The sequence below is a fragment of the Breoghania corrubedonensis genome, from assembly GCF_003053845.1.
Taxonomy (GTDB): Bacteria; Pseudomonadota; Alphaproteobacteria; order Rhizobiales; family Stappiaceae; genus Breoghania; species Breoghania corrubedonensis.
On record NZ_QAYG01000009.1, the window covers coordinates 57672 to 221880 of the forward strand.

Consider the following 164209-nt stretch of genomic DNA (forward strand, 5'->3'; position numbering starts at 1 on the left):
AAGCGGTTGGGCTCCTCGAAGCCGAAGAACTGCGCCGCCCACATCTGGTGCTGGCCGACTTCGGTGGTGATGTAGGTGTCGTGCCCCTTTGTCGCCTCGTAGAGCCGCTGGATCGCGTATTGCGGCATGATGACGTCGCTGTTGGGCTTGTAGGCGAGCGAGTCGCGCGCGCGCCATGCATCGATCTGCTTCCACCAGGCCTTCATCGATTTCTCGTCCACCTTCAGCGCGGACGAGCGCCAGATCCGCACCAGATCTTCCAGCACATGGCCGACATCGCCGATGATCGGCAGATCCACCTGCACGTTCTTGTTGATGGACGAAGGATCGATGTCGATGTGAATCTTGGTCGAATTGGGCGAAAAGGCATCGAGCCGCCCGGTGATGCGGTCGTCGAAGCGCACGCCGATGGCGACCATGACGTCGCAATCGTGCATCGCCATGTTGGCTTCATAGGTGCCGTGCATGCCCAGCATGCCGAGCCAGGCATCGCCGGAGGCCGGATAGGCGCCGAGCCCCATCAGCGTCGAGGTGATGGGAACGCCGGAGAGCTTCACCAGTTCGCGCAGCAACTGGCAGGCTTCGGGCCCGGAATTGATGACGCCGCCGCCGGTGAACAGGATCGGCCGGCGCGCGGACGCCAGCAGCTCCGCCGCATGGCGGATCGATGCCATGTCGCCCTTGATCTGCGGACGATAGGTCTTGTGCTCGACGCGGCTCGGCCCGTGATATTCGCCGGTGGCGAACTGCACGTCCTTGGGAATGTCGACGACGACGGGACCGGGACGTCCGGTGGTCGCGACCTGGAAGGCCTCGTGCAGGATCCGAGGCAGGTCCTCGATGCGACGGACGAGCCAGTTGTGCTTGGTGCAGGGCCGGGTGATGCCGACGGTATCGCATTCCTGGAAGGCATCGGAGCCGATCAGCGCCACGGGAACCTGACCGGTAATGCAGACGAGCGGAATGGAATCCATCATCGCGTCGGTGAGTGCGGTGACCATGTTGGTCGCCCCCGGCCCCGACGTGACCAGCACCACGCCCGGCTTGCCGGTGGAGCGCGCATAGCCTTCCGCGGCGTGTCCGGCGCCCTGTTCGTGGCGCACGAGGACGTGCTTGACCGCGTCCTGCTGGAAGATCTCGTCGTAGATGGGGAGGATCGCTCCGCCGGGATATCCGAACAGATATTCGACGCCGTGGTCCTTCAGCGCCTGCAGAACCATACCGGCGCCTGTCATCTCCCGTGTCATCGTCTCGTCCTCGTCCTTACCGCCGGTTTCGCCCGGCTCACCGGCCCGCGAGAAGGGCCTCGTTGTTCCGTCAAGCTCCGCCCGTTCCGCAACAGCCGATCGGGTAATAAAAAAGGGCCCCGAGGGCCCCTGTTGCGCACGACACCGTTCCGGATGACCTCAGGCCATCCCGGCAGCGTGCGCGTTCCTTACAAGAATGATCGTCGTCATGCGTGTTCCCCTCCGCGATCGGGAGAACCCCCGTTCACGTTGCGCCAGACCCTAAGCGCGCAGACAGGGCCGGTCAAGCGTAAAAGCGCGAATATTTCGTCGCAGCCTCGTCCGCTTGACGAAAATTTCGCGGCATGTGGCGACTGAGGTGAGCCTGAGCCGCCTTCATGCGAATTTTTCGCAGGCTGTGGCCGTTCTCAGACCATCGGCACGTCGATGGTGCAGCACATGCCGTTGGGTGTGAATGTGCGCTCCACTTCACCTTCGACCTGCATTGGCGTCACCTCTTCGATGATGCGGGATCCAAAGCCGATATTGTCGGGTGCCTTCACCCCCTCCAGGCCGCTTTCATTCCACTCGATCCGGAGTTTTCCCGCCTCCAGCACCCAGCGAACATCAAGGCGACCATTGGGATCGGAGAACGCGCCGTACTTGGCCGCGTTGGTCGACAGTTCATGGAAGGCCATGCCCAGCGCCTGGGCCTGAATGCTGGTGAGCATCACCCGCGGTCCGCGCAGCGTGATGGCGCTACGGCCCTCATTGCGGAACGGGGTGAGTTCTCCCTCCAGCAGGTCCGACAGCAACATGCCGTCCCAGCCGCCATTGACCAGCAGCTGGTGGGTGCGGGCCATGGCGTCGATTCGCTGACCGAAGACCGTGGTGAAGTCGTCCATCGTTTGCGCATGGGCGGCGGTGCGCCGCGCGATGACAGTAATCGTCGCCAGCAGGTTCTTGATGCGATGTGCGAATTCGTGAGAAACGGCATCGCGCATCTGCTCGGCGGCAACGTCCTGCGTCACATCCACCGCGTGCTGCACGACCCCGCAGACACGGCCCACCTCGTCGTGGACGGGAACGTGCCGGCAGGTCCACACCACATCGCGCCGGCTTCCGCCGTCAGTCTCGGGAATGGGAAACCTCTGACGCTCCAGCGTCGACGGGCGCCCGTCGAGCGCTTCACGCAAGGCCGTCTCGAAGGGCGCGATTTCTTCCGCGTTGCCGGGAAAGGCATCGAAGACATACGCGCCCAGCAGTTCTGCCCGGGTGCGCTGTGTCGCTTCCAGATAGTGATCGTTCACATCCAGAAAACGCAGATCGGTGTCGAGCACCATGTAAGGTGTCGGCAGGTCCTTGAAGAGCCGCCGATAGTCGATCTCGGTCATCGCCGTACTGGTACCTTCCCCACCCAGCGACATGGGTGGACTACGCTCCGGAACAAATCTCCCGCGAGAAATCAGCGCATAGCGGAAAATCCAGACGTCCCGGAAAGCCCAAATGCGCGCAGCAAACCCCGCAAGCGACTCGCTGCATTACTGCCGCGCTCTCGCAAAACAGGTATCGGATACGACGAGTGATGGGAAGCGGTACTCGCCGACCGTACGAATTCGTACAATGGTCGGCGAGTTAGGCGGGTCTGAGGCAACCCCGGAGGCCGCCTCGCGGGAGGGCCGCGCTCCGAAGAAGCGCGTCAGCCGACCCGATCGATCCACGCCGCGAAGCTGTCGACGAAGCCCTGCAGGAAGGCGGCCGTCTGTTCGTTGACAACATGCCCCTCATCATCGAAGAGCTCGTCCTTATAGGCAAAGTAAACCTCGGGCTGCCCCATAAGGGCCATACCGACAACGACGAGAACCTGCTTGAGCTGCGACTGGCCCACGGCGGCACCGATGGCGCCGGGTGACGTACCGGCGATCGCGGCGGGTTTGCCGGCCCAGGAATTCTTGCCCCAGGGGCGCGTGCCCCAGTGGATGGCGTTGTCGATCGCCGGCGCATAGGTGCGGTTGTATTCCGGCGTGACGAACAGCACGCCGTCGGCGGTCTCGATATCGTTCTTCAGCCGCAACACGGAAGTCGGCGGGTTCTCCCACAGATCCTCGTTGTAGAGCGGAAGATCGCCGATCTCGACGAACTTGAAGGCGAGCTTGCCTTCCGCCAGCTTGGCGAGGCTTTCTGCGAACTTGCGGTTGAGGGAGCCGGCTCTGAGCGAGCCGACGAGCACTGCGACGGTTTTCATTGTGAATTGCCCCGTATACGATGGTAACCGGCTCTACATGAGGAACTGGCCGCTGCGCCGCAAGATGGCACTTTCACCTCCCCTAGTTACCTCGACGAAACCCAAGGGCCTCCCGTTTTCCGGAGATGGATGAATGAGTTACGCAACGGATTTGACGGAAACCAGCGCTTCGCGCGCCGCATCGACCGACACGGCTCCTTCGCAAGTGCACAAGCCGGGCCAATGCACCCGTGCCAACGAGGTGATCTCGCTGGTAGGCGACAAGTGGAGCGTTCAGATCGTCATGTTGCTGGGGACCGGGCGGCACCGGTTCATGGAGATCAAGCGGGCAATCGAGGGCATTTCGCAGAAGATGCTCACCGTGACGCTGCGCGGTCTGGAGCGAGACGGATACGTGACCCGGACCGTCTACCCGACCATTCCGCCGAAGGTGGAATACGAGTTGACCGATCTTGGCCTCGACCTGCTTGAGCCTCTTCGAGCACTTGGCTCCTGGGCACTCGCGAACCACGACCGCGTCGTTGCCGCACGCACAGCTTATGATGCGCGCGCCAAGGCGAAATAGCACACAACGGCGCGATGGCGCGGGTGAGCTATTCCGCCTGCACCCGAGGGGCGGCAGGCGGGCGTTCGCAGGCGCCCTCGTTGGAAAGGCCCGCCAACAACACCCGCCCGATTTCCCCTCAGACCCGCTCGATCTTGCTGGCGGCCTCGTCGATCAATGCGACCGCGGCACGCACCTTTTCCTCGTCGAGCCCTTCGCGGAGACGGTTCTGAAGCACGGCGCGGAGATTTTGCATCGCCCGGCGTACCGGAACGACATCGGTTCGCTCCTGTTCCTGCGACAGCTCATCGAGCCGCTTGAAGAGCATGTCGACCGCTTCGCCCTGCTCTTCCATATGGGCCAGCCCCTGCGGGGTCGCCGCGAAGAGCTTGCGCGCGCCTTCGCTTTCCGTTTCCGCGATGAGGTCCATCTCCGTGAGCAGCGTCAGGGTCGGGTAGATAACGCCGGGGCTCGGCGCATAGCCACCGCCTGTGCGTTCCTCGATCGCGCGGATGAGGTCGTAGCCGTGACGCGGCGTCTCAGCGATAAGCTTGAGCAGAACGAGCCGCAACTCACCGCCGTCGAACATGCGCCTGCGTCCGCGCCCGCCGTGCCGGCGTCCGCCGCCACGCGGGCCCCCTTCGCCCTCAAAGTCGCCAAAACCGCCGCGCATGCCGCGATGCGGCCCTTCATGGCAGCATTCGCCGCCCTCATGATGGCCTTTTCCCGCGCCGCCATGTGCGTGATGACCACCACAGCAACCACCTTCACGGTGGCCGTGCATATGTCCTTGTCCATTCATTAGAAAACTCTCTTTCATTCTTTTCGATAGTTCCAAGATATATCTTAAGCTGCGCGAGTCAAGATATATCTTGGAACTATCTGGGTGGACATTACCGTCGTCCGCGCGTTTCGGACTGGGGTCACGACCGCACGACGCAGGTCCTGTGCGGCGCCCTCTGCGGATGCCCTTACGGAAGGAGCGAGAACGTTCCGATCACCTCGGACGCAGCCATGGGAGCGCATTTTTCGCTTGACCGAACGGGACTGTCGGCCCTACATAACGAACCGTACGGTACGGTTCGCCCGCTTGAAACTGGCGAGCCCCCAAAAGACCTGCCTGCTGCCCGCGAACGGCAGGCAGGCGAGAGACCGACAGGAAACAGCATGCCCCGCGCCGCCGACACGGCCGCACAAGACAGCGATTTCACGCCGCGCCAGGCGGCTGTGCTGACATGCGCCCTGTCGCTGCTGGTGGAAGGCGGGGAAAAGGGGCTGACGACGGCGGGGCTTGCGCGCGCCGCCAATTGCTCCAAGGAATCCCTCTACAAGTGGTTCGGCGACCGCGATGGCCTGCTTGAGGCCGTGGTCACCTTTCAGGCCTCCAAGGTGCGCCCGCTCGGCGCCAGCGAAAGCGCGCTCGATGCGGCCGGCTACCGCCGCCGGCTTGTCACCTTCGCCCACGAACTCCTTTCCGTGCTCGCCGGCGACGTTTCGCTGGCGCTGAACCGGCTCGCCATCGGCCAGGCCTCGCGGCCCGAGTCGCCGCTCGGTCGGCTTCTGGTTGAGCGCGGCAAGCATTCGGTGACGGCGCGCGGCCGGGCCCTGCTTTCCGCCGGCCGCCGCCAGCGCCACCTCGAATTCGACGATGCGACAGCCGCCTACTCCACCTTTTACGGGCTGGTGGTGCGCGACGTTCATCTGCGCCTGCTGCTGGGCGATGCGCTGGAGCCCGGTGAGGATGATTTCGCCGCCCAGGCGGAAGCGGCCGTAAGCCAGTTCTGCCGCCTCTACGGATCGCAACGATCGGTGGAGACGCTTTCGACGTCTTGAGACTACCGCACGCGGCGAGGATGCGCCCTGCCCGCGGCGGCGTGAATAACTGAATAAAACCAACGTTTGGAAGGAGAAGCTATGCGCGTCTATTATGATCAGGATGCCGATCTGGGTCTCATCAAGGACAAGAAGGTCGTCGTCATCGGCTACGGTTCGCAGGGTCGCGCGCACGCGCTCAACCTGAAGGATTCCGGCGTCAAGGACGTCGCCATCGCGCTGCGCGAAGGCTCTTCGTCGGCCAAGAAGGCAGAGGCCGACGGCTTCGTGGTCAAGAGCGTGGCCGACGCCGCCGCCTGGGCCGACCTGATGATGATGGCCACGCCGGACGAGCTTCAGGCCGACATCTACAAGGACCACATCGCCCCCAACATCCGTGACGGCGCCGTCCTCGCCTTCGCCCACGGTCTGAACGTGCATTTCGGCCTGATCGAGCCGAAGTCCACCGTCGACGTGATCATGATCGCGCCGAAGGGCCCGGGTCACACCGTGCGCTCCGAATATGTGCGCGGCGGCGGCGTGCCGAACCTGGTGGCGGTCGCGCAGGATGCGTCGGGTAACGCCCTCGACATCGCGCTTGCCTACGCGGCGGGCCTCGGCGGCGGCCGCGCCGGCATCATCGAGACCACCTTCAAGGAAGAGTGCGAGACCGATCTCTTCGGCGAGCAGGCGGTCCTGTGCGGTGGCCTCGTGGAGCTGATCCGCGCCGGCTTCGAGACGCTGGTGGAAGCCGGTTACGCGCCGGAAATGGCCTATTTCGAATGCCAGCACGAGATGAAGCTGATCGTCGACCTGATCTACGAAGGCGGCATCGCCAACATGAACTACTCCATCTCCAACACGGCGGAGTGGGGCGAGTACAAGTCCGGCCCGCGCGTCGTCGGCTCCGAATCCAAGGCCGCGATGAAGGAGATCCTCAAGGAGATCCAGTCCGGCCAGTTCACCTCGGAGTGGATGCAGGAATGCAAGGCCGGCCAGGCCCGCTTCAAGGCCACCCGCCGCAACAACGACGGCCACCAGATCGAGGAAGTCGGCGAGAAGCTGCGCGGCATGATGCCCTGGATCAAGAAGGGCGCGCTCGTCGACAAGTCCAAGAACTGATCCGGGCTACCGGCTCGCTGCGATCCAGGGTCTTTTCCTCTGCGCCGGCCTTGAAGGCCGGTCGCGGGGGATCAAGAAGGGCGCGCTCGTCGACAAGTCCAAGAACTGATCCGGGCTACCGGCTCGCTGCGATCCAGGGTCTTTTCCTCTGCGCCGGCCTTGAAGGCCGGTCGCGGGGGATCAAGAAGGGCACGCTGGTCGACAAATCCAAGAACTGATCCGGGCTACCGATCCAGTAAATGAGGGCTTGCCGCTCCCCCTCGGGGCACGCAAGGCCATCAAACGAGACGGCCCGCCAGAAACTCTCCGGCGGGCCGTTTTACAACCGAGCACAGGTCACGGGATTTACCGCCTTATTTCGCGGCGGCATCGACTTCCAATAACCCCAGCCGTTTGAGCGCGGCGATTGCTTCCACGCTGTCCAGCCCCGCCGCCTTGCGGTAGTTCGCGACCGCTGCGGCCATATCTTTCGGCAGGACATCTCCCGCCTCCTGGAGCGCGCCGAGATAGTAGAGCCCGTCCGCGTCGTTCTTCTCTGCCGCCTGCCGGATCATGGCCAGTCCGGCCGGGACATTGACGTCAATGCCCATGCCCCCGACCATCATCCAGCCGAGATTGGCTTTGCCGCCGACAAAATTCTGCGCCACGGCCCGCCTGAAGAGACTGACTGCCATTGCATGGTCCTGCGATACGCCGCGCCCGTCGCGATAGAGCTTGCCAAGCGCCACCAGCGCGTAACGGTCCGATTGCTCGATCGCCTTGCGATACCATTTGACCGCGGCTTCAAGGTCCTGCTCGACGCCGAGCCCGATCTCATAGTACCAGCCGACATTGTTCTGCGCCGTCGAATTGCCGGCCTCGGCCGCCTTGAGATAGTGCCGGAAGGCTCCCGCACGATCGGGCTCACCAATCTTTCCAAGGTACAATAAATCGCCGATGAGAAATTCGGCCTTGCCGGGAAGTTCGTAGGCTGCGCGCTGGAACAGCCCCAGCGCCTTGCCGGGATCGGCCTCGACCATATAGCCGTCGCGATAGATCCGCCCCAGTTCGATCTGGGCCCATGCGTCACCCTGCCCGGCGGCTCTTGCGATAAGTGTCAGCCCTTCGCGCTTTTCCTCGTCGCTGCTTCCCTGATAGAGCTTGCGCCGCCCCAGTTCGTGCAAGGTTGCCGGATCGTCGGCTGCCGCACCGCGAACGAGCCATGACATTGCCGCCTCCCTGTCGACGGCGGTCCCGATGCCCTTGGAATAGCAACGAACGACGTCGTAGTAGCCCGTCGTGAGCCCGCCCTCCGCCGCTCGCAGATACAGGGAAAAGGCTTTTTCGGGATCCTTCTCGACGAAGGTCCCTTTCTCGTAAACGACCCCGAGTGCATTGAGCGCAAGCACGTTGCCCCGCCGCACCGCCCGCTCGTACCAGTCGAGCGCCTTGACGCCGTCCGGCGGATCGCGCTCGGCCCAATAGCGCCCGAAGATCTGTTGAGCCCCGTTGTCGCCGCTCTCAGCAGCCTCCTCCATCAGCGCGATACCATCTTCGCCGGCTTCAGGCGCAACCAGCCCCTTCGCCAGAAGTGTTCCGAGATGGGCCCGCGCGGACGCCCGCTCGCGCCCGGCACGCCTCAGCCATTGCGCAGCGGCCGCATAGTCGCGCTCGACGGAATTGCCCTCATAGAACATGAGCCCCAGCGTCTCCTGCGCCGAGATATAGCCGCCCTCCGCCGCCAGTTTCGCCTGCTCGATCGCTTCCGCGACTGCTTTCTCTCGCTCGCCGAAAGCCGTCCGCAACAACATGGACAGGGCGAAATGCGCTTGCGCAGGCGCATCAGGAGCGGTTGCGGCCTGTCGCAGAAACGCCTCCGCGACCACGCGATCATGCGGCACCACGAAGCCATAGGCATAACCGAGGCCTGCGAGCAATTTCCTGCGCGTTTTCCCCCCTTCGGACACCCCCGCCTTTCCGGTCTGTGCCCCGATCGCGATCATCGCACTCATCGAGTCCATCGAAAGCGCACGCCGTATCCCCTGCAGCCCGGCCCAGAAATTGTCTGGCACCCCCCGCCCCTCGATCTGCATGATCGAGAGGTCGACAAGCGCACCGACATCGCCAGCGTCCGAGGCGATACGCCTGAGCGCTGCCAACGTCTTCAGCTCCTCCTGCGAAGGGTCGTCTTCAAGCGCGGCGATGGCGATACGCAGGGACGCCTCGTCGCCCCCCTTGGCGGCGGCCAGGCGCCATTTTCTCGCAAGGTCCGCATCCGCGGGCAGGCCGTTGCCTGTCTCGTAGATCTCCGCAAGCCGGGCTTTCGCATAGTCGTTCCCCGCCTCCGCGGCCCGGGAATACCATCGGGCCGCTTCCTCCGGGTCTTTCGGCCCGTAAAGGCCTGTCGAAGCGTAAAGCCCCAGCCGCGCCATTGCTTCATTGCCACCGCTTTCCGCGGACTTGCGCAGCCAGCGGAAACCTTCCTCCGGATCCGCCTTCACTCCGATGCCATCGAAATAAGCCTGCGCCAGCCGAACCGTCGCATAGGAGTTTTCAGCGTCGACATCGACCGCCTTGCGGAAAGAGGAAAAGGCAGCCTGCGGATCGCGCGCGTCGCCCCCGGCCTCGGCATATACCTCGCCCAGAAGGGCGGCGGCGAAAGAATAGGTATCGGCGGCGTCCGTCAGATAGATGCGTGCCTTGTCGAAGTCCTGCTCGGTGCCCTCACCGATCCTGTAGGAGAACCCCAGATAGAGCGCCGCCTCGGTCATTCCCTGCTCTTCGGCCAGAGAGAACCATCGCACCGCCTCGGCCTTGTCCACACCAACGCCGCGACCTTTCCAGTAGAGCTTGCCCAGGCCCACCTGACAGTCGCCATCGCCCAACTCGGCACCGCGACGGAAATAGGATCGGGCGAGAGCGTAATCACGATCAGGCGCCTCGCTATCCGAATAATGCAGGCCCAATCGATAGAGCGCGAATGTGGAGCCCTTGTCGATTGCCGTTCGGTAGAGTTCCAGTGCCTTTGCGGCATCCTGGGGTTGCCCCAGTCCGCTCTCGATCAGATAGCCAAGGTAGGCGTCGGCATCGCCTTTGGTTTCAAGCTCCTGGGCGCCGCGATAGATTTCAGCCGCGCGCGCGTAGTCTTGCGCAACACCGCTGCCATTCTCGTAGGCCTCGCCCAGGAGCAGCATCGCCTTGCCGTCGCCCTGATCCGCAGCCATGCGATAGTAGTCGGCAGCCTTTGCGGCATCTTTGTCGACACCTTTTCCAGCGTTGTACATCTGACCGAGAAAACGCTGCGCCGTCGCATCCCCGGCGTCGGCGCCCTTTCGGTAATACTCGACTGCCTTGACGGGATCGGCGTCTCCCAGCCACCCCTGTTCGTAGAGAACGCCGAGCATCGCCATTGCTCTGTCGTTCCCGTCTTTGGCCGCTCGTTCGAACCGGGTTCGGGCCTCCTGGTAGTCGATCGCGACTCCCTCGCCACGGGCATACATCAGGCCAAGCGAGTAGCTGGCATAAGCGACCCCGTTGCGCGCCGCCGACTTCATCCAGAACAGAGCCTGATCATCGTCCTGCGGCACGCCTCTGCCATTCAGATACATCAAGGCCAGCCGCATCGCCGCCCAGTCGTTGCCAAGCTCGGCAGCACGCCAGTAGAGCCGCGACGCCTGCTTCTCGTCGACAGCGACCGGCCCGCCCACGTCGTAGTACCAGGCAAGGGAGGCAGCCGCTTCAGGCAGCCCTTGCGCCGCCGCCTTCGCGAACCAATCGACCGCCATTGTCAGGTTCGTGTACCCGGCCGTTTCACTTTCGTAGAGAAGGGCGAGCCTGTATTGCGCGCTCGCATCGCCAAGTTCGGCCGCCGCTTCGAGCATGTCGAAATCGATACCTTCGACGGGAAGGCGCATCTTGCCAAACAGCTCATGATCAAGCGCATTGGGCCGATCAAACTGAAAATTTGCCACCCCGCGCCCGCCGCGATTGACGCGGCTCTCGATGGTCACCGCTTGTACAGAGCCGGAAATCAGCAGAAGGAAGACGACTATAACGACACGCGCGTTCACGGCATCTCCTCAATACGGAGGAAAGACAATTCAAATGAATACTATAGGAACCTAAGCCACACTCGATGACACACGCAAGCTTCCGTGAGCCCCAGGCAAAAGCCCGGCCGGGCTTACCGGCTAGGCAGATCCAAAGACACTCCAACATTGCGATATCACGCGGCCGCGACGTCCTTCAGGAAGCGCGCGATTTCTTCCTGGAAGGATCTTCCTTTCGACGTCGCGTCAGTGCTTGCGGCGAGCATCGACGCCGCGGACTGATTGGTTTGCCCGACCGCCTCGTCCAGCGAACCGATGCTCTTGACTACCGTCTGTGTCTGCGCCGCCGCATTCTGGATGTTTCGGCTGATTTCGACCGTCGCGGCGCCCTGCTGCTCGACCGCGGCCGCGATGGCTGCCGTGTAGCCGTTCACCTCGTCCATCGTGCCGGTGATACCGCCAATTGCCCCCACGGCCTCCTCCGTCGCGATCTGGATTGACGAAATCTGAGAGGCGATCTCCTCCGTCGCCTTCGACGTCTGTGTCGCCAGTTCCTTCACTTCCGCAGCGACAACCGCGAAACCGCGCCCGGCCTCTCCGGCGCGAGCGGCCTCGATCGTCGCGTTCAGCGCCAGCAGGTTGGTCTGCTCGGCGATATCGCGGATGAGGGACACCACGTCGCCGATCCGTTGCGCCGATCGCGCGAGCCCGGCCACCTTTTCGTTGGTGGACTGGGCCGCACCGTTCGCCTGACCGACGATATCGGTCGTGCGGACCACCTGATGCGAGATTTCCGAAATCGACGACGACAGCTCTTCTGCCGCCGATGCCACCGTCTGCACGTTGCCAGCCGCTTCACTGGATGCAGCGGCCGCGCCACGCGCCTGTTCCGCGCTCGCCGCCGCGACCTGCTCAAGTCCCCTGGCCGTCGACTGGAGATCTGCGTTGGTTTCCTCTACGGAGGACAACAACCCTTGCGTTGTGGCGCGGAAGGTTTCGATCAGCTGTTCCACACGCTGCTGCCGTGTTTCGCGCGCCCTCTGATTGCGCCTGTGCTCATCCTCCAGGCGTTCCCGCTCGATGGCATCGACACGGAAGATATCGACCGCACGGGCCATGTCACCAATCTCGTCCGCGCGTTCCGTCCCCGTCACGGCTATGTCGCGGGCGCCGCCCGCAAGAGCCACAATCTCGCCGGCGACGCACTTGAGCGGGCGCAGAACCGTGCGATTGGAGAAATAGAGGATCCCACCGGCGATCGCGAGAAGCAGCACGGAAAGGGCAATGCCGGTGAGCTGGGCCGTGAGCGCGATCGCCTGATAGGCGGAGCGGTCCACGGCGAGAAGCGCGACCGCGATCGGCTGACCGGAGTAGTCGGTCACCGAAACGCGGGTGATGCGATAGTCACCGCTTTCGATACTGCTTCCCTCGCCCGCCAGTTCCCTCATCAGTGCCTGTGGCGCAAAGCCGTCCGGCAGGGTATTGCCGATAATGTCGTAGCCCGCATCGGACGGCCGCAGCACCGCCAGCGGATACCCTGTCTGTGAGGTGAAGGTGGAGACGAAATTCTCATGAAAGCCGAGGCCGAACTCCACCGAGCCAATGTGCTTTCCATCGCTGAAAACCGGTACGACGCCTCGATTTCCGATCCCGGCAACGCCCTTTTCAAGACCCCAGACCGGTTTCAGTGTTTCGTTGGTCTGAACCACGGTCTTTCTGAAGCCCGCGAGATCGTCGCCGAATTTCGCCACCTTGTGAACGCGCAGGAACGAGATCGCCGGCGGAAGGTGGAACTGGAACTGGCGAACGCCGAAGTTCTTCTTGAGGTCCGCGAAGGAGGCTTCGAATTCGCTGGCGAGAGCGTCGCGGTCGCCGGCTGCGAATGTCTCCCGCACCCCTGCGTCACCGGCGACAAGGCTCGCCAGCATCAAGGCCTGCCGGCTTTCCGCTTCGATCGACGCCTTCAGCTGCTGCTGCGCGCCGTTGACCTCCCGGGTAAGAGCCGTCTCGGCCATGTGACTGGAGACCCACTGGGATACACCAAAAATCGCAGCTGACGCAAAGATGGCCAACCCTACAATCACCAGGCACAATTTGGCTCTAATCGTTTTCATGGACGTTTCCTCGCCAGCAGACCGGGCATTCGCCGTATTGATGCTTGTTTCAAGAGCAATTTTGACATGAACTCATGTAATTTCACTTAAGCATCAGCCGCCCCTCGCCACGTGTTGAGACGATCTCGCGACAGACTCCGGCCGACGCGAAGCGCCGCATCGCGTTTGGATCGGATTTACGAAAAATTAAGCATAAGTGGCGGAACAGCCGCGCCCCGGAGGTGGATGCGAAAAGACCGGCCTTGCGGCGTTTTTCGGCGAAAACCGAACCCTGTTGCCTGCGGCTTTGGTGACACACAGAGGAAATGCGACCGGTCTGCGACGAATTCCGGCGGCGCAAGAGTATATTTTGTTGGCCGCGCCGCCCCCCTTTCAGGTATTGGAGAACGCTGAGGGAGTATCTCCCGCGCCGCCGTCCGAACGCCAACCTGAAGCCGGGAACAAGCTTGATGTCGCGACCCTATGCCATCCTCGACGTGTTCACCAATCAGGCGCTTGCGGGCAACCCGCTTGCGGTCGTGCTGAATGCGGACGGCCTTGAAGACGCGGCGATGCAGAAAATCGCGGCGGAGTTCAATCTGTCGGAAACGGTCTTCATCCTCTCTCCCGACAACCCCGCCCATTCCGCGAGGGTGCGCATCTTCACCCCCGCACGCGAGCTTCCCTTTGCCGGCCATCCCACCATCGGAACCGCCATCCTGCTCGCCACTGACCGCTTCGGCGAAATCGATCAGGCGCAGGACGCCATGGTCGTGCTGGAGGAGACGGTCGGCTCCGTACGCTGTGGTGTGAAGTTGCAGCCCAAAGCCGCGGGCTTTGCCGAATTCGACGCACCGCGCATCGCCAAACCCCATGGCATCAGTCTCGGTGACAAGGCAGAAGTCGCGGCGGCCCTCGATCTCACGACCTCCGACATCGGCTTCGAAAATCACCGCCCCTCGGCCTTCGAGGCGGGCGTCCCCTTTGCCTTCGTGCCGGTGGGCGGGCTGGATGCGCTGGGGCGCGCCAGGCCCAACCTGGCCGCCTGGGTGGATGCCTTCGGTGATGGCGACCATAACTCGGCCTTCATCTATTGCCGTGACACCCGCAACCACCGAACCACGTTCCGCGCTCGCATGTTCGCTCCCGACATGGGCATTGTCGAAGATCCGGCCACGGGCTCGGCGGCGGCGGCGTTCGCCGGTGTGGTCCTCTCTTTCGACAAGCCCACCGACGGCACGCATTTCATCCGCCTGGAGCAGGGCTTCGAGATGGGACGCCCCTCGCTGATCGATCTTGAGATCGATATCGAGGCTCACGCGCTGAGCGCTGTGCGCATTGGCGGTCAAGCCGTCATCGTGGCGCGCGGCGAGTTGTTTATCTGAGGCCCTGGATACATTTCGCGGCACTCGCATCGTTGCGGCCCGGCCTTCCATCGCACAAAGTCGCTTGCGCCGGCGCGCCCGATCACCTAAACACCTTCTTAATATTCAGGTGAGCGGCTTAATCTTTCGATAACCCGCTGCGGACACACTGCTTCGCACACGACCTTCGCGACAGCGGATACCTTGATGACAGTGGCTTCGGCGAACCACGCCGAAGCAACGAAACGGCAAAGCGGAGACTGACGGGACCCATGATCGCCCGCCGCAACATTTCGGCACTTGCGATCGACGCGCGACTGCGCGGCGCCCCCTCCCTTATTGCCCTTCTTTCCCTTTCGCTTCTCGGCGCACTCCTCCTTATCTGCCCCTGAGCGTCGACTGCCCCTTATTTGAAGGGCGGGCACTCAGGGGAGTTTCAGATACCGAGCGACAAGCCCGAATGAACGTTGATGCCCCAACGGCCGCAAATTCGCAAAACAGCAGGCCCCGGGCAAGGAAACCGAAGGACGACCCCCGCAATGACCGCAGGAACCCCCGCTGCCACCAGTGCAGGCAATGACGCCGCCAACACCAATTCCTCCGTCTCTTCCGAAGCCGAGCACGTACGGATCTTCGACACCACCCTGCGCGACGGCGAGCAGTCGCCCGGCGCCTCGATGACGTTTGAGGAGAAGTTGCAAGTCGCCGAACTGCTCGACGAAATGGGCGTCGACATCATCGAGGCCGGTTTCCCGATCGCCTCCAACGGCGACTTCGAAAGCGTGCAGGAGATCGCACGGCGCTCGAAGAACTCCGTCATCGCCGGTCTGTCGCGCGCGGCCTTCAAGGACATCGACCGCTGCGGCGAGGCGGTGAAGCCGGCAGGCCAGCCGCGCATTCACACCTTCATCTCCACCTCGCCCATCCACATGAAATTCAAGCTGCAGTTGGAGCCGGACGAGGTCCTGCAGCATGTCTCCGAAAGCGTGGCGCGCGCCCGCAACTGGGTGGACGATGTGGAATGGAGCGCGGAGGACGGCACCCGCACCGAGTTCGAGTTCCTGTGCCGGTGCGTGGAGGCCGCCATCAAGGCCGGCGCCACGACGATCAACATTCCCGATACGGTCGGCTACACCACGCCGCTGGAATATCGCGAGCTGTTCATCAAGGTGCGCGAGACGGTGCCGAACGCCGACAAGGCGGTGTTTTCCGTCCACTGCCACAACGATCTGGGCCTCGCGGTCGCCAACTCGCTGGCCGGTGTCGCCGGCGGCGCGCGGCAGATCGAATGCACCATCAATGGGCTGGGCGAGCGCGCCGGCAATGCGGCACTGGAAGAGATCGTCATGGCGATCCGCACCCGCCACGACGTGCTGCCCTACACCACATCGATCAAGCCGCAGTTCCTGATGCGGGCCTCCAAGCTGGTTGGCGCGGTCACCAACTTCCCCGTGCAGTACAACAAGGCGATCGTTGGCAAGAACGCCTTCGCGCATGAGAGCGGCATCCACCAGGACGGCATGCTGAAGAACGCCGAGACCTACGAGATCATGAAGCCCGAGGATGTCGGGGTGAAGGCGACCTCGCTGGTCATGGGCAAGCATTCCGGCCGCCACGCCTTCCGCGAGAAGCTGTCCGATCTGGGCTTCGAGCTGGGCGACAACGCCTTCGCCGACGCCTTCCGCCGCTTCAAGGATCTGGCCGATCGCAAGAAGAACGTCTACGACGAGGACATCGAGGCGCTGGTGGAGGACGAGATCTCCACGCGTGGCGACGAGATGGCCAAGGTCATCGCGCTGACGGTCATCGCCGGCACCGGCGGACCGCAGAAGGCGATCATCACCATGGAAGTCGACGGCCAGCACATCACCAAGGAAGCCAACGGCGACGGCCCGGTGGACGCGACCTTCAAGGCGATCCGCGCTGTGATGCCGCACGAGGGACATCTGGCGCTCTACCAGGTGAACGCTGTCACCGAAGGCACCGATGCGCAGGCCGAGGTTTCCGTCCGTCTGGAGGCCGGCGGGCGGATCGCCACCGGCAAGGGCGCGGACACCGATACGCTGGTCGCCTCCGCACGCGCCTATGTCTCGGCGATGAACCGTCTGGCGCTGCGCATGAAGTCCTCCAACCCGGCCGGCGGCGCCCTCAAGGCGAGTTGAGCGGGAGCGGACTATGAGCAGGAAGGGGCCGGCCATTGCGCCGGCCCTGTTTTTGTTGGCATTCGCGCGCGGACAAAGGAAAGCGAAAAGGAGCGGCTTTGCCGCGCATGTTGCGCTGGATTCCGGGTCTGGCCATGCAGCTTCGCTGCAGACCGCCCGGAATGAGGAACAAGTGGCGGGCTTGAAGCCAGACCCAACTTCCCTCATTCCGGACAAGCGAGGCGAAGCCGCGCGCTGATCCGGAATCCAGCGTGGGCAAGCGCGGCGCAGCCGCTCCGAATTCTTCTCCCCGTCACCAACCGCTCTTCCCCCTCCCCCCGGCCCCTGCTATTCCCACGCCAGCAAACGATCCACGGACATCCCATGACCACTGGCCTTTACGGCGCACCCTCGCGCGAGCTTGTCGATATCCCGGCGGACGCCCTCCAGCTCTCGCCGCTCGTGCCGGGCGCGCGCGTCGCAGAGACGCTGAACGATACCTCGCTCGACGCGTTGATCATGCTCGCGCCTCCGGGCACGGACGAGCGCGCCTTCGCCATGGCGCATGGCTTGCGCGCACTGAAGCCCGGCGCGCCCTTCACCATCCTCGCGCCGAAGGACAAGGGCGGCAGCCGGCTCGCCAAGGAACTGGCCGCCTTCGGCCTCGATGCCGAACAGACATCAAAGCATCATCACCGCATCTGCACCGGCGAGCGACCGGCCGAACTTCACAACCTCGATGAGGCCATCGCCCGCGGCGCCCCGCGCCTCGACGAGGCCCTGGGCCTGTGGACCCAGCCCGGCATCTTCTCGTGGAACCGGCTCGATCCGGGCAGCGCGGCGCTTGTCGACGTGCTGCCGCAGCTTTCCGGCAAGGGCGCGGATTTCGGGGCCGGACTCGGCATCCTGTCGGCCCGCGTGCTGACCTCGCCATCCGTCACCAGCCTCGATCTCTACGATCTCGACCACCGCGCCGTAGAAGCCGCGCGCCGCAACATCGCCGATCCGCGCGCCCACTTTCACTGGGCAGACGTGCGCACGGCACCGATTGCCGGCGATCTCGATTTCGTGGTGATGAACCCGCCCTTCCACGAGGCGGGATCCGAGAACCGCGCGCTCGGCCAGACCTTCATCCGCCGAGCCGCCGGTGCGCTTCGAAAGGGCGGCGTGCTGTGGCTCACCGCCAACCGCCACCTGCCCTACGAGGCTCCGTTGCGCGAAGTCTTCGCCCGCGTGGAGCCGCGCGGCGAGGTGGCCGGCTTCAAGCTCTTCGAGGCCCGCAAATGACCAAGGCCATCCGGCTCGACAAGCTTCTCGCCAACATGGGCTACGGCTCGCGCCGCGAGATCCAGATCCTCGCGCGCTCCGGCCGCATCGTCTTCGACGGGTCGGAACTGCGCAAGGCGGACGATCGCATCGCGCTCGATGCGGACCTGCCCGAGCGCATGGAGATCGACGGCGAGCCACTCGATCCCTTGCCCGGCCTCTGCCTGATGCTGAACAAGCCCGAGGGCGTGACCTGTTCGCACAAGGAGGCGGGGCCGCTGGTCTATTCGCTGCTGCCCGAACGCTGGCGGCGGCGCGATCCGGCGCTCTCCACCGTCGGCCGCCTCGACAAGGAGACCTCCGGTCTGCTGCTCCTGACCGACGACGGCACGCTGCTGCACCGCATCATCTCGCCGAAGAACCATGTGGCCAAGCGCTACGTGGCGACGCTCGCCCGTCCGTTGCGCGGCGACGAGGCGGATGCGTTCGCCGCCGGCACATTGATGCTGGAAGGCGAGGACAAGCCGCTGGCGCCCGCGGCGCTGGAGGTCGTGTCGGAAACGGAAGCCCGCCTCACCATCACCGAAGGGCGGTACCATCAGGTCCGCCGCATGTTCGCAGCGCTCGGCAACCACGTGGAGACCCTCCACCGCGACCGCATCGGCGGGCTGGACGTGCCGGAGCATCTTGGCCCCGGAGAATGGCGAGTGATGGGAGAGGCCGACATCGACAGGATCTTCGACGCCAAAGCGCAAGCGCCGGGTGACGAGGCCTGAGCGTGTCTCGTCCGGCAGGAACGCGATTGTCTCGCCATGCAGCGTAACCGTTACCATCATCTTGGCTGGCATCACGGCATCGAGGTCTTCGAGGCCTCTTTCAGCACCCAGACCTTCAACCGGCACAGCCACGAGGGCTTCGCCATCGGCGCCATCGCCGACGGGGCCGGCGGCTATGATTGTCGCGGCGAAAGCGTCATCCTGCCGGCCGGCTCGTTATCGCTTCTCAATCCCGAGGAACCCCATACGGGCAGGGCCGTGGCCGACCGCGTGCGCTACAACATGGTCTATGCCACGGAGGACGCCGTGCGCGCCTCGCTCGGCCTGCGCCGGCTCACCGGCTTTCGCGAGGTCGCGCCGCGCGATCGCGACCTGCGGGTGACATACTACCTGCAACTCCTGGCCGACCGGCTGAACGCGGCGCAAGGACCGGGCTGGAGGCTCGCGGTCGAGGAGGCCGTGCACGAGGTACTCGCGCGCACATTCGCCTGCTATGCGGGGGTCCCGTTGCGCCGGCCCGGACACGAGCCCGGCATGATCCGCGCCTTGCGCGAGAGGATCGCGTCCGGCGTGACGGCGGGTGAGAGGCTGAGCCTGCGGGATCTGGCGGCCGAACGCGGGTTCTCGCCCTCCTACCTGATCCGCAGCTTCGCCCGCGCCACCGGCATGACGCCGCACGGCTATGTCGTGCAATGCCGCATCCAGCTTGCCCGCGACCTGATGCTGGACAACGTTCCGGCCGCGGAAGCCGCACTCGCCGCCGGCTTCTGCGACCAGGCCCACATGATCCGGCAGTTCCGGCGCCACTACGGCGTTTCGCCGGGCGTTCTGATCCGGCACTGACAGGTCAATTTCGTCCAATCCCGCCAGCACGCGCTGTGGCATGAGCCCCCTTCCGTCACGAAGGAAGCCAACATGCCGATCAAACCCGTCATCATCCTCTCGCAAGAACTGCCGAAAGGACTGCAGGCCAATTTCGCCGCCGTTCTGGCGATGAGCCTCGGAAAGCTTCAGCCGGACCTCGTGGGCGCCGCGACGCCAACCGCCGACGGGATCACGCTGGAAGGGATAACCACCGTCGCCCTGCCGATCCTCGCCGCACCGGCCGAGGATCTGCCGCAGCTTTTCGAGGATGGAGCCGACCTGCCGCTGCGCCTCGCCTACATGCGCTCCGCCTTCGAGGCCCGCAACTACGACGACTACACGATGCGCATCGCCGAAAAGCCGCTGGCCGATCACGTGCCGCAGGCGCTGCTGTTCGCCGGACCGCGCAAGGCGGTGGACCGCCGCTTTGGACGCCTGCCGCTTCTCAGGTGACAGCACTGCCGACGACCGTCGCCCCCTGCCCCGGCCACCGCAACAGATGCGCCGGGCACACGCGGCAATCGGTGCTGCCGAAGCCGGACACGGGGACCGTGAAACCTGCTTGCATGAGCGTGGCGACAAGATCGCATTCGCCGCGATCCGCAAACGCCGCGGCCCGCACTTCGCCGGCCGCGATCGTCAGCCGGTCGACATGCCAGCGCAGCGTCTTCTCGCGTCGCATGTGGCGCGACACCCGGGCGCGGATGCCGCCCGGCCCATGCGCACTGCCGCAATAGGCATACCAGCCACGGCTGAGCACCGGGTTGCCGAGCCGTGGCATGTCGAGGGGGAGCCGTCGCGGCAGGCGAATCAGCAGGACATAGGAACCCGGTCCGTCCGGCAGGTGCGCGACCGTCCGCTCCGACACCCACCGCGCCCCGCAAATGCAGTCGCGAAGCCCGACCGGAAGGCTCATCCCTCCATCGCCTCCAACTCGCGCACCACCCGCGCGGCAGTCGCATCGATCTCGTCCGGCGAGATCCGGGGCCAGTCGCCCATCTGGTTGCGGAACCACGTTTCCTGCCGCTTGGCGTAGCGGCGGGTGTCCGTCTTGCACCGTTCGATCGCCTCACCAAGATCACGCGTCCCGCACGCGGCTTCGGCGAGCGGACGCACGCCGATCGCCTTCAGCGCCGGCATGGCCGGATCGATATTGCGCGCCACAAGCGCGCGCGCCTCCTCCAGCCCACCCTGTGCGACCATATCCTCGAAACGTTCGTTGATGCGCGCATGCAGCCAGGCGCGGTCGGGCGCGATGACGAGACGGATGGCATCCTGTCCGACAAGCGGCTCGCCCGCCCCGCCCTGCCAAAGGCTCAGCGAGCGCCCCGTCGTTTCGATGACCTCGAGCGCCCGCAGGATTCGTTGCGTGTCGCTCGGCCTGAGCGCCTGCGCCATGACGGGATCGCGCCGTGCGAGTGCCGCATGGATCTCTTGCGCCGGCATACGCTCCGCCGCCGCGCGCCAGTGCGCGCGAATCTCTTCATCGACCAATGGCACCGGCGACAGCCCCTCCGTCAGTGCCTTGAAATAGAGCCCCGTGCCACCCGCCACGACCGCTGGAACGTTACGGCCCGCGAGTTCCGCCAGAACAGCGGCCACCTCGTCGCTCCAACGGCCGACCGAATAGGGCTCGCAAGCATCGACATGGCCATAAAGACGATGTTCGGCTTGCGCTTCCTCCTCCACGCCCGGACGGGCGGAGAGCACGCGCAGATCGCGGTAGATCTGCATGCTGTCGGCATTGACGATGGCCGCGCCGGCCGCCTTCGCGACCTTCAGCGCCAGAGCCGACTTGCCGCTCGCCGTCGGTCCCGCTATCAGGACGACACGCCCGAAGGTCTCATGTTTAACCGGATCATTCATGTCACACGTCGCAACGCTCATTTCCAATCCTGCGGAACCGGCCATCGATGACGCGCTGATGGCACGCCTGTCGCGCCTCATGCCCGGCGTCGGCGAAACGCAGGTGCTGAAGCCCGGCGTCGCGGCGGATCTCCCCTTCGAGGCCGGCTCCATCACCGACCACGGCGGCTTCATCGCCACATTACGTGATGCGTTGGCGAGCCTGCCGGTCGATGTCTTTGTGCAGAAGGCCGAAGGCAGGCGCAAGCGGCTGCTGCTGGCGGACATGGATTCCACCATGATCGGCCAGGAATGCATCGACGAACTGGCGGCCGAAGTGGGTCTCAAGGATCGCATCGCCGCCATCACCGAACGTGCGATGCGCGGAGAGATCGCCTTCGAGCCGGCGTTGCGCGAACGGGTCTCTGCCCTCAAGGGCCTGCCGGTCGCCGCCATCCGGCGCGTTATCGACGAACGCATCACGCTGACGCCCGGCGGCCGAGCGCTCGTGCAGACCATGAAGGCGAACGGCGCGCTCTGCGCGCTGGTCTCCGGCGGCTTCACCCATTTCACCAGAGCCATTGCCGCGATGATCGGCTTCGACGAGAACCACGCCAACACGCTGGAGGCCGCCGGCGACACGCTGACGGGCACCGTGCGCGAGCCGATTCTCGGCAAAGATGCCAAGCTCGCGCACCTCAAGCGCCTGACGGGGAAACTGGGGCTGGATCCTTCGCAGACGATGGCGGTGGGCGACGGCGCCAACGATCTCGCCATGATCAAGGAAGCCGGCGTCGGCGTCGCCTACCACGCCAAGCCGGCGGTGGCTGCGGAGGCCGCGGCCCGCATCGACCACGGCGACCTGACGGCCCTGCTTTATCTCCAAGGATACCGGGAAGAGGATTTCGCGAAGTAGGAACGGGGCCACAAATCGGCAGTTGTTCGAGAATTCGCCCCTTGTTCCCCTCTCCCCCCTTGCGGGGGAGATGTCGGCCCTTGCCGACAGAGGGGGGTTAGAGCGGCAGGTTCAGAGCAAGCGGCGCCCCCCTCTGTCACGCATGCGCGTGACATCTCCCCCACAAGGGGGGAGAGGGGAACAAGCGGAAAACGCACGGACCGAGATCGCCCCCTAACAACGAAAAAGCCCGCGGAACCAACAGTCCCACGGGCCAATCATCGGTTGCAGCGTATCCGTCCTACTTCGAGATCGCGGAAACGATCGCGTCGGTGTTGTACTGCATCAGCTTGAGATAGGTCGGCACCGGACCGTCGGCGGCCGACAGTGATTCCGGATAGAGCTCACCGCCCGGCTCCGCGCCCGTGGCGGCCGCGACCTGTTTCACGAGACGCGAGTCGTTGGAGTTCTCCAGGAAGTAGACCCTGATGCCCTCCGCCTTGATCTGATCGATCAGTTCGGCGAGCTCTGCTGCGGAGGCTTCCGTTTCGGTCGAGATGCCAAGCGGCGAAAGGAACGTCACGCCATAGGCCTCGCCGTAGTAGCCGAACGCATCATGGCTGGTCAGCACCTTGCGCTTGTCCTGCGGGACGGCCGCGACTTTCTTTCGGATCTCGGCGTCCAGCTTCTTCAACTCGGCGCTGTATTTCGCGGCGTTGGCCTTGAAGGCGGCTGCATCTTCCGGGTCGGCCGTGGCAAGCGCCTTTTCGATGTTGCCGACCCAGATCAGTACGTTCGGGATCGAATTCCACACGTGCGGATCGGGAACCGTCTCGCCGTCCTCGTCCATCGAGTGCGTCTTGATGCCCTCGGAGACGACGACCGGAGCCTTTTCCGCGCCCGAGGCCTTGGCAAGACGTTCGAACCATGTCTCAAGGCCCTCGCCGCTGACGAAGGTCACCGCGGCCGCCTTCACCGCCTTGGCATCCTCGGGCGAGGGCTCGAACTCGTGCGGATCTCCTTCCGCCGGCACGAGGCTCGTCACCTCAACGTGGTCGCCGCCGACATTCTTCACCACATCGGCGAGCACGGAAAAGCTCGCCACGACCTTGACGGTTTCGGCCGAGGCCGCACCCATCGAGCCGACGCTCAGCGCCAGCGAACCGGCCAGCGCGAACAGCAGGTTTCTCGTCTTCAAGGATAGTCTCCTTCAGGTTCAGCCCGCCAGATGCGGGCGTTTGATGAGGCGCCGCAGTGCCCCGGACGGACCGGCAAGCAACGAGACGCAATAGATCAGGCTGGCGGTCAGGATGATCGTCGGCCCCGAGGCAAAGCGCAGGTGATAGGAGGCGATCAGCCCGATGAAGCCGGAGAACGCGGCGGTCACGGCCGCCACGACGACCATTCCCGGCAGAGTGCGCGCCCAGAGCTGCGAAACGGCGGCGGGAAGCATCATCATGCCGACAGCCATCAGCGTGCCGAGAGTCTGAAACCCGGCGACCAGATTGATCACGACGAGGAACAGGAACACGAGGTGGTAGAGCGGCCCCCGTCCGCCCACGGCCCTGAGAAAGCCGGGATCGAAGCACTCCGCCACCAGCGGCCGGTAGACGAGCGCCAGCGTGATCAGGGTTACCGACGTGATGATGCCGACCAGCGTCAGGGCTTCGGGATCAATGGCAAGGATCGTGCCGAAAAGCACATGCAGGAGGTCGATGTTCGAGCCGCGCAGCGAGACGATCAGCACACCAAGCGCCAGCGACGTCAGGTAGAACGAGGCAAAGCTGGCGTCTTCCTTGAGGTTGGTGGTGCGGCTGACGAGCCCGGAAAGCAGCGCGACACTCAGACCCGCAATGAGCCCGCCGAGCCCCATGGCGGGAAGCGACAGGCCGCCGGCGATCAGAAACCCGATCGCCGCGCCCGGCAGCACCGCGTGGCTCAGCGCATCGCCGGCAAGGCTCATGCGCCGCAGCATCAGCAGAACACCGACAGGCCCCGCCCCCAGTCCGAGCGCGAGAGAGGCGACCAGCGCGCGGCGCATGAAGCCGTAATTGACGAAAGGCTCCACGAGCCAGACATAGAGGCTCATGCCGCCGCCTCCCTGGCGACGACGCAAGGCGCGGCGTCATCATCCCATTTTTCCGCCATGGCACGCGCACGCAGCAGGTTTTCCGGCGAAAGCGCGGTTTCGGTGTCGCCCCAGGCGATCGCCTCGCGCGCCAGCAGCAGCGCCGAGGGGAAATGGGCCCGCACCTGATCGAAATCGTGCAGGACGGCGATCACGGTTCGCCCCTCGCCATGCCAGCGCCGGATCAGCCGCAGGAGATCGCCGGTGGTGCGTTCGTCGATCGCGGTGAATGGCTCGTCCAGAACGATCACGCGGGCATCCTGCAGCAACAGCCGCGCGAAAAGCACGCGCTGGAACTGCCCGGCGGACAGCGCGCCGATATGCCGGTGCTCGAAGCCTTCAAGGCCGACCGCGGAGAGTGCGCGGCGCGCGGTCCCGGCCAGATCGCGCCCCACGCCGCCGAAAGCACCGGTGCGGTGCCAGCCGCCCAGCAACACCGTGTCGGCAACCGTCAGCGGGAAATGCCGGTCGATATCGGCCGCCTGCGGCAGATACCCGAAGTCGCGACCGCGAAGACCTCCACGGTCGACATGACCTTCGGCTTGCGAAAGCTCGCCCATCAGCGTCTTCAGCAAGGTCGACTTGCCCGCGCCGTTCGGGCCGGCGACAGCCGTCAGGCTGCCGGGCGCGAAGGCGCCGGATACGTGGTGGATCGCCGGGTGCCGGTTATAGGCAACCGTCACGTCGTCAAAGCGGATTGCAGGAAGGCTCATGGCAAGGCCACAGCCCAGGCGACCGCCAGCCATAGGGCGGCGAGAACGGCGAAAACGCCCAAACACCGGCGCCAGGCCGGCTGCGCGATCAAGGACGCACGGAAGGGATCACGATTGGTCACGGGGAAATCCATCTATTTGCCCCGTCGTTGTATATGTAATGTTATAACATTACAACTCTCGTCGACATACGCTTCCGCCCCTGTGGACAGCCACTGCAGCAGCGAGGGACTCCAAACCGGGTTAGACCTGCCCCACGATGCCCGAAATCCCTCCGCCATCGCCGGCGCGCGCAAACGAAAAGAGCCGGACCCGGTTTCCCGGATCCAGCCCTGTCCTATTGCCGTATCGAACGGTCGGCGGCGAAAAGTGCCGCCGAAACGCCCTTTGCCTATTCGGCCTCTGTACGCACCGCGACGAAGCGCAGCTCGCCGTTGGGGTTGGAAAGCAGCAGCAGCGCGGTGCGGCGGCCTTCCTTCTTGAGGTTGGCGATCTGCTTGGCGACGTCTTCGGGCTTTTCAACCGGCTCCTGCGCCACCTCCACGATGACGTCACCGGCGACCACGCGCTTTTCTTCCGCCGCGCTACCGCTCTCCACGCCGTCGACCAGCACGCCCTTCACGTCCTCGCCGATCTTGTATTTCTCGCGGCCCGCGTCATCGAGCGCGGAAAGCTGCATGCCGAGCACGCTCGTCACCGCAGGCTGAACCTCGCCCTTGTCGGTACCGTCATCAGCCGCCGAGGCGTCTTCTTCGCTCTCCTTGAGCAGACCGACCGTCACCTTGAGGTCCTTCTCCTTGCCCTTGCGCAGCAGGACGACGTCGACCTCCTTGCCGATCTGCGTATCGGCGACGATGCGCGGCAGTTCGCGCATTTCCGGCACGTCCTTGCCGTCAAACGACACGATGACGTCGCCGGGCTCGATCCCGGCGACACCTGCGGGCCCCGCATCGTCCACACCGGCCACCAGCGCGCCGCGTGCCCGGTCCATGCCGAGGCTCTCGGCGATTTCGTCAGTCACCTGCTGGATGCGAACGCCGAGCCAGCCCCGCCGCGTCTCGCCGAACTGCTGGAGCTGCGCGATGACGTGCTGGGCGGTATCGGAAGGAATCGCGAAGCCGATGCCGATCGAGCCGCCGGACGGCGAGATGATCGCGGTGTTGATGCCGATCACGTTGCCATGCATGTCGAACAGCGGGCCGCCGGAGTTGCCCCGGTTGATCGCCGCATCCGTCTGGATGAAGTTGTCATAGGGGCCGGAATTGATGTCGCGGTTGCGCGCCGACACGATGCCGACGGTCACCGTGCCGCCAAGGCCGAACGGATTGCCGATGGCCATCACCCAGTCGCCCACGCGCGACTTGTCGGAATCGCCGAAGGAAACCGCCTTCAGCTCCTTTTCCGGCTCCACCTTCAGAACGGCGAGATCGGTTTTCTTGTCGCTGCCGATCAGCTTCGCGGTGAGCTTGGTGCCGTCATTGAAGTTGGCGGTGATCTCGTCGGCACCCTCGATCACATGGTTGTTCGTGATGATGATGCCCTTCTTGCCGTCGATCACGAAGCCGGAGCCCAGCGACTGCACGCGGCGGGGCTGATCCTGATCCTTGTTCTGACGGTTGAAGAACTCGTCGAAGAACTCCTGGAAGGGCGAGCCTTCGGGAAGCTGCGGCATCGGCACCGAGCGTCGGGCCGCCACCGTCTGCGTAGTGGAGATATTGACCACCGCATCGAGCAGATTTTCAGCCAGATCTGCGACGGAGGCCGGCCCGTAGGTGGGCACGCTCGCAGGCGTCTTCGTGGCGTCCTGCGCACAAGCACCGGCTGCCAGGCTCGCCCCCATGGCAAGCGCCATCAGCGCGGCGAGCGAATTGCGGGGCATGAATCCGGTGCGGACGTTCAAGGCCATAGGCCGGTCTCCTATCCACTGGGGTGTTGTGCCGGTGAAGGCATCTGTTTTCGTGGCCGAAGCGGCGTCTCCGGCACCGGCCGCCGGGCAGGCAATCGGGCCAACGGGCCGACCGGTAGCCGACGACAGTATGAAAGTGTGTAACGCAATGAAACCCGAATTGAGGCCGAAAATCGACCTTGGCGAACTTGCCAATCCAACCCCGGGCCACAAACGCCGTCGCCCGGCCCCGCGCCCGGCCTTTCAGCCGCGTACGAGCCAGACGATGAAGACGCCAATGGCCAGCGCGGCAAGGCCGGCAAGCCGCAGGATCTGCTCAGGCGCGCTCTGCGCCTGAGCCATCATTCGCTTCAAGGCACCGGGCAGGAGCGCATAGAGGGTGCCCTCTATGGCGAGCACCAGCCCGATCGCCGTTATGAAGTCGTGCATCCGCCGCCGATCACTGCGTGCCGGCGGGGGACGAAGGTACGGACGGCGCGCGCTTGGAAGCCCCCACGCCGGACGCAACCCCGCCAGGACCCTGCGGGCCGAGGAAGTAGCGGAAGAAGTCCGAGTCCGGTGAGATCACCATCCGCGTGTCCTTCGAGCTCATGCCCGTCAGATAGGCCTGCATGGAACGGTAGAACGCGAAGAACTCTGGATCCTTGGAATAAGCCTCGGCGAAGATACGGTTACGTTCCGCATCGCCGTCACCCCGGATCTTTTCCGCATCACGCCTGGCCTCGGCCACGATAACCGTGGCATCGCGGTCAGCGCGCGACTTGATGCGGCGAGACTGTTCCTCACCCTGGGCGCGGATCTCGGTCGCCTCACGTTGACGTTCGGTCTGCATGCGGCGGAAGACCGCCTGGCTGTTGGCGTCCGGCAGATCGGCGCGCCGGATCTTCACGTCCACCACGGTCACGCCGATCTCGGCCGAGCGGCGGTCGATATCCTTGCGGATCGCCTCCATCAGCTGAGCACGACGGTCACGCACCACATCGGTGAAGGAAGAGCGGCCCAGTTCCGAACGCAACGACGCGTCGAGGAACGTGGAGAGGCGCAGATCCGCCTCGCGCACATTGTTCACCGTCTGGAAGAACAGCACCGGGTTCTCGATCCGGTAGCGCGCGAAGGCATCGACGACGAGACGCTTCTTGTCCGCCGCGATCACTTCCTTGGGCTCCATGTTCAGATCGAGAACACGCTTGTCGAGAAACACCACGTTCTGGATGAACGGGATCTTCACATAAAGGCCGGGGTCCTTGGCCGTGCGACGGATTTCACCGAACTGCAGGACCAGTGCCTGTTGCGTCGGGTTCACCACGAAGAACGACATGTAGGCGAGGACCGCCAGCACCACCAGGACGATGGCGACGAAGCCGAAAAGACCGTTTTTCATCAGTTGCCTCCCGCACCAGAGGCGCTTCCGGTGGTACTGCGGCCCGTCTGCCCCAGCTTGTCAAGCGGCAGATAGGGCACGACGCCGTTGCCGTTCTTGTCGTCGACGATGATCTTGTCGGTATCGCGGAACACCTTCTCGATCGTCTCCAGATAGATGCGTTCGCGCGTCACGTCCGGCGCCTTTTCGTACTGCTCGTACACCTTGAGGAAGCGGTTGGCCTGACCTTCCGCCTCCGCGATCGTCTGATCGCGATAGCCGTTGGCCTTTTCCAGCACCTGCGCCGCCTCGCCTCGCGCCTCGGGCACGATCTTGTTGGCGTAGGCCTGCGCCTCGTTCTGGATGCGCTCCTGGTCTGCGCGCGCGGCCTGAACGTCGCGGAACGCGTCGATCACCTGGGTCGGCGGATCGACCTTCTGCATCTGCACGTTGGTGACGTCGATGCCGGCCTTGTAGCTGTCCAGCGTCGTCTGCATCAGCTTCAGCACCGCCTGCTGGATCGGTGCGCGGTTCTCAGTCAGGATATCGTCGATCTTGCCCGCACCGACGGCCTCGCGCATGGCGCTTTCCGCCACCGCCTTCACCGTGCCTTCCGGATCCTCGATATTGAAGAGATAGGCGACCGCATCCTTGATGCGCCACTGCACCTTGTAGTTCACGTCGACGATGTTCTCGTCGCCCGTGAGCATCATGCTTTCCTGCGGCACGTCGTTGGAGGACACGCCGCGCGAGGTGACGTAGTCCTGCGTCCCCACGTTGGTTTCGCGCAGACGCGTCACCGCGGGCGTGTAGACCGTTCCGATCGGATAGGGCCAATTGTAGTTCAGGCCCGGCTGCGTGCGCGCGGCGACCTGGCCGAAAACGAGTTCCACGCCCAGTTCGTCCTGCTCGACACGATAGAAACCGGTGAGAAGCCACACCGCCACCGCGATGATCACCGCCAGAAGGATGCCCTTGGCGCCGAGATTGCCGCCACCGCCGGGGAGAACCGTGCGCAGGCGATCCTGGCTGCGCTTGAGGAGTTCCTCAAGATCGGGCGGATTTCCGCCGCCACCACCGCCGCCGCGCTGCGGACCGCCGCCCCAAGGGCCACCCTGGTTTCCGCCGCCGCCGTTCCCCCAGGGCCCGCCGCTGCCGCCTTTCCAGCCGCCGCCCCCGCTCTGGTTACTCCAAGGCATCAAGACATCCTTTGTCGCCGGTCCTCACCGCTCCTCACGATGAACGCCGCAAGTGGCCGGAACCGTGGTCCATAGTGTCAAAAACTCCGTTGCGGCGGTTATAGGCGAGATAGCCGCACCTTTCAACGAACGCACGCTTGGAGTTCCCCGCAACCTTTGGCCACAGAATCCTGAGGCCAAAGGCTCCCGTGCAAGTGGGGTCTTGCAGCACGAATTCAACTACCGAAAAACAAGGAAACGCGAAGGTCGCACCCTCGCACGACACCTCGCCCCTTTGCTCGCCGGCAAAGGTCCCGTCACCCGCCCCTGTGATACGTCACGAAGCTGGTCTCGGCGCTGTCACCCTCTGCACGGACGCAAGCCTCCCGCGAGACTTCCCGCCAGCTTGCCGGATCGATTTCGGGAAAGCGCGTATCGCCGGGCGGGCGTGCATGAACCTGTGTGATGTAAAGCCGGTCCGCCGTCGCAATCGCTTCCGCGTAAAGCGCCCCGCCCCCGATCACCATCACCTCCCCCACCCCAAGCTCGGCGGCAAGCTCACGCGCCAGCTCGAGCCCGGCCTCCAGCGACGAAACGACCCGGATGCCCTGCGCGGCGAAGTCCGGGTTGCGCGTGACGACGATGTTCGGCCTGCCGGGCAGCGGCCGGCCGATCGATTCGAAGGTCTTGCGCCCCATCACGATGGGCTTGCCGAGTGTCAGCGCCTTGAACCGCTTGAGGTCCGAGGTGAGCTTCCACGGCATGTCGTTGTCGCGGCCGATGACGCCATTTTCCGCGACGGCCGCGATAAGGGAGATATGAACGCTCATTGCGCCTTTCCGTATCCAAGCAGGTGCGCGACGTGATCGGCGATCGCGAGCGAAGACGTCAGTCCCGGCGATTCGATGCCGAAAAGGCTGACAAGGCCCGCCACGCCATGCGTCTCGGGGCCATGAATGACAAAGTCTCGGGCGGGCTCGCCACGCGTCGTGAGCTTCGGGCGGATGCCCGCATAGTCCGGCGCAAGCGCCCCGTCGGGAAGCCCCGGCCAGTAGCTGCGCACGGCATCGTAAAAGGTCTCGGCGCGCGCCGGATCCACATCCAGAGTTGCGGGTGCGTCCCAGTCCACGTCGGGCCCGAACTTGATCCGGCCGGAAAGATCGAGCGTGGCATGCGTGCCCAGCCCGCCATGCACCGGAACCGGATAGATCAGATGCTCGAACGGCGACTTGCCGCTCAGCGCGAAATAATTGCCCTTGATGCGGTGGATCGGCGGGATCTCATCGGCCGGGTAGCCGTCAAGCCGCGCGGCGGCGTCCTGCGCACCAAGCCCCGCCGCGATCACCACCTCTTCGGCCAGGAGGCTCATCGGCGCATCGCCGCCGACTTCCAACGCGATGCCGTCTTCGCCGACCCGCCCCTCCTGAAGCGGCGCATTGAACGCGACCATCGCGCCGGCTTCCTCCGCATCCCCCTGCAACGCCAGCATCAGTCCGTGCGCATCGACGATACCGGTGGAGGGCGACAGGATCGCCCCGGTGCAGGCCAGATGCGGCTCCATCTCGCACGCCTCTTCGGCCGAAAGAAGCCGCAGATCGTCGACGCCGTTGATCCGCGCACGTTCCATGATGCCCGAAAGCCGCGAGAGCTGCTCCGCATCGCTTGCGACGATCAGCTTGCCGGTCTTCTTGTGGGCGACGCTGTGTCTTTCCAGATAGGGATAGAGCTTCTTGCGGCCGGCGACGCAGAGCCGCGTCTTCAGCCAGTCCGTGTCATAATAGATCCCGGCATGGATCACTTCCGAATTGCGCGAAGAGATCTCCGACCCGATCAGCCCGTGCCGTTCCAGAACGATGACCTCGCGCCCGGCCTGTGCCAGCGCGCGGGCAACCGCCAGCCCGACGACGCCCGCGCCGACGATGACGGTTTGCACACATTCCCCCATGGCAAGCCCCCTCCCTGCTTTTTGAATGTCGCCTAAATCGCGACCGGTGCCTTGATGTGCGGATGCGGATCGTAGCCTTCCAGCTGGAAATCCTCGAAGGAAAAGCCGAACAGATCGCTCACCTGCGGGTTCAGCACCATCTGCGGCAACGGCCGCGGATCGCGCGAAAGCTGAAGTCGGGCCTGCTCCAGATGGTTGGAGTAGAGATGCGCATCGCCGAGCGTGTGGATGAAATCGCCAGGCTCAAGCCCGGTGGCGCGTGCCATAATCAGCGTCAGCAGCGCATAGGAGGCGATGTTGAACGGCACGCCGAGGAAGACGTCGGCGGAGCGCTGGTAGAGCTGGCAGGAAAGCTTGCCGTCGGCGACATAGAACTGGAAGAGGCAGTGGCACGGCGCCAGCGCCATCTTCGGCAGATCGACCGGGTTCCAGGCGGAAACGACAAGCCGCCGGCTGTCCGGGTTGCGGCGGATTTCGGCGAGCACATCGCCGATCTGGTCGACGGCACCACCGTCGGGCGCGGGCCAGGATCGCCACTGCCGGCCATAGACCGGGCCCAGATCGCCGTTCTCGTCCGCCCATTCGTCCCAGATGGAGACGCCGTTTTCCTTCAGATAGGCGATGTTGGTGTCGCCCTTGAGGAACCACAGGAGCTCGTGGATGATCGAGCGCAGATGCAGCTTCTTGGTGGTGACCAGCGGAAACCCGTCCGCCAGGTCGAAACGCATCTGATGCCCGAAGACGGACCGCGTGCCGGTGCCCGTCCGGTCGGTCTTGACGGATCCGTCCTCGAGGATCCGCCGCATCAGGTCCAGATATTGCCGCATGGAGACTGCTTTCCGATTCGTTGGAGGCAAAGAGTCGGAGCCAGCGCGCGCCAAGGCAAGGGAAACCGGAAATCGTCCGCGCTTTCCCCAGATACGGTGACAACCGCACCGCGCAGGTGCGGCTCGTTCGCGCTGCGCGGTGCAAGGTCTCATGCTTCGAGACGGCGCAACGCCATGCGGGAAACGACAACCATCCCCAGTTACGTAAATTCCGTGACCGTCACACTCTTTTCATTCCGCTCGCCCCTCCCTATATTCGGTTTGCCGGGGCAACCCGGCTATGGCGATAAACGGTCAGTGCAATAAGCCTTTCGGACCCGGGGGCGGTACCCGGCGCCTCCACCCGAGCCCATCGACGCAGCAAGGCGATATCGGTGGGTTCCGGCGGGGGCGAAATAGGATCGACGAGGGTGTAAAGACTGCGCTTTCGCTCGGCATGGTTCCGCCGTTATCGGGCCTTATCAATAGTTGCAAACGACAACTATGCTATGGACAACGCTGTCGCCGCGTAATGCGGTGCCGGTAGTCCTTTAAAGCCCTCCCGGGTAGCACCAGGAGGCGGGGTTCGGAGGCACCTGGCAACAGAAGCCTCCACTTCTTTCATGAGGAGGGGGCTTTTTTCGCACGAGAGAACGCTTCGGCCGGCGGCAGAGCCGGAGCGACCGGCGGTCATGCGTGGTGCGGACCGCTTTCCTTTTGCTGCGTGACGGTCCATGTTCGCGCGAGCCATGTTCGCGCGAGTCGGAACGTCTGAATCGAAACGGCATCCCTTTCGGATGCGCCTCCATTGAAACGGTTCGCAGGCCAGCCCTGCGTCCCACTGAATGTCGAACAGCTCATGCCCGAAGACCTGATCCGCTACGACATCATCATCCAGGACGCCCTGCGCGGCGCGGTGAAGAAGATCCTGACCGAGGTGGGCCGCACCGGCCTTCCCGGTGAGCATCACTTCTATATCGCCTTCGACACGACCGCGCCCGGCGTGCGCATTTCCCAGCGCCTCAGAGAGCGTTATCCGCAAGAGATGACGGTCGTGCTGCAACACCAGTTCTGGGATCTCACGATCACCGACCACACTTTCGAGGTGGGCCTGTCCTTCGGCGGTGTGCCGGAGCGGTTGCTGGTGCCGTTTGCGGCAATCAAGGGCTTCTTCGATCCCTCCGTTCAATTCGCACTGGAATTCGATCCCGGCAAGACGGCGGAAGAACTGCCGGCCGAGGTGATCGCTGCCGGTGATGCAGCCCGGACGCTGCGCGATATCGACCAGATGACCGGTGCCGCGACGATCGAGACCTTGCAGACGAACGAGAGTTCGCCCGTCAACCAGGACGAAGCCGCCGCGCGCGAAAGCGAAGCCGGCGAGGACGAAGCCGAGGAAAAACCCGCGGCCGGTGCCGATGTCGTTTCGCTCGACGCGTTTCGCAAGAAGAACTGACGACACAAAGGGCCGCGGCGCGCACTGCGCGCCCGCCTTCTCCGCATGCCGGAGAGGCCTGAAGGCTTGACGTCGAAGAACGGGGCGCCAAATCTCCGGCACCCTCCTTCGATTTCATTTTCCATTCCGGAGCCTTCCCGTGGCCACACGCATCGAAACCGACACATTCGGCGAAATCCCCGTCCCCGCAGATCATTACTGGGGCGCGCAGACGCAGCGCTCCATCCAGAACTTTCCCATTGGCGACGAGCGCATGCCCGAGCCGCTCGTGCGGGCGCTCGGCATCGTCAAGATGGCCGCCGCGAAGGTGAACGCGGATATGGGCTTCCTTGATGCCAGCCTCGCCGATGCCATCATCAAGGCGGCAGACGAGGTTGCCGAGGGCAAGCTCACCGGCGATTTTCCGCTCGTCATCTGGCAGACAGGCTCCGGCACCCAGTCCAACATGAACGCCAACGAGGTCATCTCCAACCGGGCGATCGAGATGCTGGGCGGCGAGATGGGCTCCAAGAGCCCCGTTCATCCCAACGATCACGTCAACAAGGGCCAGTCCTCCAACGACACGTTCCCGACCGCCATGCACATCGCGGCCGCGCGCGAGATCGCCGACAGGCTGGTGCCCGCGCTCGTCCGCCTGCACAGCGCGCTCGACACCAAGGCCGACGCCTTCAAGGACATCATCAAGATCGGCCGCACCCACACCCAGGACGCGACGCCGCTGACCCTGGGCCAGGAATTCTCCGGCTATGCCGCCCAGGTCGCTTCCGCCATCTCGCGCGTCGAGCAATCGGCCGACGGCCTGCTCGATCTCGCCCAGGGCGGCACGGCGGTCGGCACGGGTCTCAATACGGCGAAAGGTTTTGCGGAGGCCTTCGCGGCGGAGGTCGCGCGGCTCACCGGCCTGCCCTTCCGCACCGCGCCCAACAAGTTCGAGGCGCTCGCCGCCCATGACGCGATGGTCTGGGCCCACGGCGCGATCGAAACGGCGGCGGTGGCGCTCTTCAAGATCGCAAACGACATCCGGTTCTTGGGCTCCGGTCCGCGCTCCGGTCTCGGCGAACTGATCCTGCCCGAGAACGAACCCGGTTCGTCGATCATGCCGGGCAAGGTCAACCCGACGCAAGCCGAGGCGCTGACGATGGTGTGCACACGCGTCGTCGGCAATCAGGCGACGATGGCCTTTGCCGGCTCGCAGGGTCATTTCGAACTCAACGTCTACAAGCCCGTCATGGCCGCAACGCTGCTGCAGTCCGTGCGCCTGCTCGCCGATGCGGCGGTGTCGTTTGCGGAGCGCTGCGTCGACGGTATCGAGGCGAACGAGGCCCGCATCACCGAACAGATGGAGCGTTCGCTGATGCTGGTGACCGCGCTGGCACCGACGATCGGTTACGACAAGGCCGCCAAGGTCGCCAAGACGGCGCACGCCAACGGCACGACGCTGCGCGAGGAAGCGCTGCGGCTTGGGCTTGTGACGGCGCAGGAATTCGACGCGATCGTGCGGCCGGAGAACATGCTCGGGCCCGAATAACCGCGTCGCCACATAAAAAGTGCAATTGGCAACGCAACTTTGTCGGCTCACCCGCGTTGCGGTAGTGGGCTGCATCTGGGAAGGACCGCGAGGCACCCTGGTTGCTTGAAAGCGTTGGGGCGGGGGCTTCGCGTCGGAGACAGTCATGACAGCCGACATCATCAATTTGCGGCAGGCGCGCAAGGCCCGGCGTCGTGCCGACAAGGAAACCACGGCGGCCGAGAATCGGATTCGCTTCGGCAAGACCCGGTCCGAGAAGGACAAGGCGAAAGCCGAGACCGAAAAGGCCACCCGTTCGCTTGAGGGACACCGGCTGGAGACCCCCAGCCGCGATGACGACGGCGCATGAGATTGCACAAACGTTCACTCACCCTTCATGGTCACCGCACGAGCCTGGCGCTGGAGCCGGAGTTCTGGGACGCGCTGGAGGAGATCGCCCGCGACCGCGCGCTCTCGCTTGCGGCAACGATCGCCCAGATCGACGACAACCGGGCATCGGATGCGGCGCTCGCCTCCGCTGTCCGCCTGGCGGTGCTCGCCCACTATCGCGGCACCCGCCACTGAACGGTGGTCGTCGCGATCGTGCTCACCAACGAAAAGGGCGGCCCCGCAAGGTGCCGCCCTTTCTCTGTCACGATGTCTGGCAGATCACCAGTTGCAGGTATCCGTCCGCGCCGGGTCCTTCGTCAGGCCGGTCTTCGTGAACCATTCCTTGGTGAAATCGTCGGCCGGCAGCAGTTTATGACCGTCACCGGCAACGATGAAGGTGAATTTGCCGTTGGAAGAGAGCACGACAAACGTCTTTCCGTCCCTCTCTTCGAGCGTATAGGTCCTGTGCCCCATGCCCGCATAGGCCTTGCCGCCATCGCAGAAGATAGCCTCATCCATGAGACTGTCCTTGTCACCGTTGACATAGGTCCCCTGGAGCCAGTCGGCTGCGGACGCCGTACCGGCGGCGAGAAGCGATGCCGCCGCGAACGCGACGTACCCGATATTCCTGAACATATATTCCTCGTGTAAACAGAAGGCACCTCCTGAGCGCCCATGTATATGGAAGAATAAGGATATTCGGTCGCGGTGGAGCGAGGCTGGATACCTTTGCACACTTTTTCTCGCCCGCCACGCGCCAACGCGACGCAAAGGGATGAAGGCGCGCCTGGGGTGCGGCCCCCGGAGTTCCAATCGGATCGGAAAAAGCTCTAGTTGCCCGGATAGTCGGGATTGGGAACCACGCGACTCCCGGTTCCCGGAAGCGTGATGAAACGCGGAACCTTGGGTCTGGCCCGTTCGCGCGTCGGCGGGCTTGTGCGCTGCGGCGCTGGGCTGTTGCCGATCGATCCGGTGTTCTCGTCTGATGGCCCGGAAGCTGTCTCGTCCGCCTGTGCCACCGGATGGGGATCGATCACGATCGGCGCCCCGAGGCCGCCATTCAGCTTCATCGGATCCCCTGTGGAAGGAACCGGGTCAACACTGCTCCTGTCATCACCGGGCGAGGCCGCCTTGTCGCCACCATCGATTGCCGGCCGGATCCGCTTGATGAATTCCTCCATCGTCAACGGCGCGCGGGGCTCTTTGGGCGTCGAGGCGCTCGATCCGGCATCCGTTCCCGGCTCCGGCGCCGGAACGGGCACTGCCTGTTTTGCCCCCTCTTGCGCCTTCTCGCGCGCCGCCTTATCCGCAGCTGCCTTTTCCCGGGCAGCCTTCTCCTGCGCTGCCCTCTCCCGGACAGCTTTCTGCTTCGCCGCCGCAGCCGCTTCCGCCGCCTTGCGCGCGTCCTCGGCCGCAGCCTCGGACTGTTGCTCCTGCACGCGCTGGCGCTTTTCCTCGTTGCGGCGAAGCTGGCGCATCTCGCGCATCAGCCGGTCGCGCTCGTTGATATCGGCCTGAAGATCCTCCACCCGCCGCACCTCCTTCTCGAAAGCGCGAAGCGTCAGGAAGGCGGTGAACGGCTGGATATCGATCTCGCGACGGGGCGCATCCAGCGCCCCCCGGAAGAGCACGCCGACCTGGGCTTCCGCCCCCGTCACCGCGTTCTCGCCCGGATCGACCTTCAGCGACCAGTCGCTCTCAAGCTGCCAGCGATCCAGGTCGATCTGCGCGGACCCAAAGGCCGTGGCGCTCGGACTGTCGACCGTCACGTTGCGCGCCCTGGCCGTTCCCGCCGCGATCACCAGCGTGCCGTCGATGCGCTTGAAGGGCAGCGCCCCCGCATCGAGATGACTTTCGAAGACGCTGGCGATCTTTTCCGGTTTCAGGTCGAGCCCGGCATCGGCCGCATGAATGACCGAGGCGAAGGCCGCCGGGTTGATGGACCGGATCTCGCCATCGCGGATGGTGAAGCTTCCGCCCCCGGCCAGTCCCGCCACAAGCCCGGCAATCGAACGCCCGGTGCCTTCGAAATCGACCTTGGCATCGAGCAGACCGTCAGCCACCGGCCGATCGTTGCGCCGCCAGACCAGATCCTCCAGCGCGGTCCCGCTAAGGCTGAGATTTCCGGAAACGGCCGCCTGCGCTCCGGAGCGCTTGACCAGCAGCGATCCCACGAGCTTGCCGCCGTTGAACGAACCGGAAAGGTCATCGATCGCCAGTTCGTCGCGTCTGAGTTGCAATGCGAACTTCGCCCGCTCCATCGGACGCTCCAGGCCGATATCGACGGCCGCGCTCGTCACGTTGAGCGAAATCGTGCCATCTCCCATCAGCGGCGCCCCGAAGGGCGCGCCCGGCCAATGGGATGCCTTGCCCGCATCCGCCGCGCCGCCGACCGAACTCCACGCATCCGCGCCCAGCAGCAGTTCCGAAAGCCGCGCCAGCGCCACCTGCGAGACACGCACATCGCCGGATATCCTGCGCGCCGGCTCGCCAAGAACGGCATCGAGCTTGCCCGCGAGCGTGACATCGCCCAGCCGCGCGGTGACATCGCCAAGCGACGCCGAGCCCCCCACGCCGGTGACCTTCGCCTTGGCATCGACGGGAATCTCGCCGTCCAGCATCGGCAAGAGCCGCCCGGCCAGCATGCCGATCGGCGCGACATCCTCGCTCTTGAAGGCCAGCGTGCCCTCATAGACCGGCCCGTCCGCCCCTTCCGCGCCCGCTGGCCAGGAAAGCGAACCGTCGAAGGACGCGGACGCGCCAAGGCCGTCGCCGATCAGTGTCACGGCAAGCCCATCCGCCGCGCGGCCCTCGGCCCGTAACGTCAGTGACCCCCGCCCCATGCCGGGAAGCGGCACCACGTCGAGCCCGAGCTGACCGAGCAACTGAACGCCTTCCCCGGCCTTCAGCGATATGTTCGCGCTCACCTGTGCCTGACGCCAGCGATCGACGCTGCCCGTGGCATCCACGGCCGCGTCGAGCTTGCTTGCCCCCACATCGCCGGCAAGCGCCATGCGCACCTTCGAACTGTCGTCACCCTCCGCCCGCGCTGTTATCGAGGCGGCGATATCGAGCGGGGCCAACGCCTCACCGCCGGCCTGAAGCCGGTCGACAAGCGGATTTTGCGGAAAGAGCCCCTTCAGCATGGTCACGAGCCCTTCAACCCGGCTCGCCTTCACGCTCGTTTCGAAGCTGCCGTCGGGCGCACTCGTCAGTTTGGCGATCCGGCCACGCGCGGAAATCTCCGCCCCCGCCAGATCCGCGGCCGAGAACTGTTCAACCTCAAGATCGTCGCCTGCAAGGCTCGCACGAACCTTCACGCCGTTCGCCGCAACGCCAGAATAGACGAGCGTTCCCGCGTCGAGCCGCACGGAGACGTCCGTGTCCAGTCCGCGCCCCGCCTTGCCCGCCCCGGAAGCCTTGTTCCCGCGCAGCACGCCGGCCAGCGCGGAAAGCTGGTCGAGATCGAGCCGGTCCGCTTCCAGATTGGCGGCGACACGGGCTCTGCCCTGGGCGGTTGGCGCGCGCCACGTCACGTCGCCGCGGATACCGGCCTCGCCAAGCTTTCCCTCCAGCCCGTTCAAGGCAACGCCATCGGCGGCGGCTTCGACGTGAGCTGAAACCGAGAACGGCTCGAGCGCGAGCGGTGCGCCGCCCTGCCCGCGCCGCCACCAGGCGGCGAAAGCGGAGGGCTGCGAACAACTGAGGTGAAGGCTGCCGGAAAAGGCCGGTTCATCACTGACCCTCAGCTCGCCTTTGCCCGACACAATGGTCTGACCGGGAAGCCGCGCCTCAAGCGCGGTGACATTCCAGCCGCGCGGCAGGGTTTCGGCTTCCAGATGAATATCCTGCGCAAGACCGCCCGCGGCCACCAGCGCCGGCAGATCGAGCCGGAACGAGCCGGGAATTGGCGGTAACGGCAGGCTCTTGATGCCGGCCATAACGGCACCGGCCCCGTTCTCGATGGAAACGGGGTCCTGTGGCCCGGCGCCGAATAACCGGTCGAGATCGATCTGCTTGGCCGCTAGGCGCGCCGTGAAGCGGGGACGGGCACCGAATGCGACACGCCCCTCCCCCTCGATACGCACCGCGCGATCCTCCGGGCCGTAGCGGAAAGATCCCTTGTCCACTTCAAGCGAGCCGGGATCGAGCGAGAACGTTCCCTCACTGCGCCACAGCTTCGCCTGCGGCTCCAGCGTATCCTGAGCCCCTGCCCCGGCATCGACCTGCACCACGCTCTCCACCGCATAGGAGCCCGCATAGACCGGCTTGCCGGTCTTCTGGGAGAGAACGCCGTCGGTCTGCAACGTGGCCATGATGTCGGTGGGCTGGATGTCGGCCTTGATGCGGATACCGTCCACCCCCTGCCTGCCGGTGGCGATGCGCACCGACTGGCGCAGCCCGGCGATTGTGGCGCTGCCATCGGCCTTGAACGGGCCTTCCAGCGAACGTGCCGATACCTGAAGATTGATGTCGTCGGCGCGGTAGGTCCTGCCCGTGCGCGCATCGACGACGCGCACCGACCCGTCCGTGACCTGGACATCCTCAAGCTGCACGTCGTCGGGATCAAGGGACGAACCGGAGGCCGGCACATGGGCGGTCAACCAGTCAATACGGCCGGATTCGTCGAGCGACACGTTGAGCTGCGGCTTGTCGAGCTCCATGTCGACGACCTGGATCTTGCCGGTCAGAAGCGGCGGCAGCTCCACCCGCACCTTGAAGCGCGAGACGACCATCAGCGGGTCTTCCGCCTCGCCCACCCGAACGTCGGAAAAGATGAGCGTCGGCGTCGGCAGCAGCCGCGCGTCAGCCGAGCCCAGAACCGTTACCCGGTGGCCGAGCGCCTTGCCCGCATACTCCTCAAATGTGGTGCGGTAGGCGCTCCAGTCGATGAACACGGGCGCCACCAGCGCCGCGACCAGCGCCAGGATGAGCGTAATGCCGACGGTGATGTAGATCGAATTCAGCGTTCGTCTCCGTGGCGGTGCTGGTCCGGGCGCGCTTCATCCGGCGGGCCCGGCCGAAGCGCTTCCCGTTCAAGGGACGATCCCGCCCCGCCTGCCCAGGCAAGACGGAGCGAGCGAATCGCGTCCTCTCACATGGGTATGATCTTCCCCGGATTCATGATGTTCAACGGATCGATCGCCCGCTTGATCGCCCGCATCACATCGAGCGCATCACCATGTTCGCGCTGCAGGTACTTCATCTTGCCCTGCCCCACACCGTGCTCGCCCGTGCATGTGCCTTCCATCTCGATCGCACGCCAGTTTAACCGTTCGATGAACGCATGCGCAGCGGCAATTTCGCGCTCGTCGTTCGGATCAACCAGAATGGAGCAATGGAAGTTGCCGTCCCCGACATGGCCGACCAGCGGCGCGACGAGCCCGGTTTCGGCGATATCCGCACGCGTCGCCTCAACGCATTCCGCCAACCGCGAGATCGGCACGCAGACATCCGTCGTCACCGACTTGGCGCCGGGTCGCAGTCCCAGACAGGCCCAATAGGCGTCGTGGCGCGCCTGCCACAGCCGGGAGCGATCCTCCGCCTTGTCGGTCCACTCGAACGGTCCGCCGCCGAAATCCCTGGCGATCTCGCCGAACATGTCCGCCTGCTCGCCAACGCCGGCCTTCGTGCCGTGGAATTCGAGGAAAAGCGTCGGCTTTTCCTCCAGATCGAGCTTGGAATAGGCGTTGCACGCCTTCACCTGCAACGTATCGAGCAACTCGATGCGCGCGACGGGAATGCCCGACTGGATCGTCACGATCACCGCGTTGCAGGCGCTCTCCACGTCCGGGAACGGACAGACGCCGCCGGAGATCGCCTCGGGAATGCCCTGCAGGCGCAGCGTGATCTCGGTGATGATGGCGAGCGTTCCTTCCGAGCCGACGAGAAGCCGCGTGAGATCGTAGCCCGCCGAAGATTTCTTGGCGCGGCTTCCGGTATGGACGATGGAGCCGTCGGGCATCACCGCGGTGAGTGCCAGGACGTTGTCCTTCATCGTGCCATAGCGCACGGCATTCGTGCCCGATGCCCGGGTCGCGGTCATTCCGCCGAGGCTTGCGTCCGCGCCCGGATCGATCGGGAAGAAAAGGCCGGTGTCGCGCAGATATTCGTTGAGCTTCGTGCGCGTGATACCGGGCTGCACGACGCAGTTCAGATCCTCGGGAAAGACGTGGACCACGTCATCCATTTGGCTGAGATCGATGCACACCCCACCTGCCGGCGCATTGACGTGGCCTTCGAGCGAGGTGCCTGTGCCAAAGGGAATGATCGGCGTGCGGTTGGCGGCGCAGATCTTGACGATCTCAGACACTTCTTGCGTTGAATGCGCAAAGACCACCGCATCGGGCAACTGGTTGCCGAGCAGCGTCGTCGTGTGCCCGTGGTGTTCGCGCACCGAACGGGAAATCGAGCAACGCTCGGCGAAACGCGCGCTCAATTGCGCCACGGCGGCCTCGATCCCCCCGGCGTCCCGCATGCCCTCCTGTTCCGCCGTCGCCAGCGCCATATTGCGTCTCCTATCCATTCGAGGGACCAGTTCCATCGTCGGTCCCATTGTTTTTCATGACAAGGTTGCGTTTGATGCCTCAGGCGGCAGATGCCGCCATCTTGACCGTTCGACCGCGCCGGGTGCGGTTCGCGAATGGGCAGGGCCTCCGATGTTCGGCCCCACTGTTAACTGTCGCGCGCCGCTGCGCAAATCTTTTCGCGGCGGGCGCCCTCACATGCACCGTCAAGCCAGGGAGCTTTTCATGCCCAATGCCGATGTCCCCTTCCGCTCGAGCACCATGCGGGTGGAGGAAGACTGGATCGATTACAACGGCCATCTCAACATGGCCTACTACAATGTCCTGTTCGATCGGGCCATCGACGAAGCGTTCATCAATATCGGGCTCGGCCCGGACTACGTGAAGAAGGAGAACGCCTCCTATTTCACCGCCGAAACCCACCTTTGCTACATCCGCGAATTGTCCCCGGGCGACGAGGTCTCGGTGACGACCCAGATCGTCGGCTTCGACGCCAAGCGGATCCACGCGTTTCAGGAACTTCACCACGCGGACGGCTGGCTTTCGGCAACTTCGGAACAGATGTCGCTGCATGTGGACATGAAGGCGCGCAAGGTCGCGCCGTTCCCACCCGCCATCGCGGACAGACTTGCTCATTTCGCAAAACTTCACGAAGCGCTGGGCCGGCCGGAACGAGCCGGCCGGAGTATCGGATTGCCCGCGAAAAGGTAGGGCCTGCCCCCGGCTCAGGCGTAGTGGTTCGCAACCACTGCGCTGGCGATCTCGGACGTGTCGATGACACCGACCACGTCGTCGGGTCGCGGCACGCCCGGGTCGCCTTCGATGATGATCGCGTAGGAGCGATCGCGCTGGTTCATCCGAGCGATGACCGAGTTGAGGATATTGGTCTGCGGCGCGATCACGTAGTCGGTCGACATGATATCGCGCAGCGTCTGCCCGCAGTCGCGATCGGGCGCGTAGGGGATGGTGCCGAAGCGCGCGAAACCGGCGATCCGCGTACCGTCGCTGGCGATGACGTGCCGCGCTCCGCATGCGGAGAGTTTCGCCACCACCTCGGTGAGCGGCGTCTCCACCGGCAGAATCATGAAGTTCTTCGCCATCAGCTCTTTCGCCTGGCGCACCAGATACATGTTGGTGTGGCGCATGGAGGGGATCGGCTTGCCGCGATTGCGCAGCTTGATCGTGTAGATGTTGGCCGAGATCAGCGAACGCCGGACACCGACCGCGATCGCGACCGCCAGCACCAGCGGCACGATCACGTTGTAGTCCCGCGTCATCTCGAAGATCATGACGATGGCCGTCATCGAGGCGCCGGTGGCGCCGCCCACCAGGGCGCCCATGCCGACAAGCGCGAATTCGGCCGGCGAGAAGCCGTGCTCGGGGAAAAGCAACGCGCCGACAACGCCGATCGCACCGCCAAGCGTCGCGCCGATGAACAGCGAGGGCGAGAAGACCCCGCCCGAGGCACCCGATCCCAGACTGATGGACGTCGCCGCGATCTTCGCCAGCAGCAGCACCGCCAGCAGGATGAAGGTGTAGGGGGTGCCGTTCAGAATATCCTGGATCGTGGCATAGCCCACGCCGGCGGTGTGGTAGTGGCCGGTGGTGACGAAGAAGGCGTAGCTCAGGCAGCCGATCATCAGCATGCCGACGACGTTCTGCGTGTATTCGTTGCCCGGCAGCATGGGGAATATATCCTCGCACCAGGCAAGGAACTTCACGAAGGCCCAGGACGCGACGCCGGCACAGCCGCCAAGCACCGCATAGGCGAGAAGTTGCACCGTATCCACCGCCTGATGCGGCTGCAGCGCGGCGATCGGCACGATGAAGGCGGGGTCGAGCCCGAGCGCGATACGCGCGACATAGGTCGCGGTCGCGGTCGCCACGACGACCGGCAGGAAGGTGCGCGAGCTCACTTCCGGCAGCAGCATCTCCACCGCGAAAAGCACGCCGCCCAGCGGCGTGTTGAAGGTCGCCGCGATCCCCGCGCCCGCGCCCGCCGAAAGAAGCGTGATCTTCTGCCAGCGCACCATGTGCAGCGTGCGGGCGAGCGTTGAACCGAAGGACGCGCCGATCTGGATGATCGGCCCCTCGCGCCCCACCGAAGCGCCGGACCCGATGGAAATGGCCGATGCCAGCGACTTGACGATCGCCACGACGCCGCGCACGTTCCCCTTGTTGTGGTAGATCGCGAACATCACTTCCGGCACGCCATGTCCCTTGGCTTCGGGAGCGAAGGTCTTGACCAGGAAGACGACGATCAGCCCGCCGATGACAGGCGCCAGTATGATCAACGCTCCGAACGAACTCGGCGCCTCGAACTGGTTGGCGTCGTAATAGAGCGAGAACGTGCCGTAGTAGAAGATGTTGTGGACGATCGAGATCAGGTAGCGAAAGATCACCGCGCCCGTGGCGGCTACCAGGCCGATCAGAAAGGCGAAAACGCAAAGCGAGGGGATCGAATAGAGACGGGCCTCGGGGGACGCGAGGGGATCGGTCTCGGCAGCTGGTGTACTGGCTATTTCAGAAGCGGACATGACGGCGCAATTTCCATGAACTGGACAACTCTGAATCGGCCGGGAAAAGGTCGATGCGGGGGGTCCGGCCAATGATGGCGCCGTTCAGGAAGCCGGTGTTCCGGAGAAAGACGACGCGTAAGCGGGCGTGGACGGGCCAGTCCTGAACCTAGACGCGCAGAAAATCAAGGGTTGCACGCGGTTTTTCCTGAAACACGTCCGGTTTCGCTCGCCTCCGTATCCAACACCGCTTATGCTTGCATTTCAAATCCTTGAATCGTAACCACCAAAAATAACAAGAACTTTCCCGTCCAACGATGACAGACAAGTCTCCACTGGCGAGAATACTGACACCGCTGAGAAGCGGTTTTACTTTCGTGGCGACCGACATAAGGGTCAACGCACTGGCGTTTACCGCCAGGCGGCAACCGCTTGTCTGGCTGCTTGCGCTCGTGGTCGGAAGTGTGGTGGCCCTGGCGGCGATCCTGTTCCGCGTCGGCATCGGCCTGATACAACTTCCCTGGCTCGGCACCGCATCGGAAAACGTCGTCACGGCGAGCCGGGACATCCCCTTTTACGTGATCCTCGCGGCGCCGGTCGCCGGGGGCCTGATTGTCGGCCTTCTGCTGCGCACCATCCCCAAGCGGCGGACGTTTTCGGTCGCCGATGTGATGGAGGCGCGGGCGCGCGGCGGACATGGCCTTCCTTTCTGGCCGGGGATTTCCTCAGCGCTGCTGACCATGCTTTCGCTTGGTTCGGGCGCAAGCGCGGGACGCGAAGGACCGGTCGTCCATCTGGGCGCGACGCTCGCCACCGCGCTCGGCAACCTGTTCTCGCTCACCGTCACCGCGCGCAGGGTGATACTCGCCTGTGGCGTGGCATCCGCCGTCTCCGCCTCGTTCAACGCTCCGATCGCCGGCGTCCTCTTCGCCCATGAGGTGGTGCTCGGTCACTATGCGCTCTCTGCCATCGTGCCCATCGCGATCTCCTCGGTCGCCGGGACGCTGATCGCACGGCTCTGGTTCGGCGATGTCGCGGCCTTCGTCATCCCCGCGCACCAGATCACCTCCTACTGGGAATTTCCCGCCTTCGCGCTGCTGGGCGTCACCTGCGCCGCTGTCGCCGTCATCTTCCAGTTCGCGCTGACCGGGTCGGAATGGGTCGCGCGCCACATCTCCATGCCGCTCTGGCTGCGCCCGGTGGTTGGAGGAGCCGCCGTCGGCACCATCGCGCTTGCCTGGCCGGAGGTGCTGGGCGTCGGTTACGAGACGACGGATGCGGCGCTGAGGAACAATCTGCCGCTCGTCACCATGCTGGTGCTGCTCATCGCCAAGACCGCCGCCACCTCGATCACGCTGGCCTCGCGCTTTGGCGGCGGCATCTTCTCGCCCTCGCTCTATCTGGGCGCGATGGCGGGCGGCGCCTTCGGACTGGTCGCCGCCCGGGTATTTCCCGACCTTGCCTCCTCCGAGGGGCTCTATTCCATCCTCGGCATGGGCGCTGTGGCCGCCGCCATGCTGGGCGCGCCGTTTTCCACCACCGTCATCGTCTTCGAGCTGACCGGTGGCTACACGCTGTCGATCGCGCTGCTGATCACCGTATGCATCTCCACCGGCCTGACGCTCGCCGTCCATGGCCGCTCGTATTTCCACTGGCAGCTGGAAATGCGCGGGCTGGAACTGCAATCCGGCGCCCACGGCTGGCTCGTGCGTTCCGTCCATGTCCGCGATTTCATGGAGCCGCGCGGCGAAGACGATCCGAGGGAACTCGACGCGGACGGCGATCCGCCATCCCTCGTGCCGGGCGATTCCATGGAAACCGCGCTTCGGCTCTTCGATGCCTCCGGCATGGCCCGCATTCCCGTTGTCGATATACGCGGATCGCGGGAGATCGTCGGCTTTGCCCGACACATCGCGGCCCTCGACAGCTTCAACAAGGCGCTGATCGAAGCGAGCCGCGAAGAGCACCAGTAACCGCACGATTGCGCCAACGACGCGCGGCGCACAGAGCAATTGCATCCAAGACACCGGCAGGCGCAGCCGCTAAAGTCGGCCAATGACGACGATGAACCAACCCGAGGCCTTCGATCTGACGGTGCTGAACGCGGGTGAGCGCGCCCGCTTCTGGCGCGAGCCGCGCCACGACGCGCTCGAGTGCCTGTCGGCGACCTTCCGGACCCACGTCTATACCCCGCATACGCACGAAACCTATGTGGTGGGTGTCATCGTCGCCGGCTGCGAGGGCGTCAACATCGCGGGCTACCGGGGGGCCGCGCGGCCGGGAGACGTCTGCTTCGTCAATCCCGGCACCTTGCACGACGGATGCCCCGTCGACGGCGGCTACGCCTATCGCACCGCCTATCCGGAAACCGACTTCATCGCCGGGATCGCGGAAGACTTGCTGGGCCGCAGGCCGCGCTCACTGCCGCATTTCCGCACGCCCATCATTCGCGATCCGGCACTTGCCGCCACGTTTGCCGAGGCCCACCGCCGTCTCGAGACCGGTCACGGCAGCCTGGAGAGCGACGAACTCTTCCATCGCTTCTTCGCAATGTCGCTCGTTCGCCACGCCGATCTGGAGCCCGCGGCCCATGCGCTCGACCATCATCCCGGACTGGCGAGGGTACGCGACTATATCGACGCGCATCTTGGCGAGAACATCGACCTCACGACGCTCGCCCACATCGCGGGCCTGAGCCGGCATCATCTCCTGCGCGCTTTCCGCAAGACCTATGGGCTGACGCCCCACGCCTTCCTGCTCGACCGGCGGATCCACACGGCCCGGCGCCTGCTGCTCAAAGGGTTTGCACCGTCGGATGTAGCCGCGGCCTGCGGGTTCTGCGACCAGAGCCACCTGAACCGGGTCTTCAAGGGCCGGATGGGAATTACACCAGGCGTCTTCGCCGCCGCCGCCTGAATAGTCACTCCCACTGAAAACCACCATGCAGAAACACATCAATGGCCCCGACGAGCCCCGGGTCGAATTCACTGCCGGCATCATCAAGGCCTTGCCCATCATTCTGGCGACGGCGCCCTTCGGCCTGCTTCTTGGCGCCATTGCGGCGCAAAAGGGCCTGTCGCTGCTGGAAATCGGGTTGATGAGCACGCTGGTTTTCGCCGGCAGCGCGCAATTCGTCGCCATCGACGTGTGGAGCGCGCCCGCCCCGTGGCTGGCGCTCGGCTTTTCCGCGCTGCTGATCAACCTGCGGCACGTGCTGATGGGCGCCTCGATCGCGCCGAAGCTGGGGCTTTTCCCGCGCGCGCTGAAGCCCTTCGCGATGTATTTCCTGGTCGACGAATTGTGGGCGCTGGCCGAGGCGCGCGCGGCACGCGCGCCCCTCACCCCCGCCTTCTATTTCGGCATGGGGCTCGTCTTCATCGTCGGCTGGAACACGTGGTCGCTGCTGGGCGGCGTCATCGGCCCCGTGCTCGGCGATCCCGCCGCCATCGGCTTCGATTTCGCCTTCACCGCCCTCTTCATCGTGCTGATCGTGAGCTTCTGGAAAGGACCGCAGACGGGTGTGGTGCTGATCGCCAGCGCCGGCACGGCCGCCCTCGTCCACGCCCACGTGGAGGGAGCCTGGTACATTCTGGCCGGAGCCTTCGCCGGCATGATCGCAGCCGCGATCACCTGGCGTGCGGATGACGGCGAGGCCACGAACGCCGAACAGCCGGATTGGAGCGCGGACACGCCCGGCCCGCGCCTGGAGGTGGCTCCCGAACACGCCACAGAGCGCCGCTCATGAGCGCCTTCGATCTCGATCCCGCCACCCTTGCAGCCTTCGTGGCGATGGGCGTTGCCACCTACGCCACCCGTCTTGCCGGTCTCCTGCTGGTCCGCCACATCCCGACCACCGGCCGCTTCAAGGCAGCGCTCGAAGCCGTGCCGCCGGCCGTCCTGATGGCCGTCATCGCCCCCATGGCGATCGCCACCGGCTGGGCGGAAACCATCGCCGCCGCCATCACGGCAATCGCGGCGACGAAATTGCCGCTGTTCGTGGTGGTGGTGATTGGTGTCGTCTCGGTGGTGGCGTTGAGGATGGTGCTGGGGTAGGCCTGCTAGTTAGAAGTTTCTGCTGAGATATTCTTTATTACCGTCAACAAGATACACGAAAATCGGATCCAGATCTTATTATCCAGGATCTTATCAAAGGGGATATTCGGCCACCTGTTTTCGGAATCATTTTCTATTTCCACGTCTGGAGACAGCTCGGATTTCAAGAGATTTAGCAATTCAAGCCGTTTTATATCCGAACTATATGCTTTAGTGCGCCCTAAATTCCCAACGGGAAATTCAAATGAAAGATGATCATTTCTGATAAAACCGATATTTATTGGTTCGCCGTCTGGTGTATTAAAAGGAACTTTAAGAGATGACGGATTTTCAATAGCCTTAACCGCCAAGCCTGAAACAAGGAGGAACTCGGCGATCCGCTCTGCCGCCCGCCGCGCGTCTTTCCCGGCCGTCTTTTCCAGGTCCTCCATCCATTTTTCTTCAGGTTCTTGCAAATGCGAGTACATAAACCACTCTCTCCCAAACTAATGATACTGGCGATGTTCTAGAACTCCACCTCCAGCTCGATGATCTCGTCCGGCTCCTCCATGGCGCCTTCGGTCCATTCCTTCATCAAGGGCCAGTCGAGGATCGTGCGGCAATAGGCTGCTAGTTCCGGTTCCAGCTCCACCGCATAGGTGACGAACCGCGTGCAGACCGGGGCATACATGGCGTCGGCGATGGTCGGCATCTTGCCGAAAAGGTATGGTCCGCCATAGGCCTCCAGGCACTCCGCCCAGATCGCCTTGATCCGCTCCACATCGGGCCGCGCGCCGGAAAAGATCTTGAAGCTCTTGTGTTTCGCCTTGAGGTTCATCGGCAAAGCCGAGCGCAGGTTGTAGAAGCCCGAGTGCATTTCCCCCGAAACCGCACGGCAATGGGCGCGCGCGACCTTGTCTGCGGGAAGCAGCCCCGCCTTTGGAAAGGTCTCCACCAGATATTGCCCGATCGCCAGCGTGTCCCACACCGTGACATCTTCATGCACCAGGCGCGGCACCAGCACCGATGGCGACAGCAACAGCAGTTCCTGGCGTGCCTCGTCGTCAAGATCGACAGGCACCTCTTCGAAATCAAGACCGGCCATCCGGCACAGCAGCCACCCGCGCAGCGACCAGGAAGAATAATTTTTCGAGGAAATCGTCAACGTCGCCATGGAACCAAACCTCCCACATCCGCATTTTGCACCGCGCAATATCTTCTCGCATTGCACAATAAAATGCATTAGCGCATTTTGTGCATATGATCGAGGGGCGGGGCAAACAGGACGGATCCATGATGTATCAGGCTTACCAGCTTCAGGATGACCTGATCGAACCGATGCGCTTTTTCGCGAAACAGTTTCGCAATTCAGCCGATACGCTGCTTTGGAGCTGGAGTGACCCGGCCCGCCGCAGGCTGACGGCCGGGCTGGAAATGCTCGAGCGTTTCGAGATCACACACACGAGCCCGGAATTCGGCATCACCGAGGTGATGAGCGGCAACCGCGTCGTGCCGGTGACGACGCAAGTCGCGCTCGACCTCCCCTTCGCAAAGCTTCTTCACTTCACCAAGAACGTCGATACGCCACAGCCGCGCGTTCTTGTCGTCGCCCCGCTTTCCGGCCACTTCGCCACGCTGCTGCGCGGCACGGTGCAGACGCTGCTGCGCGACCACGACGTCTACATCACCGACTGGACCAACGCCCGCGACGTGCCGGTTTCCGCCGGCCGCTTCGGCGTGGAGGACTACATCTCCTACCTCATCCGCTTCCTGGAGGAGATCGGCCCCGGCGCTCATGTGCTGGCCGTCTGCCAGCCCTGCGTGCAGACGCTGGCCGCCGTCGCCGTCATGTCGCAAGGGCACCACCCCGATACCCCGCTCTCCATGACGCTGATGGCCGGCCCGATCGATCCGCGCGAAAGCCCGACGGAAGTGAACGAGTTCGCGGTCGCCAAGTCGCTCGGCTGGTTCAAGCGCTCGGTCATCTCCACGGTGCCCTCGCGCTATCCCGGCGGCGGGCGGCGCGTCTATCCCGGCTTCCTCCAGCTCACCGCCTTCATGGCGATGAACATGGACCGCCACCGCAAGGCGCACGAGAACCTGTACCAGCACCTTGCTCACGGCCGCGCTGAAGAAGCCAAGAAGATCAAGGACTTCTACGACGAGTATTTCGCCGTCCTCGACATGACGGAGGAATTCTACATCGAGACGATCGACCGTGTGTTCCACAAGGCGGAGCTTGCCAAGGGCGAGTTCACCTACGAGGGCCGACTGGTCGATCCGGGTGCGATCACCCGCACCGCGCTGCTTACCGTTGAAGGCGGACGCGACGACATCTGCGCCATCGGCCAGACGTCTGCCGCGCACGAGCTGTGCAAATCGCTGCGCCCCCACCTCAAACGCCACCACCTGCAGGCCAATGTCGGCCACTACGGCGTCTTCAACGGCAAGCGCTGGGAACGCGAGATCTACCCGGTCGTCAGGAACATGATCCTGTCGATGGAGTAGGTTTCGGCGTTGGAGCCAGCCACGCTGGCGTATTGGGCCAATCGGAATAGATTTCGGAATCGGCGTAAAAGCCTTCGAAATACTCTTCCGGTTGAGCCATCCTCCACGCGCGGTCCGTCATCGCGATCTTGATGTCACAGCTGTCGAACTCCCATGTCATGAGCACCCCGGGGTCCGGCAGATGGATGGCATAGGGACGAGTCCCGGTAATCGCTTCCGGCAAATAATATGGCGGCGCGGCCGGAGCGAAGACAGACAGCGGCTCGTTGAAGACGTTATGCCGAAACTCGTCATATATTTCGATTTCAGGTTTCTCGAGCTGCGACAAGAACTTGAATATGACAGGCTCCAGAACGGGTGACATGTTATCGTCCGTCGGGAAATAGAGATCTTTCAATTCGCAGTAATCTGAGATCTTGACTTGCAGTCCACGAACGATCTCGGAACGTTCCGTCGGGCGAACCATCCCGAGGGCCGCGAGTAGCCAGCCCGCCATATAGAACGAATGCATGCAGCATTCCGGCGCTATCGCAACGCGCATGTCTTCCCACGAAATCGGCACTCCGCGCGCCTTCGCCTTTTCTGCATCGTAACCGGTCCGGTCGATCTGCTCCGTTTCCTCATCAAACCTTCGGCTGACCCGGGACCCATCTGTCTCGGATGCGAGCCAGTAGAACGGCTGAAACGCTACAAAGACATGGTCGTAGATACCATCCCACCATTCCAGCAAAGGAATATCGAGGCCGGGATATATGATCTCGCGCGGAATTTTGCCGGCAGACCCCGATTCCGGGTAAAATCCTGTTTTCATGCCTGCTTCTCCCCCCACCTCACCGGCGGATCGAGCGGCTTCACCGCGCCGACCGGCGGCTGGCCGGTCTTGCCCTTCTTCGCCTTCCAGGTGTTGATCATGTCGTGGATCTCCGCCTGCCGCCCCTTGAGCCCCGGCAGCGAGAACGGATCGAGCCCGGTGAACGGGCGGAACGGATTGCGCCTCAGCGAGCCGTAGATGCCGAGCCGCACCGTCGCCCGGCTGCTCACGCCGCGTGCGTGAAACCCGTGCGTATCGGCCACCACCAGCGTGTTTGCCGGCACCGCCACGCGCACAGGCTCGCCATAGCCCAGATCGCGCAATTCCTCATCCGTGACCCGGAATGACCCCAGCGCATGATGCCGGTTCGTGTCCGCGCGCGCGGTGAGCGACTTCTCGTATTCGAAACGCAGCCGCTCGGGCGTCATCCGGTGCGAGCCCGGCACATAGGTGAAGGGGCCGCCGTCCTCCGTCACATCCTCCAGAAACAGCCAGGCCTTGGCGGTTGCGTGAAAGGTGTCGGAATGAAAAATCGTCTGGGGATCGCGGGGGCCCCGGTCGGGCTCGGCAAAGACCGTGTGCAGGAACACGATCGGATCGGCATCGACCGAAGCCACATAGCGCAGCAGCCCCTGAAACAGCGGGCCGTTGACGAAGGCTCCGATTTCGACGTGCTCGGCGCACATGGCGCGCGTCACCGGCGCAAAACGGGTGACCGCGTTGCCCTGCCACATCTCCTGCGCAGGGAATGCGTTGTCCTCCACCGCGCGCCGCAATGCCCGAAAGTCCGCCTCCGGCAAGGCGTTGCGGCGGATGACGAAACCATCGCGCTCATAGGCTTCGACATCGCTCGGCTCGACCAGATGCGTCAGCCGCCGCCGACGCCAGTCGGCCATGCGTTCGGCGAGCTTCACGCGCTGCAGATGGAGCCCGCGCCGGTTGAGCGCGGGCGAACCGATGATCGGGTTGTGACGAAACGACTTCGCGCCGCTCGCCAGTTCAAGCGCCCACAGCGGCGCCCGCAGCACGTCGAGAGCCTTCATCTCTCCTCCCCTGCGTATGGCCTGTCGCGGGCCGGTGGTGCGCGTGGCCCATCCTTCAGCACCGGGAGAGAACGCCCCGCGCCCTCTCCCGAAAGTGCGCGCCTAGAGCATATCCCGATCAGATTGAACCAATCTGATCGATAAGGATATGCTCAAGGTATTGAATCTGGAGCGATTTCTTGTCGTTCAGACGATTCCGTCTGAACGGAAAGCGCTCTAGTCTTCCAGCGGCGCCGTCGCCTTTTCAAGCCAGTCGCGCGTCCCGGCATCGACCAGCGGCCCGATCCCGGCCAGAACCCGGGCGTGATAGGCATCGACCCAGGCGCGTTCCGCCGCGCTCAGCATGGCGGTCACGATCAGCCGGCGATCGATCGGCACTAGCGTCAGCGTCTCGAAGCCCAGCATCGGCCGGTCGCCGCCTTCGATCCTCTCCGCCGGCGTCACCAGCTCCAGGTTCTCGATGCGGATGCCCCACTTGCCGGCATTGTAGACGCCCGGTTCGTTGGAAACGATCATGCCAGGCTGGAACGGCGTCGTGCCGGTCTTGGCAATGCGCTGCGGCCCTTCGTGAACGCTGAGATAGGAGCCGACGCCATGGCCCGTGCCGTGGTCGAAGTCGAGCCCGGCCTTCCACAGCGGAATGCGCGCCAGCGCGTCCAGCTGCGCACCCGACGTACCCACAGGAAAGCGCGCGGTCGAAATACCGATATGCCCCTGAAGCACCAGCGTGAACTGGCGCCGCATCTCCTCGTCGGGCGTTCCCACCACCATGGTGCGGGTGATGTCTGTGGTGCCGTCCTCGTACTGCGCGCCGGAATCGCACAGATAGATGCTGTTCATCTCGATCGGCAGGCTTGTGGCCGTCGTCACCCGATAGTGGCAGATGGCGGCATTCGGCCCGGCACCGGAGATCGTGTCGAAGGAGATGTCCTTCAGCTTGCCGGTGTCGGCCCGGAAGCCCTCCAGCGCCTTTGCGACAGAAACCTCGTCGAGCCCGCCCTTCGGCGCGTTTTCCTCAAACCACACCAGGAAGCGCGCGAAGGCGGCGCCGTCGCGCCGGTGCGCGGCGCGCGCGCCCTCGATCTCCGCATCGTTCTTGATCGCCTTGGGCAACAGCACCGGATCGGTCCCGAAGCTCACCGTGGCGCCGGCGGCCTCAAGACGCCGCGTGATCGCCTCCGCCGACATGTCGGGATCGACCAGCACCGTGCGGCCCGAAAGCCCGTCCAGCGCCGGCAGGAAGCCATCCGGCTCGCCGACTTCGGCCAACTGGCCGAGCGCATCGGCAACCGTGTTGGAGAGCTTGCGGCGGTCGATGAAGAGCTGGGGGGCCGCATCCGCGCGCAGGATCGTGAAGGCGAGCGCCACCGGCAGATGTGGCAGGTCGTGTCCGCGAATGTTGAAGGTCCAGGCGATGGAATCGGGCTGCGCGATCACGGCCGCATCGAGGCCGGCCTCGCGCAGTTCGACCTTCAGCCGCTCGATCTTGTCCGCCGCCGATACGCCCGCGCTGGAAAGCGGATGCAGCACCACCGCCTCAAGCGGCGGCTCCGGCCGGTCAGTCCAGACCGTATCGATCGGGTTGCCTTCGACGGGAACAAGCTCGGCACCGGCCTTTTCGCAGGCGTCCTTCAGGCGCCTGGCACCGTTCACCGTGTGCAGCATCGCATCGTAGCCGATGCGCATGCCCTTCTTCGCGACAAGCCGGATCCAGGTTGCCGGCGGCGTCTCGATCAGGTGCAGCGGCTCAAACAGCGCCGCATCCACCTGGGCGCGCACCTGCAAGGTATAGCGGCCGTCCACGAAGATCGCCGCCTTGTCCATGAAGACCACGGCCGCGCCGGCGGAACCGGTGAAGCCGGTCAGCCACGCGAGGCGCTCTTCGCTGGGCGCGACGTATTCGTTCTGATGGGTATCGGTCCGCGGGACGATGAGGCCATCGAGACCGCGCCGGGTGAGTTCGGCCCGCAGGGCGACCAGCCGGTCGCCGCGCGCACCTGATTCCGAGGGAGGATCATATGTCTGAAACATGCTTCCAAATTAGCGCGTTCGGCACACGGGGCGATACAGAATTCGCAATTTCAAGCACCGCTCAATGACCCGCCGCTGCGTCATCCCCCACCTCCGAAACAAGGCCGCATGAGTTTCGCACCGCGAGACCTGCGACCAACGGGCGCGTGCCCTCAGGTCGGAGCCCGATTCCGGCCAGACATGGTTAACGGATGATGAAGATCTCTGGCTATCGAACACCGGAAAAGAGCAGAAACCCGCCAATTGATGCCCAAGGCCAAGGCAGTTCGCTCAAGAATTATGCTGCACTGCAAACGTACAATTGCGTACATGTCGAAATGTGAGAGCAGCTATGCAGTGGCCGCGCTTACTGAGGGGTATCGTTGTCCATACCTTGCAATCAGTGAGCGGCGGGCAGGACGGTCCCGACCGCAAGTGACGCAAGGAGATTTCATCATGGCGACTGCCACTGTCACCTCGACCGGACTTCACGGCGGCGCCCGCCACGGCCTGTTCCGCCGCGCTCTCGACCGCATGGTCAGCGCCCGCGAACGCCAGGCACGCCGCTATGTCAACGGATACCTGCTGTCGCTCGACGACGCCACGCTCAACGCTTACGGCTACGACCGTAGCGAGCTGGAGCATGAAGGCTCGATGACGTTTCCCTACTGACTTAATGTCTCCCAACTGAGCCCCTCTCGGGTGGGAAGCCAGGTCAGGCAGGTCAGGACACTTCAGGTACGTGAAGCACGGGGCGCAGCCGCAAGGTGCGCCCCGCTTTCTTTTCAGTAAAGATCCGGGCGCAGCCGCAAGGTGCGCCCCGCTTTCTTTTCAGTAAAGATCCGGGCGCAGCCGCAAGGCGCGCCCCGCTTTCTTTTCAGTAGAGATCCGGGCGCAGCCGCAAGGCGCGCCCCGCTTTCGTATGCGGGGCATGTTCTTTTTCGCACGAAGCGGATTTTCGTGCCAGGAGATCGATCTCTCCTGCGTCATCCCGGACGAGATGCGGCGCGGAGTGCCGCTTCGCAGATCCGGGACCTTCTCGGTGCATGCGGCACGCGTTCCCGGGTCTGCGCAGCAACGTTGCACGTTGCAGCGCGCCCGGGATGACGCTGGCGAGATCGATCAAGACGAGAGGGAGCATCAGGACGTCCCGAATAGCCCTTAAAGCTCGACCCGCGTGTTGGCGAAGGTGAGCGTCAGCCAGTCGTCGTGTTCGATACGGTGGGTGAGACGGAAGCGCTGGTCGCGGTAGGCAGCGATCACGCGCGGCCCGTCGGCAACGCGCAAACCCGACAGCACCAGCGTACCGGGCTTCGCCATCAGCTGCGCGATCGGATGGGCAAGCGCCATCAGCGGACGGGCGAGAATGTTCGCGACGACGAGGTCGAACGGTGCACGCGCGCGAATGCGCGGATGATGAACGCCCGCCGCCGTCACGCATTCCACCAGCCCCCGCACCTCGTTGTGCCGCGCGTTCTCCGTAGCCGCCTTGGTCGCGACCGGATCGATGTCGGTGGCCAGAACAGGCAAATGCGCCAGCTTCGCCATGGCGATGGCGAGAACGCCGGAGCCGGTTCCCAGATCGAGGATAGAGGAATACCGGCGGCGTTTCAGCACCCGGCACAGTTCCTCCAGACACCCGGCCGTGGTGCCGTGATGCCCCGTACCGAAGGCCTGCGCGGCCTCTATCTCGATGCCGATCACGTGCGGCGAGATCTTGTCGCGGTCATGGCTGCCATGGACGACAAAGCGCCCGGCAGTGACCGGCGTCAGGCTTTCCAGCCCCTTGGCGACCCAGTCGATCTCTTCCAGCACGTCCGTCTCCACCGGGGCCGCGAAGGCGTCGGTGCCGACCCGGTCGAGGATCTCGGCCTTCACCGCCTCGGGCTCACCATCGAAGAACAGGATTTCCGCAATCCACGGGCCATCCATCACCGGCTCGTAGACGGAAACCGGATAGGCTTCGTCCTCGTAGGCGGCCTCAAGAATGCCGGCTATGCGCCTGGCTTCGAGTTCATCCGCCGTCACGCGGGCGCGGATCATGGGCATGGAGGGTACGTCCTGGGTAGACGGGTGCGATACGGCGCCCGGAAATGTCTGGTGTTGCGCCTTATAGGGCGAAGGGAAAGGACGCGAAAGGGGTGAGGCAAGAGGCGGGCCGTTCGTCAGGTGGCGCGCCCAGGGCCTGCGCCGCCGCCCCTCACACCGCTTCGACGAAGCTGTCCAGCACCTTCTTGCGGCCGGCCTTCTCGAACTCGATCGTCAGCTTGTTGCCATCGATCGACGCCACTCGGCCGTAGCCGAATTTCAGGTGGAAGATCCGCTCGCCCACCGAATAGGCCGACGCCGTCTCCGTAACGCTTTTCGCGACAAGCTCACCCTCGATGGTCTTCGGTCCGCCACGGGATGCCCCCTTGCGCCCGAACGACCCGCCGCCTTCGGAAAAACCGCCACCGCCATTCTCGCGGCTGCGCTGCGCGCGCTGCCAGCCGGGCGTGGAATAGCTGTTGCCGCCGGCAAACGGATCGCGCGTGTCGAACCGGCTCGCACCATAAGGCCCCATGCCGCTCGACCCGTATCCGCCATAGGAGGATGATTGTTCGGCCACCTCCACGTGTTCTTCCGGCAACTCGTCCAGAAAGCGTGAGGGGATCGAGGTCTGCCACATGCCATGCACGCGCCGGTTGGCGGTGAAGCGGATACGGACACGCTTCTTGCCGCGCGTGATGCCGACATAGGCCAGCCGCCGCTCCTCCTCCAGCCCCGCCTTGCCCGATTCATCGAGCGCGCGCTGGTGCGGAAACAGCCCCTCCTCCCAGCCGGGCAGGAAGACGGTATCGAATTCAAGCCCCTTGGCCGAATGCAGCGTCATGATGGAGACGGCATCGTCGCTGCCGTCGCCGGAATCGCGGTCCATGACCAGCGAGATATGCTCCAGGAACCCGGCCATGGACTCGAATTCGTCCATCGAACGGATCAGTTCCTTCAGGTTTTCCAGCCGCCCCGGCGCATCCGCCGACCGGTCGTTGCGCCACATCTCGGTGTAGCCGCTCTCGTCCAGAATGATCTCGGCCAGATCCGTGTGCCGCATCGTCTCGATCTGCGCGCGCCAGCGGGCGAAATCGGCGAGCAGGTTCTTCAGCGTGTTGCGCGGCTTGGCGCGAAGCTCCTCGGTCTCCACCAGCAGCGAGGCTGCCTGCATCAGCGGAATGTTCTGCGCCCGCGCCAGCGCATGCACCTGCTTCAGCGAGGCATCGCCCAGGCCGCGCTTGGGCGTGTTGACGATGCGCTCGAAGGCCAGATCGTCGGATGTCTGGATGGTTGCGCGGAAGTAGGCAAGCGCATCGCGGATTTCCATGCGCTCGTAGAAGCGCGGGCCGCCGATCACCCGGTAGTTGAGCCCGAGCGTTATGAAGCGGTCTTCGAACTCGCGCATCTGGAAGGACGCACGCACCAGAATGGCGATGTCGTTGAGCGCGTGCCCGTGGCGCTGCAAATCCTCGATCTCGTCGCCGATCGTGCGCGCTTCTTCTTCGGAATCCCACACATTCGCGACCGAAACGCGCTCGGCCTCCGGGTCGTCGTGATCGGTGAACAGCGTCTTGCCCAGCCGGCCCTCGTTCTTCGCGATCAGGTGCGAGGCCGCGGCGAGAATATGGGCGGTGGAGCGGTAGTTCCTCTCCAGCCGGATCACCTTGGCGCCGGGAAAATCGTGGTCGAAGCGCAGGATGTTGTCGACCTCCGCCCCGCGCCAGCCGTAGATCGACTGGTCGTCGTCGCCCACACAGCAGATGTTCTTGTTGCCCTGGGCGAGCAGCCGCAGCCACAGATACTGGGCGATGTTGGTGTCCTGATATTCGTCCACCAGCATGAAGCGGAAGCGATCCTGGAACCCCTTGAGAACCTCCGGGTGCTCGCGGAAGAGCCGGATGGTCAGCAGCAGCAGATCGCCGAAATCGGCGGCGTTCAGAACCGTCAGCCGCTCCTGGTAATCCTGATAGAGCTTGCGGCCCTTGCCGTTGCCAAACGACCGCCCCTCGCCTTCCGACACCTGTTCGGGCGTCAGCCCGCGGTTTTTCCAGCCATCCATCAGCGAGGCGAACTGGCGCGCCGGCCAGCGCTTGGCATCAAGCCCTTCCGCCTCGATCAGCTGCTTGATGAGGCGGATCTGGTCATCAGTGTCGAGAATGGAGAAATCGGGGCGCAGGCCCACAAGCTCGGCATGGCGGCGCAGGATCTTCACGCCGATCGAGTGGAACGTGCCGAGCCACGGCATGCCCTCGACGCTCTCGCCCACGAGCGCGGAAATACGCTGCTTCATCTCGCGCGCGGCCTTGTTGGTGAAAGTCACCGCAAGGATCTGGGAGGGGAACGCGCGCCGCGTTGCCAGAATATGCGCGATGCGGGTGGTCAGCACCCGCGTCTTGCCCGTCCCCGCACCTGCCAGCACCAGCACCGGCCCGTCCAGCGTCTCGACCGCCTCGCGCTGCTCCGGGTTCAACCCGGCAAGATAATCGACGGCAACCGGCGCGGGCCGGACGGCCGCCATGGCGCGCTGGGCGATGCCCCCGGTCGCGGGACGCGGCGGCGCCGGCTCATGGGCTTTCGGCCCCTGCGGCGCAGGCAAGTCCCAGCCGTCCAGATCGTCGTCGCCCATTCCGCCGGAAGTGCTCATTTGTCCACGAATCTCTTGTGTCATCGCGGAACAATATAGCAACGATCGTGGCCCGCGCGAGGCCGGCGGGCCGGTTTCTCGCAAACGTGCCACACCGCTTACGGCCGGGCCGAACCTCCGCTACCGGCCGCTCGGCGCGCGATCATCTCCCGATGGGGTGGAACATGCGCGAGAATACGCCGTCCCGATCGATCACCGCATGCTTCAACGCGCCCAGCACATGCACGACGACGAGCGCGACCATAGGCGTGACCGCCGTCGTATGCACCTCTTCCAGAATTTCGCGGAGTTCGTGGTCGGGCTGCGTGAAGGGCGAAGGAATGGCGAAGAGGCCGAACACCTCCACCGGTCGCGCCATGGACATGACCGTCAACATGCCGGAGACGACCAGCAGCACCGGCAACAGCAGCAATGCCCATTGCACGATGCCGGCCAGAAGCCGTAGCGCGAAGGGATCGTCGCTCACCGGCGGGTGACCCTGGATCGACCGCCAGACGAGCCGCAAGAGGATGAACACGGCAGCCGTTGCGCCAAGCGAAAAGTGCAGTGCCATCAGCGGCCGCGCCGCTTCACGCGAGAGATCCTCGAATTGCTCCCCGATCACGAAGACCGCGATGACCAGACCCGCAACGAGCCAGTGAAGGATGATCGAGGTCCAGCCATATCCGTTACGCGTGTCTGAAAATGCCATTGCAATCTCCAACGAGAACTTGCCTCACCTAAAGCAAGCAATGCCGCGAGGCATCTGACAAGTCTGCGATCTTCCTATGCGACAAACCGGCACAGACGCCGCGCTGCACGGCCGAACCCAACCTGATGCCGCCGTCCCCCCAAGCGCAAGACAAGACCATCGCACGCGCCGGAACAGCCGCGGTTCTACTCGCCCACCAGCTCGAACCAGCCATCCTCTGAAATCACTTCCACGCCGTGCTCCTCCGCCTTTTTCAGCTTCGAGCCCGCGCCCGGCCCAGCGACGACCAGATCCGTCTTCTTCGAAACCGAGCCCGCCACCTTGGCGCCCAGCCGTTCCGCCATAGCCTTGGCCTCGTCGCGCGACAGCCGCTCCAGCGATCCGGTGAAGACCACCGTCTTGCCGGCGACCGGCGACCCTTTGGCCAATGGCGCCTCCATGTCGATGGGCGTCACCTCGGCCAGCAACGCTTCAACCGCCTGCCGATTGTGCTCCTCGGCGAAGAACTGCACAACGGCCTCCGCGACGATCTCGCCGACACCGTCGATGTTGTTGAGGTCCGTCCAGGCGCCGCTCGCATGGTCCACCGCCTCGCGCATGCCCTCGGCAAACGCAGCCCACGAGCCATAAGCGCGCGCCAGAAGCTTGGCGTTGCCCTCACCCACATGGCGGATGCCGAGCGCGTAGATGAAACGGTTGAGATCGATCTCGCGCCGTGCGTCGATGGCCGCAAACAGGTTCTTCGCCGAGGTCTCGCCCCAGCCGTCGCGGTTCTTCAGCTTCACCAGCGAACCGGCATCGCGGCGCTGGAGCGTGAAGATGTCGGCCGGCTGGTGAATGCCGCCCTCTTCCACCGGGATCTCGTAGAAGAACTCCACCTGCTTGTCGCCCAGCCCCTCGATATCGAAGGCGTTGCGCGAGACGAAGTGCTTCAGCTTCTCCTTGGCCTGCGCGGCACAGGTGAGCCCGCCCGTGCAGCGGCGGATCGCGTCGAGCCGCCCGGTCTTGGGGTTTTCCTCGCGCACCGCATGGCTGCCGCATACGGGGCACACGGTGGGGAACTCGAACGGCGTCGCATCCGCCGGGCGCTTCGTCAGATCCACATCGATCACCTGCGGGATGACGTCGCCGGCGCGCTGGATCTGCACCGTATCACCCTTGCGGATGTCCTTGCCGCCGCGGATGGGCTCTCCGTCCTGGCCGATGCCCCTGACGTAGTCCTCGTTGTGCAGCGTGGCGTTGGAGACGACCACGCCGCCGACCGTCACCGGTTCAAGCTTGGCGACCGGCGTCAGCGCGCCGGTGCGGCCCACCTGGATCTCGATCTCGCGCACGATCGTGAAGGCCTTTTCGGCCGGAAACTTGTGGGCGATGGCCCAGCGCGGCGAGCGCGAGACGTAGCCAAGCCGCTCCTGCAGATCGAGCCGGTCGACCTTGTAGACCACGCCATCGATATCGTAGCCGAGCGTCGCCCGGTTCTCCTCGATCTCGTGATAGACGTTGATCAGCTCTTCCACGCTCTCGCAGCGTTTCATCAGCGGGTTGGTGACAAAGCCCCAGCCCTCGAAGGCCTCGATCATCCCCATCTGCGTGTCGGCCGGCAGCGACGTCATCTCGCCCCAGGCATAGGCAAAGTAGCGCAACGGCCGCGAGGCCGTAATCTCCGGATTGAGCTGGCGCAGGCTGCCGGCCGCCGCGTTGCGCGGATTGGCGAACGGCTTGCCGCCATTGCCGACCATGCGCTCGTTGAGCGCGGCGAAATCGGCGTGCGCCATGTAGACCTCGCCGCGGATCTCCACGACGTCGGGCACGCCCTTGGGCAGCGTGCGCGGAATGTCGTCGATGGTCTCCGCGTTGCGGGTCACGTTCTCGCCCGTCGTACCGTCGCCGCGCGTCGCCGCCGTCACCAGTTTGCCGTTCTCGTAGCGAAGCGCCAGCGACAGGCCGTCGATCTTCGGCTCGGCGGTCACGGCAAGTGCGCCGTGCAGCGGATCGTAGCGCAGGAACCGGCGCACACGGGCGACGAAATCGGCCACGTCCTCATCGGAAAACGCGTTGTCGAGCGACAGCATGGCGATGGAATGGGTGACCTTGCCGAAGGCCTCCTGCGGCGCGGCGCCGACATGGACGGAGGGCGAATCCGCGCGCACCAGATCCGGAAACGCCTGCTCGATAGCCGCGTTGCGCTGCCTGAGCGCATCATAGTCGGCATCCGGGATTTCCGGATCGTCCTCGCGATAGTAGAGCGCGTCGTGGTGCGCGATCTCCTTCGCCAGCCGCTCAAGCTCCGCGCGGGCCTGATCCTTGGTCAGCTTTTCGACAGGAAGGGACGCGGTCTCGGACATGGGAAGATCTCGGATGAAGGGATTCGGGAGGCCGCATTATGGCGTCTGAGGGGGCTCGGGCGGAAGCGCGAAGGCGATGGAAGGTGGATTGTTTCCGCCCCTCGTTCGTGGCCTTGCCGCTTGCTCCCCTCTCCCCCCTTGCGGGGGAGATGTCGGCGTCAGCCGACAGAGGGGGGTGAAGCCGCTTGCTCCAAACCTGCCGCCTACCCCCCTCTGTCACGCGAACGCGTGACATCTCCCCCACAAGGGGGGAGAAGCGAACAAGCTGAGACATAGCGCCATGCGCCGGTTCCATCACCGTCAAACAAGCCGCAACTCACGCTACCGAGCGCGCGTCCTCTTCCATCGGCAACCGCAGCTTCCCCGCGATCGCGTCGATTTCCTCGTCCGCCAGCGCCAGCCCGAAATCCGACCGCAGCAGCCGGTCGAGATTACCAGCGTCGCGGAGTTCGCGCACGCTCTTCACGCCGTCGCGCACCTCGGTGACCTTCGCATTGAAGACGCCGATGCGCCCCCAGGGCGTCAGCCGGTGCAGCATCAGGTTGCCGGAAAAGGGCGCCTTGTCCCACGTGGCGCACAGATGGTTGGCCGCCTCGATATCGATCGGCGGAATATCGCCACGCTCGAAGCCGTAAAGTGAATACCACCCGTCCTCGGCAAGCCGCTGCAAGACCGTCTCGCCTGTCGCGGGGTCCGTGGCGATCCGGTAGACCTCGTCCGACTGATAGTCGAGCCGGTAGCGCTCCAGCGGCACCGGCCGGCGCGCGCCGCCGCCACCGAAGCCCACATCGACGAGCCAGTCGCGCCCTTCCACGTGAACGACATGAGCCAGATGCGATCGAACGCCGCCCCGCTCGCCCCCGTTGCGCACACGCGCGAGAACGCGCTCGAACTGGAACCCCAATGCGTCGAGCGCCAGCGCCATCAGGCCGTTCTGCTCGAAACAGTAGCCGCCGCGTCGGCCCGCTACGAGCTTGCGCTGGAGCGCCTCCGGCTCGAGCGCCGGCACGCGCCCCATCAGCGGATCGAGGCTTTCGAACGGGATCGCGGAAAGATGCGCCTCCTGCAGCCGCGCGAGCCCTCGGCTTGTCGCGGACGGCGCATCGATACGGATGCGCGCCAGGTAGGCATCAAGATCGAATGTCAAGACAGGTCTCCCGAAATGCTCCCCACCCGGCGCAAACGGCCGGCTGCGGTTGCCCTTGTCTAGCTTGTGGCCAGGCCCCCGCACTGTGACCGCCGCCACACTTTGATCTCTGGCGGAGTGTCCCTGACAGACGAAACAGTCCGAATTTCGGCGGACGGGAAAAACCGCGCAGGCTTACGCGCCGGCCATCAGCTTTTCGGCTGCGGCACGTGCCTCGTCGGTGATGACCGCGCCGGCCAGCATCCGCGCGATTTCCTCGCGGCGCGCGTCGTCCTCAAGCCGGGTCAGCCGCGTCGCGACGCGGTCCTCCTCGACCTTCTGCTTGGAGATCTGCAGATGGCCGACCGCACGCGCCGCCACCTGCGGCGCATGGGTCACTGTGAGCACCTGCACCTGCGAGGCGAGCCGGGCAAGGCGGATGCCGATGGCTTCCGCCACCGCGCCGCCCACGCCCGTGTCGATCTCGTCGAAAACCAGTGTCGGCGCCGAGCCCTTGTCGGCGAGCGACACCTTGAGCGCCAGCAGGAAGCGCGAAAGTTCGCCGCCCGAGGCGACCTTCATCATCGGCCCCGGCCGGGTGCCCGGATTGGTCTGCACCCAGAATTCCACCTGGTCGATGCCGTCGGCGGCGCGCGCCTGCCGGTCGGTGGTGATCTCCACGATGAAGCGGGCGTGCTCCAGCTTCAGTTCCGGCAATTCGCCGGCAACCGCATGTTCGAGTGCTGCCGCCGTCTCGCGCCGCCGCGCGCTCAACGCGACAGCCAGGTCGTCATAGCGCGTCTCGGCCGACTTCAGCGCCGCCTCCAGCTTGCCCAGCTTTTCCTCGCCCGCATCGAGATCGGCAAGATCGGTTTCCATCCGGGTGCGCAGTGCGCCCAGATCGTCAACCGGCACGGAGAACTTCCGCCCCGCCGCCCTGAGCGCGAAAAGCCGTTCCTCGGAGGATTCCAGCTCGCGCGGGTCGAATTCGGTCTTGCGCAGCGCAGCCTCCAGCTCGCCGCGCGCCTCCTCCAGCAGGTCGAGCGCCTGCCCGATGAGGGAGACCGGCTGGTCGATCATGCCGGCTGCAGCCTCCGCCTTGCGCTCCAGCCGGCGCATCAGCGAGGCGAGTTCCGGGATCGGAGAGGCCGTGCCGTTCAGCGTTTCCACCGCGTCGGAAAGATCGCCGGCGATCTTTTCCACCCGCATCATCGCCGCCCGGCGTTCGGCAAGCGTCTCCTCCTCGCCGGCCTGCGGGTTGAGCGCGGCGAGTTCCTCGGTCGCGGCACGCAGGAAATCGGCCTCGCGCCTGGCGGTCTCGATGCGTTCCTCGTGCTCGCGTAGCGCCTTGCCTGCCGAACGCACGGCGCGGTGGGCCTCCGCGACGCCGGCCACCTCCGCCTCCAGCCCGCCATAGGCATCGAGCAGCCGGCGGTGGCTTGCCGGATCAACCAGCGCGCGCTCGTCGTGCTGGCCGTGGATCTCCACCAGCCGCGCGCCGATATCGCGCATCAGCGAGGCGGAGACCGGACGGTCGTTGACGAAGGCGCGCGTGCGCCCGTCCGCATTCTGCACCCGGCGCAGAATGATGTCGCCATCATCGTCGATATCGTTGTCGGAAAGGAGTTTGCGGGCCGGATGGTCCATGGCGACGTCGAAGGCCGCCGTCACCTGCCCCTGATCGGCGCCATGGCGCACCAGACCGGCATCGCCGCGCCCGCCAAGCGCCAGTGTCAACGCGTCCAGCAGGATCGACTTGCCCGCCCCCGTCTCACCGGTCAGCACGGTCATGCCGGCGGTGAAATCGATGTCCAGCCGGTCGATCAGGACGATATCGCGGATCGAGAGCGCTGCCAGCATGATGCGGTCGGTCCGGAAAATCTCGTGAAGTTGGGTCCCGTCATGACAGATAAGGGCCGGCCGCATGAGCGAACGGCCCTTCATTCGCGGCATTCGCGAGGCCGAGAGGAGACCCGTGAATGCTGCCCGGCCCGGCACGAGTCGGTGTCGGGCCGGAAAGGGCTACAGCACCTTGATACTTTCAAACGCCTTGCTGATCCAGCTTCGCGGATTGGCGGAGGGCTCGTAGCCACCCTTCTTCAGCAGCGTGTAGGAATCCTTGTACCACTGGCTTTCGGGGTAGTTGTGCCCGAGCACGGCGGCCGCCGTCTTCGCCTCGTCGATGACGCCGAGCGCATAGTACGCCTCGGTCAGACGCGCCAGCGCTTCCTCGATGTGGCGGGTTTCCTGATAGTTCTCGACCACATAGCGGAACCGGTTGATGGCGGCGACGTAATTGTGGCGCGTCAGGTAGTAGCGCCCAGTCTCCATCTCCTTGCCCGCGAGCTGGTCGGTCGTGATACGAATCTTCTTGCGCGCGTCCGCGGCATACTCGCTGTCGGGATAGACACGCACAAGCTCACGCATGGCGCCGAGCGCCTTCGCCGTCACCTGCTGATCGCGGGTGACGTCGGGCATCTGGCGATAGTAGGAGTTGCCCATGATGTAGAGCGCATAGGCCGCGTCCGGCGAGCCGGGATAGAGCGTCGCGAAACGCCTGGCCGCGGTGATCGCCTCCGCGTACTTGCCGCGCGAATAGTTCGTGTAGGCAAGGTTGATCAGCGACTTGCGCGCATATTCGGAATAAGGATGGAGCCTGTCGACTTCCTCGAACTTCGCCGTCGCCTGCTTCAGATCGCCGGCGGCGCGGAAGGCCAGGCCCTCGTTGTAGAGCTGATCGGCCGGCGTGTCGTCCATCGCCAGATCGTCTGGCTTCTTGGAAGCACAGGCCGTAAGGGCCAGCACCGCGACCAGCGGCAGCACGCGAACAAGCGCCCGGCTCCGGTTCATTACACCCCGCGCCGCAGCACCCAGTTCGGGTCCGCTCGATACGATTACACGTCGCAACACTGATCGCCTCTCCTCAGGAAGCCGCGGCCGTCCCAGTGACGGCCCGACTTTCTCCAGACCCGGTCCTTCTAGCGCGGAAATCCCCTTGATGGAAAGGGGGCGTGGAACATCGGCCCGCCGCCCCTCGCCAACACGCATCCACCCCGCACATCGAACATGCGACTTGGCCCGGCTTTGCAACTTTTTTGTGGCGATTGCGCCGGTCGTTCGCCTCAGGCGACTTCCGGGCAGTAGGCGGGCATGGCGATCTCGCCGGAAAAATCGACGTGAGCGGCTTCACGCTGCGGGCGGCCGACCACCATCTCGTACGCATCCTCGTCGGCGAACAGCGCCACGAGAATGGAGTGATTCATCTTGTGACCGGGCTTGTAGGACCGGTACTCGCCGAGAATCGGATAGCCGGCGAGGCTGAGATCGCCCACCGCATCCAGCGTCTTGTGACGCACGAACTCGTCCGGCCAGCGCGTGCCTTCCGGGTTGAGAACGCGATCATCGGAGATCGCCACCGAGTTCTCCAGCGAGGAGCCCTTGGCAAAGCCCATCGCCCACAGCTTCTCCACGTCGGAAACCTTGCCGAAGGTGCGTGCCCGGGCAAGCTCGTTGCAGAACACTTCCGGCGTCAGGTCGGAGACGAAGCGCTGGCGACCGATGAGGGGCGTGTCGAAATCGATGGTGATGTCGAAGCGCGTGCCGGCATAGGGCCGCAGCTCGCTGACCGCACCGTTCATCTCGATCCGCACCGGCTTCAGGACACGGATATAGCGGCGCGGGGCATTCTGGGTGACGATGCCGGCCTGATCGATGGCATCGACGAAATGGGCCGAGCTGCCGTCCATGACCGGCACCTCGTTGGCATCCACTTCCACCACCACATTGTCGATGCAAAGTCCGCGAAGCGCCGCCATCAGGTGCTCGATCGTGCCGATCGATTCCGCGCCACGGCCGATGACCGTGCAAAGCGCGGTGGCGGAGACCTGCGACCAGTGCGCCTTGATCTCGTTTTCGGTGCCGGGGGCGATAAAGGTGATGCCGTTATCGGCGGGAGCGGGGTGAAGCGTCATCGAAACGGGCTTGCCTGAATGAACCCCCAGGCCATTGAGCGTCACACGCTCGGCGAGAGTTTTCTGCCTGTCGTTTCGAAGTCCCGTCATTCTTCTGTCCTCAAGTGGCCACATCGGCCAAGTGCCCCCGCACGTCACGCCATCCGTTCGGTTCAGCACCGTCAGCAACCGGCTCGTTCGAATGAAGCAGAGCTGATACAGTCTGCCTCAAAACGTGCCAACCCGGCCTTGTCGTCTCCCGAATTCGAACGTCTTGAATTCGAAGGTCTTGAATTCGAACGCGAGAATTCGAACGCGAGCGCCGGATGCGCGACGTCAGCCACGGTTGGACCGCGACTTCGCGAGGGACACTACCCGCACCGGCTGCGAGGCAGAAATAAAGCTTTATTACGCATTGTAACGCTTCCCCAACCTTCCGCAGCGAAGCTCTGCGCAATGCGCTCCACTCCTGATTGACGCGCATTTCCGGATCATCCGCGAATATGCAGGAAAACCGGCGAATTCGGTACGATGGCACGCCGCGCCGCGCTCCGGGAGAACCGATGTCACAATGCGTGATCGCGGTGATAGCGCGTGATGGTAAGACCAGCGGACGGCATGGAAAACCCGACCCGGGGAGCCGTTACGGCATTGATGGGGAGAAGGATCCCGCCCCCACGCACCGCGCATGACGCGATTCGCCCTCCCCGGCTTGCGCAAACGACAAACGGCCCGGCGAATGCCGGGCCGCTGCCACGAGGAAGTCGAGGAAGTATCTGCGTCGTCAGTTGGCCTGACGGCGCAGGAAGGCCGGGATTTCCAGCTGGTCATCCTCGGTCTGCTGGCGGGCCTGCGGAGCGGGCCGGCCATGCGGGTCGAGACGCCCGGCGGCGGCCTGGGTCGGCCGCTTGGCGTACTCATTGTGGACAGGCTGCGGCGCCGGCTGGGGCGCTGCAGGCTGGGGAGCGGCCTGGCGGGGCGCAGCCTGCTGAGGCACGGGCTGCGGCTCGTAGGCCTGCTCTTCGTGAACGTAGTCTTCGTGCTCTTCACGGCGACCGAGACCGGAAGCCAGACGGCGCAGCAGGCTCATCGGCCGACGGTCGTCTTCTTCCTCGTAGCCGTGACCGTGCGCGGGGGCATGGGCGTGCTCATGCTCTTCGGCCGCGACACCCATCGACTGACGGATCTCGGCATGGACGATCGGCGGAAAGTCGTCGATCTCCGGCATGCGACGGCCCGTGACCGCTTCCGCGGTGGGGGGGATGTAAGGCTCGGCCGCCGGCTCTTCGCGGGGCGCCGGCGCGGCCGGAACCTCGTCGAAATCGAGCGGCATGTCGCGCTGGGAAACAACACCCGGGTTCGGCTGGTAGGCCTCGATGGTCACGTCGGGATCGGATGCCACGGAGGTCGGCCGATGGTGGCCGGATAGCTCGGCTTCCAGCGCGTCTTCGGCAACCACTGCGGCAGGAGCCGGCCTGGAGGCGACCGGCTGCTGGATCCGCTCCTGCTTCTTCGGCTCCGGCGCGCTCACCGCCTTCAGCCGCTCGGTCAGCACGGACATGCGGGTTTCGGCGGGAGAGACGTCGTCACGGAATTCGCGGTCGATACCGGTGGCCACCACGGAGACGCGAACGGTGCCTTCCAGGCTCTCGTCGAAGGTCGCGCCCATGATGATGTTGGCGTCTTCGTCGACTTCCTCGCGGATCCGGGTCGCAGCCTCGTCCACCTCGAACAGCGTCATGTCGCGGCCGCCGGTGATCGAGATCAGCAGGCCCTTGGCGCCCTTCATCGAGGTCTCGTCGAGCAGCGGATTGGCGATCGCGGCTTCCGCGGCCAGCATGGCGCGGTTGTCACCGGTGGATTCGCCCGTGCCCATCATCGCCTTGCCCATGCCGCGCATGATCGAGCGCACATCGGCGAAGTCGAGGTTGATAAGGCCTTCCTTCACCATCAGGTCGGTGACGCAGGCCACGCCCGAATAGAGCACCTGGTCGGCCATCGCGAAGGCGTCGGCGAAGGTGGTCTGCTCGTTGGCGATGCGGAACAGGTTCTGGTTCGGAATGACGATCAGCGTGTCGACCGACTGCTGCAGCTCCTGGATGCCGTGCTCGGCAAGGCGCATGCGGCGCTGACCCTCGAAGTGGAACGGCTTGGTGACGACACCAACCGTCAGGATGCCCTGCTCGCGGGCCGCCCGGGCGATGACAGGCGCCGCACCGGTGCCGGTGCCGCCGCCCATGCCGCCGGTGATGAACACCATGTGGGCACCGGCCAGGTGATCGTTGATCTCGTCCAGCACTTCTTCGGCGGCCGCACGGCCGACTTCCGGCTGGGATCCGGCGCCAAGGCCTTCCGTCACCGCCACGCCCATCTGCACGACGCGGTCGGATTGGGAGAGCGTCAGGGCCTGCGCATCGGTGTTGGCGACAACGAAGTCGCACCCCTGCAGGCCGGCCTGAATCATGTTGTTGACGGCGTTTCCGCCTGCGCCGCCAACGCCGAAGACCGTGATTCTCGGCTTCAGCTCCGTGATATCGGGAATCTGGAGATTGATGGTCATGACTTCCTCGTAATCCTTGGCACGCCCGCTTGCGGGCGCTCCGGCTTCCTCGTCCTCGTTACCGGCCATGGCCGGCGTTTTGCTGCAGCACCCGTCGCTTCCTCGACGGCGGGAGCTGCCGCCCCCTGGCCTTGATCTAAAGCGCCTTCCGGCCGCTCTAAAAGCTGTCCCGGATCCAGCGGCCGACCCGGCCGAAATACCCGGTTCCGGTCATCCGCCACTGGCGGCGATCCGGCTCGAACTGTTCGATCTGCGCGACCTGCGGATAGATAAGAAGACCGACCGAGGCCGCGAAGGCCGGTCCCTTGGCTGCTTCCGGCAGGCCGACGATGCCCAGTGGCCTGCCGAGGCGCACGTTGCGCCCCATCACCCGGCGCGCCTGTTCCGCCATGCCGTTCAACTGGCTGGCGCCGCCCGTGAGCACGACGCGCTTGCCGACCTGGCCGGCAAAGCCGGATGCGTTCAGGCGGTCGCGCACCAATTCCAGGATCTCTTCCACCCGGGGCCGGATGATCCGCGTCAGCACCGAGCGCGGCACCTGTTGGGGCATGTCGCTGTCGTCCACCGACGGCACGGAGATGAGATCGAGATCGTCGCCGCCGCCCGGCAGCGTGTTGCCGTAAAGCGTCTTGATGCGTTCGGCATCGCGCAACCGGGTCGAAAGACCGCGCGCGATGTCCATCGTGACGTGGTGACCGCCGACAGCAATGGCATCCACATGCACCGCCTGTCCTTCCACGAAGACCGCAAGCGTCGTCGTGCCGCCGCCCATGTCGATACAGGCGACGCCCAGTTCGGCCTCGTCGTCGACCAGCGTCGCAAGACCGCTCGCATAGGGCGTGGCGACCATCGTCTCCACCTTCAGGTGCCCGCGGTTGATGCAAAGCTCCAGGTTCCTGAGCGGCGGGAATTCGGCCGTGACCACGTGCATGTCGACGCCGAGCTTGCGGCCGATCATGGCGCGCGGATCGCGGATGCCGCGATTGCCGTCGAGCGTGTAGGAAATCGGCAGCGCATGCACGATGGCGCGGTCATCGACCGCGAAATGCTCGCCGCCCGCCGCCAGCACGCGCTGGATGTCGGCCTCGCTCACCGCGTCGCCGGCAAGCGGCACGCTGGCGCAGAAGATCTCCGAAGCCAGGCGGCCGCAGGTGGTGTTGACGATCAGCGATTCAACCGTCACCCCGGCCATCCGCTCCGCGCTGTCGACCGCCTGGCGGACCGCCTGCTCGGCGAGATCCAGATCGACGACCACGCCGGACTTGATGCCCCGGGCGCGCTGATAGCCGTAGCCCAGAACTTCGACCGCGTGCGTGCGGCCGGGCAGCACATCGCTATCCTCGTGCGGGGTGAGCTTTGCGATCAGGCAGCACACCTTGGTCGACCCGATATCGAGCACCGAAACGATGACCGACCGGCGCGCCGGCAGCGGCTTCATGCGCGGCAGATAGGGAGACGCGACAGACATTATGTATCCGCTCCCTTTCGAGAGACCGCGACCCCGGACTGGTCACCGCCACGGTTGAGCTTTGCGTCCTTGGCGAGCCTGACGACGATGCGGTCCTTGAGCCTGAGATCAACGGCGGTGATGTCGCGCGACAGCAGACCCTTTTCCTGGTCGAGCCGCACGAGGTAGCGCAGCGCCTCGTCGACACCGTCTTCCGGCAGCCTGACCGTGATGTTGTTTTCCAACACGAGGTTCCAGCGGCGCTCGGCGATCAGCACGAGGGCGCGAACCCGCGAACGCAGTTCCGGCACGCCGTCGAGTTCGGCCAGGATCTGCGGCGCCTCCTTCTGCGCCCCGTGACCCACCACCAGTGGCAGGTTGGCGTAGCGTTCCTTCACCTCGTCGGTGATCACCGTGCCGTCGCGGTCGATGATCGAAACGATCTTGCCGCGCTGCCACAGCGCATACGGGACCCGTTCCGACAGCGACACCTTGAGCGTGCCGGGATAGAATTTCTGGACCGAGACGTCGCGCACCCACGGGTTGCGCTGAAGGCGCTGGCGCGCGGCAGCCGCATCGAAGGTCAGGAGCGAGGAACCGTTCGGGATTTCAAGCTCTTCCAGGATCTCGAATTCGGTCGTCTCGCGCTGGCCGGAAAGCTGGATCGCCTTGATGGAGAACCCGGCTTCCGCGGTGAGCGCGTCGGTCGCCGCCTGCGTGTACCCGCCCAGCATCATGCCGTAGAGCACGGTGGCACCCAGAAAGCCGAGCGCGCCGGCGGTGCCCGTCCAGACCGGAAGGTGCGCCAGAAAGCCGGCCTCGCGCCACACCGGACGACGATTGAGGCGCGCGACTCCGCGGCCCGGCTTCATGCCGGTCCCCGCCGTCTCGTTCGCCTTGTCGTTCCGTCGCTTTCCTAGCGCGAGCAACTTGCATCCTCCACCATCCAGCTCACCACCTCCCCGAACGAGTGACCCGCGTGGGCCGCCATGTCCGGAACAAGGGAGGTCGGCGTCATGCCGGGCTGCGTGTTCACTTCCAGGCAAATCAGTTCGCCGGTACCGTGAAGCCTGTCATCGAGGCGGAAATCGGCCCGGGAGACGCCCCTGCACCCGAGTGCCTGATGCGCCTTCAATGTCAATTTCTGTACTTCATGGTAAATATTTGGTGAAATTTCCGCCGGCAGGATGTGTTTTGATCCGCCGGGCGCGTACTTTGCGTCGAAGTCGTAGAACTGATGCCGATCGGACACAATGTCGATCACGCCCAGCGCAACATCACCCATTACCGCACAAGTCAATTCGCGGCCCGCTACATAGCGTTCCACCATGATCCGGTCGCCATAGGGCCAATCGGAAGAATAGAGCTGCTGGGGCGGATGTTGCTGGTCCTCGCCGACGATGAGCACGCCGAAACTCGAGCCCTCGTTGACGGGCTTGATCACGTAGGGCGGCTTCATGGGATGTTCGCGCGCCGCCTCCAGCCGGTCCAGGATCCGATGCGGAGCGACTGGCACGCCGGCGGCCTTCATCACCGCCTTGGCGCGGTCCTTGTTCATGGCCAGCGACGACGCCATGACGCCGGAATGGGTGTAGGGAATCTCAAGGATTTCAAGCAGCCCCTGGATACAGCCGTCTTCACCGAAGGGACCGTGCAGGGCATTGAAGGCGACGTCGGGGCGCAAGCTCGTCAGCACCGTGGCAATGTCGCGGCCGACGTCGACGCGGGTCACGCGATAGCCGCGCGCCTCCAGCGCATCGGCGCACTCCTTGCCGGATGTCAGGCTCACCGGTCGTTCCGACGACCACCCACCCATCAGCACTGCGACATGCTTCGTCATGACCGCACTCAAGCTCCCGTGTTACGCGGCCCCTTGTTCGGGCCTTATCGGGACATGATGCGGTTAAAATTCGTTAGAAAGTGTTAACCTAACCAGGATCTGAACGCGTTTCGTCAATTTTTGTGGTCGATTAATTTTTGTCTCGAATTTCCCTCGAATCCCCTTCGAATTCCCTCGCATTTGTCGAAAATTCAAAACCCGACCGAACGTCCCGGGGTGGGGATAAATTACGAAATTCTTTACCCTGTCCGTTAACCCCGGCCGAGAAACGGTTCGACCGATTTGCCCGCCTCGAACAGGCCCAGCCGCTTGATCTCCCATTCCAGCCTGACACCCGAATTCTCCAGAACGCGGGCCCGGACCGTCTCGCCCAGCGTCTCCAGATCGAGCGCGCTCGCCTCGCCCCGGTTGATCATGAAGTTGCAGTGCATCTCGCTCATCTGGGCGTCGCCGACGGCAAGCCCGCGACATCCCGCCGCATCGATCACTTTCCAGGCGGAATTTTCGGCTGGGTTCTTGAAGGTCGAGCCGCCGGTCTTCTCGCGGATCGGCTGCGCCTTCTCGCGGTGCGCGGTCACGGCCTCCATCTCGCTCTGAATGGCCTCAGCCTCCCCCGGCACGCCCTCGAAGACGGCGGAGGTAAAGATCAGGTCGCCCGGCTGGCCGGAGTGACGGTAGGCATAGTCCATGTCGGCATTGGAAAGCCGGATGACGGTGCCGGACCGGTCGACCGCATTGAGCTCCACCATGCGCTCGCGCGTCTCCGCGCCGTGCGCTCCGGCGTTCATCCTGAGCGCGCCGCCGACGCCGCCCGGAATGCCGGCATAGAAGGCGAAACCGGAGAGCTTCGCCTGAAGTGCGGCCTGGGCGAGCCGCTTGTCGGGCACCGCAGCACCGACGCGAAGCCGCGTCTCGCCGACCGGTTCCAGATGGCCGAAGCCCTTGCCGGTCAGCCGGACCACGACGCCCGGCACGCCGCCATCGCGGATCAGCAGGTTGGACCCGAGCCCGACGGGCAGCACCGGCACATCCTCGGGCAGCACCTTCATGAAGGCGGCGAGATCGGCCTCGTCGGCGGGCTGGAACAGAAGCTGCGCCGGGCCGCCGACGCGCAGCCATGTGACAGGGCCCAGCGGCTGGTTCGGCAAAAGCCGACCGCGCACGCAGTCGAACGCTTCACGGCCAAGGCCCTCCAGAAGATCGGGAAAACTCAACGTTCGCCCTCCCCGCCGGACAATGCCTCCAATTGGCCCGGCAGCGCATAGGCCCACTGCGAAATAGAACCGGCACCGAGACAGACGACGAAATCGCCCGGCTCCGCAACCTCCGCAACCAATGCGGCGAGCGCCTCCGGCCCCTCCAGCGCATGCACGTTGCGGTGCCCGCGCGCCCGGATGCCGGCGACCAGCGCATCGCGGTCGACGCCTTCGATGGGCGCTTCGCCGGCCGGATAGACGGGCGCGACGATGACCGTGTCGGCATCGTTGAAGCAGGCACAGAAATCATCGAACAGACTCTGCAACCGCGTGTAGCGGTGCGGCTGGACGACGGCGACGACCTTGCCGCCGCCCGCCGGCCCGGCCGCCCCCTGGGCACCGGCGCTTGCGGCCGCCAGTACGGCGCGGATCTCCACCGGGTGATGCCCGTAATCGTCGAAGATCGAGACACCGTTCCAGGTTCCCGTCGGAGTGAAACGCCGCTTGACGCCGCCAAAGCCGGCCAACCCCTTCGCGATCGCATCGCCCGAGATGCCCAGATGGTCGGCGACCGCGATCGCCGCGGTGGCGTTCGACACGTTGTGCAGACCCGGCATCGGCAGCACGAGATCCGAAAGCTCCACGTGGCGGCCGGAAATGCGATCCTGGATGACCACATCGAAATGGGTCTTGCCGCCTTCCGGGCGCACGTTTTCAAACCGCACGTCGGCCTGGCGGTTGGCGCCGTAGGTGACGATGCGACGATCCTCGATGCGCCCGACCAGCGCCTGCACTTCCGGATGGTCGAGGCACATCACCGCAAAGCCGTAGAACGGCACGTTCTCGACGAACTGCATGAAGGCCGCGCGCACGGCGTCGAAATCGCCGTAGTGATCAAGATGCTCGGGATCGATGTTGGTAACGACTGCGATATCGGCGGGCAGCTTGACGAAGGTGCCGTCGCTCTCGTCCGCTTCCACCACCATCCAGTCGCCCTCGCCGATGCGCGCGTTGGTGCCGTAGGCGTTGATGATGCCGCCATTGATGACGGTCGGATCGAAGCCGCCGGCATCGAGCAGCGCGGACACCATCGAGGTGGTCGTGGTCTTGCCGTGGGTGCCGCCGATGGCGATGGCCTGCTTGAAGCGCATCAGTTCCGCCAGCATTTCGGCGCGACGCACCACGGGAAGCGAGCGCTCGCGCGCCGCCACCAGTTCCGGATTGTCGCGCCTGATGGCGGAGGAGACCACCACCACGCGGGCTTCCTTCAGGTTCTCCGCGCTGTGACCGACATGAACCTCGATGCCCTTGTCGCGCAGCCGCTGGACGTTGGCGCTTTCCGACAGATCGGACCCCTGCACGCGGTAGCCGAGCCGGCACAGCACTTCCGCGATACCGCTCATGCCGATGCCGCCGATACCGACGAAATGCACCGCCCCGATATCCTGCGGCATTTTCATGATGGAACTCCTGATTGTCTCAACTGGCGCGCGCGCCCGAAAGGGGGAGCGTTAGCGCAATTCCGCGTACTTGTCGCCCCCCTCGCGAGGGGCGGTGGATAGTGGGGCGGGAGGAAGACGGCGGGGCAGGTCAGGTTCCGTGACAGTGCCGCTTGCGCCCTTCTCCCCCCCTTGCGGGGGAGATGTCGGCCTTGGCCGACAGAGGGGGGTGAAGCAGCAGGTTCGGAGCAAGCGGCGTTACCCCCCTCTGTCACGCGGATCGCGTGACATCTCCCCCACAAGGGGGGAGAGGGGTGCTTGCCGAACCAACACGGATCTTCTCCGCCGTTTCGGCCCGCTATTCTTCTTTCCATACTCGCCTGCGCGGGAATGACAAACCGAGAGGGCGGGCGGCGGTCTGTCGTGCTCCGTGTCGCCACCACTTGCTCCCCTCTCCCCCCTTGCGGGGGAGAGGAGCGCAAGCGGCACCCGCACAGGTCGCCTGAGAAACCCGGACTCGTCACCGGTACGGATCACCACACCATCGCGGCCCTCAGTACACAGACGCCTTGCCGCCTCCGGCCACGTGTTCCACCAGATCGGCCAGCCGCTTGACCGCGTCGGGGCGGCCTTGCGTGTGGGCGGCATTGGCCGCCGCGATCAGGCGGTCCGGATCGTCCATCAGCTCCGCCAGCTCCTTCGCCATGCGGCGCGCGGTAAGGTCGGCCTGCGGGATGCACCAGGCACCGCCCGCCTCCTCCAGCACTTCCGCATTGGCGCTCTGGTCCTGATCGAGCGCATGGGGCAGCGGCACCAGGATCGACGGCCGGCCGATCACCGACAATTCCGCCACCGACGAGGCGCCGGACCGGCAGATCACCAGATGGCTCAAGGCAATACGCGCCGGCATGTCGACGAAGAACGGCGCAAGGCTCACATCCACGCCCAGCTCGTCGTAGCGCGCGCGGACCCGGTCGATATCCTCCGGCCGGCATTGCTGGACGAGCGCAAGCCGCTGGCGAAGCGTCGGATCGAGTTCCGCCAGCGCATCCGGGATCATCTCGGAAAAGAACCGCGCGCCCTGCGAACCGCCAAAGACCAGAAGCCGGAACGACTTGTCGAGCGATGGCGGATCGTAGGACGTCTTCGCGTCCTCGATCACCGCCGGGCGCACCGGATTGCCTGTATGGCCGGCCTTGGCGGCAAACGGCTCGGCAAGCCGGGTTTCGGCGAAGCTCTGGGCGATGCCGGTGACGAAGCGCGCGAGCATTCGGTTCGCCCGCCCCATCACTGCGTTCTGTTCGTGCAGGATCGTCGGAATGCCGAGAACACGGGCCGCCATCATCGGCGGAAAGGTCGGATAGCCGCCGAAACCGACCACGACCCGGGGCTTCAGCCGGCGCAGGATGACGAGCGATTGAAAGAAGCCGCGCGCAAGCGCGAAGGCGGTCCTGGCCAGTGCCACCGGGCTCTTGCCGCGCACGGTCTCGGACGAGACGATGTGGATCTTGCGGGCCGGAAACGACTGGCCGTAACGGTCGGCGCGCTCATCCGTGGCGAGTTCCACCACGAAGCCGCGCGCGGCAAGCTCGCCGGCCAGCGCCTGGGCGGGAAACAGGTGGCCGCCAGTGCCGCCGGCGGTCAGCAGGATCGTCTTTTCCATGGGATCATTTCATTCGTTGATCGAAACAGGCGTTGATCGGTTGAGGCCGTCCGCGTGCCCGGACTACTCATCCCGCACTCACTTGACGGGCCGAACTCACTTGACGGGATCGATCGGCACACGCGCGACGCGGCGCACGACCACCGGTGCGGTGCGGCTGGGACGCGGACGCTTGCGCGTCAGTGCCAGCACGAAGCCCATGGCAAGCGCCACCGCCAGCATCGACGAGCCGCCATAGGAAATGAAGGGAAGCGTCATGCCCTTGGCCGGCATCATGTTGAGGTTCACGGCCATGTTGATGGCCGACTGGATACCGAACATCACCATCAGTCCGGCGGTGGCCAGCCGCACGAAGGGATCGGGCTCGCGCCGCGCATGGGTGAGGCCGCGAAGCACCACGAAGGCGAAGACCGAAAGCAGGACGATGCACATGATGATGCCGAATTCCTCCGCCGCCACGGCGAAGATGAAGTCGGTGTGGCTGTCGGGCAGGATGCGCTTCACCGTCCCCTCGCCCGGTCCGCGCCCGAGCCACCCGCCCTGCACGATCGCCTCCAGCGCGGTATCGACCTGATAGGTGTCGCCCGAGCCGGGATTGATAAAGCGGTTGATACGGGCGGTGACGTGCGGCAGCAGCATGTAGGCCGAGCCGAGGCTCGCCACGCCGAGCAGCCCCAGCGCGCCAATCCAGACCCACGACAACCCGGCCATGAAGAACAGCGCCGCCCACACCATCAGGAGCAGCATGGTCTGGCCGAAGTCGGGCTGGGCGATGAACAGCGCCGCCACCATGACGAACAGCAGGATGGAGAAGAGCCGGCCCGGCACCTCCGGCCGCTTGCCCGCTTCCGACAGCAGGAAGGCGATGAGAATGACGAAGGCCGGCTTGATGAACTCCGACGGCTGGATGGAGAAGCCGAGGATATCGATCCAGCGCCGCGCGCCCTTCACTTCCACCCCGGTGAACAGAACCAGCACCAGCGCCACCAGGCCGAGCGCGAAGATGACCAACGCCGCACGACGCACCATGCGCGGCGTGAGCATGGAGGCGCCGAGCATCACGGCGAGCGCGGGAAACAGGTACAAGGCCTGACGCTTGACGAAGAAATAGGGCTCCAGCCCCAGGCGTTCGGCCACCGGCGGCGACCCGGCGAACGACAGCACGACGCCGCCGAGCATCAGCGCGACGAAGCCGGCAAGCAACAGGTGGTCGACCGTCCACAGCCATTCCGAAAAGGCGCTGCGGTCCACGCGGCTGGCCATCTGGTTTCCTCGTGTGAAGCAACCCGCCCCGAGGCGATCCGCCGAGGGTGGAAAGGTTGCCGGGTTTCATAGTGCTGGAGCATGCGTTCCGCGCCCGCTCGACCGCGGCATGCTTCAGGGCGATCCGGGCGTCATCCCCGGCGGAAAATTCTGTCGAAGACCGTTTCCCGCGTCACGCGACGACGCTGTCGATCGCGGCGACGGCCGCGCGGAAGGCATCTCCGCGCTCTTCGAAACTGGAATACTGGTCGTAGCTGGCGCAGGCCGGCGACAACAGAACCACCGGCTCGCCATGGGTATCGGCGCTGGCTGCCCGCGTGGCGTCGCCAAGGGCCGCCTCCAGCGTCCGGCTCATCGTCCAGGGTACCGCATCGCCCAGCGTGGCGGCAAACCGTTCGGCCGCCTCGCCGATCAGATAGGCATGGACGATGCGCGGAAACCAGTCGGTGAGATTGTCGATCCCGTCCGTCTTGGCCCGCCCGCCGGCGATCCAGTAGATGCGATCGAAGGAGCCGAGCGCGCGCTGGGCGGCATCCGCGTTGGTCGCCTTGGAATCGTTGACGAAGAGCACCTTGCCGCGCCGTCCCACGATCTCCATGCGGTGCGGCAGGCCCGGGAACGTGGCGAGCCCCGCCGCGATCGTGTCGGCATCGAGCCCAAGGAGACGCAAGGCGGCGAAGGCGGCGGCGGCGTTCTGGGCGTTGTGCGCGCCGCGCAGCGTATCGATGCCGGTGAGATCGGCGACCTCCACCGCCTCGCCCTTCACCACTTCGTAAAGCACGGTGCCATCGGCATAAACGCCACCCTCCACCGCATGCGTCGCGGAAATCCGGCGCACCCGGCCGAGCCCGTCGTCGAGCTGATCGGCGATGCCGGCGGAAATGGCGTCATCGACACCGATGACCGCGTTGCGCCCGGCCGCGACGAGGCGCGTCTTGATGGCGACGTAATTGTCCATCGAGCCGTGCCGGTCGAGGTGGTCGGGCGCGATGTTCATCAGGACGCCGATATCGGGCGCGAGCCCGGGGGCCAGATCGATCTGGAAGGAGGAGCACTCCACCACGTAGGTCCGGCCGGGAACGAAGGGGGCGAGCGCCAGCACGGGCGTGCCGATATTGCCGCCGAGCTGCACGTCGCGCCCGGCATGTTTCAAAAGGTGCGTGATCAGCGAGACGGTGGTCGACTTGCCGTTTGTGCCGGTGACGGCGATGAACGGGCAATCATTCCCGGCGCCCCCGCCGATACCCGGACGCACCCGGCGTTCGCGGGCAAACAGCTCCAGATCGCCGATGATCTCGATATTGGCGTCGTTGGCGGCCCGTACCGTCCAGTGCGGCTCGGGATGGGTCAGCGGCACGCCGGGGGCGAGCACCAGGCAATCGAAAGTCGACCAGTCGGCGGCAGACAGATCGGTGAGCGCGATGCCGGCGGCTTGCGCCTTTTCGCGCGAGGGGGCGGCGTCGTCCCATGCGAAGACGTGCGCGCCGCCGGCCATCAGCGCACGCGCCGTGGCAAGGCCGGAGCCCCCGAGCCCGAACAGTGCGACCGATCTGCCGGCGAATGAAGTGACCTCGATCATCGATCTATCTCAACTTCCCCGATCTCTCTCAGCTTCCCCGGCCTATCGCAGTTTCAAGGTGGCGAGACCAACGAGCGCCAGCACCACGGCGATGATCCAGAAACGGATCACGACCTGCGATTCAGTCCAGCCCAGATGTTCGAAATGATGGTGGATCGGCGCCATCTTGAACACCCGCTTGCCCGTCAGCTTGAACGAAAACACCTGGATGATGACGGAAAGCGCCTCCAGCACGAACAGGCCGCCGATGATGGCGAGTACGATCTCGTGCTTGGTGGCGACCGCAATGGAGCCGAGCATGCCGCCCAGCGCCAGCGAGCCGGTGTCGCCCATGAAGATGGCGGCCGGCGGCGCGTTGAACCACAGAAAGCCCAGCCCCGCCCCCATCACCGCGCCCGCGACGACGGCCAGCTCGCCGGTGCCGATGACGAAGTTGATCTGCAGGTAGTCGGCGAAGACCTTGTTGCCCGACAGGTAGGCGATGAGGCCGAAGGAGCCGCAGGCGATCATGACGGGAACGATGGCGAGGCCGTCGAGCCCGTCGGTCAGGTTCACCGCGTTGCCCGCCCCCACCATGACGAAGGCGGCGAAGACGATGAAGAACAGGCCCAGATCGACGACCATGTCCTTGAAGAACGGGAAGGCCAGCGAGGTGGAGAACGGCTCGGGCTGGAGAAGCGAGATGCAGAAGGCGGCGATCACCGCGATCAGCGCTTCCAGCGACAGGCGGAAGCGGCCGGAAAAGCCCTTGTGGCTCGACTTGGTGACCTTCAGATAGTCGTCGTAGAAGCCGATCCCGCCGAAGCCGATGGTGACGAACAGCACGATCCAGACATACGGATTGGCGAGGTTCGCCCAAAGGAGCGTGGAGACCAGCACCCCCGACAGGATCATCAGCCCGCCCATGGTCGGCGTGCCCTTCTTGGTGAGAAGGTGCGAGGCCGGGCCGTCGGCGCGGATCGGTTGTCCCTTGCCCTGGCGCAGGCGCAGCGCGGCGATAATGGCGGGCCCGAACAGGAACACGAACAACAGCGCCGTCATGATGGCGGCGCCGGTTCGGAAGGTGATGTATCGAAAGACGTTAAAGGCGGAGAACTCGTTGGAAAGGTCCACCAGGAAATAAAGCATTCATTCGCCCCAGTTCGTTACGACGCCGCGCGGGTCCGTTTCGCGCCATAGGCGTCGGTGAGGGCGGAAACCAGCGGTCCCATCTTCGTCCCCAGCGAGCCCTTGATCATGACCGCATCGCCTGCCCGTATCGCGGCGAGGAGGTCCTTTTTCAGTTCATCGGAGGTCTCCACCCACTCTCCGCGCCTCGTTTGCGGCAGGTGCTCCCACAACTCCCGCATCGACCGGCCGACGCAGTAGACAAGGTCGATGCGCGCCGTCTCCAGCGGTCCGGCCAGTTCCCTGTGAAGCTCGCCGGCCCGCTCCCCCAGTTCCAGCATGTCGCCGAGAACGGCGATGCGCCGCCCGCCGCGTTCCACTCCGGCCCGCCCCAGAAGCGCGATGGCCGCGCGCATGGAAGCGGGATTGGCATTGTAGCTTTCATCGATCAGGGTGACCGTCCCGCCGCGAACGGTCAATTGATGCCGCTCGCCGCGCCCTTTCGGCGCCTCCATCTCGCCGAGCGCCAGCGCGCCCAGCGCCAGATCAGCGCCGGCGCTCTTCACCGCGGCAAGCACCGCGAGCGAATTGTCGACGAGATGCCGGCCCGGCGCGCCGATCTTCCAGGTCAGATCCTCACCCAGCACACGGCCCGAGACGCAGCTGCAATCGCTGCGCTCCACGACCTGCGTGACATGGGCATCGAACGCGCGGTCGGCGCCAAAGGTCACGATCTCCTTCACCCCGGCAACGCTGGCCAGGAACCGAAGCAGGTCGAACTGCGGGTTGGAGGCGTTGAGCACCGCCACGCCGCCCGGCTCGAGGCCTGTGAAGATCTCGGCCTTGGCGCGTGCGATGTCCTCCACCGAGACGAACTGGGCGAGATGAACCGGCGCAACGGTCGTGACGATCGCCACATGCGGCCGCACCATGGCGACGAGCGGCGTGATCTCGCCGGCATGGTTCATGCCGATCTCGAACACCCCGTATTCGGTATTGGCCGGCATGCGCGCCAGCGTCAGCGGCACGCCCCAGTGATTGTTGTAGGAGGCGACGGAGGCATGGGTGCGCCCGCTTTTCGCCAGCGCCAGCCGCAGCATCTCCTTGGATGAGGTCTTGCCGACCGAGCCGGTGACCGCGATGATCTTCGCGTTCGTGCGCGCCCGTGCGGCCCGGCCCAGATCCTGCAACGCCTGGAGCACATCGGGAACGGCGACGTAGCGCCCTTCGGGGGGAAGCTCGGACAGCCTGTCCTCCGCCACCACGGCAAGCGCCGCGCCCCGGCTCAGCGCGCCTTCGACGAACTTGTGCCCGTCGCGGATCTCACCCTTGATGGCGAAGAACGCCTCGCCCGGCTGGATGGAGCGGCTGTCGATGGAGATCCCCGTGATCGTCGTCGTCGGGTCGCCTATGATGCGCCCGGACACGGCCTCCACCAGATCGTCGAGCCTCCACAGCACATCGCTCATCCAAGGGTCTCCTTCGGGACTTTCCGCGAAAAATCCGCAAGTGCGGCCAGAACGGCCTCGTGATCGGAAAACGGCAGCACCGTGTCGCCCACGATCTGGCCCGTTTCGTGACCCTTGCCCGCGATGCACAGAACGTCACCGGCCTCGAGCATCTCGACCGCCGCATGGATGGCGATGCCACGGTCTCCGATTTCCATCGCGCCCGGCGCCGCGTTCATCATCGCCATGCGGATCTCGGCCGGGTTTTCGCTGCGCGGATTGTCGTCGGTGATGATCACCACGTCGGCCCGTTTCGTAGCGATCTCACCCATGATCGGGCGCTTGCCCTTGTCGCGGTCGCCACCGCAGCCCACCACCACGATGAGCCGCCCGCTCGCATAGGGACGCAGCGCGCCAAGCGCGTTGTCGAGCGCATCGGGCTTGTGGGCGTAGTCGACGAAGACAAGCGCGCCCTTGTCGCTTGCACCCACCCGCTCCAGGCGACCCGGCGCCCCTTCGAGACGCGAAAGAGCCGGCACGGCGACATCCGCCGCAACGCCGGCGGCAATCGCAAGGCCGGCCGCGATCAGCGCGTTGGAAACCTGGAACCGGCCGACCAGCGGCAGGTCGACATCGAACCGCCTGCCCGCAGCCTCGATCACCAGGCGCTGATGGAAACCCTCGATCGTCACGCTCACCAGCTTCAGGTCTTCGCCCGTCTCGCCGACGGTGAGCGTCTTCAGTCCGCGCCGCTTCGCGATTTCCGCGATCCGGTCGGCATATGTCTCGCCCGGATCGTAGACGGCTGTGCCCCCCTCGCCCAGCAGCGTATCGAAGAGCCGCAGCTTGGCCTGGAGATAATCCTCGACAGTCGGATGATAGTCGAGGTGATCTCGGCCCAGATTGGTGAAGGCGGCCGCCTTGAGCGTCACGCCGTCGAGCCGGCGCTGGTCGAGCCCGTGGCTGGAGGCTTCGAGCGCCGCATGCGTGACGCCGTCGCGGGCCAGATCGCGGAGCGTTGCGTGCAGCGACACCGGGTCCGGTGTGGTCAGCCCGCCATAGTGGGCTCCCCTGGACGTCACGGTGCCGATCGTGCCGATAGAGGCCGCGTGGTGGCCGGCGGCATCGAAGATCTGGCGCACGAAGACGGCGACGGACGTCTTGCCCGCCGTACCGGTGACGGCGACAAGCGTTTCCGGCTGCGCACCGGCGAGGCGCGCGGCGATGAGCGCCAGCGCGCGGCGCGGATCGTCGGCGCGTATGACCGGCACGTCGAGCGGGGGAAGCTCGGCATCCTGGCCCGCGAGCACGGCGACGGCACCGGCGGCCACGGCTGAGGCGGCAAAGGCCGCACCATCCACCTTCACGCCCCTGAGGGCGGCGAACAGGGTGCCGGGCGCCACCTTGCGGCTGTCGGCGGTGATCGAGGCGACCTCCAGGGCGCGCGCCTCATTCGGCACGGTCAGGGAGACAGGCAGGTCGGCGATGATGTTCTCAAGCTGCATTTGATTCCCGCATCGGCTATGGGCCATCCGCATTCTTCGGGCTCGCGCCGGGTTCCCCTCCCCCCAACGGGGAGACGGGCACACGCTGCAAGGCCACGAGAAGACACCACGTTCCCGAAGGATCGCGAATGACGTCCCTTATCCATTCACCGACCATTTCCGAAGACGATCAGGCACCGCGCCATGGTCTCGCGCGCGCGGCCTGAATCGGGCTACTCCGGCAGTTCTTCGTATTTCACCTTTGACCGGCCGGCTCAATAGGAGACGAGGGTCGTATCGCTGTCTTCGCTCATATGCGGCACCACACCGAGCATCGGCGCGATACGGGCAATGATCTTGGAGACAGTCGGCGCGGCGTTCATGCCGGCGGTCGCGTAGTATTTGCCTTCCTCCGGCTTCGGCTCATCCAGCACGACCAGAACGAGGTATTGCGGATCGTCCATCGGGAAGGCCGCCAGGAAGGAATTGCGGCGCCTGTCGTGGGCATAACGGCCGTCGACGACCTTGTCGGCCGTGCCGGTCTTGCCGCCGACCATGTAGCCGGCGACGCGCGCGTTCCTGCCCGAGCCCTCCACGGCGTTGAGCCGGAAAAGATATCGCATCATGTCGCTGACGCGCTTGGAGATCACGCGCTTGGCGCCCTTCGCGGCCTCGGTCGCGGTGCGCGGGAAGAAGGTCGGCTCGATGAGCATGCCGCCGTTGATGAGCGCGACGCCGGCCACGGCGGTCTGCATCGGCGACACGGAAATGCCGTGCCCATAGGAGGCCGTCATCGCGGTGATTTCACTCCACTTGCGCGGCAGCAACGGCGCGGCGACTTCCGGCAATTCGGTATCCACCTTGTCCAGCAGGCCGATGCGCTTGAAGAACTTCTCCTGCTGGTCGATGCCCACATCGAGCGTCATCTTCGCCGTGCCGATGTTGGAGGAATGCACGAAGATCTCCGGCACCGTCAGGACGCGGCGCGTGCCGTGGAAGTCATGGATGGTGAAGCCGCCGATGCGGATGGGCTTGGTGGCGTCGTACTTGCTGTCGAGCGTCACCTTGCCGGAATCAAGCGCCATGGCGATGGAGAAACTCTTGAAGACGGAGCCCATCTCGTAGACGCCGGCCGTCGCCCGGTTGAGGTTTTCCGGCTTCAGCGCCTCGCCCGGATCGTTGGGGTCGTAGTCCGGCAGCGACGACATCGCCATCACCTCGCCGGTGTGAACGTCCAGCACGATGCCGACCGAGGCGATCGCCTTGTAGCGCTCCATCGCCTTGCTGAGTTCGTCGCGCACGACATGCTGGACGCGCAGGTCCATCGACAGCCGGACCGGCTTCAGCGCCTGATCGGTCGCGAACCCGAAATGCTGGAGATCGGCGATGCCCTGTCCGTCCAGATATTTTTCCAGCCCGGCAATACCCTGCTCGTCCACATTGGCGATGCCGACGATGTGTCCCGCCGTCGGCCCGCCGGGATAGAAGCGGCGGTTTTCGGTCAGAAAGCCGATACCGGGAATGCCGAGACGGTGGATCGCCTCGCGCTGGAGCGGCGTGATCTCGCGCTTGAGCCAGATGAAGCCGGCATCGCTTTCCAGCCGCTTGCGCATCGCATCCGAACCGAGTTCGGGAAGCACGGAGGACAGCTTGTCGATCGCCTCGTCCACATCGACGATCTTGCGCGGTTCGGCATAGACCGAGGGCGCCTTGATGTCGGTGGCCAGCAACTCGCCGTTGCGGTCGACCAGATCGGGCCTTGCGGCGAGGATCGCCTGCTGCGCGCCGATATAACCCGATGACGACGTTTCGTCCGACATGCCGAGATCGATGAGCCGCAGCGCGATCAATCCATAAAGCAGCGCGAACACCGCCATGACCACGACCACCCGGCCCGGGGTGCCCGCATCCTCCGCCATGGAGCGGGAGACGACGGCCGAGACGCGCGGAGCCTGGGCGCGAGATCGGGCACTTGCGGCAAGCGGCGAGAAATCGCTGGCAGCGAGGGACATCAGGAGGCTCCTTCGGGATGGACCGCCGCGATCAAGGCGGACCGGTGGCTCGTGAACAGGCTTGTGGCTGCGGCCGTGACCGCTATCGGATGACGGTGCCGCGCGCGGCGTAACCGCCCAGCGGATCGTTGCTGAACGGCGTGAACTGAATGGGTTTTGTCGGCAGATCGTTGATGGAGGCGATCTGCTTCACCTGAAGTGGCTCGAGATGGAGATAGGCGTTGTAGCGTTCCACCAGCCGCTGCAATCGCGCGGGCTGGTTGAGCACGCTCCATTCCGCTTTCAGGAGGTCGATCTTGTCTTCCTCCTGCTCAATGGCGCGCTGCAGATGGGCCACCCGATCAGCGGCGTTCTCCGCGTTGTGCTTCATGTTGTAGACCACGGCCGCACCGACGATGACGGCAAGGATCAGCACGATGTTGAGGATACGAAACACGAGTTCTCAGCCTCCGAGCGTCTGAAACGTGGGCAGGTTGGGCGCACCGAGGTTTTCCCGCGCACCGTCGCGCGGCGGGTTCTCGGTTCGAATGCCGGCGCGAAGGCGCGCGGAACGGGCCCGCGGATTGGCGGCGACTTCCGCTTCCCCCGGCTCGACCGCGCCCTTGAGCGCGAAGGTGAAGGTCGGCGGCAGCACGTCCGCCTCCGGCAGGTGGCGCGAGCCGCCGGAATGGACACGGCAGCGCTCGGCCAGGAAGCGCTTGACGATGCGGTCTTCCAGCGAATGAAAGGTGACGACGGCGAGCCGCCCGCCGGGCTTCAGGCAGCGCTCGGCGGCGGCCAGAGCCTCCACGACCTCGCCAAGCTCGCTGTTGACGTAGATCCTGAGCGCCTGGAACGTCTTGGTGGCGGGATGCGTCGCCTTGCCGGGCTTGCGACCGATGGTGCGCTCTACCAGGTCGGCCAGTTCCAGCGTGCGGGAAAAGGGCTTCGTCTTGCGCGCCTCCTGAATGGCGCGGGAAATCGCGGAGGCGCGTTTTTCCTCGCCCAGGATGCCGATGATGCGGGTGAGCTCGCGCCCGTCGATCTCGTTGACGACGTCGGCGGCGCTGGGGCCTGCCTGCTCCATGCGCATGTCGAGCGGGCCATCCTGGCGAAACGAGAAGCCGCGGTTCGCCTCGTCCACCTGCATGGAGGAGATGCCGAGATCGAGCACGACGCCGTCGACCAACAGTTGCCCGGCGCCCGCCGCATGGGTGTCGAGTTCGGAAAAGCGGCCGGGAACAAGCGTGAGGCGGCCTGAGAATTCGGCGACCATCGCCTGCCCGTCGCGGATGGCGTTGGGATCGCGGTCGACGGCGATGACGTTCGCGCCCGTACCCAGAATGGCACGCGTGTAGCCGCCGGCCCCGAACGTGCCGTCGACGATCGTCTCGCCCGCCTTCGGCTGAAGCGCGGCCAGCACCTCGTCGAGGAGAACGGGAATGTGGCGTGCCGGTCCGCCAGCGACCGGGGGCTTGCCCCCTTCGCGACCCGCCATCATCCCGTACTCCCCGAAGGTGTGGCCGAAAGCGTGGATGCTCCGGCGGGCTGAGCCGCAGACTGGGGCTCGCCGGAAAGAACCTCCAGCGCACGCCTCAGCGCCTCCGCACGATGTTCGGCGAAGCGTTCCGGGTTCCACATCTGAAACTTGTATCCCTGTCCGACGAAGGTCACCTGGTCCGTAATGCCTGCATGCAGCCTGAGCGTTTCCGGCAGAATGACCCGCCCGTCGCTGTCGAGCTTGAGGTTCTCCGACACGCCGAAGAGCGCCATCGAGACGAAATCGTGCTGCGGGGTGAGCGTGGTGAAACTGTCGACGCGCTTCTGGATCTCGCCGAGCAGCGCATTGCCGCCCGCATCCACCGCCGGCAGATGGGCGGAGGGGAAGCAGTAGACACCCTCGTAGTTCTCGCGCGAGAGCGCGGCGCGAAACGGCGCGGGCACGGAAACGCGCCCCTTGGCGTCCAGCCGATTTGTGAAGTTCGACACGAAGTCGGCCATTCATCGCCTCGCCCCTCGCACAAGCCAACCGTGTGCGAATCCATGCCGCAGCCCATACGATCCCGGCCGGCACATCCATTCGTGACCGCCGCTGCGGCCGATCTCGTGACAAGTCCCCGCCTCCGTGCGCAAAACGGACGTGTAACCGCGATACCGAAGCGCTGTAACGCCCCGCCCGGACACGCCTCGCGAGACCTGCGGACACAGACGTCCGCACCCGGTTTCGCGCAGTATTCAGCGGTTTTGCAGGCCCCGTTTCGGCAACGGCTCTTCTCTCAGCCGGGATAATATGGGATATCATGGGCGATCACGGGCGTCAATGGAACGGACATGGATGTTCAGGCTCGATCCCCCCGGACCAAGGCGATTTAAACCTCATTAGGCTTAACGGCGCGTTGCCATCCCGGCCTCGCCGACGGGCCAGGCGGCTTGCGATAAATCATGGTTAACAAATGGTTTTCATCCACCCGGCACAGGGCGCGCGAATGGTTCGGCGCGCGAGCCGCGCGCGCACGGCGCCGGTAACGGCGCGCTTGCGCCTGCGGCGGCGCGTCACAACCGGGTGTGGAAAAGGTGGAAAGGTGCCAGTCGGCCTGTAAGCCGGGTTCTGTTCGGCGGGCGAACCCGCCGCGACGACCATTCATCTGGGACGTCCGTTACCGGACGCCTCGCGCGACCTACCCGGACGGTCAACGTGAAAACACGCCTGGGAGTTGCCTCCCGCGCCGTCCCTATTCGGTCTTGCTCCCGGTGGGGTTTACCATGCCGGCCCCGTTGCCGGGACCGCGGTGGGCTCTTACCCCACCCTTTCACCCTTACCTGCGCGCCCCCTTGCGGGTTTTGAGCAGGCGGTTTGCTTTCTGCGGCACTTTCCCTGAGGTCGCCCTCGCCGGGCGTTACCCGGCACCGTGTTTCCATGGAGCCCGGACTTTCCTCCCCCGCCGCCTTTCAGCGCTTGCGGGAGCGGTCGTCCAGCCGACTGGCACGCCGTGAGTAGGGACCGCGGCAGACAAAATCAAGGCCGGACAGCATCGCGGCCCGGCCTCATACGCTTTTATGTGATCGAGCCCCGGTCCGCACACGCCCCTGCGGGCGGCCGAAACCGGGGCTCTCATGTCGCCTCAAACGACATCGCCCAGCAGGGCGATCACCCGGTGGCAGTATCGCTTGCTCACCGGATTCATGTGCCGCGCATAGTGCCCGGCATTGTAGCGCAGAACGGTGCCGCAGGTATCGCCGGAGGCGAGCTGGTGCGCCTTGGCCAGATACCGCATGCCCCATTCCAGATTTGTCGCCGGATCGTAGAGCGCCTTGACGGACCCGCGATAGCCGATGCCGCGCGCGGTTGCGGGCTTGATCTGCATCAGCCCGATCTCGCCATGCGACCCGCGCGCCCGGGCGTTGAAGTTGCTCTCGATCCTGACGATGGCCTTGGCGAGGCTGACCGGCACGCCATGCTTGCGCGCAGCCGCCGAGATCAGGGCCGAATACCTGCCGTTGCCGCGCTCCTTGACCTCTCCCCCATCATCTTCCTCGACCGAGGTCTTTTCGAAATGCGCCTGATAGGCCCTGAGCGCGGCCAGAGGACCGCTGCCGTTACCCGCCATTGCCGGCATGTTCGTCATGAAAGCCCCCGTCGCCACGACCAGGGCGACCCAAAGTGCACGTCCCTTCATTCGAATTGTTTACCCGTTCTCTTGTTGAAGAAGGGCGGGGGTATGACGATGGGAACCGACCAAAATCGGACCGGCCAAATCACGAATTGTTACGGAAAACCTGCGAAAAACCGGGATTTTTGGGGTTGAAATCGGGGAATTGGGCAGCAAACTGACGAAGGGTGACGAGACCTTGGGCTTGATGTGAAGGAACCGTGACGACAATCGGGCACACCCCATCGCACCGTGACCGCCCACAGCGCCATGAACCGACCGATCGCGCGCGGATACGGCTTCGCCACGCATTGCAGACAACACCGGTTTCGCCGCTTTGGTTCCGCATTTGGGAGGTTTTGTAATTCGGGCGACGGGACACAGGCGTTAGGCAAAGGTTAACGTTAAGCGCAGGTGAACGGCCGATCGGCGGAAATCCGGGCAATGACGGTGGTGAGTTTATCGCTAGGCGGCGAAGAGGCATGGTGACGGGCCGCGTTCGGGTTCTCACGTCCCGGCGTTCATTGTGCGCAGGAGCCCCCGGAGCGCGCGCTACCGTTTCAGCGTCGTCAGCAACCGATGGAGCGTCGTGATGGTGGAGGCGTCGGCCACGCCGTCCACCTTCATCGGGCGGAAATGGCGCTGGAACGCCTCGACCACCGTCATCGTCTCGGCGTCATAGGCCCCCGTGACCGGCACCTTGTAGCCATAGAGCGACAGCATGGTCTGCAACGCCTCCACCGGCTGGCCGATGGCGCCTTGCTGCAGGAAGCGGCCCGAGGCGATCTCTTCCGGCTCGACCCAGTGGCCGACGCCGGCGGACGCAAGCCGCGCCCAGGGGAACTTCTCGCCCGGATCGATCTTGCGCCCCGGCGCCACGTCGGAATGGGCAAGCACCCGCTCTGCCCGGATCGAACGGCGGCGGACGATATCGAGACAAAGCGCCGTTACCGCATCTATCTGCGCGTCGGGGAATGCCTGGTAGCCGTACTGGTGGCCACGGTTGACGATCTCGATGCCGATGGAACGGGAATTGATATCCTCCTCGCCCGCCCAGAATGCCGCGCCCGCATGCCAGGCGCGCTGCTCTTCGGCCACCATCTGGACGATGCGTCCGTCCTCGTGAACGAGGTAGTGGGCAGAGACCTCCGCCGCCGGATCGCAAAGACGGGCCAGCGCATGCTCGGCGCTCTCCATTCCGGTATAGTGGAGGAGCAGCATGTCGAGCGGCCCCTTGCGCGCGCCGTGATTGGGCGAGGCCGCGACTTCGCCTGCCAGCGGCGTATCGGCTTTCATCAAATTCCCCGTTCCAGAGAGACCTGCCGCCATGCCTCGTTGAGCGCGGCCATGCGATCGTTGGCGATGCGCACGAATTCCTCCGGCACACCGCGCGCGATCAGCCGGTCGGGATGGCTTTCGGTGACCTGCCGGCGGTATTGCCGCTTGACCTCCGCATCGCTCGCGGAACGCTCGATGCCGAGCACCTTGTAGGGGTCTGCCCCATCGATGACATGGCGCGCGCGGATCTGCTGAAAGCAGCGCTCCTCGATCGAGAAGATCTCCGCCACGCGTTCCAGATAGGCAAGCTCCGCCTCATGGACGTAACCATCCGCCTTGGCGATGTGGAAGAGCCCGTCGAGGATATCGATCAGCGTTTCCGGCTGCTCGGTGAAGAGAGAAGCGATGCGCCTTGCGTAGGTCTCGAAACCGGCCACGTCCTGCTTGGCGAGATCGAAGACGCGCGCGACGTTGCGCTCCTCACCCGGGGGAATGTCGAACAGGCTGAAGAAGGCGATTTCCTCGTCGCTCGTCACAACACCATCGGCTTTGGCCATCTTCGCCGAAAGCGCGATCATGGCGGCGGAGAACGCGAACGTGTTGCGCGCCTCGCCGCCACCGACGAGGTTCGCGATACGATCGAAAAGCTGGGCACCGCTCGCCTGAATGGCGGAGGCGACGGCGGCAAGGGTGGACCAGAGACTCATGAGGCAAATCTATAGAACAAATCGGCACGGGCCGGAACGGATGTGGTGCCGCGGCGGATTGCGTTCACATGGCCGCGGCCGAGCGCGCCGCCTGGTCGTAATGGCCTGAAACCGAGCGCATGACGGCGGCCAGCCGCGACAACTCCACCTCATCGAGCCCCAGCGTCTTGACCGGACCGACCAGCAGCGCCTCGCGGATGCGGCGGTATTCAAGGCATGACGCCTCCCCCGCCTCGGTGATCGTCGCCGTCTTTTCCTTGCCGCGCTTGCCGGTGACGACAAGGCCCGCCCTTTCCAGCTTGCGCAGCGCATAGGTGACGGTGTGGGTGTCCTCGATATTGAGCACGAGACAGATATCGGCGAGCGACTTCGGCCGTCCGCGATGGTTGACCGAATGCAGCACCTGCACATCCAGCGGCGTCATGCCGGGCTGGCCGGCCGCTGTCATCGCCCTGACCATCCAGCGGTGATAGGCGTTGACCATCATCGTGACCGCGAATTCCACCTCCGACAACGCCGGCATGGCACCTTCCGCCAGATGGGCGGAGGAGACGACGGGGCCGATCCCTGCAAGCGTGTTGTTCGATGGCATGGCGCGGTTCCTCGCTGCGTTCGGTCTTTGTCGTTCACGCCCTCGCGCCAGCCACCGCAGCCTGTCATCCCCGCGCTAGCGGGGATCCGGCACCCGGGGCGGCCTTCGGGGCGGGGTCGATCACCCTGTGGTTAGCGGATTCCCGCCTTCACGGGAATGACACACGGAGCAAAACACGGGGCAGCGCCGCCCTTCCCTAATGCGCCATCATGTTGTGCGGCAGCCACAACGCGATCTGCGGGAAGGCCACCACCAGCACGACGGCGACGACCATCAGCAGGAAGAACGGCAGCGCCATGCGCGCGACCTTGAAGATGTTGTGCCCCGTCATGCCCTGCAGCACAAACAGGTTGAAGCCCACCGGCGGGGTGATCTGGCTCATCTCCACGACGATGACGAGATAGATGCCGAACCAGATGAGGTCGAGACCGGCCTGCTCGATCATCGGCAGGATGACCGAGGTCGTCAGCACCACGACCGAGATGCCATCGAGGAAGCAACCGAGCACGACGAAAAAGATCGTCAGCGCCGCCAGCAGTTCGTAGGGCGTGAGGTTGAGCGAGCCGATCCAGGTGGCGAGCTCGCGCGGGATGCCGGTGAAGCCCATGGCGACCGTCATGAAGGCGGCACCCGCCAGGATGAAGGCGATCATGCAGGAGGTGCGCGTCGCGCCCATCAGCGCCAGGGAAAAGGTGTTCCAGTTGAGCGTGCCCGAGCTCCACGACAACAGCAGCGCCAGCAGCACGCCAACGGCGGCGGCTTCCGTGGGTGCGGCGAGCCCGGCATAGATGGAACCGACGACGCCGACGATCAGCAGCAGCACCGGAAACAGCCGCCGCGTCGCCCTGATGCGATCCCAAAGCGCGATCGGCTCTTCCTTGGGCGGCATCTTGGCGCTGTTGAGCATCGACCACACCGCCACATAGCCCATGAACAGCACACACAGCATGATGCCCGGCACCACGCCGGCGATGAACAGCCGCGCGATCGACTGCTCGGTCGCGGCCCCGTAGACGATGAGGATGATGGAGGGCGGGATCAGCAGGCCCAGCGTGCCGGAGCCCGCCAGCGTGCCGATCGCCATGCGCTCGTCGTAGCCGCGCTTTTTCAGTTCCGGCAGCGACATCTTGCCGATGGTGGCGGTGGTCGCCGCCGACGATCCGGAGACGGCCGCGAAGATCCCGCAGCCCAGGATGTTCACATGCAGCAGCCGGCCCGGCAGATTGCGCATCCACGGGCTCAGCCCCTCGAACATGTCCTCCGACAGGCGCGAGCGGAAAAGGATCTCGCCCATCCAGATGAACATCGGCAACGCGGTGAGATCCCAGGAATTCGAGGCGCCCCACACGGTCGTGGCGAGCACGGTGCCGGCGGGTACGGAAACGAGCAGCACGATGGCGGCGAGCGCGACCCCAAAGAGCGCGACGGCGACCCAGATCCCCGTGGCCAGCGCCGCCAGCATGCCGAGGCCGAGGCCGATGGCGATGATCGTGGTATCCATCTACTCGGTCCCCTCGACGAGATCGTGATCGGGCATCGGTTCCATGTAGCTGGGCTCCCCGCCCAGAAGCGTGACGACGAGATCGTCGATGAGCGAGATCAGGAAGACGGCGAGCCCCGCCGTCATCGCGGCCTGCGGGATCCACAGGGGCACGGGGATGATGCCGAAGGAGACCTCGTTGAACTGATAGCTGTCGAGCGTGAGCAGGGCCGCGTTCCAGGCGAAATAGCCGATGAGCGCGACCGCCACCGCCAGCACCCAGAGTTCCAGAAAGCGCGCGACGGAGCGCGGGACCATCTGCAGAAGGATGATGACGCGGATGTGGTCGGCATTGCGCAGGGTGGAGGCGAGCGCCAGGAACGAGGCGCCCACCAGCAGGAAGCCGGCGATTTCGGCAAGCGAGGGCACCAGCAGGCCGAGCGGCTCGAGGCCGATGAGGGAGCGGGCGCCGTCGAAGATACGGGCGGCGACCTGCGCCACCACCATCACCGCGATGACAACGAGGCACAGCGCCGCCAGGGCGGCCGACAACCGGTAGAGCGCATCAAGTGCTTTGCGCATGGTTTTCTTTCGAATGATGCGGGCGAATGAAGTGGGCCAGTGGCCCGGTGGGCCCGACAACGGCTTGGCATCCGGCAAACGAGCGGACAATACGACGCCGTCGCAAAGTCAACCCGTCCCCGGTCTCTCGTCCGTCATTGCCCGGCGCAGTCCGGGCAATCCACCTCGGCCCGCAGCATTCGCGGACAGGCAATGGCTCCCCCGGACGAAGCCGGGGGATGACGGCGGATGGAGACGTGGCGACGGAGAGAGACGCGGGGCGGCGGAGAGAACGGAGCCCCCGCCGCACGCTTGTCCGGAGGCCTGACGCCTACTTGGAGAAGGCTTCGATGATGGTCTTGCCGTCGTCGCCGGCCTTGGCCTGCCACTCCTTGACCATGGTCGCGCCGATTTCCTTGAAGCCGGCATCAAGCGCTTCCGACGGCGGAGCGACCTCGATGCCGTTGTCGGCGAGCATCTTGGTTTTTTCTTCCGTCTCGGTCTTGGAGGCTTCCCAGCCGCGGGTCTCGGCGGTCGCGGCCGCTTCCTTCACGGCTGTCTGCACATCGGCCGGCAGCGCCTCGAAGGCGGCCTTGTTGACGATGACCATGTTCTTCGGCAGCCAGGCCTGGGCATCGTAATAGTGGTCGAGATAGTCCCACGCCTTGGAATTGGCGCCCGTGGAGGGCGACGTGATCATCGCCTGAACGCGGCCGGTGGAGAACGCGGTCGGCAGATCGGGGACTTCCACCTGGGTCGGCACGGCGCCGGCGAGCTGGGCGATCCGCTCGGTCGCGGCGTTGTAGGCGCGGAAGCGCATGCCCTTCAGGTCGTCCATGGAGGAGATGGCGCCCTTGGAATAAATACCCTGCGGCGGCCACGGCACGGCGAACAGCAGCATCAGTCCCTGGGCATCGAGCTTCTTTTCAAGAACCGGGCGTGAGGCGTCATAGAGCTTCTTGGCGGCATCATACGAGGTGGCCAGGAAGGGCACGGAATCGAGTTCGAAGATCGGGTCCTCGTTCGACAGGCGCGAGATCAGCACTTCGCCGAGCGGCACCACGCCCTTGCGCACCGCGTTCTTGATTTCCGGATGCTTGAGCAGCGAGCCGGCGGAATGGATCTGGATGGTGAGCTTGCCGTTCGTCGCGGCTTCCACGTCCTTCGCGAATTCCGCGATGTTCACCGTGTGGAAGTTGGTATCGCCATACGGCGTCGGCATGTCCCACTTGGTCTGCGCGCTGGCGGCAAACCCGATCACGGAGGCAGCGACGAAGGCCGCGCCCGCCGTGAGAAGACGGTTGGTTTTCAGCATAAGGATTCTCCCTGTCGGGGCGCCGGGCTGTTACCCTTGACGCACCATGAGGCTCTTGAGGACCGAGCGAGCGGATACGAACCTTCAGCTCAGTACACCTGCTCACGGATGTCAAAGCTAGACGTTTGGTCCATATACATCAACAATTTATCGACAAATTATTGATATGTGCCTGCAACTCCGGCAACTGACCAGAAATTGCGCCGCAAACCGCCGGGCCATTGAGCACACACTGTCACCCAACGGCCCCCGGGTTCATCGTGACACGCGCCCGGGCAAGACGCGCGCGCCACGGCAGGCCGCCATGGCGTGCGACGGGATCAATTCAGCGCGATGCGATCAATTCAGCAGATAGATCTGCGTGCCTTCCGCCGCCATGCTCTTGGCGCCGTCATGGATGCGGATCTTTCCGTCCAGGCTGAGCTTGTTCAGCACCAGCGTCAGCCGGTCGCCATCCAGGTTGCCGCTGCCGTTCAGGTGAAGATCGCGGCTCGGCAGATAGATCAGACCTTCGACATCCATCTTGCCATCGAGATTGTACCGGTTGCCGGAGGGCGAAAGGCCGGGCGCCTCATACAGCAGGATATCCTTGAAAACGCCACCCTGCGGGGCCTTGACGTCCAGTTTCGAGGACCCTTGCACTGTCAGGAAGGCAGCATCCTTGTCCGCCAGATAGATGGTGACGTCCGACCCGGTGACGTTCTGGTTGTTGAACGTGATGCGCGCGCCCTTGGACAGCGCATAGAAGCCCGCCCCCATCTCCACGTCCTGAACCGACCCGTTGAACGTGACGCTCGCTCCCTTGAAGGCGTAAAGCCCCTTGCCGAAGCGGACGCGATGCGCATTCAGCGACAAGGGCGCCTTGATCACGTAGTCGCCGGGCTCGAACTCGACCTCCTGAACATTTCCGTTGATCGGAGGCCAGTTGCAGTAGGTGCCCGGTTCGAAGACCATGATGCTCCCGTTGGGATCGGGCATGTCGGTGACGCAGCTCATCTCCTTGCCCAGATCGCGCGGCGGCTCCGGCAGAACGTTGGCGAAGGGATCGGGGATCGGCGTGCAATGCTCCACGAAGCTCTCCGGCATCGGCCTGAGATTGCCGCCGCTCGTGCCCTTGATGCACAACTTGCCGGTATCGATGTGGCGGGAATCGATCCACGTCGCCGGCTCGGCGCGCGACGTCACGTGCATCTCGCAATCGGGCATGTCGATCGAACCGCTGCCGTTTGCCTTGAAGGCATCTCCAGCGCTCTCGTCCAGCAAGAGGATGCAGACGCTGGTTGAGGAAACCGCCGCCGCCGCATGGGCGCGGACCTCGAGATCGTTGATATTGACGAGCCGCAGCAAGGAGGTGGGAACCTGGGCCGTGGCCTCGCCGACCACCTTGCTTTCCTCAAAGGAGAAATCGGACGTCAGCCCGTTGTGCGGCACGGACGACATGTTGGCGGAGAAGCTGCGGCGCGCCGTCTCCACCTCTTCGCCGCGCGCACGCGCACCACTCAATACGGCCGCATCGAGCGCGGCTTGCAGCTGCGACTTCTGCCCCACCGCAATGCCGTAATCGATGGCGCCTCCCACGACGCCGGTGATCACGACACCCGACAAGGCGAAAACGATTGCCACATTGCCCCGCTCCGTGCGCAGAAACCGCCGGCCAAGCGTCTTCAGTTCATGAACCCAATTCAATTCCATCTGCCCCATAATCGCGTCGATATATGGAGACCAGAAATACTCGGATATGTTTCCGATAGATAAAACAGAGCAGGCACTTGTCAAAAATCAGAAACATGAACAGATTATATGTTTAAAAAATCAATAATATAATCCGAGAATTTGAGTATCACTTTAACATAAACATTAACCATCCCCGCCGGCCAGAGCATATTCCGAGCGGATCGAATTCGATGTTGGCTTATCGAGCGATCGCGAGGCAATCTGCGTAACCAGATCAGCCCTGAGCAAGAGCGAGCGGTTTCCGCCATGTCACAAGCACGTTTCGATGTCCTCGTTCCCGGTTCCAGCCTTGCCTTCGAGGGAGGATTCTTCGGCATATCGTCGATCGTGCTGGTGGAAGCCGGCGGCAAGCGGGCGCTTTTCGACGTTGGCCACGGCGTCACGCGACGGATGCTGCTGGAAGCGCTCGCCGAGCGCAGCCTCACCCCGCGCGACATCGATCTGCTGATTTTCTCGCACGGACATTTCGACCATGTGCTGAACATGGACCTTTTCCCGAACGCCCCGATCGTGATGGGGCGCGAGGAATACGATTATATCGGAGCGATCTTCGAGGATGATCAGGTCACTCCGCGCTACCTGCCCGCCCTCCTTGACGCGCGCGCGGTGGAAGCCATCGACGGCGAGGTCGAGATTCTGCCGGGCGTGGTGCTGTTTCCCACCCCCGGCCATTCGCCGGGCCATGTTTCGCTGGAACTGGAGAGCGCCGAGGGACCCGTGGTGCTGGCCGCCGACGCGCTGAAGACCGCACGCGAAGCCTCCACCGGCATTCCCGACATGGAGATCGACCCGAGGAAGCGCGGCCGGGCCTCGATCCAGGAGGTGTTGCGACGCGGGCGGATCATCGTGCCGGGGCACTTTCCCACGATCCACCGCGAGGCGGACGGCCGGATCTGGTGGGACGAGATCCAGAAAATGCCGCTTCTGATCAGATAGGGGCAGCCGCACCGGCCGATGTGGGGGCGGTCGCGGCGACAAGAATGCGCCGGCCGACAAGTGCGAACAGGATCAGCGCCGGCAGCGGACCCGAGCCGAAGGGCGCGACGATACCGAGCCCGCCGCTGAAGAACATCAGCGCGAAACAGGCGGCGAGCGCCGTTTTCTCGAACGGTGCGAAGCCCTCCTCCAGCCCGAGACGGATGAGCAGCCCGGCCGGGATCGCCAGCATCGCCAGGTCGTAATCGAGAATGAAGGGGACGACGAGCGTCGTGCCGGAAACCAGCATCGCCGCCTTGAGCGGCATCGACGGCGAGCGCCACCACGCGGCCACGACCACGACGAAGACGACCACCGAAAACAGGACTTGCGCGGTCATCGCCGTGTCGGCCCCTAACCCGGCCTGCCGCATCCAGGCGAAGAGCGAGATCATCCGCGCCATCGAGATGTGAGCCCCGATGAGGTTGTCACCGGCAAGCGGGATCTGGGCGATGAACGCCTGCCAGGTGGCCGTACCGAAGACGAGCCACGACAACGCGGCGACGGCAAGCGTGGTGATCGCGGCGCAGGCGAAGGCCCGGTATTCGCGCCCCGCCAGCAGGGCGAAGGGCAGCAGCAGCCCGAAATGCGGCTTGTAGGCGAGAAGGCCGATGGCGAGCCCGGCCAGCCAAGGCCGGCGGCGCTCCAGCGCGGCCATGGCGAAACCGAAAAGCGCGACGCTCAGCAGCCCGTTCTGGCCGTGCAGCAGACAGAACAGGAAGCCAGGAAAGGCGAGGCTCAGCCACAGCGCCTCGCCGCGGCGCACGAGCAGGCGCATGGAAACGCAGGCGAGCGCCAGCGTCCCCGCCTCGAACAGGACGTAGCCGAGGCCGAAGGGCACGAGGCCGAAAGGCAGCAGGTAAAGAAGCCAGCTCGGCGGATAGAAGAAGGCGACGCCGGAGATGCCGAAGAGCTCCATCTGCCGCTGGGAAAAGGCGACCAGATCGTAGGGCAGCGTCGGATTGCCGGTAAGCGCGGAGCGCGCCGCCGTCCAGAACGAGACGAAGTCCATTCCGACATCCCTGCCCGGATCACCGGAAGTGAGCGCGACGAAGACGAAATAGCCGTAAAGGCTCGCATAGGCGGTGATGAGGATCACCGCCGCCCGCTCGACATTCTCGCGCCGGATCTCACCGCCCGAGGCAAGCGCACGCAGCAACCCGTTCAACCGACACACCCCCGTCGTCTTCGACGGAGGGAGACTAGGCGGGCGACTTTAAGATTTCGCTACGGGAACGAAGGGCCGCAGGGGCGGGATGCATGGCCCCGCGCTCGGCCCCGCCCGCCTCACCCGCTCATTTCGGCGGCGTCGCCGTAACCTTGATGGCCGAGAAATAGGCGGCGGCGTTGGCGATGTCGTCGTCCGAGAGGCCCTTGGCGATGATCGACATCTGTTCGTGGGTGCGCGCGCCCGAGCGAAACGCCTTGAGCTGCTTCACGATATAGGTCTCGCTCTCGCCGGCGAGATTGGGAACGGTCGGATTGGTGCCGAGGCCGTTCAGTCCGTGACAGACCTGGCAGGTGGTGCGCACCTTCTTGCGCCCGGCCTCCAGATCGCCGGCCGCAGCCGGTGCGGCGATGATCGCCCCGGCGCAAAACGCCGCGACGCAGCACAACGCGGCCCGCAACATGCGGGCTCCCTCCGTATTCCGCATTCAGATCCCTCCCCTGACCGCCCGCCCGGCGGCAGATGCGTGCATGTCAGGCAGCCGGAGCCGGCGGTGTCCACCGCGCGTCACCGTTCCGCTGCCTCCGGCGTTTCCTTTTCCCGGTCTCTCATCCGTCATTGCCCGGCTTCGTCCGGGCAATCCAGCACGGGCAACGAAGGCCGGCGCGCAAGGTGGATCCCCCGGACAAAGCCGGGGGATGACGGCGGAGCGAGCGGCGAACGACGAGCGGCACGAGGATCACCCCGGCCGCCCGTTTCGCGACGTCTCCCGTGCGCCTTGCCGTTACTGCGGCTTGGAATACGAGATCCGGTAGATCGCCCCGGCGAGGTCGTCGGAGACCAGCAGCGACCCGTCGCGAAGCTGGGCGACGTCGACCGGACGGCCGAGATATTCGCCATTCTCGTCGATCCAGCCTTCCGCGAAGGGTTCGGCGCTCGCCTTGCCCTCGGCATCGATCCTGGTGACCATCACCCGCGCGCCGACAGGCGTCGTGCGGTTCCACGAGCCGTGCTGGGCGGAGAAGATCGCCCCCTTGTACTCGGCCGGGAACTGGTTGCCCGTGTAGAACATCATGCCGAGATCGGCGGCATGCGCGGTCATTTCCACCGCCGGAAAGACGACATCCGCGGGCGGTTCGTCATTCTTGTACTCGTTGGTGCGCACCGACCCGCCGCCATACCACGGGAAGCCGAAATTCTGGCCCTGCGCGGTGGCGTGATTGAGCTCGCCCGGCGGGATATCGTCGCCCATGCCGTCGACCTGGTTGTCGGTGAACCACAGGTCGCCGGTGGCGGGATCGAAATCCATGCCGACGGAATTGCGGATACCCGAGGCATAGACTTCCCGGTTCTTGCCGTCGGCATCAACGCGGATGATGCCGCCAAGCCCCCACGTGGTATAGAGCTCGGCCTTCTCCGGCGCCGGCACGTTGAAGGGCTGGCCGAGCGTGATGTAGAGCTTTCCGTCCGGCCCGATATCGCACACGCGCGCGGTGTGGTTGTAGCTTTCCTCCTCCGGCGGGATCAGTTCGCCCTGCTTGATCACCTCGAAGGCCGCCACGTCCGGGCTTTCATAGAAGAATTCCGCCGCCGGAAAGTTCAGAACCCGGTTCTGCTCGGCCAGATAGAGATTGCCATCCCTGGAAAAGCAGGGCCCGTTCGGCACCGAGAAGGCGAGCGAGGGCGCGAAATCCTTCACCTCGTCGGCAACCCTGTCCTTGTTGCGGTCGGTGACCGACCAGACCTTGTTCTTGCGCGTGCCGACGAAGGTGACGACCCCCTGCGGCCCGACCGCCATGTGCCGCGCGTCCGGCACGACGGCGTAGAGATCGATCCGGAAGCCTTCCGGCAGCTTGATCCGCTGAAGGGTCTTTCTGATGCCGTCGGCATAGTCCCCGCCCTGCTCGACATATTCGAAGTCCGTCGTACCCGTCTTCTTGAAGCCGGACAGTTTTTCCAGGTTTCCCTGGCCCTGGGCAAAAGCGATGCCCGGAATACCCGCCACGATCGTACAGCCAAGAAGCGCCCGCGCCATGGAACGTCTCATATCAAGTCTCCTCCCAGTTATGACCACCTTGTTCGCGATCTTACGCTAGGGACGGTAGCACATGAAAATTGGTCAAACGTCCGATCATTAGATATGTCACGGAATAAATCGTTTCCGAAAACGGAAAGAATACGCACCCCGCGACGACAAATCAGCGCTGCGCCCGCAGCCCTGCGCGACCGCCGCCCCGCGGAACAGGGCCGGAATCAGCAAAGCCGCGACAGGAGAAATCCGGCCGCGGCTTTTGTCTTTGAACGTGCGTCACGCGTCGCGATTGCGGCGAGAGAGCTTACCGCGCGCGGCAGAAATGATACTGCCCGTCATAGCCCAGGAAGTAACCGGTGCGCGGATTGAAGCTGCGGTACCGGCTCTCGCAGTAGCGGTACCAGCCATCGCTCCAGGCCGGATAACGCCCACCGTCGTAGGAGCGCGGTGCCGTGGCGTTGCCGATGGCGAGCCCGGCACCGAGCCCGAGGATGCCACCCAGGATCGCCGCGCCGGCATTATTGTTGTTACGATGACGACGACGGTCCCAGTCCCGGCGATGGTCGCGACGGTAGGACCGCGACCTGTCGCGATCACGGTCGACGCGGTGGCGACGTTCGGCGCGGTAGCGGCGTCCATCGCGTCCATCGCGCTGCTGCCAGTTGTAGCGCCCGGACATTTCCGGTGAATTGTCGGAATCGCCGGCAAACGCTGGCGGCACCGTCATCACGGTACTGAGCGAGAGGGCGAGAGCGACCGAAATGGCCCTCCAAACCTTGCTTCCAGTCTTCAGCATGTCGTCCTCCATCTGTTCGTCAGGTGCCGGCCGGGGCCGCGCGGTCCGCGCCACGCCTTCGCCAACGCGTTTACGTTAGGAACGTCTTGGGCGTCTCAATGTTCCACGCGGCGCGCATCTGTGCCAACTATCGGCAGAAATGATAGTCGCCGTCATATCCGAGGAAATAGCCCGTACGCGGATTGAAGCTGCGATAGCGCGATGCGCAATAGGCCTGCCAGTCCGGCGTCCAGGCTGGCGGCGTGCCGTAATAGCCGCCATAGTTGTTGTAGTTGACCGGCGGCGGTGGCGGCGGCGGGGCGGCGTTCGCGGAATTGGCGATCACGCCGCCGAGAAGGAGCCCGGCGCCGAGCCCCAGGATGCCGACGGCCGCGGCATCGCCCCCGCGATCGCGTCGATGGTGACGATAGTCGCGATGATGACGATAATCACGGTGATGATGGCGATAGTCGTCGTGATACCTGCGCGGCCCGTCGCGCCAGTTGTCACGCCACGGCTGAGCGGAAACCGTGGCGGTCGACGTCACCAGCATGCCCGCCACTGCGAGTGCAGAAACCGTTGCGCCTGTAATCTTCTTGAATGCGGACATTGGACACTCCATCCGTTTTCGGCTGCCGAGACATGGTGCCGAGAATTGCAGCGATCCTAGCCACGGGGCTCTGAACCCGTCCTGATGGAACCGTTCATCACGCGTTCAGCTCGTCAGGCCGGTCTGCGCGATACCCGGAATGCCGGCCATGATGCCGGAGGGACTGTTGACAGGAGGGGAACGCGTTCGGCGCCGTAAACCTCAAACGACCAGCCGCGCCAAAGACCCTGGCGTTTCCACTCAGGCGCAAGATTGCGGCGTCTCGAAGGTGCTGGCAGATAAAATGCGCCGCCCGCCCGAACAATCGTTATCCGCGTGCACCCCTCAGCCGCGACAGCGCAAAGGGTGCCGGGTCCACGCAGGGCTCTGCGCCAATGACGACCTCGCCGGCAAGCCGCCCCGCGCCGGGACCGATGCCGAAGCCGTGGCCGGAAAAACCGGTCGCGATGAAGAAGCCCGGCAGCGAGGCGACCGGCGAGATCACCGGCACCGCATCGGGCGTCGTATCGATATAGCCGGCCCAGCGCTCGGCGATCTCCACATTCGCGAAATCGGGCAGCACCGCCACCAGATCGCGCCAGGCGGCTTCCAGCGTCGCGGCCACGGGTCTGGGGTCGAGAACGCGCTGATCCTCGAAGACGGTCGGGGCATCGAGCGCCCATGTGCGCTTCTGCTTCAGGCTTTCGAGGAAGCGACGACCGATGGCGAGGCGCGTGGAGCGCCATTCGTCCTTCAGGATGGGCAGGAAATCGAGGAAATAGCGGAAGCTGTCGGCGGTGATATCGGCGCTCGACAATCCCCCGTGCGCGATGGTGCAGCCGCCGTCGAGCCGCCGGCGCAGGGCGAATTTCGGCGTCCATGCCCCGCCATGCGTGACATCGGGCCCGCCACGGGTACGCATCACCGAGGAGCGCACGGTGAGCTGCGGCAGATCGATGCCAAGCGATCGACAGAACAGCGAGGACCACGCCCCGCCGGCGAGCAAAACCGTCTGCGTGGCGATCGTGCCGCGTTCGGTGACAACGCCCGAGATGCGTCCGGCCGCGCGTTCCAGCCCGCGCACCGCGCAATTGGTGAGGACGGCGGCGCCTGCCCGTTGCGCGGCCCGCGCGATTGCCGGTGCGGCGAGCGCCGGCTCGGCACGTCCGTCCGATGGAGTGACCATGCCGCCGGCCCACACCCGGGCGGCGCCGGGCAGGGCTTCTGCCGCTTCCGTCTTGCTCAAGAGCCGTGTGTCGAGCCCGTGGGTACGCGCATGCGGCATGAAATCCTCAAACCGCTTCATGCCGGCGGCATCGGCGGCGAGATAATGGACGCCGGTGCACCTGTATCCGACATCCTCGCCGAGATCGGTGGCCATGGTTTCCCATTGCCGCATGCTTTCCCTGATGAGCGGCAGTTCGGCCGGATCGCGCCCCTGCTGGCGGCAATAGCCCCAGTTGCGCGAGGACTGTTCTCCGCCGATGACACCCTTCTCGCACAAGGCGACGGATATGCCGCGCCGGGCGAGATGCCAGGCTGCCGACGCCCCGATGATGCCACCACCGATGATCACGACATCGGCCGCTTCGGGAAGGGTTTCACTGGAGATGACGGGGGCGACGTAGGGGGACATGGCGGGGCATCCGGGAGGTGTTTTCTTTCGCCATAGCACGGAGGGTGCGGGCGGAGAAATCGGGATTTTCGGATGAGGTGCGGCGGGGGTGGGCGGAAGGTTCGCGGCGTGTGGCTTACCCCCACCCCTAACCCCTCCCCTCAGGGGGGGACGGATGCGGCTATCACCGGTTGTCACGGCGGGTTTTGCGGGTCGATCCAAGGAGAGAGATTTGCAGCACGGCCCACCTCCCCCTTGAGGGGAGGTCGAACGGCCGAAGGACGTTCGGGTGGGGGTCGCGGTCCCTCGGTGGATGCGGAGGGACCGCGACCGCATGCGGCGCAACCGCAAAGGCGTCTCATTATGGATGCGGTGATTGATCGTCCTTCGCGCAAGGAGCCCACAAACGAACAGGCCCGCGCAAATCCCATGCGCGGGCCCCTGTCGTGAAACGGAACTCCCGTCCCTACTCGGCCTTGCCGTAGCCGCCACCCGTCGGCGAGATCACGATCACCGCCTCGCCGGCCTTCAGGATGGTCTGGTCGCAGCCCTCCAGCTCGTCGATGGTGCCGTCGATGCGGCGGACCAGCGTCTTGCCGCATTCGCCGGGCTCGCCGCCTTCCAGCCCGTGCGGGCGGATGGTGCGGTGGGACGAGAGGATCGCGCAGTCCATTTCCTGAAGGAACCGCAACGTGCGCGAGGTGCCGTTGCCCGCGTGCCACTTGCCCTTGCCGCCCGATTTCGGCCGGATGTGGAAGTCCTCCAGCAGGACGGGAAAGCGGAATTCCAGCACTTCCGGGTCGGTCAGGCGCGAGTTCGTCATGTGGACGTGGACGCCGTCGGTGCCATTGAAGCCGGGACCGGCGGGCGAGCCGGAACAGATCGTCTCGTAGTACTGGTAGGTGTCGTTGCCGAAGGTCAGATTGTTCATCGTGCCTTCGGAGGCTGCCATCGCCCCCAGCGCGCCGAACAGCGTGTTGGTGACGTGCTGCGAGGTTTCCACGTTGCCGGCAACGACGGCGGCCGGGTACTTCGGCTTCAGCATGCAATCGTCGGGGATCACGATGTTGATCGGCCTGAGGCAGCCCGCGTTCATCGGAATGTCGCCGTCCACCATCACGCGGAAGCAGTAGAGCACGGCCGCGCGGGTGACGGGCTCGGGCGCGTTAAAGTTCGAGCCCTGCTGCGGGCTGGTGCCGGTGAAGTCGACGGTGGCCTCGCGCTTTTCCTTGTCGACCGTGATCTTTACGCAGATCTTCGCGCCCTGGTCGGTGGTGGTGGTGAACTCGCTGTCGTGCAGCGCATCGATCACCCGGCGCACGCTTTCCGCCGCATTGTCCTGCACGTGGCCCATGTAGGCCTGCACGACGTCCAGCCCGAAATGGGCGACCATCTTGCGAAGCTCCTGCACGCCCTTCTCGTTGGCCGCGATCTGGGCCTTGAGGTCGGCGACGTTCTGAACCGGATTGCGGCAGGGGTACTTGTGGTCGGTGAGGAGCCTGACGGTCTCCTCCTCGCGGAAGCGGCCCTGATCGACCAGCAGGAAGTTGTCGATCAAGACGCCTTCCTCGTCCACCGTCGTGGCGCGCGGGGTCATGGAGCCCGGCGCCGTGCCGCCGACATCGGCGTGGTGGCCTCGGCTTGCCGCCCAGAACAGGATCTCCTTCTGGTCGTCATCAAACACCGGCGAGACGACCGTAATGTCCGGCAGATGCGTGCCGCCATTATACGGCGCGTTCAGCGCGAAGACGTCGCCGGGGCGGATCTTGCCCTTGTTGAGCCGGATGACGGTTTCCACCGAACGATCCATCGAGCCCAGATGCACCGGCATGTGCGGGGCGTTGGCAACGAGCGTGCCGTTCTGATCGAAGACCGCGCAGGAGAAGTCGAGCCTCTCCTTGATGTTGACGGAATAGGCGGTGTTCTGGAGCGTCACGCCCATCTGCTCGGCGATGTTCATGAAGAGGTTGTTGAACACCTCCAGCATGACCGGATCGGCCTCGGTACCGACCGCACCGGCCCGCCTGGCCGCGACCACTCGCTTCAGGACGATGTGGTCCTTGATCGTGAGTTCGGCCTGCCAGCCCGGCTCCACGACGATGGTGGCGTGCGGCTCCATGATCAGCGCGGGGCCGGCGATCTTCATGCCCGGCTGGATGGCATCGCGGCGGTAGATGCCCGCCTCGTGCCACGCGCCGTCGGAGAAGAACCGCGTTTCGGCCGTGGCTTCGGCCTCGGCATCGGACAGCGCGTGGTCCGGCTCAATGATGCCGGCGCCGCCGCCGATGGTCTCAACCTCCAGCGCCTCAACGACAATCGCCTTCGCCTCGTAGACGAAGCCGAACTGCGCTTTGTGGGCGGCCTCGAACTCCGCCATCATCGCAGGGATCGGGCCAAGCGTCACGGGAAGCGGGGTATCCGTGCCCTCGTAGCGCAGATGCGCGCGCACGAGTGTCTCGCACTCGGCCGCCGGGATGCCCTGGCCGACAAGCTCGCTCTCGGTCTCTTTCGCAAGCGAGGCACGCAGGGCATCGAGATCGCCCAGCATGTCGTCATTGAGCGTCTTCACCACCGCCTGCTGGCGGGTGGCGCGGATATCGGCAAGGCCCATGCCGTAGGCCGACAGAATGCCCGACAGCGGATGGACGATCACCGTCTTCATGCCGAGATTGTCGGCCACCATGCAGGCCGATTGCCCGCCGGCGCCGCCGAAGCAGGTCAGCGCATATTCGGTGACGTCGTAGCCGCGCTGGACGGAGATCTTCTTGATGGCGTTGGCCATGTTGGCGACCGCGATCTTGAGGAAGCCGTCGGCGACCTCCTCCGCGCTGCGGCCGTCGCCGATCTCGTCGGCCATCGCCCTGAACTTCGCGCGAACGACGTCCTCGTCCAGCGCCTCTTGCGCCTCGGGGCCGAAGATCTTCGGGAAGAACTCCGACGACAGCTTGCCGACCATGACGTTGGCGTCGGTGACGGCGAGCGGGCCGCCACGGCGGTAGCAGGCGGGGCCGGGATTGGCGCCGGCACTGTCCGGGCCGACCTGGAAGCGGCCGTCGCGGTAATGCAGGATCGAACCGCCGCCGGCCGCCACCGTATGAATGCGCATCATCGGCGCGCGCATGCGGACACCGGCGACTTCCGTCTCGAAGGCGCGCTCGTATTCGCCGTTGTAATGCGAGACATCGGTGGACGTGCCGCCCATGTCGAAGCCGATGATCTGGTCGAAGCCGGCGATCTTCGAGGTTTCCACCGCGCCGACGACGCCGCCGGCGGGACCAGACAGGATCGCGTCCTTGCCCTGAAAGAGATCGGCCGCCGTGAGGCCGCCCGAGGACTGCATGAACATCAGCCGACAGTCGGTGCCCTCGATCTGGAGTTCGGAGGCCACCTGCTCCACATAACGGCGCAGGATCGGGGAGAGATAGGCATCGACCACAGTCGTGTCGCCGCGCCCGACGAGCTTCATCAGTGGCGAGACCTCGTGGGAGACGGAGACCTGCGGGAAGCCGACCTCGCGGGCGATCTCGGCGACTGCCTTTTCGTGCTCGGGATAGGCGTAGGCGTGCATGAAGACGATCGCGAGCGAGCGGATGCCGTCGTCATAGACGGCCTTCAGCGCGGCCCGAACCTCGTCGAGATCCGGCGCCTGTTCCACCGCGCCGTCGGCGCGCACGCGCTCATTGCACTCCACGACCGTCTCGTAGAGCATTTCCGGCTTGATGATTTCCTTGGCGAATATGTCCGGCCGGTCCTGATAGCCGATCTCCAGCGCATCGCGGAAACCGCGGGTGATCAGCAGCGCGGTGCGGTCCCCTTTTCGCTCCAGCAGCGCGTTGGTGGCGACCGTGGTGCCCATCTTCACGGTGGCGATATTCTCCGCCGGAATGCGCGCGCCCTTTTCCACGCCCATCAGCTCGCGGATGCCCTGGATGGCGGCGTCGCGATAGACCTCCGGGTTTTCTGAAAGCACCTTGTGGGCGCGGATCTCACCGCCCGGCGTGCGCGCCACGATATCGGTGAAGGTGCCGCCGCGATCGATCCAGAAATCCCACTTCGCCGTCATTTGAATAGCCTCTTTGAGGTGTGTTCGTTGGAAGGTGTGCTTGTTGGAAATCGGGAGCAGCATGAAGGAAAGGCTGCGGCCCGTCATCGCAGGAAGCAACATTCACAATTTATCGATAAAATGTCAACGTTGGGAAATGGGGGAAGCGGAAGGGGGGAAGGAAGGCGCGGAGAAGGAGGCAGATACAGCGTGGACAGGACGAAGGAGGAGGCGAAAAGAGAAGAAGATGGAGCGGCTTCGCCGCGCTGATTTCTGGATTCCGGATCAGCGCTCGGCTTCGCCTCACTTGTCCGGAATGAGGGAGGATGGATTGGGCTCCGGGCCAGCCACACACGCCCTCATTCCGGGCGGTCTGCCGCGTAGCGGCATGGCCAGACCCGGAATCCAGCGCAAGAAGTGCGCGCACGGCGCGCTCCAACTTCCTTTCTCTTCCCTTCCCTTCCCTCCCCCTCAGTCCGCCATCGTCTCAATGGAGGCAAAGCTCACCGCCGGCTTGCCAGGCTCGTCGAATGGCCGCTCGACCTCCACGATGGTGTCGGGATAGAACCCGTTGAAATGCGTCCTGAGCGCCAGCGAGTAGGCGCCGATGTGGCCGATCTCGATCCAGTCTCCGGTATCCACCGTCTCCGGCAGCCAGAACGGGCGCGACAGGATGTCGACGGAGTCGCACGTCGCCCCGCACACCTTGAAGGGCACGATCTTGTCCGCATCGCCCGCCCGGCGCTTGCGGGCGGGATCGGGAATATGGCGCGCCGGCAGCGTGATCTTGCCGGTCCAGCTGTCCGACAGCGAGGCCCAGATACCGTCGTTGATGTAGAGCCGGCGGCCCTTTTTCAAAAGCACCCGCACCACCAGCGAGATGGAGCGCGCACAGATCGCCCGTCCCGGCTCGGCGACGATGGGCATGTCGGAAAAGCCCCATTCCTCGAGATCGCTCTTGAGCTGCCCGATCAGTTCCGCGGTCGTGGGCACCTGCGGCGCCTTGCGGCGCGGATCGTGGCCGTAGGTTGCGGGAAAGCCGCCGCCCACATCGAGGCCGACGAGATCGACCCCCGCGCGCGAGCGCACCCAGTCGGCAGACGCCAGCGCGCGCTCGTAGGTTTCCGCCTCCTCGATCTGCGATCCGACATGAAAGCAGAGACCGCACTTGAAGCCGATCCGGTCGATCCTTTGCAGAAGCTCCACCGCATGCCCCGGCGCGGCGCCGAACTTCTTGGAAAGCTCGTAGGCCGCGTGGCCCTTGGTGGCGATGCGCACGAAGAGGGTGATATCGCCGGGATCGAGATCGAGCGCGCGCACGATCCTGAGGATCTTCGCCACCTCGTCCTCGTGATCGAGCGACAGGGTGCGGATGCGATAGGTCTCCAGCGCGAGGCGAATATCGGACTGAGCCTTGACCGGATGCATGTAGAGCATTTCCGCCTTGGGCGCGACGGCCCGCACCGCGGCGAATTCCGCCGGAGAGGCGACGTCGAAACAGTCGATGCCGACACCGGCCAGCGCCTTCAGCACGAAAGGCTCGCCGTTGGTCTTGACCGCATAGGCCGTCTTGCCCGGAAAGGCCTGGATGAAGGCCTTCGCGTCGGCGGCGAGCACTTGCGGGTGAAAACAGTAGACGGGCTGGTCGGGACGGAGCGCGAGAGCCATCTCGCGCGCGCTTTCATATCGTTCCATCAATCGCCTATCGAGCTCCCCTCGTTTTTCGAAACGGCCGCCACAGCATGACAGCCGCCATCCGCCACCACAACCGTGCTCACCACGATGGCGAACACGGCACTCAGTGACAGATCCGGTAGGTGCAGGTCTTGCCGTGGCAACCCTGGTCGAGATGCATGTGATCCTGATGATAGGCATCGCCTTCCGGCGAGAGCACGGTGAGGAAGCGATCGCACGCCTCCTTGCGCACATGCATCAGGAATGCCTTCTCCTTGCCCTTGGTCTTCCAGCCGTCGGCGACGGTGACGATCCGCCCGTCGGCAAGGCGGAAGGCGGAAATATCGACGGCATTGCCCTTGGCGTGCTCGGAAATCTTGCCGGAGGAAAGGTTGTTGCGCCGCCGGCACTGGAAGGAGGAGGCGATGCGCAGGCCTTTCAGATCCGAGCCCAGATAGCTGCGTGCCGCCGGCGCCACCACATCGCGCACCCAACCCGAAAATGACGACGCCAGCGCGCAATCGAGCGTTGCGTCGGGCGTGAGGTCGATGCCCTGTGGCGCCTCCAGCGCCGAAAGCTCCACCGGCACCGGGATATGGCAGGCCGGAACCTCGGGTTCGGGCTGTTCCACCCGCTCGATCGTCGCGCCGTCGAGGCTGCAGGCGACGGGATGTTGCGGCGGCCCGTCCGGCAATTTCGGCGGCACCCTGGCAAAGAGCGTGTCGGCTTCCGGCCTTGCGGGTTTTCCGCCAGGTTTCTCAACGGGCGTTCCGACGGGCCGGGCCGTGCTCCGCGCGCTCCCATCGGTTGCCGTTCCCGCCAGCATGTCGGGCTTGGGCGGTGGCAGGTGATCGGCACCGGGTTTTGGGGCCGGCGCGGGGTTGCCCGCCGCGCGCCCGGCACCCGCGCCGCCGACAGCTTCGGCCGCAATGTCGCTTTCGGCGTCGGCGGCGGTGTCCGCATCCGTCCCGGCGGAGGGCTGAGCGGCAGTTCCGGGCACTTCTGGTTTCGCGGCCTCGGGCTTTGCGGCCTCGGGCTTTGCGGCTTCCGCCTTGCCCTCGGCAGGCTGCCCGGAAGCTTCTTCCATGGCCTGCCCCGCGCCATCGCGCGCCACGGAGCCGCGTTGCTGAGATTGCGGCGCGGCAACACCTGTGGCAGGAAGAATACAGACGGAGAGAATGGCGGCGAGGAGGGCGGCAACTTGTCTTTTCGGCACGTCCCTGCCCTTTCCGGTTGCGCAAGCATCCACGCGCGTGCCTGATACGAGAGCCTGTCGGGGCCGCGCGGGTTTCGTGTTCACAACGCCTGAAGGGCGCAAGTGGTTTCGTCGGACCGTCTTTTCGGCCCATCGCCGAGGTCGAAAGCTCGGGGAACAATCCTTCGGGAGGCTATCATGACGTGGGAACTCTATTCTGCCTATCTGGTGGCAACGGTGATCGTGCTGGCGATACCGGGGCCGACGATCATGCTGGTGGTCTCCTACGCGCTGGCGCAGGGGCGCAGGACGGCGCTCGCCTCCGTTACCGGCGTCGCGCTTGGCGACACGACGGCCGCGACCCTGTCGCTCGCCGGCCTCGGCGCCGTGCTGGCGACCTCCGCCATGCTCTTCACCGTTCTGAAATGGGTGGGCGCCGCCTACCTCATCTGGCTCGGCTGGAAGATGTGGCGCACCTCGCCCGCCCCGCTTGAAACGGTGGCGACCGCGACCCGGGACAGCCGCACCATCCTGGCGCATGCCTGGATCGTGACGGCGCTGAACCCCAAGGGCATCGCCTTCTTCATCGCCTTTCTGCCGCACTTCATCGCCCCCGGCGCGCCGGTTGCCCCGCAGCTCGTGCTGATGGGGGTGACTTTTGTGGTGCTCGCCATCGTCAACGCGCTCGTCTACGCGCTGGCCGCATCCGCCGTGCGCGAGAAGGTCAACCGGCCGGCGACGCTGAAGGCGATCAACCGGCTCGGCGGCAGCGTGTTGATCGCCGCCGGGGTGATGACGGCCGCGATGCGGCGGGTGTCGGCGTAGGAAGAGAAAGAGGGTGGACGCATGCGCAATGCGTACGGCCCACTCAGATCACCAGCACCGCCGCCCCCGACAGCCGGCCTTCGCGCAGATCGGCCAGCGCCTCGTTGGCGCTTTCCAGCGGATATTCCGTCACCTCGGTGCGGATACCCGCCGCAGGCGCCAGCGCCAGGAACTCCACGGCATCGGCCCGCGTGAGATTGGCGACCGAGCGGATGACGCGTTCCTCCCACAGGTCGCGATAGGGAAAGCTCGGGATATCCGACATGTGGATGCCGCCCGAGACCACCACCCCGCCTTTTTTCACCTGTTTCAAAGCCATGGGAATAAGCGCGCCGACAGGAGCGAAGATCAGCGCCGCATCGAGCGGTTCCGGCGCGGGTTCGTCCGACCCGCCGGCCCACGCCGCCCCCATTGAGCGCGCGAAATCCTGCGCGGCCGCATCTCCCGGCCGGGTGAACGCATGGACGGTGCGGCCCTCGTGGCGCGCGAGCTGGGCGACGATATGGGCGGCCGCGCCGAAGCCGTAGATGCCGATGACGTTTGCGGGGCCGGCGAGCTTCAGCGTGCGGTAGCCGATGAGCCCGGCACACAGCAGCGGCGCGGCCTGCGCATCGGTGTAGCCATCGGGCAGCGCGAAACAGTAGTCGGCATCGGCCACGATATGCGTGGCATAGCCGCCGTCGCGCGTGTAGCCGGTGAAGCCGGGATGATCGCACAGGTTTTCGCGCCCGCTCTCGCAATAGGGGCACGCGCCGCAGGTGTGCCCCAGCCACGGCACGCCGACGCGCGCACCCGGCGAAAACGTTTCCACCCCCGCCCCGAGCGCCGCCACCCGGCCGACCACCTCGTGCCCAGGCACAATGGGCACCGGCACATCGGGCAATTCTCCGTCGACAACATGCAGGTCCGTGCGGCAGACGCCGCAGGCGGAGACCGCGACGAGGATCTCGCCGGGCCCGGGCTGCGGTGTCTCGCGCCGCCTTGCGACCAGCGGCGTGCCGACCTTTTCCAGCACCATCGCCTTCATGCCGATATCCTCTTCCCGATACGGTTGCACGGACATCGGAAACCTTCGGGCACCGCAAGGCAAGCGGCATCCGTGCGTCACGGGCGCAACGGACGATCACTGCGCCCGGCAACTGAGCGTGATCACCTGCGGCGCAACGGCGAAGCGCGGGTAGCTGCCGGCCGGGCCCGGCGCGATCGCGGCCGCGCAACCTTTTGCCGGAGCATCCTTCACGATCGCCAGCTTGTCCTGCGCCGGCTCCACATCCATGACGAAATCGGGATCGCGCACCGTGACGGTCAGCGGCGTGCGTGCCGGATCGACCGGCTGCGGTAGGCGCAGGCCGAAGGCGATGATGACGATCGGCCCCGACGCATAGGCACGAAAGCCGAACGGCTTCAGGACGCCCGGCGAGCGCCCCCCCACCCGTATCGCCGTCAGATAGCCGCTGGAGGCGAGATTGCCCATAATATCGGCGCCGGCGGCCATGCTTTCGGCCTTGTCGAACGTGCCGTCGCCATTTCGATCATAGGTCTTGAAGATTTGCGCGCTGGTACCCTCGTCCAGCGTCCAGGCCTCATCCACGGCCTTGACCAGCGTGCCGGAGAACGGGAAGGCGACACGGTAGACGAGCTGGGTCACGCTATGGGCCGCAGCCGGCGCATCCCCCGCCCCAAGGACAGCGATGACAGCGCCAAGCGCCGCGATGTGCCGTTTCACCTTGAACATCCTCCTCAGGGTTGAAGCGCGGGATCGAAACCGCGCGGACGGGCTGGCCCCGGCAGGGCGTCGGCCGTGTCGGGATCCGGGAAGAACGAGCCCGGATCGACGCCCGGCGGCACGGCGGGATCGGGCGGACGGGCTGCGGGCGATACGGGCTGCGTCTGCGGCTCGGGCGGCATCTGTTCCATCCGCACCGCCCGGGCGATCACCGCGCCGCCATGCATGAGGCCGATGGCGACGAGCCAGCTTCCCGCAATCCGCCCCGCCACATCGAACCAGCGCCGCCGCAGCACCCGAAGCGTCAGCATAACGGCGAGCACGATCCAGCAAACCACCGCCGCGCCGGCAATGGGGAAGGCCGGATCGCGCAGGCTCGGATCGCTAAGGCGCAGAAAGAGCCCACACAGCCCGCCCGCGATCAGCGCCGCGACAGGCACCAGTCCCGCGCGAAGAACGCGCGGGCCGAGCAGTCCCAGACCGACGACGATGGACGCCGCCGGGGTGATGAGGCCAGCGGGATCCGGCAGGCCGCCGGCAAAGCCCAGCAGCACCGCCTCGCCCGCAAGGCCGCCGGTGAGCCCGAGCGCGAAGGCCACAAGCCCGCCAACCAGAACGCCCCGCCCGGCAAGGGCGAGCGCAATGGCGAGCCCGATAAGCGGCAACACCTGCTGCGGCGCCAGCACGGTGGTGAGGATCCACCAGTCGAGCAGCGAGCGCGCGGGAAGGGCGAAGACGACAACGAGGATCGCGGCCACGCCGGCGAACGCGAGCGCCGGGCCGATCCATCGGGCCTTTGTGCTGAGCGCGGCGGTCATGTCACCTCATGTCACCAGGAAATAGCAGCCGCCGAGCGCGATCGCCGCGCCCAGCACCCGCGAAAACCGGCCTTCGTGAATGCGCTGGAGCCCGAGCCCGACGCCGATGCCGATCAGATGGATGGTGCCTGTGGCCAGCACGAAGCCGATGGCATAGTCGGCCGGATCGGCGGCGCGCGGCAGTTCCGCGCCGTGGGCGTAGCCGTGGCAGATGGCGAAGATCGCGATGAGCGCCAGCGCGCCCCATTCCGGCGGGTGCCAGGCGAAGGCGATCGCCAGCCCCAGCGCCAGGATCGACAGGGCGATGCCGGTTTCGATGCCGATCATCGGCACGCCGAGAATGCCCATGATGCCGCCAACGACCATGATCAGCGGAAAGGCGACGGGCAGGCTCCACACCGGCCGCCCGCCCATCTGCGCACCCCACAGGCCGACCGCGAACATGGCGAGGAAATGATCGGCCCCGGTGAGCGGATGTTCAAAGCCGCTGGTGAAGCCGCCCGCCCCGCCCTGGATGATATGGGCCGAGGCCGGAGCGCTGAGCCCCAGCACAGCCAGCCCCGACAGGGCGATGATGCTCGCGGGCACGTGCCCGCCCTTCAGCCTGCTTCGACGCATGCGCAGTTCCCTCTCCGGCCCCCGCCCGAAGGCGGAGCGACGACGGCAGGGCCCGGGGCCCTCATGGGGCACATGCGCCGGCAACACAAAGCACAGACCGGCCCCCCGGGACCGGCTGGTCAGCGTTTCCGACAACGATGTGCGCCCGCAAGGCCGAACGGCCTGCCGCGTCTCACGTCGCAACCCCGAAACCGTAATGTTATAACGTTATGTCCGGATTGTGGCGAGGACCACATATGAGCGGCGGCGGCAAGAGGAACGGACCGCGGCGGCATCAGAACCGACAGGCGGCCGCCCCCGTGCCGGGCGACGAGGGCGCATACGCGTCGCGGCCGGTGCGCGCGCCGTTCAGGCCCCACCCTTCGCCCCGACAACCTCGCCGTCTTCCTTGGTGAAGGCGGCCACGGGGCTGTCCAGAAGCTCCAAAACGGCTTCCGAGGGCCGACACAGCTTCACGCCCTTCGGCGTCACGACGATCGGGCGGTTGATGAGGATCGGGTGTTCCATCATGAAGTCGATCAGCTCGTCGTCGCTCCACTTCGGATCATCAAGGCCGAGTTCGTCATAGGGCGTGCCCTTCTGGCGCAGGACGGCGCGCACGGGCACGCCCATGGCCTTGACGAGGCCCACCAGCGTCCCGCGCGAGGGCGGGGTCTTCAGATATTCGACGACCTCCGGCTCCTCGCCGCTTTCCCGGATCATCGCCAGCACATTGCGCGACGTGCCGCATTTGGGGTTGTGGTAGATGGTGACGGACATGGGGAAGGCTCCGGGCATGAAGACAGGTTTTTGCGATCGGCCCTGTCGCCATCCGGGACCGGAGCCTCTCGCGATAAGGAACCTGTGGACTGGCCGGAAGATTGCGTCACCTCGGCGTAAAGAACAAGACCACCTGCAGTACACTGCATCCCGACGGCCCCCTATCGCAACGACGCTCAAGGCTGGCCTGGCCGCCTCGTCGGGAGCCAGACCATTTCTCTCACCCTAAACGGTTACCGTGTGGAGCACGCGGGCAGCGTGGATCGGGGTAGAACGGCTTGTTCCAGCCGTAGCTTTTCAGCACGTCTCGCCAGCAGCGACCACGATTGGCATTGCATTCGGAGAAATACTCGCAATTGGCACAAGGCCCGTCCGGCACATCCGTCTGGATCGGATGCAACAGCCCTTCGGCGAGCGCGCTGTTCCACATTTCCATCACCGACTGCCGGCGCAAATCACCGATAATGAAGGCGGGATGATCGTAGAGTTCTTCGCAGACTGTAACGCGACCGTCCGGCAGCAGCACGAAGCTGTCGCGATCTGCGGTGCAGAAGGCGCGCCGCGTCCATTCCAGTTCTCGTTGCTCCGGATCGCTCGCGGGCGCAAGCGCACCGCCACCAACGGAAATATCCATGTGCGGATAGTCTTCCTGAAGCTCCAGTGCCATTCGTTCCACCTGAGCGATGTCCGCATCGGTGGCGAAAAGCGTATCCTTGTGGCGAAACAGCGATCTCCCGTAAGCGGAAAACTGCAGGCGGAACACGTTACCCATTTCGCCGGCGAAACGGATCAAATCCCGCGCAAGGGTCGCATTGTGAGGCGTCACGACCGTGTTGATGCGGACGCGAAGCCCTGCTTCTCTCAGATGATGCAGTGCCCGGAAGGCGCGGAGGTGGTAGTCCCTGACACCGACCATGTAGTCCATCGTTTCCGGATCGACGCAGTCCAGGCTGAACTGCACGGTTTCCACGCCGATGTCGCGCAACATCCGCGCCTTGCGTGGTCCGAGGCCGATCTTGGTCGGAATGTCTGCCACCATCCCAGCTTCGTAGACAGAACGGATTATGCGAAAGATGCCCGGCCGGGCAAGAGCGTCGCCACCGGAAAACTGAAGCGACTCGACACCCAGCGACGCGAGTTCATGGACAATTTCCTCGACACGCTCCACCGGCAGCAGATTGGCCTCGCGGTCCTTGCGCACTTTAGCATAGCAATAGACACAATCCTGCGGGCAATAGAGCGTGGTCAGATAATAAACGTTGCAGGGAATGCGAAGCCGGCGCTCGGTCAGATTGACGGTGCGCGCATCCATGATGAAATCTGATGGCTCGTAGTCGACCGCATCGTCGATCGGTTCATCACTCAGACGAAAGATATCCTCCGCCTGGCGCTCGCCGGTGGTGTAGAAATCAAGGAGGGCCTGTACCTGTCCTGCCGCGTTGGGGCGGTCCGTGTCCGTGATGACGGCCCAGAGATCAATAACGTCAGCAACACGCCTGCGGCCGTTGAACAGACTGAGCACGATTGCCTCTCCCGGGGGCAGGCGGCGACAGATGTAGGAACGGTTCGTCAACGGTGAGGGTCTGGTGATCAGGACAGAGCGATCAATGTCGTTCTTCAGTCTCAGTCCCGTATGAAGCGCACCGAACCGACTTTCGGGTACCAGTTCCATCGGATTCTCCCATGCGGCAGGAAACGGATACTCCTGCACGTACCGAAGCACGCACAGGAGCATCCCGCATCGTTACTGTGCGAGACGGTTCGCCGTTCCCGACGAGCAGCACGCGGCACAGCCCGACCAGCAGGCCTCGTTACAGGTACGCAGCGCGCCATCGATGAACCGGTCGATGAGCAGTTCATCGATCTTGGCTTCCTTAAGTGCGATCTTTAATGAATCAAGCTGCTTCTTATCCATGACATTATCCTTACCTAGGGTAATATACAGAAAAAATATAATATGAACGCAGCTCAATCGTTATTGATTCAGATCATTGCAAAATAAAAACTACGCCATCTCGGATATATTTACGTTCTGTTGCGTCAGGCGGCTGCGTCCGAGCGGTCATCGTACTGGTTTCGCTACGGCCATTCACGTCGGACAAGCCGCCACCGCCAGGCCCGCCTACCCCAACCTCTCGCCCACCACCAGCATCGAGGCGGCGTCGAAGCCCTTTGTGTCCATCATGTCGGCCACCTGCTTCATCGCGGCCAGCAGAGCCGCGCGCTTTTCCGGCGGCAGGGCGGCGAAGCGCTGGCGGAAGTCGTCGTGCAGCATCGGCGGCGCGGAACCAAGTACCTCGCGGCCGCGTTCCGTTACGCGTGTATGCACGATGCGGCGATCGTCTGAGGAGCGGTAACGCTCCACCAGCCCCTTCGCCTCCAGCTTGTCCAGAATGGTGACCACCGTGGCGGAACTCAGGTCCGAACGCTCCGAAATCGCCCGCGTCGTCACCTCGCCCATGTCGTGCGCCGCCTGCAGCACGACGATCTGCGGGATCGTCAACCCCACCGCCCGCGCAACCTCGCGCGAGCGCAGGTCTATGGAGCGCACGATGCGGCGGATGGACTTGAACACGCCGGCCGCCTCATCGGGAAAATCGGGGCGCATGTCGGCGGGCAATTCTGGGGACAAATCGGTGCGATCCTTCCCGGCCATGCCGGCGCGCGGAGCTTGCGGGTTCGTGTCGCGGAGCGTTGCCAAGAGCGAATTCCACATATTGTTTGAACTCTAATCGATATGCCTCTAACTATATCGCGTCAAATGAAATCGAGAGGTGCCTGACCAGCCATGTGCGGACTTTGCGGCGAGATGAACTTCGACGGTGCCCCGGCATCCGCGTCCCGTGTGGAACGCATGACCGACGCCATGGCCCCACGCGGGCCGAACGGCGCAGGCATCGTGACGCGCGGGCCCGTGGGGCTCGGCCACCGCCGGCTGAAGATCATCGACCTGTCGGAAAAGGCGGCCCAGCCCTTCGTCGATACCGGTCTCGGCCTGACCATCGCCTTCAACGGCTGCATCTACAATTACGAGGAGCTGCGCCGCGACCTGCAGGCCAGGGGCCACGTCTTCGCCTCCACCGGCGACACGGAGGTCATCCTCAAGGCCTGGGCCGAATGGGGCGCGGACGCGATCCGCAAGCTGCACGGCATGTTCGCCTTCGCCATCCACGAGCGCGACAGCGGCCGGGTGATCCTGGTGCGCGACCGCTTCGGCATCAAGCCGCTTTATCTGGCGGAGACGGCCAAGAGCCTGCGGTTTGCCTCCACGCTCCCTGCCCTGCTGGCGGCCGGTGATGTGGAAACTGACATCGATCCCGTCGCGCTGCACCACTACATGACATGGCACGCCGTGGTGCCCGCGCCGCGCACGATCCTGAAGGGCGTGCGCAAGCTGCCAGCGGCCACCATCCGCGTGATCGAGCCGGATGGATCGCACTCGGACACCACCTACTGGAAGCCGGTGTTCGAACGCTCCGAGGAGGACATGCGCCGCTCCGCCGAGGACTGGCGCGACATGGTGCTCGACGCGCTGCGCCTTTCCGTCGACCGCCGCATGGTCGCCGACGTGCCGGTCGGCGTGCTTTTGTCGGGCGGCGTGGACTCATCCATGATCGTCGGCCTGCTGGCGGAGGCCGGTCAGAAGGGGCTCACCACCTTCTCCATCGGCTTTGAGGAGGCGCACGGCGAAAAGGGCGACGAGTTCGTCTATTCCGACCTCATCGCCAAGCACTTCGGCACCAAGCACAACAAGATCTTCATCAAGTCCTCGGAGATGATGGAGAACCTGCCCCATGCCATCGCCGCGATGTCGGAGCCGATGGTGTCTTACGACAATATCGGCTTCTTCCTGCTCTCGCGCGAGGTCTCCAGGCACATCAAGGTGGTGCAGTCGGGCCAGGGCGCGGACGAGGTTTTCGGCGGCTATCACTGGTATCCGCCAATGCAGGGGGCGGCCGATCCGGTCTCGGCCTACCGCGACGCGTTCTTCGACCGCACGCACGAGCAGCTCGCCACCCACCTGCAGCCGCACGCGATGGCCAACCGCGACGAGAGCCTCGCCTTCGTGGAGGCGCATTTCGCACAAGCGGGCGCGGACGATCCGGTCGACAAGGCGCTGAGGCTCGACACCAACGTCATGCTGGTGGACGATCCGGTCAAGCGCGTCGACAACATGACCATGGCCTGGGGGCTGGAGGCGCGCGTGCCCTTCCTCGACCACGAACTGGTGGAGCTTGCCGGCCGCATTCCGGCGCAATTCAAGCTCGACCAGGGCGGCAAGGGGGTGCTGAAGGAAGCCGCGCGCAAGGTGGTACCCGCCGACGTCATCGACCGGCCGAAGGGCTATTTCCCCGTTCCGGCGCTGAAATACATCCAGGGGCCCTATCTCGACATGGTGCGCGACGCGCTCACCAACGACAAGGCGCGCGCGCGAGGACTGTTCCGGCAGAGCTATCTGGACGCGCTCTTCGCCAACCCCACGGAGCACATCACCAGGCTTCGCGGATCGGAATTGTGGCAGGTGGCCATTCTGGAGATGTGGCTGCAATCGCAGGGGGTTTGAGAGCATGAGCGAGCAGGAGAAATCGCGGCGCCGGGCCAAGGCGTCGTACGATCACCGGCTGCGCCGCATGCGCGACCAGGGGCTGAAACCACCGCTGGAGACGACCGAAACGCGCAAGAACGCCTCCATCGATTGCGGCTGGGGGCGGCTGATCTTCGCCGAGACCTTCGAGGACCCGCAGCAGCTTGCCGCCACCTTGCGCGAGGAAGGCCCGGACCGGCGCGACATCGCCTTTTACGTGCGCGATCCGCATGTGCTCTTGTCGTGCGCGCCGCAGGAGCTGTTTCTCGATCCCTCCCACACCTACCGCGTCAACCTCGCCACCTATCGCCCGGCCCGGCGCGGCCACAAGGGCTTCCACGTCCGCCGGCTGGCGACCGAGGCCGACGCCCAGGCCGTCAATGTCATCTACCAGACGCGCGGCATGGTGACCGTGCCGCCGGAGTTCTTCTGGTCGAAGCGTTCGGCCCAGGCCATCACCGTGCTGGTGGCGGAGGATGCGGAAACCGACGAGATCATCGGCACGGTCTATGGCATCGACCACCGCCACGCCTTCGGCGATCCGACCAACGGCTCCTCGCTGTGGTGCCTGGCGGTGGCCCCGCAGGCACGCCACGGCGGCATTGGCGAGGTGCTGGTGCGTCACCTGATCGAGCAGTTCCAGGCCCGCGGCTGCGCGTTCCTCGATCTCTCGGTCATGCACGACAACGAACAGGCCATCGCGCTTTACGAAAAGCTCGGCTTCGAGCGCGTGCCCTTCTTCACCGTCAAGCGCAAGAACCCGATCAACGAGAAGTTCTACGCAGGCCCCGCCACAGACGAGAAACTGAATCCCTACGGTCAGATCATCGTCAACGAGGCGCGCCGGCGCGGCATCCACGTGGAGGTGACCGACGCGGAGGGCGGCTTCTTCCGCCTGACCTATGGAGGCCGCTCGGTCCATTGTCGGGAATCGCTGTCGGAATTCACCTCGGGCGTCGCCGTCTCCATCTGCGATGACAAGGCCGTCACCCGCCGCGTGGTGGAAAGGGCCGGCGTTCAGGTGCCCGCGCAATTCGAGATCGGCGCTGACAACGACGTGAAACCGGCGGGCGACTTCCTGAAGGAGCACGGCTCCGTCGTGGTGAAGCCGGCGCGTGGCGAACAGGGGCGTGGCGTCGCCATCGACCTGACCACCATGGACGAGGTCGCGGCCGCGATCGAGGCGGCGCGCAAGATCTGCGACCGGGTGATCCTGGAGGAATGCGTCGAAGGCAGCGACCTGCGCCTCGTCGTCATCGATTACCGCGTGGTCGCCGCCGCCATGCGCCGGCCGCCGCTGGTCGTCGGCGACGGCCATGCCACCATCGCGGAACTGATCGCCACGCAGAGCCGGCGCCGGCAGTCCGCGACAGGGGGGGAATCCTCCATTCCCGTGGACGAGGAAACCGAACGCTGCCTCGCCGCCGCCGGCCATGCGCTGGACGAGGTGCTGGCGGAAGGCAGGGAAGTGATCGTGCGCCGCTCCGCCAACCTGCACACCGGCGGCACCATCCACGACGTGACCGGCGAGGTACACCCCGTTCTGATCGAAGCGGCCATCAAGGCGGCGCGGGCCATCGAGATCCCGGTAACGGGCATCGATTTGATGGTGAAAAGCCCGCGCCTGCCCGAGTATCGTTTCATCGAGGCGAACGAGCGGCCGGGGCTCGCCAATCACGAGCCGCAGCCCACGGCGGAACGCTTCGTCGACCTCTTGTTCCCGCTGTCGATCCCGCAGGCAAGCCGCGAGGCGCGAAGGAAGTAGAAAGAGGCAAGTTGCCTGTCGAAAGCAGCACCCTCCGGCGTCATCCCGGACGCGATGCAGCATGTAATGCTGCTTCGCAGATCCGGGACCGAGGCATGGTGTCCGCCCTGTGCCAGGCTCCCGGTGCAGGCTCCCGGTGCGGGCTCTAGACAAGCCGAGCGAGATCCCGTGTCTGCACGGCAGCACTGACGTGCCACACCGCGCACGGGATGACGCTCAGAGTATCATTGAAACGACCCAGACGCGGGCGGGCCGGGCGATCCACGACTGCACAGCCCCCCCTGCCCCATCGTGACGCACCAGGAACCAGAGGAAACGCAATCGCCATGACGCTGCTAGCCGTCGATATGGATTATCTCGCCAAGACGTTGCGCGACCTGCTCGCGATCCCGAGCCCGACGGGATACACCGACGCGATCGCCCGCCATGTCTGCGAGGAGCTGGGTCGGCTGGGGCTCGACTATGAGCTGACGCGGCGCGGGGCCGTGCGCGCCGTGCTGCCCGGCAAGAGCCGCCGGCCGGCGCGCGCCTTCGTCTCCCATGTCGACACGCTCGGCGCCCAGGTGAAGTACCTCAAGGACAACGGCCGGCTGGAGCTGGTGCCGATCGGCCACTGGTCCGCGCGCTTTGCGGAAGGCGCGCGCACCACGATCTTCACCGAGCAGGGCACCTATCGCGGCACCATCCTGCCGCCCAAGGCCTCGGGCCACACCTTCAACGACGAAGTGGATACCGCGCCGATCGGCTGGACGCATGTCGAGCTGCGCGTCGATGCGCTGGCCCGCAACAAGGCCGACCTGGAGCATCTGGGCATCGATGTCGGCGATATCGTCGCCATCGATCCGCAACCGGAATTCATGGACAACGGCTTCATCGTCTCCCGCCACCTCGACAACAAGGCCGGCGTCGCCATCATGCTGGCCGCGGTCAAGGCGCTGGTGGAGGCGGGCGAGAAGCCGCCGGTCGACATCTTCTGGATCTTCACCATCGCCGAGGAGGTCGGCCACGGCGCGTCCTCGATCCTTACCCCCGACATCGCCTCGCTGATCGCAATCGACAACGGCACCACCGCGCCGGGGCAGAATTCCGACGAGTTCGGCGCGACCATTTCCATGGCCGACCAGAGCGGCCCGTTCGATTTCCACCTCACCCGCAAGCTGGTGCAGCTGTGCCGGGACAACGACATCCGCTACCAGAAGGACGTGTTCCGCTACTACCGCTCCGACGCGGCCTCCGCGATCGAGGCGGGCGCGGACGTGCGCACGGCGCTGATGACCTTCGGCGTGGATGCCAGCCACGGCTACGAACGCATCCATTTTCACGCGCTGCGCTCGCTGGTTGAGCTGACCTGCTGCTTCGCCGAGAGCCCGATCGCCATCCGCCGCGATGCCAAGGAACACGCGGACCTCAAGGGCTTCACCCGTCAGCCAATGAACAAGGCGGAACAATACCTGACGCCCGAGATCGATGAACCGGAGACGGTGGAAAGCGAATACGAGGCGGAGGAGTAGAGGGGCTCGAACCGCCTGCGGGCGCGCTCGGCGCATTCCACGAGACGACGAGGATGGTACGGGGATGGAATTGCACTATCCCGGCCACACTCTCCCCCCGTCATTGCCGGCCCCGACCGGCAATCCATGCCGTGATCTCCCGGCTCGGGCACAAGCGCGTCTTGCGTGCCATTGCGACCGTCATCTGTGACGATGGAGCACGGCAGGGATGACGACGGAGGGCGCAGAGATGACATAAAGGAGGCGGAATGACGGGAGAGCCTCGCGACGGGGCTGCGGGAAGCCGCGCCTACTCGGCCGCCTTGTGGCCGCCGGAGAGAATGGCACGGGCCTTTTCCGGCGTCATTTCCTCGTAGCGCGCGAGGCTGTGCTGGGCCTGTTGGCCGGTCAGACGCAGGCGGCGCGAGCGCATCTTGACGATCTGCGCAAAGGCCGCCGGCGAAAGCTCCAGCGCCCGGCATAACAGCACCAGCGGCGCGTCGTCACCCTTGAGCATGAGACGCGTCGTCACCGTCTCCGCGACGTTGCCGACCCGCGAGAACAGCAGCGCCAGATCGACCGGCTTGTCGTTCTTGGCGAAAAAGATCGCGACCTCGTCCAGCGTCGCCTCGCCGGAGGTGACGGCGTTGATGGCGCTTTCGGTTTGCGTCTGGGAGGCGCCGAGTTCGCGCAGTTGCGCCTTGACCTCGTCGGCCATGCACTGGGTCAGAAGCTGGATCAGGCGCGGATGGCCGGCGATGCTGTCGAGCCGCTCACGGATCTGGCGCGACAGGAAGGGGATCAGCCGGCGCGCGGGATCGGGCGGCAGATCGTGGCGGCGCACCAGCGATTCCTGCAATTCCTCGTCCTTGCGCGACTTCGCCACGAGCGTATCGAAACTGTCGCTGGACAGCGAGGCGGAGCGGTTGTCGCTCACCGCACGCAGCACGTCGTTCGTACCGCGGCGGACAAGAATATCGGTGACCGGCGCTGTCAGATTGAGCCGCGCGGCCAGTGCCTTCAGGTGATCCTGGGACTTTCGTTCTGCCAGATCCACAAGGTCTTCGGTGTGCAGCACCGGCGAGGCTTCGAGAATGCGCGCGGCGATTTCGATGATCTCGTCTTCGGCCAGCCGCAGTGCCAGTTCGCGCGGCAATAGCTGGTGGTCGCCCAGGCGCTCCGCCAGTTCCAGCCGCGCGGAATCCTCCAGCCGGCTGAAGAAACCCAGCACGACATTGCCGAAGACCTGGGCAAGCTGCTCCGCCTTGGCCCCTTCCACAGCGAGGAAAAGGTCGGTGAGAACATCGATCAGCGCGTTGCGATCGATCTCGTCACCGCTGCTAGCCATCGCGGTCAAACGCTCAAAAGCCTGCATTCCCAATCCGTATCAGCTACATGACTGAACGTAACCTCTCGTCCCGCGCAACGTCGGCGGATACCAGAGACGCAAACGAGGATACATCCCGGAGCATCAGGCTAACGCCTATGGCTTCAGGAAGGATTAACGCCGAAAGGCGAAATGCGGGCCCGTTTCGACCTTTCCCGCAAGAAATCATCCCGGGCTGCGACACTTTTTATAATGCATTGAATCGGGACAGTTATTGACGCCGTTGGAAATTTTTTCCGCCTGAGTTGCTGCACAGCAATATCATTTGTGCTTCTCAACGGCCGTTTCCATACCTACTCTTGAGACTTATCGGCAGTCCGAAAGGGAGGCATTGGAATGACTCTGGACCGCAGTCTCGGCCTTATCATCGTGTGCGCCGCGTTAACGTTCGTCGTCGCGATCGTTGTGGGCGTCCTGTAGTGGCCTGATGAGTTCTTCTCAAGTCGGATGTTAAGTTGAGTTTCGGGGCGCCCCGCCAAGTGGGGCGCCCCGTTTTCGTTTCGTCGTCCGCTCGGGCGGAAACGGTCTGGCGGAAACCGGCCGCCGCGCCCTCAGGCGGCGCGCGAGAAGCTTTCCACGCTGACGGTGATCTGCTTGCGCGCGGCTTCCAGAGCCTCTTCCACCCGGAACATCTGCTCACCGGCGGCGATGACGGTCACGTCGGTGATGCCGACGAATGCCAGCATGTGACGCATGTAACGGGTCGCGAAATCGACCTCGGACTCCACGGGCACGCCGGCCGACGACACGACCAGATAGGCCTTCTTGCCGGTCAGCAGGCCTTCCGGACCGGCTTCGGTGTAGCGGAAGGTTTCGCGCGCGCGGCAGACGAGATCGACCCAGGCCTTCAACGCGGCCGGCACGCCGAAATTGTAGACCGGCACGCCGATGACCACCGCGTCGGCGGCCCGCAATTCGCCAATCAGCGTATCGGAAAGCGCCAGCGCGGCCTTGTGCTCATCAGTGCGCTCGGCCGGATCGGTGAAGTTGGCGGCGATCCAGCCCTGGTTGACGACCGGCAGGCCGACAGCGACGTCACGCGAGATCGTGGTGACATCGTCGTGCTTCGCCTTGAAGGCGTCGACGAGATGATTGGTGAGATCGCGCGAGGTGGAACCTTCGCTGCGGGCGGAGGAGTCGACTTTCAGGATGGTGAGGGACATGTCTCGTTTCCGTTTGACCCGGTTGCAGGCGGGAATTGTTCAAACGGCTGTTTTGCACTTTTTGCGGCGCAACATAAGCCCCTGTTCCTTGAACGCAGCGTTCACACTGAGGTGTCGTGCAAGCCCGAGGGAGCGCGGCCGGGAGCAAGTGGCCTGTCCGTCGAGACGGACGAGCCCGTGCGTTCCGCCTCGAAAGGCGGTGTCCCCTGCTCCGCAGCTTCGCGCGTGCGGCCCCTATTCCGCGGCCTCGCGCGCGTGCGGATTGTAGTTGAGGATCGGCGCGAGCCAGCGCTCCACCACGTCCACGTCCCAGCCCTTGCGCGCGGCATAGTCCTCGACCTGGTCACGCTCGATCTTGCCGATGCCGAAATAATGGGAACCGGGGTGGGCGAAATAGAGCCCCGAGACGGAAGACGCCGGCCACATGGCGTAGCTCTCGGTGAGTCGGATACCGGTTGCGGCCTCCGCATCGAGAAGGTCGAACAGTGTCGCCTTCTCGGTGTGGTCGGGTTGCGCCGGATAGCCCGGTGCGGGCCGGATGCCCTGGTACTTTTCCGCGATCAGATCGGCGTTCGAGAGCTTCTCGTCGCTCGCGTAGCCCCAATATTCGGTCCGGACGCGTTGGTGCAACCGTTCCGCGAAGGCTTCCGCCAGCCGGTCGGAAAGCGCCTGGGAGAGGATCTTGGAATAGTCGTCGTTCTTGTCGGCGAACGACTTCGCCAGTTCCTCCTCGCCGAGCCCGGCGGTCACCGCGAAGCCGCCGATATAGTCGGGGATGCCGGCATCTTCGGGCGCCATGAAGTCGGCGAGCGCCACGTTGTTGCGCCCCCCGCCCGAACGCACCATCTGCTGGCGCAGCGTGTGCAGCGTCGCGCGGCGCTTCGTGCGCGCTTCGTCCTCATAGAGCACGATATCGTCGCCATCCGCCGCCGCCGGCCAGAAACCGATGACCGCATTGGCCCTCAGAAGCCTCTTCCCGACGATCTCCTCCAGCATCCGCTGCGCGTCCTCAAACAGTGCGCGCGCGGCCGGGCCGAAGGTGTTGTCGGTCAGAATGGCCGGATAGCTGCCCTTCATTTCCCACGAGGAGAAGAACGGCGTCCAGTCGATGGCGGAAACGAGATCTTCCAGCGGATAGTTCTCGATCTTCTTCGTGCCGAGGAAGCCCGGCTTTTTCGGCGTGTAGTCGGCGAATTCGGGAACGAACCGGTTGCGGCGCGCCTGCGCAAGGCTGGCACGCTTCTTGTTGTCCTGGCCGCGTGCATGGGCTTCGGCGAGCCTGGCATAATCCTCGCGGATTTCCGCGTAGTAGCTGTCGCGCTCCTTGCCCATCAGCCGCGAGGCAACCCCCACCGCGCGGCTGGCATCGGTGACATAGATCGCCTGCCCGCGCGCGTAGTTCGGATGGATCTTCACCGCCGTATGCACACGGCTGGTCGTCGCCCCGCCGATCATCAGCGGCACGTCGAAGCCCTCGCGCTCCATTTCGGCGGCCACATGGCACATCTCGTCGAGCGACGGCGTGATCAGGCCGGAAAGACCGATGAGATCGACCTTCTCCGCCTTGGCCGTTTCCAGGATCTTCGCCGCCGGCACCATGACGCCGAGGTCGATCACCTCGAAATTGTTGCACTGGAGCACGACGCCGACGATGTTCTTGCCGATGTCGTGGACATCGCCCTTCACTGTCGCCATCAGCACCTTGCCGGCGTTGGAGCGCTCGCCCTCCTGCTTCTCGGCCTCCATGTAGGGCATCAGGTGGGCCACGGCCTGTTTCATGACACGGGCGGATTTCACCACCTGCGGCAGGAACATTTTCCCTGAGCCGAACAGATCGCCGACCACGTTCATGCCCGACATCAGCGGGCCCTCGATGACATGCAGCGGACGCTCGGCCTTCAGTCGAGCCTCCTCCGTGTCTTCCACCACATATTCCGTGATGCCGTTGACCAATGCGTGCTCCAGCCTCTTCTCGACCGGCAGTTCGCGCCAGGCGAGATCGACGACGCGCTGCTTGCCGCCCTCGCCGCGATACCTCTCCGCGATCTCCAGCATGCGGTCGGTGGCGTCCTCGCGGCGGTTGAGCACCACGTCCTCGCCACGCTCCCTCAGTTCCGGATCGAGATCGTCATAGATGGCGAGCTGGCCGGCATTGACGATGCCCATGTCCATGCCGGCCGCGATGGCGTGGTAGAGAAAGATGGAGTGCATCGCCTCGCGCACCGGCTCGTTGCCGCGGAAGGAGAAGGACAGGTTCGACAAGCCGCCCGAAATATGGGCGTGCGGCAGGTTCTCGCGGATCCACTTCGTCGCCTCGATGAAATCGACGGCGTAGTTGTTGTGCTCCTCGATGCCGGTGGCGACCGCGAAGATGTTCGGATCAAAGATGATATCTTCCGGCGGGAAGCCGACCTTGTCGACCAGCACGTCGTAGGAGCGCTTGCAGATCGAGATCTTGCGTTCCTTCGTGTCGGCTTGGCCGTCCTCGTCGAAGGCCATGACGACGACCGCCGCGCCATAGGCACGCGCCAGCTTCGCGTGATGGATGAAGGCCTCTTCGCCTTCCTTCAGCGAAATCGAATTGACGATGCCCTTGCCCTGGATGCACTTCAGCCCCGCCTCAATGACCGTCCATTTCGATGAATCGATCATGATCGGCACGCGGGCGATGTCGGGCTCGGCGGCGACCAGGTTGAGGAAGGTGACCATCGCCTGCTCGCTGTCGAGCAGACCCTCGTCCATGTTGATGTCGATGACCTGGGCGCCGTTCTCCACCTGGTCGCGCGCGACATCGAGCGCGGCGGCGTAGTCGCCTTCGCGGATCAGCTTGCGAAAGCGCGCCGAGCCGGTGACGTTGGTGCGCTCGCCCACATTGACGAAGTTGACCTCCGGCGTCAGCACGAAGGGCTCCAGCCCGGAAAGCCGCATCTGGCGCGGGATTTCCGGCAGGGCGCGCGGCTTGTGCGGGGCGACAGCTTCGGCGATCGCGGCGATGTGGTCGGGCGTCGTGCCACAGCACCCCCCCACCACGTTGACGAGGCCGGCCTGCGCGAATTCGCCGAGCATCTCGGCCATCGCCTCGGGGCTTTCGTCGTATTCGCCGAATTCGTTGGGAAGGCCCGCGTTGGGATAGGCACAGACGAAGGTGTCGGCAGTGCGCGCGAGCTCGCTGATGTGGGCGCGCATTTCCCTTGCGCCGAGCGCGCAGTTGAGACCGATGGTGAAGGGCCCGGCGTGGCGCAGCGAATACCAGAAGGCGGCCGGCGTCTGGCCCGACAGCGTGCGGCCCGACATGTCGGTGATCGTGCCGGAGATCATGATCGGCAGGCGCACACCCTTTTCCCCGAACACCTCCTCGATGGCGAAGAGGGCGGCCTTGGCGTTGAGCGTGTCGAAGATCGTCTCGACGAGAATGATGTCGGCGCCGCCGTCGATCAGCCCGTTCACGGCCTGCGCGTAGGCCTTGGCCAGATCGTCGAACGAAACGGCGCGATAGCCCGGATCGTTGACATCGGGCGAGATGGAGGCGGTACGGTTGGTCGGCCCCAAACCGCCGGCGACAAAACGCGGGCGAGACGGATCGTCCCTCTCCATCCGGTCGCAGGCGGCCCGCGCCACCCGCGCCCCTTCCAGATTGAGCTCGTAGGCAAGCTCCTCCATGCCGTAATCGGCCTGGGCGATGGTGGTGGAGGAGAACGTGTTGGTCGCAACGATATCGGCGCCGGCGGCGAGATACTTGTAGTGGATCTCCTCAATGTCGGCCGGCCGGGTGATGGACAACAGATCGTTGTTGCCCTTCAGGTCGTGCGCCCAGTCGGCGAACCGTTTGCCGCGGAAGTCGGGCTCCTCCAGCCGCAACGCCTGGATCATCGTCCCCATGGCGCCGTCAAGTACCAGAATACGGTCTTTCGCCAGCGCCTTGAGGCGCTCGAGCGTCGGATTGTCTTTGGTCATGATGCCTAACTTGCCGCTCAGGCGGCTTCCTGTTCCGGGGTCTTGGGACGCAGACCGAGAAGATGGCAGATCGCGAAAACAAGATCGGCCTTGTTCATCGTGTAGAAATGGAAATCCGTGACGCCGCGGTCCACCAGATCCATGACCTGTTCCGCCGCGACGGTGGCCGCCACCAGCTTGCGCGTTTCAGGATCCTCGTCGAGGCCTTCGAAACGGTGCGCGAGCCAATCCGGCACACTGGTGCCCGTCTTGGCGGAAAAGCTCGCCACCTGCTTGAAGGAATGGATCGGCACGATGCCGGGAATGATCGGAATGTCGATCCCGGCCGCCCTCACCCGCTCCAGATAGGATTCGAACATGTCGTTGTCGAAAAAGAACTGGGTGATGGCACGCGCCGCGCCTGCATCCACCTTGCGCTTCAGATTGTCGAGCTCCACGCCCCAGTCGGCGCTCTCGGGGTGCCTTTCGGGATAGGCGGAGACCGAAACGTCGAAATCCGCGATACGGCGGATGCCGGCGACAAGATCGGCGGCGTTGACGTAACCGTCGGGATGCGGCTGGTAGGCGGTGCCGATACCGGCCGCCGGATCACCGCGCAGCGCCACGATATTGCGCACGCCCAGCTCCCAATAGGAACGGATGACCTCGTCCACCTCATCGCGCGTGGCGTCGACGCAGGTCAGATGGGCGGCGGGTTTCAGCCCGGTTTCCTTCAGGATGCGCGCCACCGTGTTGTGGGTGCGCTCGCGCGTGGAGCCGCCCGCGCCATAGGTCACCGACACGAACAGCGGCGCGATCGGCGCCAGCTTCGTGATCGATTGCCACAAGCTCTCCTCCATCTTCTCGCTCTTTGGGGGAAAGAACTCGAAGGAGACATGGACGTCGTTTTCACCGGTCTGCCGGGCGTGTCGTTCGTTGGCGTGTTCGATCATGTCAGGCGACTTCCTTGGCGGGCTCGGCGGCGATCTCGGTTTCGGCCCCAAATGAGGGGCGGGATGAAACGTGAGGGTCGCGGGCAAGCCAGAGGGTGACGGTCAGCGGATCTCCCGCATCGGCCGGCCGATCGACCGGCGGCGGAAGATCGCGCACGGAAACGAGCTCCAGACCGGCGGCCTTGAGCCAGCCGGCCATCTGCCCGTGTGAAAAACCAAGCCTTCGATGGGCATGGTCGGTTCTGAGGAATTCAAGCTCGTGCGGCGCGAAATCGACGACGAGCAGCCGTCCACCGGGTTCCAGCGCCCGTGCGGCTTCTGCGATGGCGCCCGGGGCATCCTCAAGATAGTGCAAGACCTGATGAATGGTCACCACGTCGAAGCGCTGGCCGGCAACCGGCAGCGAATAGATATCGCCGTGGCGCACCTGGGCGGAGTGCATGCCGGCGCGCTCGATATTGGCGCGCGCGACGCGCAGCATGTCGTGGCTGGTATCGACGCCGAGCCCGTTCTCGTAAAGATCCGAAAAGATCTCCAGAACGCGCCCCGTGCCGGTGCCAAGGTCGAGCATGCGGCCGAAATGTTCCCTGCCGATCGCCTCGCGCATGGCGTCCTCCACCGCGTCTTCGGCGATGTAGAGGGTGCGAAGGCTGTCCCAGCTTTCCGCATGGGCGCGGAAATAGGCAGCCGCCGCCTCCGCATGGGCGCGCTTGATGGCATCGAGCCGCTCACGGTCGCGCTCGACCACCGGATCGGCCGCATCGAGCCGCGACAGCAGCGCCTCGACGAGACCTCCCTGGGCATTGTCGGCAAGCCGGTAGTAAACCCACGAGCCTTCCGGAAAGCGCTGCACGAGGCCGGCTTCGGTCAGCAGCTTCAGATGACGCGAAATGCGCGGCTGGCTCTGACCGAGAATGGTTGTCGCATCCTTCACGGTCAGTTCGCTCTGCATGAGAAGCGCAAGCAGACGAACCCGCGTCGCCTCACCGGCGGCACGAAGCCCGTTCAGGAGATCGTCAAGCGGCAAGGCGAGATCGCTGAAAACCATCGCTCCGTTCCATAGATGGATATAAAGATATCTTTATACCTGACGCGAGCGACGTTGCAAGGGGGAATGGGCGCGGAAGGGCGACAGGGTTAGCGAACGTCTATGCGGATAGGAGAGGTTGAATGGGTCACGGAGGTTGCGCTCTCGGCCGTACCTGATTGGCTCGTGCCCTATTGCCTTCCTGCGAGATCTCTAGAGCATATTCCGACCAGAACGAGCCTCGCGCGGAAGAGGACTGTTCCCGCGGCGTTTGCCGTGCAGCCCCACCTTCAAAGCTCCGGCAGGTCCACCGTGGGATTTGCGGCCTCGGCGATGACGAAGGCGCTGGTGCCGCCGCAATAGCGGTGCAGCATCTCGCGCAGATCCTCAACGGCGGCTTCCAGATCGCCCGCACCGTTGTACTGCACCGTGACCACGGCGCGCGTGGTCTTGGCAGTAACCAGCGAGCGCGCGTCCTGGCGCCAGTTCCAGCGCCGGCACAGAACCTTCTCGGCATCCGCGTAGACGACCTCGCCCTCCTTGGGCGGATCGTTCACCGGCTCGCCGAGCTTGTCTGTGACGCCCATGTCACGGAAATCGTCGCCGGGACGGGAATGGCGGAAGGCGATGTCGCCGGTGACGCAATCGAGATCATCGGCGCCCAGCGGCATGACATGGGTCAGCGAAATCGCGTTGTAGGCATCGACGAAGGCGTTGATCTCCGGCATCGGCCGCGCGCCTTGCGCGTTCTTGGCAAGCCGCTCCACCGAGCAACGGTAGCTTGTCTTCTTGATGCCGAAGGCACGGTAGGCCGCGCGCCAGACAGCGATGCCCGGGATCTCGGACAATGCCGTCTCGCCCCAACGCTCGCGGAAAGCCTCTTCGCGCTGCGCGATCTCCTCTGCAAGATGATCGTTGCGCGGCGCGATCAGCGCGCCGGTGACCATGACGGCCGCCACACGAAAGTCGGGGAAATCCTGGGTGAGATCTGAGATATCGAGGCGCATGCCCCATCATTAGCCAAACGGCCCGGCAATGGGAAGATTTTCCCGCCGGGCCGTGTTGTCGTTTTCAACCGAAATCGCGGGCTCATGCGCCGCCGGTTCAGCTCGCCATGCGCTGGTCGCGCCACATGGCGACCATGCGCCGTGCCTTGTCGCGGTTGAGCGACTGATAGCGGTTGAAGGTTTCCATGCGCATGTCGGCCGAAAGCCGGTGGCGCCAGGGACCGATCTTGAGGAGCGCCTGCACCGTCATCGGCGTCAGCCCGCAGGCCCGCGCCATCACGACGAAGGGCTGGGTGTCGACGCGCACCATCCAGTGCATGGCCTCGGAAAGACCGATACCCGCAAGACAGGCGAAGGTGACGACGGCCTCGGGAAAGCGGTCCTCCTCGGCGAAGCGGCGCAGCAGCTGTTCCGACAGGCCGTTGCGGCCGAAGCGGCCAAGCACCGCTTCCTGTGCGGTCTCGAAATCGTAGCGCGCCAGCCAGTATTCGTTCGACATGCGCTGAGCGGCGAGACGGGCTGCCTGCGGGATGCGTGAAGCCGCCCCGCCCTCACCCTGCTCCACCAGCCGCTGACGCACCTGCTCCGAGGCGATCGCGATCAGGCGGACAATGTAGTCGTCATGCAGATCGCCGCGCAGACCGAGGCTGAGCTGCAATTCCTGATCGTCTTCCGCCGCGTGCAGCAGCTTGTTGACGCTCTGGTCGGAAAACGCCGCGCCGTGATTGGCGGCGAGCCGGTGTTTGACCGGCTTGTCGCCGTTTTCAACAAGCACGTCGGTGACCATTTCCGAGAGCACGTCGCGCCCCGCTATGGCGTGCATGTGATCCTGGCTCTGCTTCTTGGCGATCTCGATCAGATCCGCGTCGCGCAGGATTGTCGAGGTCTCGAGAAGCGGCCGGGCGACATCGATGATGTCGTTGGCGAGCTTGAGCACCACGGATTCCGGCGCCCGGCGCAGCTTGGCAAGCGTCTCGGCCATGTGGCTGCGGCCATCATCGGAGACAAGATCGGCCAGACGCATCAGCACTGCGTCATAGATATCTATCTGCTCCTTGGAGCAGGTAGCCGATGTCAGCGAATACAGATTGACGACGTTGCGGGTCAGCTCTTCGCGCTGTTCCTGCGTCGCCGCCTCCTCGAGCATCGAGAAGTTTACAAGTTCCGTCTGGATTGACTCGCTCATTGGATACTCTGCCGCCAGGGTTATGTGTCGCTCCGAAGCGATTTGTATTGCATCGCCGATTAAATATTCGCCTTATGACTTGCGTTTTTTTGATTCTGATTTGTATCGTACATGAATAAAACCAAAATAAAATTTGCGGCTGACTTGATTCAAATTTTATCGAATTCACTGACCCTGAAATTGCAACGAATGACAAGGGCGAAAGAACCATCAGGCAAGTTACTGTTGTTGCAGCGTTTCCGCGCGGTTTCATCGACGCATCGGTTGGAGGAGACGACATCAGTCCTGCATTGACGCCCGTGTCGCCAGGGCATCGGACCATTCGCCCTGCGTCGAAGCGAATCCTTGCGGGCCTTCCCCCATACGGTGTTATTTTTCTATTTTGCTAACCTGCCCTGTGGAAACGGACCCTGCTCGCTCCATGAAAAAACGCCCGGGCGAAATCGCCCTCCCCTTCGACCCGGCTGAGACCGCCCGGGATGCCGCGGTCATTTTCATCGGCCGCATCCGCACGCCGTGGAAAACGCGAAGCGATTGCCCGCGCCGTGGCGCCGGCAATCAGGAAGTCTGCCGCATCGAGCTGGACGAGCCCTTCAGGCTGGGGCTGCAATCGGTGGAGGGCTGTTCCAACCTCTATATTCTCTACTGGATGCATGAGGCGCCGCGAAACCTGATCATCCAGTCGCCGGCCTTCGACGACAAGACGCATGGTGTTTTTGCGCTGCGCTCTCCCGCAAGGCCCAATCCGATCGCGCTGTCCGTCGTCGATCTGCTGAAGATCGACGAGACCGGTCTCGACGTGCGCGGCCTCGACTGTCTGGACGGCACACCGCTGATCGACATCAAACCCTATTTCTCGGAAACCGACGCCCGGCCTGAAGCAACCGTCGCATGGCGTGCGCACGCACCCTATCCCGGCCGCCGCTCAAAGGACCTGCCGAAAGGAAACGAGGAAACCGAGGACTGACGAAAAGGACCTGAATGGCCCTCGCCGCCCGTTCCGAGCCATCCCGGGAACGAGCAAAACGGGCAAGGGCAAAAAAAAGCCGGTGCCCGAAGGCACCGGCAAGGTGCACCCACCCGGCTCGTGAGGAAGCCGGGTACCCGGGATCGGGTTCGTGAATGCCGTGGCATGCCGTGGCTCGCAGCTTCTTTCAAAGCGCGGGTAACGATCCGACAATGCGGGACCCGCCGTTTCGTTCCATCGCAACGCGCCATCGTCCCCGGAAGGAAACGCCGGGGCGCGGACCGGCACACGACATTTGCGCCGGTCGGATTTTCACCGGTCGGGCGGGGCGCCCCCGCTCCGACCGGCAATTCGCGCATTGGCCGGCAATTGGCGCCGGCCGTACACGACTGAGCGCCTCAGACGATGTCGAAGCGGTCCGCGTTCATCACCTTCGTCCAGGCGGCGACGAAGTCCTTCAGGAACTTCTCCTGCGCATCGTCCTGGGCATAGACTTCCGAATAGGCCCTGAGGATCGAGTTCGATCCGAACACCAGATCGATGCGCGTGGCCGTCCACTTGAGCGCGCCGGACTTGCGGTCGCGGATCTCGTAGGTGCCATCGCCCACCGGAACCCAGCGGTTGGCCATGTCGGTGAGGTTGACGAAGAAGTCGTTCGTCAGGACGCCCGGTCTGTCGGTGAACACGCCGTGAGCGGTGCCGCCGTGATTGGTGCCGAGCATGCGCATGCCGCCGACGAGCACGGTCATTTCCGGTGCGGTCAGGCCCATGAGCTGGGTGCGATCGAGCATCAGCTCTTCCGGCGACACGATGTAGTCCTGCTTCAGCCAGTTGCGATAACCGTCGTGGATCGGCTCCAGCGGCTCGAAGCTGTCGCCGTCGGTCATCTCGTCCGAAGCGTCGCCGCGACCCGGAGCGAAGGGCACGGAGACATCATGCCCGGCCGCCCTCGCCGCCATCTCGATGCCGACATTGCCGGCCAGTACGATGACGTCGGCGATGCTCGCTCCTGCCTCGGCCGCGATCGGCGCCAGAACGCCGAGCACCTTGGCCAGACGCGCCGGCTCGTTGCCTTCCCAGTCTTTCTGGGGGGCGAGACGGATACGTGCGCCGTTGGCGCCGCCGCGCATGTCGGAGCCACGGAAGGTGCGCGCGCTGTCCCAGGCGGTTGACACCAGCTCGCCGATGGAGAGCCCGCTCGCCGCGATCTTCGCCTTGACGTTGCCGATGTCATACCGGGTGGAACCGGCCGGAACGGGATCCTGCCAGATGAGGTCCTCGGCCGGCACGTCCGGACCGATGTAGCGCGCCTTCGGCCCCATGTCGCGGTGGGTCAGCTTGAACCAGGCGCGGGCGAAGGTGTCCTTGAAGTACTCCGGATCGGCCATGAACTTCTCGCAGATGGCCCGGTAGGTCGGGTCCATCTTCATGGCCATGTCGGCATCCGTCATCATCGGGTTGTGGCGGATGGAGGGATCGGAGGTGTCGACCGGCTTGTCTTCTTCCCTGATGTCCACCGGCTCCCACTGCTGGGCACCCGCAGGGCTCCTGCGCAGCTCCCACTCGTGACCGAACAGCATGTCGAAGAAGCCCATGTCGAAGGTCGTGGGATGGGTCGTCCACGCCCCTTCCAGGCCCGAAGTCACGGCATAGCTCGCCAGTCCCTGCTGGTTGGGGTTTTCCCAGCCCATGCCCTGCGCCTCGACGCCGGCGGCTTCCGGCTCCGGCCCGAGCGCCTTGGCATCGCCGTTGCCATGGGTCTTGCCAACGGTGTGGCCGCCGGCTGTCAGCGCCGCCGTCTCCTCGTCGTTCATCGCCATGCGGGCGAAGGTCTCGCGCACCTGGGCCGCCGTCTTCAACGGATCGGGCGTGCCGTTGACGCCTTCCGGATTGACGTAGATCAGCCCCATCTGCACGGCGGCAAGCGGGTTTTCCATCGTCTTGGGATCGTCGACGTTCTCGTAGCGCTCGTCGGAAGGCGCCAGCCATTCCTTCTCCGCGCCCCAGTAGACATCCTTTTCCGGATGCCAGATGTCCTCGCGGCCGAAGGCGAAGCCAAAGGTCTTGAGGCCCATGGACTCATAGGCGATGTTGCCGGCCAGAATGATCAGGTCGGCCCACGAGACCTTGTTGCCGTACTTCTTCTTGACCGGCCACAACAGGCGCCGCGCCTTGTCGAGGCTGACATTGTCCGGCCACGAATTGAGCGGCGCGAACCGCTGGTTGCCGGTGCCGCCGCCGCCACGCCCGTCGGCGATGCGGTAGGAGCCGGCCGCGTGCCAGGCCATGCGGATCATCAGCCCGCCATAATGCCCCCAATCGGCCGGCCACCATTCCTGGCTGTCGGTCATGAGGTCGGTGAGATCCTTCTTCAGCGCCGCGACGTCGAGCTTCTTCAGCTCCTCGCGATAGTCGAAGTCCTTGCCCATCGGGTTCGGCTTCGTGTCGTGCTGATGCAGGATGTCGAGGTTCAGCGCATTCGGCCACCATTCCATGACGGTGGAGCCGGAAGCCGTGTTGCCACCGTGCATCACCGGGCACTTGCCGGAGCTGTCATTCACCTCTTTGAGTTTAGCGTCCATCGTCCTCTCCTAGTCCTTTTCCAGCAGTCCGCCCTGGCGGATCGTCTCTTCACAAGGATTCAGTTATAGCGAGTGTCGACCAGTCATGACCGCGCATTCCACTCACCCGTTATCTTTTCGCCCAGATGCATAAACATCTACAAAACATCTAAAATACAGACTGAATAACTATAAAATACAGAGTTTACATCTTTCCCGGACATTCGGCCCGGGGGCGAGAGCGACCGCCAGAGAAAACTCCGGATCGCTTTCGAGAGGCAGTATGACCCGTTGATTTGATTAATTCTAATTCGTTTGCATAGGCCTTACGATAAGATTATCTTATCAGGCATGATCACACTGAAACAGTTGCGCTATTTCGAAGCGCTCGCCCGTCACCGCCATTTCGGCAAGGCCGCGCGCGCCTGCGCGGTCACCCAGCCGGCGCTCTCCATGCAGATCCGCGAGCTGGAAACGACCGTCGGCGTCACGCTTGTCGAGCGCCGCCCCAGCGAGATCCGCCTGACCCGCGAAGGGCGCGAAGTCGCCCGACGCGCGGAGATCATCCTGTCGGAGGCACGCGATCTCATGGACTACGGTCGGCACACTGCGAGCGTGCTCAACGGCACGCTCCGCCTCGGCATCATTCCCTCCATCGCGCCCTATCTCCTGCCCCGCGTGCTGCCCGAACTGGAGCACAAATATCCCGGCCTCGACCTGCGCCTGCGCGAAACGCTGACGGAAACGCTGATCGACGAGCTCGTCAATGGCGACCTTGACGTGGTCTTGATGGCGTTGCCGGCGGGACATGCGGACGTGGAGACGCGAGAACTGTTTTCCGACCGCTTTCTGCTGGCGACACAGGCGACCCCGGATCTCGACGAACGCCACCGGGTCGCACCCGGCGAGATCGCGCCCGACAGGCTGATGCTGCTGGAGGAAGGCCATTGCCTGCGCGACCAGGCGCTGACCTACTGCTCGCCGCTCGGCATGGGACGCTTTTCGAATTTCGGCGCCACCAGCCTGACCACGGTGATGCAGATGGTGGCCGCCGGCTACGGCGTGACGCTGCTGCCGGAGATCTGCACCGATGTTGAGGTGCGCGACGAACGCATCGCGCTGCTGCGCTTCATCGAACCGCAGCCCGCGCGCACCATCGGGCTGGCCTGGCGCAAGACCTCGCCGCGCAAGCACGATTTCGAGGCGCTTGCCGCCTTGATCGCCGCCGCCGGCCAAACTCATGCCGGCAGCCGACAGCGGCGCGCCACGCCCGGCGTGGCGGCGTCCGAGGATGCCATCACCGTCGTACCGTAACACGCGTCCCGGCCTGAGCTCCTGTCACTCGACCGTTATCGTCACCTTGTCCGACATGACGGGGGGAGTGTGCGGGATGTGGTTCGCATCCCCCATGATCAGCTGCAACGTGTGCTTGCCCGGCGGCAGATCGATCGTGGCCTCCGTCTGACCGCCGCCGAAATGGCGGTGATGATCGTCAGAGGGGATCGGCTCGTTGAGCGCCTCGCCCGTCATCTCGGTATCGATCAGCAGGTGATGATGGCCGGTCTTGTCCTTGGCGACGCCGGCCGGTGCCACCCCCATGCCTTCCAGACCGAAGAGAACCGTGACAGGGCTCTTTACCGTTGCTCCGTCCTTGGGCTGGATGATGTAGACCTTCGCGCCCTCGGGCGCGGGCGTTTCGCCGGCGAGCGCGGCTGCGGGCAGTAGCCCGAGCGGCAATGCGACCGTCAATGCTGCAAGAATTCGGTACACGGCATCCTCCCTCATGTTCCTGTCACCGTTACGTCCACCCATCGAAGACCAGCAACATGGCAGGATTGGGAGCGTGCCGAGAATTTGCCACCCTCCGAGAAATTGCCACCCCGACATCTTCCGCGTTCGCGAGCAGGCGGATCGCCGCTTTCACGTATCGCCCCGCCCTTGCGAGGCTGCCCTTCCGGCGTCCTCGCAAGGGCGGGGCGAAGCACGAGTGTCTGGACCCTGAACCGCTCCTACGCTTCGTAGATCCACTGTTCGGGGATATTGGCCGTGACCGCCTCACCGGGAGCGACGGTGCCGGGCTTTTCCACCCAGGCGACGAGCCCGCGAAGCCGCGCCGCCACCTTGGGGAATGCGAGGTCAAGGCCTTCACGGTCACGATAGTGGGCCGCGATCGACTTGCCGGCGATGCGGCACGGGCCGTTCTGTCCGTCGACGCGCAGCACTGCACCGTTTTCGAAAACCAGACGCGTGCGCGGCGGGATCATCGATAGTCGCGGCAGGCCGTCCATCACCACGTTGGCGCCGATCCATTCCGGCTCGATCTTCTCGATCTCCATCCGCTTCGCGATCTCGGCGAGTTCATCGACGGCGAGGATGGAGATCTGGCGTTCGTTCCGCATCTCCGTGCCGCGCGGATACCAGGGCTCGCGCCCGCCGGAGCGCCGGGTGGAGCCGGCATGGAAATCGCCGGGAATGCCCTCGAAGGTGAACGTCAGGCTCTCGACAGCGCTGGTGGGAAAGGCATCGCCTTCCGCCGCCAGCAGCCGCGCCACGGTGCCGGAGATCTTGCGGGCGGGATGGATGCGCAACATCTCGTTGCTGAACAGATCGGCCGACATGGAGCGGTTCCTTGCGATGCGGAAAATCGGAGCCGAGGATTAACCGCCGAGCGTGCGCGTGTCGAGCGACGTCGGCTCATTCCCCGTCTTCGACAGCCGCCGGCTACTCCGCCGCCACCCCGGAACGCGCGGCCTCGCGGAGCTTCTTGTCGCGGTGCGATTTGTCGACCGCCGCCTGACCGCCGGCCGTCTGGGTGAACATCTCCAGTTCTTCCATGTCGAGATCGCCGCTGGACAGCGCACGGTCGGTATAGGCACGCCGGTTCGGGTCCGCCTTGACCTTGCGATAGCGCCAGTAGACGCGCGCCAGGTCGCTGCCATAGCCCAGATGCTTCATCACCGTCTCGGCAACGAAGCGGGAATAGAAGGTGAGCGGGTTTTCCAGCGGCAACCCCTTGCGCCTGTCGCGGCGGTGCTTGAGGCGGAAATAGCCGCCTTCCAGCGGATGCACGCCCTCGTATTTCACCATCAGGTAGAACCAGAGCATGAGAAAGAGCTTGTTGCCCGGCCGCCCCCTGGGGTGGGCGGCGGCGCGGCGCAGCACCGTCTCGATGTGATCGGGCGAATAATAGGCGTCCCATGCCTCGCGATAGACCTGCTCCCATTCCGCATCCGACATCTTGCCGTGATGCGCGACGCGGTGGTTGAGATCGTACTTGTTGAGATCCGGGTCCATCCACGCGCCCTTTTTGTAGAGGTTGAGATGGTCCTCGGAGCCGGGCAGCGGGGTGAGGAAAAAGAACTCCAGCAGATCGAGCGGAAGTTCCTTCCGGATGATGGCGATGTCGCGCAGGATCGTTTCGCGCGTGTCGCCGGGAAAGCCGAGAATGTAGCCGGCATAGGTTGTGGCGCCCCGCTCGCGCCAGGCCTGCAGCATGTCGCGGTATTCGGTGATCTTGTTCTGCCGCTTCTTGGCCGCCAGCAGGTTTTCCGGATTGATGTTCTCCAGCCCGATGAACACCCGGTTGACGCCGGCCCGCGTCGCCTTGTCGATGAAACCATCGATCTTGTGACAGAGCGTATCGACCTGGATGATGAACTTGATGTCCAGCCGCTCGTCCTCGCGAAGCCGGATCAGCCGGTCGAAGAACGCCTCCCATTCGCGATTGCGGGCGAAATTGTCGTCGGTGATGAAGAAGCGGTTGATACCCTGGGCGAGATTGTCGCGGATGATGCGTTCCAGATCGTCGGGCGAGCGGAACCGGCTCTTGCGTCCCTGCACGTTGATGATGGTGCAGAACGAGCACTGATAGGGGCAGCCGCGCCCGAGATCGAACGAGGAATGCGATCCGGCCGTGCGCCCGATATGCTGGGAGGGCAGGATCGGCGTCGGCTCATCGACGAGGCCCGGCAGGTCCTTCATGTAATTGTAGAGCGGCTTGAGCGTGCCGGCGTAAGCCTCGCGAAAGACCTCGTCGAGCCGGTGCTCCTCCGCCTCGCCGGCGAAGAACGAGATGCCCTCGCCCTGCGCGGCGACCATCTCCGGCGGCATTTCCGGCAGCATCGAGATGCAGCCGGAGACATGGAAGCCGCCGATCATCACGGCAAGGCCATGGGCGCGGAACGATCGCGCCAGATCGAGCGCGCGCGGGAACTGGTTGGACTGCACCCCGACGAGCCCGATCAGCGCGGTGCCGCCCTCGCGCTCGATCATCCGGGCAATCTTTTCCGGCCGCACCCGGCGGTTTGTCTCGTCGAAGGTGTGCAGGCGGATATCGACGCCCTCGCCCAGCACGCCGCGCGTTCGCGCATCCTCCGCCAGCCCGTTGAGGCAGGCGAGCGTGTTGGAGGGAATGGCCGAACGCAGCCACTGGATCGGATAGCCGTCATCGTCGTAATGGGTCGGCTTGATCATGACGAAATGGAAGACGCCCGATGGCTTTCCCGCGACCTCGCCCCGGCCCGCCGCCTCACGCTCAGGTTCGCGAGATGCCGCTTTGGCATGGATCGTGACGGCAGGCGGCAGGTCTGTGGTAATCGTGTCGGAGCCTGTTACGGCCATGTGGTCTCCATTATCCTCGCGCCGCAGGCCGGAAGCGTCGGCGCGTACGCGCATCCGGATCGACCGCCGGCACCGACGACATCAAGGACGCGATGTCCGGATGCCTTCAGCCGGTATCTTGTTGCCGCTACAGTGTGGAGACTGCGGATAGTTGACGCAAGGAGAGACTGACTTTCAGATAATTCTGCAGCGCGAATGCAACGATCAGAAGATCACCTTGCCACGCAAATCATGACGGGAATACGAGTGGGCGGCGGAACAAAACGACAAAAAGACATTCGAAAGGCCTTGCGCGCTCTTGTTCCGCGCGTACCGATGGACGACGCGGAGGCGATTTTTTCCGCAGCCCAGGCAGGGCACCTGCGTCATCTACCTCCCGCCATCGCGGTGTGGCTCGCCACGACCTCGCGCGTGCGCCACGCCCACACGGAATACGACTCGCTTCTGACCGAAGGCTACGAGCCGGATGCGGCCCGGTTTTTCGTGGTGGACGAGATGAATGCGGTGCTCACCGATTGGGGTTGCGCACGGCGGGTGTCGGCGGAAGAGGAACTGCCCGGGGTCTGAAGGGCGCACCGGGACATCCCTCTCCCGCCTGCGCCGCTATGCGAACAAGAAGTCGGAAAAGTCGACATCGGCCGAGGCGACGCCCGTCAGCCTGATGCTGTCTCCGGCATAGGACACCAGCGTATCGGCGCCCATATCGGTGACGGTGAGCTGCGAGAAGTCTGTCAGCCCGGTGACGGCGGTCATGTCCATGATCTCGACGCCATCCTCGAAATCGAGCAGCAGATCGTTGCCCCAGTTGTCAGCGAAGACGAAGGTATCGGTGCCCGCCTCGCCGCGCAGGATGTCGTTGCCGCCGCCTCCGGCGATGGTGTCGTTGCCACCATAGCCACGCAGGTAATTGCCGCCGCCGTCTCCCGTCAGCGTGTCGTCGTGGCTGGAACCGAGCACGTGTTCGATGGCGATCAGCGTGTCGCCCTCCGCATCGCCGCCCGTCTCCGTCAGGCCGTCGCCCAGATCGACGTTCACACCCGAGGCCGAACCGATATAGCTCACCCAGTCGGTCCCGGCGCCGCCGTCGAGCTGGTCGGCGCCCGTATCGCCGCGAAGAACGTCATTGCCGCCCTCGCCGCGCAGGATATCGTTGCCGCCGAGACCGATGAGCTGGTCATTGCCATCATGGCCCCGGATGAGATTTCCCGCGCCGTTGCCGATGATGGTGTCATCGTGTGCGGATCCCAGCACGAACTCGATATCGACCAGCACGTCGCCCTCTGCATCGCCGCCACGCTCGGCGGCGTTGTCGGCCATGTTCACGACCACGCCCGCAGCGGAGTTGTAGTAGCTCGCCCAGTCGATCCCCGCGCCGCCCTCCAGCCGGTCGGCCCCCGCGTCGCCGCGCAGGACGTCATTGCCGTCCTCGCCGCGCAGGATATCGTTTCCGGCGCCCCCCATCAGGTTGTCGTTGCCACCGTAGCCGCGCAGGACGTTGGTGTTCCCGTCTCCCATGATGACATCGTTGTGGGTGGAGCCCAGAATGTACTCGACATCGATCAATACGTCGCCTTCGGCGTCACCGCCGCTCTCTGCCGCGCCATCGGAGAGGTTGATGACGATGCCGGCGGAGGAATTGTAGTAGCTCGCCCAGTCGTTGCCCGCCCCGCCGTCGAGACGATCGGCCCCCGCATCACCGCGCAGGATGTCGTTGCCATCCTCGCCGCGCAGGTAGTCGTCGCCCGCGCCGCCCATCAGATTGTCATTTCCGCTGTATCCACGCAGCGCGTTGGCCGCGCCATCCCCCATGATCGTGTCCGCGTGCGCGGAACCCAGCACGTATTCGACGCCGATGAGCGTGTCTCCCTCGGCCTCGCCTCCCGTTTCCGCCGCAGTGTTGGCGAGGTTGATGACAACGCCCGCCGCCGACGTGGAGTAGTCGACCCAGTCGATGCCGGCACCGCCGTCGAGCGTGTCCGCGCCCTCGCCGCCGCGCAACACGTCGTTGCCGTTGCCGCCCCTGAGCGTGTCGTCGCCATCGCGCCCTTGCAGGATGTCGTTGCCGTCGCCCGCATCGATGATGTTCGCCCCGGCATCGCCGCGCAGCACGTCGGCGTAGCCCGAGCCAAGCAGGTTCTCGATCGAGGAATAGGTATCGCCCGAGGCAATTCCCGTATTCGTCCCCACCATCTGCAGATCGGCAACCAGCCCGGCCGCTGCATCGTCATAAAGCGCCCAGTCGGAGCCCGCGCCGCCGGCGAGCGCATCCCCGCCCGCGCCGCCACGCAGCATGTCGCCACCCGAAGCCCCCGTCAGCGTATCGCCGCCGCCGCCGCCATCGAGCGCGATGGCGCCGCCGCCCGTGCCCGTGACGGCGATGACATCGGCCGCCGCCGTGCCCAGGATGCGCTCGACGTTGAAGAACGCGCTTCCGCCGAGGTCCGGTGCCGCCAGCAGATCGGTGTTTTCCGCGGAGCCGACGCCGGTATCGGCGTCGTAGCTCACCGTCACGCCCTTGCTGGTGAAATCGGAGAGATCGAGGACGGCATCGCCCGTTCCGTCGCCGTTGTTGAGCGCGGTGAACGAGAGCTGCGTGTCGCCGCCGTTCGTGTGGAGGATGTAGGCGAAGTTGGCGTTCTGGTCGGCAGCCGCGATGCTCGCGAAATCGATATCGAGCGCGCTGGCGGAGGAGATCAGGACATAGGTATCGGTTGCCGAGAAGAGATAGCCGCCGGCCGCCTGTATCACGAAATTGACCGTATCGTCCGCCGTGAAGGAGCCGGAGATATCGAGCCTGCCGGCGCTCGCACCATCCGCCGATACGCCGAAGATAATGGAGGCCCCGCCAAGAACCTGGGTTTCGCCGGTGAGATTGCCGATGCCGCCGGCCTCCACCTGCAGGGTGCCGGCGTTGATGCCGATGATCCCCGTGCCCGCATCCACGCTGCCATTGTCGAGAACAAGCGTTCCGCCCCTGCCGACAATGACCTCGCCCGCCGAAAGCAGCCCGCCCGAAGATATGGTGAGCGCGCCGTTTCCGGCGGGCGTGGCGCTGAAGTAGCTGTTGTAGCCGATGAGCGCGAGATCGGCGCTCTGGATGGCGGAGCCCGTCCCGTCGATCAGCGCCGTGGCCGAGGTCGTCCCCTCGTTCACGCCGACGTTGAAGGCGCTGTCGACAGCCGCGCCGCCCGTGCCCGTCAGCGTGAGCGTGCTGCCCGACAGCACCTGAAGAGTGCCGCTGGTGCCGGCGGAATAGGCCACCGAAAACTGCGCGAAATCGCCGGACAGCGCGAAAGTGCTGGCATTGGCGAGCACCATGGAGCCCGAGCCGCCGGTGGAGACGCCATCGGCGACATGACCGAGGCGGACGATCGCCGTCTGCGAGGTCGACGACACGGTTACCGACGCGCCATCGAAGTTCGCCGCACCCGTGCCGCCGTCACGGCCAAGGTTGAGTGCCGCGTAGCTGTCCGCACCGGTGCCCTTGATCTCGAACGTGCCGCCGGTGACGGTGAGCGTGCCGTTGCCGCCCGCCTGCCGGCCGACATTGTAGTAGGCATCGAGATCGGAAGAGGTGAAACGCAGCAGGCCGCCATTTGTGACATCGATGGTGCCGGTGGCGTTGTCGCGGCCGAGATTGCCGCCCGCCTCGCCCGTGCTCGCCTCGATGATCAGGCTGGCATTGTCGATATCGAGATCGCCGGTCGAACCGTTGCGCCCGACAGTCAGGAGCGCCCCCGGCTCGAAGGACGGATCGACCGCCGTCCCGTTGCCCGCATGCACGGTGACGGTGGAGCCGCTTTCGATCGACATCGTGCCGCTGGTGGCGCCCGTCCCGTTGCGCCCCACATTGAGCGCCGCAATCGCCGTGCCGGTCAGGTCGACCGTGGACCCGTTGGAGACGGTCATGTCGCCGGTGCCGTCCTCGCGCCCGACATGGATGGTTGCGTACCAGCCGGACATGTCGATGGTGCCGTCATCGACGGTCATGGTGCCGGAGCCACCGGCCTGGCGGCCGAGGCTGAAGGTGGAGCCGCTGTTTTCGGTATTCGGCACATCCGTCATGGTCAGCGAACCGCCGTTCACGATATTGACGGTGCCGGAGCCGAAATAACCGACGTGCATGAAGACGTCGTCGTTACCGATGCCGACGAAATCGATCGCCGAACCGGTGCCGGTGATGGTGAGCGTTCCCACCCCCGTTGCCTCGCCGCCGAGCCGGATATGGGTCGCACCCGGATCGGTATTGCCATTGTAGGTGACGACCGACCCGCCATCGACCGTCATTGCCCCCGTTCCGCTCACGCCGATCAGCGTGACGAGACTGCCCGTTGTCTCCAGATCGCCCGATGTTGTAACCGTCATGCCCCAACCCCTCACATGCTGAACGGACAGTTCAGGACATAACGTCGCAGCCGCATCTTGGGCATTCCCCACATGGGGAAGCGAGGTCGGGAAAAGCGCGTTTTCCTTCCCATTGGGCGCTTTTTCGAGAAAGGCGGCAGGAAAAGCCACCGCCTTTCTCGCGGCGCTGATGACCTTCATCGCCTACTCTGGTAGGCGGAACCGCATGGCCGGCGAAAGCGCGGGCGGAACATGGAAGCGGACATGACGCGATACGACGTGGTGGTGATCGGGGCGGGTGCGGCCGGGATGATGTGCGCGGTGGAAGCCGGCAGGCAGGGGCGCAAGGTGCTCGTCATCGAACACGGCGAAAAGCCGGGCGAGAAGATCCGCATTTCCGGCGGCGGGCGCTGCAACTTCACCAACCTTCATGCCAATGACGGCCTCGGCACGCCGCAGGGCGCCTATCTGTCGCAAAACCCGCGCTTTCCGATCTCCGCGCTGAAACGCTACCGGCCGGCCGATTTCATCGCGAAGATCGAGCGCCACGGCATCGCGTGGCATGACAAGGCACAAGGCCAGCTTTTCTGCGACGGCCCGGCGACGCAGATCGTCGACATGCTGGGGCGCGAGATGTTCGAGGCCGGCGTGAAGCTGATGCTGTCAACGACGGCACGCGACATCGAGCGCGACGGCGACGGTTTCCGCTTGGTGGCGCACAATGCCCGCGCAGGCGACGCGATCATCGCCTGTTCATCGCTCGTGGTGGCAACGGGCGGCAAGTCGATCCCGAAAATGGGCGCGAGCGCGTTTGCCTACGATGTGGCGCGAAAGTTCTCCGTTCCCGTCGTCGAGACCCGCCCCGCGCTGGTGCCGCTGACCTTCGAGCCGGGTTTTCTGGAGGAGACGCGGGCGCTTGCGGGCGTCTCGCTCGAGGGGCGGGTATCGTGCGGCAAGAGGAGCTTCACCGAGGCGGTTCTCTTCACCCACCGGGGGCTGTCGGGGCCTGCGATCCTGCAGATCTCGTCCTACTGGCGCGAGGGCGAGGCCATCACGCTGGACATGGCGCCGGGCGTGGACACGTTCGAAATTCTACGCGCCGCACGCGGACAAACGCCGAAGCAGGCGCCGCAGACAATTCTTGCCACCTTCCTGCCCAAGAGCCTGGCGCAGGCGATCACCACTCGCCTGAAGGCCGACGCGGCACTGGGCACGCTTTCCGACAAGCGCCTTCGCGAAATCGCGACGGCCGTGAACGCCTGGACGGTGAAACCCGTCGGCTCGGAAGGCTACCGCACGGCGGAAGTCACGCTCGGCGGGGTGGACACGCGGGCGCTGGACGGCAAGACGATGGAGGTGAAGGCGGTGCCGGGGCTGTATTTCATCGGCGAGGCGGTGGATGTAACGGGTTGGCTCGGCGGGTATAATTTTCAGTGGGCCTGGGCGTCAGGGGTGGCGGCTGGGGTGGGGCAATCAACGACGACTGCTCAGGATTTCAAACCCATTGACGCCTAGGAAATTATACATGATTATAGTCGCTAGTAGATATAATACCGCCTAAAGAGATAAATATGGATCCAGTTCGAAATCCGTTTGCGCCAGGAGCAGGCTCGCAGCCACCGGAGTTGGCTGGTCGAGAGGGAATTATCTCAGCTGCTGATACGGCATTGCAACGAGTTCTGCTCGGGCGCCCCGCTCAGTCGCAAATGCTACTCGGCTTGCGCGGTGTCGGAAAGACAGTTCTTCTCAACAAGATAGAGCAAATTGCTGAACGCCACGGATATCTGACCTCCTTCATAGAAGCACCGGAAGACCGAAAACTCGTCGACCTGCTTTATCCGAAAATCCACCAAGTCCTTCGCAAGCTATCGCTTATTGAGGCAGCAAAGACCGCCACCTACAATGCTTTACGAGCGCTTCGCAGCTTTGCCGGAACATTTAAGATCAAGATGGGAGACTTCGAAGTGTCCGTCGATCCTGAACCAGGAACGGCAGATAGCGGAGACCTGGAATACGATATAACTGAGCTATTCTTGAAGGTTGGAGAAGCGGCGAAAGCTGCTAGTCGAGGATGGACACTTCTTATTGACGAAGTTCAATACCTGTCTTCTGAAGAGCTCGGCGCACTGATTGTTGCGATTCATCGCATCAACCAGAAAGCACTACCTGTTCTCTTATTCGGAGCCGGCCTCCCCGCGATCGCGGCTCTTTCCGGAGATGCAAAGTCCTATGCTGAAAGGCTTTTCATTTTCCCAAAGGTGGACGCCCTTGCCAGCGAAGACGCGGCCAATGCAATCCGCCAACCGATAGAAGAAGAAGGGGAGACGATAGACGCGGACCTGCTGGATGCGATTGTCACCTCCACAAGCGGGTATCCCTATTTTCTACAGGAATGGGGATATCAAGTCTGGAATGTCGCGGTCCAATCACCAATAGAAATAAACTGCATTCAAGCTGCCGAAGCGGAAGCCTTGAGAAGACTCGATGACGGCTTTTTCAAGGTTCGGATCGACCGCCTGACTCCCAAAGAGAGAGAATACGTAATCGCTATGGCGCGCCTAGGATCCGGACCATATCGATCTTCGGACGTAGCCGAAATGCTGGGTGAAAAGCTCACCACGCTCGGCCCTCGGCGAGCTCAGATAATCGCAAAAGGAATGATCTACAGTCCGGCACATGGAGATATTGCGTTCACAGTACCTCTATTTCATGAATACCTTAAACGCCATTGGATAAGATGATATAATACATATTCAAAAGATATATATAATAAATTTAAATTAGAAAATTGTTTTATTATCTATTTTTACTCAAAATGCCAGTTGCAGTTATTAATTAAAAAATTTCCAAGATTGGATAGAGCGCATCGCGCGAAGATGACCACGTCTTTTTTTGTGGAATTCAGCGCTCAAAAATGCAAGCGCCCCCGCCGCGCTCGCGCTGGCATCTCCCTACAGGCGAGGTAAGCTGACCCATAACTCGGCCAGCATCTGCCGCCGCCGGCATTGGATTGCCCGGGCGAAGCCGGGCAATGACGGCGGAGAGATCGGGGCAAACGGGCGCCACCTTTTCCGCGCCAACCGCATTCGGGCGACGTGCCTCTGTTCGCTGCGGATACGATGCCGATATCGGCAAACGACACCTCCACTCGTCATCCCCGACTTGATCGGGGATGACATCGAGAGGGTGGCCGAGGCAGGGACAGACTGACGCTTCCTGTTCGTCAGCCTGCCTCATCGCTTCCATGCGCAGCCAAGCGTGCCAATCGCAGATATCCCCATTTTCTCCGCACAGCCGCTGTGCTCCCTCTCCCATGGGGAGAGGGCTGGGGTGAGGGGTGTCGAGCTCTCAGGGGTACGGAGAATCCGACACCCCTCACCCGGGCCTTTGGCCCGACCTCTCCCCATGGGAGAGCTGATTGCGCGGGCTCTTTGACGGGCGGGCGGCGGCGCACCACGTGGCGCATTTGCACAGACAAGCCCCCCAGAAACAAAAACGGCGGCCCACATCCGTGAACCGCCGTCTCGTATCTCTCGAAATCCCCGCGCCCCGAAGCGCGGGAAAACCAGTCCTTACCGCGTCAGCGGCTTGTACTTGATCCGGGTCGGGTCGGCGGCGTGCGCGCCGAGGCGGCGGACCTTGTCCTTCTCGTAGTCCTCGAAGTTGCCCTCGAACCATTCCACGTGGCTGTCGCCCTCAAAGGCCAGCATGTGGGTGGCGAGGCGGTCGAGGAACATGCGGTCGTGCGAGATGATGACCGCGCAGCCGGCGTAGTTCTCGAGCGCGTCTTCGAGTGCCGCCAGCGTCTCGGTGTCGAGGTCGTTGGTCGGCTCATCAAGCAGCAGCACGTTGGCGCCCTGCTTCAGAACCTTCGCCAGATGCACGCGGTTGCGCTGGCCGCCCGACAGATTGCCGACCTTGGCCTGCTGGGCCGGGCCCTTGAAGTTGAAGGACGAACAATAGGCGCGGCTGTTGATCTCCTTCTTGTCGAGGTAGATCACCTCCGCCCCGCCGGAAATCTCTTCCCACACGGTCTTGTCCGGGTCGAGCGCATCGCGCGACTGGTCGACATAGCCCAGATGCACGCTGTCGCCGATGGTGACGGTGCCGCTGTCGGGCTCTTCCTGCTTGGTCAGCATCTTGAACAGCGTTGTCTTGCCCACGCCGTTGGGGCCGATCACGCCGACGATGCCACCGCGCGGCAGCTTGAACGACAGGTTGTCGATCAGCAGACGGTCCTCGAAGCCCTTGGACACGCCCTCCAGGTCGATGACGTTGGCGCCAAGCCGCTCGCCGACGGGAATGAGGATCTGCTCGATCGAGGGCATGCGCTCTTCCTGCGCGGACAGCAGGTCCTCGTAGGCGCGGATACGCGCCTTGGACTTGGTCTGCCGGCCTTTCGGGCTCATGCCCATCCATTCGCGCTCGCGCGAGATGGCGCGGTTGCGGGCCATGTCCTCGCGGCCCTCCTGCACCATGCGCTTGGCCTTCTTCTCCAGATAGACGGAGTAGTTGCCCTCGTAAGGGATGCCCTGGCCGCGGTCGAGTTCGAGGATCCACCCGGTGACGTTGTCGAGGAAGTAGCGATCGTGGGTGATGATCAGGACGGACCCCTTGAACTCGCGCAGGTGGCGTTCCAGCCAGTGAACGGTCTCGGCGTCGAGATGGTTGGTCGGTTCGTCGAGCAGCAAGAGGTCGGGTTCCGACAGCAACAACTGGCACAGCGCCACGCGGCGGCGCTCACCGCCCGACAGGTTGACGACGTTGGCGTCCGACGGCGGGCAGCGCAGCGCTTCCATCGCCATCTCGACCTTGCTTTCGAGGTTCCACAGGTCCTCGGCGTCGATGATGTCCTGGAGCTTGGCGCCTTCGTCCGCCGTCTCGTCGGAGTAGTTCATCATCAGTTCGTTGTAGCGGTCGAGAATGGCCTGCTTGTGGGCCACGCCCTCCATGACGTTTTCCATCACGGTCTTGTCGGGGTCGAGGTTCGGCTCCTGCGGCAGGTAGCCGACCTTGGCGCCCTCGGCCGCCCACGCCTCGCCGGTAAACTCGGTGTCGAGGCCGGCCATGATTTTCAAAAGCGTCGACTTGCCGGCGCCGTTGGGGCCGAGAATGCCGATCTTGGCGTCGGGGTAGAAGGAGAGATCGATGTTGTCGAGGACCTTCTTGCCCCCGTCATAGGACTTGGACAGTCCGTGCATGTGATAGATGAACTGGCGCGCCATGGGCTGGGCGGTGCTCCGTATCCTGGAAATCAGGGAAAAGGTTTCGGCCGCCTCAATACGCGAAGCCGGGCTCCGGGGCAATGGCCGGAGCCATGCCGGGGCGACGCCGGAGCCATGAAGCGACCGCCGCGGCGATGCCCGCAGCGCGTGCGCCGCTCCCGCCGGCATCGTCCCGCAAGGCGGCGCATCGCGCGTCTTCGCAGGTGTGCCGGCCCCCGATCCGCCGCCGCGCACCGTGGATCGAGGACGCGGAATGTTTCTGCGATTTTACCGATTGTTTAAACCCAAGGTTCACCATGTGGTCCGGCTGGGTGGCGCGCCGGCCAATGTGTTCCCCCTTTTGGAACGATCCGCAAGGGGGGACGCCAGACCGGCAGCGCACAAGAAAAGTTAAGGAGTTCAATCCCATGCGTACGATGGCAAACATCGCCGTGGTTCTCGCCGTCGCCGGTGGCCTTGCCGGATGCGGCTCGTCGCCCATGGAACGCTCCGTATCGGGCGGCGGCGTTGGCGCGGCAGCCGGTGTCGGCATCGCCGCGATCGCCGGAGCCCCGATCCTCGCCGGGGCCGCAGTCGGTGCGGCGGGCGGCGCCGTCATCGGAGCAGTCACCAACGAGTGCCAGATCGACCTCGGCCCGCGCCGTCCGAAGAACTGCTGAGCGGCACAAGAACGATAACCGATCGACGAAAACGGCCGGCGGAGCGATCCGCCGGCCGTTTTTCATGCACGTCTTGTTCGGTACGCCGCCGGATCGCGGCGCCTGAGCATATTCCGATCAGATTGAATCGATCTGATCGACAAGCGCTCTACGCCGAAAGCACCTTGTCGAAGAAGTCCTTGACGTCCTGGCCGATGCGTTCGGCCTGATCGTGCAGCCCGGACGCCATGCTGGCGATCCCCTCGGCGGAGCGCTGGGTGGTGTCGGTCTTCGCCCGCACGTGGCCCATTTCGTCGGAAATGTCGGCCGTGTTCTTCGCGGCGGTCTGGACATTGACCGAAATTTCACTGGTGGCGATCGTCTGCTCCTCGACGGCGGAGGCGATCGCGGTGGCGATCTCCGAAACCTGATCGATCGTCTTGGTGATCATCTCGATATCCTCCACCGATTGCCGGGAAGCGCGCTGAATGGCGGCGATCTGCTCGGTGATCTCTTCGGTCGCGCGCGTCGTCTGGCCGGCGAGTTCCTTCACCTCCGCGGCCACGACCGCAAAGCCCCGCCCAGCCTCGCCCGCGCGCGCCGCCTCGATGGTGGCATTCAGTGCCAGAAGATTGGTCTGCTCGGCCACGTCCGAGATAAGGCCGATGACTGACCCTATCGTCTGCGTCACCTCCGCGAGGCTCTGTATCGAGACGTTGGTCTTGCGCGCTCCGTCCACGGCCGAACGCGCGACGTCGCGCGACCTGGTCGCCTGCCGGCCGATTTCCGAGATGGAGGCCGTCATCTCCTCGGTCGCCGCCGCGCTCGACTGGACGCGATCGGATGTATTGGAAGCACTCGCCTCCATTGCGGAAACGCGGCCGCTCGTCTCCTCCGCGGCTCCCATCAACCTGGTCGCGGTATCCTCGAGTTCCTGAGACGCGTCGCTCAGGGTTGAGGTCGCGTTCTTCATGACATCATCGAGATCGCGCACGGCCGCCTTGATGACCTCCTCGCGGTCATGAGCCTGCTCGATCATGACGTCGTGATACGTGGAGATCGCCAGATCCATATCGAGCATGACGACCTTGTTGACCGCGGCGATCATCTGCGCGGCCGCGACACCGGAAAAGCGCTGTTTCCGGCCGATGATCTCGACAAGGCGGCTCATGACGAAGGCGTATCCGCCGATATACCAGGCGGGCTCGAGGCCGATCTTGACATGCGCGAGGCCGATGCGCCGGCTGCTTTCCAGATAGGTTTCGTCAAAGGAACAGGAGAACAGCCGTCCCCAGTGCTTCTTCTGGGCTTCGGCCAAGCGCCCCGCATCTCCCTTCACCAGCGCATCGAGACGGTCGACAGTGCGGACATGGACGTAGAAACCGCGCATGATCTCGTCCAGATCGCCCTGCACAAGCTTCCATGCCTTTTTGACAACCTCGCCATCTCTTGGCGAGAGCTGCAGAAACGCGATGCGATCTTTCAAGGTTACGCCAGACATTTCACCTCCGTGCCCCACGACGCAATCGATCTGCGACAGGTCCAAATGATCATCAAAAATCAGCCGGAGACCCATCGCCCCGCTGCGTGAGCCCCTCCTGTATCGTGTTAACCTCCTTAATACAGAGTGAATTTGGAAGTAGAATCTCTCCGTTTTCGCGCTTTGAAAGGCACGCGCCAGCACACTTACTTATGTAATGAACAAATATTCGTATTAGCCACTATATACGGGCAATGAACCCGACGGAAAAAATAACTAAGTATCTGAATTCGCCTTTTCGCCGCGAATTGGCCGACGACCGACGCCAGGCGTGGCGCGGTGTCCGAATACAGCACCTTGTGGCGCGTCCGTTCGAGATCCTGCGTCATGAGTTTCCGCCTTTGCGCGAGTCGCCTATGCTCCGCCGCGATGGCAGACAGCGGCCCGCTTCCGGACGCGAAGTGGTCTCCCGGCTATTCGGTTTTGCCGGACCAACGTCCTTCGCGGAGAGAACTCCTGAGCACGCTGACGAAAGATGAAGCGATGACGCATTCCCGCCACCTGCTGATACTCCTGGCGAGCCTGGCGCTTGCGATGCTGGCGACAGGCTCGCCGGCCTTCGCCGCACTTGATCGAACCGGGGTGGAGCGTTCCTTCCATGTCTGGCTGGAACGCCAGCTCTGGCCCAAGGCGCGCGCGCGTGGAGTGTCGCGCGCGACCTTTGTGGATGCGACGGGCAATCTCTCGCTGCAATGGAAGCTTCCCGACCTGCAGCCTCCCGGCGCACCGAAGGCGAGGCCCGGCAAGCAGCGTCAGTCGGAATTCCGCTCTCCCGCGCGCTATTTCTCGCAACGCAACCTCGCCACGCTCGTCGCCCTTGGCCGCGATCGTTTGCGCCAATGGCACGCCCCCTTGCAGCGCATCGAGGCCCGCTACGGCGTTCCGGCGCGCATCATCGTCGCGATCTGGGGCAGGGAAACCGGCTACGGTCGCGCCAGCCTGCCGCACAACGCGCTCGCGGTGTTGGCGACACAGGCCTTCATGGGTCGACGTAAGGAGATCTTCGAAGAAGAGACGCTGGCCGCGCTAACGATCCTGGAGGAAGATCATTTCCCCGGAACAGCATTGAAAAGCTCCTGGGCCGGCGCGCTCGGCGGTCCGCAGTTCCTGCCCTCCAAATTCCTGAAATATGCCGTGGATTTCGACGGTGACGGCAAGCGCGACATCTGGAACTCGGTACCCGACACCCTCGCCTCGATCGCCAACTACCTGAAGCAGCACGACTGGCAGAGCGGCCGCGACTGGGGTTACGAGGCCGAGATCCCGCGAGCGATATCCTGCACGCTCGAGGGCCCCGACCAGGGCCGGCCGATCAGCAGCTGGATCGCGGCCGGCGCGACCCGCATATCGGGCCGCCCGTTTCCCGCGAACGAACGCGCGCATACCGGTTATCTGCTGATGCCGGCCGGCCGGTTCGGCCCGGCCTTCATCGCCACGCCCAACTTCTACGTCCTGAAGACCTACAACGAGTCCGATGCGTACGCGCTCTTCATCGGCCACCTGGCCGACCGCATCGCCTATACCGACACGCCGCTCGTGACACCCTGGCGCGATCCGGGTGATTTCTCGCGCCGGGCGGTTCAACTGATGCAGGAAAGGCTCGTCGCAAGTGGATACGATGTCGGCGGCGCAGACGGACTGGTGGGGTTCAAGACCCGAACCGCCATCGGCCAATGGCAGGAACGGCACGGCATGGCGGCGACCTGCTATCCGGATGAAACGCTGCTGCGGCAGATCAGATAGTTCCGAGGGATGCACGCCGTTGCCGGGATACGGCTAGAGCGTGTTCTTATCGACCGGATCGATTCGATCCGGTCGATAAGAACACGCTCTAGATTGGACCCGCCAGATCGCGCAGATAGCTCTGCGCGGCATCGGGTGTCAGCGGGCGCGACACGAGAAAGCCCTGTCCGACATCGCAAGCCAGCTCCGCCAGAAAGCGCCGTTGCGCCTCCGTCTGCACCCCCTCGGCGACGACCGTCTTGCCCAGAGCGTGGGCAAGGCTGACGACTGTGCGCACAATGACCTCGTCGTCGGTGCGTTCTCCGATGCCGGCGACGAACGACCGGTCGATCTTGAGCCGGTCCACGGGAACGCGTTTCAGGTGCGCCAGCGACGCATGGCCGGTACCGAAATCATCGAGCGCGATCGCCACACCCATGTCTTGCAGACAGCGCAGGCACCGTTCGATCCGCTCTGAGGACCGGCCGAGCAGAACATTCTCCGTTACCTCGATTTCCAGGATCCGTGCCGGCAGGTCGTGCTCCTTCAGCAAGGTCGCGACCGTATCGACAAAACAGAGACTTTTCAGTTGCGCGGCCGCGACATTGACCGCGACGACGCCGGGATCGAGTCCCGCATCCCACATCCGCCTGGCCGCAGCCAGTGACCGGTCGAGCACATGCCGGCCGAGCGGGACGATGAGTCCCGTCTCCTCCGCCACCGGAATGAAATCGACCGGTGAAATTTCGGGATCGCGCCCGCGCCAGCGCGCCAGCGCCTCAAAGCCCGTATGCGTGCCGTCGGCGATGGAGAATTGGGGCTGGAGCGCGATGTCGAGTGCACCGGTTTCCAGCGCTTCGCGAAGCGCCTGCGCGATGGTGCCGCGCCGTTCCATGCCATGGCGGAGCGACGCGTTGAAATAGCAGTGCCCCCCGCGTTCGCGCGCCTTCGCCTGAAAGAGCGCATTGTCGGCGAATTTCAGGAGTTCAACCGCGTCTTCGCCGTGCTCGGGAAACAGGCACACGCCCATGGTGGCCTGCGGACGGATAACGCGCCCGAGCAGCGTGAAGGGTTCGCCAAGATGCTCCTTGAGGCGCGAGACAAACCGCTCCACCGCGTCCTGATTGCCGACACCTGGCAGGATCAGCGCGAATTCGTCGCCGCCGAGCCGGAGCACGCCATCCTCACTGCGCACCGCGCCGACCAGCCGCGTCGCCACCTCCACCAGCAACGCGTCGCCGGCGGTGTGGCCCTGCGTATCGTTCACTTCCTTGAACTTGACGAGATCGAGCACCACCAGCGCGCCGGTGGTGGCCTCCGCCTTGTGCCGGGCGATCTGCGTCTTCAGTTGTGCGATAAGGACCGTTCGGTTAAAAAGACCGGTCAGGGGATCACGCTCGGCCTGCGTGCGGATCCGGCTTTCCGCCTCCTTCAAGGCCGTAATGTCGGTGCGCACCCCCACCACATATCCGGCGCGCGAACGCAACCGGCGAACCTCGTGCCAACGTCCGCCGCTCATTTGCTGGACTGACACCGCGTTCGGTGTGCGATGCTCCTCTAGACGCTGCGTGATCCATGTTTCCCGATCTGCCTCGCGGTTCGTTCCGCCCATATTCGGCAGCACGAACTCTCCTGCCTCCACGCCGCGCCTCAGGATGGTTTCGAATGGCACACCCGCAGCGATCACGTCTCCCAAGCCGGTGAAAGAAGCAAGGTAGGCAGAATTGTAAACCAGCAGCCGCTCGTCCGCGTCAAAAGCGGCAATTCCTTCAGGTAACGTCTCGACGATATCCCACAGCAGATCTTCCGCATTTCGCCGGCGCCGGACTTCCATGTGAAGGGATGCTTGGGCGCTCGCCAGCGCCTCCGCCATTTCCTCGATAGATCCCCCCTCATCGCTCCCCACGCCAGACGCTCTGGCGGAACAACGCTCGCCAGAGGCAGAAGCGCCGGTTGTCTCGGCGTTCGCTTCATGCATGATTATGGATCCGGCAGGTCTTGCGTCGTGCATAGTGGGTCGCCTCTTCAGCCCATCGGCCGGACGTTGGTAAGGCTCTGTTATCGGCGCCGGGCGCAGTCTTTGAGCAGTCGCACCCGATACCGCGCTGCGACTTTGCATGATGACAACATAGTCGAAGGCGCCCCCTAGTTGTTCTTATGTACGAAATCGTACTTATAGGGTGTTAATTGTGAATTAACACGATAACAGCTCGGTGAGGCTGTAAGTTTTGTCCGGACATCAATACGATGAGAATATGTCCGAACAGCTTCCATTGCCGATAACCAACCGCGTTATCTGCTCCACCAGGGCAGAGGCTCGGGCCTTTCTCGCCACCCGCATGACCATGCGCGAGCTTCACGCAGGTGACGTGCTTTACGAGGAGTGCCAACCCTTCGATCATGCGATATTCCCCCATCGAGGCGTCATCTCGCTTCTGGCGAGAATGGAAGATGGTCGCACGGTGGAAAAAGCGTCGATCGGAAACGAGGGCTTTCTGGGCTTCACCTACCTGAGGGGCGGCAGAGGCGCGATCGGCCTGACCGTGGTTCAGATCGACGGCTACGCCTCCTTCCTGCGCATGAGCGATCTCGATGAGGCGATGGAAACCTTCACCTGCGTGCGCTATGCGATGCTGCTCTATTCCAAGGCGCTGATCTCCCAGCTGATGGAGCTGGTCGCTTGCAACGGGCTTCATTCCGCCACCCAGCGCGTTGCCCGCTGGCTGCTTCATGCCGACGACCGCATGAACGGATCCGACTTCCCGCTGACCCAGGAAGCGCTTTCACAGGTGCTCGGTCTGCGCCGCGCGACCGTCTCCGCCTCCTGCTCGCAATTGTCAAAGAATGGCGCGATCCGCTATTCACGGGGCATGATCTCGGTGAGCGACCGAACAAGGCTGAGAAGTTTCTCCTGCGAATGCTATGACCGCATCACGGCTCGAAGCTATCCCATAACACCTGACTTTTCACCGGCAACGCGCAATGACGACGACTGATCACCCGCTCGGCAGATGCTCGTCAAACAAGAAAAACCCTTGCGCACATTGTTAACAAGTTAATATTGTAACGCCGTTTCATCGAAGATGGAATTCGCACGATTTGGGAGGATCGCTGCATGCCTCATTTCTCCATCGAGTATTCCGCAAACCTCGACCGCCGGGTGGACATGGCGGGGCTGTGCGAGGAAATCCGCAAGGCAATGCTGGCCACCGGCGCTTTCGAGGCCGGTGCGGTGCGGGTACGCGCCGTGCGGTGCGAGGCCTACGCGATCGCCGACGGGCTGAGACAGAACGCATTTATCGACATGGCTCTGCGCATGGCGCCACGCCCGCAAGATGTCCAGAAGAACGTCGGCGACAAGGTCTTCTCCGTCGCCGAAACCTATCTGGCTCCGCTGTTCGAAACGCCGCACTTTGCTCTTTCTCTGGAAATTCGCGAGATCGGCCGTCCCCTGAGCTGGAGGCGAAACGCCATGCATGCGCGGCTTCGCGACGAGAGCTGAAGACAGACGAGCCGGGCGCGGCCGTTCCAACTACAGTTGCTGCGGCCGGGGGAGAGGCCGCAACCGGGAGGACCTCATGCCGATACCAAGCCCCAATCTCTACCCGCCGTTCAACATCGTGCGGCTCAGCCACGTGGAGTTCATCGTCTCCGACCTCGCCGCCTCGCGCGCCTTCTACGCAGACACGCTCGGCCTTCAGGTCACCCACGAAGACAATGACGAGATCTACATGCGCGCCATGGAGGAACGCGGCCACCATTGCATCATCCTGAAACAGGGCGACGAGCCGCGCGCCGACCATCTGGGTTTCAAGCTCTACGGCGAGCGCGACCTGGAACTGGCCGAGAACCACTTCAGCTCGCGCGGGCTGCCGGTGACATGGGTGGAGCGGCCGTTCCAGTCGCGCACGCTGAGGACCTGCGATCCGCACGGCATTCCGCTGGAATTCTACGTCCAGATGGACCGCCTGCCGCCGATCCATCAGAAATACGCGCTCTACAAGGGCGTGAAGCCGCTCCGGATCGACCACTTCAACACCTTCTCGCCGAACGTCGACGAGAGCGTCGCCTTCTTCAACGAGATTGGCTTCCGGGTGACGGAATACACCGAGGACGAGGAGAGCGGGAAGCTCTGGGCGGCCTGGACGCACCGCAAGGGCGGCGTGCATGACATCGCCTTCACCAACGGCCGCGGCCCGCGCCTCCACCACACTGCTTTCTGGGTGCCCACCCCGCTCAACATCATCGACCTGTTGGACCTTATGTCGACCACCGGCTACCTCTCCAACATCGAGCGCGGGCCCGGCCGGCACGGCATCTCCAACGCGTTCTTCCTCTACATCCGCGACCCCGACGGCCACCGCATCGAGATCTACTGTTCCGACTACCAGACCGTCGATCCGGACCTGGAGCCGATCAAGTGGGATCTGAAGGACCCGCAGCGCCAGACGCTGTGGGGCGCACCGGCGCCCAGAAGCTGGTTCGAGGAGGGAAGCCTCTTCACCGGCGTGGAGCCCGTTGCCTCCACGCTCGCCGCCCAGCCGATCATCGCACCCTGACGAGGCCCCCGTGACCTACCCGAACCCCTACGATCCCTACAAGCGCACCGACCTTTCGGACAACGAACGGACCCTGCTGACCTTCATGCGCGACTGCATGCACGGCGGCGACCTGAGCCTGATCAACGACATGGTGGCCGAGGACTACATCCAGCACACGCCGGGCATCGGCCAGGGCCGCGCGGGGCTTCACGCCTATATCAGCCAGATCGGCCACCGGCGCCCGGGCTGGCGGGACTGGCGGCCGATCCAGCTCTTTGCGAGCGGCGATTTCGTCATCCTGCACAAGCTGCTGCCGAAGGTGGTCATCGCAGATTTCATGCGCTTCAATGCCGATGGCCTGATGGCCGAGCACTGGGACGTGGTGCAGCCGCTGCCGGAACCCGGCTACGACCCAATGAAGCCGTCGAGCGAGAACCTGGATCGTTTTAGGGCCTTGTTCGCGATTGCGGATTGAGAAAGGCGGCGTCGGGGCCAGCGCCCTGCCCGCCCCGCTCCGTCACCTCCCGGACTTCGCCGGGCAATGACGCACGAGCGCGCGGCGGCCTTGGCCGCCCCCACGGCGCACGGCCGTTAATTGCCATGTGACATCGAAAGAATTGACGAGACCCCGCCAAGCCGGATCAAATCGGCAGATCAAACAGGGCCGCACCAGATCGGACCCGATCAAATAAAGAGCCACCGCAAACCCCAGCCACTGTCGAGGAGAGACATACGTGATACCGAACCACGACGGACGCATCATGACCGGCGGCGAAGCGATCGTCTCCGCACTTCTCGCCAACGGCATCGAGACGGTCTACGGCCTGCCCGGCGCGCAGATGTATCCCTTCTTCGACGCGCTCTACCAGCACGCCGACCGCATCCGCACCGTCGGCGCCCGTCATGAGCAGGCATGCGCCTACATGGCGTTCGGCCACGCCCGCACAACCGGAAAGCCCGGCGTTTTCTCGGTCGTGCCGGGGCCTGGCGTGCTCAACACCATGGCGGCGCTGTGTACGGCGGCGGGATGCAGTGCGCCGGTGCTGCTGGTCACGGGCCAGGTGCCCACGCCCTTCATCGGCCGGGGCCGAGGTCACCTGCACGAATTGCCCGACCAGCTCGGCACCCTGCGCTCCATCGTCAAGTGGGCCGCGCGTATCGAGCGGCCAGCCGATGCCCCGCGCATTCTGAACGAGGCCTTCCGGCAGATGATGTCCGGCCGGCCGGGCCCGGTCGCGGTGGAAATGGCATGGGACACCATGGCGTCTTCCGAGCGCGTCCATCCGCTGGATGCGGCAGAGCCCGATGCCCCGGTGCCGCCGCTTGCCGAGGCGATCACGGAGGCTGCGGAGCGGATCAAGTGGGCCAAGCGGCCGCTGATCATGGTGGGCAGCGGCGCCCAGCATGCGGCAGCCGCCGTGCGCGCGCTTGCGGAAGCGACCGGTGCGCCGGTGACCGCCTTCCGCGGCGGGCGCGGCATCATGCCGGAAACCCACGCGCTCGGCCTTTCCTCCTACGCCGCCTATCGCTACTGGCCAGAGGTGGACGTGGTCATCGGCATCGGCTCACGGCTTGAAATGCCCTACATGCGCTGGACCGGCATGCGCACCATGATCGACGCGCCCGAGGCCCCGCCCCATCTCATCCGCATCGACATCGACCCGGCGGAGATGAACCGGCTGAAGCCGCACACGGCGATCGTCGCCGATGCGGAGGAGGCGACGGAGGCGCTGCTCGCCGCCCTCGACCATGCCGGCCACAAGGCACATCCCGCGCCCGAGGCCGTGGCGTCCGCCAAGCTCAGCGCGGCGACCGAAACCGCGTCCGTGAAGCCGCATGTCGACTATCTGCACGTCATCCGCGAGGAGCTGCCCTACGAGGGCATCTTCGTGGAGGAACTGTGCCAGGCGGGCTTCACCTCGCAGTTCGCCTTCCCCGTCGTGCGCCCGCGCAGCTACCTGTCGGCCGGCTACCAGGGCACGCTCGGCTTCGGCTTCATGTCGGCGCTGGGTGCCAAGGCCGCCAATCCGGACCGGCCGGTCGTCTCCATCACCGGCGACGGCGGTTTCCTGTTCGGCGTGCAGGAGCTGGCGACAGCGAAGCAATACGGGATCGGCGTCGTCACGATTGTCTTCAACAACAACGCCTACGGCAATGTCATGCGCGACCAGCAGACGGGCTTTGGCGGCCGCACGATCGGCTCCAGGCTGGAGAACCCGGACTTCATGGATCTCGCGCGGTCCTTCCACATTTCCGGACACCGGGTGACGACGCCGGAAGAGCTGCGCCCGGTCCTGCGCAAGGCCATCGCGGCCGACGCGCCGGCCCTGATCGAGGTGAAGGTGGACGCCGGCAGCGAAGTGCCGCCCTGGCCGTTCATTCATCCGACCGGGTGAGGCGGCCGGAGGCGTTTTTTTTTGGGGGGGGGGCCACAGGCGCAAGAACCAAACACCCAGGCCCCCTCGCCCCGAAAGTCAGTGACCTCCACCCGAGGTGGAGGTTTGAAACGCTGCGCTTGAACCACTGGAAGTGGTTTTGTTAGCGCCTAGTAGCTACGATTGAACAG

The 164209-nt window shown here is 64.6% G+C and carries 129 protein-coding genes and 2 other RNA genes (1 of these 131 running past the window's edge); 39 read left to right on the forward strand and 92 right to left on the reverse strand.

Annotation, left to right across the window (positions count from 1 at the left end):
* From C8N35_RS18850 to C8N35_RS18860, 3 genes are all read right to left on the reverse strand, one after another.
* On the reverse strand, nucleotides 1-1247 hold the 5' portion of the coding sequence (locus C8N35_RS18850) for an acetolactate synthase 3 large subunit (RefSeq protein ID WP_107991281.1). It extends 520 nt beyond the left edge of the window; 1247 of the gene's 1767 nt are visible here — the first part of the coding sequence; the start codon lies at nucleotides 1245-1247; its stop codon lies beyond the left edge, outside the window.
* 407 nt (nucleotides 1248-1654) lie between these two features.
* The gene (locus C8N35_RS18855; protein ID WP_107991282.1) at nucleotides 1655-2653 is read right to left on the reverse strand and encodes a sensor histidine kinase; all 999 of its coding nucleotides are present in this window, start codon (nucleotides 2651-2653) and stop codon (nucleotides 1655-1657) included.
* A 272-nt stretch (nucleotides 2654-2925) separates the two neighbouring features.
* Nucleotides 2926-3471: an NADPH-dependent FMN reductase gene (locus C8N35_RS18860; protein WP_107991283.1), complete on the reverse strand. Its 546-nt coding sequence runs from the start codon at nucleotides 3469-3471 to the stop codon at nucleotides 2926-2928.
* Between the two features lie 133 nt (nucleotides 3472-3604).
* Here C8N35_RS18860 and C8N35_RS18865 point away from each other — a divergent pair, with 133 nt between their 5' ends.
* Complete coding sequence (locus C8N35_RS18865) at nucleotides 3605-4036, forward strand: winged helix-turn-helix transcriptional regulator (protein ID WP_107991284.1); 432 nt, start codon at nucleotides 3605-3607, stop codon at nucleotides 4034-4036.
* A 118-nt stretch (nucleotides 4037-4154) separates the two neighbouring features.
* Here C8N35_RS18865 and C8N35_RS18870 read toward each other — a convergent pair whose 3' ends face one another.
* Entirely contained in the window at nucleotides 4155-4604 is a 450-nt protein-coding gene (locus C8N35_RS18870) for a PadR family transcriptional regulator (protein WP_245926862.1), read from the reverse strand.
* A gap of 578 nt (nucleotides 4605-5182) precedes the next feature.
* On the opposite strand from C8N35_RS18870, the gene C8N35_RS18875 reads away from it, so the two are divergent.
* Nucleotides 5183-5848, forward strand: a complete 666-nt coding sequence (locus C8N35_RS18875; protein WP_107991286.1) for a TetR/AcrR family transcriptional regulator — start codon at nucleotides 5183-5185, stop codon at nucleotides 5846-5848.
* An 81-nt stretch (nucleotides 5849-5929) separates the two neighbouring features.
* On the forward strand, nucleotides 5930-6949 hold the full coding sequence (gene ilvC, locus C8N35_RS18880; RefSeq protein WP_107991287.1) for a ketol-acid reductoisomerase: 1020 nt from the start codon (nucleotides 5930-5932) through the stop codon (nucleotides 6947-6949).
* A gap of 353 nt (nucleotides 6950-7302) precedes the next feature.
* Here the strand turns inward: ilvC and C8N35_RS18885 are convergent, their stop codons facing one another.
* Together C8N35_RS18885 and C8N35_RS18890 are read right to left on the reverse strand one after the other, a co-directional pair.
* A complete protein-coding gene (locus C8N35_RS18885; protein ID WP_107991288.1) occupies nucleotides 7303-10998 on the reverse strand; it encodes a tetratricopeptide repeat protein in 3696 nt (1231 codons plus the stop codon).
* Between the two features lie 155 nt (nucleotides 10999-11153).
* Nucleotides 11154-12992, reverse strand: coding sequence for a methyl-accepting chemotaxis protein (locus tag C8N35_RS18890; RefSeq protein ID WP_170122169.1), 1839 nt, complete (start codon nucleotides 12990-12992; stop codon nucleotides 11154-11156).
* 548 nt (nucleotides 12993-13540) lie between these two features.
* On the opposite strand from C8N35_RS18890, the gene C8N35_RS18895 reads away from it, so the two are divergent.
* From C8N35_RS18895 to C8N35_RS18920, 6 genes are all read left to right on the forward strand, one after another.
* The gene (locus tag C8N35_RS18895) at nucleotides 13541-14455 is read left to right on the forward strand and encodes a PhzF family phenazine biosynthesis protein (RefSeq protein ID WP_107991290.1); all 915 of its coding nucleotides are present in this window, start codon (nucleotides 13541-13543) and stop codon (nucleotides 14453-14455) included.
* A 518-nt stretch (nucleotides 14456-14973) separates the two neighbouring features.
* Nucleotides 14974-16596 (forward strand): 2-isopropylmalate synthase, encoded by a 1623-nt coding sequence (locus C8N35_RS18900; RefSeq protein WP_107991291.1) that lies wholly within the window; start codon nucleotides 14974-14976, stop codon nucleotides 16594-16596.
* Nucleotides 16597-16959: 363 nt separating this feature from the next.
* Nucleotides 16960-17862: a class I SAM-dependent methyltransferase gene (locus C8N35_RS18905; RefSeq protein WP_107991292.1), complete on the forward strand. Its 903-nt coding sequence runs from the start codon at nucleotides 16960-16962 to the stop codon at nucleotides 17860-17862.
* Nucleotides 17859-18617 carry an RNA pseudouridine synthase gene (locus tag C8N35_RS18910; protein ID WP_107991293.1) on the forward strand — a complete coding sequence of 253 codons (759 nt, stop codon included), beginning with the start codon at nucleotides 17859-17861 and terminating at the stop codon, nucleotides 18615-18617. The genes C8N35_RS18905 and C8N35_RS18910 overlap by 4 nt, the downstream gene beginning before the upstream one ends.
* Before the next feature lie 36 nt (nucleotides 18618-18653).
* Entirely contained in the window at nucleotides 18654-19460 is an 807-nt protein-coding gene (locus C8N35_RS18915) for an AraC family transcriptional regulator (protein WP_107991294.1), read from the forward strand.
* A 72-nt stretch (nucleotides 19461-19532) separates the two neighbouring features.
* Entirely contained in the window at nucleotides 19533-19934 is a 402-nt protein-coding gene (locus C8N35_RS18920; protein WP_107991295.1) for a DUF2000 domain-containing protein, read from the forward strand.
* Here C8N35_RS18920 and C8N35_RS18925 read toward each other — a convergent pair.
* The gene (locus C8N35_RS18925; RefSeq protein ID WP_210203604.1) at nucleotides 19927-20397 is read right to left on the reverse strand and encodes a GIY-YIG nuclease family protein; all 471 of its coding nucleotides are present in this window, start codon (nucleotides 20395-20397) and stop codon (nucleotides 19927-19929) included. The two genes, C8N35_RS18920 and C8N35_RS18925, sit on opposite strands and share 8 nt — an antisense overlap.
* Nucleotides 20394-21347 (reverse strand): tRNA (adenosine(37)-N6)-dimethylallyltransferase MiaA, encoded by a 954-nt coding sequence (gene miaA, locus C8N35_RS18930; protein ID WP_107991296.1) that lies wholly within the window; start codon nucleotides 21345-21347, stop codon nucleotides 20394-20396. Before miaA ends, C8N35_RS18925 begins: the two co-directional genes overlap by 4 nt.
* Between miaA and serB the strand changes: the two genes are divergently transcribed.
* Nucleotides 21346-22242 (forward strand): phosphoserine phosphatase SerB, encoded by an 897-nt coding sequence (gene serB / locus C8N35_RS18935; protein ID WP_107991297.1) that lies wholly within the window; start codon nucleotides 21346-21348, stop codon nucleotides 22240-22242. The genes miaA and serB overlap by 2 nt on opposite strands.
* 280 nt (nucleotides 22243-22522) lie before the next feature.
* Here the strand turns inward: serB and C8N35_RS18940 are convergent, their stop codons facing one another.
* The 10 genes from C8N35_RS18940 to C8N35_RS18985 form a co-directional block, all read right to left on the reverse strand.
* Nucleotides 22523-23359 (reverse strand): metal ABC transporter solute-binding protein, Zn/Mn family, encoded by an 837-nt coding sequence (locus tag C8N35_RS18940; RefSeq protein ID WP_107991395.1) that lies wholly within the window; start codon nucleotides 23357-23359, stop codon nucleotides 22523-22525.
* 78 nt (nucleotides 23360-23437) lie between these two features.
* Entirely contained in the window at nucleotides 23438-24310 is an 873-nt protein-coding gene (locus C8N35_RS18945; RefSeq protein ID WP_107991298.1) for a metal ABC transporter permease, read from the reverse strand.
* Nucleotides 24307-25062 carry a metal ABC transporter ATP-binding protein gene (locus C8N35_RS18950; protein ID WP_107991299.1) on the reverse strand — a complete coding sequence of 252 codons (756 nt, stop codon included), beginning with the start codon at nucleotides 25060-25062 and terminating at the stop codon, nucleotides 24307-24309. Before C8N35_RS18950 ends, C8N35_RS18945 begins: the two co-directional genes overlap by 4 nt.
* Nucleotides 25063-25453: 391 nt before the next feature.
* Nucleotides 25454-26968 carry a DegQ family serine endoprotease gene (locus C8N35_RS18955; protein ID WP_428977123.1) on the reverse strand — a complete coding sequence of 505 codons (1515 nt, stop codon included), beginning with the start codon at nucleotides 26966-26968 and terminating at the stop codon, nucleotides 25454-25456.
* A gap of 243 nt (nucleotides 26969-27211) precedes the next feature.
* Nucleotides 27212-27397, reverse strand: a complete 186-nt coding sequence (locus tag C8N35_RS18960; protein ID WP_107991300.1) for a DUF2065 domain-containing protein — start codon at nucleotides 27395-27397, stop codon at nucleotides 27212-27214.
* Between the two features lie 10 nt (nucleotides 27398-27407).
* A complete protein-coding gene (gene hflC, locus C8N35_RS18965; protein WP_107991301.1) occupies nucleotides 27408-28349 on the reverse strand; it encodes a protease modulator HflC in 942 nt (313 codons plus the stop codon).
* The gene (gene hflK / locus C8N35_RS18970; RefSeq protein WP_107991302.1) at nucleotides 28349-29527 is read right to left on the reverse strand and encodes an FtsH protease activity modulator HflK; all 1179 of its coding nucleotides are present in this window, start codon (nucleotides 29525-29527) and stop codon (nucleotides 28349-28351) included. The genes hflC and hflK overlap by 1 nt, the downstream gene beginning before the upstream one ends.
* 296 nt (nucleotides 29528-29823) lie before the next feature.
* A complete protein-coding gene (locus C8N35_RS18975) occupies nucleotides 29824-30336 on the reverse strand; it encodes a dihydrofolate reductase (protein WP_107991303.1) in 513 nt (170 codons plus the stop codon).
* Entirely contained in the window at nucleotides 30333-31451 is a 1119-nt protein-coding gene (locus tag C8N35_RS18980) for an NAD(P)/FAD-dependent oxidoreductase (RefSeq protein ID WP_107991304.1), read from the reverse strand. Before C8N35_RS18980 ends, C8N35_RS18975 begins: the two co-directional genes overlap by 4 nt.
* Before the next feature lie 32 nt (nucleotides 31452-31483).
* Nucleotides 31484-32278, reverse strand: a complete 795-nt coding sequence (locus C8N35_RS18985; RefSeq protein WP_107991305.1) for a thymidylate synthase — start codon at nucleotides 32276-32278, stop codon at nucleotides 31484-31486.
* Between the two features lie 224 nt (nucleotides 32279-32502).
* On the opposite strand from C8N35_RS18985, the gene ssrA reads away from it, so the two are divergent.
* The 5 genes from ssrA (at nucleotide 32503) to C8N35_RS19010 (ending at nucleotide 35805) form a co-directional block, all read left to right on the forward strand.
* Nucleotides 32503-32874, forward strand: a transfer-messenger RNA (tmRNA) gene (ssrA, locus tag C8N35_RS18990).
* 242 nt (nucleotides 32875-33116) lie between these two features.
* Nucleotides 33117-33713 carry an SspB family protein gene (locus C8N35_RS18995; RefSeq protein ID WP_107991306.1) on the forward strand — a complete coding sequence of 199 codons (597 nt, stop codon included), beginning with the start codon at nucleotides 33117-33119 and terminating at the stop codon, nucleotides 33711-33713.
* Nucleotides 33714-33852: 139 nt separating this feature from the next.
* A complete protein-coding gene (fumC, locus tag C8N35_RS19000) occupies nucleotides 33853-35241 on the forward strand; it encodes a class II fumarate hydratase (RefSeq protein WP_107991307.1) in 1389 nt (462 codons plus the stop codon).
* 145 nt (nucleotides 35242-35386) lie between these two features.
* Complete coding sequence (locus tag C8N35_RS19005) at nucleotides 35387-35590, forward strand: DUF4169 family protein (RefSeq protein WP_107991308.1); 204 nt, start codon at nucleotides 35387-35389, stop codon at nucleotides 35588-35590.
* Nucleotides 35587-35805: a ribbon-helix-helix domain-containing protein gene (locus C8N35_RS19010; protein WP_107991309.1), complete on the forward strand. Its 219-nt coding sequence runs from the start codon at nucleotides 35587-35589 to the stop codon at nucleotides 35803-35805. Before C8N35_RS19005 ends, C8N35_RS19010 begins: the two co-directional genes overlap by 4 nt.
* 84 nt (nucleotides 35806-35889) lie before the next feature.
* On the opposite strand, the gene C8N35_RS19015 is transcribed toward C8N35_RS19010, so the two are convergent.
* The 3 genes from C8N35_RS19015 to C8N35_RS19025 form a co-directional block, all read right to left on the reverse strand.
* On the reverse strand, nucleotides 35890-36246 hold the full coding sequence (locus C8N35_RS19015) for a hypothetical protein (protein WP_107991310.1): 357 nt from the start codon (nucleotides 36244-36246) through the stop codon (nucleotides 35890-35892).
* A 194-nt stretch (nucleotides 36247-36440) separates the two neighbouring features.
* On the reverse strand, nucleotides 36441-40577 hold the full coding sequence (locus C8N35_RS19020; RefSeq protein WP_342753516.1) for an AsmA family protein: 4137 nt from the start codon (nucleotides 40575-40577) through the stop codon (nucleotides 36441-36443).
* A 128-nt stretch (nucleotides 40578-40705) separates the two neighbouring features.
* Nucleotides 40706-42118, reverse strand: coding sequence for an FAD-binding oxidoreductase (locus C8N35_RS19025; RefSeq protein WP_107991312.1), 1413 nt, complete (start codon nucleotides 42116-42118; stop codon nucleotides 40706-40708).
* A 244-nt stretch (nucleotides 42119-42362) separates the two neighbouring features.
* Between C8N35_RS19025 and C8N35_RS19030 the strand changes: the two genes are divergently transcribed.
* On the forward strand, nucleotides 42363-42848 hold the full coding sequence (locus C8N35_RS19030; protein WP_107991313.1) for a thioesterase family protein: 486 nt from the start codon (nucleotides 42363-42365) through the stop codon (nucleotides 42846-42848).
* Nucleotides 42849-42862: 14 nt separating this feature from the next.
* Here the strand turns inward: C8N35_RS19030 and C8N35_RS19035 are convergent, their stop codons facing one another.
* Complete coding sequence (locus C8N35_RS19035) at nucleotides 42863-44674, reverse strand: chloride channel protein (protein ID WP_107991314.1); 1812 nt, start codon at nucleotides 44672-44674, stop codon at nucleotides 42863-42865.
* Between the two features lie 296 nt (nucleotides 44675-44970).
* Between C8N35_RS19035 and C8N35_RS19040 the strand changes: the two genes are divergently transcribed.
* The 4 genes from C8N35_RS19040 (at nucleotide 44971) to C8N35_RS19055 (ending at nucleotide 48706) form a co-directional block, all read left to right on the forward strand.
* Nucleotides 44971-46626 carry a chloride channel protein gene (locus C8N35_RS19040; RefSeq protein WP_107991315.1) on the forward strand — a complete coding sequence of 552 codons (1656 nt, stop codon included), beginning with the start codon at nucleotides 44971-44973 and terminating at the stop codon, nucleotides 46624-46626.
* Nucleotides 46627-46708: 82 nt separating this feature from the next.
* Complete coding sequence (locus C8N35_RS19045; protein WP_107991316.1) at nucleotides 46709-47569, forward strand: helix-turn-helix transcriptional regulator; 861 nt, start codon at nucleotides 46709-46711, stop codon at nucleotides 47567-47569.
* A 25-nt stretch (nucleotides 47570-47594) separates the two neighbouring features.
* Entirely contained in the window at nucleotides 47595-48398 is an 804-nt protein-coding gene (locus tag C8N35_RS19050) for an AzlC family ABC transporter permease (protein WP_107991317.1), read from the forward strand.
* Complete coding sequence (locus tag C8N35_RS19055) at nucleotides 48395-48706, forward strand: AzlD family protein (protein ID WP_107991318.1); 312 nt, start codon at nucleotides 48395-48397, stop codon at nucleotides 48704-48706. Before C8N35_RS19050 ends, C8N35_RS19055 begins: the two co-directional genes overlap by 4 nt.
* A gap of 5 nt (nucleotides 48707-48711) precedes the next feature.
* Here the strand turns inward: C8N35_RS19055 and C8N35_RS23725 are convergent, their stop codons facing one another.
* Together C8N35_RS23725 and C8N35_RS19060 are read right to left on the reverse strand one after the other, a co-directional pair.
* The gene (locus C8N35_RS23725; protein ID WP_146177432.1) at nucleotides 48712-49173 is read right to left on the reverse strand and encodes a hypothetical protein; all 462 of its coding nucleotides are present in this window, start codon (nucleotides 49171-49173) and stop codon (nucleotides 48712-48714) included.
* A gap of 38 nt (nucleotides 49174-49211) precedes the next feature.
* Entirely contained in the window at nucleotides 49212-49859 is a 648-nt protein-coding gene (locus C8N35_RS19060; RefSeq protein WP_245926863.1) for a glutathione S-transferase, read from the reverse strand.
* 119 nt (nucleotides 49860-49978) lie between these two features.
* On the opposite strand from C8N35_RS19060, the gene C8N35_RS19065 reads away from it, so the two are divergent.
* Nucleotides 49979-51193 carry a polyhydroxyalkanoate depolymerase gene (locus C8N35_RS19065; RefSeq protein ID WP_107991397.1) on the forward strand — a complete coding sequence of 405 codons (1215 nt, stop codon included), beginning with the start codon at nucleotides 49979-49981 and terminating at the stop codon, nucleotides 51191-51193.
* On the opposite strand, the gene C8N35_RS19070 is transcribed toward C8N35_RS19065, so the two are convergent.
* The 3 genes from C8N35_RS19070 to C8N35_RS19080 all read right to left on the reverse strand — a co-directional run bounded on the left by C8N35_RS19070 (nucleotide 51165) and on the right by C8N35_RS19080 (nucleotide 55078).
* Nucleotides 51165-52004, reverse strand: coding sequence for a DUF2711 family protein (locus C8N35_RS19070; RefSeq protein ID WP_107991320.1), 840 nt, complete (start codon nucleotides 52002-52004; stop codon nucleotides 51165-51167). The genes C8N35_RS19065 and C8N35_RS19070 overlap by 29 nt on opposite strands.
* A complete protein-coding gene (locus C8N35_RS19075; RefSeq protein WP_107991321.1) occupies nucleotides 52001-53047 on the reverse strand; it encodes a phytanoyl-CoA dioxygenase family protein in 1047 nt (348 codons plus the stop codon). The genes C8N35_RS19070 and C8N35_RS19075 overlap by 4 nt, the downstream gene beginning before the upstream one ends.
* 216 nt (nucleotides 53048-53263) lie before the next feature.
* Nucleotides 53264-55078 carry an aminopeptidase P family protein gene (locus tag C8N35_RS19080; RefSeq protein ID WP_107991322.1) on the reverse strand — a complete coding sequence of 605 codons (1815 nt, stop codon included), beginning with the start codon at nucleotides 55076-55078 and terminating at the stop codon, nucleotides 53264-53266.
* A gap of 435 nt (nucleotides 55079-55513) precedes the next feature.
* Between C8N35_RS19080 and C8N35_RS19085 the strand changes: the two genes are divergently transcribed.
* Nucleotides 55514-55729, forward strand: a complete 216-nt coding sequence (locus C8N35_RS19085; RefSeq protein WP_107991323.1) for a hypothetical protein — start codon at nucleotides 55514-55516, stop codon at nucleotides 55727-55729.
* 489 nt (nucleotides 55730-56218) lie between these two features.
* Here C8N35_RS19085 and C8N35_RS19095 read toward each other — a convergent pair whose 3' ends face one another.
* From C8N35_RS19095 to C8N35_RS19250, 33 genes are all read right to left on the reverse strand, one after another.
* A complete protein-coding gene (locus C8N35_RS19095; RefSeq protein ID WP_107991325.1) occupies nucleotides 56219-57106 on the reverse strand; it encodes a 50S ribosomal protein L11 methyltransferase in 888 nt (295 codons plus the stop codon).
* 151 nt (nucleotides 57107-57257) lie between these two features.
* Entirely contained in the window at nucleotides 57258-59732 is a 2475-nt protein-coding gene (locus C8N35_RS19100) for an ATP-dependent helicase (RefSeq protein ID WP_245926864.1), read from the reverse strand.
* A gap of 142 nt (nucleotides 59733-59874) precedes the next feature.
* On the reverse strand, nucleotides 59875-60423 hold the full coding sequence (locus C8N35_RS19105; protein WP_107991327.1) for a cytochrome b: 549 nt from the start codon (nucleotides 60421-60423) through the stop codon (nucleotides 59875-59877).
* Between the two features lie 185 nt (nucleotides 60424-60608).
* On the reverse strand, nucleotides 60609-62768 hold the full coding sequence (gene ligA, locus C8N35_RS19110; RefSeq protein ID WP_107991328.1) for an NAD-dependent DNA ligase LigA: 2160 nt from the start codon (nucleotides 62766-62768) through the stop codon (nucleotides 60609-60611).
* 316 nt (nucleotides 62769-63084) lie between these two features.
* Complete coding sequence (locus C8N35_RS19115; RefSeq protein ID WP_170122170.1) at nucleotides 63085-63915, reverse strand: arylamine N-acetyltransferase family protein; 831 nt, start codon at nucleotides 63913-63915, stop codon at nucleotides 63085-63087.
* 174 nt (nucleotides 63916-64089) lie between these two features.
* A complete protein-coding gene (gene recN, locus C8N35_RS19120; RefSeq protein ID WP_107991398.1) occupies nucleotides 64090-65754 on the reverse strand; it encodes a DNA repair protein RecN in 1665 nt (554 codons plus the stop codon).
* A gap of 162 nt (nucleotides 65755-65916) precedes the next feature.
* Nucleotides 65917-66744, reverse strand: a complete 828-nt coding sequence (locus tag C8N35_RS19125) for an outer membrane protein assembly factor BamD (RefSeq protein ID WP_107991330.1) — start codon at nucleotides 66742-66744, stop codon at nucleotides 65917-65919.
* A gap of 272 nt (nucleotides 66745-67016) precedes the next feature.
* Nucleotides 67017-67955, reverse strand: a complete 939-nt coding sequence (gene lpxC, locus C8N35_RS19130) for a UDP-3-O-acyl-N-acetylglucosamine deacetylase (protein ID WP_107991331.1) — start codon at nucleotides 67953-67955, stop codon at nucleotides 67017-67019.
* A gap of 673 nt (nucleotides 67956-68628) precedes the next feature.
* The gene (ftsZ, locus tag C8N35_RS19135; protein WP_107991399.1) at nucleotides 68629-70404 is read right to left on the reverse strand and encodes a cell division protein FtsZ; all 1776 of its coding nucleotides are present in this window, start codon (nucleotides 70402-70404) and stop codon (nucleotides 68629-68631) included.
* A gap of 157 nt (nucleotides 70405-70561) precedes the next feature.
* Nucleotides 70562-71842: a cell division protein FtsA gene (gene ftsA, locus C8N35_RS19140; protein WP_428977125.1), complete on the reverse strand. Its 1281-nt coding sequence runs from the start codon at nucleotides 71840-71842 to the stop codon at nucleotides 70562-70564.
* 29 nt (nucleotides 71843-71871) lie between these two features.
* On the reverse strand, nucleotides 71872-72780 hold the full coding sequence (locus tag C8N35_RS19145; protein ID WP_210203605.1) for a cell division protein FtsQ/DivIB: 909 nt from the start codon (nucleotides 72778-72780) through the stop codon (nucleotides 71872-71874).
* Complete coding sequence (locus C8N35_RS19150) at nucleotides 72768-73691, reverse strand: D-alanine--D-alanine ligase (protein WP_107991333.1); 924 nt, start codon at nucleotides 73689-73691, stop codon at nucleotides 72768-72770. The genes C8N35_RS19145 and C8N35_RS19150 overlap by 13 nt, the downstream gene beginning before the upstream one ends.
* Nucleotides 73692-73942: 251 nt before the next feature.
* On the reverse strand, nucleotides 73943-74905 hold the full coding sequence (gene murB, locus C8N35_RS19155; protein WP_107991334.1) for a UDP-N-acetylmuramate dehydrogenase: 963 nt from the start codon (nucleotides 74903-74905) through the stop codon (nucleotides 73943-73945).
* Nucleotides 74902-76347, reverse strand: a complete 1446-nt coding sequence (gene murC, locus C8N35_RS19160; protein WP_107991335.1) for a UDP-N-acetylmuramate--L-alanine ligase — start codon at nucleotides 76345-76347, stop codon at nucleotides 74902-74904. The genes murB and murC overlap by 4 nt, the downstream gene beginning before the upstream one ends.
* Before the next feature lie 532 nt (nucleotides 76348-76879).
* Nucleotides 76880-77989 carry an undecaprenyldiphospho-muramoylpentapeptide beta-N-acetylglucosaminyltransferase gene (murG, locus tag C8N35_RS19165; protein WP_107991336.1) on the reverse strand — a complete coding sequence of 370 codons (1110 nt, stop codon included), beginning with the start codon at nucleotides 77987-77989 and terminating at the stop codon, nucleotides 76880-76882.
* 96 nt (nucleotides 77990-78085) lie between these two features.
* A complete protein-coding gene (gene ftsW / locus C8N35_RS19170) occupies nucleotides 78086-79252 on the reverse strand; it encodes a putative lipid II flippase FtsW (protein WP_107991337.1) in 1167 nt (388 codons plus the stop codon).
* Nucleotides 79253-79424: 172 nt separating this feature from the next.
* On the reverse strand, nucleotides 79425-80831 hold the full coding sequence (gene murD, locus C8N35_RS19175; RefSeq protein WP_107991338.1) for a UDP-N-acetylmuramoyl-L-alanine--D-glutamate ligase: 1407 nt from the start codon (nucleotides 80829-80831) through the stop codon (nucleotides 79425-79427).
* Nucleotides 80832-80873: 42 nt separating this feature from the next.
* On the reverse strand, nucleotides 80874-81959 hold the full coding sequence (mraY, locus tag C8N35_RS19180; RefSeq protein WP_107991339.1) for a phospho-N-acetylmuramoyl-pentapeptide-transferase: 1086 nt from the start codon (nucleotides 81957-81959) through the stop codon (nucleotides 80874-80876).
* 17 nt (nucleotides 81960-81976) lie between these two features.
* Entirely contained in the window at nucleotides 81977-83407 is a 1431-nt protein-coding gene (locus tag C8N35_RS23930) for a UDP-N-acetylmuramoylalanyl-D-glutamyl-2,6-diaminopimelate--D-alanyl-D-alanine ligase (protein WP_170122171.1), read from the reverse strand.
* Nucleotides 83404-84891 carry a UDP-N-acetylmuramoyl-L-alanyl-D-glutamate--2,6-diaminopimelate ligase gene (locus C8N35_RS23935; RefSeq protein ID WP_170122172.1) on the reverse strand — a complete coding sequence of 496 codons (1488 nt, stop codon included), beginning with the start codon at nucleotides 84889-84891 and terminating at the stop codon, nucleotides 83404-83406. Before C8N35_RS23935 ends, C8N35_RS23930 begins: the two co-directional genes overlap by 4 nt.
* Before the next feature lie 254 nt (nucleotides 84892-85145).
* Complete coding sequence (locus C8N35_RS19190; RefSeq protein ID WP_210203606.1) at nucleotides 85146-86882, reverse strand: peptidoglycan D,D-transpeptidase FtsI family protein; 1737 nt, start codon at nucleotides 86880-86882, stop codon at nucleotides 85146-85148.
* A gap of 82 nt (nucleotides 86883-86964) precedes the next feature.
* Complete coding sequence (gene ftsL, locus C8N35_RS19195; RefSeq protein ID WP_107991340.1) at nucleotides 86965-87318, reverse strand: cell division protein FtsL; 354 nt, start codon at nucleotides 87316-87318, stop codon at nucleotides 86965-86967.
* Between the two features lie 6 nt (nucleotides 87319-87324).
* Entirely contained in the window at nucleotides 87325-88362 is a 1038-nt protein-coding gene (rsmH, locus tag C8N35_RS19200) for a 16S rRNA (cytosine(1402)-N(4))-methyltransferase RsmH (protein ID WP_107991341.1), read from the reverse strand.
* Nucleotides 88359-88862 carry a division/cell wall cluster transcriptional repressor MraZ gene (gene mraZ / locus C8N35_RS19205; RefSeq protein WP_107991342.1) on the reverse strand — a complete coding sequence of 168 codons (504 nt, stop codon included), beginning with the start codon at nucleotides 88860-88862 and terminating at the stop codon, nucleotides 88359-88361. The genes rsmH and mraZ overlap by 4 nt, the downstream gene beginning before the upstream one ends.
* Nucleotides 88863-89442: 580 nt before the next feature.
* Nucleotides 89443-89845: RNase P RNA component class A (gene rnpB, locus C8N35_RS19210), an RNA gene on the reverse strand.
* Nucleotides 89846-89983: 138 nt separating this feature from the next.
* Nucleotides 89984-90538, reverse strand: coding sequence for a lytic transglycosylase domain-containing protein (locus C8N35_RS19215; RefSeq protein WP_210203607.1), 555 nt, complete (start codon nucleotides 90536-90538; stop codon nucleotides 89984-89986).
* Nucleotides 90539-91063: 525 nt separating this feature from the next.
* Nucleotides 91064-91807, reverse strand: a complete 744-nt coding sequence (locus tag C8N35_RS19220; RefSeq protein ID WP_210203608.1) for an N-acetylmuramoyl-L-alanine amidase — start codon at nucleotides 91805-91807, stop codon at nucleotides 91064-91066.
* Complete coding sequence (locus tag C8N35_RS19225) at nucleotides 91807-92496, reverse strand: J domain-containing protein (protein ID WP_107991344.1); 690 nt, start codon at nucleotides 92494-92496, stop codon at nucleotides 91807-91809. Before C8N35_RS19225 ends, C8N35_RS19220 begins: the two co-directional genes overlap by 1 nt.
* 64 nt (nucleotides 92497-92560) lie before the next feature.
* The gene (locus C8N35_RS19230) at nucleotides 92561-93088 is read right to left on the reverse strand and encodes a winged helix DNA-binding protein (protein ID WP_210203609.1); all 528 of its coding nucleotides are present in this window, start codon (nucleotides 93086-93088) and stop codon (nucleotides 92561-92563) included.
* 196 nt (nucleotides 93089-93284) lie between these two features.
* Entirely contained in the window at nucleotides 93285-94589 is a 1305-nt protein-coding gene (locus C8N35_RS19235; protein ID WP_107991345.1) for a TRAP transporter large permease, read from the reverse strand.
* Nucleotides 94590-95150, reverse strand: coding sequence for a TRAP transporter small permease (locus tag C8N35_RS19240; RefSeq protein ID WP_107991346.1), 561 nt, complete (start codon nucleotides 95148-95150; stop codon nucleotides 94590-94592).
* 310 nt (nucleotides 95151-95460) lie between these two features.
* Nucleotides 95461-96444: a TRAP transporter substrate-binding protein gene (locus C8N35_RS19245; protein WP_107991347.1), complete on the reverse strand. Its 984-nt coding sequence runs from the start codon at nucleotides 96442-96444 to the stop codon at nucleotides 95461-95463.
* Nucleotides 96445-96783: 339 nt separating this feature from the next.
* Nucleotides 96784-98136, reverse strand: a complete 1353-nt coding sequence (locus C8N35_RS19250) for a TadE/TadG family type IV pilus assembly protein (RefSeq protein ID WP_170122173.1) — start codon at nucleotides 98134-98136, stop codon at nucleotides 96784-96786.
* Nucleotides 98137-98424: 288 nt separating this feature from the next.
* Between C8N35_RS19250 and C8N35_RS19255 the strand changes: the two genes are divergently transcribed.
* Nucleotides 98425-99114, forward strand: a complete 690-nt coding sequence (locus C8N35_RS19255) for an MBL fold metallo-hydrolase (RefSeq protein WP_107991349.1) — start codon at nucleotides 98425-98427, stop codon at nucleotides 99112-99114.
* On the opposite strand, the gene C8N35_RS19260 is transcribed toward C8N35_RS19255, so the two are convergent.
* The 9 genes from C8N35_RS19260 to C8N35_RS19300 all read right to left on the reverse strand — a co-directional run bounded on the left by C8N35_RS19260 (nucleotide 99107) and on the right by C8N35_RS19300 (nucleotide 112264).
* Nucleotides 99107-100321, reverse strand: coding sequence for a glycosyltransferase family 87 protein (locus C8N35_RS19260; protein ID WP_146177433.1), 1215 nt, complete (start codon nucleotides 100319-100321; stop codon nucleotides 99107-99109). The genes C8N35_RS19255 and C8N35_RS19260 overlap by 8 nt on opposite strands.
* A 127-nt stretch (nucleotides 100322-100448) precedes the next feature.
* Nucleotides 100449-100808 carry a c-type cytochrome gene (locus tag C8N35_RS19265; protein WP_170122174.1) on the reverse strand — a complete coding sequence of 120 codons (360 nt, stop codon included), beginning with the start codon at nucleotides 100806-100808 and terminating at the stop codon, nucleotides 100449-100451.
* Between the two features lie 297 nt (nucleotides 100809-101105).
* Entirely contained in the window at nucleotides 101106-102368 is a 1263-nt protein-coding gene (locus C8N35_RS19270; protein WP_107991352.1) for a PQQ-dependent sugar dehydrogenase, read from the reverse strand.
* 289 nt (nucleotides 102369-102657) lie between these two features.
* Entirely contained in the window at nucleotides 102658-103149 is a 492-nt protein-coding gene (locus C8N35_RS19275) for a BA14K family protein (protein ID WP_170122175.1), read from the reverse strand.
* Between the two features lie 127 nt (nucleotides 103150-103276).
* Nucleotides 103277-103738: a BA14K family protein gene (locus C8N35_RS19280; protein ID WP_245926865.1), complete on the reverse strand. Its 462-nt coding sequence runs from the start codon at nucleotides 103736-103738 to the stop codon at nucleotides 103277-103279.
* Between the two features lie 307 nt (nucleotides 103739-104045).
* Nucleotides 104046-105353: an NAD(P)/FAD-dependent oxidoreductase gene (locus C8N35_RS19285; RefSeq protein WP_107991355.1), complete on the reverse strand. Its 1308-nt coding sequence runs from the start codon at nucleotides 105351-105353 to the stop codon at nucleotides 104046-104048.
* A 445-nt stretch (nucleotides 105354-105798) separates the two neighbouring features.
* Entirely contained in the window at nucleotides 105799-109395 is a 3597-nt protein-coding gene (locus tag C8N35_RS19290) for a hydantoinase B/oxoprolinase family protein (RefSeq protein ID WP_107991404.1), read from the reverse strand.
* Between the two features lie 450 nt (nucleotides 109396-109845).
* Nucleotides 109846-111069: an alanine racemase gene (locus tag C8N35_RS19295; RefSeq protein ID WP_107991356.1), complete on the reverse strand. Its 1224-nt coding sequence runs from the start codon at nucleotides 111067-111069 to the stop codon at nucleotides 109846-109848.
* A gap of 103 nt (nucleotides 111070-111172) precedes the next feature.
* Nucleotides 111173-112264 (reverse strand): extensin family protein, encoded by a 1092-nt coding sequence (locus C8N35_RS19300; protein ID WP_107991357.1) that lies wholly within the window; start codon nucleotides 112262-112264, stop codon nucleotides 111173-111175.
* Between the two features lie 177 nt (nucleotides 112265-112441).
* On the opposite strand from C8N35_RS19300, the gene C8N35_RS19305 reads away from it, so the two are divergent.
* Nucleotides 112442-113068, forward strand: coding sequence for a LysE family translocator (locus C8N35_RS19305; protein WP_107991358.1), 627 nt, complete (start codon nucleotides 112442-112444; stop codon nucleotides 113066-113068).
* A gap of 43 nt (nucleotides 113069-113111) precedes the next feature.
* On the opposite strand, the gene C8N35_RS19310 is transcribed toward C8N35_RS19305, so the two are convergent.
* The 8 genes from C8N35_RS19310 to C8N35_RS19340 form a co-directional block, all read right to left on the reverse strand.
* A complete protein-coding gene (locus C8N35_RS19310) occupies nucleotides 113112-114095 on the reverse strand; it encodes a zinc-dependent alcohol dehydrogenase family protein (RefSeq protein WP_107991405.1) in 984 nt (327 codons plus the stop codon).
* A 96-nt stretch (nucleotides 114096-114191) separates the two neighbouring features.
* On the reverse strand, nucleotides 114192-114794 hold the full coding sequence (locus C8N35_RS19315) for a DUF1007 family protein (protein ID WP_170122176.1): 603 nt from the start codon (nucleotides 114792-114794) through the stop codon (nucleotides 114192-114194).
* A 14-nt stretch (nucleotides 114795-114808) separates the two neighbouring features.
* Nucleotides 114809-115612 (reverse strand): hypothetical protein, encoded by an 804-nt coding sequence (locus tag C8N35_RS19320; protein WP_107991360.1) that lies wholly within the window; start codon nucleotides 115610-115612, stop codon nucleotides 114809-114811.
* 6 nt (nucleotides 115613-115618) lie between these two features.
* Complete coding sequence (locus C8N35_RS19325; RefSeq protein WP_107991361.1) at nucleotides 115619-116230, reverse strand: HupE/UreJ family protein; 612 nt, start codon at nucleotides 116228-116230, stop codon at nucleotides 115619-115621.
* 348 nt (nucleotides 116231-116578) lie between these two features.
* Nucleotides 116579-116989, reverse strand: a complete 411-nt coding sequence (gene arsC, locus C8N35_RS19330) for an arsenate reductase (glutaredoxin) (RefSeq protein WP_107991362.1) — start codon at nucleotides 116987-116989, stop codon at nucleotides 116579-116581.
* Nucleotides 116990-117209: 220 nt separating this feature from the next.
* Nucleotides 117210-118661, reverse strand: coding sequence for a radical SAM/SPASM domain-containing protein (locus C8N35_RS19335; RefSeq protein WP_170122177.1), 1452 nt, complete (start codon nucleotides 118659-118661; stop codon nucleotides 117210-117212).
* A 72-nt stretch (nucleotides 118662-118733) separates the two neighbouring features.
* Nucleotides 118734-118904, reverse strand: coding sequence for a hypothetical protein (locus C8N35_RS23940; protein ID WP_170122178.1), 171 nt, complete (start codon nucleotides 118902-118904; stop codon nucleotides 118734-118736).
* 207 nt (nucleotides 118905-119111) lie between these two features.
* Complete coding sequence (locus C8N35_RS19340; protein WP_245926866.1) at nucleotides 119112-119690, reverse strand: MarR family winged helix-turn-helix transcriptional regulator; 579 nt, start codon at nucleotides 119688-119690, stop codon at nucleotides 119112-119114.
* 87 nt (nucleotides 119691-119777) lie between these two features.
* On the opposite strand from C8N35_RS19340, the gene C8N35_RS19345 reads away from it, so the two are divergent.
* The 3 genes from C8N35_RS19345 (at nucleotide 119778) to C8N35_RS19355 (ending at nucleotide 124850) form a co-directional block, all read left to right on the forward strand.
* On the forward strand, nucleotides 119778-121553 hold the full coding sequence (locus tag C8N35_RS19345; protein ID WP_107991364.1) for an N-acetylglutaminylglutamine amidotransferase: 1776 nt from the start codon (nucleotides 119778-119780) through the stop codon (nucleotides 121551-121553).
* Between the two features lie 4 nt (nucleotides 121554-121557).
* On the forward strand, nucleotides 121558-123339 hold the full coding sequence (gene ngg / locus C8N35_RS19350; RefSeq protein ID WP_107991365.1) for an N-acetylglutaminylglutamine synthetase: 1782 nt from the start codon (nucleotides 121558-121560) through the stop codon (nucleotides 123337-123339).
* A gap of 326 nt (nucleotides 123340-123665) precedes the next feature.
* A complete protein-coding gene (locus C8N35_RS19355; RefSeq protein WP_107991366.1) occupies nucleotides 123666-124850 on the forward strand; it encodes an osmoprotectant NAGGN system M42 family peptidase in 1185 nt (394 codons plus the stop codon).
* A 289-nt stretch (nucleotides 124851-125139) separates the two neighbouring features.
* Here the strand turns inward: C8N35_RS19355 and C8N35_RS19360 are convergent, their stop codons facing one another.
* The 7 genes from C8N35_RS19360 to C8N35_RS19390 all read right to left on the reverse strand — a co-directional run bounded on the left by C8N35_RS19360 (nucleotide 125140) and on the right by C8N35_RS19390 (nucleotide 135485).
* On the reverse strand, nucleotides 125140-126177 hold the full coding sequence (locus C8N35_RS19360) for a DUF2336 domain-containing protein (RefSeq protein ID WP_170122179.1): 1038 nt from the start codon (nucleotides 126175-126177) through the stop codon (nucleotides 125140-125142).
* Between the two features lie 590 nt (nucleotides 126178-126767).
* Nucleotides 126768-127379, reverse strand: coding sequence for an FMN-dependent NADH-azoreductase (locus C8N35_RS19365; protein ID WP_107991368.1), 612 nt, complete (start codon nucleotides 127377-127379; stop codon nucleotides 126768-126770).
* Between the two features lie 234 nt (nucleotides 127380-127613).
* Nucleotides 127614-131333: a methionine synthase gene (gene metH, locus C8N35_RS19370; RefSeq protein WP_107991369.1), complete on the reverse strand. Its 3720-nt coding sequence runs from the start codon at nucleotides 131331-131333 to the stop codon at nucleotides 127614-127616.
* A 17-nt stretch (nucleotides 131334-131350) separates the two neighbouring features.
* Entirely contained in the window at nucleotides 131351-132265 is a 915-nt protein-coding gene (gene metF / locus C8N35_RS19375; RefSeq protein ID WP_107991370.1) for a methylenetetrahydrofolate reductase [NAD(P)H], read from the reverse strand.
* A 1-nt stretch (nucleotide 132266) separates the two neighbouring features.
* Complete coding sequence (locus C8N35_RS19380; RefSeq protein ID WP_210203610.1) at nucleotides 132267-133313, reverse strand: ArsR/SmtB family transcription factor; 1047 nt, start codon at nucleotides 133311-133313, stop codon at nucleotides 132267-132269.
* Nucleotides 133314-133582: 269 nt separating this feature from the next.
* Entirely contained in the window at nucleotides 133583-134299 is a 717-nt protein-coding gene (locus C8N35_RS19385; RefSeq protein WP_107991371.1) for a B3/B4 domain-containing protein, read from the reverse strand.
* Between the two features lie 97 nt (nucleotides 134300-134396).
* Entirely contained in the window at nucleotides 134397-135485 is a 1089-nt protein-coding gene (locus tag C8N35_RS19390; RefSeq protein WP_107991372.1) for a DUF2336 domain-containing protein, read from the reverse strand.
* Nucleotides 135486-135906: 421 nt separating this feature from the next.
* On the opposite strand from C8N35_RS19390, the gene tsaA reads away from it, so the two are divergent.
* Nucleotides 135907-136452, forward strand: a complete 546-nt coding sequence (gene tsaA / locus C8N35_RS19395) for a tRNA (N6-threonylcarbamoyladenosine(37)-N6)-methyltransferase TrmO (protein ID WP_107991373.1) — start codon at nucleotides 135907-135909, stop codon at nucleotides 136450-136452.
* Nucleotides 136453-136850: 398 nt separating this feature from the next.
* Here tsaA and katG read toward each other — a convergent pair whose 3' ends face one another.
* Entirely contained in the window at nucleotides 136851-139034 is a 2184-nt protein-coding gene (katG, locus tag C8N35_RS19400; RefSeq protein WP_107991374.1) for a catalase/peroxidase HPI, read from the reverse strand.
* A gap of 330 nt (nucleotides 139035-139364) precedes the next feature.
* On the opposite strand from katG, the gene C8N35_RS19405 reads away from it, so the two are divergent.
* Nucleotides 139365-140327, forward strand: coding sequence for a hydrogen peroxide-inducible genes activator (locus C8N35_RS19405; RefSeq protein ID WP_107991375.1), 963 nt, complete (start codon nucleotides 139365-139367; stop codon nucleotides 140325-140327).
* 24 nt (nucleotides 140328-140351) lie between these two features.
* Here the strand turns inward: C8N35_RS19405 and C8N35_RS19410 are convergent, their stop codons facing one another.
* The 3 genes from C8N35_RS19410 to C8N35_RS19420 form a co-directional block, all read right to left on the reverse strand.
* Entirely contained in the window at nucleotides 140352-140783 is a 432-nt protein-coding gene (locus tag C8N35_RS19410) for a DUF4399 domain-containing protein (protein WP_428977124.1), read from the reverse strand.
* A gap of 239 nt (nucleotides 140784-141022) precedes the next feature.
* Nucleotides 141023-141631, reverse strand: coding sequence for an MOSC domain-containing protein (locus C8N35_RS19415; protein ID WP_107991377.1), 609 nt, complete (start codon nucleotides 141629-141631; stop codon nucleotides 141023-141025).
* Between the two features lie 103 nt (nucleotides 141632-141734).
* On the reverse strand, nucleotides 141735-143486 hold the full coding sequence (locus C8N35_RS19420) for a B12-binding domain-containing radical SAM protein (protein WP_107991408.1): 1752 nt from the start codon (nucleotides 143484-143486) through the stop codon (nucleotides 141735-141737).
* Between the two features lie 435 nt (nucleotides 143487-143921).
* Here C8N35_RS19420 and C8N35_RS19425 point away from each other — a divergent pair, with 435 nt between their 5' ends.
* Nucleotides 143922-144200 (forward strand): DUF2293 domain-containing protein, encoded by a 279-nt coding sequence (locus C8N35_RS19425; RefSeq protein WP_342753515.1) that lies wholly within the window; start codon nucleotides 143922-143924, stop codon nucleotides 144198-144200.
* A 36-nt stretch (nucleotides 144201-144236) separates the two neighbouring features.
* Here the strand turns inward: C8N35_RS19425 and C8N35_RS19430 are convergent, their stop codons facing one another.
* The gene (locus C8N35_RS19430; RefSeq protein WP_170122182.1) at nucleotides 144237-147998 is read right to left on the reverse strand and encodes a beta strand repeat-containing protein; all 3762 of its coding nucleotides are present in this window, start codon (nucleotides 147996-147998) and stop codon (nucleotides 144237-144239) included.
* 243 nt (nucleotides 147999-148241) lie between these two features.
* Between C8N35_RS19430 and C8N35_RS19435 the strand changes: the two genes are divergently transcribed.
* A complete protein-coding gene (locus C8N35_RS19435) occupies nucleotides 148242-149492 on the forward strand; it encodes a BaiN/RdsA family NAD(P)/FAD-dependent oxidoreductase (RefSeq protein ID WP_107991409.1) in 1251 nt (416 codons plus the stop codon).
* A 56-nt stretch (nucleotides 149493-149548) separates the two neighbouring features.
* A complete protein-coding gene (locus tag C8N35_RS19440; protein ID WP_107991380.1) occupies nucleotides 149549-150718 on the forward strand; it encodes an ATP-binding protein in 1170 nt (389 codons plus the stop codon).
* Between the two features lie 831 nt (nucleotides 150719-151549).
* Here C8N35_RS19440 and ettA read toward each other — a convergent pair.
* Entirely contained in the window at nucleotides 151550-153202 is a 1653-nt protein-coding gene (ettA, locus tag C8N35_RS19445; RefSeq protein ID WP_107991381.1) for an energy-dependent translational throttle protein EttA, read from the reverse strand.
* Between the two features lie 407 nt (nucleotides 153203-153609).
* On the opposite strand from ettA, the gene C8N35_RS19450 reads away from it, so the two are divergent.
* Complete coding sequence (locus C8N35_RS19450) at nucleotides 153610-153861, forward strand: hypothetical protein (RefSeq protein ID WP_210203613.1); 252 nt, start codon at nucleotides 153610-153612, stop codon at nucleotides 153859-153861.
* A 148-nt stretch (nucleotides 153862-154009) separates the two neighbouring features.
* On the opposite strand, the gene C8N35_RS19455 is transcribed toward C8N35_RS19450, so the two are convergent.
* A complete protein-coding gene (locus tag C8N35_RS19455) occupies nucleotides 154010-155341 on the reverse strand; it encodes a globin-coupled sensor protein (protein WP_107991411.1) in 1332 nt (443 codons plus the stop codon).
* A gap of 522 nt (nucleotides 155342-155863) precedes the next feature.
* Here C8N35_RS19455 and C8N35_RS19460 point away from each other — a divergent pair.
* Complete coding sequence (locus tag C8N35_RS19460; RefSeq protein WP_107991382.1) at nucleotides 155864-157123, forward strand: lytic murein transglycosylase; 1260 nt, start codon at nucleotides 155864-155866, stop codon at nucleotides 157121-157123.
* Nucleotides 157124-157211: 88 nt separating this feature from the next.
* On the opposite strand, the gene C8N35_RS19465 is transcribed toward C8N35_RS19460, so the two are convergent.
* Nucleotides 157212-159080, reverse strand: a complete 1869-nt coding sequence (locus tag C8N35_RS19465; protein WP_170122183.1) for a putative bifunctional diguanylate cyclase/phosphodiesterase — start codon at nucleotides 159078-159080, stop codon at nucleotides 157212-157214.
* A 277-nt stretch (nucleotides 159081-159357) separates the two neighbouring features.
* On the opposite strand from C8N35_RS19465, the gene C8N35_RS19470 reads away from it, so the two are divergent.
* The 5 genes from C8N35_RS19470 to C8N35_RS19490 all read left to right on the forward strand — a co-directional run bounded on the left by C8N35_RS19470 (nucleotide 159358) and on the right by C8N35_RS19490 (nucleotide 164039).
* A complete protein-coding gene (locus tag C8N35_RS19470; protein ID WP_107991384.1) occupies nucleotides 159358-160098 on the forward strand; it encodes a Crp/Fnr family transcriptional regulator in 741 nt (246 codons plus the stop codon).
* 119 nt (nucleotides 160099-160217) lie between these two features.
* Nucleotides 160218-160604 (forward strand): 5-carboxymethyl-2-hydroxymuconate Delta-isomerase, encoded by a 387-nt coding sequence (locus C8N35_RS19475; protein WP_107991385.1) that lies wholly within the window; start codon nucleotides 160218-160220, stop codon nucleotides 160602-160604.
* 76 nt (nucleotides 160605-160680) lie between these two features.
* Complete coding sequence (hpaD, locus tag C8N35_RS19480) at nucleotides 160681-161661, forward strand: 3,4-dihydroxyphenylacetate 2,3-dioxygenase (RefSeq protein ID WP_107991386.1); 981 nt, start codon at nucleotides 160681-160683, stop codon at nucleotides 161659-161661.
* A 10-nt stretch (nucleotides 161662-161671) separates the two neighbouring features.
* A complete protein-coding gene (locus C8N35_RS19485) occupies nucleotides 161672-162118 on the forward strand; it encodes a nuclear transport factor 2 family protein (protein WP_107991387.1) in 447 nt (148 codons plus the stop codon).
* 286 nt (nucleotides 162119-162404) lie between these two features.
* Nucleotides 162405-164039: a thiamine pyrophosphate-dependent enzyme gene (locus C8N35_RS19490; protein WP_107991412.1), complete on the forward strand. Its 1635-nt coding sequence runs from the start codon at nucleotides 162405-162407 to the stop codon at nucleotides 164037-164039.
* Nucleotides 164040-164209 lie beyond the last annotated feature (170 nt).

What these genes read in the sequence shown, in the direction of transcription:
- C8N35_RS18855 (WP_107991282.1), bottom strand. Translation starts at nt 2,653, where the DNA reads ATGTCGCTGGGTGGGGAAGGTACCAGTACGGCGATGACCGAGATCGAC.
- C8N35_RS18860 (WP_107991283.1), bottom strand. Translation starts at nt 3,471, where the DNA reads ATGAAAACCGTCGCAGTGCTCGTCGGCTCGCTCAGAGCCGGCTCCCTC.
- C8N35_RS18865 (WP_107991284.1), top strand. Translation starts at nt 3,605, where the DNA reads ATGAGTTACGCAACGGATTTGACGGAAACCAGCGCTTCGCGCGCCGCA.
- C8N35_RS18870 (WP_245926862.1), bottom strand. Translation starts at nt 4,604, where the DNA reads ATGTTCGACGGCGGTGAGTTGCGGCTCGTTCTGCTCAAGCTTATCGCT.
- C8N35_RS18875 (WP_107991286.1), top strand. Translation starts at nt 5,183, where the DNA reads ATGCCCCGCGCCGCCGACACGGCCGCACAAGACAGCGATTTCACGCCG.
- ilvC (WP_107991287.1), top strand. Translation starts at nt 5,930, where the DNA reads ATGCGCGTCTATTATGATCAGGATGCCGATCTGGGTCTCATCAAGGAC.
- C8N35_RS18890 (WP_170122169.1), bottom strand. Translation starts at nt 12,992, where the DNA reads ATGGCCGAGACGGCTCTTACCCGGGAGGTCAACGGCGCGCAGCAGCAG.
- C8N35_RS18895 (WP_107991290.1), top strand. Translation starts at nt 13,541, where the DNA reads ATGTCGCGACCCTATGCCATCCTCGACGTGTTCACCAATCAGGCGCTT.
- C8N35_RS18900 (WP_107991291.1), top strand. Translation starts at nt 14,974, where the DNA reads ATGACCGCAGGAACCCCCGCTGCCACCAGTGCAGGCAATGACGCCGCC.
- C8N35_RS18905 (WP_107991292.1), top strand. Translation starts at nt 16,960, where the DNA reads ATGACCACTGGCCTTTACGGCGCACCCTCGCGCGAGCTTGTCGATATC.
- C8N35_RS18910 (WP_107991293.1), top strand. Translation starts at nt 17,859, where the DNA reads ATGACCAAGGCCATCCGGCTCGACAAGCTTCTCGCCAACATGGGCTAC.
- C8N35_RS18915 (WP_107991294.1), top strand. Translation starts at nt 18,654, where the DNA reads ATGCAGCGTAACCGTTACCATCATCTTGGCTGGCATCACGGCATCGAG.
- C8N35_RS18920 (WP_107991295.1), top strand. Translation starts at nt 19,533, where the DNA reads ATGCCGATCAAACCCGTCATCATCCTCTCGCAAGAACTGCCGAAAGGA.
- C8N35_RS18925 (WP_210203604.1), bottom strand. Translation starts at nt 20,397, where the DNA reads ATGAGCCTTCCGGTCGGGCTTCGCGACTGCATTTGCGGGGCGCGGTGG.
- serB (WP_107991297.1), top strand. Translation starts at nt 21,346, where the DNA reads ATGTCACACGTCGCAACGCTCATTTCCAATCCTGCGGAACCGGCCATC.
- miaA (WP_107991296.1), bottom strand. Translation starts at nt 21,347, where the DNA reads ATGAATGATCCGGTTAAACATGAGACCTTCGGGCGTGTCGTCCTGATA.
- C8N35_RS18940 (WP_107991395.1), bottom strand. Translation starts at nt 23,359, where the DNA reads ATGGGTGCGGCCTCGGCCGAAACCGTCAAGGTCGTGGCGAGCTTTTCC.
- C8N35_RS18945 (WP_107991298.1), bottom strand. Translation starts at nt 24,310, where the DNA reads ATGAGCCTCTATGTCTGGCTCGTGGAGCCTTTCGTCAATTACGGCTTC.
- C8N35_RS18950 (WP_107991299.1), bottom strand. Translation starts at nt 25,062, where the DNA reads ATGAGCCTTCCTGCAATCCGCTTTGACGACGTGACGGTTGCCTATAAC.
- C8N35_RS18955 (WP_428977123.1), bottom strand. Translation starts at nt 26,968, where the DNA reads ATGGCCTTGAACGTCCGCACCGGATTCATGCCCCGCAATTCGCTCGCC.
- C8N35_RS18960 (WP_107991300.1), bottom strand. Translation starts at nt 27,397, where the DNA reads ATGCACGACTTCATAACGGCGATCGGGCTGGTGCTCGCCATAGAGGGC.
- hflC (WP_107991301.1), bottom strand. Translation starts at nt 28,349, where the DNA reads ATGAAAAACGGTCTTTTCGGCTTCGTCGCCATCGTCCTGGTGGTGCTG.
- hflK (WP_107991302.1), bottom strand. Translation starts at nt 29,527, where the DNA reads ATGCCTTGGAGTAACCAGAGCGGGGGCGGCGGCTGGAAAGGCGGCAGC.
- C8N35_RS18975 (WP_107991303.1), bottom strand. Translation starts at nt 30,336, where the DNA reads ATGAGCGTTCATATCTCCCTTATCGCGGCCGTCGCGGAAAATGGCGTC.
- C8N35_RS18980 (WP_107991304.1), bottom strand. Translation starts at nt 31,451, where the DNA reads ATGGGGGAATGTGTGCAAACCGTCATCGTCGGCGCGGGCGTCGTCGGG.
- C8N35_RS18985 (WP_107991305.1), bottom strand. Translation starts at nt 32,278, where the DNA reads ATGCGGCAATATCTGGACCTGATGCGGCGGATCCTCGAGGACGGATCC.
- C8N35_RS18995 (WP_107991306.1), top strand. Translation starts at nt 33,117, where the DNA reads ATGCCCGAAGACCTGATCCGCTACGACATCATCATCCAGGACGCCCTG.
- C8N35_RS19005 (WP_107991308.1), top strand. Translation starts at nt 35,387, where the DNA reads ATGACAGCCGACATCATCAATTTGCGGCAGGCGCGCAAGGCCCGGCGT.
- C8N35_RS19010 (WP_107991309.1), top strand. Translation starts at nt 35,587, where the DNA reads ATGAGATTGCACAAACGTTCACTCACCCTTCATGGTCACCGCACGAGC.
- C8N35_RS19015 (WP_107991310.1), bottom strand. Translation starts at nt 36,246, where the DNA reads ATGTTCAGGAATATCGGGTACGTCGCGTTCGCGGCGGCATCGCTTCTC.
- C8N35_RS19025 (WP_107991312.1), bottom strand. Translation starts at nt 42,118, where the DNA reads ATGGCGCTGGCGACGGCGGAACAGGAGGGCATGCGGGACGCCGGGGGG.
- C8N35_RS19030 (WP_107991313.1), top strand. Translation starts at nt 42,363, where the DNA reads ATGCCCAATGCCGATGTCCCCTTCCGCTCGAGCACCATGCGGGTGGAG.
- C8N35_RS19035 (WP_107991314.1), bottom strand. Translation starts at nt 44,674, where the DNA reads ATGTCCGCTTCTGAAATAGCCAGTACACCAGCTGCCGAGACCGATCCC.
- C8N35_RS19040 (WP_107991315.1), top strand. Translation starts at nt 44,971, where the DNA reads ATGACAGACAAGTCTCCACTGGCGAGAATACTGACACCGCTGAGAAGC.
- C8N35_RS19045 (WP_107991316.1), top strand. Translation starts at nt 46,709, where the DNA reads ATGACGACGATGAACCAACCCGAGGCCTTCGATCTGACGGTGCTGAAC.
- C8N35_RS19050 (WP_107991317.1), top strand. Translation starts at nt 47,595, where the DNA reads ATGCAGAAACACATCAATGGCCCCGACGAGCCCCGGGTCGAATTCACT.
- C8N35_RS19055 (WP_107991318.1), top strand. Translation starts at nt 48,395, where the DNA reads ATGAGCGCCTTCGATCTCGATCCCGCCACCCTTGCAGCCTTCGTGGCG.
- C8N35_RS23725 (WP_146177432.1), bottom strand. Translation starts at nt 49,173, where the DNA reads ATGTACTCGCATTTGCAAGAACCTGAAGAAAAATGGATGGAGGACCTG.
- C8N35_RS19060 (WP_245926863.1), bottom strand. Translation starts at nt 49,859, where the DNA reads ATGGCGACGTTGACGATTTCCTCGAAAAATTATTCTTCCTGGTCGCTG.
- C8N35_RS19065 (WP_107991397.1), top strand. Translation starts at nt 49,979, where the DNA reads ATGATGTATCAGGCTTACCAGCTTCAGGATGACCTGATCGAACCGATG.
- C8N35_RS19070 (WP_107991320.1), bottom strand. Translation starts at nt 52,004, where the DNA reads ATGAAAACAGGATTTTACCCGGAATCGGGGTCTGCCGGCAAAATTCCG.
- C8N35_RS19075 (WP_107991321.1), bottom strand. Translation starts at nt 53,047, where the DNA reads ATGAAGGCTCTCGACGTGCTGCGGGCGCCGCTGTGGGCGCTTGAACTG.
- C8N35_RS19080 (WP_107991322.1), bottom strand. Translation starts at nt 55,078, where the DNA reads ATGTTTCAGACATATGATCCTCCCTCGGAATCAGGTGCGCGCGGCGAC.
- C8N35_RS19085 (WP_107991323.1), top strand. Translation starts at nt 55,514, where the DNA reads ATGGCGACTGCCACTGTCACCTCGACCGGACTTCACGGCGGCGCCCGC.
- C8N35_RS19095 (WP_107991325.1), bottom strand. Translation starts at nt 57,106, where the DNA reads ATGCCCATGATCCGCGCCCGCGTGACGGCGGATGAACTCGAAGCCAGG.
- C8N35_RS19100 (WP_245926864.1), bottom strand. Translation starts at nt 59,732, where the DNA reads ATGAGCACTTCCGGCGGAATGGGCGACGACGATCTGGACGGCTGGGAC.
- C8N35_RS19105 (WP_107991327.1), bottom strand. Translation starts at nt 60,423, where the DNA reads ATGGCATTTTCAGACACGCGTAACGGATATGGCTGGACCTCGATCATC.
- ligA (WP_107991328.1), bottom strand. Translation starts at nt 62,768, where the DNA reads ATGTCCGAGACCGCGTCCCTTCCTGTCGAAAAGCTGACCAAGGATCAG.
- recN (WP_107991398.1), bottom strand. Translation starts at nt 65,754, where the DNA reads ATGCTGGCAGCGCTCTCGATCCGCGATATCGTCCTGATCGACCGGCTG.
- C8N35_RS19125 (WP_107991330.1), bottom strand. Translation starts at nt 66,744, where the DNA reads ATGAACCGGAGCCGGGCGCTTGTTCGCGTGCTGCCGCTGGTCGCGGTG.
- lpxC (WP_107991331.1), bottom strand. Translation starts at nt 67,955, where the DNA reads ATGACGGGACTTCGAAACGACAGGCAGAAAACTCTCGCCGAGCGTGTG.
- ftsZ (WP_107991399.1), bottom strand. Translation starts at nt 70,404, where the DNA reads ATGACCATCAATCTCCAGATTCCCGATATCACGGAGCTGAAGCCGAGA.
- ftsA (WP_428977125.1), bottom strand. Translation starts at nt 71,842, where the DNA reads ATGAAGCCGCTGCCGGCGCGCCGGTCGGTCATCGTTTCGGTGCTCGAT.
- C8N35_RS19150 (WP_107991333.1), bottom strand. Translation starts at nt 73,691, where the DNA reads ATGACGAAGCATGTCGCAGTGCTGATGGGTGGGTGGTCGTCGGAACGA.
- murC (WP_107991335.1), bottom strand. Translation starts at nt 76,347, where the DNA reads ATGAAAATGCCGCAGGATATCGGGGCGGTGCATTTCGTCGGTATCGGC.
- murG (WP_107991336.1), bottom strand. Translation starts at nt 77,989, where the DNA reads ATGGAAAAGACGATCCTGCTGACCGCCGGCGGCACTGGCGGCCACCTG.
- ftsW (WP_107991337.1), bottom strand. Translation starts at nt 79,252, where the DNA reads ATGGCCAGCCGCGTGGACCGCAGCGCCTTTTCGGAATGGCTGTGGACG.
- murD (WP_107991338.1), bottom strand. Translation starts at nt 80,831, where the DNA reads ATGATCGAGGTCACTTCATTCGCCGGCAGATCGGTCGCACTGTTCGGG.
- mraY (WP_107991339.1), bottom strand. Translation starts at nt 81,959, where the DNA reads ATGCTTTATTTCCTGGTGGACCTTTCCAACGAGTTCTCCGCCTTTAAC.
- C8N35_RS23930 (WP_170122171.1), bottom strand. Translation starts at nt 83,407, where the DNA reads ATGAGCGATGTGCTGTGGAGGCTCGACGATCTGGTGGAGGCCGTGTCC.
- C8N35_RS23935 (WP_170122172.1), bottom strand. Translation starts at nt 84,891, where the DNA reads ATGCAGCTTGAGAACATCATCGCCGACCTGCCTGTCTCCCTGACCGTG.
- C8N35_RS19190 (WP_210203606.1), bottom strand. Translation starts at nt 86,882, where the DNA reads ATGTCCCTCGCTGCCAGCGATTTCTCGCCGCTTGCCGCAAGTGCCCGA.
- rsmH (WP_107991341.1), bottom strand. Translation starts at nt 88,362, where the DNA reads ATGATGGCGGGTCGCGAAGGGGGCAAGCCCCCGGTCGCTGGCGGACCG.
- mraZ (WP_107991342.1), bottom strand. Translation starts at nt 88,862, where the DNA reads ATGGCCGACTTCGTGTCGAACTTCACAAATCGGCTGGACGCCAAGGGG.
- C8N35_RS19215 (WP_210203607.1), bottom strand. Translation starts at nt 90,538, where the DNA reads ATGAAGGGACGTGCACTTTGGGTCGCCCTGGTCGTGGCGACGGGGGCT.
- C8N35_RS19220 (WP_210203608.1), bottom strand. Translation starts at nt 91,807, where the DNA reads ATGAAAGCCGATACGCCGCTGGCAGGCGAAGTCGCGGCCTCGCCCAAT.
- C8N35_RS19225 (WP_107991344.1), bottom strand. Translation starts at nt 92,496, where the DNA reads ATGAGTCTCTGGTCCACCCTTGCCGCCGTCGCCTCCGCCATTCAGGCG.
- C8N35_RS19230 (WP_210203609.1), bottom strand. Translation starts at nt 93,088, where the DNA reads ATGCCATCGAACAACACGCTTGCAGGGATCGGCCCCGTCGTCTCCTCC.
- C8N35_RS19235 (WP_107991345.1), bottom strand. Translation starts at nt 94,589, where the DNA reads ATGGATACCACGATCATCGCCATCGGCCTCGGCCTCGGCATGCTGGCG.
- C8N35_RS19240 (WP_107991346.1), bottom strand. Translation starts at nt 95,150, where the DNA reads ATGCGCAAAGCACTTGATGCGCTCTACCGGTTGTCGGCCGCCCTGGCG.
- C8N35_RS19245 (WP_107991347.1), bottom strand. Translation starts at nt 96,444, where the DNA reads ATGCTGAAAACCAACCGTCTTCTCACGGCGGGCGCGGCCTTCGTCGCT.
- C8N35_RS19250 (WP_170122173.1), bottom strand. Translation starts at nt 98,136, where the DNA reads ATGGAATTGAATTGGGTTCATGAACTGAAGACGCTTGGCCGGCGGTTT.
- C8N35_RS19255 (WP_107991349.1), top strand. Translation starts at nt 98,425, where the DNA reads ATGTCACAAGCACGTTTCGATGTCCTCGTTCCCGGTTCCAGCCTTGCC.
- C8N35_RS19265 (WP_170122174.1), bottom strand. Translation starts at nt 100,808, where the DNA reads ATGCGGAATACGGAGGGAGCCCGCATGTTGCGGGCCGCGTTGTGCTGC.
- C8N35_RS19270 (WP_107991352.1), bottom strand. Translation starts at nt 102,368, where the DNA reads ATGAGACGTTCCATGGCGCGGGCGCTTCTTGGCTGTACGATCGTGGCG.
- C8N35_RS19275 (WP_170122175.1), bottom strand. Translation starts at nt 103,149, where the DNA reads ATGCTGAAGACTGGAAGCAAGGTTTGGAGGGCCATTTCGGTCGCTCTC.
- C8N35_RS19280 (WP_245926865.1), bottom strand. Translation starts at nt 103,738, where the DNA reads ATGTCCGCATTCAAGAAGATTACAGGCGCAACGGTTTCTGCACTCGCA.
- C8N35_RS19285 (WP_107991355.1), bottom strand. Translation starts at nt 105,353, where the DNA reads ATGTCCCCCTACGTCGCCCCCGTCATCTCCAGTGAAACCCTTCCCGAA.
- C8N35_RS19290 (WP_107991404.1), bottom strand. Translation starts at nt 109,395, where the DNA reads ATGACGGCGAAGTGGGATTTCTGGATCGATCGCGGCGGCACCTTCACC.
- C8N35_RS19295 (WP_107991356.1), bottom strand. Translation starts at nt 111,069, where the DNA reads ATGGAACGATATGAAAGCGCGCGCGAGATGGCTCTCGCGCTCCGTCCC.
- C8N35_RS19305 (WP_107991358.1), top strand. Translation starts at nt 112,442, where the DNA reads ATGACGTGGGAACTCTATTCTGCCTATCTGGTGGCAACGGTGATCGTG.
- C8N35_RS19310 (WP_107991405.1), bottom strand. Translation starts at nt 114,095, where the DNA reads ATGAAGGCGATGGTGCTGGAAAAGGTCGGCACGCCGCTGGTCGCAAGG.
- C8N35_RS19320 (WP_107991360.1), bottom strand. Translation starts at nt 115,612, where the DNA reads ATGACCGCCGCGCTCAGCACAAAGGCCCGATGGATCGGCCCGGCGCTC.
- C8N35_RS19325 (WP_107991361.1), bottom strand. Translation starts at nt 116,230, where the DNA reads ATGCGTCGAAGCAGGCTGAAGGGCGGGCACGTGCCCGCGAGCATCATC.
- arsC (WP_107991362.1), bottom strand. Translation starts at nt 116,989, where the DNA reads ATGTCCGTCACCATCTACCACAACCCCAAATGCGGCACGTCGCGCAAT.
- C8N35_RS19335 (WP_170122177.1), bottom strand. Translation starts at nt 118,661, where the DNA reads ATGGAACTGGTACCCGAAAGTCGGTTCGGTGCGCTTCATACGGGACTG.
- C8N35_RS23940 (WP_170122178.1), bottom strand. Translation starts at nt 118,904, where the DNA reads ATGGATAAGAAGCAGCTTGATTCATTAAAGATCGCACTTAAGGAAGCC.
- C8N35_RS19345 (WP_107991364.1), top strand. Translation starts at nt 119,778, where the DNA reads ATGTGCGGACTTTGCGGCGAGATGAACTTCGACGGTGCCCCGGCATCC.
- ngg (WP_107991365.1), top strand. Translation starts at nt 121,558, where the DNA reads ATGAGCGAGCAGGAGAAATCGCGGCGCCGGGCCAAGGCGTCGTACGAT.
- C8N35_RS19355 (WP_107991366.1), top strand. Translation starts at nt 123,666, where the DNA reads ATGACGCTGCTAGCCGTCGATATGGATTATCTCGCCAAGACGTTGCGC.
- C8N35_RS19360 (WP_170122179.1), bottom strand. Translation starts at nt 126,177, where the DNA reads ATGGCTAGCAGCGGTGACGAGATCGATCGCAACGCGCTGATCGATGTT.
- C8N35_RS19365 (WP_107991368.1), bottom strand. Translation starts at nt 127,379, where the DNA reads ATGTCCCTCACCATCCTGAAAGTCGACTCCTCCGCCCGCAGCGAAGGT.
- metH (WP_107991369.1), bottom strand. Translation starts at nt 131,333, where the DNA reads ATGACCAAAGACAATCCGACGCTCGAGCGCCTCAAGGCGCTGGCGAAA.
- metF (WP_107991370.1), bottom strand. Translation starts at nt 132,265, where the DNA reads ATGATCGAACACGCCAACGAACGACACGCCCGGCAGACCGGTGAAAAC.
- C8N35_RS19380 (WP_210203610.1), bottom strand. Translation starts at nt 133,313, where the DNA reads ATGGTTTTCAGCGATCTCGCCTTGCCGCTTGACGATCTCCTGAACGGG.
- C8N35_RS19385 (WP_107991371.1), bottom strand. Translation starts at nt 134,299, where the DNA reads ATGCGCCTCGATATCTCAGATCTCACCCAGGATTTCCCCGACTTTCGT.
- C8N35_RS19390 (WP_107991372.1), bottom strand. Translation starts at nt 135,485, where the DNA reads ATGAGCGAGTCAATCCAGACGGAACTTGTAAACTTCTCGATGCTCGAG.
- tsaA (WP_107991373.1), top strand. Translation starts at nt 135,907, where the DNA reads ATGAAAAAACGCCCGGGCGAAATCGCCCTCCCCTTCGACCCGGCTGAG.
- katG (WP_107991374.1), bottom strand. Translation starts at nt 139,034, where the DNA reads ATGGACGCTAAACTCAAAGAGGTGAATGACAGCTCCGGCAAGTGCCCG.
- C8N35_RS19405 (WP_107991375.1), top strand. Translation starts at nt 139,365, where the DNA reads ATGATCACACTGAAACAGTTGCGCTATTTCGAAGCGCTCGCCCGTCAC.
- C8N35_RS19415 (WP_107991377.1), bottom strand. Translation starts at nt 141,631, where the DNA reads ATGTCGGCCGATCTGTTCAGCAACGAGATGTTGCGCATCCATCCCGCC.
- C8N35_RS19420 (WP_107991408.1), bottom strand. Translation starts at nt 143,486, where the DNA reads ATGATCAAGCCGACCCATTACGACGATGACGGCTATCCGATCCAGTGG.
- C8N35_RS19430 (WP_170122182.1), bottom strand. Translation starts at nt 147,998, where the DNA reads ATGACGGTTACAACATCGGGCGATCTGGAGACAACGGGCAGTCTCGTC.
- C8N35_RS19435 (WP_107991409.1), top strand. Translation starts at nt 148,242, where the DNA reads ATGACGCGATACGACGTGGTGGTGATCGGGGCGGGTGCGGCCGGGATG.
- C8N35_RS19440 (WP_107991380.1), top strand. Translation starts at nt 149,549, where the DNA reads ATGGATCCAGTTCGAAATCCGTTTGCGCCAGGAGCAGGCTCGCAGCCA.
- ettA (WP_107991381.1), bottom strand. Translation starts at nt 153,202, where the DNA reads ATGGCGCGCCAGTTCATCTATCACATGCACGGACTGTCCAAGTCCTAT.
- C8N35_RS19450 (WP_210203613.1), top strand. Translation starts at nt 153,610, where the DNA reads ATGCGTACGATGGCAAACATCGCCGTGGTTCTCGCCGTCGCCGGTGGC.
- C8N35_RS19455 (WP_107991411.1), bottom strand. Translation starts at nt 155,341, where the DNA reads ATGTCTGGCGTAACCTTGAAAGATCGCATCGCGTTTCTGCAGCTCTCG.
- C8N35_RS19460 (WP_107991382.1), top strand. Translation starts at nt 155,864, where the DNA reads ATGACGCATTCCCGCCACCTGCTGATACTCCTGGCGAGCCTGGCGCTT.
- C8N35_RS19465 (WP_170122183.1), bottom strand. Translation starts at nt 159,080, where the DNA reads ATGCATGAAGCGAACGCCGAGACAACCGGCGCTTCTGCCTCTGGCGAG.
- C8N35_RS19470 (WP_107991384.1), top strand. Translation starts at nt 159,358, where the DNA reads ATGTCCGAACAGCTTCCATTGCCGATAACCAACCGCGTTATCTGCTCC.
- C8N35_RS19475 (WP_107991385.1), top strand. Translation starts at nt 160,218, where the DNA reads ATGCCTCATTTCTCCATCGAGTATTCCGCAAACCTCGACCGCCGGGTG.
- hpaD (WP_107991386.1), top strand. Translation starts at nt 160,681, where the DNA reads ATGCCGATACCAAGCCCCAATCTCTACCCGCCGTTCAACATCGTGCGG.
- C8N35_RS19490 (WP_107991412.1), top strand. Translation starts at nt 162,405, where the DNA reads ATGACCGGCGGCGAAGCGATCGTCTCCGCACTTCTCGCCAACGGCATC.